The following is a 230686-nucleotide window of genomic DNA, read 5'->3' as shown; positions in this document are numbered from 1 at the left end:
TGGCGATGCCTTCCGACTTCACCGGGATCTGCCGCCGGCTGTTGGCACGCACGCAATAGAGATCGTTGACGGCATCGTTGCCGTCGGCGATCAGCGCCGACGGCTCGATGTCGAGGGCGGCGGCCAGGGGCCAGATCACCCTGACACGCAATGACGACATGCCGCGCTCGATCTGGCTCAGCGCCCCGATCGACACACCGGCCTTGGCGGCAAGATCGGCCAGCGACAGATTGCGCTCCAGCCGCAACGCCCGCACGCGCCGGCCGACGCGAACGTCAGCGTCGTCCTTGGGCTTTCCAGCTGTCTCGTCAAGCATGTCCATGCATACATCCTTGTTGCAGTCTCTTCATCGGCGCGGCGCAGCGTCGATATGCTCCCCTTCTCCCCTTGTGGGAGAAGGGAAGATCAACTCACCCCCCCGCCTTGACCTTCTCGAACATCTTGGCGAGGTCGTCATTCTGTTTCATCGGTCCGGTGAAGACGGTGGTCTTCAGCATCACTTCGGGATCCGACGGCAGTTGCAGCTTGTCCAGCTCCTCCTTCGGCACCGCGGCGAAGGCCGAGCTGGTCGACGCGCCGTAGCCATAGGCCTCGATCAGGTATTTTCCGGAATCGGTTTCCAGCCGGCTGTTGATGAAGTCGTAGGCAAGGTCGACATTCTTGGCGTCCTTGAGCATGACGAAGCCGCAGGACCAGGTCAGCATGCCTTCCTTCGGCTTCATGAACTCGACCGGCACGCCCTGCTTCTTCAGCGAGGTGGCCGATGCGTTCCAGGTCATGGCCGCGACCAGCTGGCCGCTCGACAGCGCCTGTTCCACCGAGGTCATGTCGGTGGTGTAGTTGGAGAGCAGCGGGCGCTGCTCGCGCAGTTTCTCCGCCACCTTGTCCATTTGCTCCGGCGTCATGTCGAACGGATTGACGCCGGCGAGAAGTGCGGCCACCACCGGTGTGTCATGCACGGCGTCGATGGTCGCCATGCGGCCGGCATATTGCTTGTCCCAAAGCAGGTTCCAGCTGGCCTCGGGGTTCTTCACCAGATCGGTGCGGTAGAGGATCGAGGTGTTGCCCCAGTCCCACGGCACCATCCATACCTTGCCGTCGCCGGCCTGAATGTCGGGTAGGTTCTTGAACACCGGGAAGATCGAATCCCAGTTCTTGATGCGCTTGGTGTCGATCGGCTGCAGCAGGCCTTCCTTGTTCCAACGTGCCACCTTGTCGTAGCAGGGATGCGCAATGTCAGGACGGAAGCCAGCTTTGACCTTGGTAAAGGCATCGTCGTCATCGCCGAACATCGAGGCCTCGACGCCATCGGGGTGTGCTGCCAGGAAGCTCTTGTTGAAGTCGGGCAGTTCATAGCCCGACCAGGTGAAATATTGCAGCTTGTCGCCCGCCAACGTGACGGTCGACGACAGCGCCAGTGCCAGGGCGGCCAGTCCGGCGCGGGCTTTGTTTCCTGATATCGATTTCAAGTCGAATGCCATTGCAGTTCTCCTCTCTTGGTTTCTTCTGGTTTGGATGGAATGGCGGGCGCCGGCCGTTGAGCGGCGGTGAGCCCGCGATGGCGCAGGAATTCGGCAAGGCCGGCAATGACGAAGGACACGGCGAGGATCGCCGTGCCCAGTGCCATGACGGTCGGCAGCGATTTCGGGAAACGCAGCTGGGCCCAGATGTAGAGCGGCAGCGTCGGCTCGGTGCCGGCAAGGAAGAAGACGACGATGAACTCATCGAAGGAGATCAGGAACGACAGCATGAAGGCCGAGGCGATCGCCGGCAGGCTGAGCGGCAACATCACCCGCCTGAACGTCGTCCAATCGGAGGCGCCGAGATCGAGGGCCGCCTCGCGGATGGTCTTGGGGATGACGGCGAAGCGGCTGCGCATGACCACCACCGTCGTCGGTAACCCCACCAGTATGTGGCCAAGCACGATGGCGATGCGCGACGGGCCGAAGCCGACGAGATTGACCAGGATCAGCAGCGATATGCCGACAATGACGCCGGGGATCAGGATCGGCAGCCGGGCGATGGCGCTGATCGTGGCGGCCAGCGGCGAGCGGCCGTAGAGGTCCATATAGGACACGGTGATGCCGCACAGCGTGGCGCCAGAGGCAGCGATCACACCGATCACCAAGCTGTTGGCGAGCGCGCCGGACAGCGTCGGATTGCCAAGCAGGGTCGCATACCATTGCAAGGTAAAACCTTGCAGCGGAAACGCCGCCTGGATCGAATCGTTGAAGGAAAACAGCGGGATCAGCAACACCGGCAGATAGAGAAACACCAGATAGACAAGCACATAGACGCCGAGCCAGCGGCCGCCATCTTCTGTCCGCGCCGCGCTCATGTGCGGCTGCCAAAGCGGCGGTCGGCGAAGCGCACGACCAGCACCACGCAGAGGATGACCAGCATGACGGCGACCGAGAGTGCGGCGCCGAACGGCCAGTCATTGGCCTTGCCGAACTCCGACTGGATCAGCGTGCCGATCATGGTGCTCGCCGGGCCGCCGACCATGGCCGGCGTCACATAGTCGCCGATCGTCGGCACGAAGACGACGAGGGCTGCCGCCAGCACGCCCGGCATCGAGTTCGGCAGCACGACGCGGCGGAAGCTGGTGAAAGGTTTTGCGCCAAGGTCGGACGCGGCTTCGAGCAGCGATTTCGGGATCGTCTCCAGCGCCACATAGATGGGCAGGATGGCGAAGGGCGCATAGGCGTGCGCGAGGGTGACGACCACCGCAGCCGGCGTATTGAGAAAGGCGAGCGTCGGCTCGGACCAGATACCGCTTTCGATCAGCGCCGAGTTCAGCACGCCATTATACGCAAGCACGATCTTCCAGGCGAAGACGCGCAGGAGGTAGCTGGTCCAGAACGGCAGCGTTACCAGAAACAGCAGCAGGCCGCGGCGCCGACCGGCATGGAAGGCAAGGTAGTAGGCGACGGGATAGGCGGTGATGACCGTTGCCAGCGTCACCAGTCCGGCAATCGTCAGCGAGCGCAGCGTCACAGTCCAGTAGAGAGGATCGGACACCACGGTGACGAAATTCGCCAAAGTGAAACCGGCGCCGAGCAGCGAACCGTCATTGTTGCGGAAGGCAAGGAAAAGCACGAGGCCAAGCGCAAACAGGATCAGCAGGAAGGTGACCAGCGCGCCCGGCAGCAGCATGGCGAAGCGGAACCCCGAAGACGACCGGGATGCTGCCGGCGCTTCTGTTGCAACGATGGTCGACATCGGACTGTCCATCGGAATTTTGAAATTATCTAAGCTTTTTTCATATTCATGAAACTGTCAAGATAAATCAGCGCTCGAACGCATCCAGCATGCGGTACCAGGCGATCGTCGCGGCAACGCCGACCTGCCGGAAGGCGTGGAACGGGATCGGCCGGATCGGCGAGATCGGGAACGGCAACTGCCTGGCATCGCCACTGTGGAGGTAGCCCGCAAGGCGCGCGCCAAGCGCGGTCATCAGCCCAAGGCCACGACCCTGGCAGCCGACCACGGCCAGCAGGCCCGGCTCGGGCTCATGAATATGCGGCAGATGGTCCGGCGTCATCGCCACCCGGCCGAACCAGCGCTTCTCGATGGCGACATCGGCCAGTGCCGGATAGAGCCGCCGCAAGGCGCGCTCGAGATGCGCCCAGTCGGCCGGGCTGGTCGGCAGCGCCATGCGGCCGCGGCCGCCAAGCACCAGCCGGCCATCGGCGCTCTTGCGATAGTAGACGAGGATGCGGCGCGAATCCGACACCGCTTGCCCTTCCGGCAGAATGGTGGCCGCCAGATGGGACGACAGCGGCGCGGTGGCGATCTGGAACGAATGCAGCGGAACGATCGTCTGAGCCAAGCCTGGGATCAGACCGCCGGTATAGGCGTTGGTCGCCAGGACAACCGCCTTGGCCTGCAAGTCCGTGCCGTTTTCGGTCGAGATGCGCCAACCACCGGTATTCTTGCCAAGCCGCACCACCTTCTGGCGCTCGGCTATCTTCACGCCCGCCGTCGTGGCGGCCCGGGCCAGTTCCGAGGTATAGGCGAGCGGATCGATGACACCGGCGCGGCGGTCGAGCCAGCCGCCGAGATAGCCCTTTGCGCCGGTCTTAGCTGCGATCTCGCTCTGGCTCAAAAGCCGGACATCGGCGCCCCGCGCCCGCCATTGCCGGTCCCGGTTGGCGGCCGCCTTCAGCGCCGTCTCGGTATGCGTCGCCTGGATCCAGCCGTTGCGAACGAACGGCACCGCCAGTTTCTCGTCGCGGATCAAATCGAAGACGGCGTCCGCCGTCGAGGCTGCGAAGTTGACCAGCGCCTCACCGCGTTCGGGACCAAAATTCTGCAGCAGCCATTCCGGATCGTATTTGAGGCCAGGGATGACCTGGCCGCCATTCAGGCCGGACGCGCCCTGGCCGATGTCGCCGACGTCCAACACCTGCACGGACATGCCGAGACGGGCGGCATGCAAGGCCGTCGACAGGCCCTGAATGCCGCCGCCAACAATGACGACATCGGCAGTTTGGCCACCAGGCAAAAACGACTGGAATTGGGCTGCCGTTTGCGGCTTCTGCCAGATCGGATCGGAAAACGGCATGGACAAGGGATCACCTGGAATGCATGTCACGAAATGAAAATCCTAGTGACGATTTCATTATTTTGAAAGAGGGTATTCACCCCGGTGTCGACAGATTGCTGTGTATGGGCAGCCCGCGAAGCGAAATGTGGCTGAAAAACAGGGCGCGTCTGGATCGCCAGGACGGGTAGACCTTTGCCGGGAATTTGTTGAAAGTGCCGCCGCCGATCCGGCCGCCTTTCCATCAAGCAGAGGACTGCAAGCCATGACGAACCCGACGCAGCTGCCGACTGAGGGCCTTTTCGTCGGCCGCGCCAGGGCCAGCGATGCCTCGCATCCGCTGGTGGTCACGGTGCGCGACGGCACGGTCTTCGACATCACGTCAAGCGCGGCACCCACTGTACGCGACGTTTGCGAGCTGCCGGATCCAGCCGGCCATGTCCGCTCGGCCAAGGGCAGACCGGTCGGTTCGCTCGACGCGACCGCCGCCAACAGTTTTCAGGCCGTTCGCGATCCGAAAAGGCCGTATCTGCTTTCCCCGGTCGACCTACAGGCGGTCAAGGCGTCGGGCGTCACCTTCGTCGTCAGCCTGCTCGAACGCGTCATCGAGGAGCAGGCGCGCGGCTCGGCGGAGAAGGCAGATGCCATTCGGGCCGACATTGTCGGGCTGATCGGCCATGATCTGTCGAAGCTGAAACCCGGCTCGCCGGAAGCGATGGAGATCAAGGCCAAACTCATCGCGCGCGGCGCCTGGTCGCAATATCTGGAAGTCGGCATCGGCCCGGACGCCGAGATCTTCACCAAGTGCCAGCCGATGGCCTCGGTCGGCTTCGGCGCCGATGTCGGCCTGCATCCAGTTTCGACCTGGAACAATCCGGAGCCGGAAATCGCCATGATCGCCGCCAGCAGCGGCCGCATCGTCGGCGCCACGATCGGCAACGACGTCAATCTGCGCGATGTCGAAGGGCGCTCGGCACTATTGCTCGGCAAGGCCAAGGACAACAACGCCTCGGCCTCGCTCGGACCGTTCATCCGGCTGTTCGACGACAATTTCTCGATCGACGATGTGAAGCAGGCCATCGTGCGGCTGAAGGTCGAGGGCGAGGACGGGTTTTCGCTGGAGGGCGCGAGCTCGATGGCCGAGATCAGCCGCTCGCCGGAAGAACTGGTCGCCGCCGCCATGGGACCACATCACCAATATCCCGACGGGCTGGCGCTCTATCTCGGCACCATGTTCGTGCCGTCCAAGGATCGCGGCGAAAAGGGCAAGGGCTTTACCCACAAGGTCGGCGACATCGTCACCATCTCGTCGGAGAAATTCGGTGCGCTGGTCAACCGCGTGCTTCTGTCGCCCGACTGTCCTCACTGGACTTATGGCGCCAGCCATCTCATGCGCGACCTCGCCCGGGCCGACCTCATCTAGCGGCGGCGAAGAACCGGAGGCAATCAACACAATATTATGTTGTACCCCGGTGACTGCGGACGCAAATCACTCCAAGATCGCTGCGCGGTCGGGGGGCCGCTCATATGTCAGATACGCCGCTGGTCTTGGTACGCAACGTCGCCAAACGCTTTGGCGGCACCATCGTACTCGAAGACATGAGCCTTGCCGCCAGGCGCGGCACCATCCACGCCATTGTCGGGGAAAGCGGCGCCGGCAAATCGACCCTGGTCAAGCTCCTGGCCGGCATCTTGAGGCCGGGCAGCGGCACGATCGAGATAAACGGCCGGAAGGTGGCCCTCAACAGTCCGAATGCCGCGCGCAAGCACGGCATCGGCGTGGTGCTGCAGCAGTCGGCGCTTTTTCCCGACCGCCCCGTGCTCGCCAATCTCTTCGTCAACCGGGAGCCGCTGCGCAGCGGCCTTGTCTCGGGCCGCGAGATGGCGGCGCGCAGCTTCGACCTGCTTCGCCAGCTCGGCCTTTCCGTCGACGTCCGCGCTCCGCTCGGCGAACTCGATGCGGCCGAACGCCAACTGGTCAACATCGCCCGGGCGCTTCTGGAGAACCCGAGGCTGCTCCTGCTCGACGAGCCGACCGAAACGCTCGACCGGCACCAGAGCGAGCGGCTGTTTTCGGTGCTCAACGGGCTGAAGGCCAGGGGCATGACCATGCTCTTTGTGTCGAACCGGCTGGAGGAAGCACTTGGCCTCGCCGACGAACTGACGGTGATGCGCAACGGCCGCGACGTGCTGTCGAAGGCGCGGCAGGAGCTGACGGCATCCGAGGAAACCATGATCGGCCGATTGCGCCACGCGCTGTTCCCGGTGCCGTTGCGCTCATTGTCGACCATCGCCGGCACGCTGCGGCCGCAGCTTACAGTGACAGCCTTGAGCGGAGGCCGGCTTGCCGGTGCCGACTTCAGCGCCCGTGCCGGCGAGATCGTCGGCCTTGCCGGGCTCGCCGGCTCCGGCGTGTCGGATCTGCTTGCCATGCTGTTCGGGCAGCGCAAGGCGCGCAACGGCAAGGTGCGTTTTCCGGATGGCGATGGCCTGCCTAAGAACCGGACGGAAGCGGCGCGCCGCAGCATCTGCCTGATCTCGAACCAGGGCGGCGACGGCTTGATGCCCGACAGATCCATCGCCTTCAACCTCTCCAGCGTGGTTGTCGGCGCGCGCGACTGGGGGCGGCGCTGGTATTCGCCGGCGGCGGCAACCGAGCGCGCGGCGCGGCAGATCGAGGCACTGCGTGTCCGCAGCGGTCCCGATGAACTTGCCGGCAGGTTGTCGGCCGGCGGCCGGCAGAAGGTGGCCGTCGCCAGGTGGCTGGAGATCGGCCCGCAGGTGGTGCTGCTCGACGATCCCGCGCGCGGCATCGACATTTCCAGCAAGCAGGAGATCTACGGCTTGATCCGTCAGATGGCGGCGAGCGGCTGCATCGTGCTCATGCACTCGACCGAGATGTCCGAACTGGCTGGGCTTTGCGACCGCGTGCTTGCCTTCCATCGCGGCCGGCTTGCCGGCGAAGTGGCGGGCGCGGACATGGATGCGGGTGCGGTCCGCAGGCTGATCACCGGTGACGAGACAGCCGTCCCGGCCGAGCCGGCGGCGACAAGCCAGAGGGATGCGGCATGACCGAAACCGTCACCGCCCCGCGGCTGGCGGGGTCGCCCCTGCCCAAGCCAAGGCGGGGTTTTCGCCTGCCCACCGAGACCGGCGTCGTCCTTATGCTGGCCGTGCTCATCGGTTTGCTCGGCTGGCTGCACCGACCCTTCCTGGAGCCCGCCAGTCTCGTCGCGCTGCTGGAGCAGGCCGCCCTGCCCGGCCTGCTCGCCATCGGCATGGTGTTCGTGCTCGCCGTTCGCGGGATCGACCTGTCGGTGGCTGCCGTGTTCCACATCACGGCGCTGCTTGCCGCGCTGCTGATGAGCGCTGGCCTCGATCCCTGGCTGTCCGCGGTGGCCGGCGTCGCGCTCGGCGCCGGCATCGGCCTCGTCAACGGGCTGCTCGCGCTGGCACTGCGCGTCCCGGTCCTCATTGTCACGCTCGGCACCTGGTGGATGATCGACGGACTGTCGCTGGTGCTCGGCAAAGGACAGGCAATTGCCCCACCGGCGGGAGGCAGCAGCCTCTTTGCGACGCTCTCCGGCAAGGCCTTCGGGATCGTGCCGGCGACAGTCGTGATCTTTGTCCTGCTGGCGCTTGCGTTGCAGGTGGTGCTGCAGCGGACCCGCTTCGGCTACAGGGTACAGGCGACAGGGAGCAATCCGGAAGCCGCCGCCCATGCCGGCATCGCGACCGGCAAGGTCCGGCTGACGGCGCTGGCGCTGATGGGCGCAGTTGCGGGGCTCGCCGGCGTCGTCCATCTCGGTGCGCAGGGCTCGATTTCGCCCAATGATGGCAATGGCTTTGCGCTGCTGGCAATCGCCGCAGCGCTGCTTGGCGGCACGAGGCTGTCGGGCGGCCACGGCAGCGTCATCGGTGCCGCCATCGGCATGCTGGTCATCCAGGCGGTGCTGAGCGGGACCGCTCTGCTCGGCATCGATGCCATATGGACCAGTTTCGCCGTCGGCGCGCTGCTGGTGCTGGCGCTGGCGGTCGACCGGCTGGGCAGGGCATGGCGCGGCTGGCGCGCCGAGCGCCGGCAGAACGGCGCGCGCGGCTGAGGCCGGCCGCCGCCAACCTCACACAAATATCAGCCAAACTGATGCAATCTGATGGGCCCGCTGATGGCGCCTGCGATTGCGTTGACTTTCACTGATCGATGGAGGCTTGCCAACCGTCGAAAAAGGGAATGCTCTGCTGCGTTCCAGATCGGCGCTGGCAAGAGAATGCGATCAGGGCTTTGCCGTGATCAAACGTCGGATGCGGAGGTCATTTCAACATGGGAGGAAAGCAAATGCTGGCGAGGCTACGATTACTTGTGCTAGGCTTGATTGTGGCGCTGTCCATTCCGGCAGCGGCACAGGCCAAGACCTTCTACTGGATTTCGCATGGCGGCCCGGCTGACCCGGTGTGGACCTACTTCCTCGCCGGCGCCAAGCAATGGGCGAAGGACACCGGCAACACCGTCAACACCTCGTTCCACAATGGCGACGTGGCATCGCAGCAGGAAGCTGTTCGTGCCGCCATCTCCGCTAAGGCCGACGGCATCGTCACCACCAGCCCCGATCCGGGCAGCCTGGTCGAGATCGTCAAGGAAGCGCGGACGGCGAAAATCCCGATCATCAATTTCAACACGCCCGACCCGAAGGCGAACTTCAACGCCTATGTCGGCGGCGACAACGTCACTTTCGGCAAGCACTGGGCGCAATATCTGGTCGACAAGGGCCTGGTGAAGAAGGGCGATTTCGTCTGGATGCCGGTTGAAGTCCCGGGCGCCACTTATGGCGTTCAGGAAGAAGAAGGCATCAAGAGCGTCTTCGGCCCGCTCGGCATCACCTATGAAATCACCGAAGCCACGCTCGACCAGGCCGAAGTGATCAGCCGCATGGTCGATTACCTCACCGCCAACAAGGCCAAGGTCAAGGCGATCATCGGCCTCGGCGATCTGGTGACCGGCTCGATCAAGCGGGTCTTCGATCAGGTCGGCATCAAGCCGGGCGAGGTCCCGGTCGTCGGCTGGGGCAACTCGCTCGACACCACACAAGAAGTGCTGAACGGCTACGTCAATGCCGGGCAGTGGCAGGACCCGCAAGCGACCAGCTATGTGGCGCTGTCGCTCGCCGCCATGGCCGCCGGCGGCATTCCTCCGGGCTTCAATGTCATAACCGGCGCGCTCTACGAAAAGGACACCGCGCAGGTCTACGACGACATCCTGTCCGGCAAGTAAAATCCGAGACGCAACAGTCGCGACCGTATCCGCGGTCGCGGCTGTCTTGTCCATCCGCCGGGCTGCACACACAATGTGCAGGTCTCAGCCAATTCCCATCCTGTGTCGCGGGTCCCAATTGGAAAATCGTTCCCTCATCCAACGCCTGATCGCGAGGCCGGAATTCGGGCCTTTCGTGCTGCTGGTCATCGAGCTCGCCGTGTTCTGGGGGTTCAATCATGACTTCCTGTCGCCGCAGAACATCTCCAACATACTGGCCTTCACCGTTGAGCTCGGCCTGATTGCGCTGGCGATGACATTGCTGATGACATCGGGCGAATTCGACCTCTCGGTCGGATCGCTGTTCGGTTTCTCGCCGGTGCTGATGTGGACGCTGTTCAACAGCGGCGTCACCTCGCTGGAGGTCGGCTTCGTCGTTGCCTTGCTGGTCGCCGCCTTCATCGGGCTGGTCAATGGCTGGTTCGTGACGCAGCTCAAGATCCCGTCCTTCCTGGTAACGCTCGGCATGCTGCTGGTGGTGCGCGGCACCGCTTTGTTCGTCACCGACGGATTTCCGCAACGAACTTGGAGCGCCGAAGGCAGCTGGCTGGCCGAGGCGCTGGTCGGTGATTTCTTCATCGGCCCGTTCCGCATCTACATGTCGCTGTTCTGGTTCATCGCCGCGGCAATAGCGCTCGGCTATGTGCTGACGCAGAGCCGGACCGGCAACTGGATCCAGGCGGCGGGCGGCAACCCAGGTGCTGCGCGGGCGCGCGGCGTCAATGTCAGCGGCGTCAAGATCGGCCTGTTCGTGCTGTCGTCACTGATGGCCTCATTCGCCGGCGTCATCTCTTCGCTGCGCACCTCGGCGGCCAACCCCAACAGCGGCACCGGCTACGAGCTCGAAGTCATCGCCATGGTGGTGATCGGCGGCACGGCGCTGACCGGCGGACGCGGCACCATCATCGGCACCGTGCTCGGCATCCTGATCCTGCGCGTGATGCGCAACGGCATCGTGCTGATCGGCGTGCCCGGCCTTGCCTACAACATCTTCATCGGTGCCATCATCCTCGGCATGATGGCGCTTCATTCATGGCTGGAACGCCGGCATCAGGCAGGGACTTGAACCATGGCTGAACCGCTTATCCGCATGGAAAACATCCGCAAGTCCTACGGGCGCGTGCAGGCGCTCGAGGACGCCAATTTCCATGTCAACGAAAGGGAGATCGTCGGGCTGCTCGGCGACAATGGCGCCGGCAAGTCGACGCTGATCAAGGTTTTGTCGGGTGCGGTGCCACTGACCAGCGGCGACATCTTCATCCGCGGCAAGAAGGTGAACCTGCGCAGCACCAGCGACGCCATCGCCCATGGCATCGAGACGATCTATCAGGATTCGGCGTTGGTCACGCAATTGTCGATCGCCCGCAATCTGTTTCTCGGGCGCGAGCCGATCAAGCCGCCGCGTTTCCTCAACCGGATGGACCAGGAGGCGATGAACGTCGTTGCCCGTGACCTGCTCAAGCAGGTCGGCATCTCGAAAAGCATCCCGCCGACGACGCCGATCGGCTCGCTGTCGGGCGGCGAGCGGCAAGCGGTGGCGATCGCACGCGCCATGCATTTCGACAGCGACCTCATCATCCTCGACGAGCCGACCAACAATCTTGGCGTCGCCGAGACGCAAGGCGTGCTGAGCTTCGTGCGCAGCGCCCGTGATTCCGGTCATTCCTGCATCTTCATCGCCCACAACATCCATCACGTCTTTCAGGTGGTCGACCGCATCGTCGTCATGCGCCGGGGCAAGGTGGTCGCCGACGACATCGACCCGAAGAAGACCAATGTCGCCGAGGTCGAACGGATCATCACTGGCATGTCGGACAAGGAGATCCACGACGCCGTCGTCGAAGGCACGCAGCGGCCGGGCTGAGCAGTCATCCCGGCTGCTTACATCGTTGTCTGGCACGGGATCGCATCAGCTCTAACTCTTTGTTGAGCATGATCTTTGGGACAAAACGGTTCCCGTTTGTCCGAGTAAACCGGTTCCCACTTTTCGGGATCATGCTCTATGACTGTGACCATGAAAGCCACCGTTTCGGACATCGCCAGGAGCTGCGGCCTGTCGACGGCGACCGTCGACCGGGTGCTCAACAATCGTCCGGGCGCCAGCGCTGCCAACCGGCAACGGGTGATGGAGGCGGCCAAGCAGCTCGGCTATCTGCCTGTCGTCGACCAGGTGACGCTGCCGTCGCGGCCGGCGCATCTCGAATTCTTCCTGCCGATCGGCAGCAACGCCTTCATGATCGACCTGGCCAGCCACATCGAGGACTATGCGGCGCGCCTGCCGCTTGTCGCTTCCTGCCGCATCCACAATCTCGCCGGCATCTCGCCGGGCGCATTGCAGGCGGCCGTCGAAAACCTCTCGCTCAGGGCGAACGGCGTCGGCGTCATTGCTGTGGACCATCCGAGAACCCGCAACATACTGCGCGAGATCGTCGACGCCGGCATACGCCTCGTCACGCTGGTGTCCGACGTTCCAGCAGCACCGCGCTCGGCCTATGTCGGCATCGACAACCGGGTGGCCGGGCGCACCGCGGCATTGTTGATGGGGCGCTTCCTGGCGGGGCGTACCGGTCATCTGGCGATGGTCGTCGGCTCGCGCTCCTATCGCGGACACGAGGAGCGCGAAATGGGCTTTCGTTCGGTGCTGAACGAGGAATTCCCCAACCTGACCATCACCAGCGCGGTCGAGATCAACGACGAGCCGGAGGGCAGCTACACCGCGACGATGAAGGCGCTGCACAACGAGCCGGAACTGCTCGGCATCTATTGCGTCGGCGCCGGACGTTCGGGCGTGGCGAAAGCGCTGCGCGAAGCCAAGCCCCAGAAGAAGCCGGTGTTCATCTGCCACGATCTGACCAGGGAAACGCGCGGCTACCTCGTCGACGACCTGCTCGATGTCGTCATCGACCAGAATGCGCGGCTGATCGCCGAGCAATCGGTCATTCGCCTGCTCGGCTCAATCGCCTCATCGGCGCCCTATCTGACCAAGAAATTCATCGAGCCACGGCTGATCTTCAAGGAAAACGTGCCGGTGCAGTGAATTCGCGGCGAAGGCCGCTTTTTGCGGATTTGTACGACATATCGGGGCAGATGCCGCAAATCTGCACAGCTGCTATGCAACTTTTATGGTTGCCGAATCATTAAGCAGCCCGTAATTATATGGGTGTCGGCCATCTACTCCTCCCAGATGCGATGCCGACGCTGAATGCGGCGCACCTCCTCCCGCGTCTCATTCGAAATCGAGCCCGCTGCCACCTCCTCCCGGCAGCGGGCTTTTTTCGTTCTGGCCTGAAGTTTCAGCGGCAAGAGGGCGGGAAAGTCGGAACCTTTGGCGGCAACTATCTTGCCGCGGCGCCCCTAAAAGAGGCGATGAGCCCTTCCGCCATGCGCACGAACTGCGCGCTGGGGCCTTCGGCGCCGACGCTTTGCTGGCTGACGCGGGCGCCTTCAAGCAACAGCGACAATGTATCGGCGAGCAGTTCCGCCTGACCGATGCCGGCATCTCGGCACAGCGTCACAAGGCGATCGCGCTGGGCTTCCTTGAGCTCCTTGATCACGCGTCTGGCCGGATGGTCGGTCTCGCTCAACTCGACGGCGGCATTGGCCATGTCGCAACCGCGGCCATCGGCCCTGAGCATATCGGCGGCCTTGCTGACCCAGGCGTGCAGCTGCGCAAGCTTGTCGCCGGGGTGCTGAGCCTCAAATGCATCCCACATCGCGCCGGCCTTGCACGCGGTGGCGCGCAGGCATTCGATGATCAGATCGTCCTTGGATTCGAAATGACGGTACAACGTCATCTTGTTGGTGCCGGCGGCTTCGGTGATGGCGTCGACGCCGACGCCTTTGATGCCATGCTTGTGAAACATGTCTTGCGCCGTCTCCAGGATTCGATCCCGGGGGCGCACGCGTTCCGAAGTGCCGTCTGCCATCGAAGTCTCCTTGTCTCCCTAAAAATCCGGTGCGCCTCTTGACTAGGGTGTTACCGGTCTGTAACGTCACGAATGTTACTTACTGGTAACACCCATATTGCCTCCCGTCAACGACAGTATCGCCGCAGGGCCCTGCCGAGACGAAATAGGGCAGGAAAACTGCAAGTCATGCGGCTTCGGCCGGTGAGAACGACAAAAAACGGTTCGCGATCATCCGATGCGAATCGCCAGCCAAGGAGCCGCTCCCAATGTTGCAGCGCAAGGATCTGACGATCGATGAAGCCATCCGGGATCCGATGATCCGGCTGGTGATGAAGGCGGACCGTGTCGACCCGCAGTCGTTCGAAGCGATGCTGCGGTCCCTGGCCGATGAGCAGGGCCTGAGCCGCAAGGCGCCGTCGGGTTTTCTGGCGGACCCGGGTTCGGGGCGCAGCCGGCGACTGTCCAAGGTTGCCAGAGCGTTTGGTGAAGCGAAGGCATTTGGCGAGGCGTGCGTCTCATGGTGAACTTCTTCATCCACCGTCCGATCTTCGCCTCGGCGATCGCCATCATCATGGTGCTCGCCGGGACGATTTGCTATTTCCTGCTGCCGGTCTCGCAGTTTCCCGACATCACCCCGCCCCAGGTCGTGGTCAGCGCCCATTATCCCGGCGCCAGTGCGCAAGTCGTCGCCGACACCGTCACGACGCCGCTCGAGCAGCAGATCAACGGCGTCCAGGGCATGACCTACATGTCGTCGTCCAGCTCCAATGACGGCTCGTCGACGATCACCATCACCTTCGACGTCGGCTACTCTCTGAGCACCGCCGCCGTCGACGTCCAGAACCGGGTGTCGCAGGCGGCGTCCTCGCTGCCGGCGATCGTCAACCAGGGCGGCGTGACGATCAAGAAGCAGAACCCGAACTTCGTGCTGATCGTCGACCTGACCTCGCCGGACGGCTCCGTCGATCCGGTGGCGCTAAGCAACCTCGCCTATCTGCAGGTGGTCGATCCGCTGAAGCGCCTGCCCGGCGTCGGCGACGTGCAGATCTTCGGCGAGCGGCGCTATTCGATGCGCATCTGGCTCGACCCCGACAAGCTCGCCAATCTCGGCATCACCGCCGTCGATGTGCAGAACGCCATCGCCGAGCAGAACGTCCAGGTGGCGGCCGGCAAGATCGGCCAATCGCCGGCGCCGGCCGGCACCGCCTTCGAGATGCAGGTCAATGCGGTCGGCCGGTTGAGCGACCCGAAGGAATTCGGCGACATCATCGTGCGCGCCAATGCGGCTTCCGGCTCGCTGGTGCGGCTGCGCGACGTCGCCCGCATCGAACTCGGCGCGCTGCAATATTCGTCGTCGGCCTTCTTCGGCAAGGACCCGACGGTGGTGCTCGCCGTCTATCAGATGCCGGGGTCCAACGCGCTCGATCTGCAGCAGCGCGTCAAGGACAAGATGCAGGAACTGTCGGGCCGTTTCCCCAAGGGCGTCAGCTACGCCATGCATTACGACACGACGCGCTTCGTCTCGGCCTCGATGCATGACGTGCTGATCACGCTCGGCGAGGCGCTGATCCTGGTGGTCGCGGTGGTGTTCATCTTCCTGCAAAGCTGGCGCACCACGATCATCCCGACCATTGCCATTCCGGTGTCGCTGATCGCGACGCTGGTGGTGATGGAGATGCTCGGCTTCTCGCTCAACATGCTCAGCCTGCTCGGCATGGTGCTGGCCATCGGCCTCGTCGTCGACGACGCCATCGTCGTGGTCGAAAACGTCGAACGACAACTCGAGGCCGGCCTCAAGCCGCTGGCCGCGACAAAGGCGGCGATGGCCGAAGTCACCGGCCCGATCATCGCCACCACCGCCGTGCTGATGGCCGTGTTCGTGCCGGTCGCCTTCATTCCCGGCGTTTCCGGGCGCCTCTACAATCAGTTTGCTTTGACGGTGGCGATTTCTGTCGGCATCTCGGCCTTCAACTCGCTGACGCTCAGCCCGGCGCTCAGCGCCGCCTTCCTGCGCCATCGCGGCGAGACACAGTTCGCCCCGTTCCGCTGGTTCAACACGGGCTTCGACAGGCTGTCGCATGCCTATGCGCATGGCGTACGCATCCTCATCCGTCTGCGCTGGATCATGCTCGGCCTGTTCGCGGCCGGACTGGTCGCCACCTATTTCGTCTGGCAGCGCCTGCCTTCGACTTTCCTTCCGGTCGAGGACCAGGGCTATTTCTTCGTCGTCATCCAACTGCCCGATGGTGCCGCACTGGAGCGCACAGACGCGGTGGCCAAGAAGGCGCGCGACATCCTGCAGAACACACCCGGCGTCGATATCGTCGGCTCGATCTCAGGCCTGAACTTCCTGACCAGCGCCGCGCAGTCGAACTCGGCGGTCGAGTTCGCCATCCTCAAGCCATGGGATGAACGCGGACCGGACCAGAGCGCCTCGAAGCTCGTCGCCGAGGTGCGCAACAAGCTGCTGCAGATACCGGAAGCCTTTGCGCTGAGCTTCGATCCACCGTCGATCCCCGGCATCGGCACCACCGGCGGCTTCGAATTCCAGGTCGAGGACCTGACCGGTCGCGGCGCCATTGCGCTCAACGATGCGACGCAGGCTGTGCTTGCCGAAGCGCGCAAGCAGCCCGAGCTCAACCCGCAACAGCTGTTCTCGTCGTTCTCGACCTCGACGCCGCAGTTCAACTACGAGCTCGACCGCAACAAGGCCAAGCTGCTCGGCCTCAACCTGCCGGATGTGTTCAACACGCTGCAAATCTATCTCGGCTCGCTCTATGTCAACGACTTCAACCTGTTCGGCCGCACCTTCCGGGTGACGATGCAGGCCGACAAGGATGCGCGCGCCGGTGCGGCCGACATTTCGCGGCTCTACGTGCGCAATGCATCGGGCGGCATGGTGCCGCTGAGCACGCTTGGCAAACTGGTGCCGATCGTCGGCCCGGAGACCGTCCCGCATTACAACAACAATGCATCGGCGCTGATCAACGGCGGGGCCGCACCGGGCTTCTCCTCGGGCCAGGCGGTGGCGGCCATGGAACGCGCAGCGGCGACGGCCCTGCCGAGGGATTTCGGTTATGAGTGGACCGGCATCACCTATCAGGAGCTCAAGGCGGGTTCGATCGCGTCGGTCGTCTTCGGGCTGGCCATCGTCTTCGTCTTCCTGATCCTCGCCGCGCAGTATGAGAGCTGGGCGATGCCGTTCATGGTGCTGCTGGCGGTGCCGCTGGCGCTGTTCGGCGCCTTCGCCGTGCTGTGGGTACGTGGCATGCAGATCGACGTCTATTCGCAGATCGGCTTCGTCATGCTGATCGGGCTGGCGGCCAAGAACGCCATCCTGATCGTCGAGTTTGCCCGACGCCGGCGCGAGGAGGGCCTGAGCATCGTCGATGCTGCGATGGAAGCGGCACGCTTGCGGCTGCGGCCGATCTTGATGACCGCGTTTGCGTTCATCCTCGGTGTGCTGCCGCTGATGTTTGCCACCGGTGCAGGCGCCGCGAGCCGTCAATCGATCGGCACCACCGTCTTTGGCGGCATGGTCGCAGCGACCATCCTGTCGCTGGTGTTCGTGCCGGTCTTCTACGCGGTGATCGAACAGCTGCGCGAGCGCCGCAGCGACGGTGAAGCCGCCGTTTCGGAACCAACTGAACCAACTGCCGAACCCGTCTACGCGCCCCTGGCGCAAGCGGCCGAATAGGATTGGAGACTGATCATGCGTAAATGGAAAATCGCGTTGGGCGCGGCGGTCGCCCTGGGGGCGATCTCGGTGGCGAGCGTTCACTGGCTCGACATGGGCAATCTCAGCCTCAATGCCGGTACGGCGGCAGCGACGCCGGCTCCGGCGGCGTTTGTCATGCCAGTGCCGGTGGTCAGCGTCGTCAAGAAGACGATCCCGATCTATCTCGACTATGCCGCCCGCACCGAGCCTATCCGCAGCATCACGCTGCAGGCGCGTGTGCCGGGCTATCTGCAGGAGCAGGCTGCCGCCGACGGTGTCGACGTCAAGCAAGGCGACCTTCTCTACAGGATCGCCCCGCAGGATTTCCAGGCTGCCCTCGACCAGGCGAAGGCGCAGGTGCAGCGCGACACGGCGACGCTCGACTATGCCCGTTCCAATCTCGGCCGCGGCAGCGAGCTCGCCAAGAGCGGGTACATCGCCAAGGACGCGTTCGACCAGCGCACCAGCACCTTGCGCGAGGCGGAGGCGTCGCTGGCCGTCAACCAGGCCGCCGTGCGGACGGCAGAGCTCAATCTGAGCTATGCCGAAATCAAGGCGCCGTTCGCCGGCCGCATCGGCCGCAATCAGGCGTCGGTCGGCACGCTGGTCAGCGTCGCCGGCACCGTGCTCAACACGCTGGTGCAGCTCGACCCGATCTACGTCACCTTCAATCCGAGCGAAACCGATCTGGCGCAGATCGAGGAAGCTCGCGCCGAGGGACCGATCGACGTCGACATCCTGCTGCCCGGCGACACCGAAGCGCGCCAGAAGGGCGAACTTACCTTCATCGACAACACGATCGATCCCTCGACCGGCACCATCACGGCGCGGGCAACGATCGGCAACGGCAAGTTCACGCTGCTGCCCGGCCAATATGTTCGGGTCAGGCTGCACATCAAGCAGCAGCCCGATGCGCTGATGGTGCCGCAGACGGCGCTGGGCTCGAGCCAGCTCGGCAAATATCTCTACGTCGTCGGCAAGGGCAACACGGTCGACCAGCGCATCGTTTCGCTCGGCCCGATCAACGGCGATCTGGTGGCTATCTTGAGCGGCGTGGCCGAAGGCGACCAGGTGATCACAGGCAATCTGCAGAAGATCGGGCCCGGAATGCCGATCTCGCCATTGCCTCAGGAGAAACCGGCCAGCTGATAACCCCCATCAGACAAGGTCGTCTGGCGCCCTCGGTTCCCATACCGAGGGCGCCGTTTTGCTGAGCAGTTCGACGAGCCCGGCCACATCGGCGCGATCGGCCTTGGCGGCGGGCATGAAGGCGCAATAGGGATGACCAAGCCGCACCGACACGGGTGAGAGCGCGATGAGGCGCCCCGCTTCCAGATCGGCGCTGGCCATGACCCGCTGGCCAAGGGCTATGCCCAGACCCAGCCTTGCCGAGGCAATCGCTAGGCTGGACAGGCCGACGCGCCGTCCATGCGAAGGATCGGGCGAACGGCTGCCTCCCGAGGCCGCGAACCAGTCCGCCCAGCTCGGATGCGTGGCATAGTTCGGGCCCCAGTTGGTGTGGATGAACTGACTTTCGTGCAGTTCGGCGAGGCCAGATGCGCCGTTGCCGTGCCGACGCCAGAATTCCGGTGCGCAGACCGGCAGCACGTCGTCATGGACGAGGCGGACGAGCTTCAAGCCGGGATAGTGATAGTCGCCATAGCTGATGCGCAGGTCGATGTTCTGGCGCGCAATATCGACCGGGTCATCCTCGACGCGGACGTCAATCGCCATATGCGGAAAGGCTTCGAGCAGCACGGCCAGTCTTGGCGCCAGCCACAGTTCGGCCAGCGAAAATGGCACGCTGACGACGAGACGGGTTCTCAAAGTCCCTTCCAGCATGCGCTGCCCGATCGCCGCGATGTCGCCCAAGGCGCGCGCGGTCTGCGGATAGATGGCGTGGCCGGCATCGGTCAACGCGATGCGGTTGCCGGTGCGCACGAAAAGCTGCTTGCCGAACCAGCTTTCGAGATTGCGGATCTGCTGGCTGACCGCGGCGGAGGAAACACCGAGTTCGGCGGCCGCGAGCGTGAAGCTGCCGGCACGCGCCGCGACTTCGAAGGCCTTGATCGCATTGAGGGGCGGCAGTCGTTCCATCTTGTCACCATAGGTTTTTCTTTCGCAACCCTAATAATTTTCCGCGTTGAGAGAAAGATTTTTTTGCCGTCTTCTGTGGTCTCAGCCTTGGAGCAAGAGACATGAAAGACATTCTCGACCTGGACCGCTACCCGCTCGACCGTGAAGGCAGCGCCGAATGGAAGCACCTTGTGGAAACCTCCAGAGCGGCGCTGGCAGCCGACGGCATGTTCAATCTGGAAGGATTTCTGCGGCCCGGCGTCGCCGAAAGAGCGGTCGGGGAAATCCAGCCGGTGATGGACACCGACTCGCATGTGCACAAGCGCATGCACAACATCTACTTCAAGCCTGACATTCCGGAGCTTGCGCCCGACCATCCGGCGCTGCGCAAGGTCGAGACCGTCAGCCATACGGTGTGCGCCGATCAGATCCCCGGCAGCGTCGTACTCGCCATCTACGAATACGAACCGCTTCTGCACTTCCTAGCGGCGGCGATGGGCAAGACCAGGCTGCATGTGATGGAGGATCCGCTGGCGCGCACCAATGTGATGGGCTACCGCGCCGGCGAAGCGCTGAACTGGCATTTCGACCGTTCGGAATTTACCACCACGCTGCTGTTGCAGGCCTCACAGCGCGGCGGCGACCTCGAATACCGCACCGATCTCCGCTCGGACGACAACCCCAACTATGACGGCGTGGCGAAACTGCTCGAAGGCCGCGACCCCGAGGCAAAAATCCTGCGCATGAAGGCGGGCACGCTGAATGTCTTCCGCGGCAAGAACACCGCGCATCGCGTCACTACCGTCGAAGGCGAGCGCGAGCGGATGATCGCGGTGTTTTCCTACTATGAGAAGCCGGGTGTGATGTTTAGCAACGAGGAGCGCGTTGGCTTCTACGGCCGGGCGGCTTGAGGCCAAAGAGGCCGACATGCCACCGGACGAAAGAATCCAAAAATGACCTCTTGTTAGATTGTCGACAATCTGATTGTCTTCCCTTCTGTTCTCGCTGGAGTGGGCCGGATGGTGACGACGGATTTCAGCCCGATTGCCGACACGACGCGACGCGCCGAAATCGTGGCGCTGCTGCGACGCGCGATCCTGACCGGCCAACTGCAACCAGGCCAGAAGCTCAATGAGCTCAGGATTTCCGAACAGATGCGCGTCAGCCGCGCGCCCCTGCGCGAGGCCATGCGCGAGCTGGTGCAGGAAGGCATCCTGACCAGCATCCCCTATGCCGGCACCTTCGTCATCGATGTCACCGCCAAGGACATCGACGATGCGTATTCGCTCAACCAGGTGCTGGACGAGTTCGCCATCGAACGGACATGGCCACAGCGCGACCAGCGTTTCTTCGATGAGCTTGACCGGCGCCACGAAGCGGTGAAGCAGGCGACCCGCAACCTCGACACCACAAGGCAGATCGAAACGGCGCTGCAACTGCACGGCCTGATCTATGAATGGGCCGAAAATTCGGTGCTTCTGGAAACCTGGCAGCGGCTGACCAGCCGGCTGCAAATGTATTTCGCGCTGCACCAGCATGCGCGCGACGAGCCGGTGCCGGCCGAAGATGTGCACGAGACCTATGTGCGCTTGCTGAAGGGCACGGACATGGGTGCTGCCCAGCGCCATGCCCGCGAGCATATCCACCTCGATTACGAACAGCTGCTTTCCTATGCACGCAGCCTCGAACAGCGCCCCTCAAGGGGCGCCTGACCAGCCATCGTAGACAACGGACAGATACGTGCGGATCAAAACCATAAAAGCCTACCATGTCGTGCAGCCCTTCGTGGACGGGCCCTACCGCATGTCCAAAGGGCGCGAGGCCGACGCCTTCGACGCGGTGATCGTCGCCATAACCTCCGACAGCGGCGTCACCGGCTGGGGCGAGATGGCGCCGCTCGGCAATTTTTACTCCGCCGCCTTCCCCGCCGGAACGCGCGCCGGTGTCGTCGAGATTGCGCCGCATCTCATCGGCCAGGATCCGCGCGGCCTGGCCAGCATAGGCCGGCTAATGGACACGGTGTTCAAGGGCCATCCCTACATCAAGTCGGCGCTCGACATGGCCTGCTGGGATCTCGCGGCACGTGCCGCCGACGTGCCGCTGGTCACGCTGCTCGGCGGACGCGAGAGCGAGACGGCGGAGCTCTACAAGGTCGTCACCCATGGCAGCGTCGACGCCATGGCGGCCCTCGCCAAGCGCATCGTCGCCCAGGGCTTTCACCGGCTGCAGGTCAAGGTCGGCGGTAACGTCCATGACGACATCGAGCGCGTCAGCGCGGTCGCCGCTTCGGTACCGAAGGGCACGGTCATCTTCTGCGACGCCAATGCCGGCTGGACGCCCTATCAGGCACGCCAGTTTGCCGACGCAACGCGCGCTATCGATTACACGTTCGAGCAGCCCTGTACCACGATCGATGAGAACATGTCGGTGCGCCGCATGCTCGACAAGCCGATGGTGCTCGACGAATCCGTCACGTCGCTCGAGGCGATGCTGGAAATACATCGCCTGGGCGCGGCCGATGGGCTGACGCTGAAGATCTCGCGGCTTGGCGGCGTCAGCAAGACGCGGCAGATCCGCGACGTTGCCGTCGACCTCGGCTTCATGATCACCGTCGAGGATACCGGCGGAGCCGAGATCGACACCGCCGCCATGGCGCATCTGTCGCTGTCGACGCCGGAGGAACGCCGGCTGCACGCCATCGCCTTCCACGAATGGGTGACGGTGCGCACCGCCTCCAACAAGCCGCCGGTCACCGGCAGCCGCATGGGCATTCCGGACGGCCCGGGCCTCGGCATCGATGTCTTGCCTGACCTGCTCGGCAAGCCCTTCTTCGAAATCGGCGGCTGAGATGAAAATCCGCCGCATCCATGCGACCCCCATCAACCTGCGGCTCGAAGCGCCCTACGCCTGGGTGTTCGGCGAGCTCGACGGCTTCTCACCGACCATCGTCGAGGTCGAAACCGAGGACGGCCTCATCGGCCTCGGCGAGGCGCCGACACCGGCCGCCGCGGCGATCATCAATGACGTTCTGGCGGCACGACTGGTCGGCCGCGACGCTTTCGACATCGCCGGGGCCGAAGAAGTCTGCCTGCCCTTCTGGACCGGCGTGCAGTCGATCAACGACCGCACCCGCATCATGGCCTTCGGCGCCATCGAGATGGCGCTCTGGGATCTGCGCGGCAAGGCGTGGAAGCAGCCGCTCTACCAGTTGCTCGGCGGCGCGGTGCGCAAGGATATCCCGTTCACCGATTATTTCTCACTGCGCGGCGACGGACCAAAGGTCAAGGGCGAGACGACGCCGGAGCAAGTCGCCGACTATTGCGTCGAACTGCACGAGACCTATGGGACGACGTTCTTCGAGGGCAAGTTCTCGACGCAGGATCCGAAAGTCTCGCTGAAGATGGTCGAACTGATCCGCACAAAGCTCGGCGACGAGGCAATGATCCGCATCGATTCCAACCAGGCCTATTCGCTGGCGACGGCGCGGCGGCTGGCGCGACCGCTCGAAGAACTCGGCGTGCGCAACTGGGAAGACCCGGTGGCGACCATCGAGGAGATGCGCGAACTGCGCCGCCATTGCTCGATCCCGTTTTCTACCCACAACATCGACATTGCGCGCGCCATGGAAGCCAAGGTTCCGGACGCCTTTGTCGGCAACCCGACCGTGCATGGCGGCATCGGCCGCATGCTGCGCTTCGTCGGCGCCTGCGAGCATTCCGGCATCGACTACTGGTGTTACAGCGGCGACAGCGGCATTGGCAGCGCCGCCTATCTGCATCTGTGCGCGGCACTTGGCTGGATCAGGGAGCCGAACCAGTCGCTGTTTCGCATGCTGCCGATGGACGTCATCGAGGAAGGGCCGTTCTCGCCGAGGAACAATGTCGTGCGGGTGCCCGAGGGACACGGCCTCGGCGTCACCCTGTCGCGCGCAAACCTCGCCGCCTGCCACCGCGACTTTGCCGAGAACGGGTCCTGCAACAAATATCACGATCCGGTGAAGCCCGGGACCTATCGCCGCCTGCCGCTGAACTAGGAGGAGGACACAGAGAAGACGGACACCAGAAAACAGAAGCTGCAGCCGGATTTCGACCGGAATGCAGGACGGAACGGGTGGAAGCAGTGCCTTAAGCAAATCCGGTCTCTCCTCGCTAAGGACCGGATGGACCAGCAAAGATCGCATGCTACAGTCCCGGTCAGCAGACCTCATTGACGCCCGGGATACGGAGAACATCCACGGTACTCGTCAATCACAAAGAGCGTTCGTAGTTACAAAAACACAGGGGAAAGGGTTAAACCCATGAGCAACAATTATCGCATTCTCGACTTCATCCGGCGCAGCCGCTCGCCGCTCGAAAACCACCTGATCGATGGACTGGTCGATGGCCGGGTCAGCCGCCGCGATTTCATCCGCCACGGCAGCCTGCTCGGCCTGTCGCTGCCGCTGCTCGGCCGCATCGGCGCTGCCGCCGGCTTCGGCGCCATGCCGTCGCTGGCCCGTGCCGCGGGCGCAGCCGGTGCCACCATCCGCGTCGCCAGCAGCGTGCCCGCCGCGGCGATCGACCCGGTGACCATCGCCGATGCCGGCGGCCTCGTCGTCCTGCAGCAGGTCGCCGAATTCCTCTGCGTCGACGGCCCGGACCTGGTGCTGCAGCCGTCGCTCGCCGAAAGCTGGAAGCCGAACGACACCGGCACGGTGTGGACCTTCACGCTGCGCAAGGGCGTGAAATTCCACTCAGGCGGCGAGATGAAAGCCGACGACGTCGTGGCCAGCATCGACCGGCTCGCCGATCCGGCGAACTCGTCCAATGCGCTGTCGGTGTTCAGCGGTATCCTGCAGAAGGGCGCGACCAAGAAGGTCGACGACTATACGGTGGAATTCCATCTCGATGCGCCGAACGGCAACTTCCCCTACATGCTGTCGTCCGACAACTACAACGCCGTGATCCTGCCGGCGAGCTACAAGGGCGACTACGAAAAGAGCTTCGACGGCACCGGGCCGTTCAAGCTCGAGAAATACACGCCGAAGGTCGGCGCGTCGTTCGTCCGCAATGATGGGTACTGGGGCGAGAAGGCGCTGCCCGATCGCACCGAGTTCACCTTCTTTGCCGACACGCAGCCAATGATCCTGGCGCTGCAGGGCGGTCAGGTCGACATCATCAACCAGCTGCCGGTGCTGGCCGGCGTCGGCCTGCTCAGCGATCCGAACATCGACATCATCAGCTTGAAATCGGTGGCGCATCAGCAGGTGCACATGCGCTGCGATTCCGATCCGTTCAAGGATCCGCGCGTGCGTCGCGCCATTGCGCTCTGCCTCGACCGCGACAAGCTGGTGGCCGGCCTGATGAAGGGCCGGGGCGTGGCCGGCAACGACAGCCCGTTCGCCTCCGCATACCCCTCGACCGATCCGAGCGTGCCGCAGCGCAAGCAGGATATCGCGCAGGCCAAGCAGCTGATGGAAGCGGCGGGCGCAGGTGCTGGCTTCAAGGTGACGCTGACCACCGAGCGCTATCTGGAAATCCCCGAATACGCCCAGCTGATCCAGAACTGGGTCAAGGAGATCGGCATCGAGCTCGAACTCAACATCCTCGACCAGGGCGCCTATTACGGCGATGCGGTGTTCGGCAAATCGAACTGGCTGGATTCGGTGATGGGCATCACCGACTACGGTCACCGTGGCGTGCCGAACGTGTTCCTGGCCGCACCGCTGAAGAGCGACGGCACCTGGAATGCGGCGCACTTCAAGAACAAAGACTACGATACGCTGGCGACCAGCTACATCGCAGCCCTTGATCTCGAAGCGCAAAAGGCGGACGCCGGCAAGATCCAGGCCCTGCTGCTCGAAGAAACGCCGGTCCTGTTCGGCTATTTCTACGACTATCTGACGGCGACATTGAAAGGCGTCGCCGGCGTGCAGCCGACGGCCATGTCGCAGCTCTTCCTCAGCGGAGCATCTAAGGCCTGAGCGGAAAGAGGGAAGCCGGAACTGCCAGCCCCGCGTTGGGGCTGGCAGTTGCGTGGCAAGGCGGGGCTCGCCCGCCTGACGTGTAACTTTGCCGTTGTGGGACTATCCATCGTTGACGTGTCCCAAGGAGTCCGAGACCCTGCTCACCACCATGCATTGGGGGACATACGAAGTCGGTGCCGAGAACGGCAGGCTTGTCAGCGTCGAGCCATGGAGCGGCGATCCCGATCCATCGCCGATCGGCAGCTCCATGCTCGGCACCGTACAGGGAGACCTGCGCGTTGCCCGCCCCGCCATCAGGCGCGGCTGGCTGGAGGGAAACAGGTCCGGCGCCAGTGGCAGGCGCGGCAGCGAACCCTTTGTCGAAGTCCCCTGGGAAACCGCGCTGGACGTCGTGGCGGCCGAATTGGACCGGGTTCGCGTCGAGCATGGGAATGCCGCGATTTATGCGGGGTCCTACGGATGGGCGAGCGCGGGGCGATTCCACCACGCCCAAAGCCAGGTCCACCGCTTCCTCAACACGATCGGCGGTTACACAAGCTCGGTGCTGAGCTATTCCTACGGCGCGGCCGAGATCATCCTGCCGCATGTGCTTGGCGGCACCGACGGCCTGACGGGCAATCATTCCACCTGGGACGGGATCGAGCGGCACAGCGAGCTCATCGTTGCTTTTGGCGGGCTGCCCTGGCGCAACGCGCAGATACAGGGCGGCGGTGCGGCACGTCACGAAGCAGCGGCCGCCTTGCAAAGGGCCGTCGGCAACGGCGCCCGGCTCATCAATGTTTCGCCCGTGCGCGACGATGCGCCGCGCGGCGTCAACACCGAATGGTTGCCGCTTCGGCCGAACAGCGACACCGCCCTGATGCTGGCTCTATGCCATGTCCTCATCGACGAGGGCCGTCATGACGAGACATTTCTGGCGCGATACTGCACCGGCCTCGAGGTCGTGCGGGCCTATGTCCTGGGAGAAACCGACGGCCAGCCGAAGAACCCGGCATGGGCCGCCGCCCTGAGCGGCGTTGCCGAGGAGAGGATTGTCGCGCTGGCCAGGGAAATGGCCGCCAAGCGCACGATGGTGATGGTCAGTTGGTCGCTGCAGCGCGCAGACCATGGCGAGCAGCCATATTGGGCGGCGATCACGCTTGCCGCGCTGCTCGGCCAGATCGGCTTGCCGGGCGGCGGGTTTGGCTTCGGTTATTCATCCACAAACGGCGCCGGACGACCGGAGATGGGATTTCGATGGCCATCCCTGCCGCAGGGCACGAACCGAGTGCCAGGCTTCATCCCTGTCGCGCGCGTGGCCGACATGCTGCTCGATCCGGGCGGCCCCTTCGAGTTCAACGGCGCCGCACTATCCTATCCCGACATCAGGCTCGTCTACTGGGCCGGCGGCAATCCATTCCACCATCATCAGGATTTGAACCGCCTCGTCGAAGCGTGGCAGCGTCCGCGGACTATCATCGTCCACGAACCCTTCTGGACGGCGACGGCGCGCCATGCCGACATCGTGCTGCCGGTCACGACACCGCTGGAGCGAAACGATCTCGCCTTTTCGAACCGCGAAAACCTCGTGGTCGCCATGAAACAGGCGATCGATCCGGTGGAAGAGGCGCGCGACGACTATCGGATCTTTGCCGACCTGGCGACACGGCTTGGCGTGCGCCAAGCCTTCACCGAAGGGCGCGATGCCAAAGAGTGGATCCGCCTGCTCTATGGCCAGGCCAGGGACAATGCGGGGGCCGCCGGGGTCGAGATGCCGCCATTCGAGCATTTCTGGCATGACGGCTACGCCGAGCTTGCCCGGCATGTCACCTCTCAGACATTGCTTGGCTCCTTCCGTGCCGATCCGGATCGGCACCGGCTGGCGACCCCGTCGGGCCGCATAGAGCTGTTTTCGCCGACGATCGATTCTTTCGGCTATGACGACTGTCCGGGCCATGCCGTGTGGCGGGAACCGCGGGAGTGGCTGGGCGGCGATCTTGCCAAGCAGTTCCCGCTGCATCTTTTGTCACCGCAGCCAGCCGACAAACTCCACAGCCAGTACGATCACGGGTCGGTCAGCCGCGCGGGCAAGGTGTCGGGCCGCGCGCCGTTGTTGATAAATCCAGCGGATGCCACAGCGCGCGGTATTCTGGACGGAGCGGTCGTCCTCGTTTTCAACGATCGCGGATCATGCCTCGCGGGCGCCGTGCTGACAGATGGCCTGATCCCCGGCGTCGTGCAATTGCCCACCGGGACATGGTTCGACCCCTCGGAGCCAGCACAATCGCACAGTCTGGAAAAGCATGGTAATCCGAATGTCCTGACACCCGACCGGGGTACGTCGCGCCTTGCCCAATCGCCAACCTGCAATTCGACGCTGGTCCAGGTGTCGCGATTTATGGGAGCTGTGCCGCCGGTGACAGCATTCGATCCGCCTGCCACAGTGAGTTTGCCCGACGTGTCCGGCATGCCCGGGCCGAACGGTCTTCATGAGGAGTCCTAGCCATTCTCTCCTTTCTCGTCCGGCGTGTTTTCCTGTCGTTCGTCACGCTGTTCCTGCTCAGCATCATGGTGTTTCTGGGCGGCCAGGTGCTGCCCGGAAATGTCGGGCGCGCCATATTGGGGCCGTTTGCCGACCAGCGCGCCGTCGACACGCTCAATCATACGCTCGGCGTCGACCGTCCGCTGCTCACCCAATATGGCAGCTGGATCTGGAACTTCATCCAGGGCGACATGGGCACGTCCTATATTTTCCGCTCGCCAGTGGCGCCCTTCGTCATCGATGCGCTGGGTAATTCGATGAAGCTGGCGGCGGTCGCCTTCGTTCTGGTGGTGCCGATCGGCATTCTCGGCGGCGTCATCGCGGCGCTCAATCTCAACCGGCCGCTCGACCGCATTATCAGCCTCGGCGGTCTTTCGGTGACGGTGCTGCCGGAGTTCGTCACCGGCATCATCCTGATCCTGATTTTTGGGGTCTGGCTGCGCTGGTTGCCGATTTCCGCCGCATGGCCGCCCAACGCCGGCTTCTTTACCCAGCTCTATTATTTGATCCTGCCTTCGCTGCCGCTGTTCCTAGTGCTGTTCGGTTACATCGCCCGCATGGCGCGCTCAGGCATGATCGAGGCGCTGGATTCCGACTACACCAGAACCGCGGTGCTCAAGGGCCTGCCGTGGCGAACGGTGATCTGGCGGCATGTGCTGCGCAATGCGCTGTTGCCGACCATCACCGTCATTGCGACGCAGACCGGCTATCTCATCGGCGGCCTTGTCGTCATCGAAACGCTGTTTCGCTACCAAGGCATCGGCTCGCTGATCTTCACCGCCGCGCGCGGCAAGGATTTCCCGATCCTCGAAGCCGGCATCCTGACCATCGGCATCGTCTATGCGGTGGCAACACTGGCCGCCGATTTTCTCTACTCCGTGCTCAATCCGCGGATACGGCTGGGGACAGACCAATGAGCACCATCGATACCAGTCGTCCGACGCCTGACGATACCAACCGGCGCGGCCCCATGGCCGAGGTTTTCTTTTCGCTGCTGCGCTCCGGCACGTTTCTCACCGGCCTCGGCATCGTGGTGTTCTGGGTCGCCTGCGCGCTGTTCGGCGAGCATTTCGCACCTTACGATCCGCTTGCCGACGACATCATCAACGCGCTGGCGCCGCCCTCGGCCGAGCACTGGTTCGGCACCGACCAGATTGGCCGCGACGTCTTCTCGCGCGTCATCGTCGGCTCGCGCGACATCCTGACGGTCGCGCCTCTGGCGACCTTGTTGGCCACCATCGCTGGCACCGCGCTCGGCCTGTTCACCGGCTATTTCAGAGGCATCGTCGACGACATCATCAGCCGCATCCTCGAAGCCTTCATGGCAATCCCGGTGGTCATCGTCGCGTTGCTCGCCATCGTCGCGCTCGGCACGTCCAAGACCACGGTCATCGTGGTGATTGGTTTGAGCTTCGCGCCGATCATCGCCCGCACCGTGCGTTCGGCGGTGCTTGCCGAACGCGAGCTCGACTATGTCGCTGCCGCGCAGCTGCGGCACGAAAGCGCGCTGCACACCATGTTCGTGGAGATCCTGCCCAACGTCATCCCGCCGATCCTGGTCGAAACGACGGTCCGCCTCGGCTATGCGATCTTCGCCGTCGCTACGCTGAGCTTCATGGGTTTCGGCATCCAGCCGCCCTCGCCCGACTGGGGGCTGTCGATCTCCAGCAATTACGGCATGATCGGCGGCGGCTTCTGGTGGACGGTGTTGTTCGACGCGCTCGCCATCGCCTCGCTGGTGATCGGCGTCAATCTGGTGACCGACGGCGTGCAAGGGGCGCTCAATGACTGAGAAGGCCGCCAACGCACTCGAACTCTCAGACCTCTCCGTCGCCTACCGCGTCGGCGGCCGCAACCGCGCGGTGCTGCGCAACCTCAGCCTGACCATCGGCCAAGGCGAAGCCTATGGGCTGGTCGGCGAGTCCGGCTGCGGCAAATCCACGGTGGCGCTGACCGTCGTGCGCTACCTCCCCAGGAACGGCTCAATCACCGGCGGGGCGATCTCGCTCGACGGCCAGGACGTGATGAAGCTCGACGCCGAAGCGCTCAGGCGCGCCCGCGCGGAAAGCGTGTCGATGGTCTATCAGGACCCCGGCAAGGCGCTGAATCCGTCGATCCGCATCGGCCGCCAGTTGACCGAGATTTTCGAGCTTGGCGGCGTTACGGGACAGGCCGCCACCGACAAGGCAATCGCCATGCTGAACCGGGTGCGGATTTCCGATCCGGTCAGCGTCATGCAGCGCTATCCGCACCAGCTGTCGGGCGGCATGCAGCAGCGTGTGGCGATTGCCATGGCACTGGCCAACGACCCGACCATGCTGATCCTAGACGAGCCGACGACCGGCCTCGACGCGACGGTGGAAGCCGAAGTGCTCGATCTGATCGCACAGCTGCGCCAGGAACTGTCGGCCTCGATCCTGTTCATCAGCCACAACCTCGCCGTCGTCTCCAACATGTGCGACCGGGTCGGCGTTCTTTACGCCGGCATGCTGGTCGAGGAAGGACCGACGGAGGCCGTGTTCAACGATCCGCGCCATCCCTACACGGTGGCGCTGCTGCGCTGCCTGCCGCGCGGCGGCCAGCGCAAGGATCAGGGCCGCCTCGACACCATTCCGGGGTTCCTGCCCAGCCTAGGTGCCACGATCAAGGGCTGCGCCTTCGCCGATCGCTGCGCGCTGGCGACGGACCGCTGCCGTAGCGAATTGCCGCCGCTCTACGATCTTGGTGGTCGGCTGTCGCGCTGCCACTATCACGAACAGGCGCAGTCATTGCCACGCGCCACGCCAAGCGATGCGGTTGTCGCCGCGCCGAAGGCGGCAGCCGAAGCCGTATTGCGCGTCGAGGGGGTGAACAAGACCTTTGCCAGCCATGGCCATGCGCTGCGGGCGGTGAAGGATGTTTCGGTCAGCCTGAGGCCCGGCGAAACGCTCGGCCTGGTCGGCGAATCCGGTAGCGGCAAGACCACCTTCGCCAGGCTGCTGCTTGGCCTGGTGCCGCCGGACGAGGGCGGCAGGATCGAACTCGAGGGCAAGGCTCTGGCGCCGCGGCTGGACAGTCGCACCGCTGACCAGATCAAGGCGATGCAGATTGTCTTTCAGAACCCGGATTCGGCGCTCAACCGTTCGCATTCGATCCGCCATTTGATCAGCCGGGCGCTGAAGCGGCTGGCCGGCTTGAGCGGTGCGGCATTGCAGGCCCGCCTCGATGAGCTCGTCCGTTCGGTGCGGCTTACCGACCGGCATCTCGCCGTCAAGCCGCGCCAGCTCTCGGGCGGCCTGAAGCAGCGTGTCGCCATTGCTCGCGCCTTCGCCGGCGAGCCGCGCATCGTCGTCTGCGACGAACCGACCTCGGCGCTCGACGTCTCGGTGCAGGCAGCGATCCTCAATTTGCTCGCCGACCTGCAGTCGAAGGAAGATGTCAGCTACATCTTCATCTCGCATGATCTGGCGGTGGTGCGTTATCTCTCCGACCAGATCGCCGTACTCTATCTCGGGCGGATCATGGAGCTCGGGCCCTCCGAGGACGTCTTTTCCGGCCCGCATCACCCCTATACGGAAGCGCTGCTGTCGGCGGTGCCCAAGCTCGACCAGACGGAGACGTCGCGCATTCGCCTCGATGGCGAAATCCCCAGCGCCACCCACCCGCCGTCGGGCTGCGTGTTCCACACACGCTGCCCGCGCAAGATCGGCGCGATCTGCGAGCTGCAGGAGCCGCCGTTGGCCGAGGCGCAGCCCGGCCACACGATCCGCTGCCACATTCCCTATGCGGAACTGGCGAGATTGCAGAAGCAGGTGGTGCAAGCGGAGCCGGCCTGACCGCGGTCCCTACGCGGCTCAATCGGCCATCATGAAGGCACGGTCGCCTTCCGAAAACGACAGGCCGTAGCGCTCTGTCGCGCCCCCCCCTCTGTCCTGCCGGCATCAAAGGCTTTCCATCGCCGCGTAGAGTCCAACCCAGATTTGAATCCTGCCGCTACTGCCAAATTGCTGGTTGAAATATTGTTCATTTGGAAATAGGAATGTTCAAAATGATGATCTCGACGCTGCGGCGCGTCAGGAACTGGAGGAAGCGACATGTCCCATCCGCAATTTGCAGCGGAACTTTTGCAGCGCGCTGAAAAGCAGGGACCTATCACCATCGGTCTCGCCGGCGCCGGGCAGATGGGCACCGACATCGTCGTTCAGGTGGCATTGATGCCGGGCATGCGGATCGGTGCCATTTCCGAGGTCAGGCCGCAAGCGGCGATCGATGCGGCCTTGCTCGCGGGCCACGACCGTTCCGACATCGTGCAGGCGGCCAATGCCTCAGCCATTGATCGCGCCATCGAGGCCGGCAAGATCGCGGTGACCGAAGACCTGCATGCGCTGGCGTCGGCCGGCCGCATCGACGTCATCATCGACGCCACCGGCAATCCCAACATCGGTACGCTGTTCGCGCTCGAAGTGATGAAGAACGGCAAGCATATCGTCATGCTCAATGTCGAGGCCGACATCACCATCGGCCGCTTCCTCAAGGAAGAAGCGCGCAAGGCCGGCGTCGTCTACACCGGGGCGGCCGGCGACGAACCCGCCTGCACGCTGGAGATCATCGGCTTTGCCAGGAGCCTCGGCTTCAACATCATCGCCGCCGGCAAGGGCAAGAACAATCCGCTGAAGATCGACGCCATGCCGGCCGACTACGAGAAGGAAGCGGCCGAGCGCAACATGAATGCGCGCATGCTGGTCGAATTCGTCGACGGTTCCAAGACCGCGATTGAGATGGTGGCGATCGCCAACGCCACCGGCCTGGTGCCGGACGTGCCCGGCATGCACGGCCCGACGGCGACGCTCGACGAACTTGCCAGCGTGCTTTGTCCGCGCGAGGATGGCGGCGTGCTGCATCGCAAGGGCGTGGTCGACTACTCCATCGGCAAGGGCGTTGCGCCCGGCGTGTTCTGCATCATCGAGACAAGGCATCCGCGCGTGCTGGAGCGCATGGTCGACCTCAAGGTCGGCAAAGGCCCCTATTTCACGATCTTCCGTCCCTATCATTTGACCAGCCTGGAAGTGCCGCTGTCGGCGGCGCGTGCCGTGGTCTACAAGCGCGCCGACATGGAGCCGCTCGACCATCCGGTCGCCGAGGCGGTGGCTGTGGCCAAGAGCGATCTTGGCCAGGGACAATCGCTCGGCATGATCGGCGAGAACGACTATCGTGGCTTCGCCATGACCTGGGAGGACGCGCGCGCCAAAGGAGCCCTGCCGCTCGGCCTTGCCGAACGCGCCAAGGTGGTCAAGCCGGTCAAGACCGGCGACTTCCTGACCTATGAAAATTGTGTACCCGACGATTCGATGGTGATAACCCAGATCCGCCGTCGTCTCGACCAGTCGGATGGACGGTTCGTGACCAACGCCGCCTGACGCCGCCGGATCTCCGCCTGATGAACGATGTCGTAATCGGGATCGACGCCTCGACGACGGCCGTGAAGGCGATTGCCTTCACGCGCGACGGCGAAGAACTGTTCCAGGCGCGCGAGGCCTATCCGCTTTCCAATCCGAGACCCGGCCATTTCGAACAGGACGCCGAACATTGGTGGGCGGCGCTGCTTGGCGCGCTGAAGCAGGTCACTGACAAGGTTGGTGCTGCGCGGGTGGCGGCCATCTCCATCGCCCACCAGCGCGAGACCTTCACGCTGATCGATCATGCCGGCAAGCCGCTCATTCCGGCCATACTGTGGCTCGACGAACGCGCCCGCCCGCAGGTGGCAAGGCTGTCGGCCGACCTCGGCCGCGAGGCCATCCGCGACTGGAGCGGCAAGCCGCCGGATCCGACGCCGGCGCTCTATGCCATTGCGTGGCTCGCCGAACACCAGCCGCAGGCGCTCAACCAGGCAGCGGCACTTGTCGACGTGCACGGCTTCTTCGTCCACCGGCTGACCGGACGGCTGGTCACCAGCACCGCGAGTGCCGACCCGCTCGGGCTTCTCGCCGTCGCGAATGGCACCTGGCATCCCAAGCTTGTCGCGGCCGCGGGGCTGCGGCCGGAGCAACTGCCGGACCTTATCGCGCCAGGCGCGGTTTGCGGCGGCCTTAGCGAAAGCGTGGCCGGACTGACCGGGCTGAGGGCCGGCACGCCGGTCGTTGCCGGCGCCGGCGACGGCCAGGCGATGGGCCTCGGCACGGGCGTCCATGGCGAGGGCAAGACCTATCTTTCGCTTGGTTCCGGCGTCGTCAGCGGCTGCTATTCCGGCACCGTCACCACGTCGGATGCGTTTCGCACGCTGGTCTCACCGACCGGTTCGGGGTTCATGCTGGAAACCGTGCTGCGCTCTGGCATGCAATTGGTCGACTGGATCGTGCGCACCACCGGCTCGCCATCCGCGGCAGTGCTGGAGAAGGCGGCGGTCGACGTTGCCGCCGGCAGCGACGGCCTGCTGGTCATGCCCTATTGGGCCGGCGTGATGAGCCCGTATTGGGATGGTGCGGCGCGCGGCGCCATTGTCGGCCTGTCGCTCGACCACCAACCGGCGCATCTCTTCCGCGCGACGTTGGAAGGCATCGCTTTCGAGCAAGCCATCGCCACCGGGGCGATGGAAGCGCAGACCGGTGGCAAGCCGACAGCGATGATCGCCGCCGGCGGCGGCACCAATTCGGCGCTGCTGATGGCGATCATGGCCAGCGTGCTCGAACGGCCGATCTCGGTTTCGCCGGTCAACGAAGCCGCCGCCCTTGGCGCCGCCATGCTGGCGGCTTGCGCGATCGGATGGTTTGCTTCGCCCGAGGCGGCGGCAGAGGCGATGACGGCGGCACCCACCAGGCATGTCGACCCTGTCGATGATCTCGTGCCCTTTTACCGCGCCCGCAAGGTAATCTACCGCGACCTCTATCAGGCGACGCGCGACATCCACACAAGGCTCGGCAACGCCCCGGCGTGAGCCCCGCGCGCCGCCGATATTGCGTGTTGTCCAGCCAATGCTAGAATCGCTGGCTCATGAAGACAGCGTTTCATCTTGCGGCCCTGCTTTGGATTGTTGCCCTCGCCGCAGTCCCAATGTCGGCGCTCGCGCAAAATGAGCCGCCGGCCGACGCGCCGTTGCAGGTGTCGCTCGATATGGACCATGACGGCCGGATGGATCGGGCCGTGGTGATGGAGGATCCCGACAGCGGCGAAGCGGTGCTTACCATCTATCTGGGCGCCGGTGACGAAAAGCTCGATCCGTCGCGCAAGCCGACCTTCGTCAAGAAAGCCGTTACCGAGGGCCGGGTTCTCGAGCTTGCGGCCAAGGGCAAGGGTTCGCTGACCGTCACCTCCTGTTTCGGTTGCGGCGCCGGCAAATCATGGGAGGAGACGCTGACGATCGTCTATCGCAGCGGCAAATTTCTGGTCGCCGGCTTCAGCCGTTACTGGGACTGGAACGTGCAAAAGGCTGACGGCAGCGTCGAAACAACGCTCGGCAGTTGCGACATCAACTACCTCACCGGCAAAGGCGTCGCCTCGCAGGATCTGAGCGACGGCAAGCCGATCGCAGGAAAGTTCACGCTGAAGTCGCTGGCAAACTGGTCGGCTGGCAGGCGCCCCAAGCCCTGCGAATTTTGAAGCGCCTCTGCGGAAGACAACGTTCAGCCGTTGAGCAGGCCCTTGGCCGCATCCTCATCGGTGATCAGCACCGAAATCTTGTTGCTGGCGAGCGCTGCCCGCATGACGGCGATTTTTTCCTGGCCGCCTGAAACCAGGATGATGTTGGGAATCTCCGACAGATCCTGCAGCGGATAGGCACAGACCCGCCGATTGACCTCGTGGTCGACCGGGCGACCCTCGGCGTTGACAAAATGGCACAGAATGTCGCCAACGGCGCCGGCGGCCTGCAATTCCTCGAGCTCGCTGGGCTTGATGAAGCCGTAATTGGCGATCGGACTCTCGTTGGAAAACGAGCCGACGCTGAGCACGGCTATGTTTGCCCGGCGCGCGCGAAAGACGACATCCTGAACGCTGCGCTGGCTCATGAAGGCGTCGCGCTGCTCCGGCCTGTCGGCATAGACCGGCACCGGCAGCAGAAAACACTCGGCGCCGATCTTTTCGGCGAACTCCCAGGCGCTTTCGGTCGGGTTGAGCGGTTGGGCGTGGGTGAGGCCACCCAGCATCGACACCACCGTCGTCCTGGCGATCGGCCGCCGCGGCAGTTCCTTGATGGCGAATTTCAGCGTCCGTCCCCAGCCGAGTGCGATGACATCGCCGGCATTCACATTGTCGGCCAGATAGGTAGCTGCGGCGTGGCCGATCATCAGCGGCGCATTGCTCCTGTCGGCGGCCGACGGCACCACGACGGCCTGGCTGAGCCCGAAACGCTGCTTCAGGCTCTCCTCCAGCACCACGCATTCGACGACGCTGTCGCGGATGCGGAACTGGACGATGCCCTCCTCGCGGGCGGCTGAAAGAATTCGATGCACCTTGATGCGACCGATGCCGAGGATTTCGGAAATGCGCTCCTGCGTCAGCCCCTCGACATAATAGTGCCACGCCGCCCGCGCCTTGAGCTCGGCGTCCGGGAAGCGCGAGGCCTTCTCGTTCTCCATCACCGCCATCTTTTTGTCCTCCCGCAGCCGTGCGTAGCGGCCCCATGCTTTTCAACCGGCATTTGCAAACGGAGCAACCGTCTGGGGTCCCTCGACCTATCGCCGCGCGAAATGAAACCCGAAATAGTCAACATTTACTTTGTCTTGGCCGCCCGCCGCTGTTCAGCCGGCTAAAATGATCGAAAGAGAAAATCCGCACTTAAAACTCGACATTCCGCGCCCTTTCGTAAGCCAAACCGAACTGCAGCGCAAACCGGCGTCGAATGAAGCGGCAGGCCTTGACAATTTTCCGATGACCGGTTTAGCTGAACAAAATTGCATATCAAAGATAAATTGTTCACAGGGAGGTGCCTGGTGAACAAGGCGGATGGCGAGGCATCGCCATTTTGCTGGGTGGAGGAGACGAATTGGCTGTGAGCAACGACACAAGCGAGTTGAAAGCCGGCACCAGTGCGCAGGCCGCAGCGGGCGCCAGGCTTTCGGCGCTGTTTGCCGGAACCATGGGACCGCTGATCGGCCTGCTCTTGCTTTGCCTGGCGCTGACACTGACCACCGACACTTTCCTGACCATGCGCAACATCCTCAACGTGCTCGACCAGATCACCGTGCTCGGCATCATGGCGATCGGCATGACGCTGGTCATCCTGATCGGCGGCATCGACCTGTCGGTCGGCTCTGTGCTGGCGCTCGCCGCCATGGTGATGGGCTATGTCGCTCATCCCGACTATCTCAATCTCGGCCTTGCGGCGGGTGTCGTTGCGGCCCTTGTCGTCGCCGGCCTTTGCGGTCTGGTTTCCGGCATGCTGGTGACCATCACCAGGCTGCCGCCCTTCATCGCGACGCTGGCGATGATGTCGGTGGCGCGCGGCCTCGCCAACATGATCACCGACGGCTCGCAGATCGTCGGCTTTCCCGACTGGTTCACCAACCTGTCGATCATCCGCCATTTCGGCTTCCTGTCAGTCACGGTCGGGCTGATGATCGTGCTGGCGATCATCTTCGCCATCTTCCTCAACTACCGCGCCACCGGCCGCAGCCTCTATGCGATCGGCGGCAGCGCCGAGGTCGCCCGGCTCTCGGGCATACCGGTGAAGTCGCTGACCAACTGGGTCTACGTCATCTGCGGCGTGCTGGCCGGGCTCGCCGGCATCGTGCTGGCCGCACGGCTCGATTCGGTCCAGCCAAGCTCCGGCCTCGGCTACGAACTGGACACGATCGCCGCGGTGGTGATCGGCGGCGCCAGCCTGTCGGGCGGCGTCGGCTCGATCGGCGGCACCGTGGTCGGCGTCCTCATCATCGGCGTGTTGCGCAACGGCCTGAACCTGCTCGGCGTCTCGCCCTTCATCCAGCAAGTGGTGATCGGCGTGGTGATCGCGCTGGCGGTCGCCACCGACACATGGCGGCGAAGGTCGCAATGAAGGACGGGGCACAATGAAGAATGGGGCGCAATGAGATTCGCCCGATATTCGGGCGGAATACGGATCGGTTGATCCGAAACTGGGAGTGTTCGGCCAAGGGCGCCAAGGGTGCGCCGGCAGAACTGATTGACCTTATCAACGGAGGAATAACATGCTGACCAAACGTTCACTCTTGCTCGCCGCCGCGGCCGTCATCCCGCTGCTTGGCCTCACCGACATGGCCTCGGCCAAGGACGCCAAGAAGCTCGGCCTCGCCGTCGCCAATCTGCAGGCCGATTTCTTCAACCAGATCAAGCAGTCGGTCGAAGCCTACGGCAAGGAAAAGGGCATCGAAATCGTTACCGTCGACGCCAAGGGCGATTCGGCGACGCAGGTCAGCCAGGTGCAGGATCTGATCACGCAGAACATCGACGCGCTGATCTACATCCCGGCCGGTGCCACCGCCGCCACCGTGCCGACCAAGACGGCCAAGGCAGCCGGCATCCCGGTCATCAATGTCGACCGCAACGCCGATGGCGCGCCTGGCGACACCTTCATCGCCACCAACAGCGTCGCCTCGGCCCAGGCGGTTTGCGACTACATCGCCAAGCAGGCCGGCGGCAAGGGCGAGCTGATCATCATCCACGGCCAGAAGGGCACGACACCTGAAGTCGACCGTTCGAAGGGCTGCGGCGAAGCGCTCAAGGGCTACCCCGATATCAAGGTGGTCGGCGAACTGTGGAGTGAAGGCTGGCACCAGGACGAAGGCTTCAAGCTGACGCAGGACCTGCTGCAGGCGCATCCCGACGTGTCGATCGTCATCGGCCAGGCCGATGCGCTGGCGCTCGGCGCGGCGCAGGCAGTCAAGGTCGCCAATCCCGGCCACAAGGTCTGGGTTGCCGGCTTCGACGGCGACGTGGCGGCGCTCAAGGCGCTGAAGGACGGCGTCTTTGACGTCACCGCGACGCAGCAGACGCAAGGCATGGGCCGGCTGGCCGTCGATGCGGCGATCAAGCTGGTGGCCGGAGAGAAAGTCCCCGCCGAAGATCTGCAGGATGCGACACTGACCACCAAGGACAATGTCGAGCAGTTCATCGCCAAGCATCCTTAAGAGCTGGTATCCCTGACCAGACGAGCGCAACGATGTCCCTGAATCCACGCCATACGGAGAGCCCCCATCTGGGGCTCTCCGTCAGCGGCCTCTGCAAAAGCTACGGACCGGTCCAGGTCCTGGCCGATGCAAGCTTTGAGGTGCGCCCGGGCGAGGTCGTGGCGCTGCTTGGCGAAAATGGCGCCGGCAAGTCCACTATTTCGAACATCATTGCCGGGTCGACCAAACCCGATGCCGGCACCATCATGTGGCGGGGGAAATCCTATTCCCCCGCCTCTCCCGCCGCGGCCATCGAAGCCGGCGTCGGCATGATCCACCAGGAGCTGAAGCTGCTGCCGGACCTGTCGGTGGCCGAGAACGTCTATGTCGGGCGGCTGCCGATGCGCGGCGGCCGCATCGACCGCGCGGCCATGAACGCGCAGGCATCGGCACAGCTCAAGCGCCTCGGCCTCGACGTCTCGCCGGAGCGCAAGGTGCGCACGCTGCGCATCGCCGCCCAGCAGCAGGTCGAGATCGCCAAGGCGCTGGCCCTCAATGCCGAGCTATTGATCTTCGACGAACCGACGGCAGCCCTTGGCGGCGAGGAAACGGAGCTGCTGTTCCAGCAGATCCGCAAGCTCAAGGCGGAAGGTATGTCCTTCATCTATATCAGCCACCGGCTGGACGAGATTGCCCAGATCGCCGACCGCGTGGTGGTGATGCGCGACGGGCGCATCGTCGCCCGGCACGAGCGCGCCGATATTCCGGTGCGCACCGTGGTCGAGCAGATGGTCGGCCGCTCGGTCGAGCGGATGTTTCCGCCATTGTCGCCGCCGGGAGCGGACACGCTGCTCGAAGTCGAGAACCTGTCCTCGCCCGAACACAGCTTCAACAACATTTCCTTCTCGGTGAAGTCAGGTGAGATCCTCGGCATCGCCGGATTGATCGGCGCCGGGCGCACGGAGCTGGTGCGGGCGATCGCCGGCGCCGACCCGATTTCATCGGGGTCGGTGCGCGTTGCCGGTAAGCCGGTGCATCTCAGCGGCCCGGCGGCGGCGATCAAGGCCGGCGTCGTGCTGGTGCCGGAAGACCGCAAGGCACAAGGCGTGGTGCTCGACCAGACCATCGGCGAGAATCTGGCGTTCGGCAATTTCGACCATGTCGCGCCGAATGGCTGGGTGTTCCCCAAGGCCGTGCAGAAATTCGCCGAGGCCGGCATCGCCAGGCTCGGCGTCAAGGGCAAACCTGGCCAGGCGGTGAGCAAGCTGTCCGGCGGCAACCAGCAGAAGGTGATCATCGCCAAATGGGTGTCGCGCCCGCCCAAAGTGTTCATCCTCGATGAGCCGACGCGCGGCATCGATGTCGGTGCGCGCGCCGCAATCTACGATGTCATCGCCGATCTCGCCCGCTCGGGCATGGCGGTGGTAGTGGTGAGCTCCGACCTCGAGGAAGTGCTCGGCCTGTCGCATCGCGTGCTGGTGCTGAGCCGCGGTCGGCAGCGCGGCATTCTCGACCGCAGCGAAGCCAGCAACGTCGCGGTGATGGAACTCGCCACGAGCTAGAGCAACGTATCGGAACAATGCGCTCCAGGTGATATCCTCCCAAGGACCGGACCGCGCGGGGCGCCAGCAACAACTGGCGCCCCTTCATTTCAGACGGCCGGCGGTTGGAGCAGAGGGAACCGACGATGAAACTATTCGATCTTCACGGAGACGTAGCGCTGGTGACAGGCGCTGGCAGCGGCATCGGCCAGGCGATCGCCATTGGACTGGCCGAAGCCGGCGCCGATGTCGTCTGTTTCGGCCATACCTCCAAGGGCGGGTTGGACGAAACCGCGCACAAGATTACGGCACTTGGCCGCAAGGCGCTGGTACTGACCGGCACGGTGACTTCGGAGGCCGATCTTGCGGCGGCGATCGAGAGCACCGAGAAAGAGCTCGGCGCGCTGACCATCGCCGTCAACAATGCCGGCATTGCCGGGGCCGAAGCAGCCGAGACGCTGTCGCTGGAGAAGTGGCAGAAGGTCTATGACGTCAATGTCAGCGGCGTGTTCCTGTCCTGTCAGGCCGAGGCGCGCGCCATGCTGACGCGGCGCAAGGGCTCGATCATCAACATCGCCTCGATGTCCGGCTCGATCGTCAATCGCGGCCTGACCCAGGCGCATTACAATTCGTCGAAGGCCGCCGTCATCCACATGTCGAAGAGCCTCGCCATGGAATGGGCCGATCGCGGCCTGCGGGTCAATGTGGTCAGCCCGGGCTATACGCTGACCCCGATGAACAAGCGCCCGGAGGTCGCCGAACAGGTGAAGATCTTCGAGCGCGACACGCCGATGGGCCGCATGGCAGCACCGGAAGAAATGGTCGGCCCGACCGTGTTCCTTTCCAGCCGCGCCGCGAGTTTCGTCACCGGCATCGACCTCATCGTCGATGGCGGCTTTGTCTGTTGGTAGGAGGCAGAATGCAGAAGCGTTTCGAGGGAAAGACGGCCGTCATCACCGGCGCCAGCGGCGGCATCGGGGCGGCGATGGCGAAACGCTTCGCGGCTGAGGGTGCTGCCGTCGTCGTCAGCGCAATCGACCCGCGTGTCGACGAGGTCGCCGCCAGCCTGAAGGCGGCCGGCGCCAAGGTGGCGTCGATGCGGATGGACGTGACCAGGAAGGATGAGGTTGCCGCCCTCTACGATCTGGCCGAACGAGAATTCGGCCGCGTCGATATCTCGGTGCAGAATGCCGGCGTCATCACCATCGCCCGGATCGAGGCGATGACCGAGGCCGAGTGGGACAAGGTGATGGCGGTCAACACCAAGGGCGTGTTCCTGTGCTGCCAGGAGGCCATCGCGCGCATCCGCAAGCATGGCGACGGCGGCCGGCTGATCAACACGGCGTCGGGCCAGGCGCGGCAAGGCTTCATCTACACGCCGCACTACGCGGCCTCGAAATTCGGCGTCGTCGGCATCACCCAGAGCTTGGCCAAGGAAGTGGCCAAGGAGAAGATCACCGTCAACGCCATCTGCCCCGGTATCATCGACACCGACATGTGGGCCTATAACGACGCTGCATGGGGCAAGTTGATGGGCGACTACAAGCCCGGCGAGTTGATGGCCGAATGGGTGAAGAACATCCCGATGGGCCGTGCCGGCAGTGGCGAAGACGTCTCCGGTCTGGTCAGCTTTCTCGCCAGCAGCGACGCGACCTACATCACTGGCCAGACCATCAATGTTGACGGCGGCCTGATCATGTCGTGAGCAAGCTGTTCACGCCGTAAGCAGTGCCTGCCCGGGCCGACGCTGCGAGCGTCGGCGACTAGCCAATGCCGTTCGAATTTCGCGCTGCGAACGGCATTGTGCGTTGCGCAAGATGAACGTTGGTATATATAATTTCATCCCATGAAACGGCTTTGGCGAGGTGGGGCTTGCCAGGCTGACAGCCGAGATCATGGAACCTTGATGGCTCGCACGTCTCAGAGCGCCGCAAGAGCGGCGATCGATCCGCGGATGATTGCTTGCGCAGCAATCCGTCGGCAGCCATGACGCGGTCTCGTCCCGCACGACATTTTCACGAAATTGGGCACCACCCCTCTGCGCCGGCTTCAACGCCGGCGGCATTATGGTGCCAACGGCCTTGCGCAACGACGAGCTTTCCCAACACAATCAAGAAAAGACGCAAGAAGGGAACGACTGAGAACTTCCACGTGGTTTGACAGGAGAACAAGCATGTCATTTCGGAGTGTGATTTCGAAACTATCAATGGGAGCCTTCGCACTTGCCGCGGCAAGCGCACTGACATCTTCGGCCCAGGCGGCCGCGCCTGAATCCAACGACCCGATCAAGATCGCGCTGTTCGACTGGACCAGCGTCAATCTGAACGCCAAGATCCTCGGCGGCATTCTCGAAAAGCTCGGCTACACGGTCGAATATCCGACCGCCGATTATCTCTCCAGCCTGACCACCGGCCTCACCAATGGCGATCTCGATGTCGGCCTCGAATTCTGGGACACGACGGCCGGCGAAGCCATGAAAGCGTCCGACGCGACCGGGCAGACCGAGCGCCTCGGCAAGCTCGGACCGAAGGCCAAGGAAGAGTGGTGGTTTCCCGAATACATGAAGGAAAAATGCCCTGGCCTGCCGAACTGGGAAGCGCTGAAGGACCCGAAATGCGCCGAGGCTTTCTCGACCGCGGAGACAGCCCCGAAGGGGCGCTATCTCGGTGGGCCGGTGACCTGGGAAGGCTTTGACGACGAGCGCGTCGAAGCGTTGAAACTGCCCTTCACCGTCATCCATGCCGGCACCGATGCGGCGATGTTTGCCGAACTGGATTCGGCCTATCAGCGCAAGGCGCCGATCATGCTGTGGATCTATTCGCCGCATTGGGCGCCGGCCAAGTACAAGGGCGAGTGGGTTGAATTCCCCGAATACACGCCCGAGTGCTACAACGACCCGAAATGGGGCGTGAACCCCGATGCCAAATATGACTGCGGCAAGCCGCATGGCGAGATCTGGAAATATTCCTGGTCCGGCATGAAGGACAAGTGGCCGGTCGCCTACAAGGTGGCGAAAGCCTACACCGTCGACACTGACGAGCTCAACAAGATGAGCGGCGAGATCGATCTCGGCGGCAAGACGCCGGAAGAGGTTGCCGCCGCCTGGATCGCAGCCCACGAAGCCGACTGGAAAGCCTGGGCGCAGTGATCGTTCCGACTGGAAAATGGGACCCGGCTGTTGATTGGCCGGGTCTCAATTCTTGATATTCCAGAAGGACGAACGAATGACGGATACGACTGAACAGGGTGCGGCCTCAATGGGCGCGGATACCCGCCCAATAAAACTTGCCTGCCGCAATGTGTGGAAGCTGTTCGGATCGAACGCGGCCAATTTCATCCGTGCGCGCGACGGCAAGGCCAGCATGGCGGATGTCGCTGCTGCCGGACTGGTCGGCGCGGTGCGTGCCGTCGACCTCGAAATACGCCAGGGCGAGATTTTCATCATCATGGGGCTGTCCGGCTCCGGCAAGTCGACGCTGGTGCGCTGCATGTCCAGGCTGGTCGAGCCGACCCATGGCAAGGTCGAATTCGAAGGCAAGGACCTGCTCAAAATCTCCGATGCGGCGCTGATCGAACTCAGGCGCCACCGCATGGGCATGGTGTTCCAGAACTTTGCGCTGCTGCCGCATCTCAACGTGCTGGAGAACATCGCCTTCCCGCTCAGCATCCAGGGGCAGGACCGGCCGACGCGCGAAAAACGGGCGCAAGAAGTCATCGAACTCGTCGGCTTGCGCGGCCGCGAGCATTTCTATCCGCGCGAGCTTTCGGGCGGGCAGCAGCAGCGCGTCGGCATCGCCCGCAGCCTCGCCACCAAGCCGGAAATCTGGTTCCTCGACGAGCCATTCTCGGCACTCGACCCGCTGATCCGCCGCGAGATGCAGGACGAGCTGATGCGGCTGCAGACCATGCTGCACAAGACCATCGTCTTCATCACCCATGATTTCGACGAAGCGATACGGCTGGCCGACCGCATCGCCATCATGAAGGACGGCGAGGTCATCCAGATCGGCACGCCGGAACAGCTGGTGGTCAACCCGGCGACTGACTATGTCGCCGAATTCACCCGCGACGTCGACCGCGCCAAGGTGATCTCGGCGCGCAGCCTGATGCGGGCCTGCGACGGCTCCGAGCATGGCGGCACGGTTTCGCCCGATGCCAAGATCGCCAGCTTTTCGGCCAGCATCGTTTCGGCCGGCAAGCCATTCGCGGTGGTCAATGGCAGCGGCAAGCCGATCGGCGAGGTGACGCCGCAAGCGGTGATCGATCTTCTGGCCGGCATCGAGCGCCCCGGAGCCTCCGCATGACGGTGACGGCAAGCGCCAGCGCTGCAAGGCCTCGCCCGATCCAGCTCTGGCTGCTGGTCTGGGCCGCAGCGCTCGCCGCCGTGCTGGTGGTGTTCCTGCTGCAGGACAGTCTGCCCTGGGCCGTCAACTATCCGGCCGAGGCGATCGTTCCAGTCGCCGATTGGGTCAGCGCGCTGATGCGCTGGATCAAGCTGAACTTGTCCTGGCTGACGCGGTCGATCACCGCGGTGCTAGGCGTTCCCCTCGATTTCGCGCTCAACCTTCTGGCCAAGAATTTCAAGATAGGTCACGGCGCCGACGCCTACGTCTTGCCGCGCCTGTCCTGGGTCGGCGTCTGCGCCGCCGCCTTCCTTGCCGGGCATGCTGCTGGCGGCCGAAAACTCGGCGCATTGGTTGGCGGCTGCTTTCTCTACATCGCGCTGTTCGGCCAATGGACGAGCGCCATGCTGACGCTCGGGCTGATCTCGATCGCCGTGCCGTTCTGTATCGTCACCGGGCTGTTCGCCAGCATCTGGGCGTGGCGCAAGCCATGGGCCGAGAGACTGATCGTCTCCCCTGCCCTTGACCTGATGCAGACAATCCCGACCTTCGCCTATCTCATCCCGATGCTGCTGCTGTTCGGCAACAGCCCGGTTTCGGCGATGATCGCCACCGCCATCTTCGCCACGCCGCCCATGGTGCGGGCAACGATGCTGGGCCTGTCGCGGGTGCCCTCCGAGATCGACGATTTCAGCGAAATGGCCGGCTGCACGGCGCGGCAGAAACTGTGGCGCGTGCTTTTGCCGTCGGCGCGGCCGACGCTGATGGTCGGCGTCAACCAGGTGATCATGCTGGCGCTGAACATGGTCATCATCGCCTCGATGATCGGCGCCGGCGGCCTCGGCTACGACGTGCTTCTGGCGCTTAGGGCACTGAAGGTCGGCGAAGCGATGGAGGCCGGTCTCGCCATCGTCGCACTGGCCATCGCGCTTGACCGGCTGAGCCAGGCGATCGCCCACAACCACGCCAAGGGCCATGTGCATCAGGAGGCTAGCCCGCGCTTCTGGCGGCGCTATCCCAATCTGACGCTGGCGGTTCTCATTCTTGCCATCACCACGCTACTTGGCCTGTTCGTGCCGGCCTTCGCCGCGGTGCCGAAGGCGATCACCTTCACCACCGCGCCTTTGTGGAAGGCTGCGGTGAGCTGGATCACCATCAACTTCTTCGACACGATCGAAGCGTTTCGCGTCGCGCTGATCCTCAACGTGCTGAACCCGGTGCGCGCCTTCTGCGAAGGATTTCCATGGCTGGGCGCGGTAGCCCTGCTCGGCCTCGCCGGCTACCAGCTCGGCGGCTTGCGGCTCGCCGCTCTGGTGGCCGCGCTAACCGCTTTCTGCGCTATCACCGGCCTGTGGGAAAAGACCATGGCAACGGTCTATCTCTGCGGCATCTCGGCCTTCATCGCGTGCCTGATCGGCATTCCGATCGGGCTGATGGCCTCACGCAGCGACCGCTTCGAAAAGATCGTCACGCCGGTCATCGACACGCTGCAGGTGTTGCCGTCCTTCTGCTTCATCATTCCGGTGGTGATGCTGTTTCGGGTCGGCGACGTCACGGCGATGATCGCAACGATAGCCTTCGCCGTGGTGCCGGCGATCCGCTACACCAATCACGGCATAAGGCAGGTGCCACCGGCACTGATCGAGGCGGCGAAGGTTTCGGGCTGCACGCCACGCCAGACCTTCTTTCGCGTGCAATTGCCGCTGGCGCTTCCTGAAATCATGCTGGGCGTCAACCAGACCATCCTGATGGCGCTGGCGATGATCATCATCTGCGCCATGGTCGGCACGCGCGATCTCGGCCAGGAGGTGTTCATCGCGCTGTCCAAGGCCGATTCCGGCCGCGGCATCGTCGCCGGCCTCGCCATAGCCTTCATCGGCATCGTCGCCGACCGGCTGTTCAATGCCTGGACAGCGAAGGCCAGGGCAAGGCTGGGGTAGGCTGAGAGGTCGCGGCTATTCCGCCGCGACACCCTTGACCTCGAGATAGCTCTCCATCGAATCGTCCAGCGCCTGCAGCCACGGCGTGTGGTGCAGCGGCGCCATGGTGCCGGTCATCAGCGAGCGGTAGGCATGGTCGCGGAAGCTCATAATGTCTTCCGCCTTGTGGTGCTCCCATTCCATGAAAGTCTGGTTGACCGCCTCGACATCGAAGCCGGGATAGTCGGTCTGCTCCATCAATTCCTTGGTGTAGTCGCCCTGGAACCAGATCATCTGCTCGGCGTCCTCCAGCGTTTCCTCACGCGCCCGCCATTTCGCGCCGTGCGCGGCCATCGCCTCGGCCGACGGCAGTTTGATGCGGCCCATGATGACGTCGCGGGCGAACCAGGCCTGCGCGTCGAACATGTTGAAGGTGTAGAACTGGTCCTGCATGCCAATGAAGGACAGTTTCGGGTTCTTCTCCCAGACGACGCCTTCATAGAGCCCGTCCGGCCACATGCGGTTGGCGGTCTTGAGCTTCAGCTCCTCGGTGAGGAACGGGAAGGAATGCAGGTAGCCGGTGCACAGGATGATGGCGTCGACATCCTTTGATGTGCCGTCCTTGAAATGCGCGGTCTTGCCGACGACCTTCTGCAGCAGCGGCACTTCCTTCCAATTCTCCGGCCATTTGAAGCCCATGGGCTTCGAGCGGTAGCTGGAGGTGATCGATTTGGCGCCGTATTTGTAGCATTGCGAGCCGATGTCCTCGGCCGAATAGGAACGGCCCATGATCAATATGTCCTTGCCCTTGAATTCCATGGCGTCGCGGAAATCATGGCTGTGCAGGATGCGGCCATTGAAGGTGGCGAAGCCCTCGAAATAGGGCACGTTGGGCACGGAAAAATGCCCGGAGGCGACGACGACATTGTCGAACTCTTCAGAGTACGTAACGTCGTTGGTGCGGTCATGCGCGGTGACGGTGAATTTCTTAGTCGTGTCCGAGAAGGTCACCATGCGCACCGGGCTGTTGAAGCGCACCCATTTGCGCACGCCGGATTTCTCGACGCGGCCCTTGATGTAGTCCCACAGCACGGCGCGTGGCGGGTAGGAGCCGATCGGTCGGCCGAAATGCTCCTCGAATGTGTAGTCGGCGAATTCCAGGCATTCCTTCGGCCCGTTCGACCAGAGATAGCGGTACATCGAGCCGTGCACCGGGTCGCCATGCTCGTCGAGGCCGGTGCGCCAGGTATAGTTCCACAGGCCGCCCCAGTCCGACTGCTTTTCGAAACAGACGATTTCGGGGATGTCGGCGCCCTTGTCGGCGGCCGACTTGAAGGCCCTGAGCTGCGCCATGCCGGACGGTCCGGCTCCGATGACGGCAACACGACTTTTCATTCCGGGCCTCCCAATCTGATTTCGACTTTTGTTTTGACGCAATTCCCAAGGGAAAGCGCTGTGAGCTTTTCCCGGAAAACCGTTTCACACGCTTTCTGGAATTGCTCTTACGAAACAAATTTCACTCACAGTACAGTAATTGCCCCTTTGATGCTGTCAACTGGCCTTGTGGCAAAACCGCGTTTCGCCGGGGCAACTTCTGGTGAAAAACCGCAATCGCCGGCGCCGGCAAAATACGGGGATGGACCGCAAATGGCTTGTCGGGGCGGTTGCGCTTCTGTATCGGCAGCGATTATGTTCACCTTGAGTGAAATAAATCTGCAGAGTTCTGGGGTGGCGGTGACATGGCGAAAACAGCATCCGATCTCAAGCCCAGCCCCACTGTGGCCAAGACCAAGGCGACGCTGAAAGGTGCGGCAACGGACGGGCGAACCATCCGCGCGCCGCTGACGCAGAACCCGCATGCCATTCGTGACACGCGCGAAAAGGTGCTGGAGGTGGCGATCGGCCGTGAAGTCAGGGCGTTCCGCAAGAAGCTCGGCATCACCGTCGCTGACCTGGCTGTCGCCACCGACATTTCGCTGGGCATGCTGTCGAAGATCGAAAACGGCATCACCTCGCCGTCGCTGACCACTTTGCAGGCGCTGTCGCGGGCGCTCGGCGTTCCGGTCACCGCCTTCTTCCGCCGCTTCGAGGAGGAGCGCAGTGCCGTCTTCGTCAAGGCCGGCGAAGGCCTCGATGTCGAGCGCCGCGGCACGCGCGCCGGCCACCAGTACAATCTGCTCGGCCATATCGGCTCCAACACTAGCGGCGTCGTCGTCGAGCCCTATCTGATCACGCTGACCGAGGATTCGGATGTATTCCCGACCTTCCAGCATGAGGGCATGGAATTCCTCTACATGCTCGAGGGCGAGGTCGTTTACCGGCACGGCAGCAATCTCTATCCGATGAAGCCCGGCGACAGCCTGTTCTTCGATGCGGACGCGCCGCATGGGCCGGAGCAACTGACGAAACTGCCGATGCGGTATTTGTCGATTATTTGCTATCCGCAGAGCGCGGGCTAAGTAGCCAATCTCCCCCCTCGTGAGGGAGATGTCCGGCAGGACAGAGGGGGGCGCTGTCCCGCCGACTTATCAATCGATCGTAGTCTAGCAGCGACCTCAGAGGTTGGTGGTCTTTCAGCAAGGCTGGGCAAGGCTTGCGTTCCTTCGCGCCCCCTCTGCCCCTGCCGGGCATCTCCCCCACGAGGGGGGAGATTGGCAGCTTCGGCGGCAGCTTCAATCCGGCCCAAACCCTGGGCTCGTCGCACTCCCGTCATCCAACTTCGACAGCCATTCCACCAGTGTCGGCCTATACCGCGTCAGGCCCTTGTAATTGGCGAGCTCGTCGGGAAGATCGCGTATCACGCGGTGCAGGCGCCGTGCCCATTTGGGCTGCGTCACCAGTTCGTCCATCTTGATCAGATAACAGCGGATCGGGAAGACGATGCCGTTCGAGCGCGGCAGCCGCCAGAAGCTCTGCAGTTCGACGCGCAGATGCACCTTGTCGCCGACATTGTCCGGCGTCACGGTGGTGCGGTCCGGTCCCCATTTGTGATAATTTTCCGGGCTGGTGTCGAGCCGCGGATTGATGGTCATCGTCCAGTTCAGCCGCCGCGCCGGCTTGCCTTGCTGGATGTTGGTGAGGAACTTCAGCGCCCTGACAAAAATCCCCTTCTCATGCGCCAGCGGCACCGGCGCGTGCCACTCGAAAAAATTCATGCCGATGTCGAAATCGAGCGACCAGTCGGCCTGGGTGGTGACCATGCCGGCATCCATCCACAGATTGCCGTCGCGCTGGTCGAGGATGCAGAAATCGCCCTGGCTCTGCCGGGTGATGTACTCCATCGGCCCGTAAGGCAGCGTCGAGGTGTCGCCGAAGGTGAAGCTGTCGTCGATGCCGAGCGGCCGGTTGATCCAGCGCCAGCGGTCTCCGTCGCGGGTCAGCGTGAAATGCTCGGGATAGCCGAGCGCCTGCTGTTCCATCAGCAGTTCGAGCAGGTCCCAGCCGGCCAGCGTCATATGCGGCAGCGACTGGCAGCGCAGCGGATCCTCGGCCAGTACCAGCGCACGGTCCTGCATCTCGGCGACATAGTGCTCGTCGACGTCGATCAGGTTTTCCAGCACGCTGCCCTTCGGCCCCAGGACATGCGGCTCGATATTGACCGCATACATGTAGCTGTCTTCGTGGAACGGAAACGGAAACCGCCTGATGTGTTCCGGGCTGTTCCTGAAGGTGAAATCGTCGCGGAACGTTTCCTTGCGAAAGGTGATGCCCATGATTTCCTCCTACCGTTCCAGCACCAGCGACCGGCCCTCGAAGCGCGAGACGCACGGCATGATCTTGCAGCCGGAGCTGTGGTCTTCCTCGCTCAGCCAGTGGTCGTTGTGGATGAACTTGCCGTCATATGAGATAACGTTGGTTTCGCACTGGCCGCAGACGCCGCCGCGGCAGAGATAGGGCGGATCGACGCCGGCGGCCTCGATCGCCTCGAGCAGGCTCTGCTGCTCGCCGACGCGGATCGTCTTGCCGCTGACGGCGAGCGTGACATCGAAGGGCGCGCCCGGCTGCGGCGCGGCGAAATGTTCGAAATGCACCGTCTCCGATGGCCAGCCGAGTGCAGCTGCGCGGTCGCGCACCCAGCCAATCATGCCCGAGGGGCCACAGACATAGAGGTGCGTGCCGAGCGGCTGGGAGGAGAGCAGGCGGTCGAGCTCGATGCGCTCGTCGCGATCGTCGTGATAGAGCCTGATGCGGCGGTCATAGCGCTCCCTGAGAACATCGGCATAGGTTCCGAGCGAAGCGGTGCGGCAGGTGTAGTGCAATTCGAAATTGCCGCCTTCGGCCGCCAGTTGCGCGGTCTGCGCCATGAACGGCGTGATGCCGATGCCGCCGGCCAGCATCAAATGTTTTTTGGCGCGCAGGTCGAGCGAGAACAAGTTGACCGGGTAGCTGATCACCATCTCCAGCCCCGGCTTGACGGACCGGTGCATGAACAGCGAGCCGCCGCGGCCGACGTCGTCGCGGCGCACCGAGATGGTGTATTCGCTTGTGTTGAGCGGCGAGCCCATCAGCGAATAGGGATTGAGCCGGGTGCGCTCGCCATCGCGCATTTCGACGACGACATGGGCGCCGCCGGAAAATGTCGGCAACAGCTGGCCGTCACGCCGGCGAAAATGGTAGCGCGTCACCAGATCGTTGACCGGAACGACATCGCTAACCACGACATCGAGTTTGGTTGTGCCGGTGCTCATGGAAATATCTCCTCCAAAGGAGGAATTTCGCTGCGGTCCTCGGCGTTGATGCAGACGCCCTGGAAGGCGGCGATGCGCCTTGAATAGTGATCGCGAACCAACAGCAGGAGGCCGCAATGCGCACAGGTCGCCGGCTGTGTCGTCACGTTCTCGGTGATGCCCTTGCAGTGGACGCATTGCATGCGGCGCGCCAGCGAGCCACGGTGCTCGGTCTGAATCGAAGTGTGGTCGATGCCGGCCTCAAGAGCTGCCTGCATGGCCTGGCCGATCAGCCCTTCAGTGCCGGCGAGATAGAGGCGCAGGCCCATATGCGCGTTGGTCAGCGTCTGTTTCAGTCGTGGCAGCGCGCTGGCGAAGGAAGGGCTCTGATAGAACTGCGCCGGCTTCAGGGCCTTGAGCGTAGCGACATGTTTGCCGTCATGGTCGGGGATGAAGATGATGTGGGCGTCACCGAAGAAATCCGCCGGCGCCCTGGCGGCCAATTCGGATATCGCCAGCGCACCCTCCGCATCCGCCACGAAAAGATGGTGCTTGCCGGGCTGCAGAGACAAGGTTCCGTAAACGGGCCGGCTGATGATGCTTTTGGCTGCCATTCTCTGTTTATGCCTCGAACCCCTCGCCGCTGACTATGCCTCAGCCTTTCGCCGTGCGCTTGGTCTTCTTCGGGTCGTCGAAGGGAAGCGGCTCAGCCGTCGCCTTGATCGCCCCGCTCTTGTTGCGGATTTCGAGCTTGGTGCCCTGGACCGCGCAGTCGACGTCGAGCCGGGCGATGCCCATCGATTTCTTGACCAGTGGCGAATACATGGCGCAGGTCACGACGCCGACCTTCTTGCCGTCGCGATAGACCGGCGCGCCCTCGTCGGCCGGCTCGTTGCCTTCGAGCAGCACGCCGAAGATCTTGAAGCGCTCCTTGCCCTTGAGGCGATAGTGCTCCTCGGCGCCGCGGAAGCCGGTCTTCCCCGGGCTGACGGTGAAGTCGAGGCCGAGTTCCCACAGCGTGTCGCCAGGCCCTTCATTGTCGAACGGATATTTTTGCGAATTGTCGTAGGGATAGAACAGCAGATAACTTTCGACGCGCAGCATATCGAGCGTGGTGAAACGGCAGGGGATGATGCCGGCGCTCTTGCCCTCGTCGAGGATCCTGTCCCAGATCGTGCCGGCATCCTGGCCGCGGCAGAAGATCTCATAGCCGCGCTCGCCAGTGTAGCCGGTGCGCGAGATCATGACGGGAAAACCGAACAGCTGCGTCTGCATGTGATGGAAATAGTTGAGGTCGCGAATGCCAGGCACATGCTTGGCCAGATAGTCGACCGCGGTCGGTCCCTGCAGCGACAAGTCATGCAGATTGTCGTCGAAGCGCAGCGAGACATCGCGGCCCACCGAAGCGCGCTGCAATTCCTCATGGCCGGTGCCCGAACCATGCACGACCATCCAGGCGTTGGGGCCGGTGCGGTAGAGGATGCAGTCGTCGGTGAATTTGCCCTGCTCGTTCAGCATGCAGGCATAGGCGGACTTGCCGGGATAAATCTTTTCCACGTCGCGCGTCGTGGCAAGGTCGATCAGGTGTGAGGCGTGCGGCCCGGTGATATGAACCTTCTTCAGGCCCGAGACGTCCATCAGCCCGGCCTTGGTGCGGATGGCGATATACTCCTCGTCGGCATCCTTGTCGTAGGTCCATGCGGTTCCCATGCCGCTCCAGTCTTCGAGCTTCGAGCCGAGCGCGCGGTGGCGATCCGCCAGGGTCGAAAATCTCCAGGATGCCGTCATCCGCTCGTCCTCCGTTTCGAAAACTCTATTGCGTTCCCTGCCCCCTGCGCAGCGGCGGGGGCTTTGAGCGAATATTGACCGCAAACGTTCGGATGCCGCAATACCCATAAGCAAATAATTTCATTGTCAGGCAAGATTCGTGGTTGGGGACAAACGGTTAACCCCACGTAAATTCGGCTTGACAATTGCGGAATTCGGTCTGAATTTATGAAAAAAATTTCACTCTGTTGAAAGAGGGCAGCGGGCGGCCAATTCGGGGCCGGGCGCTGGAAAAGGGGAAAAACCGATGTCAGACCTGCAACAGCGCATCGAAGCGCTGTACCGTTCCGACGTGCGCGGATCGGTACTCCTGATCGTCTGCCTGTGGGCGACGATCCTCTTCGTCCTCATCATGACATGGCCATACATCCCGGACACCGGGATCAAGATCGTCGTCGCAATTGCCGCCGCCGCCGTGCTGATCTTCAACACAGCCGCCATCCTGGCGATGGTCAGTCACTACAAGGAAGATAAGGACTTCATCTACGGGCTCGACATCAAGAACGCCGACGCGTTCCGCAACCGCAAGTCCTGAGGGGAATAGAGATGCCGCGCTACACGCCGCCGTTGCAAAGCAAGGCCGGGCAGATCTTCGATATCATCGTCGTGGTGGTCGCCATTTTCGTGGCGCTGTGGCTGCCGCTGAAACTGGGGCTGGCCGGGGCGGCGAAATCCATCGACGCACTCGATACCAAGACGTGGGAATCGCTGGGCCAGAATCCAACCATGGCGTCGATCTGGGAAAAGCTCGGCTACACGCCCGAGACCGCGCACGACATCATCCAGAACCACTTCCACTATGTCATCGACTGGCCGACGCTGATCATCATGGCCGCGGTGCTGATCGGTTATTTCGTCTTCCTGTTCCGCGCCTCCGATCGCGAATATCGCGACGTCATCAACGAAAAGTTCGACGACAAGTAAAACCCGGGGAAGCATCATCATGTGGACCGCACTCTCTTATGCATCGTGGGGCATCTCGATCGTGCTCACGCTGTGGATGCTTTACGACTGGTTCAAGATCGACACGACATTCTCCGAAGAGGTTTTGACCTCGTCACGTGAAGGCGAACTTGAAGCCGCCTCCGAAGAACACCGGATCTGAGTGGGGATTGATCAATGACGATGGCGCTTGAACCCACGATCCACGGCGACAGGGTTTCACTGCTCAGGGTGCTCGGCCCGGCCCATGTCTGGGCACTCGGCGTCGGCATCGTTCTGGTCGGCGAGTTCACCGGCTGGAATTTCTCGGCCGACAAGGGCGGCGCGCTGGCGGCGCTGATCGTCTGCTGGATCGTCGGGCTGCTCTACACCTCGGTCGCCATGATCGATTCCGAGGTCACCTCGACCGTCGCCGCCGCTGGCGGCCAGTACGCGCAGGCCAAGCACATTGTCGGGCCGCTGATGGCGTTCAACGTCGCGCTGTTCCTGGTCTTTGCCTACACCATGCTCGAAGTCTCGGACGCCATTCTGCTCGGCGATACCATCGTCGCCAAGGCGGGCGTCGAAGGGCTCACCCACAATTCATTCATCGCCGCCACCATCGTCGTGCTGGCGTGGCTGAACTATCGCGGCGTGCTGATGACGCTCAACGTCAATTTCGTCGTCACCGCGATCGCCTATGTCTCGATCGTCATCCTGTTTTTCTCGGTCAGCCCGTGGACGCAAGGTGCCGTGCTGAAGCTCAACGAACTGGTTACCCCCGGCAACGCCCTGCCCTACGGCTGGATCGGCGTCATCGCCGCCTTCCAGTTCGGCATCTGGTACTATCTCGGCATCGAGGGCACCACGCAGGCGGCCGAGGAAGTGCGCTCGCCGGCCCGCTCGCTGCCCTACGGCACCATGGCCGGCATGATCACGCTTTTGATCGCCGCCGCCATGACCTGGTATGTCTGCGCTTCGATGATGCCGTGGGAGTATCTGGGAATCACCTACTACCCGCTGTGGGACGCGGGCAAGTTGACCGGCAGCCCGCTGCTGGAGAACCTATTGTTCATCGCCACGCTGCTTGCGGCCATCGCCTCCGCCAATGGCTGCATCAACGACGCCGCGCGGGCCTGGTTCTCGCTCGGCCGCGACCGCTATCTGCCGACCTGGTTCTCGGCTGTGCATCCTAAATACCGCACGCCCTACCGCTCGATCCTGTTCCTACTGCCGATCGCGCTCGCCTTCGCCTTCATCGCCGACCTCAACCAGGCGATCACCTTTTCGATCCTGTCGGGCGTGCTGCAATACACCTTCATGAGCATCAACATCGTCATGTTCAGGAAGAAGTGGCCGCTTGGCTCGATCCGCCGGGGATATACGCATCCCTTCCATCCGCTGCCGGCGATTGTGCTGTTCTGCCTGTGCGTGGTGACCTTCTTTGCCATCTTCCTCGGCTTCGGCTCGCAGCTGATCGCCATGGTCGCCTTCTACTTCCTGATCTCGCTGTGGTTCCACTTCTACCGCTACAAATTCGTGCGCCGCGGCGATCAGTTCACCATGCCGTGGCCGAAGCCACAGGGCTATTGAACGAGGTAAGGGTGCTCGCCCCTGGGGCGGGCCTGGTTTGACGAGGTGTTTGAAGTGACGTCAGCATTGCTGGCCGGGCTCATCGCCCTGGCACTCGTCGTTCACCTCGCCTGGCTTGCGCGCGCCAATGGCAAAAAGGCCATGGCCGCACTGGTTGCCGAAGAAGCCGGCGTCCGCACCGTCATTGCAGATGCAGTCAACATCTCGGATGGTGCCGCCGGTGTCGTTACCTTTGCCGGCTCGTGGAAGGGCCAACGTGTGCAAGTGCGCACCATTGTCGACACGCTGGCGACGAGAAAGCTCCCTGCCCGCTGGCTGTCCGTCTCGATCACCGAACCGGTCGCGGTGCCTGGCACTTTCGACATGATGATGCGGCCGGGTTCGCCGACGACATTTTCCAATTTCGATCATCTCGACCACACGCTGCCTAAGGTCTCTGACTTTCCAGCCGAGGCGGTGGTGCGAACCGACCGCAAAGGCGTGCGCTTCCCGCAGGATACCATCGCCAATCATCTCGAGATCTTTGCCGAGGGGCGCGCCAAGGAACTGCTGATCACCCCGAAAGGCGTGCGCATCGTCTGGCTGCTGGCGGAGGCCGAGCGGGCGCGCTATGGCGTGTTCCGGCAGGCTGAATTCGGCGGCGCCAGGCTCGAGCCGGCATTGATCGAAAAATTGCTGATTTCGGCATCGGCGCTGCGCGATGCCATCAATCAACGCGAACGGCAGGCGGCATGACCAGTTCCACAACCTCACCCGCACCGGCAAATCCGTATCTGGTGCTTGGCGCCGCGATTGTTTTGCCGGCAAGCGGGCATGTCATTCTGGGTGTGCCGGTGCGCGGTTTGCAGTTTCTTTTCTTCATGGTGATCCTGGCCTGGGTGACGGCCAAGATCGCGCCGCCTGACGCCTCCTTTGTCGGTCGCCATGCCGGCGGCTTCCTGATCTACGCCTTGTCGGTGCTCGACGCTTACAAGATCGCCCGCATCCGCACCGCCAAATGGGTCCACAGCGCCCGCACGGGCGGCGATAGTCCGGGCGGCGATGCACAGGTTGACATATAACGAGAGGAATATTTTTTTCATACCAATTGAATTTCCGGGACTCATTCGATACATCTCCAAGGGAACAACCTCGGGAGCCTGACATGTGCGGAATCGTCGGACTGTTTTTGAAGGACAAGTCGCTTGAGCCCCAGCTCGGCGCGATGCTGTCGCAGATGCTGATCTCGCTCAGCGATCGCGGTCCCGACAGCGCCGGCATCGCCATCTATGGCGCGCCTGCCAGGAATGAAGCCAAGATCACCATCCAGTCGGCCAAGCCGGAGCGCGATTTTCGCGGCCTCGACGCCGAACTGGCCAAGGCCATCGGCACGCCGGTGACGATCAGCGTGAAATCGACCCACGCCGTCGTCAGGACCACGCCGGCTAAGATCGACGAAGCGCGCGAGGCCATCCAGGCGCTGCGCCCCGACATCCGGATCATGGGCGCCGGCGACGTTGTCGAGATCTATAAGGAAGTCGGGTTGCCCGAGGCGGTCGTCGACCGTTTCGACGTCCGCAGCATGACCGGCACGCATGGTATCGGCCATACCCGCATGGCTACGGAATCGGCGGTGACGACAATGGGCGCGCATCCGTTCTCGACCGGCGCCGACCAATGCCTTGTGCACAATGGCTCGCTGTCCAACCACAACAATGTCCGCCGCGAACTGATCCGCGAAGGCATGAAGTTCGAGACCGAGAACGACACCGAGGTCGCCGCCGCCTATCTCTCGTCACAGATGGCGCATGGCAAGAACCTCGGCGAGGCGTTGGAGGGCACGCTCTCCGACCTCGACGGCTTCTTCACCTTCGTCGTCGGCACCAAGAACGGCTTTGGCGTGGTGCGCGATCCGATCGCCTGCAAGCCTGCCGTCATGGCCGAGACCGACCAGTATGTCGCCTTCGGCTCGGAGTATCGCGCGCTCACCAAACTGCCCGGCATAGACGGCGCCAAGGTCTGGGAACCCGAGCCCGCGACCGTTTATTTCTGGGAGCATTGAGTTCATGCCGGCAACGAAACTTTCAAAGACGGTGACGCACGACCACGCTGCGAGGGTCTTCGACCTCGACGAGCTGTCGTTGCGCGAGCTCAACCAGGCCCTGCACAGTCTGACCCCCGGGTCGAACGAAACGGCCTGGGAAGTGCTGAACCCGAAGGGCAACCATTCGGTCGCCGTCGGCGTCGACCAGCCGGTCACCATCGATGTGCGCGGCAGCGTCGGCTATTATTGTGCCGGCATGAATGATGGCGCCACGATCACCGTGCACGGCTCGGCCGGACCGGGTGTCGGCGAAAACATGATGTCGGGCTCGATCACCATCAAAGGCGATGCCAGCCAGTATGCCGGCGCCACCGGCAGGGGCGGGCTGCTGGTCATCGAGGGTAATGCCTCGTCGCGCTGCGGCATTTCGATGAAGGGCATCGACATCGTCGTGCATGGCAATATCGGGCACATGTCGGCGTTCATGGCGCAGTCGGGCAATCTGGTGGTGCTGGGCGACGCTGGCGATGCGCTGGGCGACTCCATCTACGAGGCGCGGCTGTTTGTGCGCGGCAAGGTCGACAGCCTGGGTGCCGACTGCATCGCCAAGGAGATGCGGCCCGACCATCTGGAGCTGCTGAAGGGCCTGCTCGAGCGCGCCGGCGTGACCGGGGTCAAGCCGTCCGAGTTCAAGCGCTACGGCTCGGCGCGCACGCTCTACAATTTCAATATCGACAACGCCGACGCGTATTGAGGCAGCATGACCTATCGCAACCCGCCGACGACGCCGCGCAAATCCGCGACCTTCGACGACTACACGCTTTCTGAAATCCGCCGCGCCGCGGCGACCGGCATCTATGACATCCGTGGTGCCGGCGCCAAGCGCAAGCTGCCGCATTTCGATGACCTGCTGTTCCTTGGCGCCTCGATCTCGCGCTATCCGCTGGAAGGCTATCGCGAGCGCTGCGACACCAGCGTCGTGCTCGGCTCGCGCTATGCCAAGAAGCCGATCGAGCTGAAGATCCCGATCACCATTGCCGGCATGAGCTTCGGTTCGCTGTCCGGCCCGGCGAAAGAAGCGCTGGGCCGTGGCGCGACCTTGTCGGGCACCTCGACCACCACCGGCGATGGCGGCATGACCGAGGAAGAGCGCGGCCATTCCAAGCAACTGGTCTATCAGTACCTGCCCTCGCGTTACGGCATGAACCCGCGCGACCTGCGCCGCGCCGATGCCATCGAAGTGGTCGTCGGCCAGGGCGCCAAGCCCGGCGGCGGCGGCATGTTGCTTGGCCAAAAAATTTCCGACCGTGTCGCCGAAATGCGCACGCTGCCGAAAGGCATCGACCAACGTTCGGCCTCGCGCCATCCCGACTGGACCGGGCCCGACGATCTCGAGATCAAGATCCTCGAACTGCGCGAAATCACCGACTGGGAAAAGCCGATCTACGTCAAGGTCGGCGGCGCGCGGCCCTATTACGACACCGCCCTTGCGGTGAAAGCCGGCGCCGATGTCGTCGTCGTCGACGGCATGCAGGGCGGCACCGCGGCCACCCAGGAAGTGTTCATCGAAAATGTCGGCCAGCCGACGCTTGCCTGCATCAGGCCGGCGGTACAGGCGCTGCAGGATCTGGGCATGCACCGCAAGGTGCAGCTGATCGTCTCCGGCGGCATCCGCAACGGTGCCGATGTCGCCAAGGCGCTGGCGCTCGGCGTCGACGCGGTTTCCATCGGCACGGCAGCGCTTGTCGCGCTCGGCGACAACGACCCACGCTGGGAGGCCGAGTACAACGAGCTCGGCACCACGGCTGGCGCCTATGACGACTGGCACGAGGGGCGCGACCCCGCGGGCATCACGACGCAGGACCCAGAACTGATGAAGCGGGTCGACCCGATCGCCGCCGGACGGCGGCTGGCGAACTATCTGAAGGTGATGACGCTGGAAGCGCAGACCATCGCTCGCGCCTGCGGCAAGAACAGCCTGCACAATCTCGAGCCCGAGGATCTCGTCGCGCTCACCATCGAAGCCGCCGCCATGGCCGGCGTGCCGCTGGCCGGCACCAACTGGATACCGGGGAAGAACGGCTTCTAAGACATCCGAATAGCAAAAATACCATCAAGCGAGGAACTATAATGGGGAACGATCTCGCCGCCTTCGCCAAAGAGAACGGCGTCAAATATTTCATGATTTCCTACACCGACCTGTTCGGTGGGCAGCGTGCCAAGCTGGTGCCGGCGCAAGCCATCGCCGACATGCAGAAGGACGGTGCCGGCTTTGCCGGTTTCGCCACCTGGCTCGACCTGACGCCGGCGCATCCCGACATGCTGGCGGTGCCGGATCCGGACTCGGTCATCCAGCTGCCATGGAAGCCAGAGGTCGCCTGGGTCGCCGCCAACTGCATCATGGACGACAAGGAAGTCGACCAGACGCCACGCAACACGCTGCGGCGGCTGATTGCCGAGGCGGCGAGCGACGGCATGCATGTCAAGACCGGCGTCGAGGCCGAGTTCTTCCTGATCTCGCCGGACGGCAAAACGATATCCGACGAGTACGACACCGCGTCGAAGCCCTGCTACGACCAGCAAGCGGTGATGCGCCGCTACGATGTCATCGCCGAGATCTGCGACCACATGCTGGCGCTCGGCTGGGGCGCCTACCAGAACGACCATGAGGACGCCAATGGCCAGTTCGAGATGAACTGGGCCTTCGACGATGCGCTCGCCACCGCCGACAAGCACTCCTTCTTCAAGTTCATGGTCAAGTCGGTCGCCGAGAAGCACGGCCTGCGCGCCACCTTCATGCCGAAACCCTTCCAGGGCCTGACCGGCAATGGCTGCCACGCCCACATCTCGGTCTGGGACAAGGCGGGCAAAACCAATGTCTTTGCCGACAATGCGATGGAGCTCGGCCTTTCCGCCAAGGGCAAGAATTTCCTCGGCGGCATCATGAAGCATGCCTCCGCGCTTGCCGCGATCACCAACCCGACGGTCAATTCCTACAAGCGCATCAACGCACCGCGCACCATTTCGGGCGCGACCTGGGCGCCGAACACGGTGACCTGGACCGGCAACAACCGCACCCATATGGTGCGCGTGCCCGGCCCCGGCCGCTTCGAACTGCGCCTGCCCGACGGTGCGGCCAACCCGTATCTGCTGCAGGCCGTCATCATCGCCGCCGGTCTCGACGGCATCCGCTCCAAGGCCGATCCCGGCAAGCGCTACGACATCGACATGTACCAGTTCGGGCATACGGTGAAGGGCGCGCCAAAACTGCCGCTCAACCTGCTCGATGCGTTGCGTGAGTTCGACAAGGACAAATCGCTGAAGGCGGCGCTGGGTGAGGAATTCTCGGCGGCCTACCTAAAGCTGAAGCACCAGGAATGGAATTCCTATGCTTCGCACTTCACGCAATGGGAGCGTGACCACACGCTGGATATCTAACGTCCCAGCGGTGCGAGCGACCTCGGAATGAATTTATGAAATACTCGATCTTCTCGCTCGCCCGCGCCGCCTTTTCCGGCCACAAGAACTGGCAGCGCACCTGGCGCGACGCCACGCCGAAAGACCGCTACGATGTGGTGATCATCGGCGGCGGCGGCCATGGCCTGGCGACGGCATGGTTCCTGGCCAGCGAGTACGGCATCAAGAATGTCGCCGTGCTCGAAAAGGGCTGGATCGGTTCCGGCAATGCCGGCCGCAACACCACCATCATTCGCTCCAATTACGGCCTTCCCGGGAATACCGGCTTCTACGAATTGTCGATGAAGCTGTGGGAGCGGATGGAGCAGGATCTCAACTACAACACGATGGTCAGCCAGCGCGGCGTCCTCAATCTCTATCACTCCGACGCACAACGCGACGCCTATGCGCGGCGCGGCAACACCATGCGGATCAACGGCATCGATGCCGAACTGCTTGACCTCCCGGCGATCAAAAAGATGATCCCGTTCCTGAACTTCGACAATGCACGCTTTCCGGTGCAAGGCGGGCTGTTGCAGCGGCGCGGCGGCACGGCGCGTCACGATGCCGTGGTCTGGGGCTACGCCCATGCAGCGAGCGCACTCGGCGTCGACATCATCCAGAATTGCGAGGTCACCGGCTTTGTCAGAGACGCCAACGGCAAGGTGACCGGCGTCGAGACCTCGCGCGGCAAGATCGGCGCCGGCAAGGTCGGCATGGCGGTTGCCGGCAGCACCTCGCGCGTCGCAGCGATGGCCGGGTTGCGGCTGCCGATCGAAAGCCATGTGCTTCAGGCCTTCGTCTCCGAGGCGATCAAGCCGCTGATCCCCGGTGTCATGACCTTCGGCGCCGGCCATTTCTATGTCAGCCAGTCCGACAAGGGCGGGCTCGTCTTCGGCGGCGATATAGACGGCTACAATTCCTATGCCCAGCGCGGCAATTTGCCGGTGATGGAAGACGTCTGCGAGGGCGGAATGGCGCTGATGCCGATGATCGGCCGCGTGCGCCTGCTGCGCCAGTGGGGCGGCATCATGGACATGTCGATGGATGGCTCGCCGATCATCGACAAGAGCCCGGTCGACGGGCTCTATCTCAATGCCGGCTGGTGCTATGGCGGCTTCAAGGCGACGCCCGGCTCCGGCTTCGTCTTTGCCCATCTTCTGGCGCGAGACGAGTCGCATGTTGAAGCCGCAAAGTTCCGCCTCGACCGTTTCCGGCGCGGTGCAATGATCGACGAAAAGGGCCAGGGCGCCCAACCGAACCTGCATTGAAGGCGGTCTGAAAGAGCATGCGTATTGTCTGTCCCTTCTGCGGCGAACGCGAACTCGGCGAGTTCACCTATCTCGGCGACGCCAAGCCGGTGCGACCAGAGGCCGACGCCCCGGAAGACGCGGTGTTCGACTATGTCTATCTGCGCGACAACGTGGCCGGCGTGATGAGCGAGAACTGGTATCATGGCGGCGGCTGCCGGGCATGGCTGAAGGTCACGCGCAACACGCTGACGCATGAGATTTCTGCGGTGGAACCGGCGGCTGGTGTCGGCGCTGCGAAGGTAGGCGCTTGATGGCCACGCAGACACACCGGCTCGCCACCGGCGGGCTCATCGACCGCTCGGCGCCGCTGAATTTCCGTTTCGACGGCAAGAGCTTCGGCGGCTTCCAGGGCGACACGCTGGCTTCGGCGCTGGTCGCCAATGGCGTCAAGCTGGTCAGCCGCTCGTTCAAATACCACCGCCCCCGCGGCATCCTGACCGCCGGCTCTGAGGAGCCCAATGCGCTGGTCGAACTGCGCACAGGCGCACGGCGCGAGGCCAACACCAAGGCCACCACCGCGGAGCTTTATGATGGCCTCGAGGCCGCCAGCCAGAACCGCTGGCCGTCGCTGCGCCACGATATCATGTCGGTGAACCAGCTGTTCGCACCGATCTTCGTCGCCGGCTTCTACTACAAGACCTTCATGTGGCCGGCCAAATTCTGGGAAGCCATCTACGAGCCGGCGATCCGCCGTGCCGCCGGTCTCGGCCGCGCCGCAGGCGTTGCCGATCCCGACCACTACGACAAGGCCTGGGCGCATTGCGACGTGCTGATCGCAGGCTCCGGCCCGGCCGGTCTGGCGGCAGCATTGTCCGCCGGCCGCGCAGGCGCCCGCGTCATCCTGTGCGAAGAGGATTTCACGCTCGGCGGCCGCCTGCTGTCTGATGGTGGCACCATCGACGGCCTGCCGGCAGCCAAATGGATATCGCGGACACTGGCCGAACTCGGCTCGCTACCAGACGTCCGCATCATGACCCGCACGACTTTGTTCGGCGTCTATGACGGCGGCACCTATGGCGCGCTGGAGCGGATCAACGACCACCTGCCCTTGCCGCCCGAGCATCAGGTGCGCCAGCGGCTGTGGCGGATCGTGGCCAAACGCTGCATTGTCGCAGCCGGCGCCATCGAGCGGCCGATCGTCTTTGCCGGCAACGACACGCCGGGCGTGATGATGGCGTCCGCCATGCGGACCTATGTCGCGCGCTATGCGGCGTCTCCGGCAAAGCGCGTCGCGCTGTTCACCAACAATGAGGATGGCTGGCACACGGTCGAGACAGCGCTAGCAGCCGGATTGCAGGTCGCGGCGGTGATCGACGCGCGGCCTGACGTATCTCCAGCCCATCGCTCGCTCGCCTCTAAGAACGGGTTCACCGTACTGCACGGCTCCGTCAGCGGTGTCGATGGCGGCAAGGACGGCGTTCGGAAAATTGCGGTATCGCTCGCTGGCGGCGCGCGCGCCGAAGTCGAGGCCGACGGGCTCGCCGTCTCCGGTGGCTGGAACCCGGCGGTCGGACTGACCTCCTACCATCGTGGCCGGCCGAAATGGCAGGACGCTATTGCCGCTTTCGTGCCAGACGGAGCGCCTCCCGGCATGGTCGCCGTCGGTGCCGCCAACGGCGCTTTCGGGCTCGGCGCCTGCCTGAGCCAAGGCTTTGCCGCCGGTGCTGCGGCGGCAGCTGGTGCCGGTCGCAGCGGCACGGCAGGCGCGACCCCGGTCGCCGATGACGAGGCCTTCTCCCTGACCCCGCTCTGGCATGTCGCCGGTAAAGGAAAAGCCTTTGTCGACTACCAGCACGACGTCACCGCGTCAGACATCGAACTGGCGCAGCGTGAAGGGTTTGAATCGGTCGAGCATTTGAAGCGCTACACGACGCTCGGCATGGCCACCGACCAGGGCAAGACATCCAATGTCGCCGGCCTCGCCATCATGGCTGCGGTCAGCGGCAGGTCCATTCCGGAAACTGGCACGACGATCTACCGGCCTCCTTACGTGCCCGTCGCCATCGGCGCCTTCGCCGGTCATCATCGCGACGAGACTTTCCATGCGACGCGGCTGACACCCTCGCATCACTGGGCCGCCGAACAGGGCGCGATCTTTGTCGACACCGGCCTGTGGAAGCGGGCGCAGTGGTATCCGCGCGCCGGCGAGAAGGACTGGCTGGAATCGGTGACCCGCGAGGTCAAGGCGGTGCGCGGCGGCGTCGGCTTCTGCGATGTCTCGACGCTGGGCAAAATCGACGTGCATGGCCCGGATGCCGGCGCGTTCCTCGACCGCGTCTACATCAACACCTTCTCCAGCCTTGCCGTGGGCAAAGCCCGCTACGGGCTGATGCTGCGCGAGGACGGCATCGTCTATGACGACGGCACCACGTCGCGGCTGGCCGAGGATCATTATTTCCTGACCACCACCACGGCCAAGGCCGGGCTGGTGATGCAGCATCTCGAATTCTGCCGGCAGGTGCTGTTCCCCGAGCTCGACGTGCAGCTCACATCTGTCTCCGACCAGTGGGCGCAGTTCTCCATCGCCGGACCCAAGACTCGCGACCTGCTGAAAGAAATCGTCGATCCGGCCGAGGATCTTTCCAACGAAGGCTTTCCGTTCATGGGCGCGCGCGAAGTGGCGCTGCGCGGCGGCATCAAGGCGCGGCTGTTCCGCATCTCGTTCTCCGGCGAAATGGCGTTCGAGATTTCCGTTCCGGCCCGCTATGGCGAGGCGCTGGTGCGCAATTTGATGCTGGCCGGCGCGCCATTCGGCGTGACGCCCTACGGCACCGAGGCGCTCGGCGTTATGCGCGTCGAAAAGGGCCATGTCGCCGGGCCGGAACTGAACGGCACCACGACCGCGGGCGACCTCGGCCTCGGCAAGATGATGTCGAGCAAGAAGGACTTTATTGGCCGCAGCATGGCCGGCCGCGAAGCGCTCGTGGCGTCGGACCGGCAGGTCGTGGTCGGTATCAGGCCGGTCGACAAGGCGCGCCGTTTGCGCTCCGGCGCGCACATCATTCCGAAGGGCCAGACACCCGGCCCAGGCAATGACCAGGGCTACGTGACCTCGGTCTGCTTCTCGCCGACGCTCGACCAATGGATCGGGCTCGGGCTGGTCGAACGCGGGCGCGGGCGCATCGGCGAGATCGTCCATGCGCATGATCCGCTGCGCGGCGAGGACTATGATGTCGAGCTCTGCAATCCCGTCTTCTACGATCCGGATGGAGGGCGCCAGCGTGGCTGAGTTTTCCTGGGACATTCGCAGCCCGCTTGAGCGGGCGCTTGCCGCCGGCGCGCATGGCGCGGGCGGCATCGAGGCCGGCGTCTCGCTGACCGAAGTCCGCAATTTCGACCTCGTGCAGGTAATGGCGCGGCGCGGCAAGGCGGCAGAGGTTGCGGAGGCCGCGCAGGCCCGCTTCGGCGTGGCGGCTCCGGAAACACCGAAGGCGGTCGACACGGCGGATGCGACGCTGATCTGGTCCGGACCGGATCAGTTTTTTGTCCTGACCAAGGGCGGCAAGCATGGGACCGGAGAACTCGGCCCGGCCTTTGCATCGTCCGCCTCGCTGTCGGATCAATCTCATGCGCGCGCGCTGATCAGTATCTCCGGTGCCAAGGCACGCACCATGCTGGCAAAGCTGTCGTCGATCGATCTGCATCCGGCGGCATTTTCGGTTGGCGCTGCTGCCGCGACCTCGATGGATCATACCAGCGTCACGCTCTGGCGCGGGAATGATCGGGCGGATGGACTGGCGGTGTTTAACGTTCTGGTGTTTGCGACGTTCGCCGAGAGCCTTTGGCATACGATGCTGGATTCGGCTGCGGAATATGGCGTGGCGATCGCGCATTCGGAGGATTTGGCGTAGCGCGCCCTTCCCTTCTCCCCCTGTGGGAGAAGGTGGCTTGGCGCGCAGCGCCAAGACGGATGAGGGGTGTTGGAAGAAACTAGGCGTCAAAAAATATAACTATTCTAGGTACTTATGTCTTCCCCGTTGCGATCCGTCCAGCACCCCTCATCCGACCGAGCTGCGCTCGGCCACCTTCTCCCACAAGGGGAGAAGGGAGAGCCGCACCCAGTCGCTCCACCTTGCTAAACCTACAAGGGCTGCTATTCTTGCTGCTAAAGTAATTTTACACACAGGCAAACTTGTTTCTCGAACCGCAAGGCTGAGATGAGCCAGTCGCCCTACCCCGCAATTGCCGCCGGACCGCCCCGACCGAGCCTGATCCTCAGGCCCGGCCAGATCGCGCTGCCGGCGGGCATGGAGCGTCATACGATCCAGGGCAACGGCGCAGTGCTCCTCGACATCGAGGCCGGCGATACCATCACCGTGCGCAATGTCGAGGGCGGGCAGGCTTGCGAGTTGCTCGCGTGGGACAAGACCGGCGTAAGCGACGCAGGCATCCTCGGTGAAATGCCCAACAGCAATGCCACCGGCATCAAGGCGCTGCTGATCGACGGCGACGACAGTCTCTCGGCTGTCCGCCGCGGGCTCGAACGCCGTCAGGTGCAGCTCGATCAGGCCAAGGCGGTGCGCGTGTTCGGCGGCACAACGCCGGCCGGCACCGAACAGGGTTTTACCGTCGCCCGGGACGGCGCCATGCTGATCGCCGCGCCGGGCGGGCCGATGCTGGTCGATGGCCACGACACGGCGACACCGCTCAGCGTCATCGTGCGCCGCGCCACGATCCGCCCTGCCTCCAAATCGCAGCTTGGCGATCCGCTCGCCGATCCGGTGCTCGATCTGCGGGTTCATTCGGCGACGGCGGAATCCTACTTCGTCAAGGCCGGCGACTATCTGCAGATCATCGATGTCGACGGCCGGCAGTGCACCGACTTCCAGTGCTTTTCGGCGCGCAAGCTGGACAAGGGCCGCGACCATCCGCTCGACGTGACGACGACGCGCACGCTGATGGGATCGAGCTATCCGATGCCCGGCCTGCATTCGAAATATTACGACCAGGACATGGAGCCGCTGGTCGAGGTGGTGCAGGACACGTGCGGCCGGCATGACGCTTTCGCGCTGGCTTGCGCGGCCAAATATTACGACGACATCGGCTATCCCGGCCATACCAACTGCTCGGAGAACTTTAATCGGGCGCTGGCAGACAGGGGCGTCACACCGCGTGCGGGCTGGATGGCGATCAACTTCTTCTTCAACACGGCGATGGACGCGCATGGCGTCATGGTGTCCGACGAGCCATGGTCGCGAGCGGGCGACTATGTGCTGCTGCGGGCGCTGACCGACATCGTCTGCGTGTCCTCCGCCTGCCCCGACGACACGACGCCGGCCAATGGCTGGAACCTGACCGACATCCATGTGCGAACCTATTCCGGCCAGCACAAATTCTCGCGAGCGATCGCCAGACGCATGACGCCCGATTCGGAACCCAAAATGACCCGCGAGACAGCCTTTCATTCGAGCTTTGCCAAGCACACACGCAGCTTCGTGGAGTACAGGGGGTATTGGCTGGCCAATGCCTTCGCCAAGGAGGGCCCGATCGACGAATACTGGGCCTGCCGGCAGGATGCCGTGATCATGGACCTGTCGCCGCTGCGCAAGTTCGAAGTCACCGGACCGGATTCGGAAGCGCTGCTGCAATACACGCTGACCCGCGATGTGAAGAAGCTCGGCATCGGCCAGGTCGTCTACTCCGCCATGTGCTACGAACATGGCGGCATGATCGACGACGGCACGCTGCTGCGTCTCGGCAAGGACAATTTCCGCTGGGTCGGCGGCGATGATCTCTCGGGCGAATGGCTGCGCGAGACGGCGGCAAAGCTCGGCCTCAACGTGCTGGTGCGCTCATCGACCGACCAGATGCACAATGTCGCCGTGCAAGGTCCGAAGAGCCGCGACATCCTGCGAGAGGTGATCTGGACCTCGCCGCTGCAGCCGTCGATCGACGAGCTCGAATGGTTCCGTTTCGCGGTGGCGCGCATCGGCGGCGGCAACGGCATCCCGGTCGTGGTGTCACGCACCGGCTACACCGGCGAACTCGGCTACGAGATCTGGTGTCATCCGCGCGACGCCGCAAAAGTGTTCGACGCCATCTGGGAGGCCGGCCAGCCGCATGGGCTGAAGCCGATGGGGCTGCAGGCGCTCGACATGGTGCGCATCGAGGCCGGGCTGATCTTCGCCGGTTACGAGTTCTCCGACCAGACCGATCCGTTCGAGGCCGGCATCGGCTTCACCGTGCCGCTGAAGAGCAAGACGGACGATTTCATAGGCCGCGAGGCGCTGATCCGGCGCAAGGAGAACCCGCAGACAAAACTGGTCGGCCTCGACATCGACGCCAATGTCGCTGTCGGCCATGGCGACTGCATCCATGTCGGCCGCGCCCAGATCGGCGTCGTCACATCCAGCATGCGCTCGCCGGTGCTGAACAAGAACATCGCGCTGGCGAGACTCGACGTCACCCATTCAGCCATCGGCACCGAGGTCGAGATCGGCAAGCTCGACGGCCATGCCAAGCGGCTGCCGGCGCGCGTCGTCGCCTTAGCCCACTACGACCCGCAGAAGACCAGGCCGCGTTCCTGACGGCATCGCAGCCAAGCCACATCGATCGACGGCAGTGGGTCAGTTTGAAAAGTTTGCCGAGCGCCAGAACCTGACCATGCGGACGCATATGCGCTTCACGCGCCTGACCAATGGCTTTTCCAAAAAGGTGGAGGCTCACGCCAACGCCGTGGCGCTTCACTTCATGTACTACAATTTTGTTCGCATCCATGCCACGTTGCGTATGACGCCTGCGATGGCCGCTGGCGTGACTGGCAAGCTTTGGGAGATCGCAGATATCGTTGCTTTGATCGAAGCGAAGGAAGCTGAGAAGCCGGTAGTGCGCGGACCATACAAGAAGCGCGCTGCCGCCTAAACTACGCTACGGTCTGGCGATCTAACTTTCCATTTCAGATGAAACAGGGTCCGAGGATGTCGAAGTGGACGAGGATAGGCGACGATGCTTATGCGCCTTTCGGGAAGCGAACGATTCCGTTTCCTGTTGGCGAGGCTTTGTATTTTGTCGCTGTAGACGAGAGCGATCAGGACAATATCCTAGTCACGTATGATGCTGCGGCCAGACCGTGGGGAATTGAGTACAAAGAGACCAATGGCGCAGTGTTTCGACTGTCGGGTTTTACATGGGGACGTGGCGATCCTCACTGGGATGAGAAAGCCTTGGGGCATTGGTTCGAACTGACTCTGACCGCGCGCTCCACACTGCGTTACTGGGGCGATCGTGTCGTTTTGCACGAAGATGTTGAAGCCGAGATTTCAAACTGACCCACTGCCCGATCGACTAGTGACGGCAGTTATGCTATTGATTTGGCGACGCTGCTGATTTGCGCCGCGACCCGCCTCAGGCGGGTTTTTTCGTTTCAGACCAGCCGGCAGCGCCGCGAAAGCTCGCGTTTCACAAGCGTGATGTGCACAGTTTCACAAAACGCTTGACGTGAAAGCGCGCCGGATCAATGTTCACTGTTAAGAAAAAAATGCGACTGACCGGAAACAAGGGCAGCCGACCAAAGCATGCATCTGCGATGAAGCCACGCACAGTCGCGGCCGTCACGGACGGGGAACATCAAAAAGGGGATTTCAAGCCTATGAGCACGACAACCACTGCGCTGGCGCAGCCCGCCGCTGAAGGCGAACTGCACCGGAATATCGACTGGCGCGGCGCCTTCTGGGTGGCCAGCGGCGTTCCGGCCCTCGTCCTGTTTTCGATCGGCGGCATTGCCGGCACGACCGGAACGCTGGCCTTCCTGATCTGGACCGTGTCCATGGTCATGGGCTTCCTGCAATCCTTCACCTATGCGGAAATCGCCGGCCTGTTCCCGAACAAGTCCGGCGGCGCTTCGGTCTACGGCGCCACCGCATGGCTGCGCTATTCCAAGTTCATCGCGCCGCTGTCGGTGTGGTGCAACTGGTTCGCCTGGTCGCCGGTGCTGTCGCTCGGCTGCTCGATCGCCGCTGCCTACATCCTCAACGCTCTGGCGCCGGTGCCGGTGTTCAGCGAAACCTCGCCTGATGTCGTTGCCTATGTCGCGGCGCATGCCGGAACCAGTGCCGCCGACGCGATCACGGCGGTGACCGCGGCCGCGACCCCGGCGATCCGCACCTGGAGCCTGTTCAGCCACACGCTAGGCCCGGTTTCCTTCACCTTCAACTCCACCTTCTTCATCGGCGCGGTGCTGATGCTGATCATCTTCGCCATCCAGCATCGCGGCATCCTCGGCACGGCCAATGTGCAGAAATATATCGGCCTGCTGGTCATCATCCCAATGTTGATCGTCGGCGTGGTGCCGATCTTCACCGGCCAGATCAACTGGGCGAACTTTTCGCCGCTGGTGCCGCTGGCCGCTGCCTATGCACCCGAGCCTGGTTCGTGGAACATCGCCGGCTGGACGCTGGTGCTTGGCGGCATGTTCATCGCCGCGTGGTCGACCTATGGTTTCGAGACGGCCGTCTGCTACACTTCCGAGTTCAAGAACCCCGGCACCGACACGTTCAAGGCCATCTTCTATTCCGGCCTGCTCTGCCTGCTGCTGTTCATCCTGGTGCCCTTCACCTTCCAGGGCGTGCTCGGCCTGAACGGCATGCTGGCCACCCCGATCGTCGACGGCTCCGGCGTTGCCGACGCGCTGGCCGGCATGGTCGGCGGCGGAAATCTTATCCACAGCCTGCTGGTGATGCTGATGATCCTGGCGCTGGTGCTGTGCATCATGACGGCGATGGCCGGCTCCTCGCGCACGCTCTACCAGGGCTCGGTCGATGGCTGGCTGCCGCGCTATCTCAGCCACGTCAACGAGCATGGTGCACCGACGCGCGCCATGTGGACCGACCTGATCTTCAACCTGATCGTGCTGGCCATCGCCTCGGCCGACGCGACGAGCTTCTTCTTCATCCTCGCGGTGTCGAATTGCGGCTACATCATCTTCAACTTCCTCAATCTCAATGCCGGCTGGATCCACCGCATCGACAACGGCCATATCGCGCGGCCGTGGAAAGCACCGGGCTGGCTGCTCGGCGTCGGCGCCATCTTCGCCTATGTCAACGCGATCTTCATGGGCGCGGGCGCCAAGGTCTGGAACCCGATGGCACTGTGGGCCGGACTGATCACCGCTGCCCTGATCATCCCGGTGTTCTGCTTCCGCCACTACATCCAGGACGGCGGCAAATTCCCCGACCATATGCTGGCCGACCTCGGCATGAGTTCGTCCGATCTGGCGGTAAAGAAGGCGGGAATGCTGCCCTATCTGACGCTGGTCGCCGGCGTCGTGGTGATGTTGCTCGCCAACTGGTTCTTCGTCATCTGACAGCAATCTGAAGGGATCGAGCGTAGTCGTGCTCGATCCTGGCCTCCCGGCGGAAGCCCACTCCGACAGTGTCGGGGTGGGCTTTTTCGTCTCCGGCCGGTGACAGGTCCATTGCGTTCCGTCACCGGTGCGAATATGCTTGTTGTACGATCGTTCAACAAGCATATTCGCTGGCACCGATGACCTGTAACCCTCGCTACGAAATCCTGTTCGAGCCGATGCGGATCGGGCCGGTCACCGCGCCGAACCGCTTCTATCAAGTGCCGCACGCCAGCGGCATGACCAATGCGTTGCCACGGGTTCGCGCGGCCTTCCGCGAAGCCAAGGCCGAGGGCGGATGGGGGGTGATCTGCACCGGCGCCTGTTCGATCGACCCGAGCTCGGACGACGCACCGCTGCCTTTCGCTATGATGTGGGACGACAACGACATCCGCGCCCATGCGCTGATGACGGAGGCGGTGCACCGCCATGGCGCGCTGGCCGGCGTGGAGCTGTGGCACGGCGGCGCCTCGGTGATGAACAGGACAAGTCGGCTGCCGCCGCTGTCGCCATCCGGCATTCCATGGATGGCCACCCATGTCGGCTTCATGGGCAATTTGCGGCCGAAGACGATGGACAAGGCCGATATTCGCGAGGTGCTGCGATGCCAGGCCGAAGCGGCGCGCAAGGCGCGCACGGCCGGCTTCGACATCGTCTATGTCTATGCCGGCATGGGCTATCTCGGCTACGAATTCCTGCTGCCGGAATACAATCATCGCGCCGACGAATATGGCGGGTCGATCGAGAACCGGGTGCGCTTCGTGCGCGAGTTGATCGAGGTCACCAAGGAGGCCGTCGGCAAGGATTGCGGCGTCGCCTTGCGCGTCAGCCTCGAGGAACTGCGTGGCCGACCCGGCCGCAACCAGCCCTCCGAGGCACACGAACTGGTCGAACTGCTTGCCGACCTGCCCGACCTGTTCGACGTCAAGATGGATTCCAGTCCGACCGACTGTTCGGCGTCGCGCTTCAGCGGCGAAGGCAGCCACGAGCCGGTGATCGACTTCGTCAAATCGCTGACGAAAAAGCCAGTGGTCGGCGTCGGCCGTTTCACCTCGCCCGACACCATGGTCTCGCAGATCCGGCGCGGCGTGCTCGACTTCATCGGCGGCGCGCGGCCTTCGATTGCCGACCCGTTCCTGCCGAACAAGATCCGCGAAGGACGCGAGGCCGAAATCCGCGAATGCATCGGCTGCAACATCTGCATTTCAAGCTGGCATGACGGCGTGCCGGTGCGCTGCACGCAGAACCCGACAGCCGGCGAGGAATGGCGGCGCGGCTGGCACCCGGAGCGTGTAGAGCGCACCGACAAACCTGAACGCATTCTCATTGTCGGCGGCGGACCGGCCGGGCTCGAATGCGCGCTGACGCTCGGCCGTCGCGGTTATGAGGTGACGCTCGCCGACAGCAGCCGCAGCTTCGGCGGGCGGCTGACTTTCGAGAAGACGCTGCCCGGCCTGTCCGCCTGGAACCGCGTCGTCGACTATCGCCTCGGCCGTCTCAACGAGATGAGCAACGTCTCGCTCTACCCCGAGAGCGCGCTGGGCGTGGATGAGATCATTGAGCTTTCGCCGGAGCGCGTGGTGCTGGCGACCGGCGCGCGCTGGACGAAGATGCTCTATTCCTCGCTGGAGATTCCGGTCGGACGGCTCGACCATCCCGATGTGCTGACCCCGGACGACATCGCCGGCGGCCGGCTTCCGCAGGGGCCAACCCTCGTCTTCGATTTCGACAACTATTACATGGGCGGCGTCCTCGCCGAACACCTCGCCGCGCACGGCATCCCGGTCAGCTACGTCACGCCGGCAGGCCAGGCGTCCGCATGGACGGTCATGACTAACGAACTGCCGCTGGTGCATCGCGCGCTGGCGCGGCGCAAGGTGCCGGTGACGACACTGCATCTGCTGAAATCCTTCGACGGCGAGACGGCGACGCTGGCGCATCTGTTCACTGGCGAGGAGATCCGAATGACTTGCCGCTCGGTGGTAATCGTCGGACTGCGCTTGCCGCGCAATGAACTGTTCGAGTCCCTAACAGAAAAGGCGGATGCGCTTGCGGGAGCCGGCATCAAAAGCGTCGATCGGATCGGCGATACGCTGGCGCCCGGCGCCATCGCTCATGCGGTGCATGGCGGCCACAAGCTGGCTCAGGAGATCGGCGCAAAAATCCGAGTGCAGCCTTACCGTCGCGACACGCCGATCGTCGATGCGGTGGCGGACTTCGATATGCGGACGGCAGCCGAATAGGAGAAGGTTATGGAGCGCATCACGGCACGTCGCAGACCCGGCCGCCCGCAACGCGAGATCGGCGGCATCGAGCAGCGGCCGTGGAAGCATCTGACGCGTCCCTATGCGCCGATCGAGATTCTCTCTGATGATCAGGTGCAGACGATCCACGAGATGGGCCTGACCATCCTCGAAGAGATCGGCATGCGGGTGCTGCAGCCGCAGGCGCGCCAGTTCTATCGCGCGGCCGGCTGTGAAGTCGACGAAGGCGAGATGCGGGTGCGCTTCGACCGCGCCATGGTCATGCAGCGCGTCGCCATGACGCCGTCGTCGTTCGAATTGCGCGCCCGGAATCCGGAGAAAAACGTCAAGGTCGGCGGGCGGCACTGCATCCTGGCGTCGGTCGGCGGGCCGGCCTATGTCATGGACAATGATCGCGGCCGCCGCCCCGGCACCTATGCCGAGATGTGCGATTACCTCAAACTCATCCAGTCGTTCAACGTGCTGCACCAGGAAGGCGGCGGGCCGTTCGAGCCGCTCGACCTGCACCAGAACACGCGCCATCTCGACCTCTATTATGCCGAGATCACGCTGCTCGACAAAAACTGGCAGCCGCAGACGCTTGGCCGCGGTCGCGCCGTCGACGCGCTGGAAATGGTGGCGATCTCGCTCGGCACGACGCGCGAAAACCTTGCCCAGGAGATGCCTGTCTTCACCGGCATCATCAACACCAATTCGCCACTGCAGCTCGACGAACCGATGGCCGAAGGGCTGATCGCGCTGGCCGAGCATGGCCAGGTCAATGTCATCACGCCGTTCACACTGGCCGGCGCGATGAGCCCGGTGACGCTGGCCGGTGCATTGTCGCAGCAGCATGCCGAGGCGCTGGCCGGCATCGTGCTGACGCAGATCGTGCGTCCCGGCGTGCCGGTGATGTATGGCGGCTTCACCTCCAATGTCGACATGAAGACCGGCGCGCCGGCCTTCGGCACGCCCGAATACACGCAGGCCGCGCAGATCACCGGTCAGCTCTGCCGGCTGATCGGCGTGCCGTTCCGGTCCAGCAATGTCACCGCCGCCAATTCGGTCGACGCGCAGGCCGCCTATGAAAGCGCCATGTCGCTGTGGGGTTGTTTGATGGGCGGCGCCAATCTGGTGCTGCATGCCGCCGGCTGGCTCGGCGGCGGGCTGACGGCGTCGTTCGAGAAACTGGTCATCGATGCCGAGATGCTGCAGATGATGTGCGCCTATTTCGACCCGCCGGTGGTCGATATCGACACGCTGGCGCTGGAAGCGGTGCGCGAGGTCGGCCCGGCCGGGCATTTCTTCGGCGCGGCACACACGATGCAGCGCTACGAGCGGGCGTTCTACTCGCCGCTGGTCTCCAACTGGGACAACTACGACACCTGGATCGAACGCGGCCAGCTGACGGCGCGCGAGCGCGCCAATGTGGTGTGGAAGCGCATGGTCGCCGAATACGAGCAGCCGCCGATCGATCCCGGCATCGACGAAGCGCTGCGCGACTATATGGAGCGCCGCAAGCGCGAGGGCGGTTCGCCGCTGAACTAGGCGCCGCGCAACGGCCCGACCTGAGCTTCGAGCATCTCGAAGCCGGCAGCCTCCGCCGCCTGCGGTGTCACGACGCTTTCATCAAGACACCATTCGAGCCAGAGCCCGTCGACCAGGGCGATGAAATTGCGCGCCAGCCCCGGCGCATCGACGTCCCGGCCGCGCGGCGTGGCGACCGCGGCGATGTCCTCGGCGAGTTCGGCCCGGTAGGCGTCGTATAGTTCACGATGCGCTGCCTTGAGGCGCGGGTTGACGGCGATCTCACCCCACAGCGAGAGCCAGATCAGCAAATTGTCACGGCTGAAATAATCGGGCGAGAAGTTTGACTGCACCAGAGCGGCCAGCGAGGCCTCGGGCGGCCAATCGGGTTTCTCGGCGCGGCGGCGCTTGGCCTCGGCGATCTGGTTGTTGACGCTGGCATAGAGCGAAGATTTGTAGACCTCGACCAGCAGCCCGTCGCGACCTTCGAAATGGTGGTTGATCAGGCCACGCGAAACGCCGGCCTCCTTGCAGATGCGATCGATGGTGAAGGCGCCGATGCCGCCAACCGACAGGCACCGCGTCGCCGCCTCGATCAGCATGGCACGGCGCACATCCGGGTGCTCGCGGCTGAAGCGCGGCGGCGATTTCTTGGCGCCGCGCTTGCGCTTGGTGGTTGCTGGTTCCGTCATCGACCCCAGCTAATCGATTGCCGTCAAACTGTCCACGTCTTGCCCGGGGGCATGCGAATTGCGCGCAACAGTTTGCCTATATCAGCCGGCCCTGCGGACGGCCGCTTTCTCGTCTTCGAAGAACCGGTTCGGCGGCCGTTTCAGGCCGAGATTCTCGCGCAGTGTGGTTCCCTCGTACTGCCGCCTGAAGATCCCTCGCCGCTGCAGTTCCGGCACCACCTTCTCGACAAAGTCGTCGAGGCCGGCGGGCAGATAGGGAAACATGATGTTGAACCCGTCGGAGCCCTCGGTGACCAGCCATTCCTCCATTTCGTCGGCGATGGTCTTCGGCGTGCCGACGAAAGCGAGGCCGGAATAGCCGCCCAGCCGCTGCGCAAGCTGCCGGACGGTGAGGTTTTCCTTGCGCGCCAGTTCGATGACGCGCTCGCGACTGCTCTTCGAGGCATTGGTCTCGGGGATTTCCGGCAAGGGAGCGTCCGGATCGAAACCCGACGCGTCATGGCCGAGCGCGATCGACAGCGAGGCAATGCCGCTCTCGGTGTAGACCAGTCCGTCGAGCTTCCCCCGTTTGGCCTGCGCCTCCTCGACGCTGTCGCCGACGATGACGAAGGCGCCGGGCAGGATCTTGATATCGTCGCGCGAGCGGCCGAGCTTTTGCGCGCGGCCCTTGACGTCGGAAAGAAGCGCTGACCGGCCGCGAGATCGGCGTGCGCCGCGAAAATGACTTCCGCCGTTTCGGCCGCCAGCTGCCGTCCGGCCTCCGACGCGCCGGCCTGGACGATGACCGGCCAGCCCTGCACCGGCCGCGCGATGTTGAGCGGCCCGCGCACCGAAAGGTGCTCGCCCTTGTGGTCGAGCACATGCAGCCTCTCCGGGTCGAAATAGAGCCCGCTTTCGGCGTCGCGGATGAAGGCGTCGTCGGCAAAGCTGTCCCACAGGCCGGTGACGACGTCGTAGAATTCGCGCGCCCGCTGGTAGCGCTCGTCATGCTCGACATGCTCGTCGAGGCCGAAATTCAGCGCCGCGTCGGGGTTGGACGTGGTGACGATGTTCCAGCCCGCGCGGCCGCCGCTGATATGGTCGAGCGAGGCGAACCGGCGGGCAATGTGATAGGGCGCGTCGAAGGTCGTCGACGCGGTTGCCACCAGCCCGATGTGATCGGTGACGGCGGCGAGCGCCGACAGCAGCGTGAACGGCTCGAAGGACGTGACCGTATGGCTGCGCCGCAGCGCCTCGATCGGCATGTTGAGCACGGCCAGATGATCGGCCATGAAGAAGGCGTCGAACTTGGCCACCTCCAATGTCTGCGCGAAGCGTTTGAGGTGCGCGAAGTTGAAATTGGCGTCGGGATAGGCGCCCGGGTAGCGCCAGGCGCCGGTGTGAAGACTGACCGGGCGCATGAAGGCGCCGAGCCGCAATTGTTTTTTGTCTGCCATGGATGATCACCTGACGTGGACGAGCGCTATCGCTCCGATATGCCAGCAGGATCGGACGGCTTTGTCGCCCTGGAAAGGAATTCTGTTTTGCAAAACCCGTTCTCGGGAGCATTTTCGTATGGATGGCCGTTCAATCTATTTTGATGAACACGCCCTTGGTGTTGAGATATTCGTCGAGATGCTCGCCACCGCCCTCGCGGCCGTAGCCGCTCATCTTGTAGCCGCCGAAGGGCACCGCCGGATCGATGGCGTGATAGGTGTTGACCCAGACCGAGCCGGCGCGGATCTTTCGTGACAGTTGATGCGCGGTGGCGACGTTCTGCGTGAACACCCCGGCGGCGAGACCATAAAGCGTGTTGTTGGCGCGCTCGATCGACTCGTCCAGCGTGTCGAAGGGCAGCGCCGAGATGACGGGGCCGAAGATTTCCTCACGCGCGATCCTCATGCCGTCCGAAACGCCGGCAAAGACCGTCGGCGCGATGAAATTGCCGGCGGCAAGCGTGCCTTCGGTAAGGCGGGCGCCACCGGTGACCAGCGTCGCGCCTTCGGCCGTGCCGGCTTCGAGGTAACCTGTGACCCTTTGCAGCTGTTTCTCCGACACGAGCGGACCGATCTCGGTTGCCGGGTCGATGCCGTCACCAATCCTGAGGCCTTGGGCGTAGGCAGCCAGCCGCGCAACAAACTCGTCATGGATCGGACGCTCGACAAACAGGCGCGAGCCGGCGATGCAGATCTGGCCGGAATTGGCGAACACAGACATCGCCGCCACCGGCACCGCTTTGTCGAGATCGGCGTCGGCGCAGACGATGACCGGCGATTTGCCGCCGAGTTCCAGCGAAACGCGCTTCAAATTGCCGGCTGACGCCCGGATGATCGACTGGCCGGTCGCAGTCGAGCCGGTGAAGACGATCTTGTCGACGCCCATATGTTCGGCCAGGGCAGCACCTGCCTCGGCGCCGGTGCCGGTGACGATGTTGACGACGCCTGGGGGAACGCCGGCTTCGTTCATGATGTCGGCGATCAGCAGCGGCGTCAGCGGCGCTTCTTCCGAAGGCTTCAGCACGATGGTGCAGCCGGTCGCCAGTGCCGGGCCGATCTTCCAGATCGAGGCCGCCGTTGGCGCATTCCACGGAATGATGGCGCCAACGACGCCGACCGGCTCCTTTCGGGTGAAGGAGACGACCTCGCCCGGCAGCGAGTTCTCGATGGTCTCGCCATGCAGCGCGGTCGCCATGCCGGCGTAGTAGCGCAGCATGCCGATGACGCGGTTGCGGTTGGCGCGGGTGCGCACAATCGGCATGCCCATATCGGTGGTGTCGGAGCGGCTGATCTCTTCCCAGTGCTTTTCGAAGAGGTCGGCGATTTTCAGCAGCAGCACCTGCCGCTCATAGGGCTTGAAGCGGCTCCACGGCCCGTCGAAGGCCTTGCGGGCGGCAGCGACGGCGAGTTCGATGTCCTGCCGATCGCCGCGTGGCACTGTGGCTAGAACCGCGCCTGTGGCCGGATTGCGGGTTTCCATTGTGCGGCCCGAGCGCGCATCGACCCAGGCGCCATCGATGAACATCTGGCGGTGGCGTCCGTCGAGCGGTTGACGCAGGGCGATCGAAGTCTGGGCCAGGGTCATGATTGTCCTCCTCGCGACAGGCCGCACGTGGCCTACCCGCCAGGAGAAAGCCAGAACGCCGCACGTCAAACGTACGGCGTTCTAGCATTTTTCCAAGACCGCATCCTATGCGCCAGCAGGGCCTACTCGGCTGCCAGGGCCAGTTGCGGCTGTTCATTGTCCTGCACCGCCTCACCTGCAGGCTCCGCGGCCTTCTTCGGCTCACGGCCAAAGAACAACGCATAGCCAGCCGGCAAGACGAGGATGGTGAGCACGGTGGCAACCAGGATGCCGCCCATCATGGCGTAGGCGAGCGGGCCCCAGAACACGGCGCGCGAGATCGGGATCAGCGCCAGCACCGCCGTCATCGCCGTCAGCACGATCGGCCGGAAACGGCGCACGGCCGAGCCGATGATGGCCTCCGATCGTTCCATGCCTCTGGCGATGTCCTGGTCGATCTGGTCGACCAGGATGATCGAGTTGCGCATGATGATGCCGAGCAGCGCGATGACGCCGAGGATGGCGACGAAGCCGAACGGCGCCCCGCTGATCAGAAGTGCGGCCGCCGCACCGATGATACCGAGCGGGCCGGTGGCCAGCACCAGCATCGCCTTGCCGAAATGCTGCAGCTGGATCATCAACAGCACGACGATGACGGCCAGCATGATCGGCGCCTTGGCGGCGATCGAAGCCTGGCTTTCCGCCGAATCCTCGGCGCCGCCCTGGATCTCGACCTTGTAGCCGGGAGCGAGGCCGGCTCGCAGGCCCTGCATGTCGTTGTACAGTTTCGTCACGACGTCGTTCGACTGCACGCCATCCGGCAGCGTGGCACGCACGCTGATGGTCGGCAGACGGTCGCGCCGCCATTCGACGCCTTGTTCCAGCACCGGGACGACCTTGGCCACCTGCGACAGCGGCACGAAGCCGCCGAAGTCGGTCGGGATGGAGATAGAGTCGACCGAGGACAGCAGGCTGCGGCTTGCGTCCGGTTCGCGGGCGACGATCGAAACCGTCTCCTCACCGTCACGGAAATCATCGAGCGGCGCGCCCGACATGGTTGCCTGCAGCATCTGGCGAATGCGCTGCGAGCTGACGCCGAGCGCCCGGGCGCGGTCCTGGTCGATGACCAGCTTCATCGCCGGCACCGGTTCCAGCCAGTCGTCATGGATGGCGCCGAGCTGCGGATTTTCCGCGAATTTCGCCTTCACCTGATCGGCAATGCGGCGCACCTCCTGGCGATCCGGGCCCATAACGCGCATCTGCACCGGCCAGCCTGTCGGCGGGCCGAGGAAGAGGCGGTCGACCTTGCCGCGGATCGACGGGAAGTCCTGCGCCAGAATGGTGCGCAGCTTGACGATCAGCCGCTCGCGGGCCGGTTCGTCATTGGCCATCACCAGAAGCTGGGCGAAGTTCGGGTTGCGCAGCTGCTGGTCGAGCGGCAGGAAGAAGCGCGGTGCGCCCTCGCCGATATAGGTGGCGATGAAGCGCTTGTCGGTGTCGCCCATCATCTTGGCTTCCAGCGCCTTGGCCTGCGTCTCCACCTCCTTGATCGAGGTTCCCTCCGGCAGCCAGAGGTCGACAAGGATTTCCGGACGCGACGATTGCGGGAAGAAATTCTGCGGGATGAACTGGAACGCCCACAGGCTGGTTGCAAAGGTCATCAGCGTCATCACCAGGACGATGATGCGGTGGCGCACGGCCCAGCCGACGGTGCCGCGCAGCCGGCGGTAGAAGCTGGTGTCGAAGGCATCGTGGTGATTGCCGGCATGCTTGCGCTGCTTGAGGATCATGTAGCCGAGCCACGGCGTGAAATAGACCGCCACGAACCAGGAGACGACCAGCGCGATGCCGACGACGTAGAACAGCGTGCGGACATATTCGCCGGCCGTCGAGGCGGCGAAACCGACGGGGATGAAACCCGCGGTGGTGATCAGCGTGCCGGTCAACATCGGGAAGGCGGTCGAGGAATAGGCGAAGCTCGCCGCGTCGATCTTGACCAGCCCCTCTTCAAGCTTGCGCTCCATCATCTCGACGACGATCATCGCATCGTCGACGAGCAGGCCGAGCGCAATGATCAGCGCGCCAAGCGAAATGCGCTGCAGGTCGATGCCGAGCTCGTACATGATGGCGAAGGTGGCGGCCAGAACCAGCGGAATGGCGATGGCGATGACCAGGCCCGAGCGCCAGCCGATCGACAGCAGCGAGACGGCAAGCACGATCAGCAGCGCTTCGCCCAGCGCCTCCATGAACTCCTTCACGGCATCGCGGACGACTTCCGGCTGGTCGGAAATCTGGTCGACCGAAACGCCGTAGGGCAGCGCCTCTTCGAAACGCTTGTAGGTCGCCTCGACGTCGGTGCCGACATCGGTGACGTTGAAGCCCCTGGCCATGACGACGCCGAGCTGGACGCTTTCGTGGCCGTTGAAGCGATATTTGCGCTGATAGGGATCCTCGAGGCCGGCGGACACGGTGGCGATGTCGCCGAGACGCGTCACCTGGCCGCCGGCGCGCAAGCGCAACTCCCTGATGTCGGCTGCCTTGGTCACGTCGCCTTCGACCGAAATGCGCACCGAACGCAGACCGGTGTCGACGGAGCCCGCCGGATCGACATTGTTCTGACCCTTGATGGCATTCTGCAGGTCGGACAGCGTCAGCCCGCGCTCGGCAAGCGCCTTAGACGACACGTCGATATAAATCTTCTCCGGCTGGTCGCCGATGATGACGGCCTTCTCGACGCCTGGCGTCGTCAGCAGCATGTCGCGCGCCTGGATGGCGAATTTCTTCAGTTCCGGATAGCTGTAGCCATCGCCGCTGATCGAGTGCAGGGTGATGAACGTGTCGCCGAACTCATCGTTGAAGTATGGCCCGAGCAGCCCCTGCGGCAATTCATTGGCGATGTCGCCGACCTTCTTGCGCACCTGATAGAACGCGTCGGCGACCTGCGCCGGATTGGTGTCGCCCTTGACCTGCAAGGTGATGATGGCGCTGCCGGCGCGGGTGTAGGAGCGAACGAAATCGAGATGCGGCGTTTCCTGCAGCTTGCGCTCGATCTTGTTGACGACCTGGTCCTCCATCTCCTGGATCGAGGAGCCAGGCCAGATCGCCTGGACAACCATGACGCGGAAGGTGAAATCCGGGTCTTCCTTCTGGCCCATGCGCATCAGGCCGAGTGCACCGGCAATGATGATCAGGCCAAACAGAAAGCGCGCGATGGAGGGATGGCCGATGGCCCAGCGCGAAAGATTGAAAGGCTGCTTTTCATTGGCGTCGGTGGTCATGGCGTCAGCCCATCCAATTGATCGTCAGCGCGTTTGCGCACGTTCTCAGAGTTTCCGATGTCGGCTTCCGGGCGGCGAGGCTTTCCGAGCGGAGAGACTCATCGCGGTGGGACGCGGGTCAGATGTGGGGGTTACATCAACCTTGCGTCTCGACCATCGGGCGCTCGCCGCCCGGAAACCATGAACCGATTGACCTCGCGGCTTGCGCCGATGCGATGAAAGCCGGTTTTCGTTTGCTTCGTGTCAGCGCAGGGCCTTGGCCGCGTCTTCCGCGGATGCCGACTGTTGCGCTGCACCGCCGGTCAGCTTGACCTGCAGATTTTCGGTCATGAACTGGGTGCCTGCGGCTACGACGACGTCGCCTGGCTTCAGCCCGTCGGCGACACTGACGCCGTCGGCGGTGAATTCGGCAACCTTGATGGGGCGCGGATGGACCGTGTCGCTGCCGCGGTCGACTGTCCAAACGATCTTCTGGCCGTCCTTTTCAGCAAGCGCGCTGAGCGGGATGGACACCATCTGCTGCCGGCTCGCCACCGAGGCTTCAATGTTGGCGGTCATGCCCAGCAGCACGCGGGGATCATCGGGGAGCGAGACGCGAACGGCAAAGGTACGCGACTGCTGATCGGCGCTGCCGGCCACTTCGCGGACCTTGCCGTCGAGGCTCAGCGCGTCGTCGGACCAGAAGCTCGCCTTGACCGCCTTGCCCGGCTTGAAGGCGGCAATATCCATTTCGGGAACCGCGATCAGCACTTCCTTTTCGCCGTCGACGGCAACGGTCATTACCGGCGTGCCGGCACCGACCACCTGGCCGACATCGGCGCTGACGGATGTGACGATGCCGTTCTCGCTCGCCTTGAGATCGGTATAGACGACCTGGTTCTGCGCTTGGGCAAGCGTCGAGCGGGCGGCATCGCGCGTCGCCACCGCCTGGTTGTAGCTCAGCGTCGCCTGTTCGAGCTGCGACTTGGAGGTGAAGTTCTTGGCAAAAAGCTGCTCGGCGCGCTCCCGCGACAGATCGACCGTCTCGACCTGCCGCTCGGCGGCATCGAGGCTGGCCTTGGCGCTCTTGACCGAAAGCTCGTAGTCGGTGGGATCGATGCGGGCCAAGACATCGCCTGATGTCACATGCTGGCCGATATCGACAAGGCGCTGGGTGACCTTGCCCGAGATGCGAAAGCCGAGATTCATTTCGGTGCGGGCGCGCACCGAGCCGGAATAGTTGAGTTCGCGGCTGTTCTCAGCCTGGCCGATCTCGACCACCTTGACCGGGCGGATGATGTCCTGGACTTCGGTCTTCTCCTGCGAGCAGGCCGCGAGCCCGAGCGTGGCGACGATCAGGCCAGCGACTGGCAGCCTGCTGATGATGGAACTGGACAAAGACACTTTGGCACTCCTGACTGGAGATGAACTTTCGACACCGGCACCCGGTGGGGTGGCGGCTATTTCAAAGCCTTGATCGCATAGTCGATAAGGTCGTCGGGCATCGCCCGGTTGGTCTTGGCAAGGCACTGCGCCACCATCTGCGGGTGGCACAGAATGACGGTGGCGGCGCCGAAGCAGCGCGATGCGATGACCGGATCCTGTTCCCGGAACTCACCGGCCTCGATGCCGTCGCGGATCACCTCCGCGAACAAGTCGTGGATGCTGTCGACATGCTTGTCGATGACGCCCCAGTCGCGTTCGAGCGCAACGATGACCATCTCGTGGACCTTCTGATCGTCGAGCATGACTTCCATCGTCATCTTGTATTGCGCATGCACGTAGCGCCGCAGCCGCTCCTCGGCACTGATCGGCAGCCTAGAGATCTCGTAGGCCATCTTGTAGCTGGCGCCGAGCATCCGGCCGCAGACGGCCTGGTGGATTTCAACCTTGGAGGCAAAGAAACGGTAGATGTTGGCCGGCGACATGCCTAGTTCGCGCGCAATGTCGGCAACGTTGGTCTTGCCGTAACCGTAGTGACGGAACAGGCGCTCGGCGCAGTCGAGAATGCGTGTCACATTCTCCTGTCGGGTGGGGTCGGCCACTATGTTGGCAGCTTCTGACATGGCTCTCTGTCGATTAACGAGTGACGAATTTCAATTTTCGTCAGTCGTAAATCGAAAAAGGTGGGATGTCAACGCGGATTCGACGTACACGTATAATTGGTGACAGATGGTGACAATGTTGGCGGCCGGGCTCCACGCGCTTCGTCATCCTAGGGCGAAGCAAGGAGCGTAGCGACGCGGCGCAGACCCTAGGATCCATGCCGTGACGCATGTCGAATAATGCAGCGGTACCAATTAGTTGCGCCGATATACGCCTAACGTCCGCCGCCAGTGATTCTCGATCGCCGGAGTGCTGCCGCAAGGTCACGGCATGGATCCCAGGGTTTCCGCTACGTTGCTTCGCGACTGCTCCACCTAGGATGACGAAGTCACGCAGGGCCGCGGCAAATTGTCGAGGCCATCGCAAGAGTTGCAGTGTAGTTAAGCCTGCTTCGCCATTTCCCGCAGCCGGAACTTCTGGATCTTGCCGGTCGAGGTCTTCGGGATTTCCGCGAATATCACCGCCTTCGGCACCTTGAAGCGGGCTAGAAGCGCGCGGCAGTGGTCGATGATCTCGGCTTCGGTCGCGGTCTTGCCCGGCTTCAGTTCGACATAGGCGACCGGCACCTCGCCCCATTTCTCGTCGGCCCGCGCAACGACGCCACAGGAGGCAACGGCGGGGTGCTTGTAGAGCGCATCCTCGACCTCGATCGAGGAGATGTTCTCGCCGCCGGAGATGATGATGTCCTTGGAGCGGTCCTTGAGCTGGATGTAGCCATCCGGATGCATGACGCCGAGGTCGCCCGAGTGGAACCAGCCGCCGGCAAAGGCCTCGTCACTTGCCTTGCGGTTTTTCAGATAGCCCTTCATGACGATGTTGCCGCGGAACATCACCTCGCCGATGGTCTCGCCATCGGCCGGCGTTTTCTGCATCGCCTCCGGATCCATCACTGTCAAATCCTCAAGCGCGGCGTAACGCACGCCCTGTCTCGCCTTCTTCGTCGCCTTCGATCCCTTGTCGAGACCATCCCAGGCGCCGTGCCATTCGTTGACGACCGCCGGGCCGTAGGTCTCGGTCAGGCCATAGAGATGGGTGACGGCAAAGCCGGCATCGGCCATGCCCGAAAGCACGGCTTCCGGCGGCGGCGCCGCGGCGGTGTTGAAGGTGACGGTCTGCGCGAATTCGCGCTTGTCCTCGTCCTTGGCGTTGATCAGCACCGACATGACGACCGGCGCGCCGCAGAGATGCGTGACGCCGTGGTCGGCGATGGCGTCGTAGATCGGCTTCGGCCGCACCCAGCGCAGGCAGACATGGGTGCCGGCCTGCACGGCCAAGGTCCAGGGAAAGCACCAGCCATTGCAGTGGAACATCGGCAGCGTCCACAGATAGACCGCGTGCTTGGCCATGCCGGCATGGATGGTGTTGGTGTAGGCCATCAGGGCCGCGCCGCGATGGTGATAGACGACGCCCTTCGGATTGCCCGTGGTGCCGGAGGTGTAGTTGAGCGATATGGCGTCCCATTCGTCGTCGGGCATCGACCAGGCGAAATCCTCGTCGCCGCCGGCGACAAACTCCTCATAGTCGAGCGTGCCGAGCCGTTCGCCCTTGGGATAGGGCGCATCGGTGGCGTATTCGGGATCGTCATAGTCGATGACCAGCGGCTTTGCTCTGGCCAACGCCAGCGCCTCCCTGACGACAGCAGAGAATTCGCGGTCGACGATGAGAACCTTGGTTTCGGCATGGTCGAGCTGGAAGGCAATGACCGCGGCATCGAGGCGTGTGTTGAGCGAATGCAGCACCGCCTTGGTCATCGGCACGCCGAAATGCGCCTCAAGCATTGGCGGCGTGTTGGACAGCATGACAGTGACGGTATCGCCCTTGCCGATGCCGCGCTTTGAGAGCGCCGAGGCAAGCTTCAACGAGCGGCGCCAGAAATCGCGATAGGTGGTGCGCTGGCGGCCATGGATGATGGCGACATGGTCGGGATAGGTCCTGGCCGCCCGCTCCAGATAGGTGAGCGGCGTCAGCGGCTGGTGGTTAGCCGCGTTCTTGTCGAGATCCTGTTCATAGGGATTGCCCATCCCGTCCTCCCCAATGTCTTCCTTGTGACGTTCTAATCACAGGCTCGGGCCGCGTCACCACCAACGATGCCACGAGAGTGCGCATTTGGCACAATGATGTTCTGGATTCAGCTGATGAAGGGGCATCGTATACCTCGGCTCGGTTTGACTTTTGTCGAGAGCCGTGAATAATGTCAGAGAGGAGATGGCATGGCGATCCGACCGGCAGAACAGCTTATCCACAAAGCCGCCTGGCTTTACTACGCCCACGGCCTGCGTCAGGACCAGGTGGCCAGCCAGCTCAAGATTTCCCGTGCCTCGGTCGCCATGTATCTGCGCAAGGCGCGCGAGACCGGCATTGTCAACATCTCGACCTCGACCCAACTTTTCACCGATGATGTGCTGGCGCGCAAGCTCGAAGACGCGCTGAAGCTCGACGCCGTCTGGATTGCGCCGGAAAACGACTATGTCATCGATCCGTCGACCGACATTGCGGTGCTGGCGGCGAGCGTCTTTCTCGAACTGGTCAAGAAGGGCGATCGCATCGGCGTCGCCTGGGGACGGACCGTCTACACGATCGCCGACATCATGTCCTATGCCGACCTGCAGGATGTCACCGTGGTGCAGCTGTGCGGCAATCTCGGCGCCCCCTATTCCTACCGGCCGGACCAATGCACGATGGAAATCGCCCGCCGGCTCAACGCCAAGGGCATCAATTTCTATGCGCCACTGGTGCTGACGACGGAGGAGCTGGCGCGCGGCCTGCGTGCCGAGCCGGTGATCCGCGAGCAGTTGGCGAGCATTCATGAATGCGACCTGGCGCTGTTCTCGGTCGGCACCGTCGACGCCGACAGTCATGTCGTCAAATGCGGTGCGCTGACCGTCGACGAGATGGGCGCGTTGCGTAAGGCGGGTGCTGCCGGCGTCATCGCCGGGCAGATCATCGACGCCAAGGGCAAGGCGCTCGACTGCAGCTACAACCGTCGCGTCATTTCGGCAGACCTTTCATCGCTGCGCGCCATCGAAAAGCGCCTGATGGTCGTGCAGGAAGTCAGCAAGTTCGACCCGCTCATCGCGGCGATGACCGGCGAGCTCTGCACGCATCTTGTGGTCGGCGCGCGGATGGCGCGACGGCTGCTCGACCATGCACAAAAGGCCTCCTAGCAAACGAAATCATTGCAGCCGGCGCATTGTCATCAAAGCGTCGCGGCATTCCTGTTCACAACAACAAAGACAGCAAATCGGACGAAGCGAATATGAAGAACCTGTGGAATGACGGCGATGCGGAGAAGCTGGTAGCCGACTATGCAAAGAAGGGCGTCAGCCGCGACCTGGCGCTGCGCGTCTACACGACGCGGCTGCTGGGCGGCGAGCCGCGTCTGGTCCTGCATGGCGGCGGCAACACCTCCTGCAAGACCAAGGCTACCGATCTCGTCGGCGACGAATGGGATGTGCTGTGCGTCAAGGGCAGCGGCTGGGACATGGGCGTCATCGAGCCGCAGGGCTTGCCGGCGGTCAAACTCAACGCGCTGCTCCGCGCACGGTCGCTCACCAAGCTTGCCGACGAGGACATGGTCGCGCTGCAGCGGGTGAACCTCATCGACCCGTCCTCGCCCAACCCGTCGGTCGAGACGCTGCTGCACGCCTTCCTGCCGCACAGATTCGTCGACCACACGCACTCGACCGCCATCCTGGCCATCGTCGACCAGCAGGACAGCGAGCCGCTGGTGAAGACGGTGTTCGGCGCCAAGATGGGTTATGTCCCCTACATCATGCCGGGCTTCGACCTGGCGAAAGTGGCTGCCGATATTTTCGACGCTGACCCTACGGTGGAAGGCCTGATCCTCGACAAGCACGGCATCTTCACCTTTGGCGACGGCGCCAAGCAGGCCTATGACCGGATGATCCACTACGTGAACGTTGCCGAGGAGTATGTCGCCAAGCACGGCAAGCCGCGCACCGAAAAGGTCGCCTTGCCGACCAAACTGGCAAAGCTTGCCGATATTGCATCGACGCTGCGCGGTGCGGTTGCGGTTGCGCGCGGCGAAGGCCGCTTCGACCGTATGATCAGCGATTTCCGCACCTCGGATACGATCGTCGATTTCATCAACTCGGCCAAGATCGCCGACTATGCCGGACGCGGCGTGTCGACGCCCGACCTATCGATCCGCATCAAGACCGGGCCGATGGCGCTGCCTGCGCCCGACGCCGACAAGATCGGCGACTACAAAGCGATCATCCGCAGTCACGTCGAGACCTTCGCCAGGGACTATCGCGCCTATTTCGAAACCAATGACGCGCTCGACGATGTCAAACGCACCATGCTCGACCAGATGCCGCGGCTGACGCTAGTGCCGGGCCTCGGCATGTTCGGCCATGGCCGCACGCTGAAGGATGCGAAGATCGCCTCCGATGTCGGCGAGATGTGGATCGAGGCGGTGCGCGGCGCCGAAGCCGTCGGCAATTTCCATCCACTGTCGAAAGCCGATCTGTTCCCGCTCGAATACTGGTCGCTGGAACAGGCCAAGCTCGCCTCCAACAAGCCGAAGCCGCTGACCGGCCAGGTGGTGCTGATCACCGGCGGCGCCGGCGCCATCGGCGCTGCCACGGCAAAGCTGTTCGCCGCCAATGGCGCCCATGCGGTCGTCGTCGATCTCGACGCGGCAAAGGCGGCGGAAGCAGCCAAGCAGGCCGGCAACAATTCGATCGGCGTTGGCGCCGACATTACCGACCCCAAGCAGATGCGCGCTGCCTTCGACAAGGCCGTCGCCGTCTATGGCGGCGTCGACATTCTGGTTTCGAATGCGGGAGCTGCCTGGGAAGGCCGGATCGGCGAGATCGACGACGTCACCTTACGCAAGAGTTTCGAGCTCAATTTCTTCGCCCATCAGTCGGCGGCGCAGAACGCGGTGCGCGTCATGCTCGAACAGGGCACAGGCGGCGTGCTTTTGTTCAACACCTCCAAACAAGCGGTCAATCCCGGTCCGAAGTTCGGCGCCTATGGCATCCCGAAGGCGGCGACGCTGTTCCTGTCGAGGCAGTACGCACTCGACTACGGCGCCCACGGCATCCGTTCGAATGCCGTCAACGCCGACCGCATCCGTTCGGGGCTGTTGACCGATGCCATGATCGCCAGCCGCTCGGGCGCACGCGGCGTCTCCGAGAAGGAATACATGTCCGGCAATCTGCTCGGGCAGGAAGTGACGGCCGAGGACGTCGCCCAGGCGTTCCTGCATCAGGCGCTGGCCGACCGCACCACCGCCGATGTGACGACGGTGGACGGCGGCAACATCGCGGCGGCGATGCGCTAGCGGCAAGAAAATACCGCAACGACGAAGAGCGGCCTGTGGGCCGCCCTTTTCTTTTTGCGCTCGAACCAGGGCTGTCTTGGAATCGTCGCTGTCGGGCCATCAAAAGTCCGGTTTCAGACCGTTCCAATGATGCCGCTTGCAACATCGATTTTTCGTCAATAGCGGCATCACCGCCGATTACTTTCAATCCCAGACCTTTTGGAGACGTTCATGGTTGCGAAAAGACTGCGCATTGCCGTGTTGTTCGGCGGGCGCTCGGCCGAGCATGACGTATCGGTGCTTTCGGCGACGAATGTGGTGCGCGCGCTGGACCCTGCCCGGTATGACGCGGTGCCGATCTTCATCAGCCGCGAGGGAATTTGGCTGCTGAGCGCATTCGAGGACGGCACATTGGCGAAGCCGGAGAGCGGCACGGAAGTTTGCCTCGTGCCCGGCGGGCGCGGACGGATGATCGCACTTGCGGCTAATGGCTCTGCCCATGACCTACCGAAGATCGATATCCTGTTTCCAGTCTTGCATGGACTGTATGGCGAGGACGGATCGGTCCAGGGGCTGGCCGAAGTCGCCCGCGTGCCGCTTGCCGGCTGCGGCATCCTCGGTTCGGCGGTCGCGTTGGACAAGGACATCGCCAAGCGGCTGCTGAAGGCAGCTGGGGTGCCGGTCGCACGCTCGGTGACGATCCACGACGGCGACACCCCTTCCCTCACCGCACTCGAGGACGAACTCGGCCTGCCGCTGTTCATCAAACCGGCGCGGCAGGGATCGTCCGTCGGCGTCGGAAAGGTCAATGCCAGCCAGGAATTCGATCGAGCGCTGGCTGAGGCTTTCCGGCACGATCGCAAGTTGTTGGCAGAGGAATTCGTTCGTGGCCGCGAGATTGAATACAGCGTGCTGGAAGACGTCGCAGGCAATCTATTCGTCTCGCGGCCGGGCGAGATCGTGCCGGCGGAAAGCCACGGCTTCTATAACTACAATGCCAAATACATCGACGAGAATGGCGCCGCACTGATCGTGCCAGCCGAACTGCCGCCTGAAGTCGAGGCAGGCATGCGCGACATGGCCGCCAAGGCTTTCAGAGCCGTCGGTTGCGACGGCATGGCGCGCGTCGATTTCTTCCTGATGCCGGACATGCAATTCCTGGTCAACGAGATCAACACCATCCCGGGCTTCACCGACATCAGCATGTATTCCAAGGCGATGGCGGCAAGCGGTGTCAGCTATGCCGCGATCATCGACCGCCTGGTGGAGCACGGGTTGGCGCGCGCCGGGCGATCGGGCTGAGAGCGAAATCCGCAACGCACAAACAAAAGAGCGGCCCGAGAGCCGCTCTTTCTTTTGCTGGTGAGCCAGGAACTATTTGGCGTTCGGGTTCGGCATCCAGGCCGGCATGGCGACATCGGCATGGGCGAATTGCGGCAGCTTGGCCGACAGGTCTTCCATGTTCTTGATGTCCTTGTCGATCAGGTCCTTCTGGGTGATCAGCGTCGGTGGCACGATTACGTTGTGGCCGGGGTCTTCACCGGCCAGCAGCTGCGCCAGCGCGCGCACCGAGACCTGGCCGACGACGGCCGGGTTGGTGGCGGCGGTTGCCGCCCAGGCGCTGTCGGTCTCGCGCATCGCTGATATATCCGAAGTCGAGATGTCGGCCGAATAGATCTTGATGTCCTTGTTCAAGCCGGCCTCGTCGACGGCGATCTTCACGCCCTTGGCGAATTCGTCATAGGGGGCGAACATCACCTTGATATCGGGGTGGGCCGACAGCACCGAGCGCGCCTGGTTGGCGACCGAATTGGCGATCGGGTTGTCGAGCGTGCCGAACATGGCGACTTCGTTGATGCCGGCATACTTCTTCTTGACGTCGACCCAGGTCTCGTTGCGGCGGTCGAGCGGGGCGATGCCGGCGACATAGACGTAGCCGGCCTTCCAGCTGTCGCCATTGTCCTTGACCGCCTGTTCGAGGGCGAGACGCGCAAGGTCGCGGTCGGACTGTTCGACCTGCGGAATCTTGGGGTTTTCGACATTGACGTCGAAGGCGACGACCTTGATGCCGGCGTCGACCGCGCGCTGGGCGGCGTCCTTCATCGATTCCGTCAGACCGTGCTGGATGATGATGCCCTGGACGCCGAGCGCGATGGCCTGGTCGACCATATCTGCCTGCAGCGCCGCATCCTGGCGGCTGTCGAGCACGCGTAGGTCGACGCCAAGCGCCTTCGACTGCGCCTCGACGCCGGAGAGATAGGCCTGGAAGAAGTCGCCGGTCGAGAGATAGCGAACCAGCGCAATCTTGACGCCCGGCTTGTCGAATGGCGCCGGCTTGTCCGCAGCAAGCGCCGGGAACTGCATCAGCATGGTTGCGCCGGCAAGCCCGAGCGCTGCCTTTCCTAGAAGTCTTCTTGTGATCTTCATTTTGTTTCCTCCACTTGTTGAACTCAAAATATGACCCGGTCGAATCCTATCGCCTGCCCCTGCCGGAAAGGGCGAAGGTGAAGACAAGGGCGACCACCAGAACCACGCCCTTGACGAAATCCTGCGTGTAGTAGGGCGCGTTCATCATGGTCAGGCCTTGCAGCAAGATGCCGACGAACAGCGCGCCGACGGCGGTGCCGAAGGCGTTGGGCTTGGCGGCACCAAGCACCGCGTAGCCGATGAGCGCTGCCGCAACCGCGTCGAGCAGCAGATTGTTGCCCGAGGCAATGTCTCCGCGGCCTAGCCGTGCCGCGAGCAAAATGCCGCCGATCGAGGCAAAAACGCCTGAAATGATGTAGGCCCAGATCTTGTAAGCCTTGACCGGCGCGCCGGCGAGTTCGGCCGCCCGCTCGTTGCTGCCGACCGCATACATCATGCGGCCGAAACGGGTGTATTCGAGAAAGAACCAGATCAGCACGGCCAGCACAATGAGGACCACGACCGACACCGGAATGAGGTTCGGAATGAAGAAATCGAAGCGGTGGCGGCCGAGCGCCAGGAAGGCGTCGGAGAACTTGCCGTTGGCGACCGAACCGTCCGGCATGGTCATGCCGGTAGCGATCGAGCGTCCCTCGGTCGGGATGCGCTGCAGGCCGACAAGCAGGAACATCATGCCGAGCGTCGCCAAAAGGTCGGGCACGCGCATATAGACGATCAGCCAGCCATTGATGAGACCGACGACGGCGCCGATCAGCAGGCAGACGATGACCGCAACGACGGCGTTCTGTTCAAGCACCACCATGACATAGGCGGCAGCCATCATGGCGGAGGTGGCAACCGAGCCGATCGATAGGTCGAAGCCGCCGACGACCAAAGTGGCGGTGACGCCGAGCGCCAGCACGCCGGTGATGGCGACCGACTGGAAGATGAAGACGGCACTTTGCGGCGAGACGAAACCGTCGGCGGCGATCGCGAAATAGGCGACCAGCCCGAACAGCAGGACGATGAAGCCATAGCGAATGGCGTAGTCGCGCAGCGTCATTCAGCGCTCCCGCGTGATGCCGCCATTTCTACCCAACCCAAACTCATGCTTTCTCCATTGCACGTCTCACCATCTGACCTCATGCCGCGCTGTGCAGCGGCCCGCCGGCGACCTCGGCCAGCAGGCGATCGAGATCGATATCGGCGTTGCGGTGTTCGCCGACGATCGTCTGCTCCGACATCACCAGGATGCGGTCGGCCGTCTCCAGCGCTTCATCGAGTTCGGTGACGAACAGCAGCGTCGCGCGGCCATTGGCGCTGGCCCTGAGCTTGGCGGCGATATCGCGCCTGGCGGAAATGTCGACGCCCTGAAACGGCTCGTCGAGAATGAACAGCTTGGCATTCTGTGCCATCCAGCGGGCGACCATCACCTTTTGCTGGTTGCCGCCGGACAGCGACGCCATTTCGTCCTTCTCGGAACGGCAGACAATGCCAAGTTCCTGGACCTGCCGGCGGGCGATGGTGCGTTCCAGGCGGCGCCTGAGCACACCGAAATGCGACATCCGCTTGTGGAATGGCAGGCTGATGTTTTCCTGGATGTTGAAGCCGCCGACAATGCCGTTTTCACCGCGATCCTTGGCGACGAGAAACACGCCGGCGGCGATCGCCTCGCCGGCCGTGTCAGGCGCATAGGGTTTGCCGTTCAACACCATGGTGCCGGACAGCGGCTTGCGCACGCCAAACAGCGTTTCGGCCAGCGCCGTCTTGCCGACGCCGACGAGACCGGTGATGGCAACCACCTCGCCGTCGCCGAGCGTCAGCGAGATCGGTTTGGCGCCCTGCGTAAGACGCAATCCATCAATGGTCAGGATGGCGTTGACCGAGTCCCTGGCAACGATCTGGTCGAGATGGATCTTGCGGCCGAGCATGGCGTTGATGGCGCCTTCATAGTCGAGCGGCTTCCTGTCGAAGGCGCCGCTGATCAACCCGTCGCGCATCGAGACGATACGGTCGGCAAGCCGCCTGATGTCCGACATACGGTGCGAGATGTAGAGGATCGCCACGCCTTGCTCGCGCAACCGGTCAAGCAGTGCGAACAACCGGTCGGCCTCGGCGCTGGACAGCGAGGAGGTCGGCTCGTCGAGGATCAGCACTTTCGGCTGGTGCGCCATGGCGCGGGCGATCGCCACCATCTGGCGGTCGGCCAGAGACAGGTCGCTGATGCGGGCCCTAAGGTCGATGGCCAGCCCCATGCGGTCGGCGACGGCCTTGGCCTCGCGGCGCACGCGGCCCGGATTGAACAGGGTCGGCACGCCGCTGCCGGTCAGCCTGTCGAGCGTCAGATTGGTGGCGACGTCGAGATCGGCGACGACGCCGTCATTGATGTTCTGATGCACGGTGACGACACCGGCGCGGATCGCTTCCGCCGGGGTCTTCGGCGCCAAGTCGCGACCGGCGAGGCGCATCGTGCCGCCGCCGTGGTCGTAGACGCCGCTGATGATCTTGACGAGGGTGGATTTGCCGGCGCCGTTGGCGCCCATCAGCACGGTGACTTCGCCGGCATGCAATTCGAGCGAGACGCCGCCAAGCACCTCGATATGGCCAAAGGATTTCCTCAGGCCGTCCACGCGGAACACGGCATCATTGCCCATTCGTTCCTCCCTGACCATGACGCTATGGGCTCAATCGGCAATTGTCAACACGATTGACAATTGCCAGATGGCTTCCTAGCTTGGCCCGGCCGCCATGGCTCCGCTATGATCGGAGCGCATCAGCGCGAGGGTGAGGAATGACTGAGAAATTGCCGTTCGAAGCATTGTCGGTGGAGACGCTTTCGACGCGCCTTGGCGCCAACGAAGCGCTGTGCGCACGGATCGGCAAGGATACGAGAAGCTGGAAGGTCCGCGAGGTCGGCGACGGCAATCTGAACCTGGTGTTCATCGTCGAGGGCGCCACCGGGGCTGCAGTCGTCAAGCAGGCGCTGCCCTATGTCCGCCTGGTCGGTGACAGCTGGCCGCTGCCGCTCAAGCGCTCCTTCTTCGAATACCATGCGCTGACCCGGCAGGAGGCGCGCGCGCCGGGTTCGGTGCCGGCCATCTATCATTTCGACGAAGGCCAAGCGCTGATCATCATGGAGTATCTGGCGCCGCCGCACATCATCCTGCGCCGCGCCCTGATCGAAGGCCGCCAGCTGCCGAACATCGCGCGCGACATCGGCCTGTTCATGGCCCGCACGCTGTTCCGTGGCTCCGACCTCTCGATGGCGGCTAGGGAGCGCAAGGCCGATCTCGCGCTGTTCGCCGACAATGTCGAACTCTGCGACATCACCGAGAACCTGGTTTTTTCGGACCCCTATTTCGACGCCAAGATGAACCGGCACACCAGCCCGCAGCTGGACGGCCTGGTCGCTGAGTTGCGCGGCGACCGCGACCTCAAGGTCGAGGCGCAGCGGCTGAAGCATCTGTTCGCAGCCAATGCCGAAACGCTGCTGCATGGCGACCTGCATTCCGGCTCAATCATGGTCACCGACAGCGAAACCCGGATGATCGATCCGGAATTCGCTTTCTACGGCCCGATGGCCTTCGACGTCGGCATGCTGCTTGCCAATTTCTGGATATCCTTCTTCTCGCAACGAGGCCACGAGCAGAAAGGCAAGCGCGATGCCATGCGCGCCTATCTGCTCGAGGTGACGAGCGAAACCTGGTCGGTGTTCCGCGCCGAGTTCTCGCATCTGTGGCGCACCGAACGCACCGGCATGCTCTACCAGACGAGCCTGTTCGAGGATCAGGGCGACAGGCTTGGTGCCGAGCAGGCGCTCGACCATGTGCTGCATCAGGTCTGGACCGACCTGCTGGGCTTCGCCGGCATCGAGGTTCACCGGCGCATCCTCGGCCTCGCCCATAACGCCGATTTCGAGACCATTGAAGACGAGGATCTGCGCGCCAGTTGCGAGGCGAAGGCGCTGAAATTCGGCCGTCACATCGCCGTCAACCGGCGCCAGATACACAGCATCGACGAGGTCAACCAGTTGGCCGCGGTGATCGAACGGGAGAGCAGCATTTGAACGTCGGCGAACGCCACTATCGCACCATCTGGCTCGCCGACGACGGGCGTTCGGTTGACATCATCGACCAGCGCTGGCTGCCGCATGATTTTCGCATCGAGACGATCGGCACGGTCGCCGGCATCGCCACCGCCATCCGCGACATGTGGGTGCGCGGCGCGCCGCTGATCGGCGTCACCGCTGCCTACGGCGTTGCCATGCAGATGCAAGACGACCCGTCGGATGCAGCACTCGACGCCGTCTGGGAGACCTTGCATGAGACCCGCCCGACCGCGATCAATCTGCGCTGGGCGCTCGACGAGATGCGGCGTTTCCTGCGGCCGTTGCCAGCCGTAGAGCGCGCGGCTGCCGCCTACCGGCGCGCCGCAGAGATCGCCGACGAGGATGTCGACCTCAACCGCGCCATTGGCGCCAATGGGCTCGAGATCATCAAGACGATCGCCGCACGCAAGCAACCGGGCGAGCCAGTCAACATCCTGACCCATTGCAACGCCGGCTGGCTGGCGACCGTCGACTACGGCACCGCCACGGCGCCGATCTATCTGGCTGTCGAGGCCGGCATTCCGGTTCATGTCTATGTCGACGAAACGCGGCCGCGCAATCAGGGCGCCCAGTTGACCGCCTGGGAGATGGCTGGCCACGGCGTGCCGCACACGCTGATCGTGGACAATGCCGGCGGCCATCTGATGCAGCGCGGCGAGATCGACATGGTCATCGTCGGCACCGACCGCACGACTGCTAGTGGTGACGTCTGCAACAAGATCGGCACCTATCTCAAGGCGCTGGCCGCCGCCGACAATGACGTGCCGTTCTATGTCGCGCTGCCGTCACCGACCATCGACTGGACGGTGCATGACGGACTGGCCGAAATCCCGATCGAGCAGCGCTCGCCCGACGAGGTCTCGCTGGTCTGGGGCAAGACCGCCTCCGGCGAGATCGCCCAGGTCCGCGTGTCGCCGGAAACGACGCCGGCGGCAAACCCGGCCTTCGACGTGACCCCGGCGCGGCTGATCACAGGCCTGATCACCGAACGCGGCGTCGCCAAGGCCTCGCGCGAGGGGTTGAAGGCGATGTTTCCGGAACGGGGGTAATCTCCCCTCGAGGGGGAGATGGCCGCAAAGCGGCCAGAGGGGGTCCTCTCACGTAGATCGCCGACGTCGTCTTTCGTCACGAAGGCGTCGGCGCTTCACGCGCGGCGACCCCCTCTGTCGCCTTCGGCGACATCTCCCCCTCGAGGGGGGAGAATAGCGCTCGTCGACAATTGACAACCCCGCCCCGCCCTTCCATATCACCATCGTTAATGTTCTCAGGGCGGGGTGAAAGTCCCCACCGGCGGTAAGGGCCTCGGCCCAAGCCCGCGAGCGCCTCCCGGCAATGGGAGGGTCAGCAGATCCGGTGTGATTCCGGAGCCGACGGTCACAGTCCGGATGGAAGAGAACGAAACGGAAGACGGTCCGCTTTTCGCGGGCTTAATCCGTATCGTGCGTCCTGATTCTGGTTCGAAACGGAAGGATGGACCCATGAATCAGCATTCCCGCAAAGACTATGAAACCGTTCGTATTGCCGTCATTCGCGCGCGCTGGCACGCCGATATCGTCGATCAATGCGTGCAATCCTTCGAGGCGGAATTGGCCGCGCTCGGGGAAAACCGCTTTGCCGTCGATGTCTTCGACGTGCCGGGCGCATACGAGATTCCGTTGCACGCCAAGACGCTAGCCCAGACCGGCCGCTATGGCGCGATCCTGGGAGTGGCCTTCGTCGTCAATGGCGGCATCTACCGGCACGAGTTCGTCGCCAGTGCCGTCATCGACGGCATGATGAATGTGCAGCTGTCGACCGGCGTGCCGGTGCTTTCGGCGGTGCTGACGCCACTCAACTACCATGACAGCGCGGAGCACCACCGCTTCTTCTTCGAGCACTTCACGGTCAAGGGCAAAGAGGCGGCCAATGCCTGCGTGCAGATCCTGGCTGCGCGCGAGCAGATCGCGGCGTGAGCCCCATCAAAGGCTGAAAATGCCGAATTCGGAACGGATTTCAGCGCTGCAACAAGAATTGCGGCCGCAAAAGCGTCTAACGGTTGCGATTGCGGTGAAATCCGGCCAGAAGCATCGACGGGCTGAACGGCAAGCGGACAGCCCGCAACCATTGGCCTGAAACCAGATACGGGAGACTATTGGGTGGCTCGCATCACATTGAGACAATTGCTCGACCATGCCGCCGAATACGGCTATGGCGTGCCTGCCTTCAACATGAACAATATGGAACAGGGCCTCGCCATTATGGAGGCCGCCGAGGAGACCAAGTCGCCGGTCATCCTGCAGGCGAGCCGCGGCGCCCGCGCCTACGCCAATGACGTGGTGCTGGCCAAGCTGATCGACGCGCTGGTCGAAATCCATCCCGACATCCCGGTCTGCATGCATCTCGACCATGGCAACAACGAAGCCACCTGCGTCACCGCGATCCAATACGGCTTCACCTCGGTGATGATGGACGGGTCGCTGAAGGAAGACGGCAAGTCACCGGCCGACTACGCCTACAATTCCGGCATCACCAAGCGCGTCGTCGACATGGCGCATTGGGGCGGCGTGTCGGTGGAAGGCGAGATCGGCGTGCTCGGGTCGCTGGAGAGCGGCGGCGGCGAGCAAGAAGACGGCCACGGCATCGAAGGCGCGATCAGCCACGACCAGCTTTTGACCGACCCTGAACAGGCGGTCGAGTTCGTCAAGGACACGCATGTCGATGCGCTGGCTGTTGCCATGGGCACCAGCCACGGCGCCTACAAATTCTCGCGCAAGCCGGATGGTGCGGTGCTGGCGATGAACGTGATCGAGGAGATCCACCGCCGCTTGCCGAACATGCACCTTGTCATGCACGGTTCGTCCTCGGTGCCGGAAGATCTGCAGGAGATCATCAACAAGTATGGCGGCCAGATGAAGCCGACCTGGGGCGTGCCGGTGGAGGAAATCCAGCGCGGCATCAAGCATGGCGTGCGCAAGATCAACATCGACACCGACAACCGCATGGCGCTGACCGGCGCGATCCGCAAGGTGCTGACCGAGAACCCCTCGGAGTTCGATCCGCGCAAATATCTGACGCCGGCCATGGCCGCCATGCGCAAGCTGTGCAAGGAGCGCTTCGAGCAGTTCGGCACCGCCGGCAACGCGCCAAAGATCAAGCCGCTGCCGGTCTCGGAAATGGCCAAGCGCTACAAGTCGGGCAGCCTCGATCCGAAGTTCGGCTGAGTTTCAGCCGACTTCGCGAGGTAGCAAAAGACGAGGGCAGGAGCCGATCGGCCCCTGCCCTTTTCCATGATGGGGCGGAGGTCCAGCCTGTCCCCGAACGGACAACTGCGCCCAAGGGTGATGTGCCACACCGCAGGTCAAGAAAAAGGCCGGGCGCGAATACGGCCCGGCCAAAAGAAGGTTTACAACCTTCAGAGGGGAACACCGTCCAGCGGAATGGGAGGAAACCGCCGAACGATTTTACCTTTTTGCGCTGATTTGCGGGCTTTGGCGACGAATGAAATTCCAAAAGCTGTCAGAAAAACGAAAATTCCTTTTCTACTTCTGCTGACGCGTTCAGGCAGCCGAAATTCCCGTCTCGAGCAGATCGGCATAGTGCCGGCGCGCCACGTCGGGATGGGAACGCAGGCGGCTTTTCAGCACATTGGTTCCGACATTGCGAAACAGCGGATTGTCGGGATCGCTCGCCGGCCCGCGCGCCTCGGCCGCGAGTTCCTCGGGCAGGCTGAGCAGCGGGATCGTCGCATCGAGCCGGGCGCTGAAGAAGAACGGAACGGAAATCCGCTCGACACCCGCCGGCGGCGTCACCACACGGTGGACGGTCGCCTTGAGATAGCCGTTCGATGCCAGTTCGAGCAGTTCGCCGATGTTGACCACCAGCGTCTCGGGAAGCGGGTCGACATTGACCCAGCTGCCGTCATACTCGACCTGCAGGCCCTTGTTCTCATCCTGCAGCAACAGGGTCAGGAAGCCGCCATCCTTGTGGGCGCCGACGCCCTGGTCGTCGCCGGTCGCATCGCGACCGGGATAGCGCACGATCTTCATGCGATGGTTGGGCTCATCCTTATAGATCGGGTCGAAGGCGTCCTCGGCCTGGTCGAGCGACAGAGCGAAGGCTCGCAGCAAGCGGATCGCCACCGCGGTGGCTTTGGTCTGCCATGCCAACAGCGCCGGTTTCAGATCCGGCAGTGCCGCAGGCCATTGGTTCGGCCCTTGCAGCCGCGTCCAGGCGGGAACATCGGGCCCTTGCGCTATTGTCTGGCGCTCGACGCCGATGTCGAGCTGTTCTCGCCAGTCGGCCTTGCCTTTGGTCAGCTCGCCGCCGGCGCGCGTATAACCGCGGAATTGCGAGGATTTGACCATTTCGATGGCCAGCTTGTCGGCTTCCGGCAAAGCAAAGAATTGCCGCGATGCATCGAGCACCTCAGCGATTTCCGCAGCCGATATGCCATGGCCGCTGAGATAGAAGAAGCCGACATCGCGGGCTGCCGTGCGCAGGTCGAACAGAAAGGTTCGCCGCTCTGACGCGCCCTGTTCGAGACGGCTGAGATCGAGCACGGGGACGATCCTGGGCATGGTCAAGCTCCTTCCGGTCGTTCGGTCCTTACGGTGGCACGCAGGCCATTGCGATCAAAGCAACGCGCGATCCAATCTCCAGGCGAATGGCAGAACGTCAGCACCGCGTTTTGCCGCCTGCGTGCAAATATCGTTCGAACGGATGATCGCTCATGACCGATGGTCCAGCCTTGCGACCAGCCGATCGCCGGCCCACTGGATGCCGCAGACCAGGATGATCAGGACGATGACCACGGCGACCATGACGCTGGTCTCAAACCGCTGATAGCCATAGCGGATGGCGAGGTCGCCCAGCCCGCCGGCGCCGATGGCGCCGGCCATGGCTGAGGCGCCGATCAGCGTCACCAGCGTGACAGTGAAGCCGGCGACGATGCCCGGCAGCGCTTCCGGCACCAGCACCTCGCGGATGATCGTCCAGCGATTGCCGCCCATGGCGCGCGCCGCCTCGATCAGCCCGTGATCGACCTCGCGCAGCGACACTTCGGCAATGCGGGCATAGTAGGGCGTGGCGGCGATCGACAGCGGCACGATGGCGGCCCAGGTGCCGATCGAGGTGCCGACGATCAGCCGCGTCACGGGGATCAGCGCCACCAACAGGATGATGAAAGGCACCGAGCGGAAGCCGTTGATGATGGCTCCCAGCGCGCGGTTCACCCACAGGCTTTCGGCGATGCCGCCGCGGTCTGTGGCGACCAGCGCCAGTCCCAGCGGCAGGCCGAACACCAGCGAGATGAGGCCGGACGCGGCCGTCATCAGGACGGTTTCCCAGATCGAACGCAGCAGAAGCTCAAGCAGAATTGGCGACATGGCCAAGCACCTCCACCCGCGCATCACGGGCTTTCAAGTACGCGATCACTTTACCCAGATGGTTTGCATCGCTGCCCGTGACAGAAAGGAACAGCGTGCCGACGGGTTGCTGCTGGATATGGTCGATGCCGCCATGGACGAGGCGGAAAGAGCCGGGAACCGCAGTGGCAAGGTCGGACAGCAGCGGGCCGCTCGCCGCTTCGCCGGCGACGTCGATGCGCAGGATCGTATCCGCGCCGGCTGCCGGCACAAGGCGGGCAGCCAGTTCGGCCGGCAGTTGCGGCCGGATGGCGCCGAGCAGGCTTTGGGTGATTGCTGATTGCGGGTCGGCAAAGACCGACCACACAGGTCCCTCCTCGACGATCCGCCCGGCGTTGATGACCGCCACCCGGTCGGCAATCGAACGGATCACCTCCATCTCGTGGGTGATCAGCAGGATGGTCAGGCCGAGCTGCCGGTTGATGTCTTTGAGCAAGGCAAGGATGGAGCGGGTCGTCTCCGGGTCAAGCGCCGAGGTCGCTTCGTCCGACAGCAGCAGCGCCGGCCGCGCCGCCAGCGCCCGGGCAATGCCGACACGCTGCTTCTGGCCACCCGACAGCGACGACGGATAGGCCTTTGCTTTCTCCGACAGGCCGACGAGATCGAGCAGTTCGGCCGCGCGTTGCAGCCGTTGCGCCTTCGGCCGGCCTTCGATTTTCAGCGGCAGCGCCACATTGTCCTCGACGGTCTTGGCCGACAGCAGGTTGAAGTGCTGGAAGATCATGCCGATGCGGCGGCGCAGCGGCTGCAGTTCACGCTCGCCAAGCCGGCTGATCTCGCGGCCTTCGATGAAAACCTCGCCCGAGTCCGGCCGCTCCAGCCCGTTCAGGCAGCGGATCAGCGTCGATTTGCCGGCGCCGCTGCGGCCGATGATGCCGAGGATCTCGCCCTTGCGCACGGTGAGCGAGACGCCGTCGAGCGCCGGCGTGGCGCCAAAGCGGCGCTTCAGCTCGGTGAGGCGCACGACCTCTTCCAGCGCTGGGGGATGGTTCTTCGCCGCCAGTTCAGGTGATGCTTTGGTATGCTGGTTCATCGAGGTTCCTGTTGCGGCCTTCCGCAAATACGACGGCGGTCCGCTCAACAGCGGACCGCCTGCTCCTGCTATCCAGGCGCCGATCAATAGCCGCTGATCCCGGTGCCCTTGTAGACCTTGTCGAACTCGGCCTTCACCGCTTCGTTCTGGTAGGACGCGACCAGCGTCTTGACCCAGGCCTCGTTCTCATTGCCGGCCTTGACCGCGATGAAGTTGCGGTAGGGATTGTCGGCCACCGGCTCCTGAGCGATGCGGTTTTCCGGGCCAAGGCCGCTCTTCAGCGCCCAGTCGGTGTTGACCACGGCGGCGTCGAGATCCTCCACCGAGCGTCCGACGATGCCGGCGTCGAGCTCCTTGATGACGACCTTCTTCGAATTTTCGGCGATGTCGGCGGTCGTCGCCAGAATGCCGGTGCCATCCTTCAGCTTGAGGACGCCCTCATTCTGCAGCACGCGCAGCGCGCGGCCTTCGTTGGAGGGATCGTTCGGCAAGCCGATGACGGCGCCCTCGGGCAGATCGGCGACTTTGGTGTACTTCTTGGAATAAAGGCCGATCGGCCAGACGCCGGTGTAGCCGACCGGGACGATGTGGTAGCCTTGCGTCTTGATCTGGTTGTCGAGATAGGGCTTGTGCTGGAAGGCGTTGGCGTCGATCTCGCCACGCTCGAGCGCCTCGTTGGGCTGGGTGTAATCGTTGAACACCACGGTCTCGATCGTCAGGCCTTTTTCGGCGGCTTGAGCGACGACGACGCGCCAGACGTCCTCATCCTCGCCGCTGATGATGCCGACCTTGATCGCCTTCTTGTCCTCGGCGAAGGACGGCGTCGGCTGTGCCAGGCCAACAAGTGTCACCGCCGACGCGAAAAGTGCCGCAAGGGCAGCACGCCGGCTGATTGCTGATAAAAGAAGGGCTTTGGAAGCGTTTCCGCGTTCGGACATTGTCGATCCCTCGTAATGCTGAAGTCATATCGGCGAGGCGGAATGCCAAGCCTTGATGACATCATCAACAATGCTCTGCTCCAGATCAAAGAACCGGATTTCTTCTCAAACACCGGGCCGGGAATATTCTCTCAAAGATTGCGCACTTGCGAGAACGCCACGCCGCATCGATCAGAAAGTCTCGACCCAGGGCCGAAGCTCGACCTCGAAACTCCAGGCGCTGCGATGCTGGCGATGGGTCGCGAGATAGGTCTCGGCGATGGCATCGGGCGACAGCTGGCTGTCCGGGCGCTCGGGTTTTTTACCAACCGGCTCAATCTGGCCGTCGATGATGAAATGCGCGACATGGATATTCCTAGGGAAGAGTTCGCGCGCCATGGATTGCGCCAGGCCGCGCAGGCCGAATTTCGGCATGGCAAAGCCGGCGGAGCCCGGAAAGCCCTTGATGCTGGCGGAGGCGCCGGTGAACAGGATCGAGCCGGAGCCGCGCGCCAGCAGCCGCCGCGCCGCCTGCTGGCCGACCAGGAAACCGCCATAGGCGCCGACCAGCAAGGCCTGCTTGACCGCATCGGGATCGACCTCGGCGATCGGGCCGCGCGTGCGGCCGCTGGCGTTGAACACTGCAAGCGCCAGTGGGCCTTGCCTGTCGGCGGCCTCGAACAGGCTTGCGACGGAGGCCGGATCGGCGACGTCGGTTTCGACGGCCAGGGCGCCGGTCTCCTCGACCAGCGGTGCGAGCTTGCCGGTGTTGCGGGCGGCGAGCACCACACGAAAGCCTTCCCTGGTGAGAAGGCGCGCCAGCGAGGCGCTCAGGCCGGCGCCTGCACCAGCGATCACTGCGACTTCGGATGCCATGTCGGTTCTCCCTTGTACGGATTTCGGCCGATGCCGATGTCCTCGTCACACAGGCTCGCGCCTTCGGCGACAAGAGGCAAGAACGACGTTGCTCCATTTTTGGCGTTCGACGAAAAACGCTGCCGGCTGTTCGGCGCGATCGATGCCGACGAAGGTCTTGCCTGACGAGCCAATCCGTCCGACACGTGATTCCAGCTGGAATCGCAAACACCGCGGCAGCGGTGTCCAAAGGGATCGATCATGGAACCAATCTGGGCCGTCGGGCTGATGACCGGGACTGTTCTCGACGGCAATATCGATGTCGCGCTGATCAAGACCGACGGCGAGCGGATCGCCGATTTCGGCACCGACACGCTGGCGCCTTATCCCGCAACGATTCGCACCTTGCTGGAAGAAACGCTGCGCCAGGCCAGGGTGTGGAATTTCGACGGGCCGGAGCCGGCGATCTTCGGCGAAGCGGAAGAAGCGCTGACGCGGGCGCAGTCGGCGGCGGTGAAGGACCTGGTCGAGAGTCATGGCCTGACCATGGCCGATATCGGCGTGGTCGGCTTCCACGGCCAGACGGTGCTGCATCGTGCCCCGCAACCCGGCCGGCGCGGCGACACCCGCCAGCTCGGCGACGGCGAACTGATGCATGCCATTTTGGGCACCAAGGTCGCCTATGACTTCCGCTCAGCCGATGTGCGGGCCGGCGGGCAAGGCGCGCCGCTCGCCGCCGCCTACCACGCCGCGCTGTTGCGCGAGGCCGATGCCAGCGGCGACACGGCGGTGCTCAATCTCGGCGGTGTCGGCAACATCACCTGGTGGGACGGCAAGGACGCTATCGTTGCTTTTGACACCGGCCCGGCCAACGCGCCGCTCAACGATTTCATCAAGTCGAAGGGGCTTGGCGACATGGATCGCGACGGCGCGCTTGGACGCGCAGGCACCGTGGACGAAGCCCGGCTGTCCCGGCTGCTGCAGCACCCCTATCTGACCAAGCCCTACCCGAAATCGCTCGACCGTTTCGATTTCGGCGCCGCGATGGCGGATGGTCTGAACGCCGAAGACGGCGCAGCAACGCTGACGGCCTTCACGGTCTCCGCCGTCGGCAAGGCGCTCGACCTGTTGCCGCATCGGCCGAGGAGACTGGTGGTCAGCGGCGGCGGCCGCCACAACCCGACGATGATGGCCATGCTCTCCAGCCGTGCCTGTGTCGAAGTCGTGCAAGCCGAGGCGCTCGGCTGGAAGGGCGACGCGGTCGAGGCCGAGTGTTTTGCTTTCCTGGCGGTGCGCGTGCTGCGCGGCCTGCCGATCAGTTTCCCCTCCACGACCGGCGCGCCGCAGCCGATGCGCGGCGGACGGCTTGCCGGTTAACCTGCCAGCTTCTTCTGCAGGAAGATGCGGCTGCGGCCGGCGGGAAAATCGGCAAGCGTACCGAAGGGCCGATAGCCCTGGCGCTCATAGGCCTTGGCCGCCTTCGGATTGAAAGTGTCGATCCAGGCGTTTTGGCAGCCGCGCGCGACAGCTTCACGCTCGGCGGCGTCCAGCATCCGGCCCGCAATATGCTGGCCGCGCAGTCGCTCATCGACCCAGAGCCATTGCACATAGAGCCAGCCCCAGGCTGTGTAGCCGGAAATGCCGGCGATGACCTTGCCGCCTTCGTCGCGGACAAACACGGCAAGCGCCTTGCGGCCGGAATGACCAACATCGCTGTCGTTGAAGGCCGTGAGCCGCTCGCCGAGAAAACCGAGGTCTTCCGGCGAGGGATCGGCGGTGGTCTCAAGGGTGGTGTTCATGGCTTCGTCCGGCTCGGAGCTTGGTTTACCGAAGGACGCTGCGAAGAAGCAAGTTCTGTCCCTGAACGACGCAGGTGGTTTTTGAATCTCCGGCGTCGGTCTCGATGGAACTGAGACCGACGCCGGACAGATAGCGCCTACTTACTGCAGCTTCGCCTGCAGCGCGTTGACGTCATCCGTCGTCATTTCGCCGTCGGTCGTCACCTTGCCGTCGACGATCTTCCAGAGCCGGAACGGGCCCGTGATGTCGCCATATTTGTCGAAGGCGACCGGACCGATGACACCTTCATAACGGATCGGCTTGCCGTCCTTGATCAGGCCGAGCGCCTTGGCGAACTCTTCCTTGCCGGCAAAGATCGGCGTGCCAGCCGGATCGACCGCCTTGTACATGGCATCCTTGATCTTGGCCGGATCCTCGGAGCCGGCAATGGCGATAGCCAGGCCGACAATGGCGCCGGCGTCATAGGAGCGATCGGCCGCCGGGTTCGACGGTTCGATGCCGGAGAACTCCTTGTAGTTCTTCATGAAATAGTCGGTGGAAGCCGTCGGGCTGGTACCCGACGAGGTGCCATAGGCATCCTTCAGATAATCGGCGCCGACGGATTCGATGAAGTCGGGGCTGTTCATGCCGTCATTGAGCAGGAATTTCTGCACGCCGCCTTGCGAAATCCAGGCGCGGGCGATGGTCGCGCCATCGACCGGCGTGCTGACGAGATAGAGCCCGTCCGGCTCGCCGGCCATCGCCGCCGTGACTTCGGAGGCGTAGCTCGACTGCTTTTCGTTGTAAGGCGTGTCGGAGACGATGTTGCCGCCGAGTGCTTTGTAGGCGCGCGAGAATTCGGCCACCATGTTGACGCCGAAGTCGTTGTTGACATGGATGATCGACAGCTTCTTGAAGCCCTTGTCGATGGCATATTTGGCGGCGGCCACGCCCTGCAGCGCATCGGAGGTGATGGTGCGGAAGAAGATGCCGTTGGTCTTGCCGTCGCGGCCGAGCGCGGTCAGCGTCGGCGAGGATGAAGCCGGCGAGACCTGGACGATCTTGGCCGGACCGGTGACCGAGGTCAGGATCGGGATCGACACCGAAGAAATGATACCGCCGATGATGACCGGCACTTTCTTGACCTGTACCAGCTGGGTCGCGGCGTCGACGGCGATGTTGCCCTGGCTCTGGCTGTCGCGGGTGTCGGTCGCGAGATCGCAGCCGCGCACGCCGCCGGCGGCATTGATGTCGCGGAACGCCATTTCGACCGACTTGGCGCCGGCCTGGCCGTATTCGCCAGCCGGACCGGTCAGTTCCATGACCAGGCCGACGGTGATCTTGCAGTCGGCGGCGTTTGCCGCACCGGCTGCGGTCAGGAGGGCCAGCGCGGTGGTGATGTGGAGTATCGTCTTTGTCATTGTTGTTCCCCTTTCGTTACTCGACTCTAATTTGATCTCTGGAGCCTGTTCAGCTTTCCGGCACCTGCAGCCAGGTTTCATGCAGATGTCGCCATTCGACGCCGTTGGGCGCCGATGAACTGGTGGTGAAGACGGCACTCGACTGGCGGCGGCTGTGCTTGCCGCCACGCAGCTGCGCCTCGACGTAATGGACGACGATGGTGTCCGCGCTCTGCCAGCCGGGCCGGATGTCCTCGATCGAGAGTACAAAGCCATCGTCGCAAGAAGCGCGGCTTTCCCTGACATGATCGACGACCGCGTCGCGATCGAGGATATGGCCGCTTGGCGCGATCATGCTGAAGCCTTCGCCCATGACACGTTCGAAGCGGCTGAAGTCCACTTTGTCGGCGCGCGCCGCGACGAACCAGTCGACGAAGAAGCGGTGCAGATCGACGACCTCGGCACTGGCACGTGAGAACAGGGAGGCGCTCATATCCGGCCTGCATTCAGATTGTAGTGCATGATCGAACCGTGGCGGCCGTGGCGGTCGCGCTCCAGCGTGTAGACGTCGCCCAGGGGGCCACCGCTTTGCGCGATGACGGCAGCAATCCGCGCTCGGTCGTCGGCGTCGAGCACGACGTCCATGATTTTCGCATTGGCGAGCGCATGCGCCTGGTTGCGGGCGCCGACGATGACGGCCGCGACGTGCGACTGCTCGAGCACCCAGGCGCTGGCGATGGTGGCGATGTCGACGCCGTGGCGGTCGCCCACGGTCTTCAGCGCCAGAAGCAGCTGCTGAAAGAGATCCCAGCCGCCGAAGTCGTCGATGATCAGCTTGTATTTGACCAGCGAGCGGTTTTCGAGCGGCGTCGCCGGCTCGGCGACATCAAGCCATCTGTCGCTCAGGAAGCCACCCGCCACGGAGCCATAGCAGAGGAAGCTGATGCCGTTCTGGCCGGCAAGCGCGGCAAGGCTGTTGGCCGGCCGCTGGTCGAGCACGGAATATTGCAATTGCTGGCTGACCAGTGGCACACCGGCCGCGAGGATCTCGGCCAGGCGCGGGGTGTCGAAATTGGTGGTGCCGACATTGCGCAGCTTGCCTTCGAGGCGAAGCTCATTCAGCCAGCCCATCGCATCGACATAGCGAGGCTGCTCATAGTCCCACCAGTGGAACTGGACGAGATCGAGGCGCTCGGTTTTCAGCCGCCGCAGCGACTGGTCGACGATGCCTCTGATGTAGTCGCGGCTGATGCTGGCAAGCCTTTCGAGGTCAGGCACCAGCTTGGTGTGCACCTTCATCCGGGCAGCGGCGTCGAGACCGCGCTCGCTGGCGAGCCGCAGGCGCGCCGCCCCGATCAACTCCTCGACGCCGGTGTAGATGTCGGCGCAATCATAGGTCCAGATGCCGGCGTCAAAAGTGGCGATCAGATCGGTCACCGCCTGTTCGCGGTCGATGGCGCCATGCCCGCCGGCCAGCTGCCAGCCGCCGCGAATGACGCGCGAGATCGTGTAGCCGGGGCTGAGTTCGAAGGTCTTGGCGGTCATGTCTGGTCACTCTTCCTTCGGCAACGGCACCGCCGTGGTCTCGGCATGGCTGAACTGGCGTTTGCCGGTCCTGACGATCCGAAGGCGGCTGCCGCAATTGGGATCGGGACAGGCGATCTCGGCGTCCGACGTCATCCAGTCGTTCTTGTGGGTCGGGCGCTGCTTGGCCGCCAGCAGCGGCAGCACCGCCGATATCGAATAGATCGAAAAGCCCTGCCCCGCCGGCATCGACAGCATCTCGCCCTTGAGCTCGAAATAATCGCCAGCCTTGGCGCCGCAATAGATCGGCTTGCCCTCGGGGATGACTGCCTCGACGCGAAGGTCGAAGAGTTCGAAACTGTCATCAGTCATTCAGACCTCCACCAGGCTGAAGGTGACGTCGCACGCGCCGTTGCGGCGGATGACGCCGCAAGCAGCAGCGAACTGGTCGCGCTCTTCGGGTCGCACCTGCGCCACGACGCTTCCGGCCAGCCAGCCGATGGGGAACAGCAGGCGCGCGCCCTGCCCGTAATACAGGCCGATGTCGAAGATGGCGTTCGGATTGCCGCCCCACATGCGCGGCGGCACATAGGCGAGCACGATATCGCCCGGCTGCGGCGTCAGCGTCGCATTCTCCGCCGGCAAGGGCCTGGCATAGGCGTGGCCATCCAGCTGAGCCGATGGAACCGGACAGGAGATTTCGGGGCCGGTCCACATCGCATGGATGCCCGGGACGACGCGTGGCTGCGCCAGATACGCCAGCAGGAAAGCGACGTTTTCAGGCGCCTTCTCCGGCAACAGCAGCGCCGTCACGGAAAGCTTCGAGCGTGGTTCTGTGATCCGGATGGCGGGCTTGCTCATGTCAGTCTTTCGCCGATTGAAGCTTGTCGCGAAGGAAGGCGAAGGGTCGGCTGATGTCGGCCACCAGCGCCTCGCGCGCCGCCTGCGCATCCTGCTTCGCAAGTGCCGCTACGATGCGACGATGATAGTGGGCGGTATCGACCTCGCCGGCCTCGGAGAAGGCGTATATGGCGACACGGATGCAGGGGCCGGATTGCAGCCACAGGCTCTCGATCATCGGGATCAAGACGGCCGAGCCGCAGCAGCGGTAGATCTCGAAATGAAAACTCTGGTTGAGCGTCGCTTCGCGGTCGATATCCTTCTTGTGCTTCAGCGCCCGCATCTCGTCCCACTCACCGAGCATGGTTTCGATGGTGGCGATCTGGCGCGGCCCCATGCGCGTGGCGGCAAGCGCAATCGCCTCGCCCTCGATAAGCGAGCGGGCACGCAAGAGATCGTCGATGCGCTCCAGTGTGATCGGCGGCACGCGCACGGAGCGATTGGGCAGCGCCTCCAGCGCCTGTTCCGTGATCAACCGTCCAAGCGCCTCGCGCACCGGCATGGTGCTGGTGACCAAGGCGTCAGCCAGGCCGCGGATGGTCAGCACCTGGCTCGGCTCGAACAGGCCGCCGATCAAGGCGCGGCGCAATTCCGAATAGACGCGATCCTGTACGGTCTCGCGACCAACCGGCGTCAGCTGGGCCGCGATCACCTCGTTGTTTCGCTCAATGGCAGCCTTTTGCATGGGTCTCCCGGTTCTTGCCCCGTTTTCGGCTTGCGGAGAAAATTAAAGCCGATTAGCGTGATCAAAGCAAGTGTGATCACAAATCAAAAAAATCAGAAGGCGGCAGCGACCGCTCGGCCAGAGGGGTGCATGAGCGAGACAGCGGCACGACAGGACGATACAAGCGCACCGGTTCTGGCGGCGAAGAACGTCGTCAGGCGCTTCGGCGGCCTCGTCGCGGTCAACGACGTCTCGTTCGAGGTGCGGCCTGGCGAAATCCTTGGCCTCATCGGCCCGAACGGCGCCGGCAAGACGACGATGTTCGATCTGCTCGCCGGCAGCATCCTGCCTTCCAGCGGCGAGATCTTTCTCAACGGCACGCTGGTCTCGGGGGAAGCGGCGCACCGCCGCATCGGCCGTGGCCTTGGCCGCACCTTCCAGATCCCCCGGCCGCTGCCCAACCTGACGCTGATCGAAAACGTCATGCTGGCCGCGCAAGGCCAGGCTGGCGAAAGACTGCTCGCCAATTTCCTGACACCGCGGCGGGTCGCCACGGAGGAAAGGGCCGGCGAGAAAAAGGCCCTGGAGCTGCTTGAGCTGGTCGCACTGACCCATCTGGCGCATGAGCCGGCGCGGGTGCTGTCCGGCGGCCAGCGCAAGCTGCTCGAACTGGCCCGCGTGATGATGGCTGACCCCGCGATCATCCTGCTCGACGAGCCGGCGGCCGGCGTCAATGCAACGCTGCTCGAAGTCATCATCGACCGCATTCGCGACATCAACGCGCGCGGCATCACCTTTCTTTTGATCGAGCACAATATCGACATGGTGAGCCGGCTCTGCCACCGCGTGCTGGTCATGGCGAGCGGCCAGCTGCTGTGCGAAGGCACGGCGGACGAGGTGGCGCGCGATCCGCGCGTCATCGAGGCCTATCTCGGAGGCGCGGCATGAGCCAGATCGTCCTCGATGTCCGCGACCTCGAAGCCGGCTACGAGCCCGGCGTGCCGATCGTGCGCGGCGCCTCGATCACCGTCAGCAAGGGCGAGATCGTCGTCGTGCTCGGCCCCAACGGCGCCGGCAAGTCGAGCCTGATCAAGGCCATCGCCGGTCTCGTCCCGATCACATCAGGCACGGTGACGCTGGACGGCAAGGACATCACGTCCGCACCCGCCCACACCATGGTCCGCCTCGGCCTCGCCTTCGTGCCGCAGACCGAAAACATTTTTCCACTGATGTCGGTGGAGGACAATCTGAAGGTCGCCTGTGGCATCCTGAGGCCGCGCGAGACGCCTGCCCGCATCGAGGAAATGTACGCGGCGTTTCCCGACCTTGTGCGTCAGCGCAGGACCGTTGCCGGCAATTTGTCGGGCGGACAGCGGCAGATGCTGGCGGTCGCCCGCGCGCTGATCGTGCATCCCAAGGTGCTGGTGCTCGACGAGCCTTCGGCTGGCCTGTCGCCGAAATTCGTGGCGATGGTGTTCGAGATGCTGGCCGGCATCCGCAAATCCGGCGTCACAATCCTGCTGGTCGAACAGAACGCCAAGGCAGCACTCGCCATCGGCGACCGCGCCTATGTGCTGGTCGAAGGCAAGGACCGGCACGAGGGCGTTGCCTCGGAGCTGTGGAACGATCCAGTCGTCGCCGAACTCTATCTCGGCCAGCGCCGAAAGGCCTCCGAGAAAGGGAGCGCGGCATGAATCTGCAATTTGTCGTCGACGGACTTTTGACGGGTTCGATGATCGGCCTCGGCGCCATCGGCGTGGCGCTGACCTATTCGATCCTGCGCTTTTCCAACTTCGCCCATGGCGACTTCATGGCCTGGGGCACCTATGCGACGCTGGCCGTCGTCAGCGCCATAGGTGCTGTGGTCGGCAAGGTGGCGCCGATTGCGCCGCTCTCCTTCGGCTGGCCGCTGATCGCAGCACTCATCATCGGCATGGCGCTGACCGGCCTGCTGGCGCTGCTGCTCGACCTTGTGCTGTTCGCGCGGCTGCGCGCCAAGGGCCAGGCGATCATCGTGGTGATGGCGAGCTTCGGCGCCTCGATGGCGCTCAGAAGCCTGCTCGAATTCACCTTCACCTCGCGGCCCACCTATTTCAGCCGCGCCATCCAGATCGCCATGCCGGTCGGTTTCGGCATCCGCATCACCCCGGACCAGATCGCGCTTTTGCTGCTGACCGCCGTGCTGGTGCTTGGCGTGCACCTGTTGATGACGCGCACGCAAACCGGCCGCTCGATGCAGGCCCTGAGCCAGAATGCGGCGCTGGCCCGCATTGTCGGCATCGACGTCGCCAGGGTCGTGCGCGTCACCTGGCTCATCGGCGGCGCGCTTGCCTGCGTCGCCGGTGTGATGATCGGCATTCTCATCCAGATCCGCCCGTTCATGGGTTTCGACATGCTGCTGCCGATGTTTGCCGCCGCCATCCTCGGCGGCATCGGCAGCGTGCCGGGCGCCGTTCTCGGCGGCCTGATCATCGGCCTCGCCGAAGCCGGCGCGGTGCAGTTGATCGGCGCCGAATGGCGAGCGGCGGTCTCCTTCATCATCCTGATGGCGGTGCTGTTCGTGCGGCCCGTCGGCATCTTTGGAGTGAGGGAACGCTGATGGATCTGCTCGGCTACGGCGCCTTCTTCCTGACCACGGCGCTGATCTTCTCGCTGGTCACTCTGGGGCTCAACCTGCAGTGGGGGCTGACCGGGCTGTTCAACGTCGGCCTTGCAGGCTTCGTCGCCATCGGCGCCTACACTTCGGCGCTGCTGACCACGCCCGATGATGCCGCGCGGCTGGGCGGCTTCGGCCTGCCGATCCTCGTCGGCTGGCTCGGCGCCATGCTGGTTGGTGGCGTCGCCGCCGCCATCACCGGCATGGCCACGCTGCGCCTGAGATCGGATTATCTGGCGATCACCACTTTTGGTGTCGCCGTCGTCGTGCAACTGGTGGCGCTCAATGCGCAGAGTTTGACTGGTGGCCCTTTCGGCATCGGCTTCATCCCCCGCCCTTTCGGCAGCCTCGCCGAAACGCCGCTGCTGTTCAATCTGTCGAACCTAGCTGTCGTCTCGGCAGTGACGCTGGTCGTCTATTTCGCGCTCGAGCATCTGTCGCGCAGCCCCTGGGGACGGGTGCTGAAGGCGCTGCGCGAGGATGAGCGGGCGGCGATATCGCTGGGCAAGAGCGCGCGTTTCTACCGCGTGCAGGCCTTTGCCGTCGGTGGTGCCATCATGGCGCTGGCTGGCGCGCTGCAAGCGCATTTCACCGGCTTCATCGCGCCGGACAATTATCTGCCGATCCTCACCTTCCAGGTCTGGGTGATGCTGATTGTCGGCGGTTCCGGCAGCAATCTCGGTGCCGTCATCGGCAGCATCCTGGTCTGGGCGATTTGGGCGGGGTCAGGCACATTGACCAGTGTGCTGTTCCCGCCGGAACAGCAGGCGCGCGCCGCAGCGCTGCAGATCGTCGCCATCGGCGTGATGCTGTGCGTCATCCTTCTGGTCCGGCCGAACGGTCTGTTCGGCGACAGGCCGTTGCGGGCGCGGTTCGGCAAGACTGCGAAAGCGACGGCGGGCGAGAGCAAGTGACGAAAGACATGACCGGCTCGCGTGGCCTTTCGCTGTGGCACGCCATCGGCCGCAATTGCCGTGAGCGGCCGGCCCTCAATGGCGCACTCGATGTCGATCTGGCGATCGTCGGCGGCGGCTTTACCGGTCTTTCCACCGCGCTGCACGCCGCCGGGAAAGGCCTCTCCGTTGCCGTTCTCGAAGCCGAAATCATCGCCTGGGGCGCGACCGGCAGGAATGCCGGCTTCGTCGTGCCGAACTTCGCCAAGATGGACCCGGTCGACATCCTTGCTCACCTCGGGCCCGAGCGCGGCAAAAGGCTGATCGATTTCGCCGCCGGCAGCGCCGACCTGGTTTTCCGCCTGATCCGGCGGCACTGTATCGACTGCGACGCCATGCAGAGCGGATGGATCCAGCCGGCACATTCGCTGGCCGCTTTCGAAAAGGTCAAATCACGCGCCAGCCAATGGACAGGGCGCGGCAGGCCTGTTGTCACGCTGGACAGGCAGGCGACCGAGGACCTGACCGGGGCTCGCGGCTATGTCGGCGGCTGGATGGACCGTTCGGGCGGCGTGCTCAATCCGGTCGACTATGCGCGTGGGCTGGCCGATGCGGCGGAAAAGGCCGGCGCGCGCATCTTCGAGCACACGCGCGTTACATCCATCGATCGGATGGCGGACGGCTGGACTGTCAAGACGGCGGCCGGGTCAGTGCGTGCCGGAAGGGTGCTGATCGCCACCAATGCGTATGGCGGGGCGCTCAGTCCGACGCTGCAGCGAACCTACTTTCCCCTCAGGGTTTTCCAGGTCGCCACGGCGCCGCTGCCGCGCGAGATACGCAGCCGCCTGCTGCCGGGCGGGCAAGGCGTCGGCGACACCAGGCGCAATCTGTTCACCTTCCGCTTCGACAGTGAAAACCGGCTGATCAGCGGCGGCATGCATATTTTTGGACCCGGTGCCGATGCGCGGGTGCCGCAGAAAATCTGGCGGCGGCTGGCGAAGCATCTCGAGCTTCCCGACCTGCCGCCGCTTGAATACAGTTGGTCGGGGATGGCCGCCGTCGAGCCTGATTTCCTGCCCCGCCTTGTCGATCTCGGGCCGGGCCTGATCGCCGGCTTTGCCTGCAACGGGCGCGGCATCGCCATGACCACGGCGATGGGAAAGGTGCTGGCCGACTGGGCGCGTGGAACCGATGCGCGCGACCTGCCGCTGCCTTTTGCGCCGCCGTCGCCGATCCCGTTGCATGGCCTGATGCGGCATGCGCCGAACATGCTGCTGCCGTGGAGCATGCTGCGCGACCGGCTGGACGCGGCAGCCTAGCCCTGCTGCTCGATCGATTCGTGGCCCTCATGCCGGCGAGCAGCGGCAGGCCATACCGCCGCAGCAGCAGCGACCAGCATAAGCAGCGCCGCGACCATCGCACACGTGGCATATCCAAACCCGGCATAGAGCGGTCCAAAGCTGGTGGTGCCGACAAAGACCGCGAAGTAGGTTACCGCGCTGTTCAACCCCATGATGGTGCCGCGCCGCGAAGGATCGAGCGCGGTGAGACGCATCACCAGCACGTTCAGTCCGAAGTGATTGGCGAGGCCCCAGATGGCCACCATCGCCAGCATCAGGCCGAAGCTGCCGCTCGCCGCAGCAAGCCCGACATAGACGATGGCGACGAGCAGGTAGGCGAATGGCATGACGCGTCGTGCGCCCAGGCGATCGATTGTGCCGTCAAGAAGTGCTGCCGTGCCGAAGCCGGCGCCATAGGCAAGTGCTGCCCAGCCATTGGCGCTGACCGGCTGCCCCAGGCCGCTGTGAAGGTGATCGCCGAGATAGCCATAGACCCCGTAGAAGGCGGTCATGAAGGCGCCGCAGGCGATCAGAAGCGGCACGATGCCGGGAATGCGCAATGCAGCCAGCGGCGTCGGCGCCGGCCCGCTTTTCCTGACGTCGCTTAGTGAGGTCATGGTGAGGCCGGCCAAGGCAAGAACCGCAAGAAGTGCTACCGCCGCGAAGACGGCGCGCCAGTGCACGAGGTCGGCGAGCACGGCCGACAGTGACACGCCGGCCACCATGGAGACCGTCCAGCCGGTCAGCACGACGCCGATCGTGCCGCTTTCGCGGCCGGGCGGCGCGATCGCTGCCGCACTGGCATAAATGGCCGGCATGGCGACGCCGGCGGCAAGGCCGGCGACCGCCTGTGCCGCGACCAGCGCGAATACCGTCGGCGCCAGCGCGCTGGCGAGAAGTGCAACCGCCAGCAACAGCAGCGCGCCCTGCAGCATGCGGCGGGCGCCGACGCCGTCGATGTAGCGGGCGAGGAACAGGGCGCTTGCCGAGGTGCCGAGACCGAAGGCGGCCGCAGCCACCATCACCGCCGGCACGCTTGTGCCGAAGGATGCAGCGACGGCCGGGGCGATCGGGCCCAGAACCAGCGAGTTCGAACCGATGACGGCGATGCAGCCGGTCAGAAGATAGGCCAGCGCCGGAATCGGCGCTGTTGTTGGGAGCGTTGCAGCTTGATGTGTGTTCGTCATATCGGCATAGTGGCCGAATTAAATTCTGCGACAACAAGGAATTTCGTTATGGATGAAGAAACAGATGGTGTTCTGCAGAACAAGGCAGCTGCCCGCGAGCTCGACGCGATCGACCGAAAAATATTAGGCGTGCTGGTCGAGGATGCAACGATCAGCTACGCCGAACTCGGCGAGCGGGTCTGCCTGTCGCCACCGGCGGCGCATGAGCGGGTGAAGCGGCTGCGGCGTAGCGGCGCCATCCGCGGCACAGCGGTGATCATAGACCCCAAGGCGGTGAAGAAGCCGCTGCTCACCTTCGTGCATATCGATACCAAGGGCTGGGGCAAGACGCCGGAGCTGATGGCCGTTTCCCAATATCCTGAGGTCGAGGAGATCCATTCGGTGGCCGGCGACACCTGCATGCTGCTCAAGGTTCGCACCGAGGACACCAGGGCGCTCGAAGGCCTGCTGGCTCGTCTCTACGAAACGCCCGGCGTTACCTCGACGCGAAGCTATGTCGTGCTGTCGACCTATCTCGAGCGGCCGGTGCAACCGGGGGTCACGACGGAATGGCCGACGCCCCGGCACATGGCAACGCCGCTGTACTAATCTGGGCCATCTTCGTCTTGCCGGAGCCACAACAATCCTTCACAAACGGCACCCTATACTGATGCCAGGCATTGATTTGGGGTGACGAGAGGCGCGGCTTGGAATTCGACCTGAAAACCATCGAGGCGCTGGCCCCCGATCAGGCGTCGCTGAGCGCCGCCTCGAAACTCACCAAGCGTTCGAACTGGCCACGGCTGGAAAAGAACGAGCAGCAGGCCTTGATCTGGGGAGAATGCCAGGGTTCCGGCTCCAACCCCTACCGCACCGTGGTCGACACCGGCGACCACGGCTACAAATGCACCTGCCCGTCGCGAAAATTTCCGTGCAAGCACACGCTGGCGCTGATGTGGATCGCCGCCACCGCGCCGGCCAGCCTCACCGCTGCCGAGTCAACGCCGGAATGGGTGAGCGACTGGCTTGGCCGGCGCCGGAAGACGACGGGCCAGCCGGCCACTGCAACGCCGGGCGCGGGGGCCGGCGCGTCCGGCAAGAGCATCGGTGAGGCCGCGCAGCCGGACGAAGTCACCGCAATCGAGGACGCTGCCGCGGCGGAGCGCCGCGAGGCGGCACAGCGCAAGCGGGCGGAAGACACGCGGACAGCGGTGGCGGGAGCGCTGGACGAACTCGACCAGTGGATTGCCGACCAGCTGCGGCTCGGCCTCTCAGCCTTTGCCGATGCCAGCAGCGAGCGCTGCCGCCGCATTGCCGCGCGGCTGGTCGACATGAAGGCGACCGCGCTTGCCGGGCGCATCGACGAGATTCCGGCGCGGCTGATGGCGCTGCGCAGCGAGGAACGGCCGGATGCAGCTATCCGCGAACTCGGCAAGCTGGTGCTGCTGGCCAAAGCCTGGCGCTCGGCGCCCGATGATCCGGAGCTCAAGCGGATGGTGTCGGCGTCCGAGACCCGCGACCAGGTTCTGGCCAACCCCGATGCAAAACAGGTCGACAGCCATTGGGAAGTCATCGGCGAGAAGATCGAGACTCGCCGCGACGGCCTTGTCAGCCATTCGACCTGGCTGCTCGACCTCAAGTGTCCGACGCCGCAATTTGCGCTGCTGCTCGATTTCTTTCCCGCCTCGGCCGGCCGCCGCTCGGCGGCGTTCACGCCCGGCGACCGCTTCGATGCCCGGCTGGTGTTTTATCCCTCGCGCCAGCCGCTGCGGGCGCTGGTGGCGGAACGCAAGGGCGATGCCGCGTCCGGCGCCTGGCCGGATTTCGGCCTCGGCACCATCAAGGATCCGCTGGCCGCGCATGCATCGCAGCAGGACGCAGCGCCATGGTCGACCGACTGTCCGCTGATGCTGCCGGCCGGCGCCATCCTGCTCGATGATCGCGGCGCGGCCTGGTGGCAAGCGGCGCACGACCCGCAAGGGATCGCCCTGCCGGTTGCCGGAACCGTCGATCAGACCGTGCTTGGCCTCGATCTCGCGGCCACGGCAGCACTTTGGAACGGTGCGCGGCTCGATCTGCTGGCCGCGCAAAGCGGCTTCGGGAGGCTCGACCTGTCATGAACGAGCTCGAGCAGACCGGCCTGGCGACGATGCGCGACTGCTGGATCACCGGCGGGACCACATTCGATCTGGCGCCGGCCGCATGGAAGGAAATCGCCGCCGGCGCAAGCCCGGACGAACGCGAACGGCAACTGCTAGCGATCGCCGCGCAGGCGCTCGACGTCGGCTTGCGGCCGGCGGCGCCGAAGACGCTGAAGCGGCGCCCGCCGCTGCCAAGGCTTGGCCTGCCGCTGCTGCCGGAGCGGTTGCGGCCGCTGTTGCGGGTGGCCCTGAGGAACGCCGCCGATGCGCGACGCAAGACACGTGTGGCGACCCTCGTCGCGAGCCGCGGCTACGTGCTGCATCCGATGGACTGGATGCCGTCGGCATCGGATCAGAACAGCCCTGACGTCTACGCCCCGTGGATCGACTGGCAAGCCAGCGTGGAGGGGCTGAAGATTGTGCCGCAGGAGCAACTGTCGGTGCAGAACTGGGATGACTTTTATCCGGCCGCGCGCCGCACCGCGCTGGCCGAGATGCGTCGCCGCGAGCCGGCCACGGCCCGTAACCTGATCGAAGCGAAGGCGCCCAGCGAACCGGCGGAAGTCCGGCTGGCGCTGATCGAACTCATGCATTTCGGCCTGACGCCTGCGGATGCGCCGTTCCTGAAAAGCCTGGCCACCGACCGCTCCGGCAAGGTGCAGGAACTGGCAGGGCGGCTGCTGGCAAGACTGGGCGAGCATGTCCGGCCGAGCGACGGCGGAGCCGACGATCCCGTTGCCGAACTCGCCGCCTTCATCGCAGAAGCCAAGTCCGGATTCATACGCCGCCGCACCACCTATGCGCCGGCAAAGCTGAAGTCGGCTGCCCAAGAAAGCCGTCGCGTCGACCTGTTTGCAAGCTGTTACCTGGTCGATCTTGTGGCGCGTTTCGGCAAAACGGAGTCTGATTTCGTCGCGGCATGGCAATTCGGTGTCGACGACAGAGCGGATCTGTCGCTCGTTCGGATGGTCGCGGTGTCCGGCGGCGATGCCACGGTGGCGCTGCTGGCGGATACACTTGTCGCGGAGGGCGGCAAGCCGGCGCTTTTCGTCTTCCACCTCATGTTGCGTTTGGACAGCGGCAGGAAGCGTACGCTGATCAGGCAAATCCTGAAGGACGGGCAAAACCTTGAAGCGCTCAACCTGGTCGAAGGCGCCGAAGCAAGCTGGCTGGAATGGGGCGACCTGACAAATGGCAAGGCGCTGTCGGCACTGCGTTCCCAGGTTGCGGGAAACGACGAGCCCGCCAAGCGAAGCGCGGACCACGCGTTGGAAACAATAGGTTTTCTCGCGACCGCGGCGACGGCCGAAAGACTGATCGGCGACATCGTCGCGGCCGGCATGCCGCCGGCGGCGGCTTCGCTCGCTTTCCTGCGCCTTAATGCAGCCCTGATGGGAACCAACACATGACAATCCGGAGAACAGCACCATGAACGCAGCCATCCGTCTCCCCGTCGAGCAGGCCTATGCGTCCGAACTGCAAGCGCAGGCGCGCAATGACGATCGCCAGAAGCCGGCGGGATGGAGCCTCTCGCCAAAGGCCGTACTGACCTATCTGCTCGGCGGCAAGGCCAGCGACGGCACGGTGATTTCGCCGAAATATGTCGGCCGCCGCCGGCTGATGGAAACCGCGGTGGCGACGCTCGCCACCGACCGCGCGCTGCTGTTGCTCGGCGTTCCCGGCACCGCCAAATCCTGGGTGTCGGAACATCTCGCCGCCGCCATCATGGGCAATTCCACGCTGATCGTGCAGTGCACGGCCGGCACCGACGAGAACCAGATTCGCTATGGCTGGAACTATGCCCAGCTTCTGGCCAAGGGGCCGAGCCAGGAAGCGCTGGTGCCGACGCCGCTCTACCGCGCCATGGAGAGCGGCAAGCTCTGTCGGCTGGAAGAGCTGACGCGCATGGGCTCCGACGTGCAGGACACGCTGATCACCGTGCTGTCGGAAAAGATGATGCCGATTCCGGAGTTGAACACCTCGCTCTATGCCCAGCGCGGCTTCAACATCATCGCCACTGCCAACAACCGCGACAAGGGCGTCAACGAGCTGTCCTCGGCGCTCAAGCGCCGCTTCAACGTCGTAGTGCTGCCGCTGCCCGAAGACATGGCCGAAGAGGTGGCGATCGTTTCCAAACGCGTCGACGAGATGGCCGGCGGGCTCGACCTGCCGGTGCCGAAAAATGTCGGCGAGGAGATCGCCCGCGTGCTGACCATTTTCCGCGAATTGCGCTCGGGCGCGACCGCCGACGGCAAGGTGACGCTGAAGACGCCTTCGGGTTCGCTGTCGACCGCCGAGGCGATCGCCACCATGGTCGGCGGCCTCAGCCAGGCGGCATGGTTCGACAGCGGCAAGCTCGGCGCCGAAGGCCTTGCCGCCAGCCTCGTCGGCGCCATCATCAAGGATCCGGTGCAGGACAAGGTGGTGCTGGAGGAATATCTCGAAACGGTGCTCAAGAAGCGGCCAGACTATGCCGGCTATTATGCGGCGCTGAACGCAGCGATCTGACGCCATGGGGCTGAAGACGTCGCCTATTTCGGCATCCGCCATCACGGGCCGGGCTCCGCCGCCAGCCTAGTGCAGGCGTTGCGCGACTTGCAGCCGGTTGCCGTGCTGATCGAGGGGCCGAGCGACGCTTCCGCCTTGCTGCCGCTGCTGGCGCGCCCGGAAATGCAGCCGCCGGTGGCGCTGCTTTGCTATCCCGAGGACGATCCGGCCGCGACAAGTTTCTGGCCGTTCGCCGAGTTTTCGCCGGAATACCAGGCGGCGGTGTGGGCGGTGGAGAACAAGGCGGCGCTGCGCTTCATCGACCTGCCGTCATCGGCGCGGTTCACCGCACGAGCGGCGGACGGTGCGGACGAGACGGATGGCTCTGACGAAACCGAGCCCAAGGATGAAGCCGGTGAGGATGGCGAGACCGCTTCGCATCGCGACCCGATCGGCACGCTGGCTGAGGCCGCCGGCTATGAGGATGGCGAAAGCTGGTGGGCCGACATCATCGAACAGAACCCGCAACCGGGTCCGATCTTCGCGGCCATCGCCGACGCGATGACGACGCTGCGCGACGGCGAAGGCACGATCGCGCCGTTCGAGGCCAAGCGTGAAGCGCATATGCGACTGGAAATCGCGGCTGCGCGCAAGGAGTTCGACGGACCGATCGCCGTCGTCTGCGGCGCATGGCACTTGCCGGCCTTGCAGGCCGCACACGCGCAGAAGAACGATCAGGCCCTCATAAAGGGGATTGCCCGGCGCAAGAGCACCATGACATGGGCGCCATGGACGGGACCGCGCCTGGCGTTGGGCTATGGCTACGGCGCCGGGGTCGTCGCGCCGGGCTGGTGCAAGCATTTGTGGCGTACGCGCGGTCGGCGCGATGCCGCGACGCTGTGGCTGGCGATGATCGCGGCGGTGCTGCGGGCGAAGGGTCATCTGGTCTCGACGGCGTCGCTGATCGAAGCCGAGCGGCTTGCCCGCACGCTCGCCGCCATTCGCGAGCGGCCGAAACCCGGCTTCGAGGAATTGCGCGACGCGGCGATCGCGGCGCTGTTCAATGGCGAAGCGCTGTTGTGGGCGCTGGTCGAGGCCGAGCTGCTTTTGGGTGCGGATGTCGGCGAGATTCCGCCCGACACGCCGCTGGCGCCGCTGATCGAAGATCTGCAGCGCAACCAGAAGGCGGCGCGGCTGAAGCCGGAGGCGCTGGAGCGCGAACTGTCCGTCGACCTGCGCAGCGAAAGCGGCCTGTTTCGCTCGACATTGCTGCACCGGCTGAATGTGCTCGGTGTGCAGTGGGGCAAACTGGCGGATGCCGGACGCAGCCGTGGCACGTTTCGCGAAAAATGGACACTGGCCTGGGAGCCGGAATATGCCGTGCGCCTGGTCGAGAACCTGGTCTATGGCCCGACCATCGAAAAGGCCGCCAATGGCCGCCTGACCCAGATGCTCGGCGCCGCCGCCAGCCTCGACACGCTTGCAGCACTTGTCCAGAGTGCCATCACGGCTGACCTGTCCGAGGCCTCGAGCGCCGGCCTTGCGGCCTTGGAGGCTCGGGCGGCGCACAGCAGCGAATGCCTGGAGATCCTGGCCTCGGTGCCACCGCTCGCCGACATCATCCGCTACGGCGAGGCGCGCAAGACTGAAACCAACCGGCTTTCCGGTTTGTTGGAACGGCTGATTGTCGAAGGCGCAATCGCGCTGCCCTATGCGGTGCGCGACCTGGACGAACAGGCAGCCGCGACGTTGGTTGGCGCGGTGCGCAAGGCCGACGCGGCGATCCGTCTGGTCGAGCCCGGCGAAGGTGTGCTCGACGCCTGGCGCAACGGGCTGACCGGCGTGCTGGAAGGGCAGCGCTCGACGGCGCTGCTCGCCGGCTGCGCCGCGCATCTGCTCTACGAAGCCGGCCAGCTGTCGGCCGAGGACGCTGCCGGACTGCTCGGGCGCAGACTGTCGCCGGGAACACTGGTTGCACAGGCGGCGGGGTTCTTCGAAGGCTTCTTCAGCACCGCCGGTCAGCGGCTGATCTATGATGAGGGTCTGCGCGGCGCGGTCGATGCGTGGCTCAAATCCCTCGACGAGGACGCCTTCATCGCACATCTGCCGCTGCTGCGCCGTGTCTTCTCCAATCTGGACTCGATGGAACGCCGGCGGCTGATTGAGGCCGTGCTCGGCCGCGCCCAGCGCCTGCCCGCCGGGCTTATGCCCGCGCCGGATGGCGGCGAGGCCTGGCGCCGGCACCTGGAGAAGCTTGGGCCCTTGCTGGCGGGCGGAGTATGACGATGGACGACGAAACAGACGCGGAAGGCTCGGCCACAGCACCCGCCGACGGCGGGCGCGAGCGGCGCTGGCGGCTGGCGATCGGCGCCGATGACGAGGCCTCCTCAGCCCTTTCCAGCGACGACAAAAAGCTGTCGTCGGCGCTCGATGCGCTTTACGGCGCCAATGCCGATGCCGATGCCGATCCGCGCAAGCGGCGCGGCGGGCTTGGCCGCTCGGCGCCGCGCGTGGCGCAATGGATGGGCGATATCAGATCGTTCTTTCCGGCGCAGGTCGTCCAGATCGTGCAGAAGGATGCCTTCGAACGGCTGAACCTGAAGCAGATGCTGATGGAGCCGGAATTCCTCAAAGCGATCGAGGCCGACGTCAATCTGGTTGCCGACCTGATTTCGCTGCGATCGGTGATGCCGGCCAAGACCAAGGACATTGCCCGCACCATCATCGCCGATATCGTCGCCAAGCTGATGCAGCGACTGGAGCAGAAGACCGCCGAAGCGATCCGCGGCGCGCTCGACCGCTCGCGGCGCACCAACCGCCCGCGCCAGCGCGACATCGACTGGCCGCGCACCATCTCGGCCAATCTTCGCCACTACCAACCCGAGCACAAAACCATCGTGCCGGAAAAGCTGGTCGGCTTCATGCGCAAGCAGYGCCGGCTGGTCGATCTCGACGAGGTGGTGCTGTGCGTCGACCAGTCCGGCTCGATGGCGAGCTCGGTGATCTACGCCTCGATCTTCGCGGCGGTGATGGCCTCGCTGCCGGTCGTGCGCACAAAGCTGGTCTGTTTCGACACGGCCATCGTCGACCTGACCGAGGAACTCAGCGACCCCGTCGAAGTGCTGTTCGGCGTGCAACTTGGCGGCGGCACCGACATCAACCAGGCGGTTGCTTATTGCGCCGACCGCATCGAGCGGCCGACCAAGTCCCACTTCGTGCTGATCACCGACCTCTATGAGGGCGGCAACGGCCAGGAATTGCTGCGGCGGTTGGCGGCGCTGGTCCGATCCGGCGTCAATGTCGTGGTGCTTCTGGCGCTGACCGATCAGGGCCGGCCGGGCTACGATCCGGCAATGTCGGCCTCGGTCGCGGCCCTTGGCATTCCGGTCTTTGCCTGCACGCCCGACCTGTTTCCCGACATGATGGCGGCGGCCCTGCGGCGCGAGGATATCGGCGCCTGGGCGGCGGGCGCCGATATCAAGCTGATCCGCGCCGAGGCGGATACACCGCAGCAATAGGCCGGCGAAGGCTCGCCGCTAGGCCTATTCAAACGAATAGGCAAAGCCGTCGGCGGAAGCACTGACGGTCACCTTGGTCATCTTTTCGCCGTCGAGCGACCGGTTCAGCACGCCGCGGCTGAGTTCCGGCAGCAGCGTGTTGGTCAGGATGGCGTCGATCATGCGGCCGCCAGACTCGATCTCGGTGCAGCGCGCCTTGACCAGATCCATGACACCGTCGCCGATGACCAGTTCGGCGTCGTGGCTGGCGCGCAGGCGCCGCGCGATCTTGGCGAACTGGTGACGGGTAATGGCCTCGATCATCGAATCCGAAAGCGGGTAGTAGGGAATGGTCACCACGCGGCCGAGGAAGGCCGCAGGAAAGACTTTCAGCAGCGGGCCGCGCAGCGCCGTGTCGAGGTCGTCGAGCCCGGCGCGCACGGTCCCATTTTTGGTGCGATCCATGATGACTTCCGAGCCGACATTCGACGTCAGCAGGATCAGCGTGTTCTTGAAGTCGATGCGCCTGCCCTCGCTGTCGTCCATCATCCCCTTGTCGAAAACCTGGAAGAAAATCTCGTGCACGTCGGGATGCGCCTTCTCGACCTCGTCGAGCAGGATCACGGAATAGGGTTTGCGGCGCACCGCCTCGGTCAGGATGCCGCCCTTGCCGTAGCCGACATATCCGGGCGGCGCACCTTTCAGCGTCGAGACCGTATGGGCTTCCTGGAACTCGGACATGTTGATCGAGATCAGGTTCTGCTCGCCGCCGTACAGCGTTTCGGCCAGCGCCAGTGCGGTCTCTGTCTTGCCGACGCCGGACGGGCCGCAGAGCAGGAACACGCCGACCGGCTTTTCCGGGGCGCCAAGCCCGGCGCGGCTGGTCTGCACGCGCTTGGCGATCATCTCCATGGCGTGATCCTGGCCGACGACGCGTTCGGAGAGGGTGGCGGCGAGCCGTAGCGCCTTTTCGGTCTGGCTCGACAGCATCCGCCCGGTCGGAATGCCGGTCCAGTCCTGAACCACGGCCGCGACCACGTTGCGGTCGACCGACGGCAGGATCAGCGGCGTCTCGCCTTGCGCCTCGGCGAGTTCGGCCATCAGTTCGCGCAGCCGCGCGAGATCGGCCACCGGATCGGCTGGAGGAGGTTCGGCGGCCGCAGGCGCCTCGGCGTCGGCCTTGGCTTTGGCCGCCTTGGTCTTGGCCGTCTCAGCCTTGGGCGGCTCCGTCTTGGGCACCTTGGTCTTTTCTTCGTCCGCCGCTGCCGTTTCGGCATCGGCCTCCGGCGCCGCCACCGCCACCGCATCGAGCGGCACGCCCTCGCCGCGCAGCCTGGCGCGCAATTCGAGGATTTCGGCGACCAGCGCCTTTTCCCGCTCCCAGCGCCCCTGCGCGGCGGCAAGCGTGAGCTCGGTTTCGGCAAGCCCGGTCTCGACCCGTGCCTGCCGGTCGGTCACGTCGATGCCGATCGCCGCCTCGCGGCCGATGATGCCCTGCTCGACCTCCAGCGCCTGACGGCGGCGCAAAATGTCCTCGACCTCGGCCGGCGTGGCATGCTGCGATATCGCGACCCTGGCGCAAGCGGTGTCGAGAAGGCTCACCGCCTTATCGGGCAATTGCCGTGCCGGGATGTAGCGATGCGAAAGGCCCACCGCCGCCTCGATCGCCTCATCGAGTATCTGCACCTTGTGGTGCTGCTCCAGTACGCCGGCGACGCCGCGCAGCATGAGAACGGCCACCGCTTCCGACGGCTCGTCGATCTTGACCACCTGGAAACGACGGGTGAGCGCCGGGTCCTTCTCGATATACTGCTTGTACTCGGCCCAGGTGGTTGCCGCGATGGTGCGCAGTTCGCCGCGTGCCAGCGCCGGTTTCAAAAGATTGGCGGCGTCGCCGGTTCCGGCCGCACCGCCGGCGCCGATCAAGGTGTGGGCTTCGTCGATAAACAGGATGACCGGCGTTTCGGAGGATTGAACCTCATCGATGACCGCCTTCAGCCGCTTTTCGAACTCGCCCTTGACGCTGGCGCCCGCCTGCATCAGGCCGACATCGAGCATGCGCACGCTGATGCCTTGCAGCGTCGGCGGCACATCGCCCTGGGCGATGCGCAAGGCAAAGCCCTCGACCACTGCGGTCTTGCCCACACCGGCCTCGCCGGTCAGGATCGGGTTGTTCTGCCGGCGCCGCATCAGGATATCGATGATCTGCCGTATCTCCGGATCGCGGCCGACGACCGGATCGATCTTGCCGTCGCGGGCGCGCTGGGTCAGGTCGGTGGCATATTTCGCCAATGCCGAATCCCCGCCAGGAGCGCGCCGCGGCGCTTCAGCGGCGGGAACCGCACTGGTGGAGGCGCCCCCTTCCAGCGAGCCTTCCACCACCTCCGCGAACCGCGCGATGACAGCATCGGCATCGATCTTGTCGAACTCGCCGCTGATCTTCGACACCAGGCCTTCCAGAACCGGCGTCTTCAGACAGGCAAGCAAAACATGGGCGCTGCGGACTTCCTCGACGCCAAATTCCAGCGTCGCCAGGTTCCAGGCTTCCTGGATGGCATGGAAGATATGATCGGAGAATTCCTCGATCGAGGTGGCGCCATAAGGCAGCTTGTCGACGGCGCGGGTCATGTCGGCGGTAAGCCGGCTGGCATCCATTCCGGCATCGGCGAGCATCATCTGCACATCTGAGCGATCCGAGAGCACCAGCTGTTCGATGAAGTGGACGAGTTCGACGTAAGGATTGCCGCGCAATTTGGCGGCATCGGCCGCGGCCTTGAAGGCGCGCACACAGACGGGATTGAGCTTGCCGACCAGTTCCTTGCGTTTGAAACTCTGCGATGACCGGCGCTGTTCCATCGAACGTGCTCCTGCAATCTGCCTGCCGATAGCCTGCCACATAAGCGGTCACTTGACAAAGCGCGTGATTCAGCCGGTTTCTTCCGTTTGTGGAAAGTCCCGCACCCCTGACTGCAAACAACCACGGAATTGCTCGCCTCTATGCGAGGCATTTCACATACAGGGTTCGGCAATCAGGCCACGGGTTTTGGCACTCAAGATACGGTCGCGTCAGCTTCCGTTAATGTTTTGGGCAGTCGCTGAATTGTGGTAAAGTGCAACGGTGTGATAACGTTGGGTCACATACGGTTTCAGGGCCGGTCGCTGGGGGTAAAGTGTGATTGATCTCGCACTCTGGCTTAATCCGCTCGACGGTGAAAACCCGTCAGGGGCGGACTTGCGCAACGATCCGGCCTTTCATGAGCTGGAGCGCCTCACCGAGCCGCAGATCAAGGTCGTCCATGACGGCCGCAACAAGCCCGCAGCGCAATCGACGGTTCCGGTCGACTGGCCTGCCGTGCTTGGCAAGGCCGAGGAGTTGCGTTCGCATGGCCGCGACCTGCGCCTGCTTGTCATCGTCACCCGCGCGCTGGCCAATGAGCAAGGGCTGGCCGGGCTCGCCCAGGGCCTGACCCTTATTGCGCAGACCTTCGATGCGCATTGGGAAACCATGCACCCGGCATTGCGGCCCAGCACCGCGCCACGCGACGCCGCCTTGCGCCGCATCAACGCGCTGCTCGACCTGCAGAATGGCCAGGACGGGTTGCTGGCAAACCTGCGGCAAATGACATTCTTTTCGCCGCGCACGGTCGGACCGATCAGCGGGCGCGACCTGGAACAAGGCGCGCTCGACGACCGCGTCATGCTGCAGGAAGCAGCTTCGGGATTGAACAATGCCGAAAAGGCAGCGCTGGTCGCCGCGCACGGGCAGCTTTTGAACCGGGTGCGCAGCGGCTGCGCGGCGCAGGCGGACCAGGCCAGCGCCGAGATGACGTCGCTGATTGCCGACGCCCAGGCCGCGATCGCGGCGCTCGATGCGGTCGACACAGCGCTCAATGTTCGCCTGGACGGCAGTGGCAGCGCCGTTCCGGAATTAAAGCGGTTTCTGCAGCGTTTGCTGACGACCCTCGAACGGTATTCGGCAGCGGAGACAGTGACGAATGGCGCAGCCAAGCCAGTGCCCGCCCCGGCGGATCCGGGACCGCCGGTCCGAAACGGTCATGGAGCCGAGACAATGGCAAGTTACGCGGAACCGAGTGCGGGGCTCCCCGACGCGATTTCCTCGCGCGACGACGTGGTGAAATGCCTCGACCTTGTCGTCGCCTTCTACGACCGCACCGAGCCGTCGAGCCCGATCCCGCATCTAGCCCGCCGGGTGCGCCGGATGGTGCACATGGATTTCGTTGAACTGATGGAAGATCTCGCCCCGTCGGGGCTGAAGGAATTCCGGCTGCTCGCCGGCGTTCCCGATGCCAAGAAGACCGCCCAGAAGGATGAAAGGTAGCAACACATGCCAGCCGAAAGCAAAGCAAAGGTCATCGAGCGAAATCGCGCACCGCGTGTGCAGATCGCCTACGATGTCGAAACCTACGGCAGCCCGACGACGATCGAACTGCCGTTCGTCATGGGCGTGATGGCCGACCTGTCGGGCGCATCGCAGACCAGGGAAGCGTCGAAGACGGTTCTGGACCGCTCCTTCGTCGAGACAGACGCCAACCGCTTCCCCAAATTCATGGAGGCGCTCGGGCCGCGCGTCAAAGCCCGCGTCAAGAACACGCTGCCGCAGGCCGAGGGCGCCGAGCGGGACGAAGAACTGGCGCTTGATCTGACCTTCACCAAGATGGGCGATTTCGCACCCGACAAGATCGCCGAACAGGTTCCGCAACTGGCCGAGATCCTCAAGATGCGGCGCCAGCTGGAAGAATTGCTCGGCTTCATGGACGGCCGCGTCGATGCCGAAAAGCGCATCGCCCAGTTGCTGAACAACCAGCCGCTGCTCGGCCAGATCGCCAGCCAGGCGCTGGCCGACGACAAGGGTGAGGAATAGACCATGGCCGAACAGCAAAAGACCGCAGCAGCCGTCGGCGAGGCCGAAGCCGTCGACCTCGGTGAATTCAGCCAACTGCTGGAGAAGGACTTCAAGGTCAAGAAGGACGACAGCGAGAAGCTGCAGCAACTGGTGCGCAATCTAGCACTGGCGGCACAGTCGCGCTCCGAGACGACGACCATTTCGTCCAACTCGATCAAGTCGATCAAGTCGCTGATCGCAGGCATCGACAAGATGCTGACGACCCAGGTCAACGAGATCATGCACGCGCCGGAAGTGCGCGAGATGGAAGGCACATGGCGCGGCCTGTGGTATCTCGTCAACAACACCGAGACGGATCAGAAGCTGAAGATCCGGGTGATGAACATTTCCAAGGAGCAGCTGGCCGATACGCTCGAAGACTATGAAGGCCAGATGTGGGACCAGAGCCCAATCTTCAAAAAGGTCTACACCGATGAATATTCGATGCTCGGCGGCGAACCGATCGGCTGCGTGATCGGCGCCTACGAATTCTCGAACCACCCGCGCGACGTCGGCCTGCTGCGCAACATCTCGGGCATCTGCGCCTCGGCGCATACGCCGTTCATCGCGGCCGCCTCGCCACGCCTGTTCCGCATGGACAGCTGGCAGGAACTGCCCAACCCGCAAGACCTGCAGCAGATCGTCTCCAACCCGGCCTATGCTTCGTGGCAGTCGCTGCGCGAGAGCGAGGACGCGCGCTATATCGGCCTGACCATGCCGCGCGTTCTGGCGCGGTTGCCCTATGGCGCGGATACGGTCCCGGTGAAGGGCTTCTCCTTCGAGGAAGAAGTGCAGGGCGATCACCACAAATACGTCTGGATGAATGCCGCCTTCCCGATGGGCGTCAACATCAACCGCAGCCACAAGCTCTATGGCTGGGGCACCCAGATCCGCGGCGTCGAGAATGGCGGCACGGTTCTCAACCTGCCGGTGCACAGCTTCCCGACCGATGACGGGTCGATCGCGATGAAATGTCCGACCGAAGTCGCCATCGACGACCGGCGCGAGGCGGAATTGGCCAAGCTTGGCCTGATGCCCATCCTGCATCGCAAGAACACCGATCTCGCGGCCTTCATCGGCGCCCATTCGCTGCAGGATGATGAGACGCGGGCGGGACGGCTGGTCGATCCCGATGCCCAGTCCAACGAGCGGCTGAGCGCCAACCTGCCCTATCTGTTCCCGGTCTCGCGCTTCGCGCATTACCTAAAGGCGATTGCGCGCGACAAGGTCGGCTCGTTCAAGGAGCGGTCCGACATGCAGATCTGGCTGACCGAGTGGATCAACCGCTACGTGCTGGCCAACCCGGCCTTCGCCGACGACAAGGCGCGCGCCAAGCGCCCGCTTGCCGCCGCCGAGGTGCAGGTGGACAGCGTGGAAGGCCGGCCAGGCTACTACAATGCCCGCTTCTACCTGCGTCCGCATTACCAGCTGGAAGGCATCAACGCCTCGCTCCGGCTGGTGTCGGAACTACCGTCCGTGAAGACTTGATTTGCAGAAATGACAGTTGGTTTTTTTGAAAGCGGTGGAGAAAGACAATGCCTGTAAAGATTGATGGTTTTCTGAAGGTTCCGGATATCAAAGGTCCCAGCACTCGCGACGGCCATGAAGACGAGATCGAAATCCATGGCGTCGACTACAAGATGGTCGCACCCTATGACCCGAATTCGCTCTCACGCCGTGGCCGCGTGTCCATGGGCATGATCAAATTCATCAAGCATTACGACAAATCCTCGCCCTATCTGAAAAAGGCCCTGTTCGAAAACAAGGCCCTGGACGAGGTGGTGTTCTCGGCGCGCCGGACCATCGATGGCGAAACCAGCGACTATCTGGTCGTCACGCTGACCGACGCCTCGGTCATGGAATACGACATGTCGCAGGCCGAGGATGAGGAAGACCTGATCCAGGAAGAAGTCAGCTTCGCCTACAAGAAGATCAAGTTCGTCTATGACGGCAACGATGAAGCCGAAATGGATGTCTATGTCGGCAAGTGAGACGCGAGCAAAGCGTCCCGGCACGGAAAGACCCCAGGCCGGCGGCAGTTCACGGGCCAAGAGCGAGGCGGTCCAGCCTTCCCTTTGGGATCGCCTCGTCAACGACCTGCCCGGCCTGAGCTCGGAGATAGACGGGCTCAAGCGGGCCTTGCAGGAGGAGCTTGGCGAAGAGCGTCTGGAAGAGCTTCTAGCGGACGGTTCGCGGCTGATCGACGCCGATGCCGCGCTGAGCCCCGATCAGAAACGACGGGTGCATCGGCTGGTGTTTCAAAACCGGCACCGCGGCGAGCTTGAAAGCCGCGGCATCGTGGTTTCGGCCAGCGTGCTGCGCGAGGCGGTGCGGCGCGACATCGAGGCGCTGTTCAACACCGAGCGCTTCGAAGCCATGCCGCTGCTGTCCGACCTTGAAAGCGAGCAGATCGGGGACAATCCTCCATCGCTCGCCGATTTTCCGGAGGTACGCCGCAGCGTGGTCAATTATGGCGTGCCGTCCTTCTCGGGCCGTTCATCGCGCGACTTCGATCGCGAGACGCTGGCGCGCGAGATCCGCGCCGTGCTTGCCACGTTCGAGCCGCGTCTCAAGGAGAGCGAGACCAAGGTCACGGTGAACCTTGGCGACAAATTGGGCCTCAAGATCGAGATCGACGCCGTGCTGATCATGACGCCGACACCGGAACGCATGCGCCTGCGTACCATGATCAATCTCGACAACGGCATGGCGCGAACCGAGTTCAGGGAAGCCTGAGATGGATCGGGTCTTCGTAGAATATTACGAGGAAGAACTGACCCACATACGCGGGCTTGCGGCAGAGTTTGCCGACATGCATCCGGCGGTGGCGCGCAACCTGTCGCTGGATACGGTGCCGTGTCCGGATCCCTATGTCGAGCGGCTGCTCGACGGCGTCGCCTTCCTCGCCGCGCGCACGCGGCTGAAGGTCGATGCCGAGCGCTCGCGGTTCTCCCGCAGCATCCTGGATGTGCTGTATCCCGACCTGGTCACGCCGGCACCGGCGACCGCGATGGCGGTGCTGAAGCCCGGCCAGCAGGTGCAGACGATGCTTGCCGGCCATGTCGTCAATCGGGACACGCGGCTGGTTTCCAGCCTGCAAGCCGGCCTGTCGACGCGCTGTACATTCACCACTGTGCAGGAGGTGACACTGTGGCCGATAGCGATCACCTCGGTGAGCTATTTCCAGGATCGCAGCGCGCTCGCCGCCGCCGGAATAGGCGCGATCGGAAAGCAGGGCGGCGAAGCGGCGCTGCGCATCACGCTGGCCCGGACCGGAAAAGGCAAGCTCGACGAACTGGCGCTCGACCGGCTCGATTTGTATTTCGCCAATCGCACCAAAGCGCCGCTTTTGTTCGACGCCATCTTCGGTGCCTGCTCAGCACTTGGCGCGCGGGCGGAAGGCAAGACCAATCCATTGTCGCCTTTGCCGGCACCAGAAATGGTCGGCATCAGCGATGCCGAGGCGATGATGCCGCGCACACGCCCGACATTCGAAGGCTACCGGCTGTTGCGCGAATATTTCATGATGCCCGAGCGCTTCCATTATGCGCGCGTTTCCGGGCTGCAGCCCGTCGTGCGCAAATGCCAGGCCGGCCTCGAAATCGTCTTTGTGTTCCGGCGCGCGGTGCCGGAACTGTCCGACCTGACACCTCAGGATTTCGAACTTTTCGCGACGCCGATCATCAATCTGTTCGAACGCGAGTGCAACGTCATCGAGCTTGATGCGCGCAAGACGCGGCAGGTGCTGCATGCCGACCGCACGCGGGCGCGGGACTTTGAAATCTACCGGGTCATCCGGGTCGAGGACGCCGACACCGAGGGTCCCGACGCCGAGATCCCGGAGCTCTTCAGCCTCGGCCAGAACCGCGGCAGTGGCTGGGTGTATTCGACGGAACGGCGTCCGCGCCGGGCAACCGAGGATGAACGGCGCCAGGGCGTGACCCGCACCTCATACACCGGCGACGATGTTTTCCTTGCCGTCTCACGTCCGGTCGGCAGTACGGCAAGCCGGCCGCTCAAGCGCGTCGACATCGTGGCACTGTGCACCAATCGCGACCTGCCGATCCTCGATGACACGCCGACCTTGACGCTGGAGGCCGGCGACCCGGTGGAGTCGATCCGGCTGCTCGGCGCTTTGCGTCCGCCGCAGCCGGCCATCCCGGCGGCACTGCCGGCGAGCGCCGAGGGCGAGTCGCGCGCCGACGATCTGGCCTGGCGGCTGGTGTCGCAGCTGGCGCTCAACTTCCTCAGCCTCGCCAAGGAGGGTCGCGGTGTCGATCCGCTGCACGCCCTGCTCGATCTCTACGCCGATCGCGGCGATCCCGGGCTCACCCGCAATGTGCGCTCGATCGTGCGCATCGACTCACGCGCGGTGGTCGAAAGGCTGGCGATCGAGGGACCGATGTGCTTCGGACGCGGCACCGAAGTGACGCTGCATGTCGACCAGTCGGTGCTGGCCGGGCAAAGCACGTTGCTGCTTTCCGCCTTGCTGGCGCGGCTGTTTGCCCGGCATGCCGGAATAAACGGGTTCGTGCGGACCCGCACGCGGTTGCTCCAGAGACAGGAGGATGTGCCATGGCCGATGACGCCCGGCAATCGCTACCTGATCTAGCGCTGCCCGATCCGCAACAAGCCGAAGCGCTGTCCGCAGCGTTCGACTTTTTCGAACTGCTGCGACGGCTCGAACGACGGGGCGGCCTGTTCGGCCATTCCGGCCGGCCGGACCGCGAGCCGGCACGGCTCGGTCAGCATGTGCGTCTGGCCTTCTCGGTCCAGGACGTGGTCGAATTCCTCGAACCGACGGACAAGGCGCCGGCCCGGGTCACGGTTGCAAACCTTGGCCTGCTCGGCCCCGAAGGCCCGATGCCGCTGCATCTAACGCGCTGGGTGCTCGATCGCCTGTCGCAGCGCTGGTATGGCGGCGCCGACGCCTTGCAGACGAGCGACACGACATTCGTCGACTTCGTCAACATCCTGCAACACCGGATGATCGCCCTGTTCTACCGCGCCTGGGCGGATGCCCATCCGGCGGTGCAGGTCGAACGCGCGGTCGGCGGCCGCGTCCGCTCCATGCTGCAGTCGATGGCCGGCATCGGACTTCCCGGCACCCAGGATTCCGAGCTTGATGCGGTCAAGCTTCGCCAGGCCGCGTCGCTGGCCAGCCAGGTCGACGGTCCCGAACGGCTGACCCTGTTCCTGGCCGAAGCCTTCAAAGTGCCGGTCGTGCTCAAGGAGTTCGTCGCCGCCTGGATGACCATACCCGCGGCACTGCAGACCCGTCTCGCCGGAGCCTACGCCTCGCTTGGCCGCAGCGCGACGATCGGCCCGCGCAGCTTCAGCCGGCAAAGCCGGATCGAACTTCGCATCGGTCCGCTCGGATACAAGGACTACAAGGCTTTCCTGCCGGGTGGTGAGCGCCTGAAACTGCTGAAGCAGGCGGTGCGCGATCTGGTCGGCGAAACGCTCGACGTCGACCTCAGGATCGTGCTTGCCGGCGAGGCCGTGCCGCCGGCCAGGATCGGCACGGTACAGCTGGCGCGGACGGCCTGGCTTGCGCGCCCCGCTGAAAGGGGAGATGCTGACGATATGCGGCTGCGCACCATTGTCGGGTGGCGGCCGGAAACGGCGGGAGTGGCGGCATGAGCTTGCTACTGACGCTCGAGCAAGGACCGCGCGCGCAAGTGACGCGAGAGGCTCGGCTGGACGAAGGTGAGTTGGTGATCGGCCGCAGCTCCGACGCGGACTGGCAGATCAACGATCCCGACATGTTCGTTTCCCGCGCCCACTGCAAGATCACGGCCAAGCAGGGTGGATATTTCGTCACCGACACCTCAAGCAGCGGGCTGTTCATAAACGATTCCGACAGCCCGCTGGGGCCGGGAAATTCGGCGCGCCTGCAAAGCGGCATGCGGCTGAGACTGGGCGACTATGTCGTGTGGGTCGACCTGCAAGCGGCAGCAGCCCAGCCGGTGGCTTCCAGGGCATCGACGACGGAAATGCAGCCACCGGCCTCGCGGGTGCCGGTTAGCATCGGCCGCGACGATTTCTTTTCGGCCACGACCGAGCAGGAACCCGGGCGGCCGCGCCCCGCCGACCTGCCCAACCCGTTCGAGCAGCCAACCCCCGGCGCGTTCGAACGCGCGCGTTCGGACCAACGCAGTTCGCCTGCTTTCGACGATCCCTTCAGCCTCGACCCAGTGGCGACGCCTGCCCCAAAGGCTGGCGTCGACGATGGCGGGCGCGGCAGGCCGCTGTTCGACGATCCATTCGGCCTCGATCCCGCCACTCCGGAGCCGAAAGAGGTGGGCAAAGCTGCCCCCGACAAGCGGCCGGCATTCGATGACGGCTTTGGCTTCGGCCCTGCCGGGATTACCGCCCCCATCAATGGCACCGACTCGGCCGGGGCGAGCGAAATCGCCGCCGGAGCGCCCTCTCCCGCACCGTGGGATTTGCCTGGCCGCAAGGTCGAGCCGTCTCCCTTGCCGCCGCAACGCGCCGCTGCCAGGCCCAGTGCTGCGCAACCGCCGGCCGGGCAGTCCGATGCGGCACTGCGCGCGGCCTTCCTGCGCGGCATGGGCATCGACGAAGCCGACTTTCCCGGTCGCGATGCGGTGGCCGAGATGGAGAAGTTCGGCCGCGAATATCGCATGATGATGGAAGGCCTGATGCAGCTTCTGCGCAAGCGCGCCGAAGAGAAGGGCAACGCCCGCGTCGCGCAAACCGTGGTCGGTGCTTCCGAAGTCAATCCGCTCAAATTCCTGCCCTCGGTCGACGACGCCCTGGTGACCATCCTGGCGGATCGCAGCCCCGGATTTCTCGGCGCCGAAGCGGCGATCGCGGACGCCGTGCGCGATCTCGCGCAGCACCATGTTCGTGCCTGGCGCGGTGTGCAGGGGGCGCTGCGCCGGATGATCGACCGCTTTGACCCGGCTGCGATCGAAGAGGAGCTGAAATCGAGCTCGGCGATCGGCACGCTATTGACCGGCGGGCGCGGCGCCAAGCTGTGGGAGCTTTATCAAAAACGCCACCGTGAAATCGCCCAGAGCGCGGAGACGCGCTTCCTGGGCGAAATCGGCACTGATTTTCGTGATGCATATGAGGAGGAGTAAGACATGATCGACAGACGCGAGTTCATCGTCGCCCTGGGCGCAACCGGATTGCTTACAGCCTGCCAAAGCGGGCCGCCGAAACCGTCGGTGATTACGGTCAAGGTGACCGGCGGCGCCGGCATGAACCCCGGACCCGGCGGCGGCGATAGGCCGGTGACGGTGCTGGTCATGCGGCTGCGCAGCACCGGCAAGTTCAATTCGGCCGACTACTTCGCCCTGCAAGGCGACGCCGGCTCGGCACTTGCAGGCGATCTCATCGGCTCCGACCAGATCGCCGTCGGCCCGGGCAAGAGCGCGTCGAAGACGATCACGGTTGAACCGGACGCGACGGCGCTTGGCTTCGTTGCGCTGATCCGCGAACCCGGCGGACGCAACTGGCGCACGACCAAATCGGTTTCGGCGGGATCGAAATTCACCGTCAATGTGACGCTGGGCAGTGGCGGCATTTCCGCCTAGCGCGGCCAAAGGCAGGGATACGATGCAAAGAGTGGCGGCATGAGTGACGCAAACAGGGTGCTGTGGTCCGAGGGCCTGTTCCTGCGGACCCAGCATTTCCAGCAACAGGATCGCTTTTTCGAAGCGACGGTGCGCGGCGCGTTGCAGGCCGGGCAGCTGCATACGTTCGGCTTTCGAACGCTGACGCTCGACCCGGCCTTGCTCGACGCCGGCCAGATCTCCGTATTGACGGCGCGCGGCATCTTTCCCGACGGAACGCCGTTCGCGATCCCCGACACGATGGACGCGCCGCGGCCGCTCGCGATCACGCCCGACATGGGCGAGGGACCGGTGCTGATCGCCCTGCCGCTCGAGCCGCCCGAAGGCGTCGGCTTCGACCCTGCGCACGCCGAGCCATCCGGCGCTCGCTATCGCGGGCGGATCGTCTCGGTGCGCGACGCCGTGCATGGCGGCTCCGATCCCGAGGAAATCGAGATCGCGCGGCCGCAAGCCGTGCTGCTGGCGCCGGGCAAAACGGTTGGCGGCTACACAGCCCTGCCCGTCGCCGAGATCAAGGGCGTTCGCGCCGACGGCGGAGTGGCGCTGGATGACACGTTCCTGCCGCCGACCTTGGTTATCGGCGCGGCCTCCTGGTACAGCCGGCTGCTGCAGGAGGTGGTCACCGGCCTCGATCAGATCGCCGAGGCGCATGGCAAGATGGTGCTGGGCGGCCCCGGGCGCAGCGTCGAGGACCTCTTGATCCTCAATCTGGTCAACGCCGCGCGGCCACGGCTGGCGCATATGCTGGCGCAGGACGTCTACCATCCGTCCGAGGTCTACATGGAACTTGCCGGTCTCGCCGGTTCGATGGCGACCTATGGCTCGAGCGCGCGGCGCCTGGGCGAATTGCCAGTTTACGACCACATGGCGCCCGGACCTGCCTATTCGGCCCTGGCCGACGCGCTGCGCTCGCTCATCCTCAGCCTGCGCTACATCGAGCCGAAGTCGCGCGCCCTGCCGGTCATGCGCCATGCCACCAATGTCTGGAAAATCCGCATCGACAACCCCAAGCTTCTGGTGGCGAGCCGGATCGTCGTGCGCATCGGATCCGAGCTGTCGGAGGATGCGCTGCGCAAGATATTCGTCAACCAGGCGACCGTCGGCTCGGCCAGCGAATTCGAAGGGCTGTGGAAGTCGCGGCTGCCGGGTATCCCGCTGAAGCCATTGCATTCGCAACCACGCGAAATTCCCTATGATGGCGACCGGCTCTGCCTAGAGCTCGACCAGAAAAGCGAGCACTGGGCCTCGCTTCTCGAAGCGCCCGGCTTTGTGATCGGCGTTTCGGGCGTTCTGCCGAGCGAACCGCAGGTCGACTGCTACTCGGTCAACAGGTGAGATGATGAGCCGCGACGATCCTTTCGGACTGTCCGAGGATCGCGAGCGTACGCGCATACGCCTTAGCGGAACGCCGACGCCACGCGCTTCGATGCCGCTGCTGCCGTCCGGCGCCGCGCCAAAACGGGCGCGCGCCCACCCGAACGTGCTCGTCAATGCGTTCTCGCCTTTGCTCGAATTTGCACCAGAACTGGAAAACGCGCTGCCGCCGGAGAATCCGGAAGCGCTGCGGACAAGACTGCTCGAGGAGCTCGTGCGCTGCCGCGACGCAACCATGACGGCCGGCTCTTCGCTTGAACGGGCCGATCAGGCAGCCTGGCTGGTGGCCGCACTTCTCGATGACCTGGCACTGAACACGCCCTGGGGCGGCGCCAGCGCATGGCCGCGCCAGCCGCTGGTGGTCATGCTGCGCGGCGACGTCGATGCCGGCGCGCAGTTCTTCGCCCGTCTCGAAGAGCTGGAGCGCCATCCCAACCGGGATCGCGACATGCTCGAATTGCAGTACCACTGCATGGCGCTCGGCTTTCGCGGCAAATATCGCGTGCCTGGCCGGTCCGGCGACCGCTCGCTCAATGCCGTTCGCGTCGCCGCCGCACGTTTCCTGCGCGACACCGACGCGGAAGGGGCGCCGCTGTCACCGAACTGGAAAGGTGTCATCGCCTCCGACGAGCCGCAGCGCTTCATCGTTCCGATCTGGGTGATGGCGGCGGCCGCGGCGGTGATCGCCACGGCGGTTCATGTCGGGCTATCGATGGGCCTGAGCAGCCAGGCGGTGGAGCTTTCGGCGCTGGTGCGCGCCCTGCCGCCGCCCAATCGCAGCGAAGTCACCCGCGCCTCGCCCAAGGTCGAGCCGCCGCCGCTGCAAACGGTGGATTTTGCGCTGCTGCCGGAATTCCAGGCGGCGGCCCCTGCCGATCTCAGGTCGGCTCTCAAAGGCACCGAGAGCGTCTCGCTGGCAAAATTGTTCATTCAGGCCTCCAACCCCGAACTGTTCCAGTCGTCGCGCGCGCAACTGACCGAAGGGTTCGAACCGCTCATCGCTTCGATCGCCAAGGTGATCCTCGAGAACCAGGAACTGATCGGCAAGATCACTGTGGTTGGTCACACCGACGGCATTCCGCTGCAGAAGACCAATCCCCTGTCCACCAATCAGCGGCTGTCGGAAGCCCGCGCTGCCGCGATCGCCGACATGCTGATCCAGAATGGCGTGCCGCAGGATCGCGTCCAGTCCGAAGGCAGGGCTGCCACCGATCCGGTAGCCGACGACAGCACGCGCGAGGGCCGGGCCTTGAACCGCCGCCTCGAAGTGCTGGTCGAGAAGAGGCTGTGACATGTTCATCCTGCGCTTCCTCTGGGCAGTTCTGACATCTCGCTTCCTGTGGACGCTGATTGGTCTCGCGCTGCTGTCGCTGATCATCTGGGTGTTCGGCCCGATCGTCAGGGTCGGCGACTACGTGCCGATGGCGTCGGAGACGGTGCGCATCGTCATCATTGCGCTGCTGGTGATCTTCTGGCTGATCTGGCTGATCGTCGCGCAACGCCGCGCGATCCGCGCCAACCGCATGTTCGTCGCCGAAATTTCCGCCCCGGTGGAGGAAAAACGGCTGAGCCCCGGCGAAGAGAGCGTCGCCGCTGTCGGTGCCAAATTCCAGGACGTGATGGTCGAGCTGAAGCGCCGCAAGCTTGGCGGCCGCAAGTTCCTGCGCGAAATGCCGTGGTATGTGATCGTCGGCCCGCCGGCCACCGGCAAGACAACGGCTTTACGGCAGTCCGGGCTGAACTTTCCGATCGACCTGACGGATGATCTGCAAGGGATCGGCGGCACGCGCAACTGCGACTGGTTCTTCTCCGAAAACGCGGTGATGATCGACACTGCCGGCCGCTATGTCCAGCAGGAGAGCCAGCCGGACGTCGATGCCGCCGAATGGTTGGGCTTCCTCGACCTGTTGAAGAAACATCGCGGCCGCCGCGCGCTGAACGGCGTCATCGTCGCGCTTGGGATCGATGCGCTTTCCGAGGGCGACGAAGCCGTCAAGGCGCATGGCCGCAAGATCCGCCGGCGGCTGGCCGAACTCGAGGAGCGACTGGAAATCCGCCTGCCGGTCTATCTGATGCTGACCAAGGCCGATCTCATCAAGGGCTTCGAGGCCTTCTTCGGCGGCCTGTCGACAGCCGCGCGCGAGCAGGTCTGGGGAACGACCTTCCCGCTCGACGCGCGCGTCGACGCCAAGACGATCGCGGGCGAAATCTCGACGCTGTCGAGGGAGCTCGAAAAGCGGCTGGTGCCGCGTCTGGAAGACGAAGACAAGCTCGCCGAGCGAGCCGAGATCTTCCGCTTTCCGGCGCAGCTGCAAAGCCTGTCCGAACCGATCCAGGTGCTGGTCGAGGCGATGTTCGGCGAGAGCCGCTACGAGGAGGCCGCCTGGCTGCGCGGCCTCTATCTGACGTCGGCGACACAGGAAGGCGCGCCGATCGACCGGCTAACCGCGGCACTCGCCTCCTCCTTCGGCCTGCCGGCGCGGCGCTCGATGCCTACGCCGCGTTTCGAAAAGCGCAGCTTCTTCCTGAAGAACCTTTTGACCGAGGTGATTTTCAAGGAGGCCGGACTTGGCACGTTCGACCCGCTGGCGCAGCGCCGCCGCGCCTGGATCTGGCGCGGTGCAGCGGCAGCATGCGCCGTTGCTGCCTTGCTGGCCGGCGGCGTGTTCACCTGGTCCTACTATGACAACCGCAACGCGATCACCGCCCAGGCAAGCCAGTTCGTGGCGCTGCAGGCGCCGCTGACCGCAGCTGCAGCAAGCCCGGCGTCGGTGGAGCAGCCAGCGATCGACGGCGCTCTCAATGCGCTGGCCGAGGTCGCCAGCGCACGAACGGCTCCGCCGGACAATGCACAGGATCTGTTTGGCCCCTCGGCCTCGGCGGAGCTGGTGCGGGCGCAGACCGACACTTACGACCATGCGCTGCGCAACGTGCTCGAGCCGCGCATGGTGGCACTGCTCGAGGCGACGATGTGGCGGCAGATCCGCGATCCGGATTTCATGCTGGGCGCGCTGAAGACCTATCGGATGATGACCGGCCTGTCGCAGATGGACCCCGATTTCGTGCAGAATTGGTGGGTGAACGACTTGCCGGAATTCGCGCCGGCGGCACCTTTTCCGACCGCTGACGCGGAAGAGCACCAGCTTGCCGCGATCCGCCGCATGGCGGTCGATGACAGCTACACCAAGCCTGACCAGGCGCTGGTTGCCGAAGCGTTGAAAACGGTTTGCACGGTTTCGCTGCCGGCGCGCGCCTACAAACAATTGCTGGCGGACCCGGAGGTCGCCGAACTGAAGGAGTGGATCCCCGCGAACTTCGCCGGGCCTAACGGCGCCAAGGTGTTTGCCCGCCGCTCCGACAAGACGCTGCGCGTCGGCATTGCCGGTGCGTTCACCTATGCTGGTTTCCACGACGCCATCCTTGACCGGGTCGAGGATGTCGCCGCCCAGGCGGCGCTCGACCGCGCGGTCTTTGCCGGCGGCTGTTCGGAAAATTCCGAGACCTCGGTGTCGGCGCTGTCGGAAGATATCCTGAAGCTCTATTACGACGACTACATCGCGCAATGGGACAGTTTCCTGCGCGACATGAGGCTGGCGCCGCTGACCGACCTCAACGTTGCCAGCGAGAATCTGAAGGACCTTTCCAGCGCCGACTCCGCGCTGAAGCGGCTGGTGACGGCAGTTGTCCAGGAGACGGAACTCACCCGCTCGGATGAAGCGCCAGCGGGAGACGACAAGGCCGCCGCCAAAGGCGGTTCGAAACTGCTCGGCAAACTGGGCAAGCTGGGCAAGATCGTCAAAGTCGGGGCAAAGCTGCTGCCGCGCACGGGATCGGCCAGCGAAGTGGACCTGACCGGCACGCTGGTGGCCGAGCATTTCAAACCGCTCAAGGGCGCCATTGCCGAGGTCGACGGTCAGCCGCCCGCGCTTGACGCCGCGGTGGTGGCGCTGACGGCGCTATCCAACGTGTTGCAGACGGTCACCGCCAATCCGGATCCTCAGGACGCCATCAAGAAACAGGGCGGCCTCGCCGAGCTGACCGGCGCCGTTGCCCGGCAGGCGCAGATATTGCCCGATCCGATCGACGACTGGCTGGGTGGCATCGCCGGCGACACCAGCGGCCTGACGCAGAAGGCGGTGGCATCGGAGCTCAACGCCATCTGGCGCGCCGACATTCTGCCGTTCTGCCAGGCCGCGCTCAACGACCGCTATCCGTTCAGCCCCGACAGCGCGGTCGATGTGAATGTCAAAGATTTCGCCCGCCTGTTCGGACCGGCCGGATTGATCGATGCCTTCATCAACGACCATTTGATCGGCTATGTCGACACATCGGCGCAGCCATGGAAATGGCGCGCCGATTTCGGTCTCGATCCGTCCGCGCTTGCCGCCTTCGAGCAGGCCAGGCGGATCCGCGACGATCTCTTTCCCGGCGGCCAGGGCCCGGTGATGAGCTTCACGCTGGAGCCGAAGGACCTGTCGCCCAACGTCACCCGGGTGACGCTCAACATGGATGGCCAGAACCTCGTCTACTTCAACAACGCGACGCGGCCGCAGCCGATGACCTGGCCCGGCAAGGACGGCACCGGTGTCATCTCGCTCGCCTTCCAGCCGATCGACGGCTCACCCGAAATCATGCTCAACGAGACCGGCAGCTGGGCCTGGTTGAGGATGCTGAAGGGCGGCCGGTTCACCGGAACCTCGCTGTCCGACGTCTACAGCCTGCGCCTGGGGACGAAGGGCCTCTACGCCGACTTCGAGCTGAAGGCCGCCAGCGTCGAAAATCCCTACAACCTCCAGATGTTCAAGAAATTCTCATGTCCGCCGCAGATATGATCCTGCCTGGCTTTTACGGCAAAATGCCCGCCACCGGCGATTTCGTCTCCCGGCGGTTGCCGGGCGAGTTTGTCCGCAACTGGGATCGCTGGCTGGCGCAGCATCTCGTGCCGCTGTTTGGCCAGGAATCCTGGCCCCTCGACACCGCGCTGCGCTTTCTGGCCGGCCCGGATTCCTTCGGCGCATCGGTGGGTATCATTTTGCAGAGCGCCGACAAGGTTGGCAGAAAATTCCCCTTGAGCGTCGTTGCGCCGCTTCCCGAAGCTCCCGTCGAGCTGGCTTATGCCGAAGCGTGGTTTGCCAGCATCGAAGCAGCAGCTGTCGCCGCCCAGCATGGCGAGCTGACGCCCGACGAACTCGACGCAGCACTTGCCGGACTGCCGGTGCCGGTGCTCGAGCCGGGCGAAGAGCTCATCAGCGGCATGGTGATGTGGAACGCCTACTCCGATATTTTCGACATCGATCCGCAGTCGCCGCAAGCGACGCTGGAGCAGATCTTCGCCGCCAGTTGGGAGACCAGCTGATGCAGATCTGGAACCAGATGGGCTATCCGCATCAATTCACCATGGGCATGGACAAGGCCGGCCATGAGTGGATCGTCGTCGTGGTCAAAGGCACGTTCGACTTTCCCACGACGGCTGGCGGACCGGTACGCAAATCCGCCGAGCAGGCGCCGCTCGTCTTTGCCGACATCCAGACGGGCGAGCCTGGATACTCGGCCACGCTATGGGAGACCGATTTCGCCTTCCGCAAGCCGCGTTGTGATGTGATCGCCAATGGCTGCGCCTATGCGCCGGGCAGCAGACCGACCGAGCGCGTGCCGGTCGGTATCAAGGTGGGCAACTGGTCGAAACTGTTCGAGGTCGTCGGCCACAGGGAATGGCGCTCCATCGGCCCGCTCTTTACCGCCACGTCGCCACAGCCCTTCCTGAAACTGCCTATCTCCTACGACGTCGCCTGGGGTGGTGTCGACAGGCTGGATCCGGAGGACAAGCTCCCCGGCAGCTACAAGCACAACCCGGTCGGAACCGGCTGGTCGCGGACCAAGAACCAGCGCCTCATCCCCGGCCTGCGGTTGCCGAACACGCAAGCTGTCGGCGAGGAAATTCGCTCACCCTTTGGCGACTACAAGCCGATGAGTTTTGGGCCTATGGGCCGCGGTTGGCCTGGACGCATCGAATTTGGCGGCACCTACGACCAGAACTGGATCGACAATGTCTTTCCGTTCCTTCCGGAGGATTTCGATGAGCGCTATTTCCAGATGGCGCCGCCCGACCAGCAGATCGACCATCCGCGTGGAGGCGAGGACGTGCAGCTGATCAATCTGACGCCGATGGGCAAGGAGGTTTTCCGCCTGCCGGCGACGGCGTTGCAGATGACCTTGTTCAAGGAGCAGGACAAGGTGTTCGACGGTGAACTGTCTCCGGACACGATCCTGTTCGATCCAGAAAATCGACGATTCTCCCTGGTTTGGCGGTTGCAGCAGCGGCTCAAGCGCACGATCCTCGATTTTTCAGAATGCTGGATCGGGCCGCCGACGCAATCGATGCTGCGCGCACGAGCGACCGGGCGAACCTATGTCCGCGCAAACGGTGCTGACGCGAAAGAAGAAATCGAGGAGGCATGACACTCGAGCTCGACATCGTATCGATCGGCATGGTGACCGCGGTCGGTCTCGACGCCCCCTCGGCATGCGCCGCGATGCGCGCCAAGCTCGACGGCTTCCAGGAAACCCGCTTCGTCGGCCCCGGCGGCGGCTGGCTGGTCGGCGCCCCAGTGCCGCTGCCGCGCAAGTTCACAGGAGAGAAGCGGCTGGCCCACATGGCTGCCGCGGCCATCCTCGAGGCCTTCGAGCCCGTTCCCGAGGCACATGGCACTGCAGCGCTCATCCTCTGCCTCGCCGAAGAAGACCGGCCCGGCCGTTTCGCTCCGGAAGCCCCACGCCTCGCGGCTCGCATCGCCGAGATCACCGGCATCGCCTCACCGTACCGAACGCGAATCGTCGCCCACGGCCGGCCCTCCGGCCACGTCGCACTCGACCAGGCCCGTCGGCTGCTGGCCGACCGCAGCGTGCCTTACGTGATGATCTGCGGCGTCGACAGCTACCTGGCGGGACTGACCATCGACCACTATCTGGCCGAACGCCGCCTGCTCACCCCAGACAACCCCAATGGCTTCATCCCCGGCGAAGCCGCCGCTGCTATCCTCTGCACCCGACCAGGCAGCGGCGCCATGCGCCTCCTCGGCCTCGGCCTAGCCCGCGAGCCGGCCTATGTCCACAACCCTGCCGATCTTCCTCTCCGCGGCAACGGCATGACCGCAGCCTACCGCATGGCTCTGGACGCCTCGGGGATGCACATGCGCGACGTCGGTTACCGGATTTCGGATCTGATCGGCGAGAGCTATTTCTTCAAGCAGGCAGCGATTGCCTCGCTGCGACTCGTCCGAGGCCATCATGGTTTCCAGGACTTCTGGAGCCCGGCTGAAAGTCTTGGGAATGTCGGAGCCGCTGTCGTGCCGATCACAGTTGGCATGGCCATCACCGCTGCCATGAAAGGCTACGACCGAGGCGATCCGGTGCTGATCGAGTCTTCGGGCGACGACGGTGCCTGCGGTGCGATGCTGTTGACCGCGGGCCAGATGCCGCGGAAGCGGGTCGCCGCATGACCGTGTTCGCGAATGGGCTCGAGATCGCTTGCAAGGCGCAGACCAATCAGGTGATCGCGGCTTTTCCGGATGTCTGCTTCACGCCGCCGCAGACGCCGGCCACGCCGCCCGGCGTGCCGATTCCCTACCCAAGCTTCGGCATGGATACCGACACGGACAAAGGGACGAGCACAGTCAAGATCGGCGGCAAGACCGTCACGCAGAAGAACCAGTCCTACTACACCAAGACCATGGGGACCGAAGCGGGGTGTGCGCCGAAAAAGGGCGTCGTCAGCTCGCAAAACACCGGCAAGGAGTACGCCGAAGCTTGGTCCGGCAACGTCAAGATGGACGGAGAGCCGATCAGCCGGTTTAGCGACATCTCAACGAATAACCATGCCTCGCCGGTCGGCAATGCGCCGCCCTGGCCGAAGGTCGCGGCCGCCGACCTGAAACCCGGCCAGGACGCGGACTGCCTCGTCGGTTCCTATGATGACATCGCCGCTGCCTGCGCGAACGCGAAGCCTCCCGGCGAGGCGCATCATATCGTTCCGGACAAGGCCTACCGCACGGGCACGCGCGACCAGGCGATCGCCGCCGGGGCGTCTGGCGCCTCGACCATCACGCGGACCTTCGGCAAGCAGAAGCGGAACATCGACGAGCGCGTGAAGAACGCGCCGTCGATCGGTAAAGGCGTCTGTATCTGTGTCAGCAAGTCGGCGCACAAAAAGATCCACAAGAAGGAGCGGGCAGCGCTCAAGAAGCTCGGGCAGAAGGTACCGCCCAATCTGCGTGGCGGGGCCAAGAAGACGCATATTGAGGCCTTGAAAAAGAACGGCACCTGGAACACCGCGAAGCTCGGTGACATTATCGCTGAGTCGAAGAAGACGATCAGCGACCTCAAGCAGGATAAGAACGGCAATCCAACGGCCGCGTGCATCGCGAAGGCGAAGGCCGCGGTAACCAGGCAGACCGCAAACATTGGGCCGAACCAGGTCGGCCGCACGTCAGGTACACTTCCGAACAAGGCGGGGGCGAGCAAAATGCTGAACACGACAATATCATGAGCAACTATGACATCTGGGCGGCCTGTGCGCTGTCCGTCGACGGCTTCGCGATTTCGACCGGCCTGCTCGAGGACGGGCCGCAGTTCAGCAGGCTTACGCTCCACCGAGCGCCGGGCATGCCTGAATGGAACTATTTGCATTTCGAATCGACGCTCGTGTGGCTGACGAGGCTCGACGGCTGGCGTCACGGGGCGTTGCTCGCGGCCCTCGGCATCGACGGCGATGTCAGCTTCGTCGGCCAGCAATTTGCCAGCGAGCAGATTCCGGAGGCGGGCGCCGGCGACGACGAAGAGGGCCGTGGCTCGATGAGCCAAATTCGGCAATTGGGCGACGAACTGATTGCCTGCGGATACGGCTCGCAAGTCTATTTGCGCGACACGCGGGACGCGTGGACAAGAATAGCCGACTCGGATGACGAGGCTTTGGGCGACAACGCATTCGAGGCCGTGGCGCGAAACGCGAATGGGGAGTGGGCGGCATGCGGCAACACCGCCGCAGCCTTCCGTGAGCCGACCGCCGCCGAGCAAGCCGAACTCGACCGGATCGCAGAGACAGGCACGATGCCACAATACCTTGCCGCGAAGGAGCGCTTCGAGACCCAGTTGGCAGGCGAAATCGGCTGCCTGTACGTGCGGAATAAACGCCGCTGGACAGGCGTGGACCTACCCGGAAACACCTATCTTGAGGATGTCATCGTGCTAGAGGACGGTCGCTTTCTAGCGGCGGGCGGCGGTGGTCTGATCGTCGCAGGCCGAGATCCCGATGGCTTCGAGGATTTCTCGCAGCCGGGCTTCGCCGAGAATTACTATTCTATCTGCCTTGTCGGTGGCCGACCCCACCTTCTTGGCGATACGGTGATCCATGTCCTCGGCAAGGATTTGCAGTTGGAAGAGGAGATTGGCTTGCCGGACGAACTGCAGAGCCCGTTGCTCATTGATGTAGCGGATGGCGTGCTCTGGTATTTCGATCACAAGGGGGTCGCCAAACGGCAGCAAAACGCCTGGGTCATGATGGACCTGCCGGACGAGGTATGGGAAGAAGTGCGCCACGACGGATAAGCGGGCGCTGCAGCTTGCTTAACGATCTACACCCCGTTCGCCCCGAGATATTCTCTGACCTTTTCAAGGTCCAGCTCTCTGACCGGGATCGGGCGCTTCGCCTCCAGCATGCGCACGACGAACAACTCGCCCGCTTCGGGATATTCGGCGAACCGTTCCTGGGCGATCCGATTGCCGTCCGGTCCCGCCACCCACAGCCCGTCCAAATGTGCCTCCAACCGCTCGACCAGCCGCGCGAGCCGCTCGGCGTCCATGTCGGGATTCTCGTCCGGGTGCAGCAGGTGCCGGTCGTAGACTGTCCACAGGAACGCCGCCATCTCCGCGTGCTGGCGCACGATTTTCGGAAGGACGGGTGCGCGCGGCATCAGTTGAGGTTGACCGAGCCACCGCGGATACGATTTGCCGCACTGGCATGGCTGGTGACATATGTGCCGCGAATGGTGATATGACCGTCTTTTTCCAGGATGATGGTCGCTTTGCCGCAGCGGAGTTCGACGCGTTCCTCGCCATCGATCCGCACCTGGCGCCCGTCACTGTACGCCCGCGGCTTCCGGTCGCGGGTCGGATCGACAATGCGTCCGACGATCAGCGGACGTATTGGATCCCCCTCCTCGAACAGCAGTGCCACTTCGGAGGCGATCGCGTCCGGACCCAGCGCGACGAGGCTCTTCGCCTTGAGCGCAGTCTCCTTTGGATTGCCTGCGAATACGACCAGCGGCGTGGCCTCCTCGAAGCCCAACAGAACGCCGATAACGACACCCTCGATCCGCGATTTCAACGCAACCATTTCGAACCTCAATTCTGCAGTATGTTGCTGCCCTTCATGACGATATCGCTCGAAGCGTCGACATTGATCTTTCCCGAACCTTTGACCGTAATGTCCTTTCCCTTGATGGTGATAGTTCCATCCTTCTTCATAATGATCTCGGCACTACCGGTCTTGATCGTTATCGAGTCCTTGGCTTCGATGGTCAGGTTCTTGCCGACCACCATCCCCGCATCCTCGCCGACTTGGGTAAGGCTCTTCTTGCCGATCTTGAGTTCATGCGCGCCGCCGACCTGGGTCGAGTTGTCCTCGCCCACCTTGACGATCCACGTCTTCGCGATCTCCGAATTCTGCGCGCCGCCGATCTTGACGCCCTGATCCGCGGCGATTTGCACACTCTGGCTGGCACCAATGTTCCAGCTGTCATCCGCGCCGATATCATGGCTCTGCGCCGCCCCCACGCTGACCGACCGCGAGGCCCCGATCGTATTGTCTTGCGGACCGCCCACGGTCCGGGTCTCGGATGCTCCAACCGAATCGACCCGCGCCGCGCCAACGGTCACCGTCTGGACGATCGCTACGGTCTGCGTGTGGTTGGCGCCGATCGTTTCGGTGGAGTTCGAACCGATGCCGATCGTCTCGTTGGACCCCACCGTCAGCGACCGGTTCGTCCCCACCGTTTCGGTGTCGTTGTTGCCGATGTTGGTGGTCTGATCGACGCCGACCTTGACCGTCTTGTTGTTGCCGACGTCCTCGTCGAGGTTGTGGCCGACGGAGTGCTTGGCGTCGTGGTCGATGCGGTCCGACTGATCGTGCTGCACCAGCTTGGTGCGGTCGTGCTTGATCAGAAGGTTGTGGTCCTTCTGGGCCTGGAAATTGACCAGTTCGGAGCCGGCCTTGTCCTCGAACATCAGCTCGTTGTAGCCGCCACCGCCCTTGGAAGAGTCCGACTTCCAGCCGGATTGGGTGGCGCTGCCCGGCAGCCCGTAGGGCGGCATCTGCGAAGCGTTGTAGACCCTGCCGGTGATGATCGGCAGGTCCGGATCGCCTTCGATGAAATCGACGATCACCTCCTGGCCGATGCGCGGTATCTGGATGAAGCCCCAGCCGCTGCCGGCCCAGGTCTGCGAGACGCGCACGAAGCAGGAGCTGTTCTGGTCCTTCTTGCCCAGCCGGTCCCAATGGAACTGCACCTTCACCCGGGCATATTTGTCGGTGAATATTTCTTCGCCCGAAGGTCCGACGACGGTTGCCGTCTGCGGCCCGCGCATGATCGGCCGTGGCGTGATGCGTGGTGGACGATAGGGTAGAGCGGTGGGCGCCACGCCGAGGATCACCTTGAAATTCTCGCCATCGGTGTCGACGCCGGCCCGGTATCCCGGGTCGAACAGCCTGTATTCGGCGCTGACCACCAGATATTCCTGGTTCTGGTCGTCGCGAGGGAAGCCTTCGAGTGTGAAGGTGCAGCCGGAAAACAGACCGCGCACGGTTCCGACCGCGGCGATGCGCTTGTGCACCGCCTGAAGCTCCTCGCGCCGTATGCCGGCCAAGGTGTCGCCACGGCCGACCTCCAGATGGGCGCCGGGCTGGCGGTAGTTCTCGCCGGCGGCCAGCTTGTGGCCGAACGCCTGGTCTGACTTGGCCATCAAATCGGCAGCCGGCTTCTTGAAGTCGTAATCGGTGTGAGCATAGGCGCCCGGCCGCACCGAACTGCCCGGAATCCATTCGGTGATGTATTCGACATCGCGGCGCGAGCCCTGGCCTTCGAAGTGATAGGGCACTTTTTCATAGCCCGGCGCCGGCTTCAGCTTGCTCATCGCATCAGCCAGGACCAGCGTGTGCTCGCCATCGCCGTGCTCGAAGAAATACAGGATGCCCTCGTGCTCGAGCAACCGCTGCACGAAATCGAGGTCGGTCTCGTCGTATTGCACGCAATATTCGCGGGGAGGATATGACCCCTGCAGGCGCTTTTCGAACTTGGCGACGCTGTATTTGGAGAAGATCGCCTCGACGATCTCGACGACGCTCTTGTCCTGAAAGATGCGGCAGTCGGTGGTGTTGCCGAGGAACCATAGCCACGGCCTGACGATCGCCTCGTAGTGAGCCAGGCGATCCTCGATGCGGGTCAGGCGAAAATCCGAGATGAGGCCGCTGAACCAGCGCTTCGGATCGGATTCACCTTCGATCGAAACCGCCCCGCCCAGCATCTTCAACGGATCGATGTCCGAGCTGGTGCTGACAAATCCCACCGTGTAGGCAAAGCAGCGGCTGATCTCATCGCGACCGATGAGATTGGTGAAGGTCAACAGCTCGGCGCCAACCGGTGTCTGCACAACCGCGGCGCGTTGTTCACTCGGCATGGGTCGTGCCCCTCCTGGACGCGGCCGCTAGTGTGGCGGATTTGAAGCTCCTGTTGTGTTAACGGCATCACGTTCAGGAACTTTTCGCATCCGCGATGTTGAGCCTACCACATGTTCTCCTTGCGGCCAAAGCGGACGCGCGGTGACGGAACCCTTTGATCGGTTTGAAAGGCGGCTGTCCCCCTGCGCGCGCAAGCTGCTAGAATGGCGCAGTGCCGATCAGCGATTGCCAGGCGATTCCGGATGTTCATCAGTCTGCAGATCAACAATGTCGATGTCCTGCCCGCCGGCCTGCCGCTCGGCTACAGATCGCGTGATCGCAGCTTCGAGATCGGGCGCGAGAATTGCGACTGGAGCCTGCCCGACCCGGACAAGTTCATCTCCGGCCGGCATTGCGAAGTTCGCTACGAAGGCAACGCATTTTGGCTGCATGACGTCTCGCGCAATGGCACCTTCGTCAATGGATCGAACCAGCGCCTCGCCGGCCCGCACCGGCTGGTTCAAGGCGATCGGCTGCGGATCGGCCGCTACATCGTTTCGGTGTCGATCGATGCCGAGAATGCGGCGTTCGACGTGGGCAATCCTGGAACCGGCCACGGCTCGACGCAGCGGCACACCGGGGTCGGACAAGCTCCGGAGCGCGCCATGCCGCCGCCATCGCGGGTCACGCCTTCCCTGCCGGCCGCCGGCCAAGCTGTCGAAGCGGACGAAATCCTGCGCAGGATCGCCATTGGGGCCGGCATTCCGGCGGAAGTGCTGCTGCATCGCCCGTCGCATGAAGTGGCCGGCGAAATCGGCTCGATCCTGCGTATCGTCGTCGACGAGCTGGTTTTGCTGCTGAAGGCACGAGCCGCGGCAAAAGTCCTGGTCAAAAGCAGCGACCGAACGATGATCAACGCCGCCGACAACAATCCGTTGAAGTTTGTCCCGGGGACGGACGAAATCCTCGAGATCATGTTCGCACGCCGCAGGGCCGGCTATCTCGATGCCAGGCACAGCATCGAGGACGCCTTCCACGACCTCAAGACCCATGAATTCGCCACCTTCGCCGCCATGCAAGCGGCGCTGTCGCGGCTGCTCGACGACCTATCGCCCGAAGCGATTGCCAAAAAGCTTCCGCCGTCGTCCTTTGCCTCGAAAAAGCCGCGCGCCTGGGATGCCTTTGTCGCGACATGGCGGGCAAAGGAGGAAGCCCACGAAAACGGCATGCTGGACATATTCCTGGCCTATTTCAGCGAGGCCTATGCTAAGGCCGCCAAACAGAAACAGACCGGGAAGAGCTAAGGTCGGTTTGAGGGCGCGGGCCGGATACGGCTGCAGCGCGAGGCGTTCTTCGGGCGCGCAACCGACGCTGCTTTGTCAGCCGGCGCAGAAAAATTTCCTCGCCACGCGCATCCGGTTTCAATCGGCAACTTCTGAGATTACGATCACATACGACAGTTCGCCAAGCGGGTACGGTTGATTGACCTGGGGGTCTGCGGCAAATGTCTTGGTACGGCGAGACAGCGTTTTGTAGTCAGCGTTTCTGCGCGTGCGCGTCGACGGAAGCTCGACGATGAGCTCAAAGGACGATCCTTTCGGCCCGGCGGGCAAAACCATCATTCGCGCCAATCCCGGCCGCAAGCAAAAAACGACCCTCGCCCGCGACAGGCCGACGCCCGACAGCACGATACTGGCATCGGCAAAGACCCGGGATTCAACTGTTTTCGATCCCACTGCCGGCCAACAAGCACCACCGGACGGGGCAACCGGAACGGTGATCTATCAAGGCGTGCCGTTTGTGGACGACGCCGCCATGCCGGCCGGCTCTCCCGGTCCCGCTGGACAGCCACCTCAAAGTGCCGCCGAGACGGTACGAAACGCCCCTGAGGGTGCCCTCCTCACTGCCGGCGACGGCGTCGACTATGGCGCTGCAAACCCGATCATTGTTGCCGCTGCGCCGCTGCTGATGCTGCTGGGTCATCTCCGATTGGTGGCTGTCGAGAGACAGGCTGAGCCGCTGGCGGATCGCGCTGTCGAACTGATCGAGGAATTCGACAGCAAGATCGCGAAAACCGATACCTCCGAAGAGGATGCGCGCATTGCGAAGTTTGTGCTTTGCGAGACCGCTGACGACATCATCGCAAACCTGCCCGGTTCCAACCACGACTTTTGGGCGCAGCACGGCATGCTGTCGCAATTCTTTCAGCTCAAACCGACCGGCGCGGGTTTTTTCCAGGCGCTGAACACGGTGCTGGCTGCGCCGGAGACCCACTGCGACCTGATCGAACTGATGCATGTCTGCCTGTCGCTGGGGTTCGAAGGCCAGTATCGCGGCTCGGCGCGCGAAGACGGCGGTCTCGAACGCGTCCGTCGCGACGTCCACGAGACGCTCGCCTATTTCAGGACGGGCGGTGACGACGAGATCTCGCCGCATTGGCAAGGCCTGTCGATGACAGCAGCGCAAGCCTCGAGGCGGGTGCCGCTCTGGGCGATCGCGGCCGCGACGACGGCCGTTTTGACGGCGGCGTTTTTCGCGCTGCGGGTTTTCATCACCAACGAAGGCGATGCTCTTGCCGGCGAATTGCTGGCGCTCAATCCGGCGACACCGATCACCATCGAACGCGCCAGCTTCGTCCCGCTCACCGAGGAGGTAAAGGTCGTCGCTGCACCGACGATTGCCCAGGTCGATCGCATCCGCGCCGCGCTGGCCAAGGAGATCGAGACCGGCGGCGTGAGTGTCGGCACCAAGGGCGATTTCATCGTCGTGGAAATCAGCAATGTCCTGCTGTTCCAGTCCGGAAAAGCCGACGTCAAGCCCGAGTTCGAACCGGTTGCGGCGCGCATCGCGGCGGCTCTCGATACCGAGCGAGGCCCGATCAAGATCATTGGCCACACGGACAATGTCAAACCGCGCAAGTCGAGCGAGTTCAAATCGAATTTCGACCTTTCCGTCGCCCGCGCCAAGTCGGTCGAAAAGATGATGGCACCGCATTTCAGTGATCCATCGCGCACAAGTGTGGACGGCAAGGGCGAGGACGAACCGATTGCCGACAACGCAACCCCGGAGGGCCGGACCAAGAACCGTCGTGTCGATGTGATGATCCCGCGGGAGGAGACGCTGTGACCGGGATCGGCTGGAAGCGCCCATGATCTGGCTTTTGCGGATCTTCAGCACGCTTGCACTGGCCGGCTTTGCCGCCGCGGTCTGGTATGCGGGGCCGTTGATCCGCTTCGCCGGCTCGCGACCGCTTGAGCCAGTCTGGCTGCGCGCGACGATCATCGGTGTCGTCGTCGTATCCGTGGTGGTCTGGTACGGGCTCCGCTTCTGGCAAAGGCGCAAGGCGCAGAAAGCGCTGGAAGCCGCCATAGCCAGCGCCAGCGACGACGGCAGCGATGCAAAGGTGCTCGAGGCTGGCATGAGCGAGGCTGTCGCGACGCTCAAGCGATCGAGCGGCAAGCGCAACTTTCTCTACGACATTCCCTGGTACATCATCATCGGCCCGCCGGGCGCCGGCAAAACCACGGCGCTGGTCAATTCCGGGCTGAAGTTTCCCCTCGCGGGATCGGGCCAGGCGCAGCCGGTCGCGGGCGTCGGCGGCACGCGCAATTGTGACTGGTGGTTCACCGACGAAGCGGTGCTGATCGACACGGCCGGGCGCTATACGACGCAGGATTCCAATGCGCAGACCGACAAGAAAAGCTGGCTGGCATTTCTGGCGCTGCTCAAGAAGCATCGGGCCAGGCAGCCGATCAACGGCGTCATCCTGGCCATCAGCCTTGCCGACCTGATGGCCCCCGACGATCGGGCGCCTGATGCCCATGTCGTCGAAATCCGCAGCCGTCTGCAGGAAATCCACGAGGTCCTGAAGATCCAGTTCCCCGTCTATGTGCTGTTCACGAAGGCCGATTTGGTCTCCGGCTTCATGGAGACTTTCGGCGGTTTCGATGACGCGCGCCGACGGAAGGTGTGGGGCGCGACATTCCAGACCGCGGATCGCGGCCTGAACATGGTCGGCGAGGCCCCGGCCGAATTCGACGCTCTGGTAAAACGCCTGACCGAGGGCATGACCGACAGCCTGCAGCAAGAGACCGATCCCGTCGCGCGCATTGCCATCTTTGGCTTTGCGGCCCAGCTCGGCGCGCTCAAGGGGCGCGTCATCCATTTCCTCAACAGCGTCTTCGAGCCGACCCGCAAACAGCTGAATGCCACTCCGCGCGGCCTGTATTTTTCGTCCGGCACCCAGGAGGGCACACCGATCGACCAGCTGCTGGGCAGTATCGGCCGCAGTTTCGGCAGCAGCGCCCAGCCGCATCTTTCCGGCACCGGCAAGAGCTTCTTTCTGCATGATTTGCTGAGCCGCGTCATTTTCGCCGAGTCGGGATGGGTCTCCTATGACAGGGCGGCCGACAGGCGGGCCGCGATCGCCCGTTTTGGCGGCATGGCTGTTATCGCAGCAGTCGCGGCTGCCGGACTTGGCGCGCTGGGCCTGAGCTTCGCCACCAACCGATCGCTGATCGCCGCCACCAACCAGGCCGTCAGCCAATACCGCGACACCGCCGCTCCGCTGCTCAAAAGCACGACCGTGTCCGATGCGGACCTCGAAACCGTGATCGGCGCGCTGGATGCGCTGCGCAGCTTGCCGGCCGGCTACGAAAGCAGGGAACAGCCAACGCCGGCCAAGGCGACGCTCGGTCTCAGCCAGCGCGAAAGACTGCTTTCGGCGTCGGAAACGGCCTACCGGCAGGCCCTGGAGCGCATGTTCCGCTCCCGCCTGCTGTTTCAGCTCGAACGAACGATCGACGCCAAGATGGCTGATCCGATGGCACTCTACGAGCCATTGAAAATCTACCTCATGCTTGGCGGCAAGGCGCCGAAAGTGGACGACGAACTGGTCGTCACCTGGTTGAAGCGGGACTGGGAGCAGAACCGATACCCGGGAGCGAGCAACCGCGATGGGCGCGTGCAATTGGAGAAGCATCTGCGCGCCATGCTTGTCCTTGACGACGCCTATGATCCACTGTTCGAACTGAACCGCTCGCTCGTCGAATCCGCCCAGCGCTCGCTCGGACGCATGACGCTTGCCGATCGCGCAACCGCGCTCATCCAGTCGGCGACCTATGCTGCGGCGCTGGACGATTTTTCGGTGTCCCAGCGCGCCGGCCCGGAAGCGTCGCTGCTGTTCGAGCGCAACGATGGCAATGATCTGTCGAGCCTTCGTGTCCCCGGGCTCTACACCTATGCCGGCTTCGATTTCTACCTCGCCCAGCTCGCCAGGATTGCGCAGGCGCTTGTCGACGACCAATGGGTGGTCGGCAGCGGTGGCGAGCAAGGCGGCTTCGACCAGGAATTGCTCAAACTCGGCCCCGAGCTGCTCGATCGCTACGGCAAGGGTTTTGCTTCGCAGTGGAACGAGGTTCTCGACAGATTGAAGTTCAAGGCGATGGTGGCCGACAAGCCGCAATATCTCGCGCTGTCCGCAGCCGGGTCGCCAACCTCGCCGATCATGCAGCTGTTCGAGGCGATTGCCCGCGAAACGGCTTTGACACGCGAGCGCGACCCCGGCAGCACCGAGAGCGGCGCAAAGGAGACCGCGGAGCGCGCCAAGGGCCTCGCCCGCATCGGCATCGAGCTGGCGGCGCGCAAGTCACAGGCGCGCGCCGGCGCGGCATTCGTCAACGCACCGGGCCAGGATCCAGGGGCGAACATCGAAGCGCAGTTCCGGTCGTTCCAGGCCCTGGTCGCCGGTGCTCCCGGCCAACGCCCGATCGACGCCTTGACCCAGAATTTCCGCGAAATCTATCAAAGCGTACGACTGGCGGCCGATGTTCCGGCCCAGACGGATCAGGTCAACGCCAATCTGCAGCTGCAGATTTCGACCCTTCGCGCCAACGCCTCGCGCCTGCCGAAGGCGCTTGCTCGAATGGTCAGTGCCGCGGCGGACGATTTTGAAGGCACCGCCGCCGAAACCTCGGTCGCGCATCTCAATGAAATGCTCGACGAAGCGGTCGCCCGCCCGTGCGAAGAGGCCATCGGCGGCCGCTTTCCGTTCGCCCCGGCCGCTACCGACGACGTGCCGATGGCGGATTTTGCCAAACTGTTCGCTCCGGGTGGCGTGCTGGACAGATTTTTCGCGCAGAATCTCGCCTCCCTGGTCGACATGAGCGCTCAGGATTGGGAGTGGAAACAGGATACGAAGTTCGGCCGCAGCCTGGCGAAATCGACGCTGAAGGACTTCCAGCTTGCGGCGCAGATTCGCAGCGCTTTCTTTCCGTTGGGCGGCCCAGTTCCATCGGTCAACTTCACCTTCACGCCGCTGTCGTTGCATGGCGACGCCGACACCGCGCAGCTCAATATCGATGGTCAGATCCTGCAGGCCACCCAGGCCGGCAACACGCCGGGCCTGGTGACCTGGCCGGGCATTTCCGGATCGGCCAGTCTGAGTCTGACGCCGGAACTTCCAGGCCGCGAGTCGGCACTCAAATTCGACGGGCCATGGGCGTTGAAACGGCTGCTGGACAAGGGGTCGAACACGGACAACGGCGACAGTCTCGAAGCCCGTTTCGTCATTGGCGGACGCGATGTGGCTTACACGATCCAGACGGGGGCAGGCAGCAATCCCCTTATGCTGCCGGCACTATCCGGGTTCAGCTGTCCGAAGGCTTTCTAGTGGAGATCGCATGGAAAACAGGCCGATCGACTTCTTGCAGCGGCATCCCGCCTGGCACTACTGCCGGCTTAGATTTCGATATTCTAATGGGTGAGCGTGTGGCAGACTGCCCATGCGCGCTCAACAACGCGTTGCGGAGGAGCGCTTGGAAAGCGCTGACAGGCAAGTGAACGATGCCGCCTTTGAAAGCTACGGCGTGAGCCACAAGGGCTGCGTGCGTCACCACAATGAAGACAGTTATCTGGTCGAGCCGCAAATCGGTCTCTGGGTCGTGGCCGACGGCATGGGCGGCCACGAGGCTGGAGAAGTGGCTTCGGCAAGCATCGTCGAGCATCTGGCAACGATCGGCATCGCCAGTTCGGCACCCGACCTTCGGGCGCGCTTTGAAGATCGGCTTAGCCGGGCTCATGACGAGATCCGCCAGATTGCCCGATCGCGCGGCGTAACCATAGGCTCCACCGTCGCCGCTTTGCTGGCCATGGACGGCAGGTTTGCCTGCCTGTGGTCGGGCGACAGCCGCGTCTATCTGATCCGCAACCGCGAGATCTCGCAGATTTCGCGGGACCACACCGAGGTTCAGGAGCTTCTCGACAGCGGCATGATCAGCGCGGCCGAGGCTGAGAACTGGCCGCGCCGCAACGTCATTACGCGGGCGATCGGCGTCAGCGACGAAATCGCCATCGACTTCCAGCAAGGAGAGACCCTGGCGGGAGACGTTTTTGTCCTGGCTACCGACGGCCTGACTGCCCATGTCAGCGATGCCGAGATCGCGGCAGCGGTGGTCGCGGCAGCGCCGCAGGCGGCATGCGAAAGCCTTTTGGCAACAGTCCTCGAACGCGGCGGGACCGACAACGTCACCATCGTGCTGGTCAAGATCAGAGACAGAGGGAATGGTTCGGACCTGTCCAGGGCGGGAGGCCGCAGCCAATGAGTGCCGACGACAAGACGCGGCTATTGCCCAACATGGCAGACACGACCGTCGGCACCCAGCTCAGCGGCATTTACGAACTCGACGAACGTATCGCGTCGGGCGGGATGGGCGAGGTTTATCGCGGGCACAACATCCAGACCGGCGACCATGTTGCGATCAAGATCGTGCTGCCGGAATTCGCCCGCGACCAGACGATCCTGTCCCTGTTTCGCAAGGAAGCATCAATCCTCAACCATTTGTCGCACGACGCTGTCGTGCGCTATCACGTCTTCACCATCGATACCGGGATCGGACGGCCTTACCTGGCGATGGAATTCGTCGACGGCGAGTCCCTCTACGATGTCATGCGTCGCGGCGCGATGGCGACGGAAGATGTGCGCAAACTGTGCCACCGGCTCGCTTCGGGCCTCAGCGCCGTGCATGAGGCAGGGGCGATCCATCGCGACCTGTCGCCGGACAACATCATCCTGCCAGGCGGCCGGGTCGACCGCGCCAAGATCATCGATTTCGGCATCGCGCGTTCGGCGACCATCGGCGGCGAGACGCTGATCGGCGGAAAATTCGCTGGAAAATACAACTACGTCTCGCCGGAGCAGCTTGGGCTCTATGGCGGCGATGTCGGCGAACAGTCCGATATCTACAGCCTGGGTCTGGTGCTGGCTGCCGCGTTGCGCGGCAAGCCGATCGACATGGCCGGGTCCCAGTTCGAGATCGTCGAAAAGCGCCGAACCGTGCCGGACCTGTCCGATATCGATGCCGATTTTCGACCGATCATCGAAGCAATGCTGCAATCGGCGCCGCAGGACCGACCGGCAAGCATGGCCGACATTGCGGCAATGACACGCGGCAACACGTCGGTGGAAACCGATCGCACCACCGCCGTGAGGGCGCGCGACGAGCGAACAGGCGGAATACAGACCGGGCGCCCGGTTTCCATCACCCCATCGACCACGCCGCCGCCTGCCGCCGTTCCGTTGTCGAGGGCCGCAATTCCTGAAGGCGACGAGCCGCGTTTCGTTCCGCACATTCGCCCGGCACATCTGTCGCAGCCGAAGGCGCCGCTGATTGCCCCAGCTCGGGCGATCCCGGCAAAGAAGCCTGCAACGACGGGGAAGCTGACGATTGCGGCGCTGGCAGCAATTGTCGTTGCCGTCGGCGTGGGTCTCTATGCGTCCGGTTTCGTGGATTTCGGGGGCGGCTCGTCCATCAACACTCCCGCCAAGACACCGCCGCTGCAACCCGACCTGTCAAAAAAGCCGGCCGCCGTGGATGAGCAGGCGAATGTCCCGGAACCGCCGGCGGCCAAGCCACCGACGCAGCCGCAAGCAGAGACTACCCCGGCGGCACCAGAACCCCAGGCCAAAGCGACGCCGTCTGCCGCAGCACCATCGCCGCCTGTCGCAGCCCCGCCGCCGACCGAGATCGTTCCGCAGCCAAAGCCGGACACATTGAACAGCACTGAGCAGAAGCCCGCTCAGCCGGTCGACAAGGCTGTCGAGCTGCAGCCACCGGCCGAGCCGGTCCCGGCACCGCCAGCAGCCCAGCCAGATGTCGTCAAGAGCGCAGAGCCCGAGCCGCCGGCCAGCCCACCAGCAGAGCCCCAGGCGGCCGCCCCCGAACCGATTGCGCCAGCACCAACTGCGCAAGTACCCGACCCAAGCCAGCCCAATGCAAACAATGCACAAAACCAGCCGGCTGACACGCCGGCGCAGAAACCGGCCGGCACGGCCGTCGTCTTGAATGTGCCCAAGCCGGAAACCCCGCCGGCGCCTCCCGTCGACGACAACGCGCAGCGGGTCGCCTGGGTTCGCGACTTCAGCGGCGGCGACTGCTTTTATGCGACGGTCACGTCAGCCACCGAAACGGCCGTGGCGATCGAAGGCATCGGCACGACAGTCCCGCCTTTCCAGCAAATGCTGGGCGACTTCCAGGCAAGGTTCCATGTCGAGCCCGACGTCAGTGTCCGGCTCATCGAGCCAAGCCAGTGCGAAGTCACCAACTTCCTGCGTTTCCTGGGCGCCGGTGCGGCCGACAAGCCGCAGCTTGTGCTCGATCAGACGTCGGTGCCGAACGGCTCGCCGATCAGCGGCACGCTGGTGACGCATGGCGGCCTGGTTTCCAGTGTGCTGCTGATCGACCACAAGGGCATGGCATTCAACCTCGACGACCGTGTCATCGCAGAGTCCGACAAGGCTAGCTTCAGCATCCCGATCGGTCTCGGCGCCGCCGACAAGGCCACCGGCAAGGCCGTACCGCAGCTCATCATGGTGATCACCGGCCCGGAGGAAATTCAGGCGGCATCGTTTTCGACGCCGATGCCGGCCTGGGAGCTGCTGCCAAAAATTCTCGAGGAGATCGGAACGAAAGGATCCGAATACTCCGCGACCGCCAAGTATTTCCGGCTCGGCGGGTAGCATGGACGCCGATGGAACCCCGCCGCCCGCGCTCGACATGCCCGCCCGCAGTCCCGCCCGAAAAGCAGCGTGACGCGGTTCGAGCCCTGCTTGCGCTGACGGCGCGTATGAAGCTTGCCGTGATTCTGGGCGCGGCATTGCTGGTGCTGCTGTCGGCCGGCCAGGCCCGCGCCGAATTCACCGTCTGCAACCAGACGCTCGACGTCGTCAACCTCGCCGTTGGCCAGAAGGTCGACAATGCCGACCAGACCGACGGCTGGTGGACCATCGGCGCCAATCAATGCGTCAACGTCATCCGCGAGGAACTGACGAACCGCTACATCTACATCTATGCGACGGACGTTTTTGGTCACGCGATCCTGAGCGGGGCGACCGACATGTGCATCGAGCGGCGGCGCTTCTCGATCCGCGGCATCGAAGAGTGCTGGCAGCGTGGCCATATCGCCGCGCGATTTGTCGAAGTCGATACGCTCGACCAGGCGCGGTGGACCTTCTTCCTGACTGGAAGCAGTCCGTGACGCACAGCATCGACACCAGCTTCAAGCAAAAAAGGCAGGCGCGTGCCGCCCTTCGCCGGCGCAGGCTTTGGCTCGGGCTGGCCGTCGGCATTGGCGTGATCGTGCTGTGTTCGATTGCCGCCGGTTTCTACTACACCGCCGACTATTGGTCGTTCGGCGACGAGGACGAGGAGCTGCATGCGGTCGAAGGATCGGACGATGTGCCGGCCGACGCTTCGGTCTATGTACCGGCCATCATCGACCTGGCGGGAGACCCGATGTGGATCACGCTGGCGCCAGAGGCCGGCGCGGCGACGAAGGGCAAAGTGATCCCCCGCCCGGCCGAACTCGATCAGGCCGGCGTTTCGCCGCAGATTGAAATTCTGTCCGACGTGATGCTGAGCGCCAGCGAAAAATTCATGACCACGATCCCATCGACGCAGGAGGATTTCGCCTTCTTCCAGGCGCAGCGAAAGACCGCCGCTGCACCGCCCGAACCACCCGAACCGCCATCCGGCGATCTGCAAAACGATCTTCAGCCCTCGCCCAGCACGGACGAGGCGCCAGCCGCTACCGCCCCCCAGGCGGCCACCGACGACCCCGAAGCCGGCTGGGGCGAAACAATCGATGCCGGCGAGGCCGCCCTGCCCGCATTCCAGAAGACGCAGGTTGAAAACAACACCAGCGTCGCAACCGTCACCAACGAGTACCAACGCTTCGAAGCGACTGAAGACACGTTCGTGAAGATCCTCAACGACCGCAGCCTGGATAGCGTCGCGCTGGACGCGCATTTTTCCGCCGACGACGCCAGGCTGGCGGGCGAAGCCCTGAAGGCGCTGTTCAATCGGGACAGCCTGGAACCGGGCTATGTCGTCGCCATGCGCGGTTTCAGGCCGACGCGCGAGACGACGACGATGTCGCTGATGCAGGTTTCTATCTACGCCAAGAACGTCTTTGTCGGCACGCTGACGCGCAATGCCGCGGGCGCGTTCGTCTCCGGTGTCGACCCATGGGTGCGTGAGGATCTGTTCAACTATTCGGGCGCCGAGGCCGAAGGCACGCACAAAAGGCAATACCGCCTGCTCGATGCAATCTACTCGACGGCGGCGCGCAACAACGTTCCGACCGGCGTGATCGGCGAAGCGATCATGTATCTGTCGAGAGGCGAGGATCTGGATGCCTTCGCCAGCGAGGACCAGCGTCTGGTGCTGATTTATTCGCAGACGCCGCGCGGCAAGGACGAGACATCAGGACGGGTGTTGTATGTCGGCGTTCAGGGCAGCGAAAAGAGCCTTGACTGTTTCGTCTTCCAGCAAAGCGACGGCCAGTTCGCCTGCGTCAGCGGCGACGACCAGGTTCGCTCGCTGACGGTCGCCAACGGCATGGTGACACCGGTCAACGGCGTCATGACCTCGACTTTCGGCCCGCGCAAGCATCCGATCCTCGGTGTGGTTCGCATCCACAAGGGCGTCGATTGGGCAGCACCGGTGGGGACACCGATCGCCGCCGCCTTCGATGGCGAAATCACTTTCCAGGGCGATGGCGGCGGCTACGGCAATGTGGTGAAGATCGCGCATGCCGGCGGACGCGAAACGCGCTACGCGCATATGTCGAAATTCGCCATCGCGAGCGGTGTCGGCACCAAGGTGAAGGCCGGCGACATCATTGGCTATATCGGCACCACCGGCCTTTCGACCGGGCCGCATCTGCATTTCGAACTCTATCAGAACGGCCAGGCCATCGATCCGCTGGGCACGGTAACGGTGACCGCGGTCGCGACCGACGATGTCGCCGTCGAAACGCTGACCGACCGTATCGTCCATGTCGAAAGCGGCGGCAGCGCGCGCGCCAAGAACCCGCTGTCTTCGGCAACCGGCGCCGGCCAGTTCATCTCGAAAACCTGGATCAGGATGATGAACACCTACCGTCCTGAACTGGCACGCACGCTGTCGACCGCCGACCTTTTGGCCCTGCGCTACGACGCCACCATCTCGCGCGAGATGGTGCGCAACCTGGCGCGCGAGGGCGAGGCCTATCTCAGGGCGCGCGGCCACCAGATCACGGCTGGCCGACTCTATCTCTGTCATTTCCTCGGCATGGAAGGCGCCCACCAGGTGCTGGCGGCGCCTGGTTCGGCGCAATTGAGCGCCGTGCTCGGCTCGGCCGTCATCCAGGCCAACCCGTTCCTTACCGGCAAGACCGCCAGCTATGTCGTGGACTGGGCCGAACGGAAAATGGGGCAAAAGGTCAGTCGCGTGGCCACCGATGCAAGCCCGCAGACGACGACCACGGAGATCCGCCAGACGTCGCCGGAGTTCGAAAAATACAAGCAGGCTGTGACGGCTCTCATAGGCTCGATTCAGAATACGCTTTGAGCCTGTCCCTCGCGTTTCACCGGCAGACCATTTTATAGGAAACTTTTTTCGAGCCCTTTGTGAACCAAAACTGTGGTCGAGATCACATACGCCCAAGAGCCATTTTGGCAGAAGCGACTTGTGTCGCTGATGAAATTTAGCATGAGCAGACATCAATAGCGCGCCCCGGATGGGGTGGAGGACTGGTCGATGAAAGCGTACGCCGTCTTTCTGAGCGGATTCATCCTGTTTGTCATGGCCTCGCTTGGCGCCCAGGCTGCCACGCCCGACGCCAAGCGCGTCGCACTGGTCATCGGCAACAGCAAATATGTCCATGCCGTTGCCTTGCCCAATCCCGCCAATGATGCGCACCTCATCGCATCGACGCTGCGCAATGCCGGCTTCCAGGTGATCGAGGGTGTCGACCAGGACAATGCTGGCATGCACAGCCTGATCAGCCAGTTTACCGAGCAATCCTACGACGCCGACCTCGCCGTGATTTTTTATGCCGGCCACGGCATGCAGGTCGACGGCAAGAATTTCCTGATCCCGGTCGACGCCGAACTGACATCGCCGGCCTATCTCAAGACCCGCACCATTCAGATCGACGATTTCATGGCGGCGTTGCCGCCTGAACCGGCGGTTGGCATCATCATCCTCGACGCCTGCCGCGACAATCCGCTGGCCAGGACGCTTGCCGCCTCGCTGCCGAAGTCGCGCTCGTTGGGCGCTGGCCTGGCCCCGGTCGAAGCGAAATCCGACGGGGTTGGCACCGGCGGCCTGCTGATTGCCTATGCAACGGATCCGGGCGCCATCGCATTCGACGGCAACGGCGTCGACAGCCCCTACTCCACGGCACTGGCCAGGCACCTGACCGAACCCGGCGTAGAAATCCAGAGCGCGCTGACGCGAGTGCGCGGCGAAGTGACCGAAACCACGCAAGGTCGCCAGCGGCCCTGGCACAACGCCTCGCTGGGACGCGAGGTCTTCCTTGGAAAACCTGCCGCGGAAGCAGTGCCTGCCGAAAAGCCAGTCGCCGACGCATCGAAGGGCACCACGACGACTGTTGCGCCCGTGGCAACCAATGATCCTCCGTCCTGGGAAGTCGAACAGCGGCTCTGGGATGAGGCTTCCAAGCGCAATTCCGTTCCGTTCTACGAAGCCTATCTCGACCAGTTTCCGAACGGCCGCTTCGCCACGGTGGCGCGGCTCAACATCGATGCGTTGAAGGACCCGAAGGCCGAAAACCGGCAGGTCGCGGCAGTCGACACGGACGAGGCGAACGCCAGTTCCGGCTCTGCCGTGCGAACTTCGGTCGGTGTTTCGGACGAGGTGAAGCAAACGCCCGGCACCGAGTTGACGGAAGCTGCGATCGGGCTCGATCGCGACGGCCGCATCGATCTGCAGCTGCGCATCGAAGCCTTGGGCAACGAACTTGGCCGCGTCGACGGCAATATCGGTCCGCAGACCCGCCAGGCGATCGGCATCTGGCAGGGCAAGAACGGCCTGCCGCAGACCACCTATCTGACGCGCGAGCAGCTGGCGTTCCTGGTGATCCAGACGGATCCGATGATGGATCAGGTCCGCGCCAGATACGCTGCCGATCAGGCCCGTGCGGCGGCGCCGAAAAAGCAGGTGGTGCAGAAGGTCCGCACACAAAAGCCGGTGGCGCAGAAGCCTCGCAAGAAACAATTGGTTGTTCAGCGCAACCGCGAGACTGTGGTGCGAGAGGATGAGCCGCCGCAGAACAACAACGATTTCCTGACCAAGGCGCTGATCTTCGGCACCGGCGTGGCGGTGGGCGGCGTGCTCAAGAACTGACCGCCGGCATCCAGACGCAGGGCGGCCTCGAACCGAAGGTCGAGGCCAGCGAGATCCGGAACCGATTTTGGACAAAGAGATAGAGCCCCATTTCGATGATCTCGAGATGGGGCTCTATGTCACTGTTTGGGCACGATCTCTCCGAAGACCAGATTCACTATTGCGTCTTTATCCGCATTTCCACCCGGCGGTTGGCAGGATCGTAGGGGTTGGGGCTGCGGGGGTTCTTTTCGCCCAGGCCGATCGCGTTGATGCGGCCGGCCTCGACGCCGCTGGCCGTCAGGAAGGCCGCCACCGACTTCGCGCGGCGTTGCGACAGGCCCTCATTGTAGGGCACCGTGCCGGTGGCGTCGGTGTAGCCCTCGACGACGAAGTCGAGGCTGCTCAGCCGGCTATCCTTCAGCGCCTTGGCGAACTCGCCAAGTTCAGCGCGCGCCGTCGTGTCGAGCTCGGCTGAATCCAGCCCGAAATTGATCAGCATATCGAGGCTGGTTTTTTCGGGCGGCCCTTCCTTTGCCTTGGTCTTGCTTTTGCACTCGTCCTCGGTGCCGACGCAAATGCCACGCGCCTTGCCGAGATCGGCCGCACCGGCAAAAAACTTCACGATGTCTTCTGATTTCTGAAGCGGATCGGCGGAAGCGTGGCTCGACAAGAGCACGACCGCCAACGCATAGACTGAACTGCCATACTTCATAACGGTTACTCCTCTTTGAGCATCCGATTTCGTTGGTCATCCACCATACCAAATTCCAAAGCCGCTGTCTGTGAACAACCTCATGGATGCCGCAGTGGCCGATGCTACCCAGAGCAACGGACAGAGACTTGACCCGCGCCTCGCCGGAGGCTTGAGTGCTCGGTGAGGAAAAAATAACAGCGATGGCCAACGGGCTCCAGTTCAAAACCGCGCGCGATCTCTTCGCTGCGAACGCCGCTGCCGCCCGCGACATGACGGCCGTTCCCACCGACCAGCCTTCGCTTGAGTTTTGCCGCCTGCTCCTGGCGGGACGGACACCTGAAGAGGCGATCACCTTCTGCGCCTACCTTTTGCCTGACCGGGCCGCGATCTGGTGGGGCCATGAATGCCTGGGCCACCTGACCGAACTGCTCGAAGAGCAGGACCGCGCGCTGCTGGCGCTTGTTCAGGACTGGGTCAGCGATCCGTACAATCCAGGCCGCCTCGCGGCAGTCGACGAAGCGGCGGCGGCACAGCAGAGGACGCCGGCCGTCTGGATTGCGCTCGCGGTAAAATGTCATCTCAATGGTTCTGGAGTGGAGCGGACAAATGGGTCGAGCCCGCGGCCGCTTTCCGCCGCCCATGCCGTCAATGCCGGGATCTTGACCGGATTGGCGCGGGTGGCGATCGCGGACCGCTCCTCCGTGCTGTCAGCCTTTGTCGAAATGGGCATCCAGCTGGCCGAGATCGAGGCGCTGCGTTAGGCAGAGCCCTAGCATCACTTGCAGCCACCTTGCGCCCATCTACCCAGCGCCACCTTGAAGCGCGTGCCCAGCGGGTGCTGCAGCCGCAACACCGAGACGTCATTGGTGACGTAGGTCTTGGCCTGGTCGCACAGCCGCTCCTCGGTCCATTGATGGCAGTTGCTGCATTGATTGTCCCAGACGGACTTTTCGAGGCCTTCGACCGGACTGAAATGCGGCTTTCCCTGGATCAGCTGGGCGATGCTCTTGCCGTCGATCGCCGGGTCGCCGAAGTTGACCGGAACGTCGAAAAGGATTGGCGCGTCCGAGCCCAGCTTCGGGATTTCCTGGCGCAGCTGTTCCAGCGCTGCCTGCGCGTTGGCGTCGGAGGAAGACGGCGTGGCCGCGCCGGCGCCATTGCTGCGCGCCGGCGAACCGGTCTCGGCCGCCGCGGCGTCGGAATCGCCGACGATCAATGGCGCATTGAGATCGACCTTGTGAAGCACGACATCGGTTGTCAGCGAGACGTTGATCCATGGCCGCTGTTTGCCGGCGGTGGCCTTGAACACCTCTGATGTAACCCGGTTCATCGCCTCGGTGATCGAGACGTTGGCGTCGCCGATATGGGCCAGCAAGGCTGCCGAGAACGGCGAATGTTCGCCCGATCCGTCATAGGCTACCTGGTTGGGGCTGGCGGCGAAGGCGACGAGCGTACCGGCGCCACCGTTTTCGATCGGGATTTCGGCCAGGCCGCTGCTTGCCGCGCTGCCGGTCTCCTTCGCCAGCACGTCGGCCAGAGGATTGTCACGGCACGCATCCAGGAACACCAGCCGGATGCCCGATTCACGCGACATCTGCCGCAGGACGAAATCCACCTGCACGGCTTCGAAGTCGAGCGAGGTTTCGTCCTCCAGCGCGGCATCGACAGGCAGCAGATAGTTGTTTCCCCCCACCTGCAAGCCATGGCCGGCATAGAAGAAAAGCGCGATATCGGCGCCGCGCACCTGCTTTGCAAATTGCGCGATTTTCTCCTGCGTCTGCGATTTGGTGAGATCGAAGCCGGAGATGACTTCAAAATCCAGGGTCTTCAGGCGATCGGCCATCGCCTGCGCGTCGTTCACCGGATTGGGAAGCGCCGGCGCGTTCTGGTAGTGGGCATTGCCGAGCACCAGGGCGATGCGGCGTTCGGCATTGGCTGCGCTCAAACCCCAAACCAGCAGCAGCACGGCCAGACCGATGCCACGCAGGAGGCCGCTGCAATTCGCAATCAGATTGAAACGCACCGTTACGACAAATCCCTGTTCAGTTGACGAGCGGCGTGGCGGAAAACTCGATGCGCCGGTTCAGCGCCTTGTTCTTCGGCGTGTCGTTGGGCACCACCGGCCGTTCCTCGCCGTAGCCGGTGGCCGCGATCTGTGTCGACGGAATGCCGGCTGCGATGATCGCGTCGGCCACCGCCCTGGCGCGCCGCTCCGAAAGGGTTTTGTTTGCCGCGGGCGAGCCGTCGGAATCGGTATGGCCCGACACCTCGACCTTCAATTTCGGACATTTGCCGACGACGTCGACCACCTCGGCCAGCAACGGCCGGCTCTTTTCGTCGAGCCGCGCGCTTGCCGGGCGGAAATAGATGGCTCCGGTGCGCGAAAGCACCGCAAACCGGTTCATGCATTCGTCCTCGCTGAAGGTCGTTTTCGCGGCGTCGGTAGCGACCGGTCCGACTTCGGTTGCAGCACCCGCGGCAGCGGCGACAGCCGGCGGCGCCTGTTTTGCGCCATCGGCGGTGAAGACGAAGTCGAAGGACACCGAAGCGGTCGGCACGATGCTGCTGACATTGGCGGCCTGCTGCAGCTTTTCGACGTTGGGAAGCAGGCCAAAATCCTCGACATGGACCGCGACCGGGGCGTCCGAAGCGATCGACACCATGGAGTCGGTGATCATGGTGACGACGGCCGTGGCGACAAGGTCCTTGTCGACGCCGTGCAGGCTGAGCCGGAATGGAATCTGCGCCGTCATCCGCCGCTTCGTCGCCAGATCGGCGAAGGCGGCAGGATCGACTTTCGCGGTCACTTCGGCTGTCGGGAATTTGAAGGTCTCGAAGAACAGGAACCGCATGCGCACGTTGCGCAGATCGATACCGGTGTCGACCGAGTTGAGATCAAAGGTCACCTTGGCGGCGCCGTCCGCTGTCAACGTGCCGGAGAGGTTCCTGATCTTGTTGGTCTCGACAATGGTGTTCTTCTTCACCGATTGGTAGGTGAGGGTCGAGTTTGCCGGGTCAAGCGTCCAGTTCGGCTTCGCATTCGCCGCTTCCGGTGCGAGCAGCAACAGCCCCAACAAAGCGGCGACCAGAGCCAGGGTGCTGACGATGCGCCGGCCCTTCAAAATCGACCCTTGCTGCCGAAAAAATCCGACGACCTCGAACATGGATGCCCCCCGCCTTAGGACAACAGACTTCAGTTCCGGTCACGGCGGTCGAACGCGGTGACGCTGGCGAGCATAGAACATTCGGTTTTGCTTTACGAGTAGCGCCAGTGTCCCGTGGCCGACGCGTTCGTCGGTCTGGTGGCGTGGAGAGTAATCAACACGCTGTGATCGGCCTCGGCACTGTGATCGGGTACGTGCCAGCCGGCATGGGAGCCGCCGTTCGGTCTCCCTACAATCCCCATATCCGCTTGGCATTGGCGGAGAGCAGCTTTGACCGTTCGTCGGCGCTGGTTCCGCCAAGCAGCGCATGCGTCGCCGCCACCCAGGTCGCAAGGCCGCCGCCAAGCGTGCAGACCGGCCAGTCGCTGCCCCAGACGACGCGGTCCCAGCCGAAGCAGCCGATGGCGTGCTCGACATAGGGACGCAGTGTCTCGACGGTCCATGACCCGGCGGCATAGGCGACCACGCCGGAAATCTTGCCGACGACGTTGGGGCGCCGCGCGATGTCAGCCATATGCTCGCGCCACGGATGCTCATTGGCGCCCTTGATGTCGGGCACGCCGCAATGGTCGAGCACGAACTGCACATCCGGCGCGAGATCGGCGAGCGCGATTGCGCTCGGGATCTGATGCGGCAGAACGACGAGGTCGAAGGTCAGGCCGGTGCCGGCAAGCCGCTTGATGTTTTCGCGAAACAGCGCGGCTTGCGAAAGCTCGTCCGGCATGACGTGGAGCACCCGGCGAAACCCCTTGACGAAGGGATCGGTTCGCTGACGCTCGAGATAGGCGGCAAAGCCGGGCTCCTCCGGTCGGCACGAGGCAATGGCGCCGCGCAGCAAACTGCCCTTCTGATGTGACTGTGCCTTCACATGGCTGGTTTCAGCCTGGATGTCGGCCGGATCGACATCGACCTCCATGTGCAAGGCAGCCTCGATGCCGGCACGGCGGGCCTGGATCGCATATTCGTCGTAGGAGTGGTCGCGGTTGAGCGCCGGCACGCCGGCGAGCCAGGGATAGCGCAGCGCGGAGAGGTCGATCAGGTGCAGATGCGTGTCGACGATCATGACCTGCTTTCCTCCTTGGCGACTTCAAGCCCTTGCATCTGTAGACCCGTCATTCAAACGGGAACCCGGCTGGCCCAAAGCGCGCCGCGCTCGAAGATCGTGCGCATCTGCGGCACGTCGAACTCATCGGCCGTGTGGCCGAGCGCGCTGTAGAAGACGCGGCCCTTGCCGTAACGCCGCTTCCAGACGACGGGCATGACGACGCCATCGATGAAGTCGAGGTGTTCGCCGGTAAAAGTCGTCGTCGCCAGCACCTCGTTGGTCGGGTCGACATGCATGTAATACTGCTCCGAACGGTAGGCGAAATTGCCGACGCCCTGCACGATCGGATCGTCGGCTCTGGTGATGTCGACGCGATAGTCGATGATGTTGCCGGGGTGCGCCACCCACTGGCCGCCGGTCATGAACTGGTATTCCGTCTCGTTGCGAAAGCTGTCGCACATGGTGCCGTGAAAACCGGCAAGGCCGGTTCCGCTCCTGACCGCATGGGTGAGGTTTTCCAGCTCCGGCTTCTCGATCGTCGTCATGGTGATCACCGGGACGATGAGATCGAATTCAGAAAGCTGCGGGTTGGCGAGCGCCGAGGTGCCCTGCTCCAGGCGCACGTCGAAGCCGTGGCCGGTCAGGATCTCCTTGACCACACCGGCGCTGCGGGCCGGGGTGTGGCCTTCCCAGCCGCCCCAGAAAATCAATGCTGTCTTGGCCATGATGTCGTTCCTATTCCAGAATGCCGAAAGGCAGGTCGGCGCGCATCGGCGCCGGCCTGCCGCAGCCATGTTTCAGGTCGATGCGCTGCCCGATCTCCGCCGAACGGACGATCTGTTCCATGATCTCCAGGACATGCAAGGAAAGCTCAAGACTGGCGCGGTGCTGCCTGCCCGACACGATCGCCTGCGCCATGTCGGCAAGGCCGAGGATGCGGTAGTTGCCGTCGCCATAGGCATGGAGCTGATCGGCCAGCGTCCAGTCGCCCTTGCGCAAGCTGGTCCTGATGTCGCCCTGGAACTGGTTCGGATCGGAGACGACCATCGAGCCCGAGGTGCCGTAGAGCTCGATGTGATTGTGCTCGTGCTTCCAGACGTCGAAGCTGGTGGTGATCGAAACCGCCGCCCCATTCTCGAACGCCAGCAGGCCGGAAATGTGGGTCGGCACCTCGACTTCGATGGTCTGGCCTGCGCGTGGACCGGAGCCGATGGTGCGGGTGGCGTAGGATGACTTCGCCTGCCCGGTCACCGATTTCACCGGCCCGAGAAGATTGACCAGGCAGGTGAGGTAGTAGGGACCCATGTCGAGCATCGGCCCGCCGCCGGGCTGGTAGTAGAAATCCGGGTTCGGATGCCAGAGCTCGTGACCAGCCACCTGCATGAAGGCCGAGCCGGCAACGATGGTGCCAATGACGCCTTCGTCGACAAGCCGGCGTGCCGTCTGGTGCGAGCCGCCAAGAAAAGTATCGGGCGCGCAGCCGACGCGCACGCCCTTTTCGCGCGCGGCCGCAACCAGCCGCTCCGCATCAGTGAGCGTCGTTGCCAGCGGCTTTTCCGAATAGACATGCTTGCCTTGCGCCACCGCCTGCAGGCCGACCGGCACATGATGCTGCGGCGTCGTCAAATTGAGCACGATCTCGACGCGCGGATCGGCAAGCAGCGCCTCGACGGTCATCGCCGCCAGACCGTAGGCCTGCGCCTTGGCTTCGGCAGCCGCCGGGTTGATGTCGGCGACGCCGACGATGTCGAGCACCGGAAATTTTGGCGAAGCCTTCAGATAGGCGTCCGAAATGTTGCCGCAGCCGATGATGCCGATACCGATTCTTCGCAAAGTCTTCTCCCAGCTGCGCCGCGACATAGATAGGGAAGCCAAACTGATTTGTCTCCCCTTTCCCGCCAGCAATGGCTCGGGCAGGCGTTCATCCACACCCTACCCGTTCAACGGATGATGGCAGGCAACCAGCCGCCCATCGCCGATGCTGCGCAGCAGCGGACGCTCGCTGCGGCAAACCGAGGTGGCGGCCGGGCAACGGGTGTGGAAGCGGCAACCGGAGGGTGGGTTAATCGGGCTTGGCAGATCGCCTTTCAGCACCATACGCCCACCCCGCGCCCGATCGACGCTCGGTATCGGCACAGCGGAACGCAGTGCCGCGGTGTAGTGGTGGGCGGGTGCTGAAAAGACCGGATCGGTCGGCCCGCTCTCGACGATCGATCCCAGATACATGACCGCCACACGCGTCGAGATCTGCCGCACCACGGAGAGATCGTGGGCGATGAACACATAGGTCAGGTTGAACTCTTCGCGCAGATCGGCGAGCAGGTTCACGATCTGCGCCTGGATCGACACGTCGAGCGCCGAGACCGGCTCGTCGGCCACGATCAGCCGTGGCCTGAGCGCCAGCGCGCGGGCAATGCCGATACGCTGCCGCTGGCCACCCGAAAATTCGTGCGGATAGCGCGACGTGTGCTCGGGGGAGAGATCGACCCGGCGCAGCAGCTCGGCGACGCGGCCCGCCATTTCCGGTGCCGAGAGGCGCTCATGGATGCGGAATGGATCGGCCAGGAGATCGCCGACCCGCCGGCGCGGATTGAGCGAGGCGCTGGGATCCTGAAACACCATCTGCATCTGCCGCCGCAGCGGGCGCAGCTGGCGCTGGGACGCGTCGGAAATGTCGCGGCCCTCGAATTCCAGTGAGCCCGAGGTGATGTCGGTCAGGCGCACCAGGCAGCGGCCAAGGGTGGACTTGCCGCAACCGGACTCGCCGACAATGCCAAGGGTTTCGCCCGGCCAGATATCGAGTGAAATCTGATCGACCGCCTGCACCGTTCGGCGCTGCGCTGGGAAAATCGAGCGGCCGACATGATAATGCTTCGACAGGTCGCCGGCGCGAAGCAGCGGGCGCTCTCGCGGCACGGCGTTCATGGTTGCGCCTCCAAGCCTGCGACCTTGCGGATATTGAATTTTTTGCGCTGCGCTTCCGGCAAGACGCAAGCGGCACGATGACTGGCGCCGCTCATCGGCGGCGGCTCGACCAGGCAGGCATCGTGGCGAAAGCTGCAGCGCGGTTCGAAGGCGCAGCCTTGCGGCAGATTGGCGAGCGACGGCGGAACGCCCGGAATGGCGGCGAGCCGGGCCGGGCGCGCGCCGTCCATCGGTGGGATCGAGCCGAACAGTCCCCAGGTGTAGGGATGCAGCGGCGTGCGGAAGACGCTGTACTTGCCACCCTCCTCGACGAAGCGGCCGCCATACATGACCAGCACCCGGTCGGCGACTTCGGCGACGACGCCCAGATCATGCGTGACCAGGATCACCGCCGAGCCGAACTCGTCGCGCAGCCGCCCGATCAGCTCGAGGATCTGCGCCTGCACGGTCACGTCGAGCGCAGTGGTCGGTTCGTCGGCGACGAGCAGCGCCGGGTTGCACGACAGCGCCATGGCGATCACCGCGCGCTGGCGCATGCCGCCAGAAAGCTGGTGCGGGTAGCCGTCGACGACGCGATCCGGATTGGCGATGCCGACGGCATCGAGCAATTGGACCGCCCTCGCCCGCGCCGCTCGCGCCGACACTTTCTCGTGCGCGCGCACCTGCTCACCGATCTGGTTGCCGATCGTGTGCACCGGGGTCAGCGCCGACATCGGATCCTGGAAGATCATGGCGATCTGGCGGCCGCGAATGGCGTCGAGCGCGCTCCGGTTGAGCCCGACAAGCTCCTGTCCCATGAAGCGGATCGAGCCGGAGACGACCGCCTTGGGGCTGTCGATCAGGCCCATGATGGCGAGCAGCGTCTGGCTTTTGCCCGAGCCGGATTCGCCGACGACGCCGACGATCTCACGCTGCTCGACAGCGAACGAAACACCGCCCACCGCCCGCACCAAACCCTCGTCGCTGCGGAAGGAAACCGTGAGGTTCTCGACGACAAGAAGAGGAGCATCAGCGGGCATCGCGCGCCCTCGGATCGACGAAGACGAAGACGATGTCGACGACGAAGTTTGCCATGACGACGAAGAAGGCGGCGTAGATCACCGTGGCCAGGATCATCGGCAAATCGAGGGTCTGCAGCGCCTCATAGGTCAGTTTGCCGACGCCCTGCAGTCCGAAGACAACTTCGGTCAGCAGCGCGCCGCCACCGACCAGCGCACCGAAATCGAGGCCGAACATGGTGACGAAGGCCACCAGCGAAGTGCGGAGGCCATGATGCAGCAGCACGCGCCGCTCGCCGATGCCCTTGGCGCGGGCGGTGCGGATGAAATCCTCCTGCATCATCTCGATCAGGCTTGCCCGCAGCACCCGGCCGTAAAGGCCGACATAGAGGGTCGCCAGCGTGAACCACGGAATGACCAGCGCCTTGAACCAGCCCCAGGGGTCCTCGGTCAGCGGGATGTAGCCGAGCGGCGGAACCCAGGAGAAGGCCCATGTGTCATGCCAGCGGCTCTGGGTCAGCAGATTGGCGACCTCACCCAGCCAGAACACCGGAATGGAAACACCGACCAGGCTCAGGATCATCAGCGCCCGATCTATGAAAGTGCCGCGCGTCGCGCCGGCGATCACGCCGACGATCAATCCGCCAAGCACCCACAGCACTGCCGCACCGCCGACCAGCGACAGCGTGACGGGAATGGCGCTGATCACCGTGGGGACCACCTGCTGGCCGCGATTGACGAAGGAGGTGAGATCGCGGCTGATGAAAAGCCGGTTCATCATCAGCCCGTATTGCACCGGCAACGGCCGGTCGAGACCGAAATCGTGGCGGACCTGGATCAGGGTTTCCTGGGAGGCATTGCGGCCGGCAATGCGCGCCGAGGGATCGGCACCTGGCGTGGCAAAGAAGATCAGGAAGGCGACAATGCTGATGCCGAACATGACCAGCACCATCTGGCCGAGCCGGAAGCTGAGCGCCGCGAGCATCAGACGCCCCTCGGCGAGGATTTGGGATCGAGCGCGTCGCGAACCCCGTCGCCCAGAATGTTGAGGGCCAGCACGGTGATGACGATGGCGAGCCCTGGCGCCAGCGCCACGATCGGCCTGGAATAGAGCAGGCCCTGGCCATCCTGGATGATCGTGCCCCAGCTGGCATCCGGCGGCTGCACGCCGATCGACAGGAACGACAGCGAGGATTCGGTCATCATGTTGAGCGCCAGGATCAACGGTACGAAGACGATGATGCGCGTCACCACATTGGGCATGATGTCGCGCAACAGGATGCGCCAGGGCGAGGCGCCAAGCCCGATCGCCGCGGTGACGAATTCGGCATGCATCAAGGTCAGCACATGGCCGCGGATCGGCCGCGCCACATAGGGCACATAGACGATGCCGATGATGAACACCGGTAGCCACAGGCTGCCCGAGCGGATTTCGAACGGGCCGATCCAGATGCTCTGCGCGATCAGCACGATCGACAGCGAAATCGCCAGCAGGAAGATCGGGAAGGCCCACAGCACGTCGAGAATACGCGACAGGCCGATGTCGACAAGGCCGCCGAAGAAGCCGGAAACGACGCCGAGAAATGTCGCCAGGACGAGACACAGCACAGCTGCGGCGCCCGAGATCAGCAGCGAATCCCGTCCGCCGTAAAGCAGCCGCGCCGCGACATCACGGCCCTGGTTGTCGGCACCGAGCAGATACGGGCCGATGCGCCAGGTCGGGCCCATCGGCGTCATGCCAAGGCCGAGGCCTTCGGTGGAAGGCTGCAGCACCGGCTGGCTCACACCATCGATGACGATCTCGCCGTTGAGATTGGTGACGAACGGATCGGTGTGGGAGACGTATTGCGCATAAAGCGGCGCTGCCAGCGAGGCGATGACGATGACGACGAGCACGGCGAAGGCGGCTGTCGCCGAACGATCGCCTTTCAGCTTGCGCCAGGCCGTGCGCCATGGGCCCTGCGGGGCGCGGCGGACCGGAATGGCGGGCTGGTCCGCTATGACATTGACCATGGACAGGATTGCCTAAGAAAAATCTCGACCGGAAAGATGCGCCGAACCGGCGCAAAAAGAAATGCGACGGAGCGCCGATGGCGCTCCGTCGCATTGCATCTCGGAGATCACTCCACCCAGGACTGGCTGACGATCCAGTAGAATTGCGGACTGAAGGTGAAGTTCTTCACCCGGGACGAAATGACATCGACGCGCTTGGGCGTGAACAGCACGGCGACCGGCGCCTTGTCGGTCACCGCCTTGTCGATGGCGGTCCACAGTGCGGCGCCCTTGGCCGGGTCGGCGATGGTCGCCGTCTCAGCCTCGGCCATCGATGCGTCGATCGCCTTGTCGCAGAAGCCCGAAATGTTGACCGACGCATCCGAGCCCGGCGTGAACGAGGCGCAGCTGAACAGCACGTCGAGGAAATCGGATGGCGCCGGGTAATCCTGGAACCATTGCGAGATCGAAATCTGCACCTTGTTGTTGGTGTTCTGGATGTAGGTGAACTGGATGTTCTGCGAGATCGGCTTGACCGAGGTCTTGTAGCCGAGCTGGTTGAGCACGTCCTGCAGATAGACGCCGATCGCCTTGGAGACGGTGGTGTCCTCGGTGATGATCGTCACCTCCTGGCCGGCGGTTCCCGATTCAGCGACCAGCTGCTTGGCCTTCGCCATGTCCGGCGCCGACCACTTTTCGCCGGGGTTGGCGCTGAACGGGCAATAGGGCGAGTAGGACGGGAAGTCCGGCGGCAGGATCTGGCAGGCCGGCTGCGCCAGGTTGCTGCCGCCAAACAGCTTGACGATGGCGGCGCGGTCGATGGCGAAGTTTACCGCCTGGCGGACGCGGATGTCGTTGAACGGCGCCAGATTGTTGTTCATCGGCGCATACCACATCGCGGTCAGCGGATGCACCGAGACCTGCTTGGCGTATTTGGTGCCGAGTTCGGCCAGACGATCGGCCGGCGGCGGGTCGAACATCCAGTCGGCCTGGCCGTTCTCGACCGCCGTCACCGCGGCTTCGTCGGTGAGGCCGAATTCATAGTCGATCTCGTCTGGATAGCCGACCGGCTGCGCCTCCTTGCTCCATTCCTTGAAGTGCGGGTTGCGCACGATCTTCATCAGCTTGTTGGGATCATAGCTGGCGATCATATAAGGGCCGGTGCCCGGGATCGGGTCGGTGCCGGCATCCTTGAGCGGCGCGCCGGCCGGCAGGATTGAGGCGTGCGGAATGGCGATCTTCTGCAGGAATTCGGCATCCGGCTGGGTGAGGTTGAAGGTGATCGTGCCGGCCGCGTCGTCAACCGAAAGGCCGCCGTCAAGGGTGCAGGTTGCGGGTGTCTTCAGACACGCATCGGCACCGACGATGCCGTTGTAGAGCGTGCCGGTCGTCGGCCCGCTGATCTTGAAGATGCGCTGGAACGACGCGACCACATCCTTGCTGGTGAGATCCGAGCCGTCGGCGAACTTGATACCCTTGCGCAGCTTGAAGACATAGGTCTTGCCGCCGTTTTCAACCTTCGGCAGGCTTTCAGCCAAGTCCGCGACGACTTCGAAGCCGGTCTTGTCACCGACCTTCTTGTAGGTCACCAGGCCATCGTAGAGGACGTAGTTGAGCTGGAAATATTGCAGCGTGTAGTTGATATGCGGATCGGCGGTGCCGGCCGCGGCATTGGCCAGCAGCCGCAGCGTGCCGCCGGGCTTGCCCTCCGCAGCGATGGCGCTGCTCGCCGGCGACAGGATCGTCATGCCGAGCAGGGCCAGGCCTGGTATCAACGCTGCAAGTGCCTTGTGCGGTCGCATTGGTGTTCCCTCATGGAAAGCGTGTCGACTTTGCCACGCCGACTGTAGTCGATCGACCACGGCGCGGCGGATACGAAATGGCTTTGGGTTGGCGGACGGCGTCCGTCTATTAGCCCAATCGCAGAAGACTACGGCCCGCCGAGCCGGACAGGATAGCTATTAAGATAGATAGGGTCGCAGACGCCATTCACGCCTATTTGTTGGGCAATCACCCAGCATGGCTATTTGACAAGCAATGGCCAGTTGGTAAGTTCGCCGGATGCAGGTTTTTTCAGGGGATTTAGAGAGCCTGTTCCGGACAGGGATGAGCGTCGACGCAGCCATGGCAGCGGCGACCGGTGTGCTGGAGTCCATCGGCTTCACCTCGTTCATCTACGACTATACGCCGGTGCCTGTCAGCCATAAGGGCGATTTGATCACGCCCTCGCTGATGGCGCTGCGCAACATGCCGCGCGACATGCAGGATCTCTGGTGCAAGGGGGGGTATTATCAGCTTGACCCGGTGCAGGAAGCCGCGCTCGCCGTGTCGAGGCCATTCCTGTGGTCGCATAGAGGTGTCCAGAGCAGCGTCATGCAGCGCGTGTTGCAGTCGAGGCACGCGCCGGTGGTCAGCTATCTGCTCGACACCAGGATGACCTGCGGCATTACCGTGCCCATTCGTCTTGCCGGCGGCGATCTCGCCACCTTCACTGCCATCCGTGCCGATCCCGAGGCCGGGTTCGAGGCCGAGGCCAGACACTTCATCGCCGAAATCGGCGATCTCGGTCATCTCCTGCACGATTCCGTCTATGCCGGTTTCGACGAGGGCACCCGCACCTGCCAGTATGTCCATTTGACGGCGCGCGAGCGTCAGTGCCTGCGCCTCGCCGCGGCCGGACTGACGGCAAAGCAGGTGGCGCGCGAGATCGGCCGCACGGTACCGACCGCAACGCTGCACCTCAATGCGGCGACGCGCAAACTTGGCGCCAAAAACCGCTTCCACGCCATCGCGCTGGCCGCCCACTACCGGCTGCTCGAACCCGAGCACTGAGGCGAAGGCCACTGATCGCCACCGGGCAAACCTATAAATAGTGCTAGCTGTAATTGCGCGGGGTCACTGAGTACCGTCTGCCGCAAAACAAGGCTTGGGAGGCTCCGTCATTTGGTTCCTGCCGCGCCATGATGCGGAGTTCGGACAATGACGGCAGCTACGACCACCGAAGGATTCAGCGACTACAAGGGCTACCGCACCTGGTACCGGGTGACCGGGGATCTCACCTCGGACAGGCTGCCACTGGTCGTCGCCCATGGCGGCCCCGGCTGTACCCACGACTATGTCGATTCCTTCAAGGAGCTCGCCGGACCCGGACGGGCCGTCATCCACTACGATCAGATCGGCAACGGCAAATCGACGCATCTGCCCGACAAGGGCGGTGACTTCTGGACGGTCGAGTTCTTCCTCGGCGAGCTCGACGCGCTGCTCGCCCATCTCGGCATTGCCGACCGCTATGCGCTGCTCGGCCAGTCCTGGGGCGGCATGCTGTCGGCCGAGCACGCGGTGCGGCGCCCCGACGGATTGAAGGCGTTGATCCTGGCCAATTCGCTGGCTTCGATGGCGCTGTGGGTGGCAGGCGCGCGGCAATTGCGCGCGGAACTTCCGGCGGATGTGCAAAGCGCGCTCGACCGGCACGAGGCCGACGGAACCACCGATCATCCGGACTATGTCGCGGCAACCAAGGCCTTCTACGACCGCCATGTCTGTCGCGTCGTTCCCAATCCACCCGAAGTCGTCAGGACATTTGCGGCGATCGAGGCGGATCCGACGGTCTATCACACCATGAACGGACCCAACGAATTCCACGTCATCGGCACCATGCGCAACTGGACCATCGTCGAGCGCCTGCAATTGATCGAGGCGCCGACGCTGGCCTTCCGTGGATTTTACGACGAAGCGACCGAGGCCTGCGTGCAGCCGTTTCTCGATCGCATTGCCGACGTCGAAGGCATGGTCTTCCCGAATTCCAGCCACATGCCGCATGTCGAGGAAAAGGACGACTGCCTCGCCGCCGTCGGTCGCTTCCTCGCCAAACACGACTGAGGTTCCGCGCCTTCTGCTCAGGCAGAAAGCGCGGCACCCACCCAATCGAGCCGTGCGGCCGGGACAAGGCCATAATTGTAGAAATTGATGCCGTCGACACCAGGCGCCAGCGCCGGCTTGACCTTGGCGGCGAGCCCTTCGGAGCCGACCATTTCCGGATAGAAGAGCCGGTAGCCGGTGCCGAGGAATTTTTCCGCGCCGAGTGCTGCACGGCCGGCGGCCATCAGGCTGGCGACATCGCCGGCCTGCATGTCATATGCGCACAGGATCGCCCCGTCGCAGACCTTGCCGAGCGCTTCGAGATCGCAGCCGCCGAGCCAGCCGTCTTTCAGGTCGATGATGACGACACGCGTCGTGGGATCCGCCACCTCGCGCAATTCGGCGACCAGGCTGGTCACCGGCTCGAACCGCCAGAGCAGGTAGGCGTGGAGCTCCGGCCACGGCGCAAAGACGTCGAGGCCGCTGGCGGGAAAATCGGGGAAGCGTCGTTGCGGCACCGCACGCTCGCAGGTCTCGACGATCCATTGTTTGGTGAGCTTGCGCGCCGCCCCGCCATCGACGCCGGCTTTTGCCGCGCGGGCGACGCAGGACGGACAGAAGCACAGCGACAAAAGAAAATCGTCTTCCGGCGTCAGCCCGACACCATCCTTCTCGTGATGATACTCGTGGGCGAAGCCCATGAAGGACGGGCTTTCAAGTTCGATCCTATCCGGCCTGTAACTATGCGAGATATCGGCGACCAGCGCGCGGACATAGGCGCGGGCATCGGGATGCGACGGGCAGAGATTGTAGTAGTTGGCATCGCCGAAGGCGTTGTGGGTGACGGCCTGCGGATGCAGCACGCCGAGGCGGGTGTTGTGCAGGCAGACTGTCCAGCACGAAACGCCGAGCCCGCCGGCGTCTCGCCGGCGGATAAGGTTGCCAAGCACGTCGCCGCTCTCGGTGATTACGTCCGCCACCTTGGGCTGGATGGCGAGGCTCCCCCAGCGCGCCGCGGTCGGCTTGAAATAGATGGTGCCGTCCTCTGGGAAATAGGCCTTGCGGCGCGGGCTGCGCGGCTGCAGGAAGCGCCCGGCATGATAGGACGTCGCCAGGCTGATCATGTTGAGCCCGGCGCGCTCGACGAGATCACGTTCGACCGTCTCCAGGCCGAGATCCCTGACATCCCAGGGGTAGGTCCACATGGACAGTTGCTGCATCGAATATCCTCAGTCTTGATCCTGGTATGACTTCAGCCCGCGACGGGCTCGGCGACCTGCATCAGGCAGTCTCCGGCCTCGCACATCGTGTGCAGCCGGCGTGACAGTACGATGCCGCCTTCGGCGAAATGCAGGGTTTGCTCGGCAACATCGAGCTGTTCGAGATCGTGATACCAGCCGGCCAATTGTCCTGCGCTCACGCTGTCACCCAGCCTGACGGCGGGCTCGAACCAGCCGCGGCGGGTGGCGTAGAGGCCCTGGCTGTGCCGGGACAGCGACAACAGCCGCGTCGGCGCCGCAGGCTTTTCGCCTGCGCCAAGAACCGGTGCGTCGACCACACCCAGTGCCACCATCAGACTGTCGAGGGCGCGGGCGGTGATCGCCATCGAATCGACCGTTGCGGTGCCGCCACCGCCGAACTCGCCGCTGACGCCGATGGCGCCGGCGCGCCGCGCCGCGCCCATCGAGGTTGGCGAGGCCTGGCCGTTGTCGGCTATGAAGCCGTAGGGCATGCCGAGCGTGCGCATCAGCTCGACGCCGCGCCGATGGCGCTCGGGATCGGAATTGCGTTCGACCAGTGCGGTCGGCAGATGCTCCATCGACGTGCCGCCGGAATGGATGTCGAAGATGACGTCGTGGCGAGGGAACAGCTCCTTCTCGAGGAAATTGGCCAGACGGCTTGTCGGCGTGCCCGAGGGGTCGCCGGGAAAGGCGCGGTTGAGGTTGCCGCCGTCAAGCGGCGAACAGCGTTTGGCGGCCATCACGGCCGGTGCGTTGGCCATCGGCATGATGGTGATGCGGCCCTTGATCCGCTTCGGATCGAGCCGGCGCACCAGTCTGGCCAGAGACAGCTCGCCCTCATATTCGTCGCCGTGATTGCCGGCCATTAGAAACAGCGACGGGCCATCGCCATTGCCGATTAGGCAGATCGGCACCTTGACCTGAAAGTAGGGCGAGCGGTCGATCGAGAACGGGATACTGAGATGGCTAAGCGTCTTGCCGTCGCGGTCGAAGTCGAGCGTGTGGGCGAGGCCGGTGTGCATGGTCAGACCGCCGCGACCGCGGTGATTTCGATGCGCAGGTCGGGATCGGCCAGACGCGCCTCGACGCAGGCACGCGCCGGCAGGCGGGCAGGATCGACCCAGGCATCGTAGATGCTGTTCATGGCCTCGAAATCGCCGATCTGCGGCAGGAAGATGTTGACAGCGACCAGCTTCGACTTGCTGCTGCCGGCCTCGACCAGCAGCGCCTCGACCTTGGCCAGCACGTCGCTGGTCTGGCTCTCGATGCCGGCCTTGCGGTCATTGGCCACCTGGCCGGCGATGTGGACGAGGCCGCCATAGACGACCGCCTGCGACATGCGCGAGCCGGACTGAAAATACTTGATCATATCGGATCCTTTCGAGGTTCTCTTTTTGGGGATCTGGTCAGCCGAACCAGGTGGGGAAAGCGTGGCGGACGCGGCCGGTGGCATCGACGCCGAAGATCACGCGGTAGCGATCGAGGCAGGTGCAGGGGTGCGAGATGCCGAATTCGACGACGTCGCCGACGGCGATGTCGTCGCTCGGTGCAATCGACAGGAAGGCGTGCTGGTCGTTGAGCTTGACCACCTCGGCGCGCGCCGCCGGCATCGGCAGCGGCTTGCCGGCACGAAAGACGGTGAGCAGCGTTGGAAAGCCCTGGTCGAACGACACGTCGCGCATGCCCATGCCGCAGATCACGAGGCCGGGCTCCGGCCGCGACAGCACTTCGGCCCACAGGCGCAAAGCAGGGCGAAACGAATGCCGCGCTGAGGCGCTGATGCCACCAATGGCAAAACCCTTGCGGGCATCGAGCGCCCCGAGCGAGCGGTCATAGGTGCCGTGGTCGTGGAAGAAGATGGCGCCGCTGCGCAACACCAGCGTCGCATTGCCGTCGCCGAAAACCACCGGCGAAAGTGCCGCGACCACTCTGTCGAAGAAGACCGAGCCGCCAGCGCTGACGATCAGCGGCGAACCGCCGCCGACGCGGGCGCGCAGCCGCAGGAACATGTCGGCGGTCATTGCCAGCAGGCCGGATATCACCGCATCGGTGCGGCCGGGCTCGGGTTGCGCTGCGGCCCCTTCATAGGTCGCGACGCCGGCGATCTTGAGCCGCCCGGCAGCCGTGATCGCATCGGCGATGGCCTCGGCTTGCGCGGTGGTGCGGGCGCCTGCCCTGCCCGCGCCGAGTTCGACCATCACATGTAAGGGCGGCAGTGCAGGGTTGGCGTGCCAGGTCTCGGCCAGTGCGTTCACGGCATCGACCGAGTCGGCAAAGACATAGAGTTCGGCTTTCGGCCAGGCACCGGCAAGTACCGCCAGCCGGCTGGCGCCGCCGGCTCCGCCAACTTCATTGGCGATGATCAGGCGTGTCAGGCCGGCCTTGAGCATCACCGTGGCCTGCCTGATGTCGGCGACGGTTGTGCCCCATGCGCCGGCCTCGACCAGCGACCGGGCAAGGTCGGGCGCCATCGGCGTCTTGGCATGCGGTGCAATCGCAACATTGTGTTCGCGCGCATAGCGCAGGAACAGGTCGCGGTTGGCGGCGAAGGCTGCCTCGTCGAGGGTCAGCACCGGCAGCGCCATGCGTCCATCGGCCGGATGCCAGTGCTCGGCTGCGACAAGGCTGCTGTCCAGCCAGGTGGTGCCGGGCGGCACGCCACGGATGCGATCGTCGAGTCGGAAATTTTCGCGCACGACAAGCGGTGGAACCGGTGAGTTTTCAGTCATCCGATGCTAACCCTTCAATGTCGCAGAACGAAGCCGGGATCGATGCCGGCCGCAGCATGAGAGAGACGCGTGCCAGTACCTTACGCCGGACCGATCATCGACGCCCATCATCATCTGTGGGATCTCGGCCTGGGACGGCATCCCTGGCTCACCGCCACGGCCGGCGAGCGCGGCGGCCTGGGCGAGCTTGATCCGTTGCGGCGTAACTATCTGCCGCAGGATTATGCGCGCGACGCAATAGGGCACAATGTCGTCGCCACGGTGCATGTCGAAGCCGGCTGGGCGTGTGACGACTGTGTCGGTGAAACGCGCTGGCTGGAAACACTCGACAAATCGCGCGGCGTCGCCGCCCGCTACGTCGTTCACGTGCCGCTTGCCGACCGCCAGGCGCCGGCGCTGCTTGAGGCGCAAGTGGCATTCGAGCGTGTCGTCGGTGTGCGTGACATATTGAGCTGGGACCCTGATCCCGCTCGCCGCTTTGCCGCCCGCGACAGCATCATGGACGATCCGGCCTGGCGCGCCGGCCTGTCCTTGCTTGGCCTTCACCGGCTTGCCTTCGACCTGATGGTGTTTCCGCGCCAGCTCGGCGACGCGGCGCGGCTTGCGGCCGCCTTCCCCGACCAGCAATTCGTTCTCAACCATTGTGGCAGTCCGATCGACCGCGACGCCGACGGTATGCGGAGATGGCGCGACGGGCTGCGGCTTCTGGCGGAGCGCGACAACGTCGCCATCAAGATATCGGACCTGGTCGCCTACGATCATGACTGGACGCTCGACAGTTTGCGGCCGGTGGTCCTGCACTGCATCGACTGCTTCGGCACCGGGCGCGCCATGTTCGGCAGCGACTTTCCGGTCGCCGGCCTGCATGCATCGTTCGATGACATATATGATGGCTTCAAGACCATCACAGTGGACTTTTCCGCCGACGAACAGACGGCGCTGTTCTTCGGCAATGCAAAGCGCATCTACCGGCTGGACGATGTGTCATCGGCGCGCCTGCTCCCGGCCTGAGAGCAGCAGCAGGCCGAGGATCAGCGAGCCGAACAGGATGCTGCGCCACCCGGGCGACGCGTTGACGACGGTGATCAGCGCGGTGATGGTGACCAGCAGGATGGCTCCGGGGATGGTGCCGGCATAGGTGCCGAGCCCACCGAGGATCGAGGTGCCGCCGAGCACCACGGCGGCAATCGAGGCGAGCAGATAGGGATCGCCGATGCCGACATAGCCCTGTCCGTTCATGCCTAGGACCAGCACGCCGGCAAGCCCCGAACAGAAGCCGCTGATGCCGTAGACTGCGAGTGTCGTTGACGTGACCGGAACCCCGGATAGGGCCGCGGCGAGCGGATTGGCGCCCATGGCGAAGATCCGGGCGCCGAGCGATGTCGCATGCATCGTCGTCAGCACGATGACGGAGACCACCATCCACAACAGCACGCCGGCCGGAATGCCGGCCGGCCGGCCATTGCCGAGCCAGTGAACGAGCGGATTCTCGGCGGTCACCGCGCTGCCGCCGGCGATTATGATCAGAAGGCCTTGCAGGAATGTCGCCATGGCCAGTGTCATGATCATCGGGTGGACGCGCAGCAGCGCGACGCCGAGCCCGTTGACCAGGCCGATTGCCGTGGTCAACACCAGAACGGTAAGGATGGCGGTGAGGCCAGTCGGATCAGCCTGCCACGATAGCAAAGGCAGGCTGACGGCGCTGACGGTGACGATGGCCGCGACGGAAAGGTCAATGCCGCCGGCGATCACCACGAAGGTCTGGCCTGCAGCCACCAGGCCGATGACGGCGCCGAGCTCGACGAGGTACCGCAAATGGCCGTAGGCGCCGAAGCCGCGCGAAACGAAGCTCGCCACGATCCAGACCGCGGCAACGATGGCAATTGTCAGGAACGGCCGGCTGCGCATGATCGTCACGGCGCGCTTGCCGCCTGCGCTCTCATTCCATGCTGTCATTGCTGCACCTTGCGGAATTGCGGGATGGCGACCGCGCCGATGATGATCAGGCCCTGCGCGACATATTGGGCGACCGGCGTGAAGCCGAGGAAGAACATGACGCTGATCATCAGGCTGAGCAGCAGGCTGCCCGCAAGCGCGCCGCGCATCGTGCCCTGGCCGCCGAGGAAGCCGATGCCGCCGAGCACGGCAGCGGCAATCGAATTCAGCGTGAAGGCCGCACCGATGACCGGGTCGCCTGAACCGGTCTGTGCGGCGACGAACAGGCCGGCGCCGGTGGAGAGCAGACCGCTGATCGCGTAGGCGGCGATGCGCGCGCCATCGACCGGCACGCCGGAGCGATAGGCGCCGACCGGATTCTCGCCGGCGGCATAGAGGCTCAAGCCAAGCGGTGTGGCGAGATAGAGCTTCCACAGCAAAACGATGAGCACCAGCAACACGAATGCGGCCGGCGTGTTGCCGGCAAGCAAGTCAGACAACCACGCCGGAATGGCGCCGCCAGGCCGCGGCAGGATGAGCAGTGCGGCGCCGCCGATGATGAAGGAACCGGCGAGCGTCACCACGATTGCCGGCAGGCGAAGCCGCACCACGATGAAGCCGGTGGCGGCGCCAATGCCGAGGCCGGTCAGCGCCACCGCAGCAGTGCCGCCGGCCACGCCCAGCGGCCCGGCCATCGTCGTCGCGGCGATGACCGCGCCGAGGCTGACCGTCGCACCAATCGCCAGGCTGATGCCGCCGGTGAGCATCAGGATCGCCTGCGCCATGGCGACTAGCGCCAATGGAAACCAGCTCTGGGTGAATTTGGCGAAACCGGAGGCGGTGAACAGGCCGGGAAAGAGGAACCCATAGGCGACGAGAAACACCAGGACGACGGCAAACAGGCTGCGCACGCCGACATTGCGGCGCAGCTGAACCGGCCAGTAGAGCGCGCCGGTCTGTCGTGCGGAAGGCGCTGTGTTCATGCCGCAACCTTCCGCTGTTCGGCGCCCATCGCCGCGGAAACGATGGCTTCCTCGCTCAGCGCTTCGCGTTCGAGCATGGCGACGATGCGGCCGTCGCGGACGACGGCGACCCGGTCGCAAAGGTGCACCAGTTCGGGCGTGTCGGAACTGAGCAGCACCACCGCCTTGCCGGCGGCGGCGAAGTTGCGAAGCATCATGTAGATCTCACGCTTGGTTTCGACATCGACGCCGCGCGTCGGATCGTTGAGGAGAAGCACGAGCGGGTCGTGCGGCATCCATTTGGCCAGCGCCACCTTCTGCTGGTTGCCGCCCGACAGCGCCTGCGCCGCACGGCCAAGGTCGCCCTTGATGCCGAGCTGGGCGGCAAGGCCTTTGGCCGTCTCGCGCTCGGCACGGCGGCTGCGCAGCTTCAGCGCTGGCAGCCTGGCGAAGGCCGGCAGCATCATGTTGGTGATGATGGGATGAATCAAATGCAGGCCTTCGCGCTTGCGGTCGGCCGGCACATAGGCGAGGCCGGCTGCGTTGGCTTTCGGCACGCCGCCGGGCAGGCCCGACGCGCCGTTGACGGTCGCCGATGCCGTGCGTGCCGGAATGGCGCCATAGACGCCGAGCAGCAGATCTTCCTGGCCTTGCCCGACCAGGCCGCCGATGCCAAGCACCTCGCCCGTCTTGATGTCGAGATCGACGTCATGCATCAGGCCGGCTGCAAATTTGCGGACAGAGATGGCGTCGGCAGGTGAGGCCGAAGGCTGCCAACGCGGAAAGAGGTCACCCGGATCGCGGCCGACCATCAGCCGCACCAGTCCGGCGGCGTCGGTTCCTTCCAGGGTGCGGTCGGCCGTGCAAGAACCGTCCTTAAGAACCGTGACGTGCTGGCACAGCGCCATGACTTCGTTCAGCCGATGCGAGATGTAGAGAATGGCTATGCCTTCGCTGCGCAAACGCTGCAGCAAGTCGGTGAGGATCTTCGTTTCGGTTGCCGACAACGACGACGTCGGCTCGTCGAGAATGAGCACGCGCGGCCGGCGGTAGAGTGCCTTGGCGATCTCCACCATCTGCCGGCGGCCGAGCGACAGATGCCCGACAGGCGTCGACAGCGGCTCGTGCAGCCCGACAAGATCGCACGCGGCCCTGGCCCGCGCGGCGAGCTCGCGATAGTCGACCAGGCCGAACCGCCTGGGATAGGCGCCGAGCCCGATGTTTTCGGCGATGGACAGACTGGCCGTCAGGCTGAGTTCCTGCTGAACGACGGCGATCCCGGCCTGCCGCGCAACAGCCGGGGTCATGCGCGAGACCGCGCGTCCATCGACCTCGATCGTCCCGCCGTCCGGGCGCAGCGCGCCTGACAACAGGTTGATCAAGGTCGACTTTCCGGCGCCGTTCTCGCCGAGCAGCGCATGCACGCGGCCCGGCTGGAGAGCGATGGAAACGTCGCGCAGGACGGGGTTGCCGAAGAAGGACTTCGACACCCCCCGCGCCGCGAGCAGCGGAGCCATGGTTGTCAATGCTACAACCCTTCAGGCTTATTTCTGGGCCAGCAGCTTCTTGAACAGCTCCTCATCGTAGGGCGAATAGATGTAGCCGTCAGCCGGGAAATCCTTGGCCCGGGCGAGGTATTCGTCGATGTTGGAATTGTCGATGACCGGCAGCGGGATCTTGACGAAAGCCGGCACGTCCTTGCCTTCCAGCGCCTGGACGGCGGTGTAGGTGGCGAAGGCGCCGAGCCAATTCGGCTGCATCGTCGCCCAGCTCTTCAGGCCCTTTTCCTTCCACAGTTCGAGGAACTGACGGGCGTTCTCGCCGGTGATCGGCACCTGGTCGCGGCCCTGCTTGTCGAGGGCGAGCACGGCACCGGCCGACAGGGCGCCGCCGAGCGACAGGATGCCGTCGATCTCAGGGTTGGCGAAGAGCAGGCTGGTGACGGCTTCCTGGGCCGGCGCGACATTGTAAGGCGTGTTGGTCTCGGCAAGCACCGTCACATCGGAATGAGCCTTGAGCGCAGCGTCGGCGCCTTTGCGTCTGTCGTCGCTGACCGAAACGCCGGCCGGGCCGTTGAGGATGAGGATCTTGCCCTTGCCGCCGATGGCGTCGATCAGGAACTTGGCCGCCTGGTCACCCCACTGGGAGGAATCGGTGTTGACCTTGGCGGTGACCTTGTCGGTGTCGACGAGGCTGTCGAAGTTGATGATGGCGATGCCCTTGGCGCAGGCGTCGGCCAGCACGCGCGCCGGCGCGGTCGACGAACCGGCGATCAGGATGATGGCGTCGACATCGGAGTCGATCATCGACTGGATCTGCTGGATCTGGACGTTGGCGTCGCCCTGGGCGTCGGTGACGACGAGCTTGTCGACCAGTCCCTGTTTCTTCAGGGTCTCGACTTCGGCTTCGATCGTGCCTTGCGTCTGCTTCATCCAGGTCGGCACGGAATAGATGTTGGCCCAGCCGATCGTGTACGGCGCCTTGCGGTCGCCCTTGATGCAGTTGGCGGCGGCGTTGGCCTGCGAGGCGGCGCCGAGGCCCAGGACGAGACCGAGGCAAAGGGCGCTGACGGATGCGAAAAACGATGATTTCATCATGATTGTTCCCTTCTGAAGTTATGCCCGGACACGGCTGGTCGAGACGAAGAAACCCACCGGTTTCCGAGTTCGGAAACCGCCTGTTTTTCGTCGGGACTTTCTGCGTCAGGCTCGTTAGTTTGTCTGGTATTTCAGACATCATGTCTGTATATCGGACAAATGGGATGCTAGTCCGAGCCTTGACATCTTTCAAGCGTCTTGAGACGAGGGCTGAAATGATTTTGTGCGGATGCGGCTGAGATGAGCGATGGCGTGATCGAAACCGAAGCCGGCGCCGAGCCGCGCAATAGCGAACGCCGCCGCGGCATCGACCGCGTCATCATGCTGCTCGAGGCGCTGCTCAGGCACCGCGCGCCGATGCGCGTCGGCGACATCGCCAAGATGATCGGCGCGCCGCGTTCGACCACCTACGAGATCGTCAACAGCTTGCTCGAAGCCGAGATGCTCGAAAATGTCGGCTCGGAAGGCTACGTCTATTTCGGACGGGCGATGCATTTGTTCGGCTGGGCCTATTCGCACCACAACGCCCACTACCGGCGCATCCTCGAGACCCTCGACAGGCTGGCCGCCGAGACCGGCGAGACCGTCCAGTTGTGCGGCCTGCGCGGCAACAAATATGTCGTCCTCGATTGCCGGGACTCGCCCGGCCCGTTCCGCATTTCGAGCGATGTCGGGGTCGAGGTGCCGATCCCGTGGACGGCGTCGGGACGGCTGCTGCTCGGCCATATGAGCGAACAGGAGCTGAAGGACTTCATTCCGCCAGGCGACTACAAGCTTCCCGACGGCCGCGTCATTGCGCCGGCCGAGTTCTTTGCCGACGTCGCCACGGCGCACCGGCAAGGTTTCAGCGAAACCGCCGCGCTGGCCGACCGCTTCACCTGGTGCATGGCGGCCCCCATCCATGACGGCCACGGCGCCATCAACAGGACACTGTGTTTCGTGTTGCCCGTCGACACGCCGGAAGCGCGGCGGACCGAGCTGCTTGCGCTGCTGCGCGAGCGCGCCCGCGGGCTGTCGCTGGCCGGAAGCTAGCACACAACGACCGAGCCTTTGCCCAGAAGCGCGGTTCATCCGCTGCCCTGTGAAATGCGGCTTGTGCTTTTTCGCGTCAAATAATAAATTTACGCATGGAAACTATCGAAATTGTCTGTAAAATTTCGCCTTGCAGTTGCAAGCCGGCGCACCGTATGTAGAGGCATGGGGCGGCGCCGAGGCGACCAGATACTGGATGTCCGTGCCGCGAGGGTTTGATGCCGATAACGCACAAGACGATGGAGGATTTTGCCCGCTCCTGCGGCGTCTCCCGGCCGACCCTGTCGAAATATTTCGACGATCCGACCAGCGTCAAGCCGGCGACGCGGCGGCGGATCGAAGAGGCGCTGCGTTCCTCCGACTACCAGCCCAATCTGTTTGCCCGCAACCTCAACCGCAAGCGGACGCGCAGCATCGGCATCATGGTGCCGACGGTTGCCGATCCCTTCTATTCGGAGATGGTCAGCCGCATCGAACTTCGGCTGCGCGACGAAGGCTACTGGCCGATCGTCATCTCCTCGCACGGCTCGCGCGAACTCGAAGTGGAGGCGACGCGAACCATCCTCTCCTTGAAAGTTTCCGGCGCGCTGATCGCGCCGCTTGGCCTGCGTTCGGACCATCGCACGCTGGAGAAGCTGACGCAGGCCATACCCGTCGTCTATTTTGACACCTATCTCGAAGGCGGCACGCCCTTCGTCGGCAACAACAACAGCCAGAGTGTCTCGACCATCGTCGACTATCTCTGCCGGTCCGGCGACGCCCCGGTTTATTTCGATATTCCGCACGTCAACCACAATTCGCCGGAACGGCTGAAGAGCTATGTCGCCTCGATGAAGCGGCTCGGACACGAGCCCGTCGTCATCGGCAACATCGACGACTACACATGGGACTTCGAACGGATTGGCTACGAGCAGATGGAAAAGATGCTCGGCAATGGCGGCCTGCCGGGCAAGACCATCCTGTGCAACAACGACCGTCTCGCCTTCGGCGTGATGGCGGCCGCTTTCGCGCAAGGTCTCAAGGTCGGCCGCAAGGGCGATTGCGACCTGCGTGTCGCGGCCCATGACGATCATCCGCTGAGCCGCTACACCTGCCCCGGCCTGACCACCATGGCGCAGGATTTTGCCGCCATGGCCGGGCGCAGTGTCGAGACGCTGCTGGCCTTGCTGAACGAGGATGGCGCGGCGGTTGCCGCCAAGGTCAATCTCGACGCGACCTTGGTGATGCGTCAGTCGGCCTAGGCTGCTCCATCGAAGCCGCGCCACGCGGCAACCGCGGCACTGACCGCCTCTCGCGACGCGGGACCATGGCGGCCCATCGAGACGAAGCCGTGGATCTGGCCGGGCCAGCGGCGCAACACGACTGGCACGCCGTCATCTTGCAGACGCCTAGCATAAGCCTCGCCTTCGTCGGCGAGAATGTCATGACCGGCGATGGCGACAAAGGCAGGTGCTGCGCCGGCAAGGCTGGCGGCTTTCAGCGGCGACACGCGCCAGTCGTCGATATCGCTGGCATGGCTGACATAGTGATCACGGAACCAAGCCATGGTTGCCGCGGTGAGGCCGTTGCCCTCGGCAAAACGACGGTAGCTGTCGGCCCCCTGCGCGGCATCGGTGTTCGGATAGAACAGCAATTGCGCCACCGGCGGATCTTTGTCCCCGCGCGCCATCAAACAAAGCACAGTGGCGAGGTTGCCGCCGGCGCTGTCGCCGGCGATAGCGATCCGTTTTGCGTCGATGCCGAGAGCCTCGGCCTCGCTCTGCATGAAGGCCAGCGCCGCGCGGCAATCCTCGACGGCGGCAGGAAACTTGTGCTCAGGCGCCAGCCGGTAGTCGGGACAGACGACGACGCAGGCCGCCATGTTGGCAAACCAGCGACAGATCTCGTCATGCGAGTCGAGATTGCCGATCACCCAGCCACCGCCATGCAGATAGAGCAGCGCTGGCGCACCGGCTGCCGCCGCTCCCTGGCCGCGATAGATCCTGAGCGGCAACGGGCCGCCGGGGCCGGCGATGGTAGGTTCGCTCAGCGAAGCGACCGGTTCGCGCTCGCCTTGCATGGTCGGAAGGCCCTCCAAATAGGCGCGGCGCGCCTCCTCGGGCGTGCCGGTCTCGAACGGCGGCGCGGGCGCCTGGCGGCCGAGGTAGAGTACATGGCGGGCTTGCGGATCGAGCAAGGGCGAAGGCGATGGTGTCATGAACGGCAATCTCACTCAGGCAAGCAGGCTCTTCGCCTCGTCCTCGCCAAGCAGCGGCGGCTGATCGACCGTGCCGTTGACGGCGACCGAGCCGCGGCTTTCGCCCGAAGCGAGGATCGCCTCCATGATCTCGAGCACATGCAGCGCAAGGTCGCCGGATGCACGCGGCCTTCTGCCCGTCGCAAGCGCACGCGACAGATCGGCGACCCCGAGCATGCGGTAGTTGGCGCGGTCGGGCGCGGCGTAAGGCCAGTTGCGCGCGCCGTAGAGTTCGCTCTCGCTGGCGAAGTCGGCCCAATCGGCGCCGCGCTCCGAAAGCGAAACGGTGCCGCCGAACGTGTCGGGATCCGGCAGCCTCAGCGAGCCTTCGGTGCCGTGCAACTCGATCGGGTGGTTGGAGTGCTTGAAGACGTCCCATGATGCGCCGAAGGTGACCGTGGCGCCCGAGCGAAATTCCAGCAGTGACAGGATATTGGTCGGCGTGCCGACCTTGAAGCTGGTGTTCTTGTAAGGACCTTCGGCAGTGATCAGCCGCTCTTCCTGGCCGCGTGTCGCCATCGCCATGACGCGCGCCACCGGCCCGAGCAGGTTGACCAGCATGGTCAGGTAATAGGGACCCATGTCGAAGACCGGGCCGCCCCCGGGCTGGTAGTAGAATTGCGGATTAGGATGCCAGTGCTCCATGCCGCGCCCCATCATGAAGGCGGTGCCGGTCACGGCGCGACCGATCGCGCCCTCGTCCATCAGGCGGCGCGCCCGCCGGCCGGCGGCGCCAAGAAACGTATCCGGCGCCGAGCCCAGCAGCAGACCGCGCTGCGCCGCCTCGGTGACGAGGCGACGGCCATCGCTGGCCGAGGTCGCCAGCGGCTTCTCGGTGAAGACGTGCTTTCCCGCCGAGAGCGCTGAAAACGAGACGTCGAAATGCGCCGACGGGATGGTCAGGTTGAGCACAAGGTCGATCTCGGGATCGGCCAGAAGCGCATCGACGCTGACCGCCCGGATGCCGTATTCGCGGCCGCGCAGCGCCGCCAGCTCTGTGGAAATGTCGGCGCAGGCACGTAGCTCGACGCCGCCGAAGAGCGCCGCATTGCGCAGGTAGGTCATCGAGATGTTGCCGCATCCGATGACGCCGATGCCGAGCTTCGCCTTTGATTTTGCTTGCATTTTCAGTCTCACCTCCCAACGCATGATACACTGGCTGTCCCGTTGCACCAGCAGCCGGTCCCGCTCGAAAACCGCTATACAGCATTTTAAATGTTGACGCGCGTAAAATTTTTATAGAACATGAGAGAACGCTGGCCCGATATTGGGAGGCTGCCAGCGCCAGGAGGAGAAAATGACAGACGTGACGAAAGGGCCGGTCTCCGGCTCGAAGCCCGTGGGTCATGCGCGCACTGGAAACACTGGATCCAGGGTTTTGAAATCAAACGATCAGGGAATTTTGCACTCATGAGCCTAGGAACCAAAGTGCGTCTTGCGCGCCTCTTCTCGCATCCATCGGGGAACCTTTTTGGCGGCGCGGTCGACCACTTCGTCGGCTATGGCGACGTGCGCAAAGGCGGCCTTGCCGACCTGCCGGGTGCGCTCGCACGTGTCATGGCGGGCAAACCCGACTATGTCAGCATCCAGCCTGGCACCGCTCGCCATCTGTGGCCGCAATATGCGGGCAAAGCTTCCCTGGTGATTCAGGCGGGCTGCTTCACTGCGGACGATCGCATCAGCGAGTTGATCGCAACGCCCGAGGATGCGGTGCGCGCGGGGGCCGATGCGTTGGCCGTGGCCATTCCGGTGCGCGGCGCGACCGAGGGCAAATACATACGCTGGCTGACCGATTCGGTAAATGCAGCGGCCCGCTACGGCATGCCTGTGGTGGCGCATATCTACCCTCGCGATTTCACCGACGGCGCAAAAATCGTCTTCACCCCCGACGAGATCGCCTATGCGGCGCGCATCGGCTACGAGTCCGGCGTCGACGTGATCAAGATCGGCTACACGGGCGATTTCGAATCGTTCCGAGAGACCGTCCGGACCTGCCCGGTGCCGGTTGTGATCGCGGGTGGTCCGAAGACCGACACGCTGCTCGGCGCGCTTCAGCAGACGGCGGACGCCATTCGTGCCGGCGCACGCGGTGCCGTTGTCGGCCGCAATCTCTGGGGGCATGGCGATCCGCAGAAGGCAGCGCTTGCCTTCCGGGGCGTCATCCATGACGGCCTTTCGGCGCAAGACGCGCTGGCGAAGGCGGGTGCCTGAACGATGCCCACCGTCCCCTCGATCCTCGGCTTCGGCGCTATTGCCATCGACGACATCGTCTATGTCGATCAGCCGTTGTCGGCGGGCAAGGGGAAGGTTCTGCAGAGCGCCCGCGCTTTCGGGGGAAATGTCGCGACGGCACTGGCTGCCGTCGTGCGGCTCGGCGGAACCGCCGGGTTCGTCGGATGGCTTGGCAGTGCCGCTGACGACGTCGTGCTGTGCGATCTCGTTGCGAGCGGTGTTGAAACGGCGTTCGCGCCGCGCCATCCCGACGCGCGTCCGGTACGCTCGCGCATCACCGTCGGCTCGGACGGGGAACGGTTCATCGCGTATGACGACGATGCGATGCTGGGCACCGCTCCGGACTTTCCGGACGATATCCTCAGCCGCGCGACCGTCCTGATCGTCGATAGCTACGCGATCCGGTCGCTGGATGTCGTGGCTCGGGCTCGCGATCTCGGCCTCGCCATCCTCGGCGATATCGAATGGAGCAGCGGCGCAGCCACGGAGCTGCTGATCGCGCTCTGCGACCATCTCATTCTTCCCCTCGGCTTTGCGCGGACTGCCACGGGGTGCCGATCGCCCGCCGAGATACTCGATGCATTGTGGTTGCCGTCGCGGAGCGCCGTGGTTCTGACCGATGGTGGCAGGGGCGTGTGCTATCGCGGGCGTGAAGACAGAGGTCTCTGGCACCTGCCCCCGCACCGGGTTGTCGTCGTCGACTCGACTGGCGCTGGTGACTGCTTTCACGGCGCCTATGCCCATGCGTTGACGCGCGGAGCCGACACCGCAGGCCGGGTGGCATTCGCGGCCGCAGCGGCGGCCCTTTCGATAACGGGGCGTGGCGGGCGCGAGGCGCTTCCTACCTACGACCAGGTCACGGAACTGCTGGCATCGACGAGCGCGCCGTCTGCAGTCGAACTGAGATATGCGCAGCTCGATACTGGAACATAGCGTGAAACAAGGAAATATTTCGCAGGTGAACACAAGCCGATAGTAATCATAAAAATCAGTGGCTTAGACTTGTGGAGGGAGGAATATGGCAGAAGTCATTCTTGAGAATATCTGCAAAACCTACGGGAACAATTTTCGCGCAATCGACCAATTGAACCTATTGGTCGAGGACGGCGAGTTCTTGATTCTCGTCGGGCCGTCCGGCTGCGGCAAATCCACCGCGTTGCGAATGATCGCGGGATTGGAGGACATCACCAGCGGCAGCCTTCGGATCGGCGGAGTCGACGTCGTCGACATGCCGCCCAAGGACCGCGACATCGCGATGGTCTTCCAGAGCTATGCGCTTTACCCGCATATGACGGTGTTCGAAAACATCGCCTTTTCGATGCGGCTGGCAGGCAAGCCGAAGGCCGAGCGCAAGAAGCGCGTGGACGAGATCGCCAAAACGCTTCAGCTGACGTCTTTGCTGGACAGCAAACCCGCGAACCTCTCAGGCGGACAGCGTCAACGGGTTGCGATGGGCCGCGCCATGGTGCGCGAGCCGGCCGCCTTTCTGATGGACGAACCCCTTTCCAACCTGGATGCGAAACTGCGCGTGCAGATGCGCGCCGAAATCACCAGCCTGCAAAAGCAGCTCGGCGTAACGACCATCTACGTGACCCACGACCAAATCGAAGCGATGACGATGGGCGACAGGGTCGCGGTGTTGAAAGGCGGCGTGCTGCAGCAGGTCGACACACCCAAGAGACTCTATGAATCGCCGGTGAACGCGTTCGTTGCCGGCTTCATCGGCTCTCCTTCGATGAACCTTTTCGAGGCGACCCTGACGGGCGACGAACTGATGTCCGGCAGCTTCGCCATCCGGCTGCAGGATGCAGCTTTCGTCGGCAGGCCCGCCCTGAGGTCCTATGAGGGGCGCAAGATCGTGTTCGGCATACGGCCGGAGCATCTTTATGACAGCAGCCTCGAATCCGGCCGCAAGTATCAGACGATACCCGCCAAGGTCACTTCGATCGAAGAGCTGGGCTCTGAACACATCGTCCACCTGAACATCGACGCGGTCCGGGTGGACTCCGGCGATCCGGACGCGGTGGACGATTTTGGCCTGGCATCGAACGCGGTGGCGAGATTCGAGCCGGTCAGCGCCATCCACTCCGGCTCGGAAATCCGGTTGGCCGTGGATGATACCAAGTTCCATTTCTTCGATCCCGAGACGCATCTGGCGATCTGAAGATCTGCGGAAGACGCAGGCGAGAGCGAGGCGCCTGCGGAAGACAAGAAGGCTTCTGAATAGAGCAGACGATCGTTCGCATTGTGCGGTCGATCTTGAAAAAGGAGGAGAAAACGATGTTTCGGATACAACCCGCGATGCTGAAAATAGCCGCGGCCGCATGGTTGCTTGGCGCAACCAGCGCCATGGCGGCGGACACGACGCTGGAATTCACCCAATGGTGGGAGCCCGAATTGCCGGCTGGCTCGCTCAGGGCAATCATGGATGAGTTCGAGACGGCAAACCCCGGGATCAAGGTGACGCTGGTCAGCGGCCCCTACGCGACCACGCGAGACCAGATCTCGGTTGGCGCAGCAACCGGAACGCTCAGCGACGTCGTCGGTCTCGATGGCGCCTGGGTGAACAATCTGAACGCGCAGGGTGCGCTGGCAGACATGAACCCGATGATGGATGCGAGCAAGTTCGACAAGACCCAGGTCGCGGATATCATCAAGGTGGACGGCAAGGCGGTGATGTTTCCCGTGGCTTCGTTCGTCTATCCGGTTTTTGTCAATTTGGACCTCGCCGCCAAGGCAGGCGTGACCAAGCTGCCGTCGACCCGCGCGGAATTTCTCGACGCCGCCAAGAAGATGACCCATGCAGACAAGAACGAGTATGGCTGGGTGCTGCCCCTGTCGCTGCAGTCTCCCGGCGGAGTCCAGAACGATCTGATGTCGTGGGTCTGGGCTTCGGGCCAATCGATGATGGCGAACGGCAAGCCTGACCTCGAAGGCAAGCCGGTGGTGGATATGCTCACCTTTGTCAAATCGCTCAACGATGCCGGCACCATCTCGCCCGGTATCGCCACCAAGACCGAACAGGAAAAGGTCGAGGAATTCGTCAACAACCGGGTCGGGATGATGATCGACTCGCTCGCGCATGTGAACCTCATCCGCAAACGCAATCCCAACCTGAACTTCGACCTCATCCCGGTCCCGGTCGTGGAGAACTATGACGGCAAGCGCGGCCTTCCCTATGCCTCCTGGGGCATCGGCGTCTCCGCCAGCTCGAAACATCAGGAAGAGGCCTGGAAACTCGTCCAGTATCTGATGAGTGAAAAGGTGAACGCGAAGCTGGTTTCGCTTGCAAACGCCTTCCCGGGCAACGTCAACGCCAAGCCCGACTTCGTGACGTCCGACAAGGCTTTCGGCAAGGCTTTCGAAATCTTCAAGACCGGCTATCTCGCCAACGAGTTCACCGGCCTGCCGGTGGCTGAAGACCTGATGACCCAGTTCGACGTGCAGGCTCAAAAGATGCTTGCCGGTGAGCAAACGCCGGCGGAGGCGGCCGCTGCGGCGCAAAAGGGCTGGATGGCGAAATTCTGATCGGCCTGTTCCCCGTTTGCTATCTTCGACCGGGTGGCCTGACTTCGGGCAGGCCACCCGGCAACAACGGATCGGCAATTTGAGATGGACCTGTTTGCGAAGCTCACCTTCTCTTGAAGGTGTATCCCAAGGTTGGCACATGACCCGGCAGAAGCGCTCCCACCATAGACTGAAACGAGCGGTCGTACCCTATCTCTACCTGTCGCCCTCGCTCCTCATAATCGGCCTTCTGATGCTGCTGCCGATGGTGACGGTGATTGGCTATTCGTTCCAGAACAGCGCGGTGCTGCGTCGCGACCCGTCCTTTGCCGGACTGAAACACTATCAGGCGATCTTCAACGATCCCGTTTTCTGGGCTTCGCTGTGGCACACGCTCTACTTCACATGCATGAGTGTCGTCTTCCACATGACCATCGGCATGGTCTTCGCGCTGATGCTGAACAGCGACCGCATCAATCCGACGCTGCGCAATGTCCTGCGCGTGCTCTACATACTGCCCTGGCTGTTCACCGCGGTGATTATCGCCGTGATCTGGCGCCTCCTGCTCGAGCCGAACGGTGTCGTGAACAGCATTCTCATGCAGATGGGCATCATCGGTTCCAAGGTCGAGTGGTTTTCCTCGACCGAGACCGCGCTGCACGCCGTCACCTTCGCCAATATCTGGGCGGGCTACCCGCTTTTCATGGTCAGCCTGCTCGCAGGCCTGCAGGGCATTCCCAAGGATTTCTACGAGGCCGCCGATATCGACGGGGCGAAGGCCTACCAGAAGCTGATCTTCATCACTATCCCGCAGCTGATGCCGATCATTATCAGTATCTCGCTGCTCGACTTCATCTGGACCATGCAGGTCTTCCCGTTGATCTGGATAACGACGGGCGGCGGTCCGATCTACTCAACCGAGGTGCTGAGCACCTACACCTACAAGCTGGCGTTTTCGAGCTACAACCTCTCGCAGGCGTCGGCGAGCGCCGTGGTCATCCTGCTGATCTCTCTCGGCCTGACGCTGTTCTACATCCGCTATCAAAAGGCTCGGTAGTCACCATGAGGAAAAGGCACACGCCGAAAGACAGGCTGATCACCGTCGCGCTGCATGTCGCGCTTGCCGCAGGGCTGTTTTTCGCGGCCTTCCCGATCTACTGGATGCTGAGCAGCTCGTTCAAGTCGAATACCGAAATCTTTGCCCTGCCACCAACCGTCCTGCCGAAGGCCTTCACGCTGGAAGCGTATGCGGCCATCCTTGGCGACCCGGTAAAGCTGCGCTTCTTCTTCAACAGCTACTTCGTGGCCGGATCGGTGACCGTGCTGACGGTGCTGATCGCCTTGCTGGCGGCCTATGGGTTCAGCCGTTTCAATTTCCGCGGCAAGGGCAGCCTCAACACACTCATCATCAGCACGCAGACGATCCCGCCGATCACGCTTTTGATCCCCTTCTTCGGGCTTGTCGTTTCGTATGGCATCTTCGACACCTACGTCGCACTGATCCTGACTTACCTGGTGTTCACGCTGCCCTACGCGATCCTGCTGATGACGGGATATCTGAACACCTTGCCGCGCGATCTCGATGAGGCAGTGGCTGTCGACGGCGGCACCAGCTGGACGGCGCTGTGGCGGGTGATCGTCCCGATTTCACTGCCTGGTATCGTTGCGACGTCGGTCTACACCTTCCTGTTGTGCTGGAACGAATTTCTCTTTGCGCTGACGCTGACGAAGTCAACGTCGATGCGCACCGTCCCGATCGGCATCCAGCTGTTGATGGGGCAGCACGCCTTCGAATGGAACCAGATGATGGCGATGAGCGTGCTCGGCTCGCTACCGCTCTTGATCATCTACCTCGTTGCCCAGAGGTTCTTCCTCGCCGGCATGACCGCGGGCTCGGTCAAGTAGGATGTCCCTCCCACGGAGAACTGAGGGAGTAGGCCACCTACGCAGGTGGCATCAAGGAATGAAAGGATGATCGTGAAAGAGCTGAAAGTCGGTTGCCAGACCTTTACCTGGGAAATGCTTGGAGACCGCTTTGCCGGTGGTCCCGACGACCTGCTGAAGGCGATCGCCGATAGCGGCTATGCTGGCATCGAGATCACCGACACGATGATCGGTCGCTATGCCGACCGGCCGGCGGAATTCGCTGCCGCGCTGAAGTCGTCCGGCCTTGCCCTCGTCTCTTTCGCCTTCGGCTCGAAGAGCGGTTTTACGCTGAAGGACAAGATCGGCGCCGACCTCGATACCGCCAAGCGTTGGATCGACTTCGCCGCCGCCTTTCCCGGCGCGCTGGTGTCGATGGGCTCGGCCACCGTCGTGTCGGACGGTCCGCGCGACGACAAGTTCGCCGTCGCGGCCGAGGTCTACAACAAGGCCGGTGAGATCGGCCGCAAGGCCGGTGTTCAGGTTGCGATGCATCCGAGCTCGCACCACAACACGCTGCTGTTCGACCGCGCCGACTACGACCGCATCTTCGGGCTGATCGATCCGTCGCTGGTCGGCTGGGTGCCCGACACAGGCCACATACTGCGCGGCCACAAGGACATGGCCGACACGCTGACCACCTATCGCGATCGCATCCGCTACGTCCATTTGAAGGACGTCGATGCCCAGGGCATCTGGGCCATGCTCGGCAAGGGCGTCTGCGACACCCAGACGGTGATCGACATCGCCAGCACCGCGCCACACTTCAACGGCTGGCTGGTGCTGGAGGAAGAATCCGAGACCGCCGCTGCCGACCCGGCGGCCGCGGTCAAGACCAACCGCCAGACCATGCGCGGCTACGGCGCGTGAGGAAGAGACCATGATCCGCAAGCAAGACCGTCGTCTTCGTGTGGGAGTGCTCGGCTGCGGGCCGATCGCGCAATTTGCCCATCTGGAATCCTGCGTGAAGGCCAGCAATGCCGACCTCTACGCGATCTGCGATGCCGCCCCCGATTTGTTGGCGCGCATGGGCGCGACCTATGAGCCCGAGAAGATGTATGGCGACTACGATGCCATGCTGGCCGACCCGCAACTGGAGGCGGTGATCGTCGCGACGTCGGACGCCTATCATGTGCCGATGTCGATCAAGGCGCTGGCGGCCGGCAAGCACGTTCTGTGCGAAAAGCCGATCGGCGTCTCGGTCGAGGAAGGCCAGAAGCTCGCCGATGCAGTCAAGCGCTCCGGCAAGGTGCTGCAGGTCGGCCACATGAAGCGCTTCGACCCAGCGCTGGAAGCAGCGCGCGATTTCGTTCGCGACGAGATGGGCGAGATCCTGGCGCTGAAGGCCTGGTATTGCGATTCCACCCATCGCTACACCAACACCGACGCCATCCAGCCGCTACCGGTCACCAGCAAACTGGCGCGCAAGCCGGCGGGAAATCCGAAGGCCGATCTCAGGCAATATTTCATGCTGGCGCATGGCTCGCACCTCGTCGACACCGCGCGTTTTCTCTGCGGCGAGATCGTTGCGGTGCGCGCGCGTCTCAACGAAAAATTCGGCGCCTATTGCTGGTTCGTCGAAACCGAATTCGCCAATGGCGCGCTCGGCCATCTCGACCTCACAGTGGCCGTGCGCATGGACTGGCACGAAGGTTTTCAGCTCTATGGCGAGAACGGCTCGGTGATCGCGAAGACCTTCAATCCCTGGTATTTCCGAGCGAGCGAGGTCGACATTTTTCACGAGAAGGATGCGACCTCGCGCAAGCCGCTCGGCGCCGACGGGCATTTCTTCAGGCGCCAGCTCGAAGGTCTCGCCGAGACGGTGCTCGACGGCAAGCCGATGCGCGGCGCCAATGTCGAGGACGGCCTCGCCTCGATCCGCGCCATGGTGGCGATTGCCCGCTCGGTCGAAAGCGGCGAGCGCGTCGAGATCGCTGCCGTGACGGGAACGGTGTGATGCAGATCGGGGTGTTCGCCAAGACGTTTCCGGGCAGCGAACCGGCCGGCGTGCTGGCGGCGGTACGCGAAGCGGGATTTGCCGTCACCCAGTTCAACCTTGCCTGCGCCGGCCTGCCGTCGATGCCGGATGCGGTGCCTGACGACGCCATCCGCAGTATTGCGGCCGCTTCCGATGCCTCAGGCGTCGCCCTGGTGGCGCTCTCCGGCACCTACAACATGGCCCATCCGGACAAGCAGGTACGCGCCGATGGCTTGCGCCGGCTGACGGTGGTGATCGAAGCCGCCGCAAGGCTTGCCACGCCACTCGTGACGCTCTGCACCGGAACGCGCAATCGTGACGACCAATGGGCGCACCATCCGGACAATGCCGACCCCTCGGCATGGACCGATATGGCAGTCGAGATGGAAAAGGCGCTTGAACTTGCCGAGCGCCTTGGTGTCGATCTCGGCATCGAACCCGAACAGGCCAACATCGTCACCTCGGCCGGGGATGCCATGCGCCTCATCGCCGAGATGGGCTCGAAGCGGCTGCGCATCGTGCTCGATCCGGCAAACCTGTTCGAGCAGGCGAGCGCCGGACAGGCGCGCGCCATCGTCACTGCCGCCGTCGAAGCCACAGCCGGCCACCTCGCCATGGCCCACGCCAAGGACCGTTTCGTCGACGGCCGCTTCGCCACTGCCGGCCAAGGCGTCGTCGACTTCCCCGATTTCGTCGCCCGGCTCAAGGCAACAGGCTTTGACGGACCGTTGGTCACGCACGGGCTGTCGGCCGAAGAGGCGCCCGGTGTCGCCCGCTTCCTGAAAGGGCTGGCCTGATGCCGCGCCCAACCACCTTGCTGCGCGATGGCGCCACGCTTCGGGTTTCCGACAGCGGGGACGGGCTCTCTGTCGCCTTCCAGCATGGGCTGGGCGGCAACGAGGGGCAGGTCTTGCAATCCTTCCCCGCCGCCGCCAGCCGACGCATCACGCTGGAATGCCGCGGGCACGGCAGCTCGGAACTCGGCAGCAGCCGGCCATTCTCTTTCGAGATGTTCGCCGATGATGTGCTCGCCGCCGCCGACCAGGCCGGTCTCGACCGTTTCGTCGCCGGCGGCATTTCGATGGGCGCGGCGATTGCGTTGCACCTCGCCTGCCGCCACCCGCACCGCGTCGCCGGCCTGCTGCTGGTGCGGCCAGCCTGGACGTTCGACAAGGCGCCGGCGAACCTGCGGCCGATCGCCGAGGTTGCCGGCCTCATCCTCGGCTACGGCCCCGACAAAGCGAAAGAAATCTTCGCGCAGTCGCAGACGGCCGCACGGCTGCGGCGCGAGGCGCCCGACAATCTCGCCTCGCTGTTCGGCTATTTCGACCGGCCGGATGGGTCAGCGTTCGCGCAGGTCCTCGCCGACATCGCTGCCGATGGACCCGGCGTCTCGACAAGCGACGCCGCTGCGCTCGGCCTCCCCACGCTGGTCGTCGGCAACACTCTCGATGCCCTGCATCCGCTGTCGGCGGCGCACACGCTTGCCACAGCCATTCCCGGCGCGACCTTCGTGGAAATCACATCCAAGGCGCTCGACAGCAACAGGCATTTCGCCGAGCTGCGGGCTGAGATCACCACCTTCCTTCACACCCACTTCAAAGTTCGGAGCCTTGTTGCGTCATGACCACCAAATCCTTGTCCGGCCGTGCTGCCATAGCTGCCTTGCCGCGCAACCGGCTGCTCGGCGAGTTCTCGCTGTGGTCGGCCGACCTCGCCAATATGGAGCGCGATCTGAAGCGCATCGATGCCTTTGTCGATCTGCATCACATCGACGTCGCAGACGCCCGCTTCACACCTGGTTTCCTGTTCTTTCCCGACCTGGTGGCGCGCATCGCCAATCTGACGGCGCGGCCGATCCATGTGCACCTGATGGTCGAAGCGGAAATCGTCGAGGAGCAGACGCGCCAGTTCATCGAGGCCGGCGCCGACCTGATCAGCGTCCATGCGGAGAATGGCGAAGCCGGCCTGCGCGCCGTGCGGCTGGCGCATGAGCTCGGCGTCGAGGCCGGCGTGGTGCTGCGGCTGGAAACGCCCGTCAGCGCCGTCACGCCCTTCCTGCCCGAAGTGGCCTTCGTGACGCTGCTCGGCACATCCATCGGCGTCAAGGGCCAGGGCCTGTCCGACCAGGCCTGCCCGCGCCTGATCGAGGCACGCGCGCTGATGCGAAAAGCCGGCCGCGAAGCCGACATCATCCTGGCGGCCGATGGCGGCATCCGCCACGAGACGGTGCCGCGGCTGCGCGCCGCGGGCGCCGAAACCGTGGTGCTTGGCTCTCTGGCTTTCGGCGACCCCGACCTTGCGCAGCGCATGGCCTGGCTGCATGGGCTGAAGGTCGCCGCCTGATGACAAAGGTCGCGCTCGCCTTCGATCTCGGCGGAACGGAGCTGCGCGGCGCGCTGGTCGGCAGCGGCGGCCGCGTGGTCGCCCATGTTTCGGCGCCGACGATGGCGGGTGCGGGATCGGAAGCGGTGATCGGCCAGATCATCACGCTGGCCGGAGAGCTGCTGACACAGCACCCCCAGGCCAAGGTCGCTGGCATCGGCGTCGGGGCGCCGGGGCCGCTCGATCCCAAGGCCGGCATCGTCATTGCGCCGCCGACGCTGGCCGGCTGGCATGACGTGCCGCTGATCGACATTTTGGGCAAGCATTTCGGGCTGCCGGTGCGGCTGGAGAACGACGCCAATGCGGCAGCACTCGGCGAATGGCGTTTTGGCGCAGGTCGCGGCACCGGATCGATGGTGTTCGTCACCGTATCGACCGGCATTGGCGGCGGCGTCGTTGCCGAGGGTCACATCTATCATGGCAGGCGCGGGCTGGCGGCCGAGATCGGCCACATGACCATCACCGGCGAAGGCGAGCGCTGCTTTTGCGGCGCCATCGGCTGCTTCGAGGCGGTCGCCTCCGGAACCGCGCTCGGGCGGCGCGCCACGGCGCTGACCTCGCCTGGCGATGGCTCTGCGCTGCGGCGCCTTTCGGCGGACGGCGACGTTTCGGCCAGGCATGTGATCGAGGCTGCGCGCGCCGGCGATGTCAGCGCGCTTGAGCTGGTCGACGCGGAGGCGAACTGGCTGGGCATCGGCTTCACCAATCTGCTTCACCTCTATTCGCCGGACCTGATCGTCATGGGGGGCGGCCTCGCCAATGGCTTCGACCTTTTGGCTCCGCGCATCAGGGCAGTTGTCCAGCAGCGGGCGATGCCGGCCTATCGCGACGTGCCTATCGTGCCGGCGCAGCTTGGCAACCAGGCCGGACTGATCGGCGCCGCTAGCCTGATCCTTTGGGAAGGCGAACCAGGCGCGCCGCTGGCGATGGCGCAGGATGAAAACAACGACGGCACGACCTCACGTGCCGGTGCCCGGGAGGCAAGCCAAGGCTGAGCTCAAGCTGCGCGGCGTGCGCAAATCCAATGGCACTACCCAGCATCGACAGGGCCGCCATGATGGTCCATGAAGGCCGCAACCATCCTGGAAAAACGCTACCACAACGCTCCGCCGGTGATCTGGATGTTTTCCATGGTGATGCCCTTGGCCAGATCCGAGCACAGGAAGACGGCGAGTGCCGCAATCTCCTGCGGCTGCAGCATGCGCTGCTGCGGATTGCCCCTGGCGATCTCGGCCATCGCCTCCTCGGCCGTGCGCCCCTTGCCCTCGCGCTCGACGACCTGCGCTACATTGCGGCGCATCAGTTCGGTCTCGACCCAGGTCGGGCTGATCATGACGCAGGTGACGCCGTGTGCCGCCCCTTCCAGCGCCACGCAACGGGTGAGGCCGAGAAGGCCGGCCTTGGAGGCACAATAGGCCGGGTTGTCCGTCCAGCCGACGGAAGCCGCTGTCGAGCCGATGTTGACGATGCGGCCCCAACCGCGCGCGATCATGCCAGGCAACACGGCGCGGGTGACACGAAAGGCGCCGTTCAGATTGGTGTCGACGATCTTGTCCCACAGCGCGTCGGAATGACCACAAACCGGCTGCTCGGCGGTGGTGCCGGCAGCGTTGACCAGAATGTCGGCGGGGCCGATAGCGGCTTCGGTTTCAGCCCAGAACCGGTTGGTCACCTCGCTGTCGCGGACATCGAGATGAGCCGCATGAACCTTGGTGCCATGGGCCGACAGGGTCGACCGCACACGATCGATCTCCTCGGCGCCGGGATAGTAGGCGGCATCGGACCTGTCGGCGCCGGCCGGCGCGATGTAGGAACCGACAGCGACATTGGCGCCGGCTTGCGCGAGGGCCGTGGCAATGGCGAAGCCCATGCCGGAAAACCCGCCGGTGACGATGGCGCTGCGGCCGGAAAGGTCTGTCATGGGCAATGGATCTCCGATGCCGAAATCTGATGCGATAGTTTTAGACCTATGCCGGCACCGGTGACGAGCGCTACCTTGCTTGCGACGCGGTTCACAAAACCAAAGCCCTCATAGAGGTTTGCCCAGCCATTCGCGATAGAAGCCTTCGAGGTCGGGTTCGAAATCATGGACGATCGGATAGCCCGGTGCCGCCGCCTCGACCTCGTGCAGCGTGCCGCATTGCGGGCAGATGAATTCGCGGATCTCCATCCATTCGGGATCGGGGAGATCGCTGTTCGGATAGATCTCGCGCAGCGTCTCCTCGGTGTTGCGCACGTTGATCGCGGCGTTCAGCTTCCAGTTCTTGCGATAGTCGCCGAAGGAATGGCCGCATTCGCAGCGGGTGATGCGCTCATCGCCGCTCTGGCAGATGAACAAATGATCCGAAACCGGCAGCAGGATGGGATCCTTCCAGGCAACGCGGTCCTGATAGACGGCGACCATCTTGAAGAAGCGGTCATCGTCCTTGTAGGTGCTCATGATGCGCCGCGTCTGCGGCCAGGGCAGCTGGCCGGCGGCCAGATCGCGGATGACTTCCTTGCTGTATGAGGTCATGGCTTTGCTCCCGGCATGAAGATCGATCTGGCGTCGACGTTCCAGAACTCGCTGAATTCCCTGGTGAAGCGCGACGACAGCTTGATCGCGCTGGCGTACATTTTCTTCACCTCGGGCGCGAAGTCGGCCTTCTCGACGCGGCTGCGCTCGGCGGCGATCCAATCCGTGACAGGGATCGCCTTGGCCAGACGCTCTCTGCGCATGGCGGCACGGCGTTCGACGGTGGCGTCGATATCGGCGACGGGATAGCCATCGGCGTCGTCCTTCAGCACGATGCCGAAAACGTGGTCCGCCGCTTCGCGGGTGAGAAAGCCGTTCTCGACATCCCATGCCGTCTTGATCGGATCGCGCTCCAGCACGTCGCCATAGCCGCCGCCGCCATTGTAGGAGTGGCTGAAGATGTCGCCGGACTTGTGCGGCGAGGTGATGTAGGGGCCTTCGACCACGACATGGTCGCCGCCAATGTTCTTCTCGTAGTCGGAAACATCAGGGTCGATGCCGGGCGCATGCGCCAGCGGTTCGCCTTTTGCCGCCAGCTCGTGGATGTTGGAATTGCGCACCGCGCGATGCTTCTGGCAGGTCGGCGCCGGATAGCCGCCGCACATGCCGCCATTGTCGAACACACGCGAGGAGTGTTCCGAGGTGTGGAGCCGGAGATGCGAGGTCTTGTTGATCAGCCAGGTCGAGACGAACGAACAGCCGCCGCGATATTTGCCGGCGCCGCCCGAGTTGGGGACGATCGAGCGGCCGATATACACCATCGGCATCGACTGTTCCCAGACCTCGATGTTGCCCATGTCGGACTCAGGGTTCCAGCCGACATAGGCTGTGTCGAGCCCGTCCTTGATGGCGAGCGCGCCGGAGCCGGCGGCGGCGCATTCGAAATGCGCCATGCCGAACGGCGTGCCATACTGACTTTCGCCGCCCATCTCGATCATCGGGCTGTTGACCTGGCCGACAAAGGCTTCCTCGACGAAGCCGCGCGCCACGAAGCTGCGCGACAACAGCCGCTGGAAGACGCCATAGGCCGGCAGCAGCAGGGCCCACGAGGTGGCGGTCGCCACCATCTCGTTGTCGGGATTGGTCCAGGTGCCATGCGGCAATTTCAGCTCGGTCGCCATCCAGGCGCCGTCATTGACCAGCCCTTCGAAATTCATGTGCTGGGTCAGCGTGACGAACATGCCGCCATCCATGCCGGCCGGCGTGCAGTTCATCGAATGGTAGCCCCAGGGCTGCGTGCCCTCGAAGTCCATGGTGATCTTGCCGTCGGTGGTGATCTCCATCTCGATCGGGATGTTGTAGAGCCAGTCCGGGTCGCCGAGCAGCTGGAAGCCGGGCTTGCCGGCAGTGACATGGCCGTAAAAAGTGTGGCCGCGATAGATGCCGGGCACGGTGAGCTGGCGGGTGCGGGCGAGCTGGGCGCGGCGGCCTTCCTCGATGAACTCCTTCGACACCTTCATCCAGTAGTCGAGGCCGATCTCGGAGATCAGCTGCTTGACGCTTTCGCGCATGTCGATGCAGGAGGCGACCTTGGCCTTTTCGTCGAGCACCCAGTAGATCGGCATGCGCAGATTGCGCTCGCAGCGGATGACGTAATCGCGGCGAATCTCGTCATTCTCGCCGATCTTTTCGGCGCAGACGAACAGGCCTTCGGTGAAGCGCTCCTGGGCCAGGCAGACGTCGCCGCCGGGGGTGATGCCGCCGGCTTCCAGCTCATGGCACACCGCTCCCGCCCAGCCGACCAGCGTGCCGTCATGGAAGATCGGCACCACGTCCATGACGTCAGGCACCTGCACGGTGCCGATGAAGGCGTCGTTGTTGGCGAAGATATCGCCTTCGCGGATCTTCGGGTTTTCCTCGTAATTGTTCTTGATCATCCATTTGATGAAGCGGCTCATCGTATGGACATGGACCATGATGCCGTTGGAGAGTGCGATGGCGTCACCCTCGGGCGTATAGATGGCGACGACCATCTCGCCGACCTCGCGCACGCCGGGCGAAGCCGAGATGCGGCGGGCCATTTCGCGAGCCGAGACGCAATAGGCGCGCAGCTTGGTGTGCAGTGTCTCGAATTTCAGCGGATCCTGGTTGCGCAGTGTGAGTTCGGTGATGCCGTCATAGCAGCCGGTCTCTTCCATCAGCCGCTCGGAATCGAGCAGTCTTTCGCGAAGGCGCAGGGCCGAAGCAGGTTTGTCCAACATGGCGGTGCCCTCTCAAGCGTGGGTGTAGTGCAGCAGCGTCCGTTCATCGACATGGACACGGTCCTGCGGATGAACGACGAGCGTGGTGGCGGGATGTTCGATGATGGCCGGGCCGATCACTTCATGGCCGGGCTGCAGCAGGTCCATCTCGTAGAGATTGGCCTTGTGCCAGCGTCCACCAATATAGGCCTCGCGCACACCCTTGTGGGCGGCTGCCGGGTCCGACTTGCCGAGCGGCCGCTTGAGCAACACCGGCTTGACCTTGTCGGCGGTGGCGATCAGCCCGAGCTCAGTGATGGTGAAGCCGGCCTCGCCATAGCGCGAAACGCGATGGTTGACCTTGGCGTAGACCGCTTCGAACTCGTCGATGACCTTGCGCATGTCGTCGGCCGAATTGACCTCGGCCAGCGGCGCCATGACCTCGACGTCCTCAAGCTGGCCGGTGTAGCGCATCATCAGGAACGGCACGGTCCTGATCTTCTCGCGGGCGTGGCCGTCGGTGATCATCTCATCGACCGCGGCCTTTGTCAGGTCGTTCCACACCGTGGTGACCTTGGCGCCGAAAGCGACCAGCGTCGCCTCGTCAGCGCGCGAAGGGATGTCGTGCTGCGTCGACACCGAATGACGGCGCATGAAGTCGGCCGTGGTGCAGCCAAAGGCGGAGAAGGCGGCGGCGAACTGGAAGGTGATGATGTCCTTGAAGCCGATGCCCCTGGAGCAGCCGGCGAGATGCAGCGGCCCGGAGCCGCCATAGGAGAGCAGCGTGAATTCCGAGGGGTGGATGCCTTGGCCGGAGATGACGCGGCGCAGCGCATTGTTGGCGTCGGACTCCAGCATGTCGATCATGCCTTCGGCGGCCTCCTCCAGCCCGACACCAAGGATGTCGGAGCATTTCTCCTGGAAAGCCTTGCGGGCCTTTTCGACCTGCAGCACGACCTTGCCGCCGAGGAAGTAGTGCGGGTTGAGGCGGCCGAGGATGGCATCGCAGTCGGCGATGGTGGGCTCGGTGCCGCCGCGATCGAAGCAGATCGGGCCGGGATCGGAGCCAGCACTTTCCGGCCCGAGCGAGACTTTCTTGGTCAGCGGATCGACCTTGAGGATCATGCCGGCGCCGGCGCCAATGGTGTCGAGATGCAGCGTCGGCACGTTGAGCTTGAAGCGGTCCATCAGCGGCTCGTTCTCGATCCGCGTCTGGCCGCGCGTGATGACGCCCATGTCGAAGGAGGTGCCGCCCATGTCCGAGCAGATCAGCGAGTCGTTGCCGATTAGCTTGCCGACATAGGCCGCCCCCAGAATGCCGCCGATCGGGCCGGAGATCATGGTTTCATGCAGGCGCGGGTGGTTGATCGAGGTCAGGCCGCCGAAGGAGAGCAGCGTCTGCACGCCGTATTTGAAGCCGTATTTCTTCGAGACGTCCTCGATGCCTTTGAGCTGCTTGCGGCCGCGCGACGTGGCATAGGCTTCGATCAGCACCGAGTTCAGCCGCGACTGCTCGCGGATGACCGGGCGGACCTCATGGCTGGTGTAGACGATGATGTCGGCGCCGGCCCTCTCAACCTCCCGGCGGCAGATCGCGGCGATGCGTTTCTCGTGCACCGGATTGACGTGCGAAAAAATGGTCATGATGCAGATCGCTTCGACTTTGTCGGCGATCAGCTTCTTCGCAGCAATGACGACCTCATGCTCGTAGAGCGGCAGCACGATGTCGCCGAACTGGTCGATGCGCTCGGTGACGCCATGGGTGCGGCGGCGCGGCACCAGCGGATCGGGATGGTGATGGGTCACGGCATGCAACCGGTCGGCATAGGAATAATCGGCCCAGGCCTGCAGGCCACGGCCCATCAGGATCATGTCCTCAAGGCCCTTGGTGGTGATCAGGCCAAGCCGACGGCCGGTGCGCGACAACAGCGTGTTGAGCATGCCGGTGCCAGAATAAAGCACGACATTGACGCCGGAGAAGAGCTGCTCCAGCGAGATGCCCCAGGCATCCGCCGCGTCCTCGGCCGAAGCCAGGAAGCCCTCGGCCTCGTTCTTCGGTGTCGTCGCCGACTTGCCGATCTTGAAGTGGCCGTCCTGATCGACAAGGATCGTGTCGGTCATGGTGCCACCGGCGTCGATACCGATGACGATGGGATTGCCAATGATCGGCGGATTGCCAACGATGGGGCCGGCGGGATTGGGCTGGGTCACGGTCGCCTCGGGATGTGGTCTAGGATGACGCAAGGCTAGTTTGGACAGGCTGCCTCGCGCCATATGCCTAAAGACACAATGACGGTTGGGCCGGGATCGCCGAGAAAAGGGCATGCGCATGGGCAATATCTGGGCGCCGCTCGCCAAGGCGATCGCCGCCACCGGCACGGACAGGCATGTCGACTGCCTGATCGATCTGATCGGCGCCGACATCGCGCACGACCTCGTCACCGTGACGCGCTATTCGGCGACGCAGACACCGGAATTCATCAAGCACCGGCGCTTCTCGGACGAGATGGTCCAGCGTTATCTCGCTAGCTACTATGTCTTCGATCCGTTCTATGCCTCGTGGCGGCGCGAGCGACGGCTCGGCATCATGCCGCTGAAAGGGCTTGCCGACGAAGAGGCCAAGCGCGGCCAGTACATAGCCGGCTTCCTGGCGCAGTCGGAAATCTGCGACGAGGTCGGCATCATGCTTGCCGATGGCGGCGACTGGTGCCTCGGCATCTTCCTCGACCGCTCGACCAATTCGTTCAAGGACAGCGAAATCGCCCAGCTGGAAGAGCGGCTGCCGGTGTTCGAGGCGCTGCATGCGCTCGACATTACCGCGCGCGGCGCGGACTTTTCCCGCACATCGGCACCGACCGGCCCCGGGGCTTCACCGCGGCAAGAGCCCAGCATCCCGGCGAGCCTGTGGCCGGAACTCTCGCAGCGCGAGCGCGAACTCGTGCAGCTCATCCTGGCCGGACATCCGACCGCCAACATCGCCGAGCGACTCGGCATCACCGTCGGCACCGTCAAGAACCATCGCCGCCGCATTTACGAGAAGCTCGACATCACCACCGAGCGGGAACTGTTTTTGCAGTTCTTCCAGCACCGGGAATCTACGAACTGACATGTTGCCCCGGAGGTTGGCCGGAGCGCCACCAAGCAGACGCGTCTTTGATTATTGCTTGAGGAACGCGCCCGTGTAGGTCTGGCCAGAAAGCGCAACGGTTGCGGCCAGGGTTCCGTCTGACTGCATCACAAAGCTGAGGTCCGCGCCATTCGGGAGCCGCCCAAGCTTCAACGTGGTCCCTATTATTCTTCCGGCGCCGGCGGCCTCTCCCGGATAGTTGTCGGCCAGATTTCCCCACGCATAGGTGACCGTCACCTTTCCGTTGGAAGAAATCGTCTGAACCGCAAGTTTGGCTTCATACATTCCCTCCAATCGTCCGGCCCATAGGCCCGAAAAGGCAGCGTATTTTGCTGGAATGCCTTTGCCAGGGGGCGTGATCGCCACGGATTGATCCATGAGTGCCGAACCGGAAGAAACAGCGGCAGGACCCAAAGCAGGTTGGGAAGGATTGGGACCAGGTCCTAGCCCAGGTTCGACAGCGGCAGGTTGCTGCGTTTCAGGGGCAGTTTGGCACGCGACCAGGGCAAGGGCCGAGAAGCCAAGCATCGCGTAGCATAGGCGGTGTGCCATTTTCTGTACCCTCGGCCCATCTTTGACTCTGAGCGCAGGCCGACCTTATCACCCGTTTTCACAGACTGTGTCCAGGCAAGTATGGCGTATGACAGCGGCTTGTAGGAACAGGCAACGACCGCGAGCGAACGTCTCCATCCGTCGCCTAAACCCCAACTAGTCGCCCGGAGCGCCATTCGTGCCGCATCCCGTCGTCGGTGGATCAGGTGCGTATGGTCAACAAGACCGCAGACAACAGGTTTCGCCAACTGTCATACCAAGCGCGGCAATGAAGTCGGCCAACTAGCGCGACTGCGCGCTCGCCACGCGAGCCCGGGAGAGATGTTCGTGCCATTCTAGATGCGGGATACGATGGGCCAGATAATCGGCCATTTGCACCAGCGCTTCCGATGCGGTCAGCTGGCCTGGATGCAGCCCCTGCCTGAGCCAAAGCCCGTCGATAAGTGTCGTTATGCCAAGCGCGACAGTTTCCCGTTCGTCTGCTGGAACCAGTGCCGACAGTGCGGTCATCAAGTTCGAATGCATGCGGGCATGAACGACGCGCTGGATACGCGCCAGCTGTGGCTCGCGCGGGATTTCGGCGCAAAGGGCAAGCCAGGCGCGACAGATCCCGGGCGTGAAGAACGCCGTGCTGAAATTGCCTTCGATGATCGCCCATAGCCGCTGATCAGGGCTACGTGCAAGGCGCATCAGCCGGATCACCTCATCGCGCAGCAGAGCATTCGAGTGCCGCATGGCATGCTCGAACAGTTCCTGCTTGGTTTTGAAATAGTGGTGGACGATGCCCTTGGACGCGCCCGCCTTCTGCGCAACCTTTTGGATGGTTGCCCCGCCCATTCCTTCCGCCTGGAGGACTTCATAGGCGGCATGGCGCAGTTCTCGGCGTCGAATATCGCTTATTCTGGTCAGGCTCATGCGTCGATATTGACATACTTGGCCAATGGGATCAAGAATTGGCCGGTTGACCAATTTTCAAGCCAATCAGCCAAGGAGTTGAGACATGAACGTTCTTTCTCCGGTACGTGCCGATGCTCGACACCAAGCCTTGTCGTTGAACGCCTTCGAAGTTCCGCGCGACATGACCGGGACGGGATTTTGGGACGCCATGGAGCGCGCCAGTGCTGCCATTGGCGGCGAGGCCTTCTATGACCGGCTGCTGGAGGTGCTGACGTCATTGGTCGACGCCGATCTCCTGTCACTGGTCCGCTATTCGAGTTTTGGCGCGCCAGACCTTGTTATTCCTCGCCAGATCAGGACTGAGGTTGCAGCGCCTTATGACTCTGGTCTCTACGCGTTCGACCCTTTCCATCATTACTGGAGAACAATCGCCACGCCCGCCGTCAAATCATTGCGGGGACTTGCACCGGCGGAACTGTGGAAGAGCCGCTACGCCCTGGAGTTCCTGCGCGCCGCGCGCATCAGCGATGAAATCGCGGTGTTCTTGCCGCCAATCGGCGGCGCCAGCCCGACGCTTATTCTTGACCGGGCCGCAGGTGAATTCACCGCCGTTGAGATCGCGCGCATCGAGAGCGTTTTTCCGCTTTTGGCGGGGCTGCACAAAGCGCACCTCAAGGCAATCATCGGCCGCGGCCTGGTCGACCATTCGACCGAGAAACCGTTCCGACTGATCGACCGCAGCGGCAAGGAGCTCGCCGCCAATCGCGCCTGGAGGACGCTTGAGGCTGATCCAAATGGCGGGCTCACTGAGGCTCTGGCGGACTTGGCCAGCCTCGGCAGAACGCAGACATCGCTTGCCGACGGCCGGCTCATCATCAGGTCTCCCCTGGCTACGGATTTTGGTGTTGCTCCGGGAGGCATGTGTGATCAGGTGGAAGTGTCCGCCCTGCACGCTCCGAGCGGGCAAGACGACGGCTGGCTTGCCTGCCTTACCCACCGCGAGAAACAGATTGTGATGCTCACCCTGGAAGGGCATCCGATCGCCAGCATCGCCAGCCGCCTCGGCCTCAAGCGCGGCACCATCAAGAACCATCGGCTTCGCCTCTACCAGAAGCTCGACATCACCACCGAGAGAGAACTCTTCCTCACCTACATGCAACATCTGCGAGCACCTGGAAGATGATACCCGTGTTCACTCAGCTGCAGCGGGAACTTCGGTCTCAGCAAGGCTAGGCACCGGCAGTCGTGTGCGTCCGAAGCCAAGGGCACGCGCTCGCTTCCGGCCGCGCCGCAGCTCACCGTCCAGTTCGGCAAAATAGATGTCCTGATCGAGCTGCATCGTGTGGCGCGCCGAAGCGTAATAGCGCGCCATGTGCTTCTTCTCGTCGGCGACGATCATGCGTGACTGTTCCTCCACGTCCGGCAATGCGTATTCACCCGACAGATAGGCCGCGATCCATTTCGCCTGGCGCTCGGCAAGCGCGAACAGCGTGATGCTGGGTTGGGCCAAAGCGATGAAGAACAGGTTCGGGATGCCGGGCTTGAGGACGCGCTTGAAGAGAGGCAGCCGATTGCCGGGCGCCGATATGAAAGACGGATCGAAGAACGGAAAACTGACCTTATAGCCGGTGGCCCAGACGATGATATCGATCTGTTCGCGACGCCCGTCTTCGAAAACGACGCTGTCCCCATCGAGCTCTCTGATCCCAGGCCGAATCTCAATATCGCCCGAAGCGACCAGAGTCGGGAAGGTGTCCGATACCGAGATATGAGCCTCGAAGACGCGGTGGTCCGGTTTCGGCAGACCGAAGTCCTCCATGTAGCCAACTGCGAAATGGAATATCCGACGACCGACCCAGCGTTGCCATGACAGCGGCAGCCAGGGATAGAGCTTGCCCTTGTCGGCCGGCTTTCCGAGCAGAAATCGTGGAAAGATATGCGCGCCGCGCCGCGTGCTCACAAAGAGCCTCTTCGATATGTGGCGGGGGCAAAGCTCGTTGGCGATGTCCATTGCCGAATTGCCCATCCCGACGACGAGAACGCTTTTGCCCCTGAAGTCGATCGGGGTGAATGGGTCGCGATAGCCATGCGAGTGAATTTGCGTGCCGTCGAAATGGCCTGGATAGGCTGGGTCCGGCAAGCGGGAATCCCAGTGATGCCCATTGCAGACGAACAGGGCATCGTAAGAGCGCGTCTGGCCGTCGCCCAAGCGAATCTGCCATGTTCCCTGGCCGTCACGTGTGGCCTCGGTGACTTCGGTGTTGAGCCTGACTTTGCCTGACAGGCCGAAGTGCTCCACATAGGCCGTCAGATAGGCCAGCACTTGCGTGTGGTGCAGATAGTGAGGCGTGTCGGCAGGCATCGGAAAGTCCGACAGCTGCAGCTGCAACTTCGACGTATCGATGTGCAGGGAGCGATAGGCTGCCGACTTCCCATTTGGATTCTCGAATGCCCATTGGCCGCCAATCCGGTCGCTCATGTCAAACCAGTCAAAAGGGATGCCGCGTTCCGCAAGCGCCTTGGCGGTGACGATCCCGCTGCAGCCGGCCCCGATGATGCAGCATTTGGGAAGAGTATCTGGCTTCATGGCAAAGGCTCCCGGCAAAACAATCTTGGATGTGCCGGAAGCCTAGTTCACGGATCGCGGCTCCAACAATGGTGCCGACGGTCACCATAAACTATGCGCCGACACGTTTGGGCGCGTTGCCGCGAAGACTTCGGCAAACGGCGGCCCAGCCGCAGCAGAGGCCCTCCGCAGATGGTGACCGTCGGCACCATTGTTGGCGCCGCGCTCTGTGCAATACGCTTCCGGCACATCCAAGATGCTTTACCGGGAGCCTTTGCCATGACACTCAATCACTCGCCGCAGGGGAGGTCGTCCCCCCAATTCCAGATGCCACCGCTTCTTGTTGGACGTCGTGCTGTCGTGACCGGCGCGGCACGCGGAATTGGCAAGGCGATTGCCGATGCTTTTGACCAAGCCGGAGCGACAGTCGTCCGCCTCGATATCAATGCATCCGACGCCGTTCGCGGCTGCGATGTCGCCGATGAAGACTCAGTGGTGCGTGCCTTCATGGATGTAGCCACTGAGGGTCCTATCGACGACGTCGTTCACGCAGCCGCCATTGGCGCCGTCGCTGTGCTGGCTGACATGTCGGCGGCGGATTTCCGGCGCGTACTGGACGTGAACCTGACCGGCGCCTTCCTGGTCGCGCGAGAGGCGTCGCGCCATTTGAGCCGCGGCGGAAATCTCGTCCTTGTCGCGTCCCAGTACGGCCTCAAGGGCTGGCCCCTGTGGGGAGCCTATTGTGCCTCCAAGGCCGGCGTCTTGAGGCTTGCGGACACGCTTGTCGGGGAACTCGCGCCGCAGGGCATACGCGTGAATACGATTTCACCCGGCAGCGTCGACACGGAGATGGTCGTAACAACGACGGCCAATATCGCACGGCAATCGGGAACTGATGCCGCGGCTATTCGCGCCGGCTATGAGGCTGCCATTCCGATGGGCCGCTTCGCGCAACCCCAGGAGATTGCCTCGGTCGCCGTGGCACTCTGCTCAGGCCTCTGCTCCTATGTGAACGGATCCAATATCGTCGTGGACGGCGGAGAGCTTTCGCGATGACTGCAGCACCATCGCCGCAGCGTGTCATGATCACAGCGGGCGGCTCAGGCATAGGATGGGCGATCGCGAAGGCGTTCGCTGACAATGGCGCCAAGGTTCATATTTGCGATGTCGACGAGCGGGCGCTGGACGAAGTCACCAGGACATATCCTGAGATCGCCGTCAGACGGCTCGACCTGACGGACGAGGCAGCGATCGACCGCTGGTTTGATGATGCCTTGGGCGACCTGAACGGCCTTGATGTCCTGGTCAACAACGCCGGCACCAAAGGGCCGACCGGCTACGTCGAAGACATCAGGTTGGACGACTGGCGCGCATGCCTGAGCGTCTGTCTCGATTCGCAGTTCCTCTGCGCAAGGCGCGCCACGCCCCCTATGAAGACCCAACGTTCGGGAAGCATAATCAATATCTCCTCAACCGCCGGGCTCTACGGCTACGGCCTTCGCACGCCCTACGCCGCAGCCAAATGGGCGGTGATCGGATTGACCAAATCTCTCGCCGTCGAACTCGGCCCCTACGATGTGCGCGCCAACGCAATTTGCCCGGGCTCCGTCGATGGCGCTCGCATGCAGCACGTGATCAAGGCCGAGGCCGAAAGCCGTGGCGTCTCGCTCGACGTCGTCCAGACGGAATACGTCCAGTCACAGTCGATCAAGCGCTTCGTGAAACCGGAAGAGATCGCCGATATGTGCCTGTTCCTCGCCTCGCCGGCCGCCAAGATGGTGACCGGCCAGGCCATCGCCGTCGATGGGCATACCGAGACGTTCCACATCGGGAGCTGACATGCCGACGGGCAATTCAGAATGGCAGATCTGTTCTCAAACGCGCGACCGGCTGGGCGAGAGCATCTTGTGGCATCCGGCGGAGGAAGCTCTTTACTGGATCGATTTTTACGGCCCACTCGTGCATCGCCAAAAGGGGGGCCGCGGCGTGGTCGAAAGCTGGAAGATCGATCTCGGGGAAACGATCGGATCGCTCGTCTTTGGCGATAGGGCCGCCTTCTTCTCGCCGTTGATCACGGCCTACACCTTCTCGATACCAGCACCGGCAAAACACGCTTCTTCGCCGATCCCAAAGACGAGAAAAAGAATCTGGCCTACAATGACGGCAAGGTCGACCGTGCCGGACGCTACTGGATCGGAACCTACGATCTCTCCGAGAGGGAGCCCGGCGCGGCTTTCTATCGGATGGGACAAGGCGGCACGGCGGAAGTGGCCGACAAAGGTTTTGTCATCTGCAATGGCCCGGCCTTCTCACCCGACAATCGCATGCTCTATTTCAGTGACACGGTCGGCCATCGCATCCTCTCCTACGACCTCGACCGGGACGGGAAAATATCCGGCCGTCGGGTGTTCTTCACCTTTGCAAACAATGACGGGATGCCAGACGGCCTCGCGGTCGATAGCGCCGGCAATGTCTGGTGCGCACTCTATGGCGGCGGCAAAGTCGTGTGCATTGATGCCAGGGGAACGCTTCGAAGGTTGCTCTATTTACCGGCCACTTTCGTAACCAGCCTCTGTTTCGGCGGACCGGAATTGAAGACGCTGTATGTGACGACCGGTTGGAACAGCAGCACGACGGAAGCGACCAAGATGAGCGATGTAGGCGGCGCGGTTTTCATGCGGCCAGTCGATAGTCCGGGCCTGCCGGAGCCTGTGATCAAGGTGAGCGAAGAAACTTAGGCATTGGTAGTCGCGCCGTTCCCGCGCAGTTTTTACTGCTGCCGCCGTCTTTCCCTCATTCCCACTCGATTGTTTCCAGCCCATGATAACTGGCTGATCCTGAGCGCAATTTATTTTTCCCTCAACGCAGATACCGTCAAAAATCTTGGGCTTTTGATTTCAATGACGAATTTTCGCTGTTCGTGAATTCCGTGCTTTCGCGAACTATCGATAGGACCGGTCGATTTTCTCCCCGCAGGCTGGCATCGATCCGCTTAGCAGCAGTGCGAAAAATACCGTGATCGTCTAATCGATGATGCGCAGCAGTTCGCGCAGCCGGGCCGGCAGTCGCGGCGAGGCTTGCAGTTCGACACAACTCGCTTCCCATAGCTTCAGATACTCGGCGATCGGTATACCTGTGCGGCCGGGCCATCGGTTGAGTGCGCCCAGCGCCTCGACGCAATCGGGCGCGTGGTCGTATTCGGCCAGGATAGTCACCGACATCGCCTGGGCGAACGGATTGAGGGCGGGCATTTCGATCTCGCCGCGATGATCGGTGAACCACGCCGCGGCGTTGCGGATGAGCCCTTGGCTTTCGGCGAGCGCCGCATAGCGGTCGACGATGTCCTGCCGGTACCGGGCGATGGCATCGCCGAAGGCGTTGTCGCCGGCGAAGGGCGGGACCTCCTTCCAGCATTTCGCCAGGCGCCCGAGCCCGCGCAGCGAGTGGGCCTCCACCATGGCTTCCTCAAGCCATTGGCAGGGAGGCGCCGGTCTGGCGTCCGGCTGCCAGCTGTTGCAGAGGACATGGCCGAGCTCGTGGCCGAACTGGTAGGCGAGCTTCGACCAGTCCCGCTCACCGATATCGACGATGATCCAGGCCATGCTGCTGCCGTCCGGATGCAGCCAGATGGCCGGCGTGCCGGAAGTGTGCTCGTCGACGCGCAACCGCGTCGGCTGGCGGTCCGAGAGCAGCCGGACGCCATCGAGGCAGGCATGCCGCATCCGCTCGACGACCTGATCAGCCGCGCCCTCAAGCATGCGGCCCCAGTCGCCGGCAAGCTCGATGGGCGCTGTGAGAAGGTTTGCCTGTGGGCGGGCCGATGGAGACATGGCCGCGCGGACTATAGACGTGGTGTCCCGGGGCGCAAGGGCGGCGAGAGTGAAACCTGCGGCTGCGGCACCAACAACCACCCTGATGGAATCCCGGCGCTTCAGGTTAAATCCTCGTTCTCTCTATCGCCTAAGTCCGCAGGTCGATCGGATCGGGACGAATGAACCTACTTCGCCTTAGCCGGTTATGATCATCCGGCTTGGTTGAAAGCCCTTCAACAAGAATGCATGCATCCCATTGTGGAAGCGATGAAGCATATTTAGTCCGCGAAAATCCTCGACGCTCCACACTGAGATATGTGCTTCGGAGGCATGACCCTCCCAGTCATCTTGAACAAACGCTTCCGGAGTGATTATACATATGTAACCCGCACGGTAAATCAGACAATTAACCCGATCTATTCCATCTGACTTCCGCATATGCTCGATGCAATCCCCCATGATAACCAGGTCAAATCTGCAATGATGGCTTTTTATGAGTGTAACCGCATTGGCGACTATCACCTCATCATAATGTTTGTGGAGGTCATACGTTTCAACGTAGGATTGACCTATCTCCACGGCAGTCAAATGGCATGTGAAGCCGAGCTCTTTTGCCTTGCGTCTCGCGATGCCTGAACTGCAGCCAGCTCTACTGGGATCTCGGGTGTTGGGACCAAACTCGGATGCTCGGGCTGCATCTTTGCTGGTCGCAACTGGCTCAACCTGCGAGCGCTGGGCGACATCGTCGTGCACTTTGACGACGACGACTGCGGTTTCCCAAATCCGGCGGCGATCGCCTGGCGCCGACCGACATCCGCTGCGGCACATGCCGATAGCGCACCCGGTCGTCGGCCAAGGCGCTGAACTAGGCCGACGGCTCGGGGCTGTCGTCGGGGATCAGCCACTCGAAATCGCTCTCCGACAGCTCCGACGCCCGCGATACTGGCAGCCACAGCATGCTCTCGCGCTTTGCGAGCGTGCATGCTTACGACCTTATATGGGGCTTGGTTATGGATAATTTTTGTTGTCAATAATGAGCAATGAACCGATAATTAGCGCAATATCCCGCTATAAGGGCATGTTTATTGGATAATTCTAGGGCGGCTCGCATGATCTTTGGCATGGTGTCCACAAAAAATTCTGCGACGTTCACAGTACCTGCGGTGACTTCGTTTTTTTCTACCACCCAACTGAGCTCTGCTGATCAGTTCGTATTGATCGAAAATGAACCACATCTCGGGAAGGTGGAGAACGTCTCCGTCGTGAGAAATGAGACTCCTCGAAGCTTCGCCGCGAACGTAAATTACGTGCTGGATCTCGCGCACTCAAGAAACGAAGACGTTTTATTTATGAACAATGACATCATATTCACCAAAGACTGGCTGCACTATCTCCCTCGGTCACAGCAAAAAATTACGCTTCCCTATTGCAACCAACAGGTCCGCTATAGTTCAGGGCCCCTGATCATGCAATATCTTATGGACTGGGAGCAGTTTTCTGACAATTACGAAGCGCTAAATGAGATCGCTGACACAAATCGGAGAGCACAAGGCAACAACGATTTTGCCCGTGAGCGTCTTATGCCATTTTACTGCTTTTATCTTCCTTTCTCCATATTGTCAAAGGTCGGAAAATTTGATGAGTCATTTGGTAACGGTGGCGGAGAAGATGTGGACTACCGTTTAAGAGCTCTTCTTCAAGGGTTTGATGTAGCTTATGGAGTCAAATCATATCTCCTGCATTTTATGGGAAAGTCGACTTGGCGAGGCCCCGAGAGCCGAGAAGGAACGGCCAACCGGGACGCAACATACCGCTCCCGCTTTGCCGAGAAGTGGGGCGCGGACCTGGCGGAAGTTTTCTTGGCCGCCGGCCCCTCAGAGCATACAATCAGTCGGTTACACCTCAGCGATTCCCTTAGAGATGGAGACTTTCGATTGGTTCTAGAAAAATGCATGGTTTGATAATATCAAATCGTTTAGCGTTGAGTTTCAACTAGCCATAGCGTGGAACAAATCCGGTGCCGTCGCCCTTTTTTTCCATAATAATCACCACCCACGAGCGAGCCCCTTTGCTTGAACGGGCGATTCTGTCATTGACCAGACAGCAGTTTGATGACTGCGAGATTTTAGTTATATCTGACGAAGGCAGCCATGATACCTTCGATGCCGCGCAACGAAATTTGCGTAAGCAAGACACCTTTATTCGACGCAGTGGCCTTCCAGGTCCGGCTAAAAGCCGAAATATTGGCCTGCAACTTGCCCAGGGAAAATTTTGCATGTTTCTTGATGATGACGATTCACATACGCCAAACTGCTTGGTGGATTTATTTGATACAATTGAAAAGGCGAAGGGCGAAGTGTTTTATTTTGACTACGAACTGATAGTTGAGTTACGTTCGGCTTCCCCTTCAGCGGCTCTGGGGCGCACTATTAAGCAAACGAACGTGGATGATATAAATAACCTTATATGCTATAATTTTATTCCTAACAACGCACTAGCGATCTCTGCAGATATAGCAAAGAACCAGATGTTTGACGAGCTCCTGAGAAGTCATGAGGATTGGGATTTTTTATTGGGAATACTCCGTTCAGGGCATAAATTTACTCATGTTCCTATGGTAGGTGTTTCTGTCTATCATGATAGCGAAAATCGAGGCCATCTAAACGAAACGGCGCGAGCAAGTGGCGAGTGGGCGCCAGACTTTTTGCATATTTATCGGCGATGGCCGGCAATTACCGAAGAACAAAGGAAATTAAGGCATACAATACTTAAAAGATTGGGGCACGATATCCCTTTAACTTGGCTTTGATTCAAGTTTCTATCAAGATCTGATGCGCAAGCTGAGAGGATGCCACACATGCTGTCACCGCACCGCAAGATGCGGCGCGCCACGCAACAAAGCGACGTTCTAAGCATCGGCAGGTCGATATATTCAATTTGCGGTAATTTAGGAAAAAAGTGAACGCATCACCATTCTGCCCATACTAGACTAAATGCCGGTGATGATTGTAACCCTCTCCAAATTGGAGAGCCCCACAGACCTCTGCTAGTGGGGAAGGGTTTGGATATATCCTCGTAAACCGGCACGGATAATTCGGCAATTAAAGCGGACCGATCGTCGAGGTCTTCAAACGTATTCTGCAATATGTAAAATCAAATGATTTTGCCTCGAACGGCAGCTCGCCACCGCGAAAATTCACTCTCGTGGAGTCGATACCTGGAAATTGCCGAGAGTATAAATCCACAACGTGTGTTGCTCGTGAACCGGTATATTCCCAGCGCCAACATCCAGCACGCGCTTGCATCCTTCTGCGAGCGCGACCACATGGTTCATCATCTTCTGGTTTGGAGCCCACAGCTTTGTATCACTTCTGAGTACCACGGCTTTGTATCACTCTGAGTAAACGACGTCTCGCTCACGCTCATTGCCATTCAGTCGGAAGCCCGGATTAGGTGCAGCCACTCGCCTTGCCGGCGAGGCCAGTCGTATACGGCGGCGCAATGAGCTTGTTGGCTCAGTGACAGTTCGGGTTTGCCGGCCCACGGCGCAGCCAATTCTGCCGCCAAATTTTCAGCAAACACCGCCGCATGATCTCTTGGCTCTGGATTGGAGGGATAGACCCGCGCGTAACCGCCCGTGGTTTCGGGCAACGCGCCCAGGGAGGGCACGATCACGCGGCAACCCGCAGCCATCGCCTCTATCACGGCGAGGCAGGCCGTTTCCGCAAATATGCAGGGATAGGCGAGGAAATGCATACTTCTCAACGTCACTCGCAATTCGGCGTTAGGCGCCAGGCCGTGATAGATCACTCCTGGCAATGATTTCGCCCGCTCGTAAAGGTGCTCGTACGGCGCGTCGTCGCCGAGATAAAGCTTCATCGACGACCAGATATGGAGTTCGGCGTTGGCGGGATTTAGGCGGTCCCACGCGTCGAGCAGCACCGAAAGCCCGCGAAACGGTGTGCTGGTATAGGCGCAACGCCAGATCGGCTCCGGCTGCCACTGTCGCAGCTCCGTGTCCATATCCAGGGCGTGCCTGAGGACGACGCAACGTTTCGGAGGAAGCCCAAACTCGTTAAGGTATCGCTCTCGCTGCCAATATGAGACGAACACGAACCGGTCGACCGTGTCGACAAGCGCCTTGTCTTTGCACCACTGAACCCAGGTCTGATTGACGTCGTGATGCATCCAAACGACCCGCGGCCGTTTATCGCTCGTGTCATGTCCCGGATGGTTTATCTGCAGGTTGATCCGGTCGAGGTCGTCGCCCAGCCGTTCTTTTAATGCTTCGACCATGAGCTCGGTGCCGGCTGAACGTACCTGCGGAACCCATCCGCCGTCGCGGGTGCCCGACTCTGCGATTGGCTGGGATTGAGGCCCCTTAAGATTGTCGATCGCGAACTGCTTGTTCTTCGCGATCCGCTCCCGTTCGTTAGCCGGTAATTTGCCTTCGGTCAGGAGACGGTCGCAGGCGTCGGCGCATTCAGCGTATTTCTCGACCCAATAGGCGTTGACCGCCAGTTCGTCGAGCAGCCCGTATTGGTAGATCCAATCCTCGACCGACGGCGCGCCCGCCGGGTAGGCGAGCGCCAGGCCCCGCGTGGCAAACCTGTATCCTCGCTGGTAGAGGCCCTTGTTGCGGCAGTAGCGTGCGGCGCCGTGCAGCGCCTCGGCCCGTGCCGGCGCCACCGCCATCGCTTCGGTATAGGCGGCGAGAACCTCGTCGTCGGGACGGCCGAGCCCCTCCTTTTCCCGGGCGGTGCGCAGGAGGGTAGTGAACGTCTCCGCCTCCGGCGGAACGGCCGCGGCGGACGCCTCGCCGAGCTTGGCGAGCGCGAAATTCTTGTTTTCAAGAACCCGCTCCCGGACGTCGGCAGGCGCTTTTCCGTCATTCAACAGCCGGTCGCACGCAGTCACGCATTCCGTGTACCTACCGCTCCAATAGGCATTGACCGCCAGCTCATCGAGCAAGCCATACTCGTAAATCCACGCCGCAACAAAAAGCCCTCCGTCGGTCAACGGAATCTTCAGGCCGCGTTGCGCATATTCGACGCCCTCGGCAAATTTCTTCTTGTCCCGGCAAAAGCGGCTCGCGGCGTGCAGCGCCTCCGCACGTTTCGGCACTGTCCGATTGGCCCGCTCCCAGACGGCGAGGACCTCGTCGACGGGCTTGTCCAAGGCGGCCATCAGTTTCCCGGCTTCGAGGAAGCTGACGTAAATTTCCTCATCCCAATAGCCAAGTTCCGCACGCCTCAAATAGTGCGGCAAAGCCTTCTCGGATTCCCCGCAGTCCCTGTAGCTCTGCGCCAGATAAAATGTGTAACGCGATATCACGAACGGGTCGATTTCGGTTGCGAGTGCATTCTCCAGAACTGCCGCATCGTCCTGGTACTTTCGTGGGTTTTGACTGCGCGCTCCTTCACGTCCCGATACTACCCTGAAACCCTTGGCAGTCTGGCGTGTGATAGGGCCGGTAGGGGCCTCGAGATATTCATGCAGGACACCCTTGAAGGAGAAATCCATTCGGTTCCGACAGATCTGCGGGCGATAATACGAAATGCCGCCTTGAGACAGCTCGACGTCGTATAGATCGTGCTCCATCAGCGACTTGAACTCGATCGGATCGAAGGTGGGGTCCCGGATCAAGACATCGTCCGCGTCGATGATCATCGCATAGTCGACAGTTTCGACTTCACGCAGTCGTTCAAGGGCGAAAGTACGGTTGTATGCGAAGTCCCGCCACGGCTCGTCAATGACGGCGCCCTCCACATTGTGATCGGCGAGGAAGCCGCGGATAAGGTCTTGCGTGCCGTCCTCGGAACCCGTGTCGATGACGAGCACATAGTCAACGATAGGAAGCGCGCTGGCGAGGCATTGCAGGATGACCTTTGCCTCGTTCTTGACGATCATGCACAGGCCGATGGTGCTCATGCTAATCCCTTGACGGAGCGGCGTTCGTTATGCGTTGCGCGAAATTGTTGAAGGGGAACTCATGCGTCTTTGTCCGGCCTTTATACCTCATGCACATTACCCCGCCGCCTTGGCCATTTGCATGACCTCTGTTGCAAAGATCGGTCGTCCCTTCCCAGTCAAGCGCTATCTCAACCCATCCATTGTTAGCCAGCACTTTCCGTGGCAGCAAGGTCTCGCGGTCACCTTGGACGAAGGGGGGCGAACAACCCTTCCAATCGGGTCAATCGCTCACGCAAAAACCCCGCCGCGATATCAAGGTTTCGTTACCAACGAAGGTGGAGCATCTTTAAGCCCCGGATTTTTCGATGCATTTGGCCGCACGCACGCCATCTCGATGTTTGCCAAGGTAGTTAGTCTTGGTTGGGCAGTTAACAAATTGTAAACAGGTTATTTACAAGTTGCTAATTTTATAATTTACTAATGTCTTATGTGTCTGGGAGGGTAGCCGTGGACCGGGCCGAAGGCCCGTCGGTCCGCGCAGTCTGCGAAGCCAGGAGAGTATCCAGGAGCAAGCCACTTCGTGCGTGAGGGCGCAGAGAGTGTCTGGTGGCGTGCAAAGAAGACGTCGTACTGCCTTGAACTCAAGGCCGGCGTTTTCCCAACCTGATGTTCCCTCGCAAGTAGTCGATTCCCTCGAAAGTTGCGTGTTGGGAGTTGGCTGTGGTTGGGGTGATACCAAGTACGAAACGACGCGCCCGCGACGCGGGCTTGCGCTTCGATCAACCTCTCAATTATCCGCAACTGGCCGCCAGCAAGGATTACCCGGCGATTGATGGGTATTTCTCGGCGCCTCGTGGACCACTGCGCGCCTGCGGACGCCACGCTCTTCTCAGCGAGCGCATGCACTCGGCAGCGATCGAAACCAGCGATTGAAACCTAAGGGTACGAACCAACAGAAGCTGCGGCTCGGCCGCCGGCGACCAAGGAGAAGATGATGAGCTTCACGGCAGGATTTGCGGTCATGGAAGTCACCGTTCGGGGCGTTTTGCCGATCGGCGACACGATCGAAAATGTAAACTATTTCATTCTGGACACGGCCAAGAGCGCGATTGTCGGTCAGGTCGTTCTTCCCAGAGCCGTCAAGCGAAGCCTCGCTGTCGCTCTCACCGTCAAGGTCCCAAGCACCGCCGGCTCACTTGCCATTGGGACGTTTGGTGATGGCGGGAATTTTGAGGTCGCCAGCTTCCTCCGCGTAGAGACCCCAACCGTAGAACGTCCCGACGGCGCCGTCGGGTCGTCCGGACGATGACGGTCCCCAAGCTCCTTAGTCCGCAGCGCTCGCCGGCCAGGCCGGTGGGCGGTTTCCCCGTGAATTGAATTCGAAGCCAACAGGAGCCAGTCATGGCCCGTGCCTCTGAAATTCTCTTTGTCGACCCTTCAGTCTCCGACCTCCAGACTGTTCTCGGCAGCATGCGACCCGAGGTTCAAGCAATTGTGCTCGACGGTCGCCGGCCGGCGGCGCAGGAGATCGCTGCCGCGCTCGCGGGGCACGCAGGGCTCGATGCGGTGCACGTCATCGCACATGGCGCGTCCGGGCGGGTCAGCTTCACTGCAGGGGAGTGGTCTTCAGCCACATTGAAGGAACAGGCTGAGGATCTTGCCGCAATCGGCCGGGCGCTTGCCGTGGATGGCGAGCTGCGGCTGTGGAGCTGCGAAACGGCATCGGGGAATGCTGGCGAGACGTTTGTAGTGGCGCTGGAAGAGGCCGTCGGCGCGGACGTCCGCGCGTCGAGGTCGCTGGTTGGCGCAGCCGCTCTGGGCGGTACCTGGGACATATCCGCACACGCGAGTGCGTCCACGGCCCTGCCGCCGCTGACCTCAGACGGGGTGGCACGTTACGCGGGGGTGCTTGTCGCGGGCGATCTGACACTTACCGGTACTGTAGATAGTGGATCAAGTAACAATATCAACACGTACTATCTGGTCGATACAAATGGTACGCAAATACCTACAACCGATGATACAGTTGTGGGTAGCTTTCAGTTGCCATCTGCATCCAATGGCATGGCTCCAAAATTTTCGGTAACAGTAACAGTCCCTGTGGTTGGAGATACCTATCTCATCTATGACTCGGGCTTCCGCCTATACGGTACACTTGCCTATGTCGCCGACGCTGACCCCGACACGGACGGTGACCAACCGGGTTATCAATTCGATACCCAGCCCATCAACAACACGGGCGCGCCGGGCAACGATGGCGATCACTTTCTTGGTGGCCTGATAACCCTCGCGAGTGCCGGCGCCCCGGGAGCGACAGGTCCAGCGGGCCCCACGGGCGCGACTGGTGCTACGGGCGCGACTGGCGCCACAGGTGCGACTGGCGCCACCGGAGCGACAGGTGCGACCGGAGCGACAGGAGCGACCGGAGCCACGGGTGCGACTGGCGCCACGGGTGCGACTGGAGCCACAGGTGCGACCGGAGCGACCGGAGCCACGGGTGCGACCGGAGCCACGGGTGCGACTGGCGCCACGGGTGCGACTGGAGCCACAGGTGCGACCGGAGCTACAGGTGCGACCGGAGCAACAGGTGCAACCGGCGCCACAGGTGCGACTGGCGCCACGGGTGCGACCGGCGCCACAGGAGCGACTGGCGCCACGGGTGCGACCGGCGCCACAGGTGCGACTGGCGCCACGGGTGCGACCGGAGCTACAGGTGCGACTGGCGCCACAGGTGCCACCGGAGCGACCGGAGCCACAGGTGCGACCGGAGCGACTGGCGCCACCGGAGCTACAGGTGAAACGGGTGCAACCGGCGCCACCGGTGCGACTGGCGCCACAGGTGCGACCGGTGCGACTGGCGCCACRGGTGCGACCGGAGCAACAGGTGCRACYGGCGCCACRGGTGCCACCGGAGCCACAGGTGCCACGGGTGCGACTGGYGCCACGGGTGCSACCGGAGCCACGGGTGCGACCGGAGCTACAGGTGCAACCGGCGCCACGGGTGAGACCGGAGCCACAGGTGGGACTGGCGCCACAGGTGCCACCGGAGCCACAGGTGCCACGGGTGCGACTGGCGCCACGGGTGCCAC

Annotated in this window: 191 protein-coding genes, 3 pseudogenes and 1 riboswitch (1 of these 195 cut by a window edge); of the genes and pseudogenes, 123 read left to right on the top strand and 71 right to left on the bottom strand. The window is 63.5% G+C overall.

What is annotated here, in order from left to right; genetic code table 11:
- From AC1DVW_RS21165 to AC1DVW_RS21145, 5 genes are all read right to left on the bottom strand, one after another.
- On the bottom strand, window positions 1–322 hold the 5' portion of the coding sequence (locus AC1DVW_RS21165) for a cupin domain-containing protein (protein WP_477243415.1). Its footprint begins 287 nt before the window's first position; 322 of the gene's 609 nt are visible here — the first part of the coding sequence; the start codon lies at window positions 320–322; the stop codon falls past the left edge of the window.
- Window positions 323–410: 88 nt separating this feature from the next.
- Window positions 411–1481: an ABC transporter substrate-binding protein gene (locus tag AC1DVW_RS21160; RefSeq protein ID WP_477325624.1), complete on the bottom strand. Its 1071-nt coding sequence runs from the start codon at window positions 1479–1481 to the stop codon at window positions 411–413.
- On the bottom strand, window positions 1466–2338 hold the full coding sequence (locus tag AC1DVW_RS21155; protein ID WP_477271725.1) for an ABC transporter permease: 873 nt from the start codon (window positions 2336–2338) through the stop codon (window positions 1466–1468). The genes AC1DVW_RS21160 and AC1DVW_RS21155 overlap by 16 nt, the downstream gene beginning before the upstream one ends.
- Window positions 2335–3222 carry an ABC transporter permease gene (locus tag AC1DVW_RS21150; protein WP_477325622.1) on the bottom strand — a complete coding sequence of 296 codons (888 nt, stop codon included), beginning with the start codon at window positions 3220–3222 and terminating at the stop codon, window positions 2335–2337. The genes AC1DVW_RS21155 and AC1DVW_RS21150 overlap by 4 nt, the downstream gene beginning before the upstream one ends.
- A gap of 67 nt (window positions 3223–3289) precedes the next feature.
- Window positions 3290–4567 carry an NAD(P)/FAD-dependent oxidoreductase gene (locus tag AC1DVW_RS21145; protein ID WP_477325620.1) on the bottom strand — a complete coding sequence of 426 codons (1278 nt, stop codon included), beginning with the start codon at window positions 4565–4567 and terminating at the stop codon, window positions 3290–3292.
- A 244-nt stretch (window positions 4568–4811) separates the two neighbouring features.
- Here AC1DVW_RS21145 and AC1DVW_RS21140 point away from each other — a divergent pair, with 244 nt between their 5' ends.
- The 7 genes from AC1DVW_RS21140 to AC1DVW_RS21110 all read left to right on the top strand — a co-directional run bounded on the left by AC1DVW_RS21140 (window position 4812) and on the right by AC1DVW_RS21110 (window position 12891).
- On the top strand, window positions 4812–5969 hold the full coding sequence (locus AC1DVW_RS21140; RefSeq protein ID WP_477325618.1) for a fumarylacetoacetate hydrolase family protein: 1158 nt from the start codon (window positions 4812–4814) through the stop codon (window positions 5967–5969).
- Window positions 5970–6073: 104 nt separating this feature from the next.
- Window positions 6074–7618: a sugar ABC transporter ATP-binding protein gene (locus tag AC1DVW_RS21135; protein WP_477325616.1), complete on the top strand. Its 1545-nt coding sequence runs from the start codon at window positions 6074–6076 to the stop codon at window positions 7616–7618.
- On the top strand, window positions 7615–8649 hold the full coding sequence (locus AC1DVW_RS21130; RefSeq protein WP_477325614.1) for an ABC transporter permease: 1035 nt from the start codon (window positions 7615–7617) through the stop codon (window positions 8647–8649). The genes AC1DVW_RS21135 and AC1DVW_RS21130 overlap by 4 nt, the downstream gene beginning before the upstream one ends.
- A 233-nt stretch (window positions 8650–8882) precedes the next feature.
- Window positions 8883–9815, top strand: a complete 933-nt coding sequence (locus AC1DVW_RS21125) for a substrate-binding domain-containing protein (protein ID WP_477325612.1) — start codon at window positions 8883–8885, stop codon at window positions 9813–9815.
- Between the two features lie 118 nt (window positions 9816–9933).
- Entirely contained in the window at window positions 9934–10920 is a 987-nt protein-coding gene (locus AC1DVW_RS21120) for an ABC transporter permease (protein WP_477325610.1), read from the top strand.
- A gap of 3 nt (window positions 10921–10923) precedes the next feature.
- Window positions 10924–11718: an ATP-binding cassette domain-containing protein gene (locus AC1DVW_RS21115; protein WP_477325608.1), complete on the top strand. Its 795-nt coding sequence runs from the start codon at window positions 10924–10926 to the stop codon at window positions 11716–11718.
- A 150-nt stretch (window positions 11719–11868) separates the two neighbouring features.
- The gene (locus AC1DVW_RS21110; RefSeq protein WP_477244008.1) at window positions 11869–12891 is read left to right on the top strand and encodes a LacI family DNA-binding transcriptional regulator; all 1023 of its coding nucleotides are present in this window, start codon (window positions 11869–11871) and stop codon (window positions 12889–12891) included.
- Window positions 12892–13189: 298 nt separating this feature from the next.
- On the opposite strand, the gene AC1DVW_RS21105 is transcribed toward AC1DVW_RS21110, so the two are convergent.
- Window positions 13190–13780 (bottom strand): TetR/AcrR family transcriptional regulator, encoded by a 591-nt coding sequence (locus tag AC1DVW_RS21105; protein ID WP_477325606.1) that lies wholly within the window; start codon window positions 13778–13780, stop codon window positions 13190–13192.
- Between the two features lie 248 nt (window positions 13781–14028).
- Here AC1DVW_RS21105 and AC1DVW_RS21100 point away from each other — a divergent pair, with 248 nt between their 5' ends.
- From AC1DVW_RS21100 to AC1DVW_RS21090, 3 genes are read left to right on the top strand one after another with little or no spacing between them, the layout of a single operon-like run.
- Window positions 14029–14286, top strand: coding sequence for a hypothetical protein (locus AC1DVW_RS21100; RefSeq protein WP_477325605.1), 258 nt, complete (start codon window positions 14029–14031; stop codon window positions 14284–14286).
- Window positions 14280–17459: an efflux RND transporter permease subunit gene (locus tag AC1DVW_RS21095; RefSeq protein ID WP_477325603.1), complete on the top strand. Its 3180-nt coding sequence runs from the start codon at window positions 14280–14282 to the stop codon at window positions 17457–17459. The genes AC1DVW_RS21100 and AC1DVW_RS21095 overlap by 7 nt, the downstream gene beginning before the upstream one ends.
- Before the next feature lie 15 nt (window positions 17460–17474).
- Complete coding sequence (locus AC1DVW_RS21090; protein ID WP_477325601.1) at window positions 17475–18629, top strand: efflux RND transporter periplasmic adaptor subunit; 1155 nt, start codon at window positions 17475–17477, stop codon at window positions 18627–18629.
- A gap of 9 nt (window positions 18630–18638) precedes the next feature.
- Here AC1DVW_RS21090 and AC1DVW_RS21085 read toward each other — a convergent pair whose 3' ends face one another.
- Window positions 18639–19577, bottom strand: a complete 939-nt coding sequence (locus tag AC1DVW_RS21085) for a LysR substrate-binding domain-containing protein (RefSeq protein ID WP_477325599.1) — start codon at window positions 19575–19577, stop codon at window positions 18639–18641.
- A gap of 101 nt (window positions 19578–19678) precedes the next feature.
- Here AC1DVW_RS21085 and AC1DVW_RS21080 point away from each other — a divergent pair, with 101 nt between their 5' ends.
- The 12 genes from AC1DVW_RS21080 (at window position 19679) to AC1DVW_RS21025 (ending at window position 35614) form a co-directional block, all read left to right on the top strand.
- Window positions 19679–20467 carry a HalD/BesD family halogenase gene (locus AC1DVW_RS21080; RefSeq protein ID WP_477325597.1) on the top strand — a complete coding sequence of 263 codons (789 nt, stop codon included), beginning with the start codon at window positions 19679–19681 and terminating at the stop codon, window positions 20465–20467.
- 108 nt (window positions 20468–20575) lie between these two features.
- Window positions 20576–21268 carry a GntR family transcriptional regulator gene (locus tag AC1DVW_RS21075; protein WP_477325595.1) on the top strand — a complete coding sequence of 231 codons (693 nt, stop codon included), beginning with the start codon at window positions 20576–20578 and terminating at the stop codon, window positions 21266–21268.
- A 28-nt stretch (window positions 21269–21296) separates the two neighbouring features.
- Window positions 21297–22403, top strand: coding sequence for a mandelate racemase/muconate lactonizing enzyme family protein (locus AC1DVW_RS21070; RefSeq protein WP_477325593.1), 1107 nt, complete (start codon window positions 21297–21299; stop codon window positions 22401–22403).
- 1 nt (window position 22404) lies between these two features.
- On the top strand, window positions 22405–23589 hold the full coding sequence (locus AC1DVW_RS21065) for a mandelate racemase/muconate lactonizing enzyme family protein (RefSeq protein ID WP_477325591.1): 1185 nt from the start codon (window positions 22405–22407) through the stop codon (window positions 23587–23589).
- Between the two features lie 264 nt (window positions 23590–23853).
- Window positions 23854–25518 carry an ABC transporter substrate-binding protein gene (locus tag AC1DVW_RS21060; RefSeq protein ID WP_477271693.1) on the top strand — a complete coding sequence of 555 codons (1665 nt, stop codon included), beginning with the start codon at window positions 23854–23856 and terminating at the stop codon, window positions 25516–25518.
- 151 nt (window positions 25519–25669) lie between these two features.
- Entirely contained in the window at window positions 25670–28003 is a 2334-nt protein-coding gene (locus AC1DVW_RS21055) for a molybdopterin guanine dinucleotide-containing S/N-oxide reductase (protein WP_477325719.1), read from the top strand.
- 2 nt (window positions 28004–28005) lie between these two features.
- The gene (locus AC1DVW_RS21050; protein WP_477243379.1) at window positions 28006–28959 is read left to right on the top strand and encodes an ABC transporter permease; all 954 of its coding nucleotides are present in this window, start codon (window positions 28006–28008) and stop codon (window positions 28957–28959) included.
- A complete protein-coding gene (locus tag AC1DVW_RS21045; protein WP_477325589.1) occupies window positions 28956–29834 on the top strand; it encodes an ABC transporter permease in 879 nt (292 codons plus the stop codon). The genes AC1DVW_RS21050 and AC1DVW_RS21045 overlap by 4 nt, the downstream gene beginning before the upstream one ends.
- Window positions 29827–31857 (top strand): dipeptide ABC transporter ATP-binding protein, encoded by a 2031-nt coding sequence (locus AC1DVW_RS21040; RefSeq protein WP_477325587.1) that lies wholly within the window; start codon window positions 29827–29829, stop codon window positions 31855–31857. The genes AC1DVW_RS21045 and AC1DVW_RS21040 overlap by 8 nt, the downstream gene beginning before the upstream one ends.
- 258 nt (window positions 31858–32115) lie before the next feature.
- Window positions 32116–33438, top strand: coding sequence for an NAD(P)H-dependent oxidoreductase (locus tag AC1DVW_RS21035; RefSeq protein ID WP_477325585.1), 1323 nt, complete (start codon window positions 32116–32118; stop codon window positions 33436–33438).
- Window positions 33439–33458: 20 nt separating this feature from the next.
- Window positions 33459–34952, top strand: coding sequence for a xylulokinase (locus AC1DVW_RS21030; RefSeq protein WP_477325583.1), 1494 nt, complete (start codon window positions 33459–33461; stop codon window positions 34950–34952).
- Between the two features lie 116 nt (window positions 34953–35068).
- Entirely contained in the window at window positions 35069–35614 is a 546-nt protein-coding gene (locus tag AC1DVW_RS21025) for a hypothetical protein (protein WP_477325581.1), read from the top strand.
- 23 nt (window positions 35615–35637) lie between these two features.
- Here the strand turns inward: AC1DVW_RS21025 and AC1DVW_RS21020 are convergent, their stop codons facing one another.
- Window positions 35638–36600 carry a sugar-binding transcriptional regulator gene (locus tag AC1DVW_RS21020; RefSeq protein WP_477325579.1) on the bottom strand — a complete coding sequence of 321 codons (963 nt, stop codon included), beginning with the start codon at window positions 36598–36600 and terminating at the stop codon, window positions 35638–35640.
- Window positions 36601–37025: 425 nt separating this feature from the next.
- Here AC1DVW_RS21020 and AC1DVW_RS21015 point away from each other — a divergent pair, with 425 nt between their 5' ends.
- The 8 genes from AC1DVW_RS21015 to AC1DVW_RS20980 all read left to right on the top strand — a co-directional run bounded on the left by AC1DVW_RS21015 (window position 37026) and on the right by AC1DVW_RS20980 (window position 46902).
- Window positions 37026–38009 carry an ABC transporter permease gene (locus AC1DVW_RS21015; protein ID WP_477325718.1) on the top strand — a complete coding sequence of 328 codons (984 nt, stop codon included), beginning with the start codon at window positions 37026–37028 and terminating at the stop codon, window positions 38007–38009.
- Between the two features lie 151 nt (window positions 38010–38160).
- The gene (locus AC1DVW_RS21010) at window positions 38161–39099 is read left to right on the top strand and encodes a substrate-binding domain-containing protein (RefSeq protein WP_477243363.1); all 939 of its coding nucleotides are present in this window, start codon (window positions 38161–38163) and stop codon (window positions 39097–39099) included.
- Window positions 39100–39131: 32 nt separating this feature from the next.
- Window positions 39132–40640, top strand: coding sequence for a sugar ABC transporter ATP-binding protein (locus AC1DVW_RS21005; protein WP_477243362.1), 1509 nt, complete (start codon window positions 39132–39134; stop codon window positions 40638–40640).
- Between the two features lie 125 nt (window positions 40641–40765).
- On the top strand, window positions 40766–41530 hold the full coding sequence (locus AC1DVW_RS21000) for an SDR family oxidoreductase (RefSeq protein WP_477271677.1): 765 nt from the start codon (window positions 40766–40768) through the stop codon (window positions 41528–41530).
- Window positions 41531–41538: 8 nt separating this feature from the next.
- Window positions 41539–42324: an SDR family oxidoreductase gene (locus tag AC1DVW_RS20995; RefSeq protein WP_477325577.1), complete on the top strand. Its 786-nt coding sequence runs from the start codon at window positions 41539–41541 to the stop codon at window positions 42322–42324.
- A gap of 468 nt (window positions 42325–42792) precedes the next feature.
- Window positions 42793–43767, top strand: a complete 975-nt coding sequence (locus AC1DVW_RS20990; protein WP_477325575.1) for an ABC transporter substrate-binding protein — start codon at window positions 42793–42795, stop codon at window positions 43765–43767.
- Window positions 43768–43843: 76 nt separating this feature from the next.
- Window positions 43844–44923 carry a quaternary amine ABC transporter ATP-binding protein gene (locus AC1DVW_RS20985; RefSeq protein ID WP_477325573.1) on the top strand — a complete coding sequence of 360 codons (1080 nt, stop codon included), beginning with the start codon at window positions 43844–43846 and terminating at the stop codon, window positions 44921–44923.
- Window positions 44920–46902, top strand: coding sequence for an ABC transporter permease (locus AC1DVW_RS20980; protein WP_477325571.1), 1983 nt, complete (start codon window positions 44920–44922; stop codon window positions 46900–46902). Before AC1DVW_RS20985 ends, AC1DVW_RS20980 begins: the two co-directional genes overlap by 4 nt.
- 15 nt (window positions 46903–46917) lie before the next feature.
- Here the strand turns inward: AC1DVW_RS20980 and AC1DVW_RS20975 are convergent, their stop codons facing one another.
- Window positions 46918–48276, bottom strand: a complete 1359-nt coding sequence (locus AC1DVW_RS20975; RefSeq protein WP_477325569.1) for an NAD(P)-binding domain-containing protein — start codon at window positions 48274–48276, stop codon at window positions 46918–46920.
- 344 nt (window positions 48277–48620) lie between these two features.
- On the opposite strand from AC1DVW_RS20975, the gene AC1DVW_RS20970 reads away from it, so the two are divergent.
- The gene (locus AC1DVW_RS20970) at window positions 48621–49340 is read left to right on the top strand and encodes a helix-turn-helix domain-containing protein (RefSeq protein WP_477325567.1); all 720 of its coding nucleotides are present in this window, start codon (window positions 48621–48623) and stop codon (window positions 49338–49340) included.
- Window positions 49341–49553: 213 nt separating this feature from the next.
- Here the strand turns inward: AC1DVW_RS20970 and AC1DVW_RS20965 are convergent, their stop codons facing one another.
- The 4 genes from AC1DVW_RS20965 to AC1DVW_RS20950 are packed head-to-tail and all read right to left on the bottom strand — an operon-like array spanning window position 49554 to window position 53336.
- The gene (locus tag AC1DVW_RS20965) at window positions 49554–50594 is read right to left on the bottom strand and encodes a heme-dependent oxidative N-demethylase family protein (protein ID WP_477271663.1); all 1041 of its coding nucleotides are present in this window, start codon (window positions 50592–50594) and stop codon (window positions 49554–49556) included.
- A 9-nt stretch (window positions 50595–50603) separates the two neighbouring features.
- The gene (locus AC1DVW_RS20960) at window positions 50604–51569 is read right to left on the bottom strand and encodes a PDR/VanB family oxidoreductase (RefSeq protein WP_477325565.1); all 966 of its coding nucleotides are present in this window, start codon (window positions 51567–51569) and stop codon (window positions 50604–50606) included.
- Window positions 51566–52162 (bottom strand): dimethylamine monooxygenase subunit DmmA family protein, encoded by a 597-nt coding sequence (locus AC1DVW_RS20955; RefSeq protein ID WP_477325563.1) that lies wholly within the window; start codon window positions 52160–52162, stop codon window positions 51566–51568. Before AC1DVW_RS20955 ends, AC1DVW_RS20960 begins: the two co-directional genes overlap by 4 nt.
- Before the next feature lie 40 nt (window positions 52163–52202).
- Complete coding sequence (locus tag AC1DVW_RS20950) at window positions 52203–53336, bottom strand: aminomethyl transferase family protein (RefSeq protein WP_477325561.1); 1134 nt, start codon at window positions 53334–53336, stop codon at window positions 52203–52205.
- 286 nt (window positions 53337–53622) lie between these two features.
- Here AC1DVW_RS20950 and AC1DVW_RS20945 point away from each other — a divergent pair, with 286 nt between their 5' ends.
- The 20 genes and pseudogenes from AC1DVW_RS20945 to AC1DVW_RS20850 all read left to right on the top strand — a co-directional run bounded on the left by AC1DVW_RS20945 (window position 53623) and on the right by AC1DVW_RS20850 (window position 75812).
- A complete protein-coding gene (locus tag AC1DVW_RS20945) occupies window positions 53623–53910 on the top strand; it encodes a hypothetical protein (RefSeq protein WP_477243339.1) in 288 nt (95 codons plus the stop codon).
- An 11-nt stretch (window positions 53911–53921) separates the two neighbouring features.
- On the top strand, window positions 53922–54299 hold the full coding sequence (locus AC1DVW_RS20940) for a hypothetical protein (protein WP_477243337.1): 378 nt from the start codon (window positions 53922–53924) through the stop codon (window positions 54297–54299).
- A 19-nt stretch (window positions 54300–54318) separates the two neighbouring features.
- On the top strand, window positions 54319–54480 hold the full coding sequence (locus AC1DVW_RS20935) for a hypothetical protein (protein ID WP_477243336.1): 162 nt from the start codon (window positions 54319–54321) through the stop codon (window positions 54478–54480).
- Window positions 54481–54494: 14 nt separating this feature from the next.
- On the top strand, window positions 54495–55889 hold the full coding sequence (locus AC1DVW_RS20930; RefSeq protein ID WP_477243334.1) for an APC family permease: 1395 nt from the start codon (window positions 54495–54497) through the stop codon (window positions 55887–55889).
- Window positions 55890–55934: 45 nt separating this feature from the next.
- Window positions 55935–56624, top strand: a complete 690-nt coding sequence (locus AC1DVW_RS20925; RefSeq protein WP_477325559.1) for a hypothetical protein — start codon at window positions 55935–55937, stop codon at window positions 56622–56624.
- Window positions 56621–56950: a hypothetical protein gene (locus AC1DVW_RS20920; protein ID WP_477271653.1), complete on the top strand. Its 330-nt coding sequence runs from the start codon at window positions 56621–56623 to the stop codon at window positions 56948–56950. Before AC1DVW_RS20925 ends, AC1DVW_RS20920 begins: the two co-directional genes overlap by 4 nt.
- Window positions 56951–57033: 83 nt before the next feature.
- Complete coding sequence (locus AC1DVW_RS20915; RefSeq protein WP_477271651.1) at window positions 57034–57930, top strand: class II glutamine amidotransferase; 897 nt, start codon at window positions 57034–57036, stop codon at window positions 57928–57930.
- 4 nt (window positions 57931–57934) lie between these two features.
- Window positions 57935–58666, top strand: a complete 732-nt coding sequence (locus AC1DVW_RS20910) for a GltB/FmdC/FwdC-like GXGXG domain-containing protein (RefSeq protein ID WP_477325557.1) — start codon at window positions 57935–57937, stop codon at window positions 58664–58666.
- Window positions 58667–58672: 6 nt separating this feature from the next.
- Window positions 58673–60001, top strand: a complete 1329-nt coding sequence (locus AC1DVW_RS20905; RefSeq protein ID WP_477243326.1) for an FMN-binding glutamate synthase family protein — start codon at window positions 58673–58675, stop codon at window positions 59999–60001.
- Between the two features lie 41 nt (window positions 60002–60042).
- Entirely contained in the window at window positions 60043–61350 is a 1308-nt protein-coding gene (gene glnT / locus AC1DVW_RS20900) for a type III glutamate--ammonia ligase (RefSeq protein ID WP_477271645.1), read from the top strand.
- Window positions 61351–61385: 35 nt separating this feature from the next.
- Complete coding sequence (locus AC1DVW_RS20895; protein ID WP_477271643.1) at window positions 61386–62639, top strand: sarcosine oxidase subunit beta family protein; 1254 nt, start codon at window positions 61386–61388, stop codon at window positions 62637–62639.
- Window positions 62640–62656: 17 nt separating this feature from the next.
- Entirely contained in the window at window positions 62657–62932 is a 276-nt protein-coding gene (locus tag AC1DVW_RS20890; RefSeq protein WP_477243320.1) for a sarcosine oxidase subunit delta, read from the top strand.
- A complete protein-coding gene (locus AC1DVW_RS20885; RefSeq protein ID WP_477325555.1) occupies window positions 62932–65910 on the top strand; it encodes a sarcosine oxidase subunit alpha in 2979 nt (992 codons plus the stop codon). The genes AC1DVW_RS20890 and AC1DVW_RS20885 overlap by 1 nt, the downstream gene beginning before the upstream one ends.
- Window positions 65903–66532 carry a sarcosine oxidase subunit gamma gene (locus AC1DVW_RS20880; RefSeq protein ID WP_477271637.1) on the top strand — a complete coding sequence of 210 codons (630 nt, stop codon included), beginning with the start codon at window positions 65903–65905 and terminating at the stop codon, window positions 66530–66532. The genes AC1DVW_RS20885 and AC1DVW_RS20880 overlap by 8 nt, the downstream gene beginning before the upstream one ends.
- Window positions 66533–66838: 306 nt before the next feature.
- The gene (locus AC1DVW_RS20875; RefSeq protein ID WP_477325553.1) at window positions 66839–69208 is read left to right on the top strand and encodes a DUF1989 domain-containing protein; all 2370 of its coding nucleotides are present in this window, start codon (window positions 66839–66841) and stop codon (window positions 69206–69208) included.
- Window positions 69209–69266: 58 nt separating this feature from the next.
- Window positions 69267–69542: pseudogene (locus AC1DVW_RS20870) on the top strand (IS1 family transposase); the annotation flags it as partial.
- Window positions 69543–69598: 56 nt separating this feature from the next.
- Window positions 69599–69949 (top strand): hypothetical protein, encoded by a 351-nt coding sequence (locus AC1DVW_RS20865; protein WP_477325551.1) that lies wholly within the window; start codon window positions 69599–69601, stop codon window positions 69947–69949.
- A gap of 320 nt (window positions 69950–70269) precedes the next feature.
- A complete protein-coding gene (locus tag AC1DVW_RS20860) occupies window positions 70270–71982 on the top strand; it encodes an APC family permease (RefSeq protein WP_477325549.1) in 1713 nt (570 codons plus the stop codon).
- 179 nt (window positions 71983–72161) lie between these two features.
- Window positions 72162–74264: an oxidoreductase gene (locus tag AC1DVW_RS20855; protein WP_477325547.1), complete on the top strand. Its 2103-nt coding sequence runs from the start codon at window positions 72162–72164 to the stop codon at window positions 74262–74264.
- A gap of 9 nt (window positions 74265–74273) precedes the next feature.
- Window positions 74274–75812, top strand: a complete 1539-nt coding sequence (locus AC1DVW_RS20850; RefSeq protein ID WP_477325545.1) for a trimethylamine methyltransferase family protein — start codon at window positions 74274–74276, stop codon at window positions 75810–75812.
- On the opposite strand, the gene AC1DVW_RS20845 is transcribed toward AC1DVW_RS20850, so the two are convergent.
- From AC1DVW_RS20845 to AC1DVW_RS20815, 7 genes and pseudogenes are all read right to left on the bottom strand, one after another.
- On the bottom strand, window positions 75809–76483 hold the full coding sequence (locus AC1DVW_RS20845; RefSeq protein ID WP_477243306.1) for a TetR/AcrR family transcriptional regulator: 675 nt from the start codon (window positions 76481–76483) through the stop codon (window positions 75809–75811). The genes AC1DVW_RS20850 and AC1DVW_RS20845 overlap by 4 nt on opposite strands.
- 81 nt (window positions 76484–76564) lie before the next feature.
- Window positions 76565–77919: pseudogene (locus tag AC1DVW_RS20840) on the bottom strand (LLM class flavin-dependent oxidoreductase).
- Between the two features lie 130 nt (window positions 77920–78049).
- Window positions 78050–79543: an aldehyde dehydrogenase family protein gene (locus AC1DVW_RS20835; RefSeq protein ID WP_477243302.1), complete on the bottom strand. Its 1494-nt coding sequence runs from the start codon at window positions 79541–79543 to the stop codon at window positions 78050–78052.
- Between the two features lie 122 nt (window positions 79544–79665).
- On the bottom strand, window positions 79666–82800 hold the full coding sequence (locus tag AC1DVW_RS20830) for an efflux RND transporter permease subunit (RefSeq protein ID WP_477325543.1): 3135 nt from the start codon (window positions 82798–82800) through the stop codon (window positions 79666–79668).
- Between the two features lie 243 nt (window positions 82801–83043).
- Window positions 83044–84183 (bottom strand): efflux RND transporter periplasmic adaptor subunit, encoded by a 1140-nt coding sequence (locus AC1DVW_RS20825; RefSeq protein WP_477325541.1) that lies wholly within the window; start codon window positions 84181–84183, stop codon window positions 83044–83046.
- Window positions 84184–84239: 56 nt separating this feature from the next.
- Window positions 84240–84845, bottom strand: coding sequence for a TetR/AcrR family transcriptional regulator (locus tag AC1DVW_RS20820; RefSeq protein ID WP_477243296.1), 606 nt, complete (start codon window positions 84843–84845; stop codon window positions 84240–84242).
- Between the two features lie 420 nt (window positions 84846–85265).
- On the bottom strand, window positions 85266–86906 hold the full coding sequence (locus AC1DVW_RS20815) for an acyl-CoA synthetase (RefSeq protein WP_477325539.1): 1641 nt from the start codon (window positions 86904–86906) through the stop codon (window positions 85266–85268).
- Between the two features lie 189 nt (window positions 86907–87095).
- On the opposite strand from AC1DVW_RS20815, the gene AC1DVW_RS20810 reads away from it, so the two are divergent.
- From AC1DVW_RS20810 to AC1DVW_RS20800, 3 genes are all read left to right on the top strand, one after another.
- Window positions 87096–88049, top strand: a complete 954-nt coding sequence (locus AC1DVW_RS20810) for a sugar-binding transcriptional regulator (RefSeq protein ID WP_477325537.1) — start codon at window positions 87096–87098, stop codon at window positions 88047–88049.
- 92 nt (window positions 88050–88141) lie between these two features.
- Window positions 88142–90196, top strand: coding sequence for a bifunctional aldolase/short-chain dehydrogenase (locus AC1DVW_RS20805; RefSeq protein WP_477325535.1), 2055 nt, complete (start codon window positions 88142–88144; stop codon window positions 90194–90196).
- Between the two features lie 210 nt (window positions 90197–90406).
- Window positions 90407–91477 (top strand): D-alanine--D-alanine ligase family protein, encoded by a 1071-nt coding sequence (locus AC1DVW_RS20800; RefSeq protein WP_477325533.1) that lies wholly within the window; start codon window positions 90407–90409, stop codon window positions 91475–91477.
- 72 nt (window positions 91478–91549) lie between these two features.
- On the opposite strand, the gene AC1DVW_RS20795 is transcribed toward AC1DVW_RS20800, so the two are convergent.
- The 3 genes from AC1DVW_RS20795 to AC1DVW_RS20785 all read right to left on the bottom strand — a co-directional run bounded on the left by AC1DVW_RS20795 (window position 91550) and on the right by AC1DVW_RS20785 (window position 95235).
- Window positions 91550–92602: a substrate-binding domain-containing protein gene (locus AC1DVW_RS20795; protein WP_477325531.1), complete on the bottom strand. Its 1053-nt coding sequence runs from the start codon at window positions 92600–92602 to the stop codon at window positions 91550–91552.
- A 46-nt stretch (window positions 92603–92648) separates the two neighbouring features.
- Window positions 92649–93644 carry an ABC transporter permease gene (locus AC1DVW_RS20790; protein WP_477325529.1) on the bottom strand — a complete coding sequence of 332 codons (996 nt, stop codon included), beginning with the start codon at window positions 93642–93644 and terminating at the stop codon, window positions 92649–92651.
- A gap of 79 nt (window positions 93645–93723) precedes the next feature.
- On the bottom strand, window positions 93724–95235 hold the full coding sequence (locus AC1DVW_RS20785; RefSeq protein WP_477325527.1) for a sugar ABC transporter ATP-binding protein: 1512 nt from the start codon (window positions 95233–95235) through the stop codon (window positions 93724–93726).
- A 137-nt stretch (window positions 95236–95372) separates the two neighbouring features.
- Between AC1DVW_RS20785 and mtnK the strand changes: the two genes are divergently transcribed.
- From mtnK to fba, 4 genes are all read left to right on the top strand, one after another.
- Entirely contained in the window at window positions 95373–96647 is a 1275-nt protein-coding gene (gene mtnK, locus AC1DVW_RS20780) for an S-methyl-5-thioribose kinase (RefSeq protein ID WP_477325525.1), read from the top strand.
- Entirely contained in the window at window positions 96644–97738 is a 1095-nt protein-coding gene (gene mtnA, locus AC1DVW_RS20775; RefSeq protein WP_477325523.1) for an S-methyl-5-thioribose-1-phosphate isomerase, read from the top strand. Before mtnK ends, mtnA begins: the two co-directional genes overlap by 4 nt.
- A gap of 207 nt (window positions 97739–97945) precedes the next feature.
- A riboswitch (FMN riboswitch) is annotated at window positions 97946–98090 on the top strand.
- A 77-nt stretch (window positions 98091–98167) separates the two neighbouring features.
- Window positions 98168–98641, top strand: coding sequence for a 6,7-dimethyl-8-ribityllumazine synthase (locus AC1DVW_RS20770; protein ID WP_477325521.1), 474 nt, complete (start codon window positions 98168–98170; stop codon window positions 98639–98641).
- 183 nt (window positions 98642–98824) lie between these two features.
- Window positions 98825–99889 carry a class II fructose-bisphosphate aldolase gene (fba, locus tag AC1DVW_RS20765; protein ID WP_477271599.1) on the top strand — a complete coding sequence of 355 codons (1065 nt, stop codon included), beginning with the start codon at window positions 98825–98827 and terminating at the stop codon, window positions 99887–99889.
- Between the two features lie 336 nt (window positions 99890–100225).
- Here fba and AC1DVW_RS20760 read toward each other — a convergent pair whose 3' ends face one another.
- The 6 genes from AC1DVW_RS20760 to AC1DVW_RS20735 all read right to left on the bottom strand — a co-directional run bounded on the left by AC1DVW_RS20760 (window position 100226) and on the right by AC1DVW_RS20735 (window position 105159).
- Window positions 100226–101245: an isopenicillin N synthase family dioxygenase gene (locus tag AC1DVW_RS20760; protein ID WP_477325519.1), complete on the bottom strand. Its 1020-nt coding sequence runs from the start codon at window positions 101243–101245 to the stop codon at window positions 100226–100228.
- A gap of 150 nt (window positions 101246–101395) precedes the next feature.
- Window positions 101396–102052, bottom strand: coding sequence for a methionine ABC transporter permease (locus AC1DVW_RS20755; RefSeq protein ID WP_477325517.1), 657 nt, complete (start codon window positions 102050–102052; stop codon window positions 101396–101398).
- Window positions 102033–103124, bottom strand: a complete 1092-nt coding sequence (locus AC1DVW_RS20750; RefSeq protein ID WP_477325515.1) for a methionine ABC transporter ATP-binding protein — start codon at window positions 103122–103124, stop codon at window positions 102033–102035. The genes AC1DVW_RS20755 and AC1DVW_RS20750 overlap by 20 nt, the downstream gene beginning before the upstream one ends.
- An 83-nt stretch (window positions 103125–103207) precedes the next feature.
- Window positions 103208–104062, bottom strand: a complete 855-nt coding sequence (locus AC1DVW_RS20745) for a MetQ/NlpA family lipoprotein (RefSeq protein ID WP_477325513.1) — start codon at window positions 104060–104062, stop codon at window positions 103208–103210.
- Between the two features lie 171 nt (window positions 104063–104233).
- Window positions 104234–104917, bottom strand: coding sequence for an SDR family NAD(P)-dependent oxidoreductase (locus AC1DVW_RS20740; protein ID WP_477243269.1), 684 nt, complete (start codon window positions 104915–104917; stop codon window positions 104234–104236).
- Window positions 104896–105159, bottom strand: coding sequence for a hypothetical protein (locus tag AC1DVW_RS20735; RefSeq protein WP_477243268.1), 264 nt, complete (start codon window positions 105157–105159; stop codon window positions 104896–104898). The genes AC1DVW_RS20740 and AC1DVW_RS20735 overlap by 22 nt, the downstream gene beginning before the upstream one ends.
- On the opposite strand from AC1DVW_RS20735, the gene AC1DVW_RS20730 reads away from it, so the two are divergent.
- Entirely contained in the window at window positions 105158–106273 is a 1116-nt protein-coding gene (locus AC1DVW_RS20730) for an anhydro-N-acetylmuramic acid kinase (protein ID WP_477325511.1), read from the top strand. The two genes, AC1DVW_RS20735 and AC1DVW_RS20730, sit on opposite strands and share 2 nt — an antisense overlap.
- On the opposite strand, the gene AC1DVW_RS20725 is transcribed toward AC1DVW_RS20730, so the two are convergent.
- From AC1DVW_RS20725 to AC1DVW_RS20695, 7 genes are all read right to left on the bottom strand, one after another.
- The gene (locus AC1DVW_RS20725) at window positions 106270–106695 is read right to left on the bottom strand and encodes a GNAT family N-acetyltransferase (protein WP_477325509.1); all 426 of its coding nucleotides are present in this window, start codon (window positions 106693–106695) and stop codon (window positions 106270–106272) included. The genes AC1DVW_RS20730 and AC1DVW_RS20725 overlap by 4 nt on opposite strands.
- 141 nt (window positions 106696–106836) lie before the next feature.
- Window positions 106837–108096, bottom strand: a complete 1260-nt coding sequence (locus AC1DVW_RS20720; RefSeq protein ID WP_477325507.1) for an ABC transporter substrate-binding protein — start codon at window positions 108094–108096, stop codon at window positions 106837–106839.
- Window positions 108097–108145: 49 nt separating this feature from the next.
- The gene (locus AC1DVW_RS20715; RefSeq protein ID WP_477243264.1) at window positions 108146–108568 is read right to left on the bottom strand and encodes a DUF4440 domain-containing protein; all 423 of its coding nucleotides are present in this window, start codon (window positions 108566–108568) and stop codon (window positions 108146–108148) included.
- Entirely contained in the window at window positions 108565–109620 is a 1056-nt protein-coding gene (locus AC1DVW_RS20710; RefSeq protein ID WP_477325505.1) for an aldo/keto reductase, read from the bottom strand. Before AC1DVW_RS20710 ends, AC1DVW_RS20715 begins: the two co-directional genes overlap by 4 nt.
- 6 nt (window positions 109621–109626) lie before the next feature.
- Window positions 109627–109971 (bottom strand): TIGR04076 family protein, encoded by a 345-nt coding sequence (locus AC1DVW_RS20705; RefSeq protein ID WP_477243262.1) that lies wholly within the window; start codon window positions 109969–109971, stop codon window positions 109627–109629.
- A complete protein-coding gene (locus tag AC1DVW_RS20700) occupies window positions 109972–110460 on the bottom strand; it encodes a DUF3830 family protein (protein WP_477243261.1) in 489 nt (162 codons plus the stop codon).
- Window position 110461: 1 nt separating this feature from the next.
- On the bottom strand, window positions 110462–111184 hold the full coding sequence (locus AC1DVW_RS20695) for a GntR family transcriptional regulator (RefSeq protein ID WP_477243260.1): 723 nt from the start codon (window positions 111182–111184) through the stop codon (window positions 110462–110464).
- Between the two features lie 129 nt (window positions 111185–111313).
- Between AC1DVW_RS20695 and AC1DVW_RS20690 the strand changes: the two genes are divergently transcribed.
- The 5 genes from AC1DVW_RS20690 to AC1DVW_RS20670 are packed head-to-tail and all read left to right on the top strand — an operon-like array spanning window position 111314 to window position 116031.
- The gene (locus AC1DVW_RS20690) at window positions 111314–112111 is read left to right on the top strand and encodes an ABC transporter ATP-binding protein (protein ID WP_477325503.1); all 798 of its coding nucleotides are present in this window, start codon (window positions 111314–111316) and stop codon (window positions 112109–112111) included.
- The gene (locus tag AC1DVW_RS20685; protein WP_477243258.1) at window positions 112108–112857 is read left to right on the top strand and encodes an ABC transporter ATP-binding protein; all 750 of its coding nucleotides are present in this window, start codon (window positions 112108–112110) and stop codon (window positions 112855–112857) included. Before AC1DVW_RS20690 ends, AC1DVW_RS20685 begins: the two co-directional genes overlap by 4 nt.
- Entirely contained in the window at window positions 112854–113762 is a 909-nt protein-coding gene (locus tag AC1DVW_RS20680) for a branched-chain amino acid ABC transporter permease (protein ID WP_477325501.1), read from the top strand. The genes AC1DVW_RS20685 and AC1DVW_RS20680 overlap by 4 nt, the downstream gene beginning before the upstream one ends.
- Complete coding sequence (locus AC1DVW_RS20675) at window positions 113759–114733, top strand: branched-chain amino acid ABC transporter permease (protein WP_477325716.1); 975 nt, start codon at window positions 113759–113761, stop codon at window positions 114731–114733. The genes AC1DVW_RS20680 and AC1DVW_RS20675 overlap by 4 nt, the downstream gene beginning before the upstream one ends.
- An 8-nt stretch (window positions 114734–114741) precedes the next feature.
- Complete coding sequence (locus tag AC1DVW_RS20670; RefSeq protein WP_477244001.1) at window positions 114742–116031, top strand: NAD(P)/FAD-dependent oxidoreductase; 1290 nt, start codon at window positions 114742–114744, stop codon at window positions 116029–116031.
- Here AC1DVW_RS20670 and AC1DVW_RS20665 read toward each other — a convergent pair.
- Window positions 116028–117239, bottom strand: a complete 1212-nt coding sequence (locus AC1DVW_RS20665) for an MFS transporter (protein ID WP_477325499.1) — start codon at window positions 117237–117239, stop codon at window positions 116028–116030. The two genes, AC1DVW_RS20670 and AC1DVW_RS20665, sit on opposite strands and share 4 nt — an antisense overlap.
- 48 nt (window positions 117240–117287) lie before the next feature.
- On the opposite strand from AC1DVW_RS20665, the gene AC1DVW_RS20660 reads away from it, so the two are divergent.
- The 6 genes from AC1DVW_RS20660 to AC1DVW_RS20635 all read left to right on the top strand — a co-directional run bounded on the left by AC1DVW_RS20660 (window position 117288) and on the right by AC1DVW_RS20635 (window position 125364).
- Window positions 117288–117827 (top strand): Lrp/AsnC family transcriptional regulator, encoded by a 540-nt coding sequence (locus AC1DVW_RS20660; protein ID WP_477237297.1) that lies wholly within the window; start codon window positions 117288–117290, stop codon window positions 117825–117827.
- Between the two features lie 98 nt (window positions 117828–117925).
- Window positions 117926–119338 carry an SWIM zinc finger family protein gene (locus tag AC1DVW_RS20655; RefSeq protein ID WP_477325497.1) on the top strand — a complete coding sequence of 471 codons (1413 nt, stop codon included), beginning with the start codon at window positions 117926–117928 and terminating at the stop codon, window positions 119336–119338.
- On the top strand, window positions 119335–120768 hold the full coding sequence (locus tag AC1DVW_RS20650; RefSeq protein ID WP_477325714.1) for a DUF5691 domain-containing protein: 1434 nt from the start codon (window positions 119335–119337) through the stop codon (window positions 120766–120768). Before AC1DVW_RS20655 ends, AC1DVW_RS20650 begins: the two co-directional genes overlap by 4 nt.
- 19 nt (window positions 120769–120787) lie before the next feature.
- Window positions 120788–121867, top strand: a complete 1080-nt coding sequence (locus AC1DVW_RS20645) for an ATP-binding protein (protein ID WP_477325495.1) — start codon at window positions 120788–120790, stop codon at window positions 121865–121867.
- A gap of 33 nt (window positions 121868–121900) precedes the next feature.
- Window positions 121901–124129 carry a DUF5682 family protein gene (locus AC1DVW_RS20640; RefSeq protein WP_477325712.1) on the top strand — a complete coding sequence of 743 codons (2229 nt, stop codon included), beginning with the start codon at window positions 121901–121903 and terminating at the stop codon, window positions 124127–124129.
- A 2-nt stretch (window positions 124130–124131) separates the two neighbouring features.
- Window positions 124132–125364, top strand: coding sequence for a VWA domain-containing protein (locus tag AC1DVW_RS20635; RefSeq protein ID WP_477325493.1), 1233 nt, complete (start codon window positions 124132–124134; stop codon window positions 125362–125364).
- A 24-nt stretch (window positions 125365–125388) separates the two neighbouring features.
- Here the strand turns inward: AC1DVW_RS20635 and tssH are convergent, their stop codons facing one another.
- Window positions 125389–128199, bottom strand: coding sequence for a type VI secretion system ATPase TssH (gene tssH / locus AC1DVW_RS20630; RefSeq protein ID WP_477325491.1), 2811 nt, complete (start codon window positions 128197–128199; stop codon window positions 125389–125391).
- 316 nt (window positions 128200–128515) lie between these two features.
- On the opposite strand from tssH, the gene tssA reads away from it, so the two are divergent.
- From tssA to AC1DVW_RS20545, 17 genes are read left to right on the top strand one after another with little or no spacing between them, the layout of a single operon-like run.
- Window positions 128516–129682: a type VI secretion system protein TssA gene (gene tssA / locus AC1DVW_RS20625; RefSeq protein ID WP_477325489.1), complete on the top strand. Its 1167-nt coding sequence runs from the start codon at window positions 128516–128518 to the stop codon at window positions 129680–129682.
- 6 nt (window positions 129683–129688) lie between these two features.
- Window positions 129689–130225 (top strand): type VI secretion system contractile sheath small subunit, encoded by a 537-nt coding sequence (gene tssB, locus AC1DVW_RS20620; protein WP_477325487.1) that lies wholly within the window; start codon window positions 129689–129691, stop codon window positions 130223–130225.
- 3 nt (window positions 130226–130228) lie between these two features.
- On the top strand, window positions 130229–131734 hold the full coding sequence (gene tssC / locus AC1DVW_RS20615; RefSeq protein WP_477325485.1) for a type VI secretion system contractile sheath large subunit: 1506 nt from the start codon (window positions 130229–130231) through the stop codon (window positions 131732–131734).
- A 47-nt stretch (window positions 131735–131781) separates the two neighbouring features.
- Entirely contained in the window at window positions 131782–132237 is a 456-nt protein-coding gene (locus AC1DVW_RS20610; protein ID WP_477325483.1) for an Hcp family type VI secretion system effector, read from the top strand.
- Complete coding sequence (gene tssE / locus AC1DVW_RS20605; RefSeq protein WP_477325710.1) at window positions 132224–132982, top strand: type VI secretion system baseplate subunit TssE; 759 nt, start codon at window positions 132224–132226, stop codon at window positions 132980–132982. Before AC1DVW_RS20610 ends, tssE begins: the two co-directional genes overlap by 14 nt.
- A 1-nt stretch (window position 132983) precedes the next feature.
- On the top strand, window positions 132984–134858 hold the full coding sequence (gene tssF / locus AC1DVW_RS20600; protein ID WP_477325481.1) for a type VI secretion system baseplate subunit TssF: 1875 nt from the start codon (window positions 132984–132986) through the stop codon (window positions 134856–134858).
- Complete coding sequence (gene tssG, locus AC1DVW_RS20595) at window positions 134822–135889, top strand: type VI secretion system baseplate subunit TssG (RefSeq protein WP_477325479.1); 1068 nt, start codon at window positions 134822–134824, stop codon at window positions 135887–135889. Before tssF ends, tssG begins: the two co-directional genes overlap by 37 nt.
- Window positions 135886–137355, top strand: a complete 1470-nt coding sequence (tagH, locus tag AC1DVW_RS20590; protein WP_477325477.1) for a type VI secretion system-associated FHA domain protein TagH — start codon at window positions 135886–135888, stop codon at window positions 137353–137355. Before tssG ends, tagH (AC1DVW_RS20590) begins: the two co-directional genes overlap by 4 nt.
- A 3-nt stretch (window positions 137356–137358) precedes the next feature.
- Complete coding sequence (gene tssJ / locus AC1DVW_RS20585; protein ID WP_477325475.1) at window positions 137359–137811, top strand: type VI secretion system lipoprotein TssJ; 453 nt, start codon at window positions 137359–137361, stop codon at window positions 137809–137811.
- A gap of 39 nt (window positions 137812–137850) precedes the next feature.
- Window positions 137851–139185 (top strand): type VI secretion system baseplate subunit TssK, encoded by a 1335-nt coding sequence (tssK, locus tag AC1DVW_RS20580; RefSeq protein WP_477315613.1) that lies wholly within the window; start codon window positions 137851–137853, stop codon window positions 139183–139185.
- A gap of 4 nt (window positions 139186–139189) precedes the next feature.
- Window positions 139190–140515 (top strand): type IVB secretion system protein IcmH/DotU, encoded by a 1326-nt coding sequence (gene icmH, locus AC1DVW_RS20575; RefSeq protein WP_477325473.1) that lies wholly within the window; start codon window positions 139190–139192, stop codon window positions 140513–140515.
- A gap of 1 nt (window position 140516) precedes the next feature.
- Complete coding sequence (tssM, locus tag AC1DVW_RS20570; protein ID WP_477325471.1) at window positions 140517–144056, top strand: type VI secretion system membrane subunit TssM; 3540 nt, start codon at window positions 140517–140519, stop codon at window positions 144054–144056.
- Window positions 144038–144580: a type VI secretion system-associated protein TagF gene (tagF, locus tag AC1DVW_RS20565; RefSeq protein WP_477325469.1), complete on the top strand. Its 543-nt coding sequence runs from the start codon at window positions 144038–144040 to the stop codon at window positions 144578–144580. Before tssM (AC1DVW_RS20570) ends, tagF begins: the two co-directional genes overlap by 19 nt.
- Window positions 144580–145683: a DUF2169 family type VI secretion system accessory protein gene (locus tag AC1DVW_RS20560; RefSeq protein ID WP_477325467.1), complete on the top strand. Its 1104-nt coding sequence runs from the start codon at window positions 144580–144582 to the stop codon at window positions 145681–145683. Before tagF ends, AC1DVW_RS20560 begins: the two co-directional genes overlap by 1 nt.
- Window positions 145680–146723, top strand: a complete 1044-nt coding sequence (locus AC1DVW_RS20555; protein ID WP_477325465.1) for a 3-oxoacyl-ACP synthase — start codon at window positions 145680–145682, stop codon at window positions 146721–146723. The genes AC1DVW_RS20560 and AC1DVW_RS20555 overlap by 4 nt, the downstream gene beginning before the upstream one ends.
- Window positions 146720–147769, top strand: a complete 1050-nt coding sequence (locus tag AC1DVW_RS20550; protein WP_477325463.1) for a DUF4150 domain-containing protein — start codon at window positions 146720–146722, stop codon at window positions 147767–147769. The genes AC1DVW_RS20555 and AC1DVW_RS20550 overlap by 4 nt, the downstream gene beginning before the upstream one ends.
- Window positions 147766–148827, top strand: a complete 1062-nt coding sequence (locus AC1DVW_RS20545) for a hypothetical protein (RefSeq protein ID WP_477325461.1) — start codon at window positions 147766–147768, stop codon at window positions 148825–148827. Before AC1DVW_RS20550 ends, AC1DVW_RS20545 begins: the two co-directional genes overlap by 4 nt.
- A 26-nt stretch (window positions 148828–148853) precedes the next feature.
- On the opposite strand, the gene AC1DVW_RS20540 is transcribed toward AC1DVW_RS20545, so the two are convergent.
- The 3 genes from AC1DVW_RS20540 to AC1DVW_RS20530 are packed head-to-tail and all read right to left on the bottom strand — an operon-like array spanning window position 148854 to window position 151953.
- Entirely contained in the window at window positions 148854–149192 is a 339-nt protein-coding gene (locus AC1DVW_RS20540; RefSeq protein WP_477325460.1) for a hypothetical protein, read from the bottom strand.
- Window positions 149192–149614, bottom strand: a complete 423-nt coding sequence (locus tag AC1DVW_RS20535) for a DUF6484 domain-containing protein (protein WP_477325458.1) — start codon at window positions 149612–149614, stop codon at window positions 149192–149194. Before AC1DVW_RS20535 ends, AC1DVW_RS20540 begins: the two co-directional genes overlap by 1 nt.
- A gap of 8 nt (window positions 149615–149622) precedes the next feature.
- The gene (locus tag AC1DVW_RS20530; protein WP_477325456.1) at window positions 149623–151953 is read right to left on the bottom strand and encodes a type VI secretion system Vgr family protein; all 2331 of its coding nucleotides are present in this window, start codon (window positions 151951–151953) and stop codon (window positions 149623–149625) included.
- Between the two features lie 243 nt (window positions 151954–152196).
- Here AC1DVW_RS20530 and tagH (AC1DVW_RS20525) point away from each other — a divergent pair, with 243 nt between their 5' ends.
- The 8 genes from tagH (AC1DVW_RS20525) to AC1DVW_RS20490 all read left to right on the top strand — a co-directional run bounded on the left by tagH (AC1DVW_RS20525) (window position 152197) and on the right by AC1DVW_RS20490 (window position 166620).
- Window positions 152197–153237 carry a type VI secretion system-associated FHA domain protein TagH gene (gene tagH, locus AC1DVW_RS20525; RefSeq protein ID WP_477325454.1) on the top strand — a complete coding sequence of 347 codons (1041 nt, stop codon included), beginning with the start codon at window positions 152197–152199 and terminating at the stop codon, window positions 153235–153237.
- A gap of 271 nt (window positions 153238–153508) precedes the next feature.
- Window positions 153509–155059, top strand: coding sequence for a type VI secretion system protein TssL, long form (gene tssL, locus AC1DVW_RS20520; RefSeq protein WP_477325452.1), 1551 nt, complete (start codon window positions 153509–153511; stop codon window positions 155057–155059).
- 22 nt (window positions 155060–155081) lie between these two features.
- A complete protein-coding gene (gene tssM / locus AC1DVW_RS20515; protein WP_477325450.1) occupies window positions 155082–158603 on the top strand; it encodes a type VI secretion system membrane subunit TssM in 3522 nt (1173 codons plus the stop codon).
- Between the two features lie 145 nt (window positions 158604–158748).
- Window positions 158749–159534: a PP2C family protein-serine/threonine phosphatase gene (locus AC1DVW_RS20510; RefSeq protein ID WP_477271522.1), complete on the top strand. Its 786-nt coding sequence runs from the start codon at window positions 158749–158751 to the stop codon at window positions 159532–159534.
- Complete coding sequence (locus AC1DVW_RS20505) at window positions 159531–161948, top strand: serine/threonine-protein kinase (protein ID WP_477325449.1); 2418 nt, start codon at window positions 159531–159533, stop codon at window positions 161946–161948. Before AC1DVW_RS20510 ends, AC1DVW_RS20505 begins: the two co-directional genes overlap by 4 nt.
- A 107-nt stretch (window positions 161949–162055) precedes the next feature.
- Window positions 162056–162466 carry a DUF1036 domain-containing protein gene (locus tag AC1DVW_RS20500; RefSeq protein ID WP_477325708.1) on the top strand — a complete coding sequence of 137 codons (411 nt, stop codon included), beginning with the start codon at window positions 162056–162058 and terminating at the stop codon, window positions 162464–162466.
- Window positions 162463–164820 carry a M23 family metallopeptidase gene (locus AC1DVW_RS20495; RefSeq protein ID WP_477243229.1) on the top strand — a complete coding sequence of 786 codons (2358 nt, stop codon included), beginning with the start codon at window positions 162463–162465 and terminating at the stop codon, window positions 164818–164820. Before AC1DVW_RS20500 ends, AC1DVW_RS20495 begins: the two co-directional genes overlap by 4 nt.
- 189 nt (window positions 164821–165009) lie before the next feature.
- The gene (locus AC1DVW_RS20490) at window positions 165010–166620 is read left to right on the top strand and encodes a caspase family protein (RefSeq protein ID WP_477325447.1); all 1611 of its coding nucleotides are present in this window, start codon (window positions 165010–165012) and stop codon (window positions 166618–166620) included.
- 157 nt (window positions 166621–166777) lie between these two features.
- Here the strand turns inward: AC1DVW_RS20490 and AC1DVW_RS20485 are convergent, their stop codons facing one another.
- Window positions 166778–167314: an OmpA family protein gene (locus AC1DVW_RS20485; RefSeq protein WP_477325445.1), complete on the bottom strand. Its 537-nt coding sequence runs from the start codon at window positions 167312–167314 to the stop codon at window positions 166778–166780.
- A gap of 182 nt (window positions 167315–167496) precedes the next feature.
- Between AC1DVW_RS20485 and AC1DVW_RS20480 the strand changes: the two genes are divergently transcribed.
- On the top strand, window positions 167497–168057 hold the full coding sequence (locus tag AC1DVW_RS20480) for a DUF6931 family protein (protein WP_477325443.1): 561 nt from the start codon (window positions 167497–167499) through the stop codon (window positions 168055–168057).
- A 14-nt stretch (window positions 168058–168071) separates the two neighbouring features.
- Here AC1DVW_RS20480 and AC1DVW_RS20475 read toward each other — a convergent pair whose 3' ends face one another.
- The 10 genes from AC1DVW_RS20475 to AC1DVW_RS20430 all read right to left on the bottom strand — a co-directional run bounded on the left by AC1DVW_RS20475 (window position 168072) and on the right by AC1DVW_RS20430 (window position 179222).
- Window positions 168072–169319 carry a caspase family protein gene (locus AC1DVW_RS20475; RefSeq protein WP_477325441.1) on the bottom strand — a complete coding sequence of 416 codons (1248 nt, stop codon included), beginning with the start codon at window positions 169317–169319 and terminating at the stop codon, window positions 168072–168074.
- Window positions 169320–169338: 19 nt separating this feature from the next.
- Entirely contained in the window at window positions 169339–170460 is a 1122-nt protein-coding gene (locus tag AC1DVW_RS20470; RefSeq protein WP_477325439.1) for an OmpA family protein, read from the bottom strand.
- A 229-nt stretch (window positions 170461–170689) separates the two neighbouring features.
- Entirely contained in the window at window positions 170690–171523 is an 834-nt protein-coding gene (locus tag AC1DVW_RS20465) for an amidohydrolase family protein (protein ID WP_477325437.1), read from the bottom strand.
- Window positions 171524–171576: 53 nt separating this feature from the next.
- Window positions 171577–172230, bottom strand: coding sequence for a ThuA domain-containing protein (locus AC1DVW_RS20460; RefSeq protein WP_477325435.1), 654 nt, complete (start codon window positions 172228–172230; stop codon window positions 171577–171579).
- A 10-nt stretch (window positions 172231–172240) separates the two neighbouring features.
- Entirely contained in the window at window positions 172241–173338 is a 1098-nt protein-coding gene (locus AC1DVW_RS20455; protein ID WP_477325433.1) for a Gfo/Idh/MocA family protein, read from the bottom strand.
- Window positions 173339–173437: 99 nt separating this feature from the next.
- Window positions 173438–174430, bottom strand: a complete 993-nt coding sequence (locus AC1DVW_RS20450) for an ABC transporter ATP-binding protein (protein WP_477325431.1) — start codon at window positions 174428–174430, stop codon at window positions 173438–173440.
- Entirely contained in the window at window positions 174427–175449 is a 1023-nt protein-coding gene (locus AC1DVW_RS20445; protein WP_477325429.1) for an ABC transporter ATP-binding protein, read from the bottom strand. Before AC1DVW_RS20445 ends, AC1DVW_RS20450 begins: the two co-directional genes overlap by 4 nt.
- Entirely contained in the window at window positions 175439–176413 is a 975-nt protein-coding gene (locus AC1DVW_RS20440; protein WP_477325427.1) for an ABC transporter permease, read from the bottom strand. Before AC1DVW_RS20440 ends, AC1DVW_RS20445 begins: the two co-directional genes overlap by 11 nt.
- A complete protein-coding gene (locus tag AC1DVW_RS20435; RefSeq protein ID WP_477325425.1) occupies window positions 176413–177441 on the bottom strand; it encodes an ABC transporter permease in 1029 nt (342 codons plus the stop codon). The genes AC1DVW_RS20440 and AC1DVW_RS20435 overlap by 1 nt, the downstream gene beginning before the upstream one ends.
- A gap of 107 nt (window positions 177442–177548) precedes the next feature.
- Window positions 177549–179222 carry an ABC transporter substrate-binding protein gene (locus tag AC1DVW_RS20430; RefSeq protein ID WP_477325423.1) on the bottom strand — a complete coding sequence of 558 codons (1674 nt, stop codon included), beginning with the start codon at window positions 179220–179222 and terminating at the stop codon, window positions 177549–177551.
- A gap of 304 nt (window positions 179223–179526) precedes the next feature.
- Between AC1DVW_RS20430 and AC1DVW_RS20425 the strand changes: the two genes are divergently transcribed.
- Both AC1DVW_RS20425 and AC1DVW_RS20420 read left to right on the top strand, forming a co-directional pair.
- Window positions 179527–180252 (top strand): LuxR family transcriptional regulator, encoded by a 726-nt coding sequence (locus AC1DVW_RS20425; RefSeq protein ID WP_477325421.1) that lies wholly within the window; start codon window positions 179527–179529, stop codon window positions 180250–180252.
- Between the two features lie 147 nt (window positions 180253–180399).
- Window positions 180400–181299, top strand: coding sequence for a proline iminopeptidase-family hydrolase (locus AC1DVW_RS20420; RefSeq protein WP_477325419.1), 900 nt, complete (start codon window positions 180400–180402; stop codon window positions 181297–181299).
- Between the two features lie 17 nt (window positions 181300–181316).
- Here the strand turns inward: AC1DVW_RS20420 and AC1DVW_RS20415 are convergent, their stop codons facing one another.
- Genes AC1DVW_RS20415 through AC1DVW_RS20400 form a run of 4 tightly spaced genes read right to left on the bottom strand, consistent with a single transcriptional unit; the run spans window position 181317 to window position 185248 of the window.
- Entirely contained in the window at window positions 181317–182498 is a 1182-nt protein-coding gene (locus tag AC1DVW_RS20415; RefSeq protein WP_477325417.1) for a hypothetical protein, read from the bottom strand.
- 32 nt (window positions 182499–182530) lie between these two features.
- On the bottom strand, window positions 182531–183541 hold the full coding sequence (locus AC1DVW_RS20410; protein ID WP_477325416.1) for a succinylglutamate desuccinylase/aspartoacylase family protein: 1011 nt from the start codon (window positions 183539–183541) through the stop codon (window positions 182531–182533).
- 2 nt (window positions 183542–183543) lie between these two features.
- A complete protein-coding gene (locus AC1DVW_RS20405; RefSeq protein ID WP_027026214.1) occupies window positions 183544–183888 on the bottom strand; it encodes a RidA family protein in 345 nt (114 codons plus the stop codon).
- A gap of 37 nt (window positions 183889–183925) precedes the next feature.
- The gene (locus AC1DVW_RS20400) at window positions 183926–185248 is read right to left on the bottom strand and encodes an alanine racemase (RefSeq protein ID WP_477325414.1); all 1323 of its coding nucleotides are present in this window, start codon (window positions 185246–185248) and stop codon (window positions 183926–183928) included.
- 69 nt (window positions 185249–185317) lie between these two features.
- On the opposite strand from AC1DVW_RS20400, the gene AC1DVW_RS20395 reads away from it, so the two are divergent.
- Window positions 185318–186259: an amidohydrolase family protein gene (locus AC1DVW_RS20395; protein WP_477325412.1), complete on the top strand. Its 942-nt coding sequence runs from the start codon at window positions 185318–185320 to the stop codon at window positions 186257–186259.
- Here AC1DVW_RS20395 and AC1DVW_RS20390 read toward each other — a convergent pair.
- From AC1DVW_RS20390 to AC1DVW_RS20375, 4 genes are read right to left on the bottom strand one after another with little or no spacing between them, the layout of a single operon-like run.
- On the bottom strand, window positions 186233–187204 hold the full coding sequence (locus tag AC1DVW_RS20390; protein ID WP_477243210.1) for an ABC transporter permease: 972 nt from the start codon (window positions 187202–187204) through the stop codon (window positions 186233–186235). The genes AC1DVW_RS20395 and AC1DVW_RS20390 overlap by 27 nt on opposite strands.
- On the bottom strand, window positions 187201–188166 hold the full coding sequence (locus AC1DVW_RS20385; protein ID WP_477243209.1) for an ABC transporter permease: 966 nt from the start codon (window positions 188164–188166) through the stop codon (window positions 187201–187203). The genes AC1DVW_RS20390 and AC1DVW_RS20385 overlap by 4 nt, the downstream gene beginning before the upstream one ends.
- A complete protein-coding gene (locus AC1DVW_RS20380; RefSeq protein ID WP_477325410.1) occupies window positions 188163–189662 on the bottom strand; it encodes a sugar ABC transporter ATP-binding protein in 1500 nt (499 codons plus the stop codon). Before AC1DVW_RS20380 ends, AC1DVW_RS20385 begins: the two co-directional genes overlap by 4 nt.
- 27 nt (window positions 189663–189689) lie before the next feature.
- Window positions 189690–190742, bottom strand: coding sequence for a substrate-binding domain-containing protein (locus AC1DVW_RS20375; RefSeq protein ID WP_477325408.1), 1053 nt, complete (start codon window positions 190740–190742; stop codon window positions 189690–189692).
- A gap of 240 nt (window positions 190743–190982) precedes the next feature.
- On the opposite strand from AC1DVW_RS20375, the gene AC1DVW_RS20370 reads away from it, so the two are divergent.
- Both AC1DVW_RS20370 and AC1DVW_RS20365 read left to right on the top strand, forming a co-directional pair.
- A complete protein-coding gene (locus AC1DVW_RS20370) occupies window positions 190983–191774 on the top strand; it encodes an IclR family transcriptional regulator (protein ID WP_477243206.1) in 792 nt (263 codons plus the stop codon).
- Between the two features lie 218 nt (window positions 191775–191992).
- On the top strand, window positions 191993–193015 hold the full coding sequence (locus AC1DVW_RS20365; RefSeq protein WP_477277987.1) for a LacI family DNA-binding transcriptional regulator: 1023 nt from the start codon (window positions 191993–191995) through the stop codon (window positions 193013–193015).
- Here AC1DVW_RS20365 and AC1DVW_RS20360 read toward each other — a convergent pair.
- Both AC1DVW_RS20360 and AC1DVW_RS20355 read right to left on the bottom strand, forming a co-directional pair.
- The gene (locus AC1DVW_RS20360) at window positions 193012–193971 is read right to left on the bottom strand and encodes an alpha/beta hydrolase (RefSeq protein ID WP_477325406.1); all 960 of its coding nucleotides are present in this window, start codon (window positions 193969–193971) and stop codon (window positions 193012–193014) included. The genes AC1DVW_RS20365 and AC1DVW_RS20360 overlap by 4 nt on opposite strands.
- A gap of 15 nt (window positions 193972–193986) precedes the next feature.
- Complete coding sequence (locus AC1DVW_RS20355; RefSeq protein ID WP_477325404.1) at window positions 193987–195135, bottom strand: Gfo/Idh/MocA family protein; 1149 nt, start codon at window positions 195133–195135, stop codon at window positions 193987–193989.
- A gap of 285 nt (window positions 195136–195420) precedes the next feature.
- On the opposite strand from AC1DVW_RS20355, the gene AC1DVW_RS20350 reads away from it, so the two are divergent.
- The 12 genes from AC1DVW_RS20350 to AC1DVW_RS20295 all read left to right on the top strand — a co-directional run bounded on the left by AC1DVW_RS20350 (window position 195421) and on the right by AC1DVW_RS20295 (window position 207030).
- Window positions 195421–196221: an aldolase gene (locus tag AC1DVW_RS20350; protein WP_477243202.1), complete on the top strand. Its 801-nt coding sequence runs from the start codon at window positions 195421–195423 to the stop codon at window positions 196219–196221.
- Window positions 196222–196224: 3 nt separating this feature from the next.
- Window positions 196225–197175 (top strand): PfkB family carbohydrate kinase, encoded by a 951-nt coding sequence (locus tag AC1DVW_RS20345; protein WP_477325403.1) that lies wholly within the window; start codon window positions 196225–196227, stop codon window positions 197173–197175.
- Between the two features lie 85 nt (window positions 197176–197260).
- Window positions 197261–198406 carry an ABC transporter ATP-binding protein gene (locus tag AC1DVW_RS20340; protein WP_477243200.1) on the top strand — a complete coding sequence of 382 codons (1146 nt, stop codon included), beginning with the start codon at window positions 197261–197263 and terminating at the stop codon, window positions 198404–198406.
- Between the two features lie 116 nt (window positions 198407–198522).
- Entirely contained in the window at window positions 198523–199770 is a 1248-nt protein-coding gene (locus AC1DVW_RS20335; RefSeq protein WP_477243199.1) for an ABC transporter substrate-binding protein, read from the top strand.
- 139 nt (window positions 199771–199909) lie between these two features.
- A complete protein-coding gene (locus AC1DVW_RS20330) occupies window positions 199910–200806 on the top strand; it encodes a carbohydrate ABC transporter permease (protein WP_477325401.1) in 897 nt (298 codons plus the stop codon).
- Between the two features lie 5 nt (window positions 200807–200811).
- A complete protein-coding gene (locus tag AC1DVW_RS20325; protein WP_477325399.1) occupies window positions 200812–201654 on the top strand; it encodes a carbohydrate ABC transporter permease in 843 nt (280 codons plus the stop codon).
- A 66-nt stretch (window positions 201655–201720) separates the two neighbouring features.
- Window positions 201721–202542 (top strand): sugar phosphate isomerase/epimerase family protein, encoded by an 822-nt coding sequence (locus AC1DVW_RS20320; RefSeq protein ID WP_477325397.1) that lies wholly within the window; start codon window positions 201721–201723, stop codon window positions 202540–202542.
- A 10-nt stretch (window positions 202543–202552) separates the two neighbouring features.
- Entirely contained in the window at window positions 202553–203629 is a 1077-nt protein-coding gene (locus tag AC1DVW_RS20315) for a Gfo/Idh/MocA family protein (protein ID WP_477278004.1), read from the top strand.
- Entirely contained in the window at window positions 203629–204447 is an 819-nt protein-coding gene (locus AC1DVW_RS20310; protein ID WP_477325395.1) for a sugar phosphate isomerase/epimerase family protein, read from the top strand. Before AC1DVW_RS20315 ends, AC1DVW_RS20310 begins: the two co-directional genes overlap by 1 nt.
- On the top strand, window positions 204447–205277 hold the full coding sequence (locus AC1DVW_RS20305; protein WP_477325393.1) for an alpha/beta fold hydrolase: 831 nt from the start codon (window positions 204447–204449) through the stop codon (window positions 205275–205277). Before AC1DVW_RS20310 ends, AC1DVW_RS20305 begins: the two co-directional genes overlap by 1 nt.
- Window positions 205274–205996, top strand: a complete 723-nt coding sequence (locus AC1DVW_RS20300; RefSeq protein ID WP_477243192.1) for a ribulose-phosphate 3-epimerase — start codon at window positions 205274–205276, stop codon at window positions 205994–205996. Before AC1DVW_RS20305 ends, AC1DVW_RS20300 begins: the two co-directional genes overlap by 4 nt.
- Window positions 205996–207030 (top strand): ROK family protein, encoded by a 1035-nt coding sequence (locus tag AC1DVW_RS20295; protein ID WP_477278008.1) that lies wholly within the window; start codon window positions 205996–205998, stop codon window positions 207028–207030. The genes AC1DVW_RS20300 and AC1DVW_RS20295 overlap by 1 nt, the downstream gene beginning before the upstream one ends.
- Before the next feature lie 98 nt (window positions 207031–207128).
- On the opposite strand, the gene AC1DVW_RS20290 is transcribed toward AC1DVW_RS20295, so the two are convergent.
- The 4 genes from AC1DVW_RS20290 to AC1DVW_RS20275 all read right to left on the bottom strand — a co-directional run bounded on the left by AC1DVW_RS20290 (window position 207129) and on the right by AC1DVW_RS20275 (window position 212893).
- Window positions 207129–207956: an SDR family NAD(P)-dependent oxidoreductase gene (locus tag AC1DVW_RS20290; protein ID WP_477325391.1), complete on the bottom strand. Its 828-nt coding sequence runs from the start codon at window positions 207954–207956 to the stop codon at window positions 207129–207131.
- Window positions 207957–208064: 108 nt separating this feature from the next.
- On the bottom strand, window positions 208065–208550 hold the full coding sequence (locus AC1DVW_RS20285; protein WP_477325389.1) for an acetone carboxylase subunit gamma: 486 nt from the start codon (window positions 208548–208550) through the stop codon (window positions 208065–208067).
- Window positions 208547–210751, bottom strand: coding sequence for a hydantoinase B/oxoprolinase family protein (locus AC1DVW_RS20280; protein ID WP_477325387.1), 2205 nt, complete (start codon window positions 210749–210751; stop codon window positions 208547–208549). Before AC1DVW_RS20280 ends, AC1DVW_RS20285 begins: the two co-directional genes overlap by 4 nt.
- Window positions 210752–210763: 12 nt before the next feature.
- Complete coding sequence (locus AC1DVW_RS20275; RefSeq protein WP_477325706.1) at window positions 210764–212893, bottom strand: hydantoinase/oxoprolinase family protein; 2130 nt, start codon at window positions 212891–212893, stop codon at window positions 210764–210766.
- Between the two features lie 160 nt (window positions 212894–213053).
- On the opposite strand from AC1DVW_RS20275, the gene AC1DVW_RS20270 reads away from it, so the two are divergent.
- Window positions 213054–213836 carry a helix-turn-helix domain-containing protein gene (locus AC1DVW_RS20270; RefSeq protein ID WP_477325385.1) on the top strand — a complete coding sequence of 261 codons (783 nt, stop codon included), beginning with the start codon at window positions 213054–213056 and terminating at the stop codon, window positions 213834–213836.
- A 51-nt stretch (window positions 213837–213887) separates the two neighbouring features.
- On the opposite strand, the gene AC1DVW_RS20265 is transcribed toward AC1DVW_RS20270, so the two are convergent.
- Together AC1DVW_RS20265 and betI are read right to left on the bottom strand one after the other, a co-directional pair.
- Window positions 213888–214223: a hypothetical protein gene (locus AC1DVW_RS20265; protein ID WP_477325383.1), complete on the bottom strand. Its 336-nt coding sequence runs from the start codon at window positions 214221–214223 to the stop codon at window positions 213888–213890.
- Window positions 214224–214691: 468 nt separating this feature from the next.
- On the bottom strand, window positions 214692–215324 hold the full coding sequence (gene betI / locus AC1DVW_RS20260; RefSeq protein WP_477325381.1) for a choline-binding transcriptional repressor BetI: 633 nt from the start codon (window positions 215322–215324) through the stop codon (window positions 214692–214694).
- Window positions 215325–215409: 85 nt separating this feature from the next.
- Here betI and AC1DVW_RS20255 point away from each other — a divergent pair, with 85 nt between their 5' ends.
- Window positions 215410–216489: a helix-turn-helix transcriptional regulator gene (locus AC1DVW_RS20255; protein WP_477325379.1), complete on the top strand. Its 1080-nt coding sequence runs from the start codon at window positions 215410–215412 to the stop codon at window positions 216487–216489.
- A gap of 9 nt (window positions 216490–216498) precedes the next feature.
- Here the strand turns inward: AC1DVW_RS20255 and AC1DVW_RS20250 are convergent, their stop codons facing one another.
- The gene (locus AC1DVW_RS20250; RefSeq protein ID WP_477325377.1) at window positions 216499–217893 is read right to left on the bottom strand and encodes a flavin-containing monooxygenase; all 1395 of its coding nucleotides are present in this window, start codon (window positions 217891–217893) and stop codon (window positions 216499–216501) included.
- Between the two features lie 258 nt (window positions 217894–218151).
- Between AC1DVW_RS20250 and AC1DVW_RS20245 the strand changes: the two genes are divergently transcribed.
- The 3 genes and pseudogenes from AC1DVW_RS20245 to AC1DVW_RS20235 all read left to right on the top strand — a co-directional run.
- Window positions 218152–218928 (top strand): SDR family NAD(P)-dependent oxidoreductase, encoded by a 777-nt coding sequence (locus AC1DVW_RS20245; protein WP_477325375.1) that lies wholly within the window; start codon window positions 218152–218154, stop codon window positions 218926–218928.
- Entirely contained in the window at window positions 218925–219710 is a 786-nt protein-coding gene (locus tag AC1DVW_RS20240) for an SDR family oxidoreductase (RefSeq protein ID WP_477325373.1), read from the top strand. Before AC1DVW_RS20245 ends, AC1DVW_RS20240 begins: the two co-directional genes overlap by 4 nt.
- 222 nt (window positions 219711–219932) lie before the next feature.
- Window positions 219933–220610 (top strand): annotated as a pseudogene (locus tag AC1DVW_RS20235) (SMP-30/gluconolactonase/LRE family protein); the annotation flags it as partial.
- Window positions 220611–220895: 285 nt separating this feature from the next.
- Here AC1DVW_RS20235 and AC1DVW_RS20230 read toward each other — a convergent pair.
- On the bottom strand, window positions 220896–221702 hold the full coding sequence (locus AC1DVW_RS20230) for a hypothetical protein (RefSeq protein WP_477325371.1): 807 nt from the start codon (window positions 221700–221702) through the stop codon (window positions 220896–220898).
- 1091 nt (window positions 221703–222793) lie between these two features.
- Here AC1DVW_RS20230 and AC1DVW_RS20225 point away from each other — a divergent pair.
- Both AC1DVW_RS20225 and AC1DVW_RS20220 read left to right on the top strand, forming a co-directional pair.
- Window positions 222794–223645 carry a glycosyltransferase family 2 protein gene (locus AC1DVW_RS20225; RefSeq protein ID WP_477325369.1) on the top strand — a complete coding sequence of 284 codons (852 nt, stop codon included), beginning with the start codon at window positions 222794–222796 and terminating at the stop codon, window positions 223643–223645.
- 56 nt (window positions 223646–223701) lie between these two features.
- Entirely contained in the window at window positions 223702–224493 is a 792-nt protein-coding gene (locus AC1DVW_RS20220) for a glycosyltransferase family 2 protein (RefSeq protein ID WP_477325367.1), read from the top strand.
- A gap of 623 nt (window positions 224494–225116) precedes the next feature.
- Here the strand turns inward: AC1DVW_RS20220 and AC1DVW_RS20215 are convergent.
- Window positions 225117–227615, bottom strand: coding sequence for a glycosyltransferase (locus tag AC1DVW_RS20215; RefSeq protein WP_477325365.1), 2499 nt, complete (start codon window positions 227613–227615; stop codon window positions 225117–225119).
- A 121-nt stretch (window positions 227616–227736) separates the two neighbouring features.
- On the opposite strand from AC1DVW_RS20215, the gene AC1DVW_RS20210 reads away from it, so the two are divergent.
- From AC1DVW_RS20210 to AC1DVW_RS20200, 3 genes are all read left to right on the top strand, one after another.
- The gene (locus AC1DVW_RS20210) at window positions 227737–228039 is read left to right on the top strand and encodes a hypothetical protein (protein WP_477325363.1); all 303 of its coding nucleotides are present in this window, start codon (window positions 227737–227739) and stop codon (window positions 228037–228039) included.
- Between the two features lie 552 nt (window positions 228040–228591).
- Complete coding sequence (locus AC1DVW_RS20205; protein WP_477325361.1) at window positions 228592–228906, top strand: hypothetical protein; 315 nt, start codon at window positions 228592–228594, stop codon at window positions 228904–228906.
- Between the two features lie 92 nt (window positions 228907–228998).
- Window positions 228999–230686: DUF4347 domain-containing protein (locus AC1DVW_RS20200; RefSeq protein ID WP_477325359.1), on the top strand; the 1688-nt coding region annotated here is incomplete at its 3' end.

This window comes from Mesorhizobium sp. P3_B5 (genome assembly GCF_056402815.1).
The sequence above is the reverse complement of the archived record's forward strand: the minus strand, read 5'-3'. Positions and strand labels throughout refer to the sequence as shown.

Excerpts from the sequence above, each read along its gene's own strand:
- AC1DVW_RS21160 (WP_477325624.1), bottom strand. The coding sequence starts at position 1,481 with ATGGCATTCGACTTGAAATCGATATCAGGAAACAAAGCCCGCGCCGGA.
- AC1DVW_RS21155 (WP_477271725.1), bottom strand. The coding sequence starts at position 2,338 with ATGAGCGCGGCGCGGACAGAAGATGGCGGCCGCTGGCTCGGCGTCTAT.
- AC1DVW_RS21150 (WP_477325622.1), bottom strand. The coding sequence starts at position 3,222 with ATGTCGACCATCGTTGCAACAGAAGCGCCGGCAGCATCCCGGTCGTCT.
- AC1DVW_RS21145 (WP_477325620.1), bottom strand. The coding sequence starts at position 4,567 with ATGCCGTTTTCCGATCCGATCTGGCAGAAGCCGCAAACGGCAGCCCAA.
- AC1DVW_RS21140 (WP_477325618.1), top strand. The coding sequence starts at position 4,812 with ATGACGAACCCGACGCAGCTGCCGACTGAGGGCCTTTTCGTCGGCCGC.
- AC1DVW_RS21135 (WP_477325616.1), top strand. The coding sequence starts at position 6,074 with ATGTCAGATACGCCGCTGGTCTTGGTACGCAACGTCGCCAAACGCTTT.
- AC1DVW_RS21130 (WP_477325614.1), top strand. The coding sequence starts at position 7,615 with ATGACCGAAACCGTCACCGCCCCGCGGCTGGCGGGGTCGCCCCTGCCC.
- AC1DVW_RS21125 (WP_477325612.1), top strand. The coding sequence starts at position 8,883 with ATGCTGGCGAGGCTACGATTACTTGTGCTAGGCTTGATTGTGGCGCTG.
- AC1DVW_RS21115 (WP_477325608.1), top strand. The coding sequence starts at position 10,924 with ATGGCTGAACCGCTTATCCGCATGGAAAACATCCGCAAGTCCTACGGG.
- AC1DVW_RS21110 (WP_477244008.1), top strand. The coding sequence starts at position 11,869 with ATGAAAGCCACCGTTTCGGACATCGCCAGGAGCTGCGGCCTGTCGACG.
- AC1DVW_RS21105 (WP_477325606.1), bottom strand. The coding sequence starts at position 13,780 with ATGGCAGACGGCACTTCGGAACGCGTGCGCCCCCGGGATCGAATCCTG.
- AC1DVW_RS21100 (WP_477325605.1), top strand. The coding sequence starts at position 14,029 with ATGTTGCAGCGCAAGGATCTGACGATCGATGAAGCCATCCGGGATCCG.
- AC1DVW_RS21095 (WP_477325603.1), top strand. The coding sequence starts at position 14,280 with ATGGTGAACTTCTTCATCCACCGTCCGATCTTCGCCTCGGCGATCGCC.
- AC1DVW_RS21090 (WP_477325601.1), top strand. The coding sequence starts at position 17,475 with ATGCGTAAATGGAAAATCGCGTTGGGCGCGGCGGTCGCCCTGGGGGCG.
- AC1DVW_RS21085 (WP_477325599.1), bottom strand. The coding sequence starts at position 19,577 with ATGGAACGACTGCCGCCCCTCAATGCGATCAAGGCCTTCGAAGTCGCG.
- AC1DVW_RS21080 (WP_477325597.1), top strand. The coding sequence starts at position 19,679 with ATGAAAGACATTCTCGACCTGGACCGCTACCCGCTCGACCGTGAAGGC.
- AC1DVW_RS21075 (WP_477325595.1), top strand. The coding sequence starts at position 20,576 with ATGGTGACGACGGATTTCAGCCCGATTGCCGACACGACGCGACGCGCC.
- AC1DVW_RS21065 (WP_477325591.1), top strand. The coding sequence starts at position 22,405 with ATGAAAATCCGCCGCATCCATGCGACCCCCATCAACCTGCGGCTCGAA.
- AC1DVW_RS21060 (WP_477271693.1), top strand. The coding sequence starts at position 23,854 with ATGAGCAACAATTATCGCATTCTCGACTTCATCCGGCGCAGCCGCTCG.
- AC1DVW_RS21055 (WP_477325719.1), top strand. The coding sequence starts at position 25,670 with ATGCATTGGGGGACATACGAAGTCGGTGCCGAGAACGGCAGGCTTGTC.
- AC1DVW_RS21045 (WP_477325589.1), top strand. The coding sequence starts at position 28,956 with ATGAGCACCATCGATACCAGTCGTCCGACGCCTGACGATACCAACCGG.
- AC1DVW_RS21040 (WP_477325587.1), top strand. The coding sequence starts at position 29,827 with ATGACTGAGAAGGCCGCCAACGCACTCGAACTCTCAGACCTCTCCGTC.
- AC1DVW_RS21035 (WP_477325585.1), top strand. The coding sequence starts at position 32,116 with ATGTCCCATCCGCAATTTGCAGCGGAACTTTTGCAGCGCGCTGAAAAG.
- AC1DVW_RS21030 (WP_477325583.1), top strand. The coding sequence starts at position 33,459 with ATGAACGATGTCGTAATCGGGATCGACGCCTCGACGACGGCCGTGAAG.
- AC1DVW_RS21025 (WP_477325581.1), top strand. The coding sequence starts at position 35,069 with ATGTCGGCGCTCGCGCAAAATGAGCCGCCGGCCGACGCGCCGTTGCAG.
- AC1DVW_RS21020 (WP_477325579.1), bottom strand. The coding sequence starts at position 36,600 with ATGGCGGTGATGGAGAACGAGAAGGCCTCGCGCTTCCCGGACGCCGAG.
- AC1DVW_RS21010 (WP_477243363.1), top strand. The coding sequence starts at position 38,161 with ATGCTGACCAAACGTTCACTCTTGCTCGCCGCCGCGGCCGTCATCCCG.
- AC1DVW_RS21005 (WP_477243362.1), top strand. The coding sequence starts at position 39,132 with ATGTCCCTGAATCCACGCCATACGGAGAGCCCCCATCTGGGGCTCTCC.
- AC1DVW_RS21000 (WP_477271677.1), top strand. The coding sequence starts at position 40,766 with ATGAAACTATTCGATCTTCACGGAGACGTAGCGCTGGTGACAGGCGCT.
- AC1DVW_RS20995 (WP_477325577.1), top strand. The coding sequence starts at position 41,539 with ATGCAGAAGCGTTTCGAGGGAAAGACGGCCGTCATCACCGGCGCCAGC.
- AC1DVW_RS20990 (WP_477325575.1), top strand. The coding sequence starts at position 42,793 with ATGTCATTTCGGAGTGTGATTTCGAAACTATCAATGGGAGCCTTCGCA.
- AC1DVW_RS20985 (WP_477325573.1), top strand. The coding sequence starts at position 43,844 with ATGACGGATACGACTGAACAGGGTGCGGCCTCAATGGGCGCGGATACC.
- AC1DVW_RS20980 (WP_477325571.1), top strand. The coding sequence starts at position 44,920 with ATGACGGTGACGGCAAGCGCCAGCGCTGCAAGGCCTCGCCCGATCCAG.
- AC1DVW_RS20975 (WP_477325569.1), bottom strand. The coding sequence starts at position 48,276 with ATGAAAAGTCGTGTTGCCGTCATCGGAGCCGGACCGTCCGGCATGGCG.
- AC1DVW_RS20970 (WP_477325567.1), top strand. The coding sequence starts at position 48,621 with ATGGCGAAAACAGCATCCGATCTCAAGCCCAGCCCCACTGTGGCCAAG.
- AC1DVW_RS20965 (WP_477271663.1), bottom strand. The coding sequence starts at position 50,594 with ATGGGCATCACCTTTCGCAAGGAAACGTTCCGCGACGATTTCACCTTC.
- AC1DVW_RS20960 (WP_477325565.1), bottom strand. The coding sequence starts at position 51,569 with ATGAGCACCGGCACAACCAAACTCGATGTCGTGGTTAGCGATGTCGTT.
- AC1DVW_RS20955 (WP_477325563.1), bottom strand. The coding sequence starts at position 52,162 with ATGGCAGCCAAAAGCATCATCAGCCGGCCCGTTTACGGAACCTTGTCT.
- AC1DVW_RS20950 (WP_477325561.1), bottom strand. The coding sequence starts at position 53,336 with ATGACGGCATCCTGGAGATTTTCGACCCTGGCGGATCGCCACCGCGCG.
- AC1DVW_RS20945 (WP_477243339.1), top strand. The coding sequence starts at position 53,623 with ATGTCAGACCTGCAACAGCGCATCGAAGCGCTGTACCGTTCCGACGTG.
- AC1DVW_RS20940 (WP_477243337.1), top strand. The coding sequence starts at position 53,922 with ATGCCGCGCTACACGCCGCCGTTGCAAAGCAAGGCCGGGCAGATCTTC.
- AC1DVW_RS20935 (WP_477243336.1), top strand. The coding sequence starts at position 54,319 with ATGTGGACCGCACTCTCTTATGCATCGTGGGGCATCTCGATCGTGCTC.
- AC1DVW_RS20930 (WP_477243334.1), top strand. The coding sequence starts at position 54,495 with ATGACGATGGCGCTTGAACCCACGATCCACGGCGACAGGGTTTCACTG.
- AC1DVW_RS20920 (WP_477271653.1), top strand. The coding sequence starts at position 56,621 with ATGACCAGTTCCACAACCTCACCCGCACCGGCAAATCCGTATCTGGTG.
- AC1DVW_RS20915 (WP_477271651.1), top strand. The coding sequence starts at position 57,034 with ATGTGCGGAATCGTCGGACTGTTTTTGAAGGACAAGTCGCTTGAGCCC.
- AC1DVW_RS20910 (WP_477325557.1), top strand. The coding sequence starts at position 57,935 with ATGCCGGCAACGAAACTTTCAAAGACGGTGACGCACGACCACGCTGCG.
- AC1DVW_RS20905 (WP_477243326.1), top strand. The coding sequence starts at position 58,673 with ATGACCTATCGCAACCCGCCGACGACGCCGCGCAAATCCGCGACCTTC.
- glnT (WP_477271645.1), top strand. The coding sequence starts at position 60,043 with ATGGGGAACGATCTCGCCGCCTTCGCCAAAGAGAACGGCGTCAAATAT.
- AC1DVW_RS20895 (WP_477271643.1), top strand. The coding sequence starts at position 61,386 with ATGAAATACTCGATCTTCTCGCTCGCCCGCGCCGCCTTTTCCGGCCAC.
- AC1DVW_RS20890 (WP_477243320.1), top strand. The coding sequence starts at position 62,657 with ATGCGTATTGTCTGTCCCTTCTGCGGCGAACGCGAACTCGGCGAGTTC.
- AC1DVW_RS20885 (WP_477325555.1), top strand. The coding sequence starts at position 62,932 with ATGGCCACGCAGACACACCGGCTCGCCACCGGCGGGCTCATCGACCGC.
- AC1DVW_RS20875 (WP_477325553.1), top strand. The coding sequence starts at position 66,839 with ATGAGCCAGTCGCCCTACCCCGCAATTGCCGCCGGACCGCCCCGACCG.
- AC1DVW_RS20865 (WP_477325551.1), top strand. The coding sequence starts at position 69,599 with ATGTCGAAGTGGACGAGGATAGGCGACGATGCTTATGCGCCTTTCGGG.
- AC1DVW_RS20860 (WP_477325549.1), top strand. The coding sequence starts at position 70,270 with ATGAGCACGACAACCACTGCGCTGGCGCAGCCCGCCGCTGAAGGCGAA.
- AC1DVW_RS20855 (WP_477325547.1), top strand. The coding sequence starts at position 72,162 with ATGACCTGTAACCCTCGCTACGAAATCCTGTTCGAGCCGATGCGGATC.
- AC1DVW_RS20850 (WP_477325545.1), top strand. The coding sequence starts at position 74,274 with ATGGAGCGCATCACGGCACGTCGCAGACCCGGCCGCCCGCAACGCGAG.
- AC1DVW_RS20845 (WP_477243306.1), bottom strand. The coding sequence starts at position 76,483 with ATGACGGAACCAGCAACCACCAAGCGCAAGCGCGGCGCCAAGAAATCG.
- AC1DVW_RS20835 (WP_477243302.1), bottom strand. The coding sequence starts at position 79,543 with ATGACCCTGGCCCAGACTTCGATCGCCCTGCGTCAACCGCTCGACGGA.
- AC1DVW_RS20830 (WP_477325543.1), bottom strand. The coding sequence starts at position 82,800 with ATGACCACCGACGCCAATGAAAAGCAGCCTTTCAATCTTTCGCGCTGG.
- AC1DVW_RS20820 (WP_477243296.1), bottom strand. The coding sequence starts at position 84,845 with ATGTCAGAAGCTGCCAACATAGTGGCCGACCCCACCCGACAGGAGAAT.
- AC1DVW_RS20815 (WP_477325539.1), bottom strand. The coding sequence starts at position 86,906 with ATGGGCAATCCCTATGAACAGGATCTCGACAAGAACGCGGCTAACCAC.
- AC1DVW_RS20810 (WP_477325537.1), top strand. The coding sequence starts at position 87,096 with ATGGCGATCCGACCGGCAGAACAGCTTATCCACAAAGCCGCCTGGCTT.
- AC1DVW_RS20805 (WP_477325535.1), top strand. The coding sequence starts at position 88,142 with ATGAAGAACCTGTGGAATGACGGCGATGCGGAGAAGCTGGTAGCCGAC.
- AC1DVW_RS20800 (WP_477325533.1), top strand. The coding sequence starts at position 90,407 with ATGGTTGCGAAAAGACTGCGCATTGCCGTGTTGTTCGGCGGGCGCTCG.
- AC1DVW_RS20795 (WP_477325531.1), bottom strand. The coding sequence starts at position 92,602 with ATGAAGATCACAAGAAGACTTCTAGGAAAGGCAGCGCTCGGGCTTGCC.
- AC1DVW_RS20790 (WP_477325529.1), bottom strand. The coding sequence starts at position 93,644 with ATGACGCTGCGCGACTACGCCATTCGCTATGGCTTCATCGTCCTGCTG.
- AC1DVW_RS20785 (WP_477325527.1), bottom strand. The coding sequence starts at position 95,235 with ATGGGCAATGATGCCGTGTTCCGCGTGGACGGCCTGAGGAAATCCTTT.
- mtnK (WP_477325525.1), top strand. The coding sequence starts at position 95,373 with ATGACTGAGAAATTGCCGTTCGAAGCATTGTCGGTGGAGACGCTTTCG.
- AC1DVW_RS20770 (WP_477325521.1), top strand. The coding sequence starts at position 98,168 with ATGAATCAGCATTCCCGCAAAGACTATGAAACCGTTCGTATTGCCGTC.
- AC1DVW_RS20760 (WP_477325519.1), bottom strand. The coding sequence starts at position 101,245 with ATGCCCAGGATCGTCCCCGTGCTCGATCTCAGCCGTCTCGAACAGGGC.
- AC1DVW_RS20755 (WP_477325517.1), bottom strand. The coding sequence starts at position 102,052 with ATGTCGCCAATTCTGCTTGAGCTTCTGCTGCGTTCGATCTGGGAAACC.
- AC1DVW_RS20750 (WP_477325515.1), bottom strand. The coding sequence starts at position 103,124 with ATGAACCAGCATACCAAAGCATCACCTGAACTGGCGGCGAAGAACCAT.
- AC1DVW_RS20745 (WP_477325513.1), bottom strand. The coding sequence starts at position 104,062 with ATGTCCGAACGCGGAAACGCTTCCAAAGCCCTTCTTTTATCAGCAATC.
- AC1DVW_RS20740 (WP_477243269.1), bottom strand. The coding sequence starts at position 104,917 with ATGGCATCCGAAGTCGCAGTGATCGCTGGTGCAGGCGCCGGCCTGAGC.
- AC1DVW_RS20730 (WP_477325511.1), top strand. The coding sequence starts at position 105,158 with ATGGAACCAATCTGGGCCGTCGGGCTGATGACCGGGACTGTTCTCGAC.
- AC1DVW_RS20735 (WP_477243268.1), bottom strand. The coding sequence starts at position 105,159 with ATGATCGATCCCTTTGGACACCGCTGCCGCGGTGTTTGCGATTCCAGC.
- AC1DVW_RS20725 (WP_477325509.1), bottom strand. The coding sequence starts at position 106,695 with ATGAACACCACCCTTGAGACCACCGCCGATCCCTCGCCGGAAGACCTC.
- AC1DVW_RS20720 (WP_477325507.1), bottom strand. The coding sequence starts at position 108,096 with ATGACAAAGACGATACTCCACATCACCACCGCGCTGGCCCTCCTGACC.
- AC1DVW_RS20715 (WP_477243264.1), bottom strand. The coding sequence starts at position 108,568 with ATGAGCGCCTCCCTGTTCTCACGTGCCAGTGCCGAGGTCGTCGATCTG.
- AC1DVW_RS20710 (WP_477325505.1), bottom strand. The coding sequence starts at position 109,620 with ATGACCGCCAAGACCTTCGAACTCAGCCCCGGCTACACGATCTCGCGC.
- AC1DVW_RS20705 (WP_477243262.1), bottom strand. The coding sequence starts at position 109,971 with ATGACTGATGACAGTTTCGAACTCTTCGACCTTCGCGTCGAGGCAGTC.
- AC1DVW_RS20700 (WP_477243261.1), bottom strand. The coding sequence starts at position 110,460 with ATGAGCAAGCCCGCCATCCGGATCACAGAACCACGCTCGAAGCTTTCC.
- AC1DVW_RS20695 (WP_477243260.1), bottom strand. The coding sequence starts at position 111,184 with ATGCAAAAGGCTGCCATTGAGCGAAACAACGAGGTGATCGCGGCCCAG.
- AC1DVW_RS20690 (WP_477325503.1), top strand. The coding sequence starts at position 111,314 with ATGAGCGAGACAGCGGCACGACAGGACGATACAAGCGCACCGGTTCTG.
- AC1DVW_RS20685 (WP_477243258.1), top strand. The coding sequence starts at position 112,108 with ATGAGCCAGATCGTCCTCGATGTCCGCGACCTCGAAGCCGGCTACGAG.
- AC1DVW_RS20680 (WP_477325501.1), top strand. The coding sequence starts at position 112,854 with ATGAATCTGCAATTTGTCGTCGACGGACTTTTGACGGGTTCGATGATC.
- AC1DVW_RS20670 (WP_477244001.1), top strand. The coding sequence starts at position 114,742 with ATGACCGGCTCGCGTGGCCTTTCGCTGTGGCACGCCATCGGCCGCAAT.
- AC1DVW_RS20665 (WP_477325499.1), bottom strand. The coding sequence starts at position 117,239 with ATGACGAACACACATCAAGCTGCAACGCTCCCAACAACAGCGCCGATT.
- AC1DVW_RS20660 (WP_477237297.1), top strand. The coding sequence starts at position 117,288 with ATGGATGAAGAAACAGATGGTGTTCTGCAGAACAAGGCAGCTGCCCGC.
- AC1DVW_RS20650 (WP_477325714.1), top strand. The coding sequence starts at position 119,335 with ATGAACGAGCTCGAGCAGACCGGCCTGGCGACGATGCGCGACTGCTGG.
- AC1DVW_RS20645 (WP_477325495.1), top strand. The coding sequence starts at position 120,788 with ATGAACGCAGCCATCCGTCTCCCCGTCGAGCAGGCCTATGCGTCCGAA.
- tssH (WP_477325491.1), bottom strand. The coding sequence starts at position 128,199 with ATGGAACAGCGCCGGTCATCGCAGAGTTTCAAACGCAAGGAACTGGTC.
- tssB (WP_477325487.1), top strand. The coding sequence starts at position 129,689 with ATGCCAGCCGAAAGCAAAGCAAAGGTCATCGAGCGAAATCGCGCACCG.
- tssC (WP_477325485.1), top strand. The coding sequence starts at position 130,229 with ATGGCCGAACAGCAAAAGACCGCAGCAGCCGTCGGCGAGGCCGAAGCC.
- AC1DVW_RS20610 (WP_477325483.1), top strand. The coding sequence starts at position 131,782 with ATGCCTGTAAAGATTGATGGTTTTCTGAAGGTTCCGGATATCAAAGGT.
- tssE (WP_477325710.1), top strand. The coding sequence starts at position 132,224 with ATGTCGGCAAGTGAGACGCGAGCAAAGCGTCCCGGCACGGAAAGACCC.
- tssF (WP_477325481.1), top strand. The coding sequence starts at position 132,984 with ATGGATCGGGTCTTCGTAGAATATTACGAGGAAGAACTGACCCACATA.
- tssG (WP_477325479.1), top strand. The coding sequence starts at position 134,822 with ATGGCCGATGACGCCCGGCAATCGCTACCTGATCTAGCGCTGCCCGAT.
- tagH (WP_477325477.1), top strand. The coding sequence starts at position 135,886 with ATGAGCTTGCTACTGACGCTCGAGCAAGGACCGCGCGCGCAAGTGACG.
- tssJ (WP_477325475.1), top strand. The coding sequence starts at position 137,359 with ATGATCGACAGACGCGAGTTCATCGTCGCCCTGGGCGCAACCGGATTG.
- tssK (WP_477315613.1), top strand. The coding sequence starts at position 137,851 with ATGAGTGACGCAAACAGGGTGCTGTGGTCCGAGGGCCTGTTCCTGCGG.
- icmH (WP_477325473.1), top strand. The coding sequence starts at position 139,190 with ATGAGCCGCGACGATCCTTTCGGACTGTCCGAGGATCGCGAGCGTACG.
- tssM (WP_477325471.1), top strand. The coding sequence starts at position 140,517 with ATGTTCATCCTGCGCTTCCTCTGGGCAGTTCTGACATCTCGCTTCCTG.
- tagF (WP_477325469.1), top strand. The coding sequence starts at position 144,038 with ATGTCCGCCGCAGATATGATCCTGCCTGGCTTTTACGGCAAAATGCCC.
- AC1DVW_RS20560 (WP_477325467.1), top strand. The coding sequence starts at position 144,580 with ATGCAGATCTGGAACCAGATGGGCTATCCGCATCAATTCACCATGGGC.
- AC1DVW_RS20555 (WP_477325465.1), top strand. The coding sequence starts at position 145,680 with ATGACACTCGAGCTCGACATCGTATCGATCGGCATGGTGACCGCGGTC.
- AC1DVW_RS20550 (WP_477325463.1), top strand. The coding sequence starts at position 146,720 with ATGACCGTGTTCGCGAATGGGCTCGAGATCGCTTGCAAGGCGCAGACC.
- AC1DVW_RS20545 (WP_477325461.1), top strand. The coding sequence starts at position 147,766 with ATGAGCAACTATGACATCTGGGCGGCCTGTGCGCTGTCCGTCGACGGC.
- AC1DVW_RS20540 (WP_477325460.1), bottom strand. The coding sequence starts at position 149,192 with ATGCCGCGCGCACCCGTCCTTCCGAAAATCGTGCGCCAGCACGCGGAG.
- AC1DVW_RS20535 (WP_477325458.1), bottom strand. The coding sequence starts at position 149,614 with ATGGTTGCGTTGAAATCGCGGATCGAGGGTGTCGTTATCGGCGTTCTG.
- AC1DVW_RS20530 (WP_477325456.1), bottom strand. The coding sequence starts at position 151,953 with ATGCCGAGTGAACAACGCGCCGCGGTTGTGCAGACACCGGTTGGCGCC.
- tagH (WP_477325454.1), top strand. The coding sequence starts at position 152,197 with ATGTTCATCAGTCTGCAGATCAACAATGTCGATGTCCTGCCCGCCGGC.
- tssL (WP_477325452.1), top strand. The coding sequence starts at position 153,509 with ATGAGCTCAAAGGACGATCCTTTCGGCCCGGCGGGCAAAACCATCATT.
- tssM (WP_477325450.1), top strand. The coding sequence starts at position 155,082 with ATGATCTGGCTTTTGCGGATCTTCAGCACGCTTGCACTGGCCGGCTTT.
- AC1DVW_RS20505 (WP_477325449.1), top strand. The coding sequence starts at position 159,531 with ATGAGTGCCGACGACAAGACGCGGCTATTGCCCAACATGGCAGACACG.
- AC1DVW_RS20500 (WP_477325708.1), top strand. The coding sequence starts at position 162,056 with ATGAAGCTTGCCGTGATTCTGGGCGCGGCATTGCTGGTGCTGCTGTCG.
- AC1DVW_RS20490 (WP_477325447.1), top strand. The coding sequence starts at position 165,010 with ATGAAAGCGTACGCCGTCTTTCTGAGCGGATTCATCCTGTTTGTCATG.
- AC1DVW_RS20485 (WP_477325445.1), bottom strand. The coding sequence starts at position 167,314 with ATGAAGTATGGCAGTTCAGTCTATGCGTTGGCGGTCGTGCTCTTGTCG.
- AC1DVW_RS20480 (WP_477325443.1), top strand. The coding sequence starts at position 167,497 with ATGGCCAACGGGCTCCAGTTCAAAACCGCGCGCGATCTCTTCGCTGCG.
- AC1DVW_RS20470 (WP_477325439.1), bottom strand. The coding sequence starts at position 170,460 with ATGTTCGAGGTCGTCGGATTTTTTCGGCAGCAAGGGTCGATTTTGAAG.
- AC1DVW_RS20465 (WP_477325437.1), bottom strand. The coding sequence starts at position 171,523 with ATGATCGTCGACACGCATCTGCACCTGATCGACCTCTCCGCGCTGCGC.
- AC1DVW_RS20460 (WP_477325435.1), bottom strand. The coding sequence starts at position 172,230 with ATGGCCAAGACAGCATTGATTTTCTGGGGCGGCTGGGAAGGCCACACC.
- AC1DVW_RS20450 (WP_477325431.1), bottom strand. The coding sequence starts at position 174,430 with ATGAACGCCGTGCCGCGAGAGCGCCCGCTGCTTCGCGCCGGCGACCTG.
- AC1DVW_RS20445 (WP_477325429.1), bottom strand. The coding sequence starts at position 175,449 with ATGCCCGCTGATGCTCCTCTTCTTGTCGTCGAGAACCTCACGGTTTCC.
- AC1DVW_RS20440 (WP_477325427.1), bottom strand. The coding sequence starts at position 176,413 with ATGCTCGCGGCGCTCAGCTTCCGGCTCGGCCAGATGGTGCTGGTCATG.
- AC1DVW_RS20435 (WP_477325425.1), bottom strand. The coding sequence starts at position 177,441 with ATGGTCAATGTCATAGCGGACCAGCCCGCCATTCCGGTCCGCCGCGCC.
- AC1DVW_RS20430 (WP_477325423.1), bottom strand. The coding sequence starts at position 179,222 with ATGCGACCGCACAAGGCACTTGCAGCGTTGATACCAGGCCTGGCCCTG.
- AC1DVW_RS20425 (WP_477325421.1), top strand. The coding sequence starts at position 179,527 with ATGAGCGTCGACGCAGCCATGGCAGCGGCGACCGGTGTGCTGGAGTCC.
- AC1DVW_RS20420 (WP_477325419.1), top strand. The coding sequence starts at position 180,400 with ATGACGGCAGCTACGACCACCGAAGGATTCAGCGACTACAAGGGCTAC.
- AC1DVW_RS20415 (WP_477325417.1), bottom strand. The coding sequence starts at position 182,498 with ATGCAGCAACTGTCCATGTGGACCTACCCCTGGGATGTCAGGGATCTC.
- AC1DVW_RS20410 (WP_477325416.1), bottom strand. The coding sequence starts at position 183,541 with ATGCACACCGGCCTCGCCCACACGCTCGACTTCGACCGCGACGGCAAG.
- AC1DVW_RS20405 (WP_027026214.1), bottom strand. The coding sequence starts at position 183,888 with ATGATCAAGTATTTTCAGTCCGGCTCGCGCATGTCGCAGGCGGTCGTC.
- AC1DVW_RS20400 (WP_477325414.1), bottom strand. The coding sequence starts at position 185,248 with ATGACTGAAAACTCACCGGTTCCACCGCTTGTCGTGCGCGAAAATTTC.
- AC1DVW_RS20390 (WP_477243210.1), bottom strand. The coding sequence starts at position 187,204 with ATGACAGCATGGAATGAGAGCGCAGGCGGCAAGCGCGCCGTGACGATC.
- AC1DVW_RS20385 (WP_477243209.1), bottom strand. The coding sequence starts at position 188,166 with ATGAACACAGCGCCTTCCGCACGACAGACCGGCGCGCTCTACTGGCCG.
- AC1DVW_RS20380 (WP_477325410.1), bottom strand. The coding sequence starts at position 189,662 with ATGGCTCCGCTGCTCGCGGCGCGGGGGGTGTCGAAGTCCTTCTTCGGC.
- AC1DVW_RS20375 (WP_477325408.1), bottom strand. The coding sequence starts at position 190,742 with ATGATGAAATCATCGTTTTTCGCATCCGTCAGCGCCCTTTGCCTCGGT.
- AC1DVW_RS20370 (WP_477243206.1), top strand. The coding sequence starts at position 190,983 with ATGAGCGATGGCGTGATCGAAACCGAAGCCGGCGCCGAGCCGCGCAAT.
- AC1DVW_RS20365 (WP_477277987.1), top strand. The coding sequence starts at position 191,993 with ATGCCGATAACGCACAAGACGATGGAGGATTTTGCCCGCTCCTGCGGC.
- AC1DVW_RS20360 (WP_477325406.1), bottom strand. The coding sequence starts at position 193,971 with ATGACACCATCGCCTTCGCCCTTGCTCGATCCGCAAGCCCGCCATGTA.
- AC1DVW_RS20355 (WP_477325404.1), bottom strand. The coding sequence starts at position 195,135 with ATGCAAGCAAAATCAAAGGCGAAGCTCGGCATCGGCGTCATCGGATGC.
- AC1DVW_RS20350 (WP_477243202.1), top strand. The coding sequence starts at position 195,421 with ATGAGCCTAGGAACCAAAGTGCGTCTTGCGCGCCTCTTCTCGCATCCA.
- AC1DVW_RS20345 (WP_477325403.1), top strand. The coding sequence starts at position 196,225 with ATGCCCACCGTCCCCTCGATCCTCGGCTTCGGCGCTATTGCCATCGAC.
- AC1DVW_RS20340 (WP_477243200.1), top strand. The coding sequence starts at position 197,261 with ATGGCAGAAGTCATTCTTGAGAATATCTGCAAAACCTACGGGAACAAT.
- AC1DVW_RS20335 (WP_477243199.1), top strand. The coding sequence starts at position 198,523 with ATGTTTCGGATACAACCCGCGATGCTGAAAATAGCCGCGGCCGCATGG.
- AC1DVW_RS20330 (WP_477325401.1), top strand. The coding sequence starts at position 199,910 with ATGACCCGGCAGAAGCGCTCCCACCATAGACTGAAACGAGCGGTCGTA.
- AC1DVW_RS20325 (WP_477325399.1), top strand. The coding sequence starts at position 200,812 with ATGAGGAAAAGGCACACGCCGAAAGACAGGCTGATCACCGTCGCGCTG.
- AC1DVW_RS20320 (WP_477325397.1), top strand. The coding sequence starts at position 201,721 with ATGATCGTGAAAGAGCTGAAAGTCGGTTGCCAGACCTTTACCTGGGAA.
- AC1DVW_RS20315 (WP_477278004.1), top strand. The coding sequence starts at position 202,553 with ATGATCCGCAAGCAAGACCGTCGTCTTCGTGTGGGAGTGCTCGGCTGC.
- AC1DVW_RS20310 (WP_477325395.1), top strand. The coding sequence starts at position 203,629 with ATGCAGATCGGGGTGTTCGCCAAGACGTTTCCGGGCAGCGAACCGGCC.
- AC1DVW_RS20305 (WP_477325393.1), top strand. The coding sequence starts at position 204,447 with ATGCCGCGCCCAACCACCTTGCTGCGCGATGGCGCCACGCTTCGGGTT.
- AC1DVW_RS20300 (WP_477243192.1), top strand. The coding sequence starts at position 205,274 with ATGACCACCAAATCCTTGTCCGGCCGTGCTGCCATAGCTGCCTTGCCG.
- AC1DVW_RS20295 (WP_477278008.1), top strand. The coding sequence starts at position 205,996 with ATGACAAAGGTCGCGCTCGCCTTCGATCTCGGCGGAACGGAGCTGCGC.
- AC1DVW_RS20290 (WP_477325391.1), bottom strand. The coding sequence starts at position 207,956 with ATGACAGACCTTTCCGGCCGCAGCGCCATCGTCACCGGCGGGTTTTCC.
- AC1DVW_RS20285 (WP_477325389.1), bottom strand. The coding sequence starts at position 208,550 with ATGACCTCATACAGCAAGGAAGTCATCCGCGATCTGGCCGCCGGCCAG.
- AC1DVW_RS20280 (WP_477325387.1), bottom strand. The coding sequence starts at position 210,751 with ATGTTGGACAAACCTGCTTCGGCCCTGCGCCTTCGCGAAAGACTGCTC.
- AC1DVW_RS20270 (WP_477325385.1), top strand. The coding sequence starts at position 213,054 with ATGCGCATGGGCAATATCTGGGCGCCGCTCGCCAAGGCGATCGCCGCC.
- betI (WP_477325381.1), bottom strand. The coding sequence starts at position 215,324 with ATGAGCCTGACCAGAATAAGCGATATTCGACGCCGAGAACTGCGCCAT.
- AC1DVW_RS20255 (WP_477325379.1), top strand. The coding sequence starts at position 215,410 with ATGAACGTTCTTTCTCCGGTACGTGCCGATGCTCGACACCAAGCCTTG.
- AC1DVW_RS20250 (WP_477325377.1), bottom strand. The coding sequence starts at position 217,893 with ATGAAGCCAGATACTCTTCCCAAATGCTGCATCATCGGGGCCGGCTGC.
- AC1DVW_RS20245 (WP_477325375.1), top strand. The coding sequence starts at position 218,152 with ATGACACTCAATCACTCGCCGCAGGGGAGGTCGTCCCCCCAATTCCAG.
- AC1DVW_RS20240 (WP_477325373.1), top strand. The coding sequence starts at position 218,925 with ATGACTGCAGCACCATCGCCGCAGCGTGTCATGATCACAGCGGGCGGC.
- AC1DVW_RS20230 (WP_477325371.1), bottom strand. The coding sequence starts at position 221,702 with ATGTCTCCATCGGCCCGCCCACAGGCAAACCTTCTCACAGCGCCCATC.
- AC1DVW_RS20225 (WP_477325369.1), top strand. The coding sequence starts at position 222,794 with ATGATCTTTGGCATGGTGTCCACAAAAAATTCTGCGACGTTCACAGTA.
- AC1DVW_RS20215 (WP_477325365.1), bottom strand. The coding sequence starts at position 227,615 with ATGAGCACCATCGGCCTGTGCATGATCGTCAAGAACGAGGCAAAGGTC.
- AC1DVW_RS20210 (WP_477325363.1), top strand. The coding sequence starts at position 227,737 with ATGACCTCTGTTGCAAAGATCGGTCGTCCCTTCCCAGTCAAGCGCTAT.
- AC1DVW_RS20205 (WP_477325361.1), top strand. The coding sequence starts at position 228,592 with ATGAGCTTCACGGCAGGATTTGCGGTCATGGAAGTCACCGTTCGGGGC.